215 protein-coding genes, 5 tRNA genes, 3 rRNA genes and 1 riboswitch (1 of these 224 running past the window's edge) are annotated in these 228511 nt (G+C 58.0%); of the genes, 122 read left to right on the forward strand and 101 right to left on the reverse strand.

The genetic code is table 11. From position 1 onward, the window contains the following. On the forward strand, nt 1-316 hold the final stretch of the coding sequence (purU, locus tag BLU25_RS16340) for a formyltetrahydrofolate deformylase (RefSeq protein WP_016782559.1). The gene continues 542 nt to the left of window position 1, outside the view; 316 of the gene's 858 nt are visible here — the last part of the coding sequence; the start codon falls outside the window, past its left edge; the stop codon is at nt 314-316. Between the two features lie 66 nt (nt 317-382). Continuing rightward, nucleotides 383-1582, forward strand: coding sequence for a formaldehyde dehydrogenase, glutathione-independent (gene fdhA / locus BLU25_RS16345; protein WP_016782558.1), 1200 nt, complete (start codon nt 383-385; stop codon nt 1580-1582). 119 nt (nt 1583-1701) lie between these two features. Here the strand turns inward: fdhA and BLU25_RS16350 are convergent, their stop codons facing one another. Both BLU25_RS16350 and BLU25_RS16355 read right to left on the reverse strand, forming a co-directional pair. Beyond that, entirely contained in the window at nt 1702-2376 is a 675-nt protein-coding gene (locus BLU25_RS16350) for an anti-sigma factor (protein ID WP_016782557.1), read from the reverse strand. Beyond that, entirely contained in the window at nt 2373-3005 is a 633-nt protein-coding gene (locus BLU25_RS16355) for a sigma-70 family RNA polymerase sigma factor (RefSeq protein WP_029611619.1), read from the reverse strand. The genes BLU25_RS16350 and BLU25_RS16355 overlap by 4 nt, the downstream gene beginning before the upstream one ends. A gap of 182 nt (nt 3006-3187) precedes the next feature. On the opposite strand from BLU25_RS16355, the gene BLU25_RS16360 reads away from it, so the two are divergent. Continuing rightward, a complete protein-coding gene (locus BLU25_RS16360) occupies nt 3188-3745 on the forward strand; it encodes a DUF2780 domain-containing protein (RefSeq protein ID WP_016782555.1) in 558 nt (185 codons plus the stop codon). Between the two features lie 3 nt (nt 3746-3748). Here the strand turns inward: BLU25_RS16360 and BLU25_RS16365 are convergent, their stop codons facing one another. Then, nucleotides 3749-4636: an acyltransferase gene (locus BLU25_RS16365; protein ID WP_016782554.1), complete on the reverse strand. Its 888-nt coding sequence runs from the start codon at nt 4634-4636 to the stop codon at nt 3749-3751. A gap of 231 nt (nt 4637-4867) precedes the next feature. Here BLU25_RS16365 and rloA2 point away from each other — a divergent pair, with 231 nt between their 5' ends. Then, nucleotides 4868-5368: a retropepsin-like aspartic peptidase RloA2 gene (gene rloA2 / locus BLU25_RS16370; protein ID WP_016782553.1), complete on the forward strand. Its 501-nt coding sequence runs from the start codon at nt 4868-4870 to the stop codon at nt 5366-5368. Nucleotides 5369-5502: 134 nt separating this feature from the next. Here the strand turns inward: rloA2 and mtgA are convergent, their stop codons facing one another. After that, the gene (gene mtgA / locus BLU25_RS16375; RefSeq protein ID WP_016782552.1) at nt 5503-6258 is read right to left on the reverse strand and encodes a monofunctional biosynthetic peptidoglycan transglycosylase; all 756 of its coding nucleotides are present in this window, start codon (nt 6256-6258) and stop codon (nt 5503-5505) included. Nucleotides 6259-6302: 44 nt separating this feature from the next. Here mtgA and BLU25_RS16380 point away from each other — a divergent pair, with 44 nt between their 5' ends. The 4 genes from BLU25_RS16380 (at nt 6303) to trmB (ending at nt 8539) form a co-directional block, all read left to right on the forward strand. Continuing rightward, nucleotides 6303-6674: a DUF423 domain-containing protein gene (locus BLU25_RS16380; RefSeq protein ID WP_016782551.1), complete on the forward strand. Its 372-nt coding sequence runs from the start codon at nt 6303-6305 to the stop codon at nt 6672-6674. Between the two features lie 80 nt (nt 6675-6754). Then, nucleotides 6755-6955 (forward strand): sulfur carrier protein ThiS, encoded by a 201-nt coding sequence (gene thiS / locus BLU25_RS16385; protein ID WP_016782550.1) that lies wholly within the window; start codon nt 6755-6757, stop codon nt 6953-6955. 57 nt (nt 6956-7012) lie between these two features. Next, the gene (locus BLU25_RS16390) at nt 7013-7807 is read left to right on the forward strand and encodes a thiazole synthase (protein WP_083369735.1); all 795 of its coding nucleotides are present in this window, start codon (nt 7013-7015) and stop codon (nt 7805-7807) included. Nucleotides 7808-7816: 9 nt separating this feature from the next. Further along, nucleotides 7817-8539: a tRNA (guanosine(46)-N7)-methyltransferase TrmB gene (trmB, locus tag BLU25_RS16395; RefSeq protein WP_016782548.1), complete on the forward strand. Its 723-nt coding sequence runs from the start codon at nt 7817-7819 to the stop codon at nt 8537-8539. Nucleotides 8540-8703: 164 nt separating this feature from the next. On the opposite strand, the gene BLU25_RS16400 is transcribed toward trmB, so the two are convergent. The 11 genes from BLU25_RS16400 to BLU25_RS16450 form a co-directional block, all read right to left on the reverse strand. After that, nucleotides 8704-9027 carry a DUF3392 domain-containing protein gene (locus BLU25_RS16400; protein WP_016782547.1) on the reverse strand — a complete coding sequence of 108 codons (324 nt, stop codon included), beginning with the start codon at nt 9025-9027 and terminating at the stop codon, nt 8704-8706. A 9-nt stretch (nt 9028-9036) separates the two neighbouring features. Continuing rightward, the gene (gene hemW, locus BLU25_RS16405) at nt 9037-10251 is read right to left on the reverse strand and encodes a radical SAM family heme chaperone HemW (RefSeq protein ID WP_016782546.1); all 1215 of its coding nucleotides are present in this window, start codon (nt 10249-10251) and stop codon (nt 9037-9039) included. Further along, nucleotides 10248-10844 carry an RdgB/HAM1 family non-canonical purine NTP pyrophosphatase gene (rdgB, locus tag BLU25_RS16410; protein WP_029611616.1) on the reverse strand — a complete coding sequence of 199 codons (597 nt, stop codon included), beginning with the start codon at nt 10842-10844 and terminating at the stop codon, nt 10248-10250. The genes hemW and rdgB overlap by 4 nt, the downstream gene beginning before the upstream one ends. Beyond that, nucleotides 10841-11278 carry a DUF4426 domain-containing protein gene (locus BLU25_RS16415; protein WP_016782544.1) on the reverse strand — a complete coding sequence of 146 codons (438 nt, stop codon included), beginning with the start codon at nt 11276-11278 and terminating at the stop codon, nt 10841-10843. Before BLU25_RS16415 ends, rdgB begins: the two co-directional genes overlap by 4 nt. A gap of 25 nt (nt 11279-11303) precedes the next feature. After that, the gene (metW, locus tag BLU25_RS16420; RefSeq protein WP_016782543.1) at nt 11304-11924 is read right to left on the reverse strand and encodes a methionine biosynthesis protein MetW; all 621 of its coding nucleotides are present in this window, start codon (nt 11922-11924) and stop codon (nt 11304-11306) included. Between the two features lie 7 nt (nt 11925-11931). Further along, the gene (gene metX / locus BLU25_RS16425; RefSeq protein ID WP_016782542.1) at nt 11932-13071 is read right to left on the reverse strand and encodes a homoserine O-succinyltransferase MetX; all 1140 of its coding nucleotides are present in this window, start codon (nt 13069-13071) and stop codon (nt 11932-11934) included. 187 nt (nt 13072-13258) lie between these two features. Beyond that, complete coding sequence (locus tag BLU25_RS16430; protein ID WP_016782541.1) at nt 13259-13549, reverse strand: DUF167 domain-containing protein; 291 nt, start codon at nt 13547-13549, stop codon at nt 13259-13261. After that, on the reverse strand, nt 13549-14136 hold the full coding sequence (locus BLU25_RS16435; protein WP_016782540.1) for a YggT family protein: 588 nt from the start codon (nt 14134-14136) through the stop codon (nt 13549-13551). The genes BLU25_RS16430 and BLU25_RS16435 overlap by 1 nt, the downstream gene beginning before the upstream one ends. A gap of 11 nt (nt 14137-14147) precedes the next feature. Further along, a complete protein-coding gene (gene proC / locus BLU25_RS16440; protein ID WP_016782539.1) occupies nt 14148-14966 on the reverse strand; it encodes a pyrroline-5-carboxylate reductase in 819 nt (272 codons plus the stop codon). A 33-nt stretch (nt 14967-14999) separates the two neighbouring features. Then, complete coding sequence (locus BLU25_RS16445; RefSeq protein ID WP_016782538.1) at nt 15000-15686, reverse strand: YggS family pyridoxal phosphate-dependent enzyme; 687 nt, start codon at nt 15684-15686, stop codon at nt 15000-15002. A 179-nt stretch (nt 15687-15865) separates the two neighbouring features. Continuing rightward, complete coding sequence (locus tag BLU25_RS16450) at nt 15866-16513, reverse strand: C40 family peptidase (RefSeq protein WP_029611615.1); 648 nt, start codon at nt 16511-16513, stop codon at nt 15866-15868. A gap of 252 nt (nt 16514-16765) precedes the next feature. On the opposite strand from BLU25_RS16450, the gene BLU25_RS16460 reads away from it, so the two are divergent. Beyond that, a complete protein-coding gene (locus BLU25_RS16460; RefSeq protein ID WP_016782534.1) occupies nt 16766-17182 on the forward strand; it encodes an NINE protein in 417 nt (138 codons plus the stop codon). A gap of 126 nt (nt 17183-17308) precedes the next feature. Here the strand turns inward: BLU25_RS16460 and BLU25_RS16465 are convergent, their stop codons facing one another. The 7 genes from BLU25_RS16465 to gshB form a co-directional block, all read right to left on the reverse strand. Next, nucleotides 17309-18580 carry a dihydroorotase gene (locus BLU25_RS16465; protein WP_083369736.1) on the reverse strand — a complete coding sequence of 424 codons (1272 nt, stop codon included), beginning with the start codon at nt 18578-18580 and terminating at the stop codon, nt 17309-17311. After that, nucleotides 18577-19581, reverse strand: a complete 1005-nt coding sequence (locus tag BLU25_RS16470) for an aspartate carbamoyltransferase catalytic subunit (protein WP_016782532.1) — start codon at nt 19579-19581, stop codon at nt 18577-18579. Before BLU25_RS16470 ends, BLU25_RS16465 begins: the two co-directional genes overlap by 4 nt. Nucleotides 19582-19593: 12 nt before the next feature. Further along, a complete protein-coding gene (pyrR, locus tag BLU25_RS16475; protein WP_016782531.1) occupies nt 19594-20100 on the reverse strand; it encodes a bifunctional pyr operon transcriptional regulator/uracil phosphoribosyltransferase PyrR in 507 nt (168 codons plus the stop codon). 83 nt (nt 20101-20183) lie between these two features. Then, nucleotides 20184-20624, reverse strand: coding sequence for a Holliday junction resolvase RuvX (gene ruvX / locus BLU25_RS16480; protein ID WP_016782530.1), 441 nt, complete (start codon nt 20622-20624; stop codon nt 20184-20186). After that, the gene (locus tag BLU25_RS16485; protein WP_016782529.1) at nt 20624-21196 is read right to left on the reverse strand and encodes a YqgE/AlgH family protein; all 573 of its coding nucleotides are present in this window, start codon (nt 21194-21196) and stop codon (nt 20624-20626) included. Before BLU25_RS16485 ends, ruvX begins: the two co-directional genes overlap by 1 nt. Nucleotides 21197-21358: 162 nt before the next feature. After that, nucleotides 21359-22258: an energy transducer TonB gene (locus BLU25_RS16490; protein WP_083369737.1), complete on the reverse strand. Its 900-nt coding sequence runs from the start codon at nt 22256-22258 to the stop codon at nt 21359-21361. Nucleotides 22259-22335: 77 nt separating this feature from the next. After that, the gene (gene gshB, locus BLU25_RS16495) at nt 22336-23289 is read right to left on the reverse strand and encodes a glutathione synthase (RefSeq protein ID WP_029611613.1); all 954 of its coding nucleotides are present in this window, start codon (nt 23287-23289) and stop codon (nt 22336-22338) included. 340 nt (nt 23290-23629) lie between these two features. Between gshB and pilG the strand changes: the two genes are divergently transcribed. The 7 genes from pilG (at nt 23630) to trhA (ending at nt 34287) form a co-directional block, all read left to right on the forward strand. Then, entirely contained in the window at nt 23630-24037 is a 408-nt protein-coding gene (pilG, locus tag BLU25_RS16500) for a twitching motility response regulator PilG (RefSeq protein WP_016782526.1), read from the forward strand. A gap of 42 nt (nt 24038-24079) precedes the next feature. After that, complete coding sequence (pilH, locus tag BLU25_RS16505) at nt 24080-24457, forward strand: twitching motility response regulator PilH (RefSeq protein ID WP_016782525.1); 378 nt, start codon at nt 24080-24082, stop codon at nt 24455-24457. A 10-nt stretch (nt 24458-24467) separates the two neighbouring features. Beyond that, nucleotides 24468-25007, forward strand: a complete 540-nt coding sequence (locus BLU25_RS16510; protein WP_016782524.1) for a chemotaxis protein CheW — start codon at nt 24468-24470, stop codon at nt 25005-25007. Between the two features lie 41 nt (nt 25008-25048). Further along, on the forward strand, nt 25049-27106 hold the full coding sequence (locus tag BLU25_RS16515; protein WP_016782523.1) for a methyl-accepting chemotaxis protein: 2058 nt from the start codon (nt 25049-25051) through the stop codon (nt 27104-27106). A 27-nt stretch (nt 27107-27133) separates the two neighbouring features. Then, a complete protein-coding gene (locus BLU25_RS16520) occupies nt 27134-33010 on the forward strand; it encodes an Hpt domain-containing protein (RefSeq protein ID WP_083369738.1) in 5877 nt (1958 codons plus the stop codon). Next, nucleotides 33003-33455, forward strand: a complete 453-nt coding sequence (locus tag BLU25_RS16525) for a chemotaxis protein CheW (protein ID WP_016782521.1) — start codon at nt 33003-33005, stop codon at nt 33453-33455. Before BLU25_RS16520 ends, BLU25_RS16525 begins: the two co-directional genes overlap by 8 nt. 214 nt (nt 33456-33669) lie before the next feature. Then, nucleotides 33670-34287 carry a PAQR family membrane homeostasis protein TrhA gene (gene trhA, locus BLU25_RS16530; protein ID WP_016782520.1) on the forward strand — a complete coding sequence of 206 codons (618 nt, stop codon included), beginning with the start codon at nt 33670-33672 and terminating at the stop codon, nt 34285-34287. Between the two features lies 1 nt (nt 34288). Here trhA and BLU25_RS16535 read toward each other — a convergent pair whose 3' ends face one another. Further along, entirely contained in the window at nt 34289-35146 is an 858-nt protein-coding gene (locus tag BLU25_RS16535) for a formate/nitrite transporter family protein (RefSeq protein ID WP_016782519.1), read from the reverse strand. 231 nt (nt 35147-35377) lie between these two features. Continuing rightward, nucleotides 35378-35779: an acyl-CoA thioesterase gene (locus tag BLU25_RS16540; protein ID WP_016782518.1), complete on the reverse strand. Its 402-nt coding sequence runs from the start codon at nt 35777-35779 to the stop codon at nt 35378-35380. A gap of 195 nt (nt 35780-35974) precedes the next feature. Continuing rightward, a riboswitch (S-adenosyl-L-homocysteine riboswitch) is annotated at nt 35975-36081 on the forward strand. 22 nt (nt 36082-36103) lie between these two features. On the opposite strand from BLU25_RS16540, the gene ahcY reads away from it, so the two are divergent. From ahcY to BLU25_RS16560, 3 genes are all read left to right on the forward strand, one after another. After that, nucleotides 36104-37513: an adenosylhomocysteinase gene (gene ahcY / locus BLU25_RS16545; protein WP_016782517.1), complete on the forward strand. Its 1410-nt coding sequence runs from the start codon at nt 36104-36106 to the stop codon at nt 37511-37513. A gap of 102 nt (nt 37514-37615) precedes the next feature. Beyond that, nucleotides 37616-38461 carry a methylenetetrahydrofolate reductase [NAD(P)H] gene (metF, locus tag BLU25_RS16550; RefSeq protein ID WP_016782516.1) on the forward strand — a complete coding sequence of 282 codons (846 nt, stop codon included), beginning with the start codon at nt 37616-37618 and terminating at the stop codon, nt 38459-38461. Nucleotides 38462-38848: 387 nt separating this feature from the next. Further along, the gene (locus BLU25_RS16560; RefSeq protein ID WP_016782514.1) at nt 38849-40699 is read left to right on the forward strand and encodes a DEAD/DEAH box helicase; all 1851 of its coding nucleotides are present in this window, start codon (nt 38849-38851) and stop codon (nt 40697-40699) included. Nucleotides 40700-40858: 159 nt separating this feature from the next. Here the strand turns inward: BLU25_RS16560 and BLU25_RS16565 are convergent, their stop codons facing one another. Further along, nucleotides 40859-41434, reverse strand: coding sequence for a YceI family protein (locus BLU25_RS16565; protein ID WP_016782513.1), 576 nt, complete (start codon nt 41432-41434; stop codon nt 40859-40861). Nucleotides 41435-41466: 32 nt separating this feature from the next. After that, on the reverse strand, nt 41467-42018 hold the full coding sequence (locus BLU25_RS16570; protein ID WP_016782512.1) for a cytochrome b: 552 nt from the start codon (nt 42016-42018) through the stop codon (nt 41467-41469). Between the two features lie 272 nt (nt 42019-42290). On the opposite strand from BLU25_RS16570, the gene BLU25_RS16575 reads away from it, so the two are divergent. Next, on the forward strand, nt 42291-43697 hold the full coding sequence (locus BLU25_RS16575; RefSeq protein WP_016782511.1) for an adenosylmethionine--8-amino-7-oxononanoate transaminase: 1407 nt from the start codon (nt 42291-42293) through the stop codon (nt 43695-43697). Between the two features lie 136 nt (nt 43698-43833). Beyond that, on the forward strand, nt 43834-44553 hold the full coding sequence (locus tag BLU25_RS16580) for a 16S rRNA (uracil(1498)-N(3))-methyltransferase (protein WP_016782510.1): 720 nt from the start codon (nt 43834-43836) through the stop codon (nt 44551-44553). 182 nt (nt 44554-44735) lie between these two features. On the opposite strand, the gene BLU25_RS16590 is transcribed toward BLU25_RS16580, so the two are convergent. The 3 genes from BLU25_RS16590 to BLU25_RS16600 are packed head-to-tail and all read right to left on the reverse strand — an operon-like array spanning nt 44736 to nt 47274. Beyond that, nucleotides 44736-45638 (reverse strand): transporter substrate-binding domain-containing protein, encoded by a 903-nt coding sequence (locus BLU25_RS16590; protein WP_016782509.1) that lies wholly within the window; start codon nt 45636-45638, stop codon nt 44736-44738. Nucleotides 45639-45660: 22 nt separating this feature from the next. Then, nucleotides 45661-46011: a RidA family protein gene (locus BLU25_RS16595; protein ID WP_016782508.1), complete on the reverse strand. Its 351-nt coding sequence runs from the start codon at nt 46009-46011 to the stop codon at nt 45661-45663. 30 nt (nt 46012-46041) lie between these two features. Further along, a complete protein-coding gene (locus BLU25_RS16600) occupies nt 46042-47274 on the reverse strand; it encodes a D-amino acid dehydrogenase (protein WP_016782507.1) in 1233 nt (410 codons plus the stop codon). A 108-nt stretch (nt 47275-47382) separates the two neighbouring features. Here BLU25_RS16600 and BLU25_RS16605 point away from each other — a divergent pair, with 108 nt between their 5' ends. Beyond that, complete coding sequence (locus tag BLU25_RS16605; protein ID WP_016782506.1) at nt 47383-48291, forward strand: LysR family transcriptional regulator; 909 nt, start codon at nt 47383-47385, stop codon at nt 48289-48291. A gap of 116 nt (nt 48292-48407) precedes the next feature. On the opposite strand, the gene BLU25_RS16610 is transcribed toward BLU25_RS16605, so the two are convergent. From BLU25_RS16610 to BLU25_RS16620, 3 genes are all read right to left on the reverse strand, one after another. After that, on the reverse strand, nt 48408-50399 hold the full coding sequence (locus BLU25_RS16610; protein WP_016782505.1) for a pyrroloquinoline quinone-dependent dehydrogenase: 1992 nt from the start codon (nt 50397-50399) through the stop codon (nt 48408-48410). Further along, entirely contained in the window at nt 50396-50770 is a 375-nt protein-coding gene (locus BLU25_RS16615; protein ID WP_016782504.1) for a hypothetical protein, read from the reverse strand. The genes BLU25_RS16610 and BLU25_RS16615 overlap by 4 nt, the downstream gene beginning before the upstream one ends. A 198-nt stretch (nt 50771-50968) precedes the next feature. Next, nucleotides 50969-52228 (reverse strand): cation:proton antiporter, encoded by a 1260-nt coding sequence (locus BLU25_RS16620; protein ID WP_083369739.1) that lies wholly within the window; start codon nt 52226-52228, stop codon nt 50969-50971. Between the two features lie 199 nt (nt 52229-52427). Here BLU25_RS16620 and BLU25_RS16625 point away from each other — a divergent pair, with 199 nt between their 5' ends. Together BLU25_RS16625 and BLU25_RS16630 are read left to right on the forward strand one after the other, a co-directional pair. After that, entirely contained in the window at nt 52428-53261 is an 834-nt protein-coding gene (locus BLU25_RS16625) for a DMT family transporter (protein ID WP_016782502.1), read from the forward strand. A 13-nt stretch (nt 53262-53274) separates the two neighbouring features. Beyond that, nucleotides 53275-53661: an MAPEG family protein gene (locus tag BLU25_RS16630; RefSeq protein WP_016782501.1), complete on the forward strand. Its 387-nt coding sequence runs from the start codon at nt 53275-53277 to the stop codon at nt 53659-53661. Nucleotides 53662-53797: 136 nt separating this feature from the next. Here BLU25_RS16630 and mltA read toward each other — a convergent pair whose 3' ends face one another. Beyond that, complete coding sequence (gene mltA / locus BLU25_RS16635; protein ID WP_016782500.1) at nt 53798-54952, reverse strand: murein transglycosylase A; 1155 nt, start codon at nt 54950-54952, stop codon at nt 53798-53800. A gap of 128 nt (nt 54953-55080) precedes the next feature. On the opposite strand from mltA, the gene BLU25_RS16640 reads away from it, so the two are divergent. Next, on the forward strand, nt 55081-55530 hold the full coding sequence (locus tag BLU25_RS16640) for a c-type cytochrome (RefSeq protein WP_029611611.1): 450 nt from the start codon (nt 55081-55083) through the stop codon (nt 55528-55530). A gap of 137 nt (nt 55531-55667) precedes the next feature. Here the strand turns inward: BLU25_RS16640 and BLU25_RS16645 are convergent, their stop codons facing one another. From BLU25_RS16645 to BLU25_RS16655, 3 genes are all read right to left on the reverse strand, one after another. Then, nucleotides 55668-56063, reverse strand: a complete 396-nt coding sequence (locus tag BLU25_RS16645) for a DUF1090 domain-containing protein (protein ID WP_016782498.1) — start codon at nt 56061-56063, stop codon at nt 55668-55670. Nucleotides 56064-56252: 189 nt separating this feature from the next. Beyond that, on the reverse strand, nt 56253-57443 hold the full coding sequence (gene metK / locus BLU25_RS16650) for a methionine adenosyltransferase (RefSeq protein ID WP_016782497.1): 1191 nt from the start codon (nt 57441-57443) through the stop codon (nt 56253-56255). Nucleotides 57444-57462: 19 nt separating this feature from the next. Next, nucleotides 57463-58458: an ArsR/SmtB family transcription factor gene (locus BLU25_RS16655; protein ID WP_029611610.1), complete on the reverse strand. Its 996-nt coding sequence runs from the start codon at nt 58456-58458 to the stop codon at nt 57463-57465. A 260-nt stretch (nt 58459-58718) separates the two neighbouring features. Between BLU25_RS16655 and tkt the strand changes: the two genes are divergently transcribed. The 5 genes from tkt to fba all read left to right on the forward strand — a co-directional run bounded on the left by tkt (nt 58719) and on the right by fba (nt 64597). Then, the gene (gene tkt / locus BLU25_RS16660; RefSeq protein WP_016782495.1) at nt 58719-60716 is read left to right on the forward strand and encodes a transketolase; all 1998 of its coding nucleotides are present in this window, start codon (nt 58719-58721) and stop codon (nt 60714-60716) included. 145 nt (nt 60717-60861) lie between these two features. Then, nucleotides 60862-61917, forward strand: coding sequence for an erythrose-4-phosphate dehydrogenase (gene epd, locus BLU25_RS16665; RefSeq protein WP_083369740.1), 1056 nt, complete (start codon nt 60862-60864; stop codon nt 61915-61917). A gap of 26 nt (nt 61918-61943) precedes the next feature. Next, complete coding sequence (locus BLU25_RS16670; RefSeq protein WP_016782493.1) at nt 61944-63107, forward strand: phosphoglycerate kinase; 1164 nt, start codon at nt 61944-61946, stop codon at nt 63105-63107. A 32-nt stretch (nt 63108-63139) separates the two neighbouring features. Beyond that, the gene (locus BLU25_RS16675) at nt 63140-63358 is read left to right on the forward strand and encodes a hypothetical protein (protein ID WP_016782492.1); all 219 of its coding nucleotides are present in this window, start codon (nt 63140-63142) and stop codon (nt 63356-63358) included. Between the two features lie 174 nt (nt 63359-63532). Next, nucleotides 63533-64597 (forward strand): class II fructose-bisphosphate aldolase, encoded by a 1065-nt coding sequence (gene fba, locus BLU25_RS16680; RefSeq protein WP_016782491.1) that lies wholly within the window; start codon nt 63533-63535, stop codon nt 64595-64597. Between the two features lie 201 nt (nt 64598-64798). Here fba and BLU25_RS23605 read toward each other — a convergent pair whose 3' ends face one another. From BLU25_RS23605 to BLU25_RS16710, 7 genes are all read right to left on the reverse strand, one after another. Then, nucleotides 64799-64975, reverse strand: coding sequence for a hypothetical protein (locus tag BLU25_RS23605; RefSeq protein ID WP_016782490.1), 177 nt, complete (start codon nt 64973-64975; stop codon nt 64799-64801). Further along, nucleotides 64972-66084 carry a PepSY-associated TM helix domain-containing protein gene (locus tag BLU25_RS16685; RefSeq protein ID WP_016782489.1) on the reverse strand — a complete coding sequence of 371 codons (1113 nt, stop codon included), beginning with the start codon at nt 66082-66084 and terminating at the stop codon, nt 64972-64974. The genes BLU25_RS23605 and BLU25_RS16685 overlap by 4 nt, the downstream gene beginning before the upstream one ends. 141 nt (nt 66085-66225) lie before the next feature. Then, on the reverse strand, nt 66226-68661 hold the full coding sequence (locus BLU25_RS16690; RefSeq protein ID WP_016782488.1) for a TonB-dependent siderophore receptor: 2436 nt from the start codon (nt 68659-68661) through the stop codon (nt 66226-66228). A 90-nt stretch (nt 68662-68751) separates the two neighbouring features. Further along, a complete protein-coding gene (locus tag BLU25_RS16695; RefSeq protein ID WP_016782487.1) occupies nt 68752-69729 on the reverse strand; it encodes a FecR family protein in 978 nt (325 codons plus the stop codon). Next, entirely contained in the window at nt 69726-70250 is a 525-nt protein-coding gene (locus tag BLU25_RS16700; protein WP_016782486.1) for an RNA polymerase sigma factor, read from the reverse strand. The genes BLU25_RS16695 and BLU25_RS16700 overlap by 4 nt, the downstream gene beginning before the upstream one ends. Nucleotides 70251-70478: 228 nt before the next feature. Further along, the gene (locus tag BLU25_RS16705) at nt 70479-71189 is read right to left on the reverse strand and encodes a 3'-5' exonuclease (RefSeq protein ID WP_016782485.1); all 711 of its coding nucleotides are present in this window, start codon (nt 71187-71189) and stop codon (nt 70479-70481) included. Next, on the reverse strand, nt 71186-73120 hold the full coding sequence (locus BLU25_RS16710; protein WP_029611607.1) for a putative nucleotidyltransferase substrate binding domain-containing protein: 1935 nt from the start codon (nt 73118-73120) through the stop codon (nt 71186-71188). The genes BLU25_RS16705 and BLU25_RS16710 overlap by 4 nt, the downstream gene beginning before the upstream one ends. A 294-nt stretch (nt 73121-73414) precedes the next feature. Between BLU25_RS16710 and BLU25_RS16715 the strand changes: the two genes are divergently transcribed. After that, entirely contained in the window at nt 73415-73855 is a 441-nt protein-coding gene (locus BLU25_RS16715; RefSeq protein WP_016782483.1) for a response regulator, read from the forward strand. Between the two features lie 61 nt (nt 73856-73916). Here BLU25_RS16715 and BLU25_RS16720 read toward each other — a convergent pair whose 3' ends face one another. Further along, a complete protein-coding gene (locus BLU25_RS16720; protein ID WP_016782482.1) occupies nt 73917-76094 on the reverse strand; it encodes a malate synthase G in 2178 nt (725 codons plus the stop codon). 431 nt (nt 76095-76525) lie between these two features. Here BLU25_RS16720 and BLU25_RS16725 point away from each other — a divergent pair, with 431 nt between their 5' ends. Then, entirely contained in the window at nt 76526-77044 is a 519-nt protein-coding gene (locus BLU25_RS16725; protein WP_016782481.1) for a glycine cleavage system transcriptional repressor, read from the forward strand. A gap of 3 nt (nt 77045-77047) precedes the next feature. On the opposite strand, the gene rarD is transcribed toward BLU25_RS16725, so the two are convergent. From rarD to BLU25_RS16750, 5 genes are all read right to left on the reverse strand, one after another. After that, nucleotides 77048-77935 carry an EamA family transporter RarD gene (gene rarD / locus BLU25_RS16730; protein WP_016782480.1) on the reverse strand — a complete coding sequence of 296 codons (888 nt, stop codon included), beginning with the start codon at nt 77933-77935 and terminating at the stop codon, nt 77048-77050. A 237-nt stretch (nt 77936-78172) separates the two neighbouring features. Then, nucleotides 78173-79147 carry a serine/threonine protein kinase gene (locus BLU25_RS16735; RefSeq protein ID WP_016782479.1) on the reverse strand — a complete coding sequence of 325 codons (975 nt, stop codon included), beginning with the start codon at nt 79145-79147 and terminating at the stop codon, nt 78173-78175. 177 nt (nt 79148-79324) lie between these two features. Then, nucleotides 79325-81226, reverse strand: a complete 1902-nt coding sequence (locus BLU25_RS16740) for a PhoX family protein (protein ID WP_029611606.1) — start codon at nt 81224-81226, stop codon at nt 79325-79327. Nucleotides 81227-81419: 193 nt separating this feature from the next. Then, complete coding sequence (locus tag BLU25_RS16745; protein ID WP_016782477.1) at nt 81420-82184, reverse strand: TOBE domain-containing protein; 765 nt, start codon at nt 82182-82184, stop codon at nt 81420-81422. Between the two features lie 57 nt (nt 82185-82241). Beyond that, nucleotides 82242-82982, reverse strand: coding sequence for a ComF family protein (locus tag BLU25_RS16750; RefSeq protein WP_029611605.1), 741 nt, complete (start codon nt 82980-82982; stop codon nt 82242-82244). 87 nt (nt 82983-83069) lie between these two features. Here BLU25_RS16750 and bioB point away from each other — a divergent pair, with 87 nt between their 5' ends. The 7 genes from bioB (at nt 83070) to BLU25_RS16785 (ending at nt 91753) form a co-directional block, all read left to right on the forward strand. Further along, complete coding sequence (gene bioB, locus BLU25_RS16755; RefSeq protein WP_016782475.1) at nt 83070-84125, forward strand: biotin synthase BioB; 1056 nt, start codon at nt 83070-83072, stop codon at nt 84123-84125. Between the two features lie 134 nt (nt 84126-84259). Further along, nucleotides 84260-85432: an 8-amino-7-oxononanoate synthase gene (bioF, locus tag BLU25_RS16760; RefSeq protein WP_083369741.1), complete on the forward strand. Its 1173-nt coding sequence runs from the start codon at nt 84260-84262 to the stop codon at nt 85430-85432. Continuing rightward, complete coding sequence (locus tag BLU25_RS16765; protein WP_016782473.1) at nt 85425-86156, forward strand: alpha/beta fold hydrolase; 732 nt, start codon at nt 85425-85427, stop codon at nt 86154-86156. The genes bioF and BLU25_RS16765 overlap by 8 nt, the downstream gene beginning before the upstream one ends. Further along, entirely contained in the window at nt 86149-86961 is an 813-nt protein-coding gene (gene bioC / locus BLU25_RS16770) for a malonyl-ACP O-methyltransferase BioC (protein WP_016782472.1), read from the forward strand. Before BLU25_RS16765 ends, bioC begins: the two co-directional genes overlap by 8 nt. Beyond that, entirely contained in the window at nt 86958-87638 is a 681-nt protein-coding gene (bioD, locus tag BLU25_RS16775; RefSeq protein ID WP_016782471.1) for a dethiobiotin synthase, read from the forward strand. Before bioC ends, bioD begins: the two co-directional genes overlap by 4 nt. Nucleotides 87639-87894: 256 nt before the next feature. Next, nucleotides 87895-89700, forward strand: a complete 1806-nt coding sequence (locus BLU25_RS16780) for a phenylacyl-CoA dehydrogenase (RefSeq protein WP_016782470.1) — start codon at nt 87895-87897, stop codon at nt 89698-89700. A 274-nt stretch (nt 89701-89974) separates the two neighbouring features. Then, nucleotides 89975-91753, forward strand: coding sequence for an acyl-CoA dehydrogenase C-terminal domain-containing protein (locus BLU25_RS16785; RefSeq protein ID WP_016782469.1), 1779 nt, complete (start codon nt 89975-89977; stop codon nt 91751-91753). 343 nt (nt 91754-92096) lie between these two features. On the opposite strand, the gene BLU25_RS16790 is transcribed toward BLU25_RS16785, so the two are convergent. Then, nucleotides 92097-92996: a LysR family transcriptional regulator gene (locus BLU25_RS16790; protein ID WP_016782468.1), complete on the reverse strand. Its 900-nt coding sequence runs from the start codon at nt 92994-92996 to the stop codon at nt 92097-92099. 217 nt (nt 92997-93213) lie between these two features. On the opposite strand from BLU25_RS16790, the gene BLU25_RS16795 reads away from it, so the two are divergent. Together BLU25_RS16795 and BLU25_RS16800 are read left to right on the forward strand one after the other, a co-directional pair. Beyond that, on the forward strand, nt 93214-94497 hold the full coding sequence (locus BLU25_RS16795; RefSeq protein ID WP_029611603.1) for an aspartate aminotransferase family protein: 1284 nt from the start codon (nt 93214-93216) through the stop codon (nt 94495-94497). A 186-nt stretch (nt 94498-94683) separates the two neighbouring features. Further along, nucleotides 94684-94845: a YqaE/Pmp3 family membrane protein gene (locus BLU25_RS16800; RefSeq protein WP_016782466.1), complete on the forward strand. Its 162-nt coding sequence runs from the start codon at nt 94684-94686 to the stop codon at nt 94843-94845. Nucleotides 94846-94976: 131 nt separating this feature from the next. On the opposite strand, the gene BLU25_RS16805 is transcribed toward BLU25_RS16800, so the two are convergent. The 11 genes from BLU25_RS16805 to BLU25_RS16855 all read right to left on the reverse strand — a co-directional run bounded on the left by BLU25_RS16805 (nt 94977) and on the right by BLU25_RS16855 (nt 107259). Then, entirely contained in the window at nt 94977-96809 is a 1833-nt protein-coding gene (locus BLU25_RS16805; protein ID WP_083369742.1) for a S9 family peptidase, read from the reverse strand. Then, entirely contained in the window at nt 96775-97920 is a 1146-nt protein-coding gene (pqqE, locus tag BLU25_RS16810) for a pyrroloquinoline quinone biosynthesis protein PqqE (protein ID WP_186349587.1), read from the reverse strand. The genes BLU25_RS16805 and pqqE overlap by 35 nt, the downstream gene beginning before the upstream one ends. Then, the gene (gene pqqD, locus BLU25_RS16815; RefSeq protein WP_016782464.1) at nt 97913-98188 is read right to left on the reverse strand and encodes a pyrroloquinoline quinone biosynthesis peptide chaperone PqqD; all 276 of its coding nucleotides are present in this window, start codon (nt 98186-98188) and stop codon (nt 97913-97915) included. Before pqqD ends, pqqE begins: the two co-directional genes overlap by 8 nt. Continuing rightward, the gene (gene pqqC / locus BLU25_RS16820; RefSeq protein WP_016782463.1) at nt 98185-98937 is read right to left on the reverse strand and encodes a pyrroloquinoline-quinone synthase PqqC; all 753 of its coding nucleotides are present in this window, start codon (nt 98935-98937) and stop codon (nt 98185-98187) included. The genes pqqD and pqqC overlap by 4 nt, the downstream gene beginning before the upstream one ends. A gap of 180 nt (nt 98938-99117) precedes the next feature. Further along, on the reverse strand, nt 99118-100029 hold the full coding sequence (gene pqqB, locus BLU25_RS16825) for a pyrroloquinoline quinone biosynthesis protein PqqB (protein WP_016782462.1): 912 nt from the start codon (nt 100027-100029) through the stop codon (nt 99118-99120). Between the two features lie 82 nt (nt 100030-100111). Beyond that, nucleotides 100112-100186 (reverse strand): pyrroloquinoline quinone precursor peptide PqqA, encoded by a 75-nt coding sequence (pqqA, locus tag BLU25_RS16830; protein ID WP_003444522.1) that lies wholly within the window; start codon nt 100184-100186, stop codon nt 100112-100114. Between the two features lie 152 nt (nt 100187-100338). Further along, a complete protein-coding gene (gene pqqF, locus BLU25_RS16835) occupies nt 100339-102768 on the reverse strand; it encodes a pyrroloquinoline quinone biosynthesis protein PqqF (RefSeq protein ID WP_016782461.1) in 2430 nt (809 codons plus the stop codon). A 39-nt stretch (nt 102769-102807) separates the two neighbouring features. Further along, on the reverse strand, nt 102808-103602 hold the full coding sequence (locus tag BLU25_RS16840) for a carbon-nitrogen hydrolase family protein (RefSeq protein ID WP_016782460.1): 795 nt from the start codon (nt 103600-103602) through the stop codon (nt 102808-102810). Between the two features lie 172 nt (nt 103603-103774). Then, nucleotides 103775-105457: a flavin monoamine oxidase family protein gene (locus tag BLU25_RS16845; RefSeq protein ID WP_016782459.1), complete on the reverse strand. Its 1683-nt coding sequence runs from the start codon at nt 105455-105457 to the stop codon at nt 103775-103777. Nucleotides 105458-105607: 150 nt separating this feature from the next. After that, entirely contained in the window at nt 105608-106060 is a 453-nt protein-coding gene (locus BLU25_RS16850) for an Lrp/AsnC family transcriptional regulator (protein ID WP_016782458.1), read from the reverse strand. 32 nt (nt 106061-106092) lie between these two features. Then, nucleotides 106093-107259 carry a Fic family protein gene (locus tag BLU25_RS16855; protein ID WP_016782457.1) on the reverse strand — a complete coding sequence of 389 codons (1167 nt, stop codon included), beginning with the start codon at nt 107257-107259 and terminating at the stop codon, nt 106093-106095. 652 nt (nt 107260-107911) lie between these two features. On the opposite strand from BLU25_RS16855, the gene BLU25_RS16860 reads away from it, so the two are divergent. From BLU25_RS16860 to BLU25_RS16870, 3 genes are read left to right on the forward strand one after another with little or no spacing between them, the layout of a single operon-like run. Next, complete coding sequence (locus BLU25_RS16860; protein ID WP_016782456.1) at nt 107912-108499, forward strand: hypothetical protein; 588 nt, start codon at nt 107912-107914, stop codon at nt 108497-108499. Between the two features lie 7 nt (nt 108500-108506). Continuing rightward, on the forward strand, nt 108507-109073 hold the full coding sequence (locus tag BLU25_RS16865; protein ID WP_016782455.1) for an ImmA/IrrE family metallo-endopeptidase: 567 nt from the start codon (nt 108507-108509) through the stop codon (nt 109071-109073). Next, nucleotides 109060-110133 carry a beta family protein gene (locus tag BLU25_RS16870; protein WP_016782454.1) on the forward strand — a complete coding sequence of 358 codons (1074 nt, stop codon included), beginning with the start codon at nt 109060-109062 and terminating at the stop codon, nt 110131-110133. Before BLU25_RS16865 ends, BLU25_RS16870 begins: the two co-directional genes overlap by 14 nt. Here BLU25_RS16870 and BLU25_RS16875 read toward each other — a convergent pair. The 14 genes from BLU25_RS16875 to rpsU form a co-directional block, all read right to left on the reverse strand. Next, nucleotides 110122-110730, reverse strand: coding sequence for a sce7726 family protein (locus BLU25_RS16875; RefSeq protein ID WP_016782453.1), 609 nt, complete (start codon nt 110728-110730; stop codon nt 110122-110124). The two genes, BLU25_RS16870 and BLU25_RS16875, sit on opposite strands and share 12 nt — an antisense overlap. 354 nt (nt 110731-111084) lie before the next feature. Then, on the reverse strand, nt 111085-111705 hold the full coding sequence (locus BLU25_RS23465) for a hypothetical protein (RefSeq protein WP_139803897.1): 621 nt from the start codon (nt 111703-111705) through the stop codon (nt 111085-111087). A 96-nt stretch (nt 111706-111801) separates the two neighbouring features. Next, nucleotides 111802-112374: a plasmid mobilization relaxosome protein MobC gene (gene mobC, locus BLU25_RS16880; protein WP_016782452.1), complete on the reverse strand. Its 573-nt coding sequence runs from the start codon at nt 112372-112374 to the stop codon at nt 111802-111804. Nucleotides 112375-112601: 227 nt separating this feature from the next. Continuing rightward, complete coding sequence (locus BLU25_RS16885) at nt 112602-112892, reverse strand: antitoxin VbhA family protein (protein ID WP_016782451.1); 291 nt, start codon at nt 112890-112892, stop codon at nt 112602-112604. Nucleotides 112893-113615: 723 nt separating this feature from the next. Beyond that, on the reverse strand, nt 113616-114692 hold the full coding sequence (locus BLU25_RS16890; RefSeq protein WP_016782450.1) for a TrbL/VirB6 family protein: 1077 nt from the start codon (nt 114690-114692) through the stop codon (nt 113616-113618). A 2-nt stretch (nt 114693-114694) separates the two neighbouring features. Continuing rightward, nucleotides 114695-114967, reverse strand: a complete 273-nt coding sequence (locus tag BLU25_RS16895) for an EexN family lipoprotein (protein WP_016782449.1) — start codon at nt 114965-114967, stop codon at nt 114695-114697. 1035 nt (nt 114968-116002) lie between these two features. After that, entirely contained in the window at nt 116003-116638 is a 636-nt protein-coding gene (locus BLU25_RS16910) for a hypothetical protein (RefSeq protein WP_139803896.1), read from the reverse strand. 1178 nt (nt 116639-117816) lie between these two features. Beyond that, nucleotides 117817-119724, reverse strand: coding sequence for an endonuclease NucS domain-containing protein (locus BLU25_RS16920; RefSeq protein WP_016782446.1), 1908 nt, complete (start codon nt 119722-119724; stop codon nt 117817-117819). A gap of 413 nt (nt 119725-120137) precedes the next feature. Continuing rightward, nucleotides 120138-121211 carry a site-specific integrase gene (locus BLU25_RS16925; RefSeq protein ID WP_016782445.1) on the reverse strand — a complete coding sequence of 358 codons (1074 nt, stop codon included), beginning with the start codon at nt 121209-121211 and terminating at the stop codon, nt 120138-120140. A 125-nt stretch (nt 121212-121336) separates the two neighbouring features. Beyond that, nucleotides 121337-121413, reverse strand: a tRNA-Ile gene (locus BLU25_RS16930). Between the two features lie 30 nt (nt 121414-121443). After that, nucleotides 121444-124800 (reverse strand): bifunctional diguanylate cyclase/phosphodiesterase, encoded by a 3357-nt coding sequence (locus BLU25_RS16935; RefSeq protein ID WP_016782444.1) that lies wholly within the window; start codon nt 124798-124800, stop codon nt 121444-121446. Nucleotides 124801-124916: 116 nt separating this feature from the next. Further along, nucleotides 124917-126764 (reverse strand): RNA polymerase sigma factor RpoD, encoded by a 1848-nt coding sequence (rpoD, locus tag BLU25_RS16940; protein WP_016782443.1) that lies wholly within the window; start codon nt 126762-126764, stop codon nt 124917-124919. Nucleotides 126765-126831: 67 nt separating this feature from the next. Continuing rightward, nucleotides 126832-128787 carry a DNA primase gene (gene dnaG / locus BLU25_RS16945; RefSeq protein WP_083369744.1) on the reverse strand — a complete coding sequence of 652 codons (1956 nt, stop codon included), beginning with the start codon at nt 128785-128787 and terminating at the stop codon, nt 126832-126834. Nucleotides 128788-129258: 471 nt separating this feature from the next. Further along, nucleotides 129259-129474 (reverse strand): 30S ribosomal protein S21, encoded by a 216-nt coding sequence (gene rpsU, locus BLU25_RS16950; RefSeq protein WP_002551877.1) that lies wholly within the window; start codon nt 129472-129474, stop codon nt 129259-129261. A gap of 198 nt (nt 129475-129672) precedes the next feature. On the opposite strand from rpsU, the gene tsaD reads away from it, so the two are divergent. Beyond that, entirely contained in the window at nt 129673-130698 is a 1026-nt protein-coding gene (gene tsaD, locus BLU25_RS16955) for a tRNA (adenosine(37)-N6)-threonylcarbamoyltransferase complex transferase subunit TsaD (protein WP_016782441.1), read from the forward strand. 44 nt (nt 130699-130742) lie between these two features. Here the strand turns inward: tsaD and plsY are convergent, their stop codons facing one another. After that, nucleotides 130743-131312, reverse strand: coding sequence for a glycerol-3-phosphate 1-O-acyltransferase PlsY (gene plsY / locus BLU25_RS16960; protein WP_083369745.1), 570 nt, complete (start codon nt 131310-131312; stop codon nt 130743-130745). Between the two features lie 74 nt (nt 131313-131386). Here plsY and folB point away from each other — a divergent pair, with 74 nt between their 5' ends. Together folB and folK are read left to right on the forward strand one after the other, a co-directional pair. After that, nucleotides 131387-131740, forward strand: coding sequence for a dihydroneopterin aldolase (gene folB, locus BLU25_RS16965; protein ID WP_029611601.1), 354 nt, complete (start codon nt 131387-131389; stop codon nt 131738-131740). Further along, nucleotides 131731-132255 (forward strand): 2-amino-4-hydroxy-6-hydroxymethyldihydropteridine diphosphokinase, encoded by a 525-nt coding sequence (gene folK / locus BLU25_RS16970; protein WP_016782437.1) that lies wholly within the window; start codon nt 131731-131733, stop codon nt 132253-132255. Before folB ends, folK begins: the two co-directional genes overlap by 10 nt. A 132-nt stretch (nt 132256-132387) precedes the next feature. Here the strand turns inward: folK and BLU25_RS16975 are convergent, their stop codons facing one another. The 11 genes from BLU25_RS16975 to BLU25_RS17025 form a co-directional block, all read right to left on the reverse strand. Further along, nucleotides 132388-133611 carry a multifunctional CCA addition/repair protein gene (locus BLU25_RS16975; RefSeq protein ID WP_016782436.1) on the reverse strand — a complete coding sequence of 408 codons (1224 nt, stop codon included), beginning with the start codon at nt 133609-133611 and terminating at the stop codon, nt 132388-132390. A 58-nt stretch (nt 133612-133669) separates the two neighbouring features. After that, a complete protein-coding gene (locus BLU25_RS16980; RefSeq protein WP_016782435.1) occupies nt 133670-135232 on the reverse strand; it encodes a SpoVR family protein in 1563 nt (520 codons plus the stop codon). Continuing rightward, the gene (locus BLU25_RS16985; RefSeq protein ID WP_016782434.1) at nt 135229-136503 is read right to left on the reverse strand and encodes a YeaH/YhbH family protein; all 1275 of its coding nucleotides are present in this window, start codon (nt 136501-136503) and stop codon (nt 135229-135231) included. The genes BLU25_RS16980 and BLU25_RS16985 overlap by 4 nt, the downstream gene beginning before the upstream one ends. 100 nt (nt 136504-136603) lie before the next feature. Then, nucleotides 136604-138526 carry a PrkA family serine protein kinase gene (locus BLU25_RS16990; RefSeq protein WP_016782433.1) on the reverse strand — a complete coding sequence of 641 codons (1923 nt, stop codon included), beginning with the start codon at nt 138524-138526 and terminating at the stop codon, nt 136604-136606. Between the two features lie 299 nt (nt 138527-138825). After that, the gene (glpE, locus tag BLU25_RS16995; protein WP_016782432.1) at nt 138826-139155 is read right to left on the reverse strand and encodes a thiosulfate sulfurtransferase GlpE; all 330 of its coding nucleotides are present in this window, start codon (nt 139153-139155) and stop codon (nt 138826-138828) included. A gap of 32 nt (nt 139156-139187) precedes the next feature. Further along, nucleotides 139188-140069, reverse strand: a complete 882-nt coding sequence (locus tag BLU25_RS17000; protein ID WP_016782431.1) for a symmetrical bis(5'-nucleosyl)-tetraphosphatase — start codon at nt 140067-140069, stop codon at nt 139188-139190. Continuing rightward, nucleotides 140069-140449 carry a Co2+/Mg2+ efflux protein ApaG gene (gene apaG / locus BLU25_RS17005; protein ID WP_016782430.1) on the reverse strand — a complete coding sequence of 127 codons (381 nt, stop codon included), beginning with the start codon at nt 140447-140449 and terminating at the stop codon, nt 140069-140071. Before apaG ends, BLU25_RS17000 begins: the two co-directional genes overlap by 1 nt. 123 nt (nt 140450-140572) lie before the next feature. Further along, nucleotides 140573-141391: a 16S rRNA (adenine(1518)-N(6)/adenine(1519)-N(6))-dimethyltransferase RsmA gene (gene rsmA, locus BLU25_RS17010; protein WP_016782429.1), complete on the reverse strand. Its 819-nt coding sequence runs from the start codon at nt 141389-141391 to the stop codon at nt 140573-140575. Beyond that, nucleotides 141388-142377 (reverse strand): 4-hydroxythreonine-4-phosphate dehydrogenase PdxA, encoded by a 990-nt coding sequence (gene pdxA / locus BLU25_RS17015; RefSeq protein ID WP_016782428.1) that lies wholly within the window; start codon nt 142375-142377, stop codon nt 141388-141390. The genes rsmA and pdxA overlap by 4 nt, the downstream gene beginning before the upstream one ends. After that, the gene (gene surA, locus BLU25_RS17020) at nt 142374-143714 is read right to left on the reverse strand and encodes a peptidylprolyl isomerase SurA (RefSeq protein ID WP_029611600.1); all 1341 of its coding nucleotides are present in this window, start codon (nt 143712-143714) and stop codon (nt 142374-142376) included. The genes pdxA and surA overlap by 4 nt, the downstream gene beginning before the upstream one ends. After that, nucleotides 143689-146442, reverse strand: a complete 2754-nt coding sequence (locus tag BLU25_RS17025; RefSeq protein ID WP_016782426.1) for an LPS-assembly protein LptD — start codon at nt 146440-146442, stop codon at nt 143689-143691. The genes surA and BLU25_RS17025 overlap by 26 nt, the downstream gene beginning before the upstream one ends. Nucleotides 146443-146573: 131 nt before the next feature. Here BLU25_RS17025 and BLU25_RS17030 point away from each other — a divergent pair, with 131 nt between their 5' ends. From BLU25_RS17030 to BLU25_RS17040, 3 genes are read left to right on the forward strand one after another with little or no spacing between them, the layout of a single operon-like run. Further along, nucleotides 146574-147599 carry an aminoglycoside phosphotransferase family protein gene (locus tag BLU25_RS17030; RefSeq protein WP_016782425.1) on the forward strand — a complete coding sequence of 342 codons (1026 nt, stop codon included), beginning with the start codon at nt 146574-146576 and terminating at the stop codon, nt 147597-147599. After that, nucleotides 147596-148267: an N-acetylmuramate alpha-1-phosphate uridylyltransferase MurU gene (gene murU / locus BLU25_RS17035; protein WP_016782424.1), complete on the forward strand. Its 672-nt coding sequence runs from the start codon at nt 147596-147598 to the stop codon at nt 148265-148267. Before BLU25_RS17030 ends, murU begins: the two co-directional genes overlap by 4 nt. 1 nt (nt 148268) lies before the next feature. Continuing rightward, entirely contained in the window at nt 148269-149033 is a 765-nt protein-coding gene (locus BLU25_RS17040; protein WP_029611599.1) for a TerB family tellurite resistance protein, read from the forward strand. Between the two features lie 7 nt (nt 149034-149040). Here the strand turns inward: BLU25_RS17040 and BLU25_RS17045 are convergent, their stop codons facing one another. After that, on the reverse strand, nt 149041-150030 hold the full coding sequence (locus tag BLU25_RS17045) for an alpha/beta hydrolase family protein (protein WP_016782422.1): 990 nt from the start codon (nt 150028-150030) through the stop codon (nt 149041-149043). 74 nt (nt 150031-150104) lie between these two features. Here BLU25_RS17045 and BLU25_RS17050 point away from each other — a divergent pair, with 74 nt between their 5' ends. From BLU25_RS17050 to BLU25_RS17075, 6 genes are all read left to right on the forward strand, one after another. Beyond that, entirely contained in the window at nt 150105-152498 is a 2394-nt protein-coding gene (locus BLU25_RS17050) for a PAS domain-containing sensor histidine kinase (RefSeq protein WP_016782421.1), read from the forward strand. A 10-nt stretch (nt 152499-152508) separates the two neighbouring features. Continuing rightward, a complete protein-coding gene (locus BLU25_RS17055; RefSeq protein WP_029611598.1) occupies nt 152509-153138 on the forward strand; it encodes a response regulator in 630 nt (209 codons plus the stop codon). A gap of 314 nt (nt 153139-153452) precedes the next feature. After that, a complete protein-coding gene (locus BLU25_RS17060) occupies nt 153453-154577 on the forward strand; it encodes an ABC transporter ATP-binding protein (protein ID WP_016782419.1) in 1125 nt (374 codons plus the stop codon). A gap of 40 nt (nt 154578-154617) precedes the next feature. After that, the gene (locus BLU25_RS17065) at nt 154618-155658 is read left to right on the forward strand and encodes an ABC transporter substrate-binding protein (RefSeq protein WP_016782418.1); all 1041 of its coding nucleotides are present in this window, start codon (nt 154618-154620) and stop codon (nt 155656-155658) included. Between the two features lie 67 nt (nt 155659-155725). Next, complete coding sequence (locus BLU25_RS17070) at nt 155726-156973, forward strand: ABC transporter permease (RefSeq protein ID WP_016782417.1); 1248 nt, start codon at nt 155726-155728, stop codon at nt 156971-156973. Nucleotides 156974-156983: 10 nt separating this feature from the next. Further along, a complete protein-coding gene (locus tag BLU25_RS17075) occupies nt 156984-157808 on the forward strand; it encodes an ABC transporter permease (RefSeq protein ID WP_016782416.1) in 825 nt (274 codons plus the stop codon). On the opposite strand, the gene BLU25_RS17080 is transcribed toward BLU25_RS17075, so the two are convergent. Then, nucleotides 157805-158263, reverse strand: coding sequence for an REP-associated tyrosine transposase (locus BLU25_RS17080; protein WP_029611597.1), 459 nt, complete (start codon nt 158261-158263; stop codon nt 157805-157807). The genes BLU25_RS17075 and BLU25_RS17080 overlap by 4 nt on opposite strands. A gap of 320 nt (nt 158264-158583) precedes the next feature. On the opposite strand from BLU25_RS17080, the gene rpe reads away from it, so the two are divergent. The 3 genes from rpe to trpE all read left to right on the forward strand — a co-directional run bounded on the left by rpe (nt 158584) and on the right by trpE (nt 161625). Next, entirely contained in the window at nt 158584-159258 is a 675-nt protein-coding gene (gene rpe, locus BLU25_RS17085) for a ribulose-phosphate 3-epimerase (protein WP_016782414.1), read from the forward strand. Further along, on the forward strand, nt 159255-160073 hold the full coding sequence (locus BLU25_RS17090) for a phosphoglycolate phosphatase (RefSeq protein WP_016782413.1): 819 nt from the start codon (nt 159255-159257) through the stop codon (nt 160071-160073). The genes rpe and BLU25_RS17090 overlap by 4 nt, the downstream gene beginning before the upstream one ends. Nucleotides 160074-160143: 70 nt before the next feature. Beyond that, complete coding sequence (gene trpE, locus BLU25_RS17095) at nt 160144-161625, forward strand: anthranilate synthase component I (protein ID WP_016782412.1); 1482 nt, start codon at nt 160144-160146, stop codon at nt 161623-161625. A gap of 163 nt (nt 161626-161788) precedes the next feature. Here trpE and estP read toward each other — a convergent pair whose 3' ends face one another. Continuing rightward, complete coding sequence (gene estP / locus BLU25_RS17100; RefSeq protein ID WP_029611596.1) at nt 161789-163720, reverse strand: esterase EstP; 1932 nt, start codon at nt 163718-163720, stop codon at nt 161789-161791. 400 nt (nt 163721-164120) lie between these two features. Here estP and BLU25_RS17105 point away from each other — a divergent pair, with 400 nt between their 5' ends. From BLU25_RS17105 to BLU25_RS17120, 4 genes are read left to right on the forward strand one after another with little or no spacing between them, the layout of a single operon-like run. Beyond that, nucleotides 164121-164714 (forward strand): aminodeoxychorismate/anthranilate synthase component II, encoded by a 594-nt coding sequence (locus BLU25_RS17105; RefSeq protein ID WP_016782410.1) that lies wholly within the window; start codon nt 164121-164123, stop codon nt 164712-164714. Between the two features lie 9 nt (nt 164715-164723). Beyond that, the gene (gene trpD, locus BLU25_RS17110) at nt 164724-165773 is read left to right on the forward strand and encodes an anthranilate phosphoribosyltransferase (RefSeq protein ID WP_016782409.1); all 1050 of its coding nucleotides are present in this window, start codon (nt 164724-164726) and stop codon (nt 165771-165773) included. Then, entirely contained in the window at nt 165770-166606 is an 837-nt protein-coding gene (gene trpC, locus BLU25_RS17115; RefSeq protein ID WP_016782408.1) for an indole-3-glycerol phosphate synthase TrpC, read from the forward strand. The genes trpD and trpC overlap by 4 nt, the downstream gene beginning before the upstream one ends. Nucleotides 166607-166652: 46 nt before the next feature. Next, the gene (locus BLU25_RS17120) at nt 166653-167354 is read left to right on the forward strand and encodes a lipoate--protein ligase family protein (RefSeq protein ID WP_016782407.1); all 702 of its coding nucleotides are present in this window, start codon (nt 166653-166655) and stop codon (nt 167352-167354) included. On the opposite strand, the gene crp is transcribed toward BLU25_RS17120, so the two are convergent. Continuing rightward, complete coding sequence (crp, locus tag BLU25_RS17125) at nt 167351-167995, reverse strand: cAMP-activated global transcriptional regulator CRP (RefSeq protein WP_016782406.1); 645 nt, start codon at nt 167993-167995, stop codon at nt 167351-167353. The genes BLU25_RS17120 and crp overlap by 4 nt on opposite strands. Before the next feature lie 223 nt (nt 167996-168218). Between crp and BLU25_RS17130 the strand changes: the two genes are divergently transcribed. Beyond that, complete coding sequence (locus BLU25_RS17130; protein ID WP_016782405.1) at nt 168219-168641, forward strand: OsmC family protein; 423 nt, start codon at nt 168219-168221, stop codon at nt 168639-168641. A gap of 240 nt (nt 168642-168881) precedes the next feature. Next, nucleotides 168882-169673 (forward strand): adenosylmethionine decarboxylase, encoded by a 792-nt coding sequence (gene speD / locus BLU25_RS17135; RefSeq protein WP_016782404.1) that lies wholly within the window; start codon nt 168882-168884, stop codon nt 169671-169673. Nucleotides 169674-169837: 164 nt separating this feature from the next. On the opposite strand, the gene coq7 is transcribed toward speD, so the two are convergent. The 6 genes from coq7 to hemJ all read right to left on the reverse strand — a co-directional run bounded on the left by coq7 (nt 169838) and on the right by hemJ (nt 173867). Further along, nucleotides 169838-170485 carry a 2-polyprenyl-3-methyl-6-methoxy-1,4-benzoquinone monooxygenase gene (gene coq7 / locus BLU25_RS17140; protein WP_016782403.1) on the reverse strand — a complete coding sequence of 216 codons (648 nt, stop codon included), beginning with the start codon at nt 170483-170485 and terminating at the stop codon, nt 169838-169840. 118 nt (nt 170486-170603) lie between these two features. After that, entirely contained in the window at nt 170604-170942 is a 339-nt protein-coding gene (locus BLU25_RS17145) for a histidine triad nucleotide-binding protein (protein ID WP_083369746.1), read from the reverse strand. A gap of 66 nt (nt 170943-171008) precedes the next feature. Further along, nucleotides 171009-171797: an SDR family NAD(P)-dependent oxidoreductase gene (locus BLU25_RS17150; protein WP_016782401.1), complete on the reverse strand. Its 789-nt coding sequence runs from the start codon at nt 171795-171797 to the stop codon at nt 171009-171011. A gap of 76 nt (nt 171798-171873) precedes the next feature. Next, a complete protein-coding gene (locus tag BLU25_RS17155) occupies nt 171874-172389 on the reverse strand; it encodes a DUF805 domain-containing protein (RefSeq protein ID WP_016782400.1) in 516 nt (171 codons plus the stop codon). Nucleotides 172390-172451: 62 nt separating this feature from the next. Continuing rightward, on the reverse strand, nt 172452-173411 hold the full coding sequence (locus tag BLU25_RS17160; protein ID WP_016782399.1) for an NAD(P)H-dependent flavin oxidoreductase: 960 nt from the start codon (nt 173409-173411) through the stop codon (nt 172452-172454). Between the two features lie 30 nt (nt 173412-173441). Next, complete coding sequence (gene hemJ / locus BLU25_RS17165; protein ID WP_016782398.1) at nt 173442-173867, reverse strand: protoporphyrinogen oxidase HemJ; 426 nt, start codon at nt 173865-173867, stop codon at nt 173442-173444. 133 nt (nt 173868-174000) lie between these two features. Between hemJ and argC the strand changes: the two genes are divergently transcribed. Beyond that, nucleotides 174001-175035 carry an N-acetyl-gamma-glutamyl-phosphate reductase gene (gene argC / locus BLU25_RS17170; RefSeq protein ID WP_016782397.1) on the forward strand — a complete coding sequence of 345 codons (1035 nt, stop codon included), beginning with the start codon at nt 174001-174003 and terminating at the stop codon, nt 175033-175035. A 147-nt stretch (nt 175036-175182) separates the two neighbouring features. Continuing rightward, nucleotides 175183-175533: an iron-sulfur cluster insertion protein ErpA gene (gene erpA, locus BLU25_RS17175; RefSeq protein ID WP_016782396.1), complete on the forward strand. Its 351-nt coding sequence runs from the start codon at nt 175183-175185 to the stop codon at nt 175531-175533. A gap of 75 nt (nt 175534-175608) precedes the next feature. Here erpA and BLU25_RS17180 read toward each other — a convergent pair whose 3' ends face one another. Then, nucleotides 175609-176700, reverse strand: a complete 1092-nt coding sequence (locus tag BLU25_RS17180) for an anhydro-N-acetylmuramic acid kinase (protein WP_016782395.1) — start codon at nt 176698-176700, stop codon at nt 175609-175611. A gap of 3 nt (nt 176701-176703) precedes the next feature. After that, the gene (locus tag BLU25_RS17185; protein WP_016782394.1) at nt 176704-178113 is read right to left on the reverse strand and encodes a peptidoglycan DD-metalloendopeptidase family protein; all 1410 of its coding nucleotides are present in this window, start codon (nt 178111-178113) and stop codon (nt 176704-176706) included. 213 nt (nt 178114-178326) lie between these two features. Between BLU25_RS17185 and tyrS the strand changes: the two genes are divergently transcribed. The 53 genes from tyrS (at nt 178327) to bfr (ending at nt 220671) form a co-directional block, all read left to right on the forward strand. Then, complete coding sequence (gene tyrS, locus BLU25_RS17190; protein ID WP_016782393.1) at nt 178327-179526, forward strand: tyrosine--tRNA ligase; 1200 nt, start codon at nt 178327-178329, stop codon at nt 179524-179526. A gap of 510 nt (nt 179527-180036) precedes the next feature. Further along, a 16S ribosomal RNA gene (locus tag BLU25_RS17200) occupies nt 180037-181573 on the forward strand. A 323-nt stretch (nt 181574-181896) separates the two neighbouring features. Further along, nucleotides 181897-184790 (forward strand): 23S ribosomal RNA (locus BLU25_RS17205). Between the two features lie 148 nt (nt 184791-184938). After that, nucleotides 184939-185054, forward strand: a 5S ribosomal RNA gene (rrf, locus tag BLU25_RS17210). The 16S, 23S and 5S rRNA genes sit together here, the layout of an rRNA operon. Before the next feature lie 188 nt (nt 185055-185242). Beyond that, nucleotides 185243-186190, forward strand: a complete 948-nt coding sequence (gene birA / locus BLU25_RS17215; RefSeq protein WP_029611190.1) for a bifunctional biotin--[acetyl-CoA-carboxylase] ligase/biotin operon repressor BirA — start codon at nt 185243-185245, stop codon at nt 186188-186190. Then, nucleotides 186180-186923, forward strand: coding sequence for a pantothenate kinase (locus tag BLU25_RS17220; RefSeq protein WP_029611191.1), 744 nt, complete (start codon nt 186180-186182; stop codon nt 186921-186923). Before birA ends, BLU25_RS17220 begins: the two co-directional genes overlap by 11 nt. 7 nt (nt 186924-186930) lie before the next feature. Beyond that, nucleotides 186931-187407: a hypothetical protein gene (locus BLU25_RS17225; RefSeq protein WP_016779164.1), complete on the forward strand. Its 477-nt coding sequence runs from the start codon at nt 186931-186933 to the stop codon at nt 187405-187407. A gap of 110 nt (nt 187408-187517) precedes the next feature. Continuing rightward, a tRNA-Tyr gene (locus tag BLU25_RS17230) sits at nt 187518-187602 on the forward strand. Nucleotides 187603-187627: 25 nt separating this feature from the next. Beyond that, nucleotides 187628-187701, forward strand: a tRNA-Gly gene (locus BLU25_RS17235). Between the two features lie 26 nt (nt 187702-187727). After that, nucleotides 187728-187803: transfer RNA gene (locus BLU25_RS17240), tRNA-Thr, on the forward strand. 245 nt (nt 187804-188048) lie between these two features. Beyond that, nucleotides 188049-188124, forward strand: a tRNA-Trp gene (locus tag BLU25_RS17245). 46 nt (nt 188125-188170) lie between these two features. Next, nucleotides 188171-188539 carry a preprotein translocase subunit SecE gene (secE, locus tag BLU25_RS17250; RefSeq protein WP_016779165.1) on the forward strand — a complete coding sequence of 123 codons (369 nt, stop codon included), beginning with the start codon at nt 188171-188173 and terminating at the stop codon, nt 188537-188539. 9 nt (nt 188540-188548) lie between these two features. Beyond that, entirely contained in the window at nt 188549-189082 is a 534-nt protein-coding gene (gene nusG, locus BLU25_RS17255) for a transcription termination/antitermination protein NusG (protein ID WP_003444397.1), read from the forward strand. Between the two features lie 116 nt (nt 189083-189198). Beyond that, nucleotides 189199-189630 carry a 50S ribosomal protein L11 gene (gene rplK / locus BLU25_RS17260; RefSeq protein WP_008008888.1) on the forward strand — a complete coding sequence of 144 codons (432 nt, stop codon included), beginning with the start codon at nt 189199-189201 and terminating at the stop codon, nt 189628-189630. Continuing rightward, on the forward strand, nt 189630-190325 hold the full coding sequence (rplA, locus tag BLU25_RS17265) for a 50S ribosomal protein L1 (protein WP_016779167.1): 696 nt from the start codon (nt 189630-189632) through the stop codon (nt 190323-190325). Before rplK ends, rplA begins: the two co-directional genes overlap by 1 nt. 197 nt (nt 190326-190522) lie before the next feature. Then, nucleotides 190523-191023 carry a 50S ribosomal protein L10 gene (gene rplJ / locus BLU25_RS17270; RefSeq protein WP_016779168.1) on the forward strand — a complete coding sequence of 167 codons (501 nt, stop codon included), beginning with the start codon at nt 190523-190525 and terminating at the stop codon, nt 191021-191023. 80 nt (nt 191024-191103) lie between these two features. Beyond that, nucleotides 191104-191469, forward strand: coding sequence for a 50S ribosomal protein L7/L12 (rplL, locus tag BLU25_RS17275; protein WP_016779169.1), 366 nt, complete (start codon nt 191104-191106; stop codon nt 191467-191469). 219 nt (nt 191470-191688) lie between these two features. Next, nucleotides 191689-195762: a DNA-directed RNA polymerase subunit beta gene (gene rpoB / locus BLU25_RS17280; RefSeq protein ID WP_016779170.1), complete on the forward strand. Its 4074-nt coding sequence runs from the start codon at nt 191689-191691 to the stop codon at nt 195760-195762. A 64-nt stretch (nt 195763-195826) separates the two neighbouring features. Continuing rightward, nucleotides 195827-200026 (forward strand): DNA-directed RNA polymerase subunit beta', encoded by a 4200-nt coding sequence (gene rpoC / locus BLU25_RS17285; RefSeq protein ID WP_016779171.1) that lies wholly within the window; start codon nt 195827-195829, stop codon nt 200024-200026. A 216-nt stretch (nt 200027-200242) separates the two neighbouring features. Next, entirely contained in the window at nt 200243-200614 is a 372-nt protein-coding gene (gene rpsL, locus BLU25_RS17290) for a 30S ribosomal protein S12 (protein WP_002555494.1), read from the forward strand. A gap of 123 nt (nt 200615-200737) precedes the next feature. Further along, complete coding sequence (gene rpsG / locus BLU25_RS17295; RefSeq protein WP_016779172.1) at nt 200738-201208, forward strand: 30S ribosomal protein S7; 471 nt, start codon at nt 200738-200740, stop codon at nt 201206-201208. 30 nt (nt 201209-201238) lie between these two features. After that, nucleotides 201239-203344: an elongation factor G gene (fusA, locus tag BLU25_RS17300; RefSeq protein WP_029611192.1), complete on the forward strand. Its 2106-nt coding sequence runs from the start codon at nt 201239-201241 to the stop codon at nt 203342-203344. A 35-nt stretch (nt 203345-203379) separates the two neighbouring features. Then, entirely contained in the window at nt 203380-204573 is a 1194-nt protein-coding gene (gene tuf, locus BLU25_RS17305) for an elongation factor Tu (RefSeq protein WP_016779174.1), read from the forward strand. A 144-nt stretch (nt 204574-204717) separates the two neighbouring features. After that, nucleotides 204718-205029, forward strand: a complete 312-nt coding sequence (gene rpsJ, locus BLU25_RS17310; RefSeq protein WP_003186070.1) for a 30S ribosomal protein S10 — start codon at nt 204718-204720, stop codon at nt 205027-205029. A gap of 81 nt (nt 205030-205110) precedes the next feature. After that, a complete protein-coding gene (gene rplC / locus BLU25_RS17315) occupies nt 205111-205746 on the forward strand; it encodes a 50S ribosomal protein L3 (protein WP_016779175.1) in 636 nt (211 codons plus the stop codon). A gap of 12 nt (nt 205747-205758) precedes the next feature. Further along, nucleotides 205759-206361, forward strand: coding sequence for a 50S ribosomal protein L4 (rplD, locus tag BLU25_RS17320; protein WP_016779176.1), 603 nt, complete (start codon nt 205759-205761; stop codon nt 206359-206361). Further along, entirely contained in the window at nt 206358-206657 is a 300-nt protein-coding gene (gene rplW, locus BLU25_RS17325; protein WP_003444375.1) for a 50S ribosomal protein L23, read from the forward strand. Before rplD ends, rplW begins: the two co-directional genes overlap by 4 nt. A 14-nt stretch (nt 206658-206671) precedes the next feature. Then, the gene (gene rplB / locus BLU25_RS17330; protein WP_016779177.1) at nt 206672-207496 is read left to right on the forward strand and encodes a 50S ribosomal protein L2; all 825 of its coding nucleotides are present in this window, start codon (nt 206672-206674) and stop codon (nt 207494-207496) included. A gap of 16 nt (nt 207497-207512) precedes the next feature. Then, complete coding sequence (gene rpsS, locus BLU25_RS17335; RefSeq protein ID WP_003232420.1) at nt 207513-207788, forward strand: 30S ribosomal protein S19; 276 nt, start codon at nt 207513-207515, stop codon at nt 207786-207788. Nucleotides 207789-207801: 13 nt separating this feature from the next. Continuing rightward, nucleotides 207802-208134, forward strand: a complete 333-nt coding sequence (gene rplV / locus BLU25_RS17340; RefSeq protein ID WP_003444373.1) for a 50S ribosomal protein L22 — start codon at nt 207802-207804, stop codon at nt 208132-208134. Between the two features lie 13 nt (nt 208135-208147). Beyond that, nucleotides 208148-208834, forward strand: coding sequence for a 30S ribosomal protein S3 (gene rpsC / locus BLU25_RS17345; protein ID WP_003176422.1), 687 nt, complete (start codon nt 208148-208150; stop codon nt 208832-208834). A gap of 12 nt (nt 208835-208846) precedes the next feature. Further along, nucleotides 208847-209260 (forward strand): 50S ribosomal protein L16, encoded by a 414-nt coding sequence (gene rplP, locus BLU25_RS17350; RefSeq protein WP_016779178.1) that lies wholly within the window; start codon nt 208847-208849, stop codon nt 209258-209260. Further along, nucleotides 209260-209451 carry a 50S ribosomal protein L29 gene (gene rpmC / locus BLU25_RS17355; protein WP_003444371.1) on the forward strand — a complete coding sequence of 64 codons (192 nt, stop codon included), beginning with the start codon at nt 209260-209262 and terminating at the stop codon, nt 209449-209451. The genes rplP and rpmC overlap by 1 nt, the downstream gene beginning before the upstream one ends. 2 nt (nt 209452-209453) lie before the next feature. Continuing rightward, nucleotides 209454-209720, forward strand: a complete 267-nt coding sequence (rpsQ, locus tag BLU25_RS17360) for a 30S ribosomal protein S17 (protein ID WP_003194644.1) — start codon at nt 209454-209456, stop codon at nt 209718-209720. Nucleotides 209721-209743: 23 nt separating this feature from the next. After that, nucleotides 209744-210112: a 50S ribosomal protein L14 gene (rplN, locus tag BLU25_RS17365; protein ID WP_002555479.1), complete on the forward strand. Its 369-nt coding sequence runs from the start codon at nt 209744-209746 to the stop codon at nt 210110-210112. Nucleotides 210113-210123: 11 nt separating this feature from the next. Beyond that, nucleotides 210124-210438 (forward strand): 50S ribosomal protein L24, encoded by a 315-nt coding sequence (gene rplX / locus BLU25_RS17370; RefSeq protein ID WP_016779179.1) that lies wholly within the window; start codon nt 210124-210126, stop codon nt 210436-210438. 22 nt (nt 210439-210460) lie between these two features. Then, nucleotides 210461-211000 (forward strand): 50S ribosomal protein L5, encoded by a 540-nt coding sequence (gene rplE / locus BLU25_RS17375; RefSeq protein WP_003444368.1) that lies wholly within the window; start codon nt 210461-210463, stop codon nt 210998-211000. Nucleotides 211001-211013: 13 nt separating this feature from the next. Then, a complete protein-coding gene (rpsN, locus tag BLU25_RS17380) occupies nt 211014-211319 on the forward strand; it encodes a 30S ribosomal protein S14 (protein ID WP_003444367.1) in 306 nt (101 codons plus the stop codon). Between the two features lie 211 nt (nt 211320-211530). Then, nucleotides 211531-211923, forward strand: coding sequence for a 30S ribosomal protein S8 (rpsH, locus tag BLU25_RS17385; protein ID WP_003444366.1), 393 nt, complete (start codon nt 211531-211533; stop codon nt 211921-211923). A 12-nt stretch (nt 211924-211935) separates the two neighbouring features. Next, a complete protein-coding gene (gene rplF, locus BLU25_RS17390) occupies nt 211936-212469 on the forward strand; it encodes a 50S ribosomal protein L6 (protein WP_016779180.1) in 534 nt (177 codons plus the stop codon). A 10-nt stretch (nt 212470-212479) separates the two neighbouring features. Next, entirely contained in the window at nt 212480-212830 is a 351-nt protein-coding gene (gene rplR, locus BLU25_RS17395; protein WP_016779181.1) for a 50S ribosomal protein L18, read from the forward strand. A gap of 3 nt (nt 212831-212833) precedes the next feature. Beyond that, complete coding sequence (gene rpsE, locus BLU25_RS17400) at nt 212834-213334, forward strand: 30S ribosomal protein S5 (RefSeq protein ID WP_003186035.1); 501 nt, start codon at nt 212834-212836, stop codon at nt 213332-213334. Nucleotides 213335-213336: 2 nt separating this feature from the next. Then, nucleotides 213337-213513, forward strand: a complete 177-nt coding sequence (gene rpmD / locus BLU25_RS17405) for a 50S ribosomal protein L30 (RefSeq protein WP_003186033.1) — start codon at nt 213337-213339, stop codon at nt 213511-213513. A gap of 3 nt (nt 213514-213516) precedes the next feature. Then, a complete protein-coding gene (gene rplO / locus BLU25_RS17410; protein ID WP_016779182.1) occupies nt 213517-213954 on the forward strand; it encodes a 50S ribosomal protein L15 in 438 nt (145 codons plus the stop codon). Further along, on the forward strand, nt 213955-215283 hold the full coding sequence (gene secY / locus BLU25_RS17415) for a preprotein translocase subunit SecY (protein ID WP_029611193.1): 1329 nt from the start codon (nt 213955-213957) through the stop codon (nt 215281-215283). Between the two features lie 32 nt (nt 215284-215315). Next, nucleotides 215316-215432: a 50S ribosomal protein L36 gene (gene rpmJ, locus BLU25_RS17420; RefSeq protein WP_002555468.1), complete on the forward strand. Its 117-nt coding sequence runs from the start codon at nt 215316-215318 to the stop codon at nt 215430-215432. Nucleotides 215433-215561: 129 nt separating this feature from the next. Then, nucleotides 215562-215918, forward strand: coding sequence for a 30S ribosomal protein S13 (rpsM, locus tag BLU25_RS17425; protein WP_016779184.1), 357 nt, complete (start codon nt 215562-215564; stop codon nt 215916-215918). A 30-nt stretch (nt 215919-215948) separates the two neighbouring features. Beyond that, nucleotides 215949-216338, forward strand: a complete 390-nt coding sequence (rpsK, locus tag BLU25_RS17430) for a 30S ribosomal protein S11 (protein WP_007924177.1) — start codon at nt 215949-215951, stop codon at nt 216336-216338. Between the two features lie 17 nt (nt 216339-216355). Next, complete coding sequence (gene rpsD / locus BLU25_RS17435; protein WP_003444359.1) at nt 216356-216976, forward strand: 30S ribosomal protein S4; 621 nt, start codon at nt 216356-216358, stop codon at nt 216974-216976. Between the two features lie 22 nt (nt 216977-216998). Beyond that, on the forward strand, nt 216999-218000 hold the full coding sequence (locus tag BLU25_RS17440) for a DNA-directed RNA polymerase subunit alpha (RefSeq protein ID WP_003176403.1): 1002 nt from the start codon (nt 216999-217001) through the stop codon (nt 217998-218000). Nucleotides 218001-218042: 42 nt separating this feature from the next. Beyond that, a complete protein-coding gene (gene rplQ, locus BLU25_RS17445) occupies nt 218043-218429 on the forward strand; it encodes a 50S ribosomal protein L17 (RefSeq protein ID WP_016779185.1) in 387 nt (128 codons plus the stop codon). Nucleotides 218430-218602: 173 nt separating this feature from the next. After that, nucleotides 218603-220051, forward strand: a complete 1449-nt coding sequence (locus BLU25_RS17450) for a catalase (protein WP_016779186.1) — start codon at nt 218603-218605, stop codon at nt 220049-220051. A 155-nt stretch (nt 220052-220206) separates the two neighbouring features. Next, nucleotides 220207-220671, forward strand: a complete 465-nt coding sequence (gene bfr, locus BLU25_RS17455) for a bacterioferritin (RefSeq protein WP_016779187.1) — start codon at nt 220207-220209, stop codon at nt 220669-220671. A gap of 181 nt (nt 220672-220852) precedes the next feature. On the opposite strand, the gene uvrA is transcribed toward bfr, so the two are convergent. After that, a complete protein-coding gene (gene uvrA, locus BLU25_RS17460; protein ID WP_016779188.1) occupies nt 220853-223687 on the reverse strand; it encodes an excinuclease ABC subunit UvrA in 2835 nt (944 codons plus the stop codon). A 197-nt stretch (nt 223688-223884) separates the two neighbouring features. Here uvrA and BLU25_RS17465 point away from each other — a divergent pair, with 197 nt between their 5' ends. Further along, nucleotides 223885-225276, forward strand: coding sequence for an MFS transporter (locus tag BLU25_RS17465; protein WP_016779189.1), 1392 nt, complete (start codon nt 223885-223887; stop codon nt 225274-225276). Nucleotides 225277-225285: 9 nt separating this feature from the next. Beyond that, the gene (locus tag BLU25_RS17470; protein WP_016779190.1) at nt 225286-225810 is read left to right on the forward strand and encodes a single-stranded DNA-binding protein; all 525 of its coding nucleotides are present in this window, start codon (nt 225286-225288) and stop codon (nt 225808-225810) included. Between the two features lie 130 nt (nt 225811-225940). On the opposite strand, the gene BLU25_RS17475 is transcribed toward BLU25_RS17470, so the two are convergent. Continuing rightward, the gene (locus BLU25_RS17475; RefSeq protein WP_050901267.1) at nt 225941-228379 is read right to left on the reverse strand and encodes a membrane-bound PQQ-dependent dehydrogenase, glucose/quinate/shikimate family; all 2439 of its coding nucleotides are present in this window, start codon (nt 228377-228379) and stop codon (nt 225941-225943) included. Nucleotides 228380-228511: the final 132 nt, after the last annotated feature.

Here is a 228511-nt window from a genome sequence, read left to right on the forward strand (position 1 = left end):
GCTGTGCCGCAAGCTCGACGGCAAGGCGATCAATATCCACCACTCCCTGCTGCCCGGTTTCAAGGGCGCCAAGCCCTATCACCAGGCCTACGAAAAAGGCGTCAAGCTGGTGGGCGCCACCGCCCATTACATCAACAACGACCTCGACGAAGGCCCGATCATTGCCCAGGGCGTCGAGGTGGTAGACCACAGCCACTACCCCGAAGACCTGATCGCCAAGGGCCGCGATATCGAAGCGCAAACCCTGGCCCGAGGCGTGGGCTATCACATTGAACGGCGCGTTTTCCTAAATGGAGGTCGTACGGTGGTGCTGTGAGCCCGCGCCACCTTCTAAGCTGCAAGCAGCAAGTTAATCCCTCCAATAACAACAAGGGTGAATACGATGGCTGACAATCGCGGTGTGGTGTACCTGGGCAACGGTCAGGTAGAAGTACAAAGCATTCCTTTCCCCAAGATGCAGAACCCCCAGGGCAAACCCATCCACCACGGCGTGATCCTGCGGGTGGTGTCGACCAATATCTGCGGCTCCGACCAGCATATGGTGCGTGGCCGCACCACGGCGCAAACCGGGCTGGTGCTGGGCCATGAGATCACCGGTGAGGTGATCGAGGCCGGGCGCGATGTGGAACACCTGAAAGTCGGCGACCTGGTGTCGGTGCCGTTTAACGTGGCGTGCGGCCGCTGCCGCAGTTGCAAGGAGCAGAACACTGGTGTGTGTCTGACCGTCAACCCGGCCCGTCCCGGCGGCGCATATGGTTACGTGGACATGGGCGACTGGGTTGGCGGTCAGGCTGAATATGTATTGGTGCCGTATGCCGATTTCAACCTGCTCAAGCTGCCCAATCGTGATGCGGCGATGGAAAAAATCCGCGACCTGACCTGCCTCTCCGACATCCTGCCCACCGGTTATCACGGCGCAGTCACTGCTGGCGTTGGCCCGGGCAGCACGGTGTATATCGCCGGCGCTGGCCCGGTGGGCCTGGCGGCTGCGGCCTCGGCGCGCTTGCTGGGGGCGGCGGTGGTGATTGTCGGCGACGTTAACCCGATTCGCCTGGCCCACGCCAAGGCCCAGGGTTTTGAGATTGCCGATTTGTCCAAGGACACGCCGTTGCACGAACAGATCGCCGAGTTGTTGGGCGAGCCTGAAGTGGACTGTGCAGTGGATGCCGTGGGCTTTGAAGCGCGCGGTCACGGCCATGACGGGGTCAAGCACGAAGCACCGGCCACAGTGCTCAACTCGTTGATGGGCGTAGTGCGGGTAGCGGGCAAGATCGGCATTCCGGGCTTGTATGTGACCGAAGACCCGGGCGCGGTGGACGCGGCGGCGAAGAAGGGCAGCCTGAGCATCCGCTTCGGGTTGGGCTGGGCCAAGTCCCACAGCTTCCACACCGGCCAGACCCCGGTGATGAAATACAACCGCCAACTGATGCAGGCGATCATGTGGGACCGGATCAAGATTGCTGACATTGTGGGTGTAGAAGTCATCAGCCTGGACGAAGCCCCACGGGGCTATGGCGAGTTCGATGCCGGTGTGCCGAAGAAATTCGTGATCGACCCGCACCGGATGTTCAGCAAGGGCTAAACACCACCACCAACCCTGTGGGAGCGGGCTTGCCCGCGATTGCAGCACCTCGGTTATTAAGGTGTACCGAGTTGTCTGCATCGCGAGCAAGCCCGCTCCCACAAGTGCGTGGATTGTTTTTACAGGCTGGCCAGCGGCCCCTGATACAGCACCGGGCCCGTCGGTTGCCCGGTCGGCGAGCCGCCTTGCGGTTCAAGGCTGACCGCCAGCACCACCGGAATCCTGATCAATTGCTGCTGGGTTTGGCTAAGGGTGATCCGGCCATCGCCATCGCGGGGGATCAGGCCCAGGGACACCGGTTTTCCTTCGACCGGTATCGCCCACAACTCCAGGCTGCGGCCGCCATCCACCGCCGCCAGTTCCAGTGGCCGCACCTTCAGGTAGTCGCTGTGGGCCTCGATGCTCAGGCCCGGCTGCGCCGTACCACTGAGCAGGGTGGCCTTGTACTGCACGCTGTCGCGGTTGTAGAGCAGGCCCACGGTCAGGGCAATCAGCAAGGAACAGGCCAGCGCACTCAGGCGTACCCAGCTCCAGAACGGCCGCCTGGCCGGCACATGCAGGGTTTGCGGTTCGATGCGCGCCACGATGGCCTGCCACACATGGTCGGGCACGGGTTGCTCGACCAAAGGCTCGGTCAACTGGCTGAGGTGGGTGTTCCAGCGCGCCAGTTCGGCGCGCAGCGGCGCATCGTCTTGCAGCAGATGCTCGAAGCGTTTGCGGGCGGTGGGCGGCATCAGGCCGATGGCGTAGTCGGCGGCCAGCGCACGGCGCCGTTCGGGGGTTTGATAGTTCATGATTCCAGGCACCTGCGCAGTCGCTCCATGCCCCGGCGAATCCAGGATTTGACCGAACCCAGAGGCGCGGCCAATTGCTGCGCCAGTTCACTGGCGCTCAGCCCATGAAAATAGGCGATGGTGATGCTCTGGCGCTGCATGCTTTCGAGGCCTTCCAGGCACTGGTTGAGAGCACGGGCCTCGCGGGCGCTGCCCAGTTGGTCGAGGGCGCTGGGGCTGTCATCGGCCACGGCGTCCTGCTGCAGGTCGCTCAATGGCAATTCGCGGTGTTTGCGCAACTGGTCGATGGCCTGGTTGCGGGTGATGGTGATCATCCAGGTCAGCGGTGACGACAAATGGGCCTGGTAACGCGAGGCGTTGTGCCAGATACGCACAAAACTTTCCTGCACCACTTCTTCGGCCAGATCACTGCGCCCCATGCAGCGCAAAGCCACGCTGTACAAGCGCGGGGCCACGCTGCGATAGAGGGTTTCGAAGGCACGCCGATTACCCAATGAGCATTGGGCCAGGAGCTTTTCAAGGTAATCGGTATTGGCAGTTAAAATAGCTGTTCTCCCCTCAAAAAAAGCCAGGACTTCAGACCAGTTGTCGGTTGAGGGTAGTTCAGGGGGTGGGGTTGTTCCAATCATGTGAGGCACCTCGCTACCCGGTATACGCAGGCAAGGGCTCAGCGGATGCACCTGTTTTCAATTAAGATTGCGGGCCGTTTGATCCGATAGTGGCACTTGGGAACATCTGCCCGGGTTTCGGGTCAAACCCATAGTTTTACCGCCCCATTGCGGGCGGCATTTTGGTTCTAGAGGTTGAAGCGATGAAAAAGTTGAGCGGCGTGGCACTGGCAACATTGATGACCGTGGCAGCGAGCCCGGTGTTTGCAGGTTTCAGCCTGAGCGACGTGGCCAACGTGGCTGCGCAAGTGCAGGGCGGCAACGGCAATGGCGCAACCACGGACAAGTCGGCACAAGCCGTGCAAATGCTGACCAAGGTCAACGAGCTGGGCGTCAAGCCTGAGCAGGCCGCGGGCGGTATTGGCGCAATGTTGAGCCTGGCGAAAAACCAGCTGACCTCCAGCGACTACTCCGAACTGACCAAGCAAGTGCCAGGCGTGAACAAGCTGGCAGGCGCCGGAGCCCTGGGCCAACTGAGCCAGTTGGGCGGCCTGCTGGGCAAGTCCAATGGCGTTTCCGAGACCGCAACCAGCGCTGTCAGCAACGTGGCCAACACCGACCAGCTCAACAGCGCCTTTACTGCGCTGGGCATGCAGGACGGCATGGTTGCCAAGTTCGCACCGGTATTGCTGGACTACTTCAAAGGTCAGAACGTCAGCACTTCGCTGCTGAGCAAACTGAGCAGCGCCTGGGGCGTTTAAAGGCTAGCCGCGCTCGGCACGCAAAGTGCTGATGCGCTGGTCTTTCAGGGTCCAGAGCTGGTTGACCCAGCCCTGGACCTGTTCACGGAACACCGGGTCGTTTTCGTAATCGCCTTGCCACAATGCCGGATCCAGTTCGCGGGTCTGTATGTCGACAATCACCTTGGGCACCTGCCCGCTGATCAACTGCCAGAAGCCCGGAATCTTTGCCTGTGGATACACCACGGTCACGTCGAGCACGGCATCCAGTTGTTCGCCCATCGCCGCCAGCACAAACGCCACGCCGCCTGCCTTGGGCTTGAGCAGCCAGGTATAGGGTGACTGTTGCTGCGCGTGTTTGACCGGGGTAAAGCGCGTGCCTTCGAGGTAATTGACGATAGTGACCGGCTGGCGCTTGAACAGCTCGCAGGCGGCCCGGGTGATCTTCAGGTCTTCGCCTTTGAGCTGCGGGTGTTTGGCCAGAAAGGCCTTGGAATAGCGTTTCATGAACGGGTAGTCGAGGGCCCACCAGGCCAGGCCGAGGAAGGGCACCCAGATCAGTTCTTTTTTCAGGAAGAATTTGAAGAACGGCGTACGTCGGTTAAGGCCCTGCATCAGGGCGGGGATATCAACCCAGGACTGGTGATTGCTGATCACCAGATACGAGGTATCACGGCTCAGGCCTTCGGCGCCGCGAATGTCCCATTGGGTGGGCAGGCACAGGGCAAAAATGCGTTTGTCGATTTCGGACCAGGTTTCGGCGATCCACATCACCGCCCGCGAATTGTAATCGCGCAGGCGCCCCGACGATGCCAGTTTGAGCAGGGCAAACAGCATCAACGGCCCGAACAGAATCAGGGTGTTGCACAGCAATAACAGGGTGACCAGACAGCCGGTGAGCAGGCGGCGCATAAGCAACTCTTGAACGTTTAAGGACTGGTCATGATAAGCAGACTGGCGTAGAACGCCAAATCAATGACCCGTCTTTGTGGGAGCGGGCTTGCTCGCGATGCAGACAGCTCGGTGTATCAGACATGGCCGCAGTGATGCTATCGCGAGCAAGCCCGCTCCCACAGAAAAAAGCGTTGTGAACCTACTGCGGGGCCGTGGTCTAACCTGCACTCTTTGAAAGGAAATGCCTGCATGAAGTCTGTTCTTGCGTTGCTGTCTTTATTGGCGCTGCCGGTGATGGCCGCCGAGCCGACCCTTTATGGGCGTTACGAGTACATCAAATTGCCGGAAATCGGCGAGACCCTTAAAGCCAAGATGGACACGGGTGCCTTGACCGCGTCGTTGTCGGCCAAAAATATCCAGACCTTTACCCGTGACGGTGAAGAGTGGGTGCGCTTCCAGCTGGCCACCGAAGGCGCAAGCAGCAAAGTGTATGAACACAAGGTGGCGCGCATCAGCAAAATCAAAAGCCGCGCCGATGAGGATGAAGACCGGGACACCCCCGAAAGCGCCAAGCGCCCGGTGGTGGATCTGGAAATGTGCCTGGGTAACGTCAAGCGTACCGTGGAGGTCAATTTGACCGACCGCAGCAGCTTTAACTACCCGCTGTTGATTGGCGCCAAGGCACTGCGTGAGTTTGGCGCGGCGGTAAACCCGGCGCGGCGGTATACGGCGGACAAGCCGGATTGCTGAGTCAACCCCTGGCCCTCACCCCAGCCCTCTCCCGGAGGGAGAGGGGGCCGATCTTCAGCGTACTCAAGATCCGCGTCACCGCCGACCAAGCCCCCTCTCCCTTTGGGAGAGGGCTGGGGTGAGGGGCTTTCAGGTTAACTGGACCAGGGCGCCTTGCGTGAGTTGTTCAGTGTGGTGAGATAACTGTCGCCACCCAGCTGGTTCATCTGCTGGCGAATCCAGCCGGCGCGGCGGCTGACATAGGTGCTGGGGTGGCTGGCACTCCAGTTCAGCGGGCTGGGCAACACGGCCGCCAGATAACTGGCCTGCTGGCGCGAAAGGTTTTTCGCGCTCACGCCAAAGTGATGCTGCGCTGCAGCCTCGGCGCCGAACACGCCTTCATCCCACTCCGCACTATTGAGGTACACCTCAAGAATTCGCTGCTTGGGCCACAACACCTCAATCAACCCGGTAAACCAGGCTTCCAGGCCTTTGCGCAGCCAACTGCGGCCAGACCACAAAAACAGGTTCTTCGACACCTGTTGGCTCAGCGTACTGGCGCCGCGCAACGTACCTCCCTGTTCGTTGTGGATCAGTGCAGCCTTGATTGCGCCGAAGTCAAAGCCCCAGTGCTCGGGGAATTTCTGATCTTCACCCGCCATGACCGCAACTTTCAGTTCGTCGGATATTTCATCCCACGGCCGCCAACTGCGTTGCAGGTCAATCGGCTGGCCATCAAGCCAAGACTCGACCTTGCGCTCGACCATCAGCGCCGTACCTGGCGGTGGCACCCAGCGAAAAACCAGCACCAGCAATGCGCTGCCCACTGCGAACCAGAGCAGGACCTTGAGAAAGCGATGAACCAGAATACGCAGCATGGATGACTTGGCCGAACCCGTTGAGCGGGCCATTATACAGACCCTGCGCCATTCCATGATCCTGACGGGAGTTACCCATGCTGCGCGTTTACCTGTTGCTGGCCGCCTTTTTCGGCTTTACCGGTGTTGCTCTGGGTGCATTCGCTGCCCACGGCCTGAAAGGCCGCCTGACTGAGCAGTATCTGGCTATTTTTCATACAGGCGTGACCTACCAACTGGTCCACACCCTGGCCCTGTTTGGCGTGGCTCTGCTGGCCACCCACCTTCCCGGGCGCCTGGTGACCTGGGCAGGTATCTGCTTCACCCTCGGGATCGTGCTGTTTTCCGGCAGCCTGTACCTGCTGACCATGACCGGCATCAGCAAGCTGGGGATCATCACCCCCTTCGGCGGCCTGGCCTTTTTGGCCGGCTGGTTGTGCCTGGGGCTCGCCGCCTGGCGCCTGAGCTGAGCCGACAAGATGAATGGCTTGGGTCGACCTGACTGATCGGGCTAGAATGCTGGCCCCTTAAAATGAAGGCAGCGTCGCGCATGCTCATTCAGTTGAACGGTGAATCCTTTGAACTACCGGACGGCGAGACCGTCGCCGACCTTTTGGCCCGTCAGGAGCTGACCGGCCGTCGGGTTGCGGTGGAGCTGAACCTGGACATTGTCCCGCGCAGCCAGCATGCCGAAACGGTACTCAAAGCAGGTGATCAGGTCGAAGTGGTGCACGCCATCGGTGGCGGCTAAGTATTGCCACACGCGTCACGCTCACCCCGCAGTGCACATAATCAAAGAGGATTCCCGATGAGCAACGTTCGCAACGACAAGCCTTTTACCCTGGCTGGCCGTACTTACCAGTCGCGCCTGCTGGTGGGCACCGGCAAGTACCGTGACCTTGAAGAAACCCGCCTGGCCATCGAAGCCTCGGGTGCCGAGATCGTCACCGTTGCCGTGCGTCGCACCAACATCGGTCAGAATCCTGGCGAGCCTAACCTGCTCGACGTGCTGCCGCCGGATCGCTACACCATCCTGCCGAACACCGCCGGTTGCTACGATGCAGTCGAAGCCGTGCGCACCTGCCGCCTGGCCCGTGAGCTGCTCGATGGCCACAAGCTGGTCAAGCTGGAAGTGCTGGCCGATCAGAAAACCCTGTTCCCCAACGTGATCGAAACCCTCAAGGCCGCCGAGATTCTGGTCAAGGACGGTTTCGACGTGATGGTATACACCAGTGATGACCCGATCATTGCGCGTGAACTCGAGGCGATGGGCTGTATTGCCGTGATGCCGCTGGCCGGCCTGATCGGCACTGGCCTGGGGATCTGCAACCCCTACAACCTGCGCATCATCCTTGAAGAAGCCAAAATTCCGGTGCTGGTCGATGCGGGCGTGGGCACTCCCTCCGACGCGACCATCGCCATGGAAATGGGCTGTGAAGCGGTGCTGATGAACTCGGCCATCGCCAACGCCCAGCATCCGATCATCATGGCCGAAGCCATGAAACACGCCATTGTGGCGGGCCGCCTGGCGTATCTGGCCGGGCGCATGCCGAAAAAACTCTATGCCAGCGCCTCTTCGCCGCTGGATGGTCTGATCAAGTAAGAGCCACTGATGACTGAATCACTAGACACCCCAATCCCGGAAGAAGGCGAAGATCGCCAACACCGTCGCATCAAGAGTTTTGTGATGCGCGCCGGGCGCATGACCGAAGGCCAGCAACGCGGCCTCGATCAAGGCACGCCGCTGTATGTGCTGCCGCTGGCTGACGCGCCGGTCGATTTCGACCAGGTGTTCGGTCGCTCTGCGCCGCGCACCCTGGAAATCGGTTTTGGCATGGGCCATTCCCTGCTGGAAATGGCCGCGGCTTCGCCTGAACAGGACTTTATCGGGGTTGAGGTTCACCGCCCGGGTGTGGGTGCGCTGCTCAATGGCGTGCTGACTCAAGGCCTGACCAACCTGCGGGTTTACGATTGCGATGCGATCGAAGTCCTGACCCGTTGCGTGGCGGATAACAGCCTTGATCGCCTGCTGCTGTTCTTCCCGGACCCTTGGCACAAGAGCCGTCACCACAAGCGCCGGATCGTGCAAGCGTCCTTCGCGGAACTGGTGCGCTCCAAGCTCAAGGTTGGCGGTGTGCTGCACATGGCGACCGACTGGGAACCCTATGCCGAATACATGCTGGAAGTGATGAACGTCGCGCCGGGTTATCGTAACCTGGCTGAAGACGGCAAGTGCGTGCCACGTCCGCCTGAGCGCCCGGTGACCAAGTTCGAACGCCGCGGCGAACGTCTTGGGCACGGCGTGTGGGATTTGAAGTTCGAAAAACTGGCTTAAGCGGTTTTTCAATCACCGATCTCACCCTGCTTTGGGGTCGGTGAAGTTCGTACGGTATCTGTGGGAGCGGGCTTGCTCGCGATGGCATCACAGCGGTGAATCAGCTGCACCGCGTTGCCTGTATCGCGAGCAAGCCCGCTCCCACAAGATATCCTGGGTGTTCCTCAGCGCCGATCCGCCACCACCCCGATCAACACCAGCACCACCAACAACACTGGCGCCAGGCTGTAGTTGTTGAACTGGCTCAGCCCGCGTTCCACCCACGGCGTGGCGTAGATCAGGGCCGCACCGCTGCCGATCAGGCACAGCAATGCCATCAATGGCACGCGCAAAGCCCCGGCAATACTGCCCAGACGCTGCTCGACCCAGCCCTTGAAGTCGGCACCAAACAGCACCAGCACACAGCCAATCAACGCCAGGGCAATCTCCGAGAGATGGCTGCGGCTCCAGCGCGATACGTTGGCAAGCAGGTCAAGTACCAAGTCCATTCGAGTTCCTTAGATCAAAAAGTGCTGCAACAAGTCGTTGAGAAACAGCTGGCCCCGGGCGGTTGCCGCCAGGCGTGACGGTTCGACCTGCAATAAGCCACTTTGTTCGGCTGCTTTGCGTCCAATGCTCAAGCTGTCCAGTGTCAGCCCGGTGCGCTGAGGGTACAGCGCCGAATCAACGCCGTCGGTCAGGCGCAAGGCGTTCATTAGAAACTCAAAAGGCAGTTCTTCAGCTGTAAGAGTTTTCTCGCCTGCTTGAAAGTTTTTCGCCGGATTCAGGTAGTCCTTAGGCAGGCGGGTTTTCCAGGTGCGCACGATGCGACCATCAGGATGGCTCAGTTTGCCGTGGGCGCCAGCGCCAATGCCGATAAAGTCGCCAAAGCTCCAGTAGTTGAGGTTATGCCGCGCCGGGCGGCCAGGCTGGGCATAGGCCGACACTTCATACTGGGCGTAGCCATGTTCGGCGAGCAGCGCCTGGCCGACTTCCTGAATGTCCCACAGGGTGTCGTCTTCGGGGAGCACCGGCGGCTGGTTCCAGAACACCGTATTAGGCTCCAGTGTCAGCTGATACCACGACAGGTGGGTCGGCTTGAGCGCGATGGCCTGGCGCAGGTCGCTCAGGGCGTCGTCCAGGGACTGATCGGGCAGGCCGTGCATCAGGTCCAGGTTGAAGTTGTCAAAGCCCGCCAGGCGCGCCATACCGGCGGCACGCACGGCTTCGTCACCATTGTGGATGCGGCCCAGGGCCTGCAACTTCTCTTGCTGGAAGCTCTGGATACCGATCGACAGGCGGTTGATCCCCAGCTTGCGGTAAGCCACGAATTTTTCCTGCTCGAAAGTGCCCGGGTTGGCTTCCAGGGTGATTTCGATATCACTGGCAAACGGGATGCGTGCCTCAACGCCCTTGAGCAGGCGCCCCAGCGCTTGCGCGCTGAACAGGCTTGGCGTGCCGCCACCAAAGAAGATCGAGCTCAGCTCGCGGCCATAAACCGCGTGCAGGTCCTGATCAAGATCGGCCAACAGTGCGTCGACGTATTCTTCTTCGGGCAGCACCGGGCTGGCGGTGTGGGAGTTGAAGTCGCAATACGGGCATTTGCGCACGCACCACGGAATATGGATATACAGCGACAGGGGTGGCAATTGGCTCAGCGGCGCACGCGGCGCCTGCTGGGTAAAGCCAGCCGCGCCCAGATAGAGCGGCTGTGGAGGTGTGTCGTGGGTCATTTCAGGCCCAAACGCTGACGCAGCAGAACCATGGCGCGAGCACGATGGCTTAGCTGGTTTTTCTCAGTGGGGCTCAGTTCGGCGCTGGAGCAGTTGCGCTCAGGTACCCAGAACAGCGGGTCATAGCCAAAACCGTGTTCACCACTGGCGGCAGGCAGGATGCGCCCGTGCCACAGGCCCTCGCAGATGATCGGCAGCGGGTCGTCGGCGTGGCGCACCAGTGCCAGCACGCAGACAAACTGCGCGCCGCGCTCGGCTTCAGGCACGTCCTTGAGGGCGTCGAGCAGTTTGGCGTTGTTCGCCGCATCACCTTTGCCGTCCGCGTAACGGGCCGAGTAGATGCCCGGCGCGCCGCCAAGAAAGTCCACCGCCAGCCCCGAATCGTCGGCCAGTGCCGGCAAACCCGAGAGACGTGCCGCATTGCGGGCTTTAAGAATCGCGTTCTCAACAAACGACAAGCCGGTTTCTTCCGGCTCGACGCTGCTGAATTCTCCAATCGAGCGCAACTGCACCGACTCGCCGAGCATGGCCTGAAGTTCTTTGAGTTTGCCGGCGTTGTGGCTAGCCAGTACCAGTTGCGTAAAGTTCATCATTCGATTGGAGCGACCATTTGAGAAAATTGGATGGTTTCAGACGTTGCGCCGCCAGCCTTCACATCCACCTTGAAGGTGAAGGTCTGCGGCCCGGCTACCGGGAACTGGGCCAGGTAATTGATTTCGCCGTTCTTGCCCACCTGACGGAACGTCAGCGGCGTTGGCTTGGCATCGCCGGTCTGCACCGTGCCTTGAACGTTGGCGGCAATGTTCTTGCCGCCCTTGTTCAGGGTGATGTTGAGCACCCCGTTGGTTTTACTGCGGGTGACTTCAAATTCACGCGCGATGTCCGGTGTCAGGAAAGTCGACGGGAACGCGTTGTAATACACCGTTGTATCGCCAAACGTCTGCTGACGCTGGGCAGAGGTGCCGTCAGCGGCAAACGCCTGCATGCCAAAACACATCGAAAGCAGTAGTAATCCAATACGACCCATTGTCACTCTCCTTGAACTTGCCGGTTTAGACCGCGACTTGATGATCCTGAAGGCCAGGACTGCTGACACGATAAATGCCAATCTCGCCCAACAGGTTAGGCCATATCTTGCTCGCCCACCCGTGTCGGTGTTGTTGATCTACGGCAAGGCGGTTGATCACTTGTGCTTCGCGCTCGCGGCACAGCGCTTCGAAGTCTTCGAACGTGCAGAAGTGAATGTTCGGCGTGTTGTACCAGGTGTACGGCAGAAATTCGGAAACCGGCATCCGCCCCTTGCTGGCCAGGTACCAGCGGCAGCGCCAGTGCCCGAAGTTGGGGAAGGTGATGATGCACTGGCGGCCGACGCGCAACATTTCGTCGAGGATCCGGTCGGGGTAATGCACGGCCTGCAGCGCCTGGGTCATGACCACGATGTCGAAACTGTTGCTGGCGAAGTTGCCCAGGCCCTTGTCCAGGTCCTGCTCGATAACATTGATGCCTTTGGCGACGCATTCGGCGATGTTATCCGGGTCGTTTTCCAGGCCATAGCCGGTGACTTGCTTGTTGTCGCGCAGCCAGCTCAGCAGTTCGCCATCACCACAACCGAGGTCGAGCACGCGGCTGCCGGCGGGGATCCAGTCTTGGATGATTTCCAGGTCGGCTCTCATGGCGTTCTCACAGTTCTATGCGGTTCATGTAGTTGCTGAAGGCTTGCAGGTAACGCGGGATCGGGATCAGGAAGGCGTCATGGCCCTGCGGAGCGTCGATTTCCAGGTAGCAGACGTCTTTTTTCGCCGCCATCAATGCATCCACCAGCTCCCGCGAACGGGCCGGCGAGAAGCGCCAGTCGGTGGTGAACGACATCACGCAGAAGCGCGCCTTGGCCCCGGCAAAGGTTTTGGCCAGATCGTCATCGAAGTTGGCGGCCGGGTCGAAGTAGTCCAGCGCCTTGGTCATCAGCAGGTAAGTATTGGCATCGAAACGCCCGGAGAACTCTTCACCCTGATAACGCAGGTAGCTCTCGACCTGGAACTCGACGCTGTGGAAGTCGTAGTTGAGGTTTTCGTTCTTCAGGCCACGGCCGAATTTTTCACCCATCGAGTCATCGGACAGGTAGGTGATGTGCCCGACCATGCGCGCCAGCATCAGGCCTCGCTTGGGAATCACGCCTTTTTCCTGGAACGAACCGCCGTGGAACTCGGGGTCGGTGAGGATGGCCTGGCGGGCGACTTCGTTGAACGCGATGTTTTGCGCGGACAATTTGGGCGCCGAGGCAATCGCCAGGCAATGGCGCAGGCGATCCGGGTAGCTGATGCTCCACTGCAACGCCTGCATGCCGCCCAGGCTGCCACCGATCACGGCGGCCCACTGGTTGATCCCCAGGCGGTCAGCCAGGCGCGCCTGGCTGTGCACCCAGTCTTCAACGGTCAGTACCGGGAAGTCGGCGCCAAACGGGCGACCGGTTTGCGGGTTGAGGCTGCTTGGGCCGGTAGAACCGTTGCAGCCGCCCAGGTTGTTGAGGCTGACGACGAAAAACTTGTTGGTGTCGATGGGCTTGCCGGGGCCGATGCAGCTGTCCCACCAACCGGGCTTGCGATCGTCGGCGCTGTGGTAGCCCGCCGCGTGATGATGCCCTGACAGCGCGTGACAGATGAGCACGGCATTGCTGGCCGTGGCATTGAGCTGGCCGTAGGTTTCGTAAATCAGTTCATAGGCAGGCAGTGAGCGGCCGCAGGCTAGCGCCAGGGGCTCGTTGAAGTGCGCTGTTTGCGGCACGACCAGACCAACGGAATCGGGGGGAAAGGCAGCTGGCATCGACCCTGCTCTCATTTAAATGAGGCGTAAGTCTAATGAGCGGGGGGCGCAGCAGCAAGCAATGGTCTGGGCTGATTTTATGACCTGTAGCCAAACTCGGTGGGAGCGGGCTTGCTCGCGATTGCATCACCGCTGTTTGTCGACAGACCGCGGTGCCAGGATCGCGGGCAAGCCCGCTCCCACAGGTTCAGGGTCGGACCAAACCCGGCAAGTCCGGCAGCTTTTTCGGCGCATGCAAACGCACGCGCTTCTGCCGGTTGAGTTCGCCGCTGATCAGGCTCACCTGGCTTTTGGCAATGCCGAACGCCTTGGCCAGGAAGGCCATCAGGTGGGCGTTGGCCTTGCCTTCTACCGGCGGGGCGGTGAGGCGGATTTTCAGACGGTCACCGTGCAGGCCGGCAAACTCGTCGCTGCTGGCCTTGGGTTGCAGGTGACAGTCGAGAATCAGATCCTCGCCGTCCCACCGGAAGTAGCTCATCAGATCAGGCCGAACAAGATGACCGGCATGCCGACATACATGGCCAATGGCGGGATCACGAAACTCTGGATCAGCTGGATCACCATGAACGCCAGGATCGGCGAGATATCCAGGCCGCCCATGCTTGGCAGGAAGCGGCGGAACGGTGCCAGGGCCGGTTCGGTGATCTGGTTGACCAGTTCAGCGCCAGGGCTGACGCTGCCCGGTGCTACCCACGACAGGATCACGCTGATGATCATGGCGAAGAAGAACACTTTCAAAAACAGCGCAGTCACGCCAATGATCGCCCACAGCAGCAGGCCCAGAATGTTGAAGGACATGTAGCTGAGTGTCAGGACCACGGCGAAAATCACCATCTGCACCAGAATCGCCAGCACCAGCGACGACATGTCCAGGCCGAACACGCTCGGGATGACCCGGCGCAGCGGCTTGAGCAGCGGCTGGGTGGCCTTGACGATGAACTGGCACAGCGGGTTGTAGAAGTTGGCCCGCACCAGCTGCAGGATAAACCGCAGCAGTACGATCAGCAGGTAGAGGCTACCCAGGGTTTGAATCACGAAAATGGCTGCGCCATTAAGTCCGGACATCATGTGCTCCTTTATTGACCCAGTTGTTCGGCCATTTCGGCCGAGCGGTGCGCGGCGGCACTCAATGCTTTTTCGACCGAGGCGGCAAAGCCGTCGGCCTGGAATGATTTGATCGCAGCTTCAGTGGTGCCCGCTGGCGAGGTCACGCGGCGGCGCAGTTCGGCGGCGTCGACATCGCTGGCCACGGCCATGTGTGCGGCGCCCAGCGCGGTCTGCTCGGCCAGTTGCTTGGCCACGTCACGCGGCAGGCCGAGTTTGACGCCGGCGTCGGTCATGGCTTCGATCAGCAGGAAAAAGTACGCGGGGCCGCTGCCGGACACGGCCGTCACGGCATCGATCTGCGCTTCACTGTCCACCCACACCACAATGCCCACGGCACTGAGCAGTTGCTCCGCCTGCTGGCGTTGCTCGGCGGTGACGTCGGCAGTGGCGAACAGGCCGCTCACACCCTTGCCCAGCAGGGCCGGGGTGTTGGGCATGCAGCGCACCAGCGGCTGGCTGCCCAGCCAGTTGAGCAGGCTGGCGCAGGTAATGCCGGCAGCAATCGAGACCAGCAATTGATGGGGCTGCAGATGCGGGCGCAGGTCCTGGCACACGGCTTTCATGGCCTGTGGCTTGACCGCAATGACAATCACGTCGGCGTCCTGGATGGCTTGCGCGTTATCGGCAAACAGTTCGATGCCATGCTCGGCGGCCACTTTGGCCCGCGTCTCGGCACCCGGATCGCTGGCGCGGATCTGTGCTGCATCCAGACCTTTGGCCAACAGGCCGCCGATCAGGCTGGAAGCCATGTTGCCGGCGCCGATAAAGGCAATACGCGTTTTGCTCATAACCGATCCTTATAAAAAATGAGATAGGCCCTTTCAGGCCTGGCCGTAGTCGCGGGCGCCAAATAATGCAGTGCCGATGCGCACCCAGGTGGCGCCTTGGGCAATCGCCGACTCAAGGTCGTGGCTCATGCCCATTGAAAGCGTGTCGAGGCCCATGTTCAGGCGCTCTTGAAGCGTGCGCACCTGCGCAAAAGCAGCATCCTGCTCGGCGCGGTCCTCAGTGGGCTCCGGAATTGCCATCAAACCGCGCAGCTTCAAGCGTGGCAGGGCGCTGATGGCGGCCGCCAGCGCAGGCAAGTCTGCCGGGGTACAGCCCGATTTGCTGGCTTCACCGCTGACATTGACCTGGATGCAGATATTGAGCGGTGGCAAGTCGGCCGGGCGTTGTTCAGACAAACGCTGGGCAATCTTGAGCCGGTCGACGGAATGCACCCACGCAAAATGCTCGGCGATATCACGCGTCTTGTTCGATTGAATGGGGCCGATGAAGTGCCAACACAAGGGCAGGTCGGCCAATTCGATCTGTTTGGCGCGGGCTTCCTGCAGGTAGTTCTCGCCAAAGTCGCGAACCCCGGCGGCATGGGCCTCACGCAGCGCGGCGGCAGGCTTGGTCTTGCTGACCGCGAGTAGATGAATGCTGGTTACATCACGGTGAACAGCCAGTGCAGCGGCACGGATGCGCGCCTCAACCTGGGCAATGTTGCCTGCTATCGTGGACATTCGTTTAAGCCCGCCGTTGTGAAAGTCAGCGGCATTCTACTGGAATTGGCAGGGGGGATGGATATCGCCGGCCTGTCGCCGGGGGAGGGAGCGAAGATTGAAGCGCAGAGGCCGGGAGTTGGCAGCGATAACGCTGTGGGAGCGGCGGTGCTCCCACAGAATCAAAAGCAAAAGCGTTTTTAGCGTTGCACAACCTGCAGCGTGGACTTCTCTTTAGGCAGCACACGTTTGGCGACCACATAGTGGCTCTGCCAGTACGGCTTTTGCAGCGTGTCGATAGTCACCGACTTGCCGCGACGCGGGGCGTGGATAAAGCGGTCGTTGCCCAGGTAAATGGCAACGTGGTTGACCTTGCGGCTCTTGATGTTGAAAAACAGCAGGTCGCCGGGTTTCAAATCCTTGCGCTCGACTTTTTGCCCATGACCACTGGCCATTTCGCTGGAAGTGCGTGGCAAATCAACGGCGGCTACGTCATTAAAGGCGTATTTGACCAGCCCGCTGCAGTCGAACCCTTTACTTGGGCTGCTGCCGCCCCAACGATAAGGGGTGCCTAACACGTTTACAGCGCGGCTCAGGACCGTGCTGCTCTGCTTGTTGGCGGCGGCCAGGGACGCCGCTGCCATTTTGCCCGGGGCCTTGCGGTGGGCTTTACTGGTGGCAGGACGTGCTACGGTCTTGCTGGTAGAGGCAACATAGGGTGCAGCCGCAGATGACTTTGCGGTGTAGCCGGTGAAGCCCGAAGGAAGATGTTGCTCACGATTGGTGGCGTGGGCGGCCAGTGGCAATAATAGGCAAATGGTTAGCCATGTCTTGAATATAGGACGCATTCGGCAGGGCTCAATGGTTATAAACGCGAAACTTTATAACAGCTTTTTTGTCCTTTCTCAGGCCATTTGTCAGGTGGACTGTGGGGTCAATTTCCGCAAAGGTGATGGCAAATTGTCGCATGGCGAGGGTGCAGGTCAGGTAGTACAAGGCTTTGCGCCAATTCTTGTAAGACACTTTTACCTTTTGCACGACAGTAAAAAAGTCACAAAAAACTTCACAATATTTTTCTATCAGCAGCAAAGAGGGCATTTATGAGCGGCTATCGAGACGATGTTCAGCGCGATACTCACAGCAAAGTGCTGGGCTATTTGCTGTGGATTTTTGGTTTTCTGGGTGCGCACCGCTTCTATTACGGCAAGCCGGTGACCGGGACGATCTGGTTTTTCACCTTGGGCTTGCTGGGTATTGGCTGGCTGATCGACTTGTTCCTGATCCCGAGCATGGACCGTGAAGCCGACTTGCGGTTTACCGCAGGTGACACTGACTACAGCGTGTCATGGATTCTGCTGACGTTTCTGGGGGTGTTTGGCGTACATCGCATGTACATGGGCAAATGGATCACGGGGATCATCTACCTGTTTACCGGTGGTTTGTTCCTGATCGGTATCCTGTATGACTTCTGGACCTTGAACGAGCAGATCTCGATCAAGAACGCAGAGCGCCGGTAAAGATCAAAAGCCCCTCACCCTAACCCTCTCCCGGAGGGAGAGGGGACTAAAGGCAAAAGCAGATTTGCGCAACGCATCCAATCAGCTCCCTCTCCCGGAGGGAGAGGGTTGGGGTGAGGGCCGCGCTTAGCCTTCGTAACTGATCCGGCCATCCACCAGCGTGTAACGCACGGCACCCGGCAGGCAATGGCCGAGGAACGGGCAGTTGTCGCCTTTGGAATGCCATTTCTCACCAACCAGGGTCGAGGCCGCCGGGTCAAACAGCACCAGGTCTGCTGCCGAACCCACCGCCAGCTTGCCGGCTGGCAGGCGCAGGGCGTTAGCCGGGCCAGCGCTCAGGCGGCTGAGCAGCGTCGGCAAGTCGAGCAAGCCGTCTTCGACCAGGGTCATTGCCAGCGGCAGCAGCACTTCAACGCTGCTCATGCCCGGCTCGGTCGCGCCGAACGGGGCCAGCTTGGCGTCACGCTCGTGGGGCTGGTGATGGCTGGAGATGGCTTGCACCACACCCGACTTCACGGCCTCGCGCAGGCCGTCACGGTCGGCTCGGGTGCGCAGCGGCGGTTGCACATGGTAAACGCTGGAGAAATCCACCAGCGCTTCGTCAGTCAGGATCAACTGATACAACGCTACATCGGCAGTGACTTTCAGGCCGCGAGCCTGGGCCTGGGCGATCAGGGCCACACCGCGGGCGCTGGTCAGCTGGCTGAAGTGCGCGCGCACGCCGCTTTGCTCAACCAGCAGCAGGTCACGGGCCAAAGCTACGGTTTCGGCGGTTTCCGGAATGCCCGGCAAACCACGGAACGCTGCCATCGCGCCGTCGTGAGCGATACCGCCCTCGGCCAGATCACGGTCCTGGGAGTGGAAGATCACGGTCAGGTCGAACGTGGCCGCATACTCCAGTGCCCGGCACAGGGTGCGGGTGTTGGTGAAGCTGTTGAGGCCGTTGCCAAATGCCACGCAGCCCGCGTCGCGCAGGGCGATCAGCTCGGCCAGTTGCTCGCCGTCCAGGCCTTTGCTCAACGCACCGATCGGGAACACCTTGCAGTTGCCGGCTTCACGGGCGCGGTCAAGGATCAGTTCGGCGACGGCCGAGGTGTCCAGCACCGGTTTGGTGTGCGGCGGGCAGCACAGGCTGGTGACGCCACCTGCCGCAGCGGCGCGGGTCTCGCTGGCGATGGTGCCTTTGCGGCTGTAGCCCGGCTCGCGCAGGGCAACGTTAAGGTCAACCAGCCCGGGGGCGGCCACCAGGCCCTTGGCCTCGATGGTTTGCGTCGGGGTGAAACCGGCTGGCGCTGCACCGATGGCAACGATCTTGCCGGCTTCCAGGTGCAGGTCAGTCACTTGATCCAGCTGGCTGGTCGGATCTATTACGCGGGCGCCGAGAATGCTGAGCTTCACTGGGCGTTCTCCTGTTCGAATTGGCGCTGGGCGGTTTGCCCGCTCATGGTCATGGACAACACCGCCATGCGCACGGCAATGCCGTAGGTCACCTGGTTGAGGATCACCGAGTGCGGGCCATCGGCCACCGCGGACTCAATCTCGACGCCACGGTTGATCGGCCCCGGGTGCATGACGATGCAATCAGGCTTGGCCCCGGCCAGGCGTGCAGTGGTCAGGCCGAACAGGCGGTAGAACTCGCCTTCGCTCGGCAGCAGGCCACCGGACATGCGCTCACGCTGCAGGCGCAGCATGATCACTACGTCGACGTCTTTGAGGCCTTCGGTCATGTCGGTGTAGACCTTCACGCCGTATTGCTCGATGCCGATCGGCAGCAGGGTTTTCGGCGCGATAACGCGAATGTCCTTACAGCCCAGGGTCTTGAGGGCGATCATGTTCGAGCGCGCTACCCGCGAGTGCAGAATGTCGCCGACGATGGCCACCGACAGGTTTTCGAAGCCGCCCTTGTGCCGACGAATGGTCAGCATGTCGAGCATGCCCTGGGTCGGGTGGGCATGGCGGCCGTCGCCGCCGTTGATGATCGCCACCTGCGGGCATACATGCTCGGCAATAAAGTGCGCGGCGCCGGAATCGCCGTGGCGTACCACGAACATGTCGGCGGCCATCGCTTCAAGGTTGCGCAGGGTGTCGAGCAGGGTTTCGCCCTTGCTCGCCGACGAGGTCGACACGTTGAGCGTGATCACGTCGGCCGACAGGCGCTGGGCGGCCATTTCAAAGGTGGTGCGGGTGCGGGTGGAGTTTTCGAAGAACACGTTGCATACGGTCTTGCCGCGCAGCAACGGGACTTTTTTCACCGCCCGGGCGCCGACTTCGAGGAACGAGTCGGCGGTGTCGAGGATTTCCGTCAGCAGCTCGCGGCGCAAACCGTCGAGCGACAGAAAGTGGCGCAGCTGGCCCTGGTCATTGAGCTGCAGCGGGCGCTTGGTGTCAGTCGGCGTCATCGCAATGGTCTCTTAAGGGGCTAGGTCTTGAAGTTCGAGTGTCAGTGGCGCAGGGCCGGACAATTTTACCCGCTCGCTCGGCTTGAGCGACAAGGTCGCGCCCACTACGTCCGGGCGGATCGGCAGTTCGGCGGCGTCAAGGTCCAGCAAGCTGACTAGGGTCACGCTGGCCGGACGACCATAGTCGAACAACTCGTTCAGCGCTGCGCGAATGGTCCGACCGCTCATCAGCACGTCGTCGATCAGCACCAGGTGCTGGCCTTCGATTTCGAACGGCAGCTCGGAAGGGCGCACTTGCGGGTGCAGGCCGTTCTGGCTGAAGTCATCGCGGTAGAACGATACATCCAGCGTGCCCAGCGGTGCATCGCTGCCGAGCGCCTTGAGCAGCGCCTGGGCAACCCAGATGCCGCCGGTGCGGATACCGATATAACGCGGCTCGGTGATGCCGCGACGGGCCAGATGGGCCTTCAGATCAAGGGCCATCTGGGAGATCAGTTCAGCGGGAACAGGCAGGATCATGGTGGCTCCTTAAAAGGCCCGCGCAGCACAACGTGCGGCGGCGGGCGCAAACAATGAGGCGGGTCAATGGTACAAACGCCGGGTCAGTCTTGAGAGTGCGCCGGGTTTTCGTCGAGCCAGCCTTGCAGCACCAGTTTGGCGGCGATGGCATCAACGGGGTTGTCGCGGTAACTGCCGCGCTGGCCGCCCTGGGCCCGGCGTTCGCCCTTGGCCTCGAAGGTGGTCAGGCGTTCATCATGGGTAAAAACCGGCAGATTGAAACGGCCATTCAGGCGATTGGCAAATTTTTGTGCCCGGGCGCAGAAGTCGCTCGGGGTGCCGTCCATGTTCAAGGGCATGCCGACCACCATCGCGTCGGGCTGCCATTCCTTGATCAGTTTTTCGATTTCTTCCCACCTGGGGATGCCATTCTCGGCTTTCAGGTTGCACAGCTCGCGGGCCTGGCCAGTAATCATCTGGCCTACAGCCACGCCGATGGAGCGGGTGCCGTAGTCGAAGCCCAGCAATAAACGAAGGCTGGCCATCAGGAATGGCCTGCTTGGGTGCTTAACAAATTGAGGTTCACTCCGAGGTGCTTGGCGGCCGCGTCGAGGCGCAGCTCGCTTGGGGTATCAAACAGGATATGCGCCGAATACGGGCAGGTCAGCCAGGCGTTGTCGGCCAGTTCGGCTTCAAGCTGGCCAGCATCCCAGCCGGCATAGCCCAGGCAGATCAGGCTGCGGTTCGGGCCGCGGCCATCGGCAATGCTGAACAACACATCGGCAGAGGTGCTCAGGGCCAGCCCGTCGTCGAGTTCGACGGTGGCGTCAAAGTTCATGCTGGCCGGGTGCAGGACAAAGCCACGGTCGATCATGACCGGCCCGCCACCGAAGATCGGTACATGCTGGCACAGCGGTGAAGAAAGTTGTTCCGGGCGCAACTGCTCAAGAACATCCGCCAGGCTCAGCTCCAGCGGGCGGTTGATCATCAGCCCCATGGCACCATTGGCCGTGTGCTCGACGATGTAGGTCAAGGAATGGGCAAAGTTCGGGTCGGCCATATGGGGCATGGCGATCAGGAATTGATGCTTGAGGTAAGTCGGCGCGTGTTTTTTCATGAGTCTTAGTGTGGCGCTGGCAACGTGAACTGACAAGTTGGGCGATCAAGATTCCTGGGTCTTTGTGGGAGCGGGCTTGCTCGCGATACAGGCGGCGCGGTTTAACGTTAAAACGCAGCGATCCAATCGCGAGCAAGCCCGCTCCCACCGTTGCCCTGTGGATCAGTTGCTGGACAGGCGGTCGCCTTCGGCGAATTTCCAGGTGCGGATAATCTCCAGCCGGTCGATATCCGCCAGGTCACCGGTAAACGGCGCAAAAGGTGCCGCCAGGCGCACGATGCGTTGTGCGGCCTGGTCCAGCAGCGGCTGGCCCGAAGACTCAAGCACCAGTACTTCATGCAGCGAACCGTCGCGGTTGATCGACACCAGCAGGCGCAGCTTGCCGTAGATCTTTTCCCGCCGTGCCTGCTCAGGGTAGTTGAGGTTGCCGATGCGCTCGATCTTCTTGCGCCAGTCCTCTTTGTACCAGGCGCCCTTGTCGCGCATGGTCGAGGCCGCGCTCATGCGGTAGATCTTCGGCCGCTTGGCGTACAGCTGTTGCTCGTTGGCCAGTTCGGCCTCGAGGCTGGAAATCTCGCTGGACAGCTGCGAGCTGTCGAACGTTGGAATGCTGGCCTTGGGCGCCGCCTCGGTCTTGACCTTCTGCGGCTGGCTCGGGGCTTTTTTCACTGCGGGTGCCACGGTGGTCACGGCGGCCTTGGGCGCGGTCTGGGTCTGCTCGGGTTTGGCGGCAGGCGGTGGGGTGACTTTTTTGACGCTGTTGTCCTGGAAAGGGGCGACCTCGCTGGTCTTGGGCACGGCTTTCTTGTCCAGCGTGCCGCTGCCCTGCTGGTTGTCCTGGGCCAGAAAGTCGGCTTTTTCCGGGGCTTTCTCGCTTTTGAAGGTGGACAGGGTGATTTCCAGGGTTTTGCTGACCGGTTTGGGCGCTTCCATGCTGAACCCCACGCCGACGATCACGGCGATATGCAGCAGCGCCGCCACAAACAGGGCAAATCCAAGGCGATCGGCCGCGCGCACGCCTTTATGGCTGAGTTCGGGGGGCAGGTCGCTGGGGAGTGTCATGGCAAAAAGACCAACATCGCGGGTTTCACAGGGTGCGCATGATAGCGCAATGTTGGTCTATTACAGGCTGTTGCAGATCAGCGAGCCGCCAGCTTGCGCTCGATTGCATCCATCAGCAGGGCGCCGATATTGGTGCCGAAGGCATTGTCGATCTCGCGGATGCAGGTCGGGCTGGTGACGTTGATTTCGGTCAGGTGCTCACCGATTACGTCCAGACCTACGAACAACAGGCCTTTTTCACGCAGGGTCGGGCCAACCTGGGCTGCAATCCAGCGGTCCTTTTCGCTCAGCGGGCGGGCTTCGCCACGACCGCCTGCGGCGAGGTTGCCACGGGTTTCACCCTGGGCCGGGATCCGTGCCAGGCAGTAATCGACCGGCTCGCCGTCGATCATCAGGATGCGTTTGTCGCCATCCTTGATCGCCGGTAAGTAGCCTTGCGCCATGATCTGCTGGGTGCCGTTGAGGGTCAGGGTTTCGAGGATCACCGACAGGTTGGGGTCGCCCACCCGGTGACGGAAAATCGAGGTGCCGCCCATGCCGTCCAGCGGCTTGAGGATCACGTCACCGTGCAAGGCAGCAAATTCACGCAGCACGTCGGCGCGGCGGCTGACCACGGTCGGCGGCGTGCATTGGGTAAATTGGGTGGCGAACAGTTTTTCGTTGCAGTCGCGCAGGCTCTGCGGCTTGTTGACGATCAGTACGCCATCACGCTCGGCCTGTTCCAGCAGGTAGGTGGAGTAGACGAACTCCATGTCGAAGGGCGGGTCCTTGCGCATCAGGATCACGTCCAGATCGCTCAGGGCCGTGTCGGTCTCGGCGTCCAGCTCAAACCATTTTTCCGGGTTGGCAAACACCTTGAGCGGCTTCATGCGTGCCCGCGCCTTGCCTTCATTCAGGTAAAGGTCTTGCTGTTCCATGTAGAACAGGGTCCAGCCGCGATCCTGGGCGGCCAGCAGCATGGCCAGCGAGCTGTCCTTTTTATAGGAGATGCCCGCAATGGGGTCCATGACAATCCCGACTCGAACGCTCATGGCAAATTCCTCAAATAAAGTGAGTGACGATCTGATCGTGTGGGAGCGGGCTTGCTCGCGATGGCATCACTGCGATTTGCCTGACAGACCGCAGCGCCTGTATCGCGAGCAAGCCCGCTCCCACACAGGGATCGGTATGACCTGAAAAGTGGCGCCAGAGTGGCGCTGAGTGTGGCCTCGGTCAAGGAAAAACCACCGCTTGGACCCTTCGATAGATTGAAGGTCGTGACTGTGCTAAAAAGGCTCGCACAGTGCTTGCAACCCTTGTCCATCAAGGAGTTGGGGTTATAAGCCGCACAGTTGTAACAAAATTGGTCGCCGTGGCGATGGTAAAGCACATATGCAAAAGCATTCCAGCGCCTTGAAGGTGATGGTGATCGATGATTCGAAAACCATTCGCCGCACCGCCGAAACGCTGCTGAAAAACGTGGGCTGCGAGGTCATTACCGCCATCGATGGTTTCGATGCGCTGGCCAAGATTGTCGACCACCCTCCGCACATTATCTTTGTCGACATCATGATGCCGCGTCTGGATGGTTATCAGACCTGCGCACTGATCAAGAGCAACCGGGCGTTCAAGTCGATCCCCGTGATCATGCTGTCGTCCAAGGACGGCCTGTTCGACAAGGCCAAGGGGCGGATCGTGGGTTCTGATCAATTTTTGACCAAACCGTTCAGTCGCGACGAATTGCTGAGCGCGATCAAGGCTCATGTGCCAGCCTTCAATATTCTACCCAGTGCCCAATAACACCCGGCCAGCCGGCCAACCACCTGATAAATGGGGAACACCATGGCTCGCATTCTGATCGTCGATGACTCGCCGACTGAAATGTACAAATTGACCGGCATGCTCGAAAAGCACGGCCATGAAGTGCTCAAGGCAGAAAACGGCGCAGACGGCGTCGCCCTGGCACGACTGGAAAAACCCGACCTGGTGTTGATGGATATCGTGATGCCGGGCCTCAACGGCTTTCAGGCTACGCGTCAGCTTACAAAAGACCCGGAAACAAGCTACATCCCGGTTATCGTAGTGACTACCAAGGATCAGGAAACCGATATGGTCTGGGCCCAGCGTCAGGGTGCCAAGGGCTACCTGACCAAGCCGGTGGATGAAGAGCAGTTGATCCTCAAGGTGAAAAAAGTCCTGGAAGAAAACCCTCCAAAATGACGGTCACCCTATGCCCGGCGCATTGACAGCCTTTGAACTGCTACTTGAGATCGACCAGCGTTGTCGCTCGCTGGCGGCAGGCCTGGTGCCTGCCCAGGCACAGCTCGATACCTGGAGCGGTATTGGTTTTCGCATCGGCGAGCAGTGTTTTGTGGCGCCGATGGGCGAAATTGCCGAAATCCTGCATGAGCCGCGGTTTACCCTGTTGCCCGGGGTAAAGCCCTGGGTCAAGGGCGTGGCCAATTTGCGCGGGCAACTGTTGCCGATCATGGACCTGTGCGGGTTTTTCGGCATTGAGCTGTCACCCTTGCGCAAACAGCGCCGCGTATTGGTGCTGGAATACAAAGACGTGTTTGTCGGCCTGCAGGTCGATGAAGTGCAAGGCATGCAGCACTTTGCCCACGCCGACCTCAATACTGATACACAAACCCTGCCCCATCCGGTGTTTGCGCCTTATGTGCAAGGGCACTTTGCCGCTGAGCAGCTGTGGTGGGTTTTTAGCCCGTTTGCCCTGGCCCGGGCTCCACAATTCTGGGCGGTAGCCGTGTGAACAGGCTTTCAGCTTTAATACGGGATCTCAGGACCTGATCGATGACCACAGCCAATACCGCTAAGCCAATGGAAGGGTCGCGCAGTCGTTCGCAGATCATCGTGCTGTTTATCGCCCTGATCGTGTTCATCATGCTGTTGTTCGCCAACTTTGCGTACCTCAATACCCAGTCCAACTACGACAAGCAGTACATCAGCCATGCGGGCGAGTTGCGGGTGTTGTCCCAGCGCATTGCCAAGAACGCCACCGAAGCCGCTGCCGGCAAAGCCGCCGCATTCAAGTTGCTGATCGATGCGCGCAATGATTTCAGCCAGCGCTGGGGCTATCTGAAAAAAGGTGACCCGGCCACCGGCCTGCCTCCTGCGCCTGCGGCCGTACACAAGGAAATGCAGGCGGTGCAGCGTGACTGGGAGCTGCTGCTCAATAACGCCAACGCCATCCTGGCCAGTGAACAAACCGTGCTGTCGCTGCATCAGGTGGCCGCCACGCTGGCCGAGACCGTGCCGCAGTTGCAGGTTGAATACGAGAAAGTCGTCGAAATCCTGTTGCAGCGCGGCGCGCCAGCCAGCCAGGTGGCCCTGGCCCAGCGGCAGTCGTTGCTGGCCGAGCGTATTCTGGGGGCGGTCAATACGGTGCTGGCCGGCGACGAAAATGCCGCCCAGGCTGCAGGTGCCTTTGGGCGTGATGCCAACCGTTTCGGGCAAGTGCTCAACGGCATGCTTGAAGGCAATGAAGGGTTGCGTATTACCCAGGTTGAAGACAAGGATGCCCGCGCCCGCCTGCAGGAAATTTCCGAACTGTTTCAGTTTGTCTCCGGTTCCGTGGACGAAATCCTCGAAACCTCGCCGCAGCTGTTCCATGTGCGCGAAGCGGCGAACACCATTTTCAGCCTGTCGCAAACCTTGCTCGACGAAGCCTCGACCCTGGCCAATGGCTTTGAAAACCTCGCCAGCGGTCGCTCGCTGGACATTATCGGTGGCTACGTTCTGGGCTTGCTGGCCCTGGCATCGATTATCCTGATCGGCTTGGTGATGGTGCGCGAAACCAACCGCCAGTTGCGTGAAACGGCTGAAAAGAACGAAAGAAACCAGAATGCGATCATGCGCCTCCTCGACGAAATTGCCGACCTGGCCGACGGTGACCTGACCGTGACCGCCTCGGTGACCGAAGACTTTACCGGTGCCATTGCCGATTCGATCAATTATTCCATCGACCAACTGCGCGAACTGGTGGCCACCATCAACCTGACGGCAGGCCAGGTGGCCGCAGCGGTGCAGGAAACCCAGGCCACCGCCATGCAACTGGCCGAAGCGTCCGAGCATCAGGCCCAGCAAATCGCCGAGGCCTCGGGGGCGATCCAGGAAATGGCCCATTCAATCGATCAGGTGTCTGCCAACGCTTCCGAATCTTCGGCGGTGGCCGAGCGCTCCGTGGCGATTGCCAACAAAGGCAATGAAGTGGTGCACAACACCATCCACGGCATGGACAACATTCGCGACCAGATCCAGGACACCGCCAAGCGGATCAAACGTTTGGGCGAGTCTTCCCAGGAAATCGGCGATATTGTCAGCCTGATTGATGATATTGCCGACCAGACCAATATTCTGGCACTCAACGCCGCCATCCAGGCATCGATGGCCGGTGATGCCGGACGCGGCTTTGCCGTGGTAGCCGACGAAGTACAGCGCCTGGCTGAGCGCTCGTCTGCGGCGACCCGGCAAATCGAGACGCTGGTGCGGGCCATTCAGGCGGATACCAACGAAGCGGTGATTTCCATGGAACAAACCACCACTGAAGTGGTGCGCGGTGCCCGCTTGGCCCATGACGCCGGGGTCGCGCTGGAAGAGATCGAAGGCGTGTCGCAAAACCTGGCGGATCTGATTCAAAGCATCTCCAACGCGGCACAAAAGCAGACCACTTCGGCGGCGCAGATTTCCCTGACCATGAATGTCATTCAGCAAATCACCAATCAGACCTCGTCCGGTTCCACGGCGACGGCCGAAAGCATTGGCAACCTGGCCAAAATGGCCAGCCAATTGAGGCGCTCGGTGTCCGGCTTCACGCTGCCTGCTCCGTCCAAAGACCATGAGCCACAGTAATGCGCTGCAATTCTGACTGGAGTCGTTATGGTTGACCGGCACGACTATGTGGCCCTTGAGTGGGTTAAAGGCGAAATTGCCCACACCCTGAAGCAGGCCCGCGCGGCGCTGGAGACCTATGCGCTGCAACCGGCGGCGGCGCCACTGGAACAATGCCTGGCCTGCATTCATCAGGTGCATGGCAGCTTGCTGATGGTCGAGTTCTACGGCGCGGCCTTGCTGGCCGAAGAGATGGAGCAACTGGTGATTGCCCTGCAGCAAGGCCGCGTCAGCCAGGTTGATGAAGCCCTGCGCCTGTTGCAACAAGCCTTCAGCCAATTGCCGCTGTATCTGGACCGCGTCCACAGTGCCCGGCGCGACTGGCCTCTGGTGGTGTTGCCGCTGCTCAACGATTTGCGCAGCGCCCGTGGCCAGGCCTTGTTGTCGGAAACCAGCCTGTTCAGCCCGCCCTTGCAGGAGGTGCCCGCCCTGGATGCAGAGGCCCTGGCCCGTTTGCAGCCTGAAGATTTGCCGCGCGAATTGCGTGCGCTGCGCCATAGCCTGCAGGCCGCATTCCTGGGCTTGCGCCGTGGCGAAGCGGTGCAGGCCAACCTGGAAATCATGGCGGGGGTGTTCGCCAATCTTCAAGGCCTGTGCCAGGGCTCGCCGCTCAATGCCCTGTGGAAAATTGCCGCTGCGCTGGTCGACGGCATGCTCAAAGGCCGGGTGCCCAATAGCCCGGCCCTGCGCAGCCTGCTGAAAAAGTCTGACAGGGAGCTCAAGCGCCTGCTGGCACAGGGCATCGAGGCCATCAATCAGCCAGCCCCCGAAGAACTGCTGACCAGCCTGCTGTTTTATATTGCCAAGGCCGAGCACCCGACCACGAAAATGCTCGCGTTGAAAAATCACTACGAGCTGGACCAGGCCATGCCCGATGCGGCGATGGTCGATGAGGAGCGGGCGCGCCTGGCCGGCCCTGACCGCGACGCCATGCGCTCGGTGGTGGCCGCGTTGTGCGAAGAGCTGGTACGGGTCAAGGAGCGCCTCGACCTGTTTGTGCGCAGTGACCGTCTGCATGTCTCGGAGCTGAGCAGCCTGATGGCGCCGCTGCGCCAGATTGCCGACACCCTGGCTGTGCTGGGGTTCGGGCAACCGCGTAAAGTCATCATCGATCAACTGGCGGTGCTGCAAAGCCTGGCCCAGGGCCAGCGCGAACCCACCGATGCGGTGTTGATGGATGTGGCTTCGGCCTTGCTGTATGTCGAAGCCACCCTGGCGGGCATGGTCGGCAGTGTCGAGCCTTCGCAGCGCGAAGAAAGCCGTTTGCCCACCACCGACCTGATGCAGATTCACCAATTGGTGATCAAGGAAGCGCGCATCAGTCTTGAAGAAGTCAAAGACCTGATCGGCGATTACCTGGCGGCTGACCACGACCGCCAGCACCTGCAGCCCGTGCCCGCGCTGTTGACGCAAATCCGCGGTGCGTTGGCGATGATCCCCCTCAATCGCGCGGCCAGCTTGCTGCAAGCCTGCAATCAATATGTGAACGAGTGTTTGTTGCAAGGCCCCGGCCAGCCCGCGGATGAACAGCTTGATCACCTGGCCGATGCACTGGTCAGCATCGAATATTACCTGGAACGTCTGGCCCAGGACCCTGGCGCTTCGAGCGAACAGGTGCTGGATCGGGCCGAAAACAGCCTGGCCGAGTTGGGCTATGCGCCAGCGGTAAACCCCGTGGCGTTGCCCGATGACAGCCCCGGGCACCCAACGCAACGGCTGATGCCGGACCGGCAGGCACAAAGCCTGGCCGATGCCCTGGCCAGCCCGCTGTCGGCGCTCAACCCGCCGGCGCAACACATGCCTGCCAGTTTGCTGCCACCGCCGGTAGATGAGGCGCCGTTGGACGAAGAACTGCTGGAAGTGTTTCTCGAAGAAACGGATGAAGTCCTGATCACCCTGCACGACTGCCTGCCGCAATGGGCTGCCAACCCGGCGGACAGTGCTGCGCTGGCCGAGTTGCGGCGTGGCTTTCATACCCTCAAGGGCAGCGGGCGCATGGTGCGTGCGCTGGTGCTGGCGGAGCTGGCGTGGGCGGTCGAAAACCTGCTTAACCGGGTGATCGAGCGCAGCGTGGCAGCGTCTGCGCAGATCTTCCAGCTGCTTGAAGACGTGCTGGTCATGCTGCCTGAGTTGATTCAGGCGTTTGCCGAGCAAAGCCAACGCCAGCGCGAAGACGTCGACCAACTGGCCGCACGCGCCCAGCGCCTGGCCAAAGGCGAGCCGCAACCGCTGCTGATCGCCCAGGACTCCAGCAGTTTCGACCCCCAGTTGCTGGATATCTTTCGCCAGGAAGCACAAAGCCACCTGGAGCGCCTCGACCGCTTTCTGGCCCAGGCCCGGGTACATAGGCCATTGCACGCCAGTGACGATTTGCAGCTGGCCATGCATACCCTCAAAGGCAGCGCACATATGGCGGGCGTGGTGCCGATGGCCGAGCTGGCCGCGCCGCTGGACCACCTGGTGCGTGAATACAAGGCGCACACCCTGGCCCTGGGCGCGGAAGAAATTGACCTGCTGCAGGAGGCTGGCACTTTGCTGCATGCGGGGCTCAATCAACTGGACAGCGATCCGCTGGCCGAGATACAGGGCGCGCGGTCACTGATCGAACGCACCGAGCAGTTGATCGCCAGCCGCCTGGATACCTTGCTCAACAGCCCTGCGAGCAGTTGGGTGGCCAAGCGCGACCCGCAGCGCACGGCCGAGTTTCTGGGCGAAAGCATGGACATCCTGTTCGATGCCCAGGAGCTGCTGAAAACCTGGCACCAGAACCCCCATGAGCGCGATGGCCTGGACACCCTGCTGGACCAGCTGACCACGCTGGGCGAGTCTGCCCACCTGCTCGACTTGCAGCCGATGGATGCGCTGTGCGAAGCCTTGCTGGACCTTTATGGCGCGGTTGAAGAAAGCAGCCTGGCGCCCAGCGAGCGGTTTTTCGAGGCGGCCGATGACGCCCATGAAGCGCTGATCAACATGCTCGACCAGTTGGCCGCGGGGCAGGAGATCACCCCACAGCCGCAATTGGTCCAGACCCTGCACGCACTCCTGCACGAGGGGCTGGCGCCCGATGCCACGGGGCTGATTCGCCGTGATGGCGGGCAGGCGACCGAGCTGGGCGCGGCCACCGAGCAATTGGGGGGCGGCCAGGATGAGGACTTCGACGAGGAAATCGTCGAGATTTTCCTCGAAGAGGCGGTGGATATTCTCGAGAGTGCCGCGCAGGCCCTGCAGCGCTGGCTCAGTGCGCCCGACAGCCTGGCATCACTGTCGTCCCTGCAGCGTGACTTGCACACCCTCAAGGGTGGTGCGCGCATGGCCGGCATCGAGCCGATAGCCGAATTGGCCCATGAGCTTGAACACTTGTACGAAGGCCTGCTGGACCGGCGCCTGAGTGACAGCCCGGCACTGGCTCGCCTGCTGGAGCGCAGCCACGAACAGCTGGCGCTGATGCTTGAAAAACTGCTGCACAAGCAAGCGTTGAGCGAGCCCTATGAACTGATCGAAGCCATTCGCGGCTTTCGTTTGTACAGTGCAGCACTGCCAGCGCCCGGCAGTGTTGCCCCGCAAGCGCCACCGAGCAATGAAGATCCGCAGTTGCAGGACATCTTCCTCGATGAGGCCTTCGATATTCTCGAAAGTTCGGGTGCGGCCCTGGCACGCTGGCAAGCCGAGCCGCAGAACCATCTTGAAGTGGAAAACCTGCTGCGCGACCTGCACACCCTCAAAGGCGGAGCGCGGATGGTGGAAGTCGCCGCGATTGGCGATTTTGCCCACGAACTTGAAACCCTTTTTGAAGATATTTCGATAGGCACCATCACCCCCAGCGATGAGCTGTTTGTGTTGTTGCAGCGCTGCCACGACCAGCTGGCGCAGATGTTTGACGCACTGCGTAGTGGCCAGTCGCTGCCTTCGCCTTCGGTGCTGATCGAGAAGATCCGCCAGATTGAGCGCAACGCCCGGCAGGCACCCGCCGCCCCGGTCAAGCCAGAGCCCGCACCGGCGCCGCTGCCCGAAGGTGAGCGCACCGGGCTGGACACCCTCAAGGTGCCGGCCGAGCTGCTGGAAGACCTGGTCAACCTGGCGGGCGAAGCCTCGATCATTCGTGGGCGCGTGGAGCAGCAGGTCAACGACGGTCAGGTCGCCCTCAACGAAATGCAGACCACCCTTGAGCGCATGCAGGACCAACTGCGGCGCCTCGACAGCGAAACCCAGGGCCGCCTGTACAACCGTGCACACACCGAAGCCGATGGCGTGGCTTACGACGAATTTGACCCGCTGGAAATGGACCGCCATTCCCTGCTGCAGCAACTGTCCCGCGCCCTGTTTGAGTCGGCCTCCGACTTGCTCGACCTCAAGGCCACCCTGACGGCACGCTACCAGGACGCCCACGGCCTGCTGCAAAAGCAGGCGCGGGTGAACACGCAACTGCAAGAGGGCCTGATGGGCACGCGCATGGTGCCATTCGAGCGGGTATTGCCGCGCCTCAAGCGCGTGGTGCGCCAGGTGGCGAGCGAGCTGGGCAAACAGGTTGAATTCAGCGTGATCAATGCCGAGGCCGAAATCGATCGCAACGTGCTGGAGCGCATGGTCGCACCCCTGGAACATATGCTGCGCAACGCCGTCGACCACGGCCTGGAACCCGCCGACGTGCGCCATGCCAGCGGCAAGCCGGAGCAGGGGCTAATCAGCCTGGAGCTGTCTTACGAGGGTGGCGACGTGGTCTTTGACATGCACGACGATGGTGCTGGCGTGCCGCTGGAAGCCGTGCGCCGCAAAGCCATCCTGCGGGGCTTGCTGGACCCCGAAGTGAGCATCAGCGACCGTGAGGTGTTGCAGTTCATCCTGCAGCCGGGGTTCTCCACCGCCGAAAAAATCACCCAGATCTCCGGGCGTGGCGTCGGCATGGACGTGGTACACGAAGAAGTGCGGCAGTTGGGCGGCAGCATGACCATCGACTCGGTGGCCGGGCAGGGCGTGCATTTTCAGATTCGCCTGCCGTTCAGCGTATCGCTCAACCGGGCCTTGATGGTGCAGTGCGCAGACGAGCAATACGCCATTGCCCTGGACACCGTTGAAGGCATCGTGCGTGTCATGCCCAACGAACTGGAGGGCTACTACCAGCTCAACCCGCCGCTGTATCACTACGGCGGGCAAACCTACGAACTGCGCTACCTGGGCGAGCTGCTGCAAACCGTGGGCAAACCCAAGCTGGTGGGCGAAAGCCATTCGCTGCCGGTGCTGCTGGTGCATTGCCAGGACCAGCGCGTAGCGTTGCAGGTGGATGCGCTGGCGGGTTCGCGGGAGATTGTGGTCAAGAGCCTCGGCCCGCAGTTTACCGGGGTGCAGGGCCTGTCGGGCGCGACCATTTTGGGCGACGGGCGAGTGGTGCTGATTCTTGATCTGCTGGCCTATATCCGCGCCCATCAGGCGCGCCAGCCGTTGCAGCGGGCGCATCATGAAGCCGTCGGCGCACTGGAATTCACCCCGGCCGTGCGTCCGCCGCTGGTGCTGGTGGTGGACGACTCGGTCACCGTGCGCAAAGTCACCAGCCGCCTGCTCGAACGCAACGGCATGAACGTCATCACGGTCAAGGACGGGGTCGACGCCATGAGCGTACTGGAAGAACACATCCCGGACCTGATGCTGCTGGACATCGAAATGCCGCGCATGGACGGCTTTGAAGTGGCCACCCGCGTGCGCAACGACCCGCGCCTCAAGGACCTGCCGATCATCATGATTACCTCGCGCACCGGGCAAAAACACCAGAACCGGGCGATGGCCATTGGCGTCAACGATTACCTGGGCAAGCCGTATCAAGAGTCGGTGCTGCTGGAGCGCATCGCCTACTGGAGCAACTTCCATGCTTGACCATCGCGTGGGCAGCCTGACCGCCCTGTTGCTGCCCCTGGCCGACCGTTACCTGCTGCTGCCCAACGTCGCCATCGCCGAACTGATCGGCTGGCAGCGCGGCGAACCCAGCAGCGACTCCCCGCCCTGGCACCTGCGCCAGATCACCTGGCGCGACCACCAACTGCCGCTGATCAGCTTTGAAGCCGCATGCGGCGGGCCGCTGGTGATCGGTGAACGGGCGCGGATCGTGATCCTAAACACCCTGGGCGGTGACCCGGATTTCAAATTCATGGCGATGGTGGTTCAGGGCATCCCGCGTTCCTACAAAGTCGACAGCCAACTGAGCTTCGTCGACGTACCGCTGAACCCGCTGGAGCGAGCGGCGGTGCAAGTGGGCGATCATGTGGCGAAAATCCCGGACTTACTGGCGCTGGAAAGGCTGGTGCGGGGCAGCGCGGATTAAGCAGCACTTGTGGGAGCGGGCTTGCTCGCGATGCAGGCGATGCGGTCAGTCAGTTAAACCGCGGTGCTGCTACCGCGAGCAAGCCCGCTCCCACAGCGGTGGTGCAGGTTGCCCTGCTCGACCAACGCCGCATTGCCCTTTAACTTCGCAACCCTGACCCTTATCTCGTAACCATGTGACACAGTCGCACTCTCGGCTTTTGAGGATTTTGCACATGTATCACGGGGAGAAACTCAACGCCTGGACCCACCTGGTGGGTGCCGTGGCGGCAGCAGTGGGCAGTATCTGGTTGTTGGTAATGGCCTGCCTCGATGGCAGCCCGCAGAAGATTGTCAGTGTGGCCATCTATGGGGTCACGCTGGTGTTGCTGTACAGCGTGTCGACCGTGTACCACAGCGTGCGCGGGCGCTCGAAGGTGATCATGCAGAAGTTCGATCACCTCTCCATTTACCTGTTGATCGCCGGCAGTTACACGCCGTTTTGCCTGGTCACGCTGCACGGGCCCTGGGGCTGGTCGTTGTTCGGGATCGTCTGGGGCATGGCGGTGATCGGCATGCTGCAGGAGATCAAGCCACGTTCCGAAACCCGCATCCTGTCCATCGTGATTTATGCCGTGATGGGCTGGATTGTGCTGGTGGCGGTCAAGCCGTTGCTGGCGGCGCTGGGCACCGCCGGCTTTATCTGGCTGGCCACCGGCGGGGTGATGTACACCGTGGGGATCATCTTTTTTGCCCTCGATCACCGTCTGCGCCATGCCCACGGCATCTGGCACCTGTTCGTGATAGCCGGCAGCCTGCTGCATTTTGTGGCCATCGCGCATTATGTGATCTGACTCAGGGCAACTGCGCCTCGGGCTTGGGCTTTTGGGTGTCGCTGCGGATCTGCGCGTGGCTGATCAGGGCAAAGATAAAACTGCCACCGATGATATTGCCGGCCAGGGTAGGGCCGGCAAAGATCAGCCAGAAGTCCTTCCAGGGCAACTCGCCAGCAAACACCAGATACGACACCTCGGCCGTACCGACCACGATATGGGTGAAGTCACCCAGGGCCATCAGGTAGGTGATAAGGATGATGATCCACATCTTGGCGCTTTCCATGGACGGGATCATCCACACCATCGTGGCAATCATCCAGCCCGAGATGATGCCCTTGGCGAACATCTGGCTGGCGTCGTTTTCCATGACCTTGCGGCCGATCTCCAGGAAGGCCTTGTCGGTCTGCGTGTCGAAAATCGGCAAATGCAGCATCACATAAGCCACCAGCAGGGTGCCCATCAGGTTGCCCACCAGCACCACCGTCCAGAGCCGCAGCAGGCGCCCGACGTTCTTGAGCGTGGGTTTGCTCATGATTGGCAGCACGGCGGTCAGGGTATTTTCGGTAAACAGCTGCTGACGGGACAGGATGACCGCCAGAAAACCCGCGCAGTAGCCGAAGCTGGCGATAACCTTGAAGCCTTCAGCGCTGGGCAGGCGCGAATTGAGCAAGCCCATAGCCATCAGCGACAGGCCCATCGTCAGCCCGGCGGCCAGTGCCGACCAGAACAGCGCGGCGATGCTGCGTTCCAGTTCCTGATCGCCCTGCTGGCGGATGATTTCGTGCAGCACCGCGGCGCGCGGTGGCTGGTTCTTGATGACATCGTGCTCTTCTTCAGCCGACAGGTTGGGGGTCTTGCCTGATTTTTGAGTGTCCATAAGGCTCCAGAACCGTTGGCGTGTGCATGTACGACACGCATGGACTGTAGCTGTTCACTATGGAACTCGTAGCAGCTGCCGGAGGCTGCGTTCGATTGCGAAGCGATCGCAGAACCTGAACGCACGGATTTTCAGTAAAACCGCGCCATATGATTTGCGACGGCTTCGTCGGAGTGCCGCATCACGCGAACGCAGCCTCGTTCCTTCGGCAGCTGCTACGGGAGCCCGGCATCAAGCCTGGCTGTCATCCTGGAACTGGTCCTTGACGTATTTGATCTCGGTACGCCCGTGCGGCGCCGGCAGGCCGTCTTCGCCCAGGTTGACGAAGACCATCTTGTCCACGGTCAGGATGCTTTTGCGGGTGATCTTGTTGCGCACTTCGCAGGTCAGGGTGATCGAGGTGCGGCCGAACTCGGTGGCGGTGATGCCCAGTTCGATGATGTCGCCCTGGCGCGAAGCACTGACAAAGTTGATTTCGGAGATGTACTTGGTCACCACACGCTGGTTGCCCAATTGAACGATGGCGTAAATCGCCGCTTCTTCGTCGATCCAGCGCAACAGGCTGCCACCAAAGAGGGTGCCGTTGGGGTTGAGGTCTTCGGGTTTAACCCATTTGCGGGTGTGAAAATTCATATTCGCTCCTGACCGTCGTGACTTGGATGCCGACCATGATGTCAGACACCGGCACTCAGCTCTATTGAGCTTCGACTATGGTCTCGATTAAGCAAATCAAAATGCCGCGGATAAACCCTTGGGAACATCGGCGCGGATGGCTATAATCACCCCCGCTTCAAAACGGTCATATTTACCCAGTACCGTTCCCGCCACCTGTCCGAGGGGCGCTGCAGCAGGTTCAACCTGTCAGGCTCGGATGGGGCGTTGTTTGTTCAGGGCTCCCTGTTCAGGCACTAAACGCACAACGGCGCCCATTCGCGATTAAACGAATGGAGGCTCTTGATGAGCGCTGTAAACACGCCTGCAGGTTTTAACGACTTTAAAGTCGCCGATATGTCCCTCGCCCAATGGGGCCGTCGCGAAACCTTTATCGCCGAGTCCGAAATGCCGGCCCTGATGGGTCTGCGCCGCCGTTATGCCGCAGAACAACCGCTCAAGGGCGCGAAGATTCTGGGCTGCATCCACATGACCATCCAGACTGCCGTACTGATCGAAACCCTGGTTGCCCTGGGTGCCGAAGTGCGTTGGTCGTCGTGCAACATCTTCTCGACCCAGGACCAGGCCGCTGCCGCTATCGCTGCTGCCGGTATCCCGGTGTTCGCCTGGAAAGGCGAAACTGAAGAAGAGTACGAGTGGTGCCTGGAGCAAACCATCCTTAAAGATGGCGAGCCATGGGATGCCAACATGATCCTCGACGACGGCGGCGACCTGACCGAGCTGCTGCACAAGAAATACCCGGCCATGCTGAAAAAGATCCACGGCGTGACTGAAGAAACCACCACCGGTGTTCACCGTCTGCTGGACATGCTGGCCAAAGGCGAGCTGATGATCCCTGCGATCAACGTGAACGACTCGGTAACCAAAAGCAAAAACGACAACAAGTACGGCTGCCGTCATAGCCTGAACGATGCCATCAAGCGTGGTACTGACCACCTGCTGTCCGGCAAGCAAGCACTGGTTATCGGCTACGGTGACGTGGGCAAGGGTTCGGCCCAGTCCCTGCGTCAGGAAGGCATGATCGTTAAAGTGTCCGAAGTTGACCCGATCTGCGCCATGCAAGCGTGCATGGACGGTTTTGAAGTGGTTTCGCCGTTTATCAACGGCCAGAACGACGGCACCGCTGCCAGCATCGACGCTGCCTTGCTGGGCAAGATCGACCTGATCGTGACCACCACCGGTAACGTCAACGTGTGCGACAAGAACATGCTGGCTGCGCTGAAAAAACGCGCGGTAGTGTGCAACATCGGTCACTTCGACAACGAAATCGACACTGCTTTCATGCGCAAGAACTGGGCATGGGAAGAAGTGAAGCCACAGGTTCACAAGGTTCACCGTACTGGCCTGGGCGAATTCGACCCACAGAACGACGACTACCTGATCCTGCTGGCCGAAGGCCGTCTGGTTAACCTGGGCAACGCCACAGGTCACCCAAGCCGCATCATGGACGGTTCGTTCGCCAACCAGGTACTGGCGCAGATCTTCCTGTTCGCGCAGAAATACGCTGACCTGCCGGCCGAGCTGCAAGCCGAGCGTCTGACCGTAGAAGTCCTGCCGAAGAAACTCGACGAAGAAGTAGCCCTGGAAATGGTTCGCGGCTTCGGCGGCGTGGTCACCCAACTGACCAAGCAACAGGCTGACTACATCGGCGTTACCGTCGAAGGCCCGTTCAAGCCAGAAACCTACCGTTACTGATTAAGAAAGGCGGTCAGGCTTGCACTGACCGCCTTTTTTTTGTGTGTGAGTTCAGCGTCAGGGGTTAGTACTGACCCCCTTCGCGTACGCAAGGGTATTCCCATGTCTCAAGACCGTCGTTTCAGCTTCGAGTTCTTCCCGACCAAGACCGATGCTGGACATGAAAAGCTGATGAACACGGCTCGCCAACTGGCGACCTACAACCCCGATTTTTTCTCCTGCACCTACGGTGCCGGTGGCTCGACCCGCGACCGCACGATCAATACCGTGCTGCAGCTGGAGAGCGAAGTAAAAGTACCTGCGGCTCCGCACCTGTCGTGCGTGGGTGACAGCAAGGCTGATTTGCGCGGCCTGCTGGCCCAGTACAAGGCCGCGGGCATCAAGCGCATCGTTGCGCTGCGTGGCGACCTGCCTTCGGGCATGGGCATGGCCAGCGGCGAACTGCGCTATGCCAATGACCTGGTGAGCTTCATTCGTGAAGAAACCGCCGACCACTTCCATATCGAAGTGGCTGCGTACCCGGAAATGCACCCGCAAGCGCGCAACTTCGAAGACGATATCAACAACTTCGTGCGCAAGGCCCATGCTGGCGCTGACAGTGCGATCACCCAGTACTTCTTCAACGCCGACAGCTACTTCCGTTTTGTCGAGCGCGTAGAAGCAGCCGGTGTGATGATCCCTATCGTGCCCGGCATCATGCCGATCACCAACTACAGCAAGCTGGCGCGTTTTTCTGATGCGTGTGGCGCTGAAATTCCGCGCTGGATCCGCAAGCAACTTGAAGCCTACGGCGACGATACGCAGAGCATCCAGGCGTTTGGTGAGCAGGTCATCAGCGAAATGTGCGAGCGCCTGCTCGACGGCGGCGCCCCGGGGTTGCACTTCTACACCCTGAACCAGGCTGATCCGAGCCTGGCGATCTGGAACAACCTCAAGCTGCCACGCTGATCTGCCTTTGTGGGAGCGGGCTTGCCCGCGATGGCATCGCTGCGGTCTGTCAAGGAATCGCGTCGCCTGCATCGCGAGCAAGCCCGCTCCCACAAGGCTTACCGCTCCTGGAGTTGTACATCACCTCCATTAGCCGTTGGGCAGCATGAAATCGGCGCGCCGTGATTGCTCTGTTATACTCCGGGTTTTCCGCCAGGCTTACGCCCGGCCGCTCGTCCTTGTACAAGCCACTCAACCCCGCTACTGCGCAGCTCTTGCCCGCGCGAGCGGTGCGAATGAGCCTTGTGGACTGGAGCAGGACCGGACGGGATTGCGTCATCTTAAACGCCATTCACGCCAGGCAAGACTATCCCTTTGGGCCAAGCCCTAACTAGAACAGGATTTCTCATGTCCTTTGCTTCCCTCGGTCTCTCCGAGGCTTTAGTCCGCGCCATTGAAGCTGCGGGCTATACCGAGCCTACTCCGGTGCAACAGCGGGCCATTCCCGCCGTGTTGCAAGGTCGCGACCTGATGGTTGCGGCTCAGACAGGTACTGGTAAAACCGGCGGCTTCGCTCTTCCGATCCTGGAAAAGCTGTTTCCCAATGGCCACCCGGACAAATCCCAGCGCCACGGCCCACGCCAACCACGCGTGCTGGTCCTGACGCCTACCCGCGAACTCGCCGCCCAGGTGCACGAGAGCTTCAAGCTCTATGCCCGCGACTTGAAGTTCGTCAGTGCCTGCGTTTTCGGCGGTGTGGGTACCAACCCGCAGGTTCAGGCCCTGGCCCGCGGTGTTGACGTACTGGTTGCCTGCCCGGGTCGTTTGCTCGACCTGGCCGGCCAAGGCAGCGTTGACCTGTCCCACGTTGAAATTCTGGTGCTCGACGAAGCCGACCGGATGCTCGACATGGGCTTCGTCCATGACGTGAAAAAAGTCCTCGCCCGTCTGCCGTCCAAGCGTCAGAACCTGCTGTTTTCGGCGACGTTCTCCAAGGACATCACCGATCTGGCCGGCAAGCTGCTGCGCAACCCGGAGCGCATCGAAGTCACGCCGCCGAACACCACGGTCGAGCGTATCGAGCAACGGGTATTCCGCCTGCCTGCCACGCACAAGCGTGCCTTGTTGGCGCACTTGATCACCGCTGGCGCCTGGGAACAGGTTCTGGTGTTCACGCGTACCAAGCACGGCGCAAACCGCCTGGCCGAGTACCTGGACAAGCACGGCCTCAGCGCTGTGGCCATCCACGGTAACAAGAGCCAGAACGCACGGACCAAGGCCCTGGCTGACTTTAAAGCCGGTTCCGTACGCATCCTGGTAGCCACCGATATCGCCGCTCGCGGCCTGGATATCGACCAGTTGCCACACGTGGTCAACTTCGAGCTGCCAAACGTCGACGAAGACTACGTTCACCGTATCGGCCGTACTGGCCGTGCCGGTCGTTCGGGCGAAGCGATCTCGCTGGTGGCTCCGGACGAAGAGAAACTGCTGAAAAGCATCGAGCGCATGACCAAGCAGAAAATCGCCGATGGCGACCTGATGGGTTTTGACGCCAGCAGCGTTGAGGCCGAGAAGCCTGAAGTGCGCGAGCGTCCGGATGTGCGTAACCCGCGCAACCCGCCGCGCGGCCCGCGTGGTGATGGCCCGGGTAATGGCGGCGGCGGTGGCCGCAAGGACAAGGGCAAGGAAAAGAGCAAAGAGAAGCCGGCAGCTGCTCGCAGCGAGCGTCCAGCTCGTGAGCAAAAGCCACGCGAAGCTCAGCCTGCCCGTGAACAGCGTCAGCCAACCCCTCGTGCCGACGCCAACCGCGCGCCGGACGAGTTCCGGGATGACGATGTGGATAACTTTGGTAACCGCGCTGATTACGTCAGCCCGTACCAGAACAAGAACAACCAGAGCCGTGGCCGTCGCCCGGGCGCGCCGGCACAGGGTACAGGCACTGGCGCTGCGCCAGCTGGTCGTACCGGTGGTCGTCAGAACGGTCCGCGTACCGGCAGCGGCGCCAGCACTGGCACTCCGCCTGCCAAGCGCAGCGGTCCACGCAGTGGCGCTCCGCGTGACGGCCAGGCCCGTCGCGAAAACCGCCCGGCCCGTGACGATGCCCGTCAAGAGCCCGCGGTAAAAGGCCCACGCGAGAACCAGCCAAAGATCATGCACAAAGAGTCGAAAAGCGATCGCTTCCCGACGCCTGAGCAGCTCGATCAACTGCCGAACCGTCCTCGTGGCGAGAAGCCAGCGCTGCTGACCCGCAACCGCTAAAAATTGTGGGAGCGGGCTTGCTCGCGATTCAGGCACCTCGGGTTAACGGCTACACCGAGGCGATCCAATCGCGAGCAAGCCCGCTCCTACGACAGCACACAAAAAAACGCCCCGGCTTTCACAAGCCGGGGCGTTTTTTTTAGCCGTATAAAAGCGCTATTACTTGGCTTTCACGCCTTCCAGCGAGATATCCAGGCTCAGAGTCTGGTCCTTGCTTGGGGACTTGATGCCGAAATCCTGCAGGTTGATGGTGGTGGTCGCGTTGAAACCAGCACGCTCGCCGCCCCACGGATCCTTGCCTTCACCGTTGAACGTTGCCTTGAAGGTTACAGGCTTGGTCACACCGTGCAGGGTCAGGTCGCCTGTCACGTCAGCTGTATTTTCGCCAGTCGGCACAACCTTGGTCGACTTGAAGGTTGCTTCCGGGTACTTGCTCACGTCCAGGAAATCTTTGCTGGCGATGTGCTTGTCACGTTCGGCGTGGTTGGAAAACAGGCTGGCGGTTTTCAGGGTCACGTCAATCTTGCTGTCGGCAGGTTTGGCTGCATCCCACGAGAAAGTGCCGCTCCAGTCCTTGAAAGTACCGTGAATGAAGCTGAAGCCCAGGTGGCTGACTTTCCAGTCGATAAAGGCGTGCTGGCCTTCCTTGTCGATGGTGTAGTCAGCAGCCATGGCCTGACCTGCGGTCAGCATTGCAGTACCGAGAGCCAGCGCAGCGAGGGTCTTTTTCAACATGCGTTCTATTCCTTTTGAGTTGAGGTTGAGCATCAGGCTTTGCGCCCCAGCATACGAGTCAGGGTCGCATCACGATCAATAAAGTGGTGTTTCAAAGCAACCAGACCATGAAGCCCTGCAAAAATTACCACGGCCCATGCCAGGTACAGATGCACGACACCCGCCACATCGGCCTGGTCAGGCAGGTTGGAAATCAGTGCAGGCACTTCAAACAGACCGAAAACCGGGATGCCCACGCCTTCAGAGGTGGAAATCAGGTAACCGGCGATCATCACGGCAAACAAACCCAGATACAAAAAACCATGCCCGAGTTTGGCACCGATTCGTGTTGCCCGGCTGTAACTGGCCAGTGCCGGTGGTGCCGGGCTGAACCAGATCCATACAACGCGTAGCAGCATTACAGCGAATAGCGTCAGACCAATGCTTTTATGCAGGTCAGGCGCTTCTTTGCGCCAAGGGCTGTAGTAGTCCAGACCGACCATCCACAAACCCAGTGCGAACAACCCGAACACCGCCAACGCAACAGACCAGTGCATGAAGATGCTGACGGCACCATAGCGAGAAGAAGAGTTACGTAGCTGCATGACCAACATCCTGTAGGAACTTGGGCCTAAGACTAATGGTTTACCTATCGATTGAAAGCTCATTTTTTTGCTGCAAGCTATCGATAAATACGATCTGAAGCCTGAGAGTCAAACGTTAAGCAAACGTTAACAATATTTGTGTTGCCTGTGGGTGCCCAAGGCCGTCTTTGAATACGGAGTAAACGTAATAGGTTGTTACACGCCTGCGCATTGCATAGGCTTGCATTCTTGTTTGCCCGCACACGCCGGGAGCCAGCGCCAGGAGAGTGGAAATGGGCCTGAATAACCAGTGGATGCAACGCGACCTTGCCGTGTTGTGGCATCCCTGCACCCAAATGAAAGATCACGAACAACTGCCCTTGATCCCGATCAAGCGCGGCGAAGGCGTGTGGCTGGAAGACTTTGAAGGCAAGCGCTACCTCGATGCCGTGAGTTCCTGGTGGGTCAACGTGTTTGGCCACTGCAACTCGCGGATCAACCAGCGCATCAAGGATCAGGTCGATCAGTTGGAACATGTGATCCTTGCAGGTTTCAGCCACCAGCCGGTGATCGAGCTGTCCGAGCGCCTGGTCAAGATGACACCTGAAGGCCTGACCCGTTGCTTCTATGCCGATAACGGTTCGTCGTGCATCGAAGTCGCGCTGAAGATGAGCTTTCACTACTGGCTCAACCGCGAGCAGCCGAACAAAAAACGCTTCGTGACCCTGACCAACAGCTACCACGGCGAAACCATGGCCGCGATGGCGGTGGGCGATGTGCCGCTGTTCACCGAGACTTACAAGGCGTTGCTGCTCGACACCATCAAGGTGCCGAGCCCCGACTGCTACCTGCGCCCTGAGGGCGTGAGCTGGGAAGCGCATTCGCGCACGATGTTTTTGGCGATGGAACAGACGCTCGCCGAAAATCACGACACGGTGGCTGCGGTGATCGTCGAGCCGCTGATCCAGGGCGCGGGCGGCATGCGCATGTACCACCCGGTGTACCTCACGCTGCTGCGTGAGGCCTGTGACCGTTACGGCGTGCACTTGATCCTCGATGAAATCGCCGTGGGCTTTGGCCGCACCGGCACTATGTTCGCCTGCGAGCAGGCGGGCATCACGCCGGACTTCCTGTGCCTGTCCAAGGCCCTGACCGGTGGCTATTTGCCGTTGGCGGCCTGCATGACCACGGACGAGGTGTACAGCGCGTTCTACGACGACTACCCGACCTTGCGCGCCTTCCTGCATTCCCACAGCTACACGGGCAATCCGCTGGCTTGTGCAGCTGCATTGGCCACGCTGGATATTTTCGAAGAAGACAACGTCATCGAAAACAACAAGGCCTTGGCTCAACGCATGGCGAGTGCGACGGCGCACCTGGCAGACCATGCCCATGTCTCGGAAGTGCGTCAGACCGGTATGGTGCTGGCCATTGAAATGGTTCAGGACAAGGCCAGCAAAACCGCCTACCCGTGGCAGGAACGCCGCGGGCTGAAAGTCTTCCAGCACGCCCTGGAACGCGGTGCGCTGTTGCGTCCGCTGGGCAGCGTGGTGTATTTCTTGCCGCCATACGTGATCACCCCCGAGCAGATCGACTTTTTGGCCGAAGTGGCCAGTGAAGGGATCGACATCGCGACCCGCAGCGACATCAGCGTGGCCGTGCCGTCGAACTTTCACCCGGACTTCCGCGATCCGGGTTAAACCGGGCCGTACTGTATCTCCTGTGGGAGCGGGCTTGCTCGCGATGCAGGCTGCGCGGTGTGTTTGAATCACCGCGTAGATACAATCGCGAGCAAGCCCGCTCCCACATTAGCACCCGAATTTTCAGAGAATTTAAATGAGATTGTCCCGCTTCTTTATCGACGCCCCCTTGAGTCTCGGTGAGCACGAACTGCCTGAAGCCCAGGCCCACTACATTGGCCGCGTGCTGCGCATGGCCGAGGGCGATGCCCTGCAAGTGTTCGACGGCTCGGGTCAGGAATTTCTGGGGCGTTTGCTGGAAGTCGGCAAAAAACGCGTGCGTGTGCTGCTCGACGAAACCTTTGCCGGGCAAGTCGAGTCGCCCCTGGCCATCCACCTCGGTCAGGGCCTGTCCCGTGGCGAGCGCATGGACTGGGCGATTCAGAAGGCCACCGAGCTGGGTGTGACTGAAATCACCCCGATCATGAGCGAGCGCTGCGAAGTGCGGCTCAAGGACGAACGCGCCGACAAGCGCCTGGCCCACTGGCGGCAAGTGGCGATCAGCGCCTGTGAGCAATGCGGTCGCTCGCGGGTGCCGGTGATCCATCCGCCGGTGCTACTCGGCGACTGGATCAAAACCACCGAAGCCGACCTCAAGCTGGTACTGCACCCGGTATCAGAACCCTTGGCCAGCCACGCCAAGCCTGCGCGCCTGGCGTTCCTGATCGGCCCCGAAGGCGGTCTGACCGACAACGAAATCGATCAGGCCCAGGCCGCCGGCTACCAGCCTGCACGCCTTGGCCCACGGGTGCTGCGCACTGAAACCGCACCGGTGGTAGCCCTGGCCGTGGCGCAGCAGTTGTGGGGTGACTTTTAAGTCAGCCTTAGCCCTTTTTTTATTTTTGTGGGAGCGGGCTTGCTCGCGATTGGATCGACGCGGTTATCCAGACAAACCGCGGCGGCTGCATCGCGAGCAAGCCCGCTCCCACAAAGGCGTGGCCTTCACTCTCGTAAAGCATCCGAGAAGATTTCGCGCCCTTGCACCTTTCAGCTTCACACCTACTCCACCGGGTCACTGACCGGTGTGGCGATGATCTGCTTCAGCTCGGCGGTCATCGGGAACTCCAGGTTCAGGCCATTGGGCGGGATAGGTTGTTCGAACCAGCGCTGGTAAATGCCGGTGATTTCCCCGGACTGATACAGGTCGGCCAGGGTCTTGTTGACCACGGCCAGGAACTGCGGGTCGTCCTTGCGCACCATGCAGCTGTAGATTTCCCGGGATTGCTCATCCCCTACGACTACCCATTTGTGCGGATCACGGGCTTTGGCCCGCTCGCCGTAGAGCAGCGCATCGTCCATATAGAACGCCACGGCGCGGCCGGTTTCGAGCATCTTGAAGGCTTCACCATGATCTTTGGCGCTGATCACGTTCATGCCCATTTTGTGGTCGGCGCTGTAGCTTTTGATAAAGCGCTCGTTGGTGGTGCCCGCTGTTGTCACCACGTTTTTGTCGCGCAAATCATCGAAGCCCTTGATGCCGCTGTCCTTGGCGGTCAGCAGTTGGCCTTTGACGTAAATAAAGCCATAGGAAAATGCCACCTGCTTTTGCCGTTCGGCGGTCACGCCGGTTGAGCCGCATTCCAGGTCGACCGTGCCGTTCTGCACCAGCGGGATGCGGGTTTGCGAGGTTACCAGATTGTATTTGATCTTCAGCGGCTTGCCGCCGACTTGCTGCTGGATGCGCTCGACAATCTTGTTGGCCAGTTCCACCGAATAGCCCATGGGCTTGCCGCTGTTATCGCCGACATAGGAGAACGGCACTGACGCATCGCGATAACCCAGGGTAATACTTCCCGAGTCGGCAATTTTTTTCAGCGTGCCCTGCAGCGGGGCTTCGTTGGCGTGCACGGTATGGCTGATCAACAGGCCCAGAGTACAACCGATCAAGGTCAGTTTTTTCATTGTTGTTTTCCCCTCACTCAGGTTAATGACGAACTGCAATCACGCTGATTTCCACCAATACCTCGGCCCGCGCCAGCTCCGCCTGCAGGGTGGTGCGGGTGGGTGCCTTGCCTGCCGACAGCCAGGCTGACCACACGGCATTCATCGCCGCAAAGTCGCGCTGGATGTTTTGCAGGTAAATGGTGGCGTTAACGATGTGGTCTTTGTCGCTGCCAGTTTCGGCCAGCAGGGCGTCGATCTTGCTCAGCACTTCTTGTGTCTGTGCGGTAATGTCCTCGCTTTGCGTGGGCACCTGTCCGGACAGGAATACCAGGGCTTCAAACGTTGCGGCGGCGCTCAAACGGTCATTGCTGTTGATGCGTTGAATGGTCATCGGGCTTTCCTTCTGGACGGGCTGGCGCACTCAGGCGGCCAGGCCTTGCATGTCAATGGAGGTTTTGCGTTGTGCAATCAGCTCGCTGAGCAAGCGCCCGCTGCCACAGGCCAGGGTAAAGCCCAGGGCGCCGTGGCCCAGGTTGAGCCACAGGTTGCGATAACCGCTGGCACCCAGGATGGGCACGCCGCTGGGGGTTGCAGGGCGCATGCCAGCCCATTCGATCGCGGTTTGATAGTTGCCCGCTTCCGGGAAAGTACTGCTGGCCAGTTGGCGCATTTGCGCCAGGCGCCTGGGGTCCGGCGCGGGGTCGAAGCCGACGATGTCGACCATAGCGGCGATGCGCAGTTGTTCGCCGATACGCGCATAGACAATTTTGCGGTCGTAGTCGGTGATGCTCACATGTGGTGCTTTTTGCGGGTCGGTCAGGGCCAACGTGAGGCTGTAACCCTTGAGCGGGTACAACGGCAAGTGCAGCCCCGGCAGGCGCAGGGCCGGGCTGTTGTGCCCGGCGGCGAGCACCAGTTGGTCCACGGGCAGAACCTCGTTGCCCATTTCTACTGCCTCTACGGCACCGTTGGCGTGACGAAGGCGGGTAACGGTTTTACCCAGCATAAAGGTGCAACGGCCACTGGCCTGCAAGCGGGCGGCCAGTTGCTGACAGAACGCATGGCAATCCCCGACTTCTTCGCTGGGGGTGTAGATACCGCCGACAAATGCCGAGCCTTGCAGGCCGGGTTCCAGGCTGGCGCACTCGCCGGCAGTCAGCGCCTGTTGAAATGAGCTGTGGATAACTTTTTTGCGGGCCTTTTCAAAGTTGCCGCGTTCACGGAACGCCACCAGTTTGCCGTTGCGCTGCCAGGCGAAATCGCCCAGCTGATCTTCTTCGCGCCATTGTTGCAGCGTGGCCTGGCTGAGTAACGCCAGGCGCAGCAAATGTGCTCCATTACGCTGGTTCACCGAGCCACGGCAGGCAGCAACAAACGAGGCGAGCCAGCGCCATTGCGCCGGGTCCATGCGTGGGCGCAGCTTGAGGGGCGAGTCACCGCGCAACATCCAGCCCATCGCTTGCCACGGCACGCCGGCATCGGCCAGCGGTGCTACATAGCGGTAGGAAAGTTGGCCGCCATTGGCGAAGCTGGTCTGGCTGCCCAGGGTCGGCCGGGCCTCGATAAGCGTCACTTCAAAGCCGTCGCGCACCAGGGCATACGCTGTGGCCAGCCCGATGACGCCCCCGCCGATGATGCAAACTCGCTGTGCCATGTCAGTCCTTAACCCTTGTTGTTCGGGCTTCAGAGTAGGGGCAGGTGACAGGCGGCGAACAATGAATAAAGATGGTCATCCCATAAACAAAGGTTATGGACTGCTGCCATGCGCTTGCGTCATATCGAAGTGTTCCAGGCGATTCGCCAAACCGGTTCTGTCAGTGCGGCTGCGCAGTTGCTGCATGTATCACAGCCTGCGGTGAGCAAGGTGCTGCAACACGCCGAGCAGCGCTTGGGTTTCCCTCTGTTTTTACGCGTGCGCGGTAAGTTGCAGCCCACTCCCGAGGCGCTGTTGCTGGAGCGCGAAGTCGACAAGGTGACTGAGAGCCTGCAAGGCGTGCAGCGCCTGGCGCAAAGCCTGCGCCGTGAGCCGGGCCAGCGTTTGCGGATCGGCAGTACGCCGGCGCTGGCGTTGGCGCTGTTGCCGCCGGTGATCAGTGAGTGGACGCGGCGTTACCCCGATATCAACTGTGAGCTGGCCAGTGCCCATAGTCGGGAACTGGTGCAAAACCTGTTGATGCGCGAGCTGGATGTGGCCCTGACCTTCAAGTTGCCTGATCACCCCGGGCTCAAGGCTCGGGCGTTGGCCCACGGTGTGCTGGTGGCGCTGGCCCCGCGGGGCTACTGGGCGGATGAAAGCGAAGGCCTGCCCCTCGCCCTGAATGAGTTGGCGGATGCACCGTTGATCGGGTTGAGCAGTGCCGATCCGCTGTTTGCCCGCCTGGACAATTACCTGCAGGCGGTAGAGCCGCCGCCACGCATCAGCATTGCGGTGCAGACCTATTCACTGGCGCGGGCGATGGTGGAGTCGGGTGCGGGGCTGGCGGTGATCGATCCGTTTACCGCGTTGGGTGCATCGCGGGCGAGTACCGTGATCCGGCCCTTGAGCCCGGCGCTGCCGATTACGCTGTATGCGCTGACCCGGGCCGATGAGGCCCCGGCGCATACGCTGGAAGGGTTGCTGCAACTGTTCGCAGAGCATGCCAGTGAACAGTTGCAGCGGTTGGCGGGTTGATAACGCGAATTAACCTCGTGGGAGCGGGCTTGCTCGCGATACAGACGGCGCGGTTTTATTGTTGAACCGCATCGATACCATCGCGAGCAAGCCCGCTCCCACAGGTGGGGCGGGAGTTACTTCGGCAAGGCGTACACCACCACCTGATCGCCCACCTGATCTTTCAGGATCGAGTTGCCACCCGCCACAAACGCCACGTACTGCCGGCCCTTGTATTCATACACGGCGGGGTTGGCGACTGCAGGGGCCATGACGATATCCGACCACAGCTCCTTGCCGTCATCCAGGGAGTAAGCGCGCACCTTGGCATCCATCGACGCACCGATAAACACCAGGCCGCCTGCGGTCACCGCAGGACCACCAATAGTCGGTGAGCCCATGCTTTCAGGCATGTACCAGCCCCACTGCTGCACGGCACCCATCGGCCGACGCCATTTCACGTCACCAGTGTTCATGTTGATGGCCACGATTTCACCGAAAGGCGGTGCCCAGCACGGCATGCCTGCCCAGTTCTGCGCATTGAGCAAACTCATGCCATACGGCGCGCCGATCTGTGGGTAGAAGCCGTTTTCGTTGCCAGAATCTTTAGGCTGTTTATCGTAGGAAGCACGATCCCACAGCTTGATCATCTGCACGATATGCGAGGTGTTGACGATCGCCACCTGGCTCACCGGGTCAAACGCTACCCCACCCCATTGCACGCCACCGGCACTGTCCGGGTAGGCCAGTACGCCGTTGCCCTTGGTGGATGGCGGCGAGTACATGCCGTTGTATTCCAGGCCGTCCCACATTTTGCTGCACTGGCCGAAACCGACGATATCGGCGATTTTCCAGATGGCCGGTTTTTTCGACTGGTCCAGCAGCGGCGCAGGCTTGGTCGGGAACGGTTGGGTTGGCGAATACACCTCGCCGTCGGCGTCGCCTTTTGGCACCGGGCGCTCTTCGATCGGCCATACGTCTTCGCCGGTGCGGCGGTCAACGGTGAACAGGAAGCCCATTTTGGTCGCTTGCACCAACGCCGCTACAGGCTTGCCATTGACGTTAATGTCCATCAGCGTCGGCGCGGAGTTGATATCGTAGTCCCACAGGTCATGGTGAACCCACTGACGAGACCAGACGACCTTGCCGGTATTGATATCCAGCGCGGTGGTCGAGGTGCCCAGCGGAATCGGTTTGGCCCGGTTGCCGCCCCAGTAGTTGGGCGAAGGCGAGGACACAGGAATGTAGAGCAGGCCAAGGGCCGGGTCATAGGACATCGCGGTCCAGATATTGGCGGTACCGGTTTTGCCGGCCTCTTCATCCGGGATCGGCTTGAACTCCCACTCCAGCTCGCCGGTACGGGCATTGAGGGCAAACAGCGAGCCCGGTGATTCAACTTCGTATTCCCAGTCTTTACCGGCCCAGCCGACGATCAGCTTGTCACCGATAACAGTGGGTGGCTGCAGCTGCGACAACGGCCATTTGGCGTTGACCTTGTTCCACTGGTTGACGTCGACCACGCCGTTTTTGCCGAAGCCTTCGCAGGGTTTGCCGGTATCGGCATCCACCGCGTACAGCTGCGCGGTCATATTGCCCAGGTACACGACCTTCTGACAGGCCACCCCCGCTTGCGGGTTTTTTTCCTGCCAGTAGGCCACGCCGCGTGACTTCAGCGCGGGCTGGGTTTCGGCCACCAGGGGCGACTTGGTGTCGTAGGTCCACTTCTCTTTGCCGGTCTCGGGCTCAAGGGCGATGATCCGGTAGAACGGCGTGCCGACGTACAGCGTGTCATTGGCAAAAATGGGCGTGGCAGACCACACCGATGGCGGGATTTTGCCGGTGCCGGTGGACATGTCGCCGGTAAAATACTGCCAGACCTTGGTCAGCTTACCGACGTTGTCCTTGTTGATTTGAGTCAGGGGCGAGTACTTCTGCGAGCTGAGCTGGCCGTGGAAGCTGTCCCATTCTTTACCGCTGGGGATCGGAATTTTGGCAGCTTCGGCAGATATGCTCGACGGAGCCAGCAACGGCGGCGGTACGGTGTAGGTGTCCTGGGCGTAGGCATTGGATACCCCGGCCAGCAAGCACAGCGTCGGTGCTGTCAAAAAGTGCTTCTTGATCCCGTTCATAGCGCGCTCCTTGATGGCTTGGGGCCAAAGGTTTCGATGACAACACCCACGGCGTAGACCAGCAGGGCGATCACCGTCCACCAACCATGCAGCAGGCTGGCGGCAAAAAGGGTGCCGATGACCCCGGCCCAACCCAGGAACAGGATGAAGTTACGCAAGCCGCCTGCACCGGTCTTGACCAGCAGCACGCCCAGAACGAACAACACTAATTCGGCAAACATCGTAGTCATCGCTCCGCCGGAGCCCGTCACGCCGGACAGGGGCATAAAGAATCGCCCTGCCGTAATGGCCAGGGCGGCCAGAGCCGCGATGATCATGATATGGGCGCCCAGTTGGCGCCTGGGCGGTGCGTAGGCAGCAGAAGTACTCATCCCTTTCTCCTTAGCGATACATGCCCGAGGGCATTACGGAGAGTGAGTGTAGCCAAGGCGGGGGAAATCGCCGGGATGATGCAAACCGCAGGAATCTTTGTGGGAGCGGGCTTGCTCGCGATACAGGCGGCTCGGTCTCTTTGACAGACCGAGTAGATGCCCTCGCGGGCAAGCCCGCTCCCACAGGAAATGTGAGTGTCAGTGCGCCTGCTCAGCCTCCACCGGCGCATCCTTGGTCACATGCTTGACCAGTTTGCCGATGGTCAAACCCTGGAACAGGATCGAGGACAGCACCACGATATAGGTAATACTCAGGATCAGGTCGCGTTCCGGGCCCAGTGGCAAGGCCAGGGCCAGCGCCACCGAAACACCGCCACGCAGGCCGCCCCAGGTGAGGATGCGGATGGTGCCGCGGGGCACGGTGCGCCAGCGACGCAGCAAGACAATGGCCGGTGCAACGGTCAGCAGGCGCGACAGCAAAATGGCCACGGCCAGGCCGCTGGCAGCCAGCAAATGCAGCCACGAGAACGGCAGCAGCAACAGCTCCATGCCAATCAGCGCAAACAACAGGGCATTGAGCATGTCATCGAGCAATTCCCAAAAGCCGTCCATATAGCGACGGGTCATCTCGTTCATGGCCTTGTTGCGGCCCAGGTTACCGATGATCAAACCAGCCACCACCATCGCAATCGGCGCCGAGACATGCAGCTCACTGGCCATGGCCGAGCCACCAATCACCAGGGCCAACGTCAGCATCACTTCGATCTGGTATTGCTCGATGCTCTTGATCATGCGGTACACCAGATAACCGATCAGGCCACCGAACACCACGCCGCCAATGGCTTCATGGGCAAACAGCATGGCCGTGGCGCTCAGGCTCGGGGTTTCACCCAGCTGCACGATACCCAGCAACACGGTGAACACCACAACGGCGGTGCCGTCATTGAACAGCGACTCACCGACGATGGTGGTTTTCAGCGGCTTGGAAGCGTTGGCGGTGCGCAGCACACCGAGCACGGCAATCGGGTCGGTGGGGGAGATCAGAGCACCGAACAGCAGGCAGTACAGGAAGCTGATATGCCAGCCGAACAGGCCGAAAATCCAGTACGCCAGGCTGCCGATCACCGTGGTGGCGATCAATACGCCGACCGTCGCCAGCAGGCCAATAGGCCAGCGATAGCTGCGCACGTCGTTGAAATTCACATGCAGCGCGCCGGCAAACAGCAGGAACGACAGCATCCAGTTCATCAGCAGGTCGCCGAAGTCGATCTGGCCGATAAGCTCCTGCACGCGCTCTTCCAGCCCCGGGTAACCGAGGAAGCTCAAGCCTTGCAACAGCAGGGAAAACATCAGGGCGGTGACCATCACGCCAATCGTCGGCGGCAGGCCGATAAAGCGGAAGTTCACATAAGTCAGTAGTGAAGTCAGGCAGATAAACGCAGCAACAAGCTCAAGCATCCGGGATCCTGTGGTGGCGAGAGTGAATGGAAACCCGACGGGTTCGGGTCATGTTTGGATGCAAAAACGGGCACCAGGGGCACATCCCGGGGGTGTGGCAAAGGGACGCGAAGTGCGAGGTCATTGACCACAATGTAGCTCTGAGGTTGCATGGTGGCGCTTGCGGCTGTCGCAGGTTGATAACAATAAGGAGTCTGCGGTGCTGGCAACGGTATTGGTGTTGGTCGCGGCGGTGTTGCATGCGATCTGGAACACGCTGATCAAGTTCAGCGGTGAGCGTTTGCTGGTGATCGCCTGCATGGACACGGTGGCGTTGGTGGTCGTGGCGGTGCTGGTGGGTTTTGCGCAATGGCCGCCAGCGGATATCTGGCCGTGGATTCTGGCTTCGGTGTTTTTCGAGCTGGTGTACCGGGTGCTGCTGATCCGCGCTTATCGGGTGGGCGACCTGGGGCTGGTGTACCCGTTGATGCGCGGGCTTTCGCCGCTGGTGGTGCTGGCGCTGACCCTGACCTTTGCCGGTGAAGTGCTGAGCGGGCAGCAGATCATTGGCATTCTGCTGATTCCGTGCGGCATGGCCTGCTTGTTGTGGCAGGGCGGTGGCGGTGATCGCCTGCCCTGGTCGATGTTGCCGGTGGTGGCGCTGATCGGCCTGTGCATCGGTTGCTATACCTTCCTGGACGGGCAGGCGATCCGGCGCTGGCCCCATCCGCTGGATTATCTGGTATGGGTCACATTGCTCAGTGCCTGGCCGTTTCCGCTGTTGGCCGTTACCCGCAAGCGTGCTGCGTTCCAGCTGTTCTGGCGCACGCAATGGCGCTTGGGTGTGGCGGTGGGGGTTTGCGTGCTGGCCAGCTATGCGCTGGTGCTGTGGGCCATGCAACTGGGCTCGATTGCCGAGGCGGCGGCGCTGCGTGAAGTCAGCGTGATTCTGGTGGTGCTGTTCGGTATGCGTTACCTCAAAGAACCTTTCGGCGGACCGAGGCTCTTAGCCTGTGGGCTGGTGCTGATCGGCATGCTCGTGATGAAACTCTAAAAAGGAAATTCCAATGACGGTTGCCTTCTGGTGTGTACTGATTGCCTTCTGCCTGACCTATGTGTGCACTGCGTTTGCCAAGTTCAGTGATGGCAAGTTCGGGCCTAAACAGAACCATGATCCGCGTACGTTTCTCGACGGCCTGCAGGGTTTTGCCAAGCGCGCCCACAGCGCCCAGCTCAACAGCTTTGAAGTAACCCCGGCGTTTGCCGCGGCAGTGATCATTGCCGATATCGTGGGCAACGCCCAGCCGGTGACCATCGATGTGCTGGCGGTGTTGTTTGTCACCAGCCGCATGCTCTACATCATCTGTTACCTGGCCGACTGGGCGCTGCTGCGTTCGATCGTGTGGTTTATCGGCATGGGGCTGGTAGTCAGCTTCTTTTTTGTGTCGATGTAAACGCAATCTCCACACTGCCTGTGGGAGCGGGCTTGCTCGCGATGGCCTCGACGCGGTGCATCAGGCGAACCGCATCGTCAGCATCGCGGGCAAGCCCGCTCCCACAAAAGTCGGATTCTATGGCCAGCAGGTGCTCTTACAACGGCAACGCCGCCCCTTTAGGCCACAGCAGCCAGATATTGCCTTTCTGTTTCATGTCGCCTGCAATTTGCCCTGCCTCGGGGCCCGTGCCTACAAAGAAGTCGGCACGCACTTCGCCGGCAATCGCGCCGCCGGTGTCCTGGGCGGCAACCGGGCGCACGATGGGCTGGCCGTTGGCCTGGGTGGTCGACAACCACAACAGGCTGCCCAGCGGGATCACCTTGCGGTCAACTGCCACGCTGTAACCGGCGGTCAGCGGCACGTTCAGCGAGCCGCGCGGGCCTTCGTTGCTGTCGGGGTTCTGAGTGAAGAACACGTAGCTCGGGTTGCTGGCCAGCATCTCGTGGACACGCTGCGGGTTGGCCATTGCCCAGGCGTGAATGGTGCCCATCGTGACGTCTTCTTTCTTCAGTTCGCCTTGCTCGACCAGCCAGCGGCCAATCGGTTTGTACGGGTGGCCGTTCTGGTCGGCGTAGCCGATGCGCAGTTGACGGCCATTGTCGAGCTGGACCCGGCCAGAACCCTGGATCTGCAGGAACTGCAGGTCCATCGGGTCGGTCAGCCACGCCAGTACCGGGGCGTCCAGGCCTTTGCTGTTGATGGTCTCGGCGGTGTCGTAAGGCTTGAGCACGCGACCTTCGAGGCGACCGCGCAGGCGCTTGCCCTTGAGTTCGGGGTAAATGCTGTCCAGGTTGACCACGATCAGGTCAGTGGGCACGCCATAGATTGGCACATTGGCCGCTTGGGTGGGTTTGAGGCTGCCCGGGTAAACGGGTTCGTAATAACCGGTGATCAGGCCCTCACTGCTGCCTTCGGCCGAGCGCAGGCTGTACACGTCGAGGTGGGTTTGCAAGAAATTGCTGATTTCAGCCACGCTCGGGCTGGCAGGCAATGCCGCAGCGTCGGTGCAGACCGGTCCCCAGTTGGCATCCGCCTTGAGGCGGGTACAGGCACTGCGCCATGAGGCGAAGCCGCTTTGCAGGTCACTGCCCGTCACTTCCGGCAGGGCACTCCAGTCGGCTTTGCTGTAGGTGGTGTGCGGCTCAGGCTTGACGGCATTCTTGTCTGCGTCCTTGTCGGTGCCGTTGCATCCGGCCAGCAACATGACAACGGGCAGCGCCCAGGCCAGTGGTTTGAAAAATCTGTTCATTGACGCTGTTCCTTCAAGGCTGCCGAGGTCTGATGGCCGTCAAGGCAAACCGTATATTTAATAAGGGTATTGGTCTTTGCAGGTGACACGAGGATACTGGCGGCCGATTTCCGTGACCTGAAGCCACCATGACTCTTAAACGATTGACTGTTGTAGTGCTGGCCTGCCTGACGCTGACGGCGTGTGGCGGGGTTGATCCCGATTCGCCGCTGGGCCAGCGTAAAGCGATTTTCAAGCAAATGCTAAAGACCAGTGAAGACCTGGGCGGCATGTTGCGGGGTCGAATTCCGTTCGATGGCCCGCGCTTTACCGAGGGCGCGATCAAGCTGGATGCCTTGGCTTACGAACCGTGGAAGCATTTCCCTCAAGTCAAAGAGAGCGATCAAACCAGCGCTACTGATGATGTCTGGCAAAAGCAGGCACGTTTTCAGGAGCTGGCGCGCCAGTTGGAGGCTGCTACGGGTGAGCTGGTGATCGCCAGCCAGGTGCAGCCCTACAAAGCCAGCAACCTGATGCCGGCAGTGCAGAAGGTCGAAGACACCTGCAGTGCGTGCCACAAGGCATTCAGGAATCACTGAGTAAAGTTGAGCCGGTACCCACCTGCTGTGGGAGCGGGCTTGCTCGCGATGCAGGCGACGCGATCTGTCAGGCAGACCGCAGCGATCCCATCGCGAGCAAGCCCGCTCCCACAACGAGCCCGCTCCTACAGGGCGTATTACTTGTCCAGCTGATCCAGCGCTTCCTGCAACTCTTTGCGCGATTCGGCCAGCTTGTTTTTGCGCTTGTCGATTTTTTCCGGGTCGCCTTTCTTCATGGCCTTGTCCAGGTCTGCCTGGCGCTTGCTGACTTCATGCTTGGCTTCCAGCACCTTGTTTTCGCGTTCCTTGCGCAGGCCCGCGTCGGTGCAATGGGCTTGAACTTCGCTCAGGGCTTTTTCAAGACCGGCCACCTGGTTGCTATTGCCGTGGGCACGCGCCTGCTCCAGTTGCAGGGTAATGGCCTGCTTCTTGGCCGCACAGCCGGTCAGTTCCGGGGCTGCATCAGCGGCCATCAGCGGGGCAGCCAACAGGCCGCAAACAGTAAACAGGGCGAGCGGTGAAAGTAATTTCATAAAAAGCTCCATGACCAAAGATGACAATTAAATAAGGCTGAAAAAAACGCTACACAAGAGCGTTTTGGCGGATCCAAACCGTGGATGTTAGCAGCATCCGCACGCAAGCAATCCGTCGGGCGCTGCCCGCCAGCAGCAAAAAGCCCCGAACAGTTGCCTGTGCGGGGCTTTTGGTGCAGCAGGTTTTACTTACAAACCAGCAGCGGCGCGCAGTTCTTCAGCGCGGTCGGTACGCTCCCACGTAAACGTGGTGAAGGTATCGTTGCCCACTGTCTTGGTCTGCGGCGTGCGGCCGAAGTGACCGTAAGCGGCAGTTTCCTGGTACATCGGGTGCAGCAGGTCGAGCATGGTGGTGATGGCGTATGGACGCAGGTCGAACACGTCACGCACCAGCTTGATGATCTTGTCGTCGCTGATTTTGCCAGTGCCGAAGGTGTTCAACGAAATCGAAGTCGGTTGTGCGACGCCGATAGCGTAGGAAACCTGGATCTCGCAACGATCAGCCAGGCCTGCAGCCACGATGTTTTTGGCTACATAACGACCGGCGTAGGCTGCGGAACGGTCAACCTTGGACGGATCCTTGCCCGAGAACGCGCCGCCACCGTGACGGGCCATGCCGCCGTAGGTGTCAACGATGATCTTGCGACCGGTCAGGCCGCAGTCGCCAACCGGGCCACCGATGATGAACTGGCCAGTCGGGTTGATGTGGAACTGGGTGTCCTTGTGCAGCAGCTCGGCTGGCAGCACATGCTTGACGATCAGTTCCATCACGCCTTCGCGCAGGTCTTTGTACGACACTTCCGGGTTGTGCTGGGTCGACAGCACGATGGCGTCGATGGCCACAACCTTGCCGCCTTCGTAGCGGCAAGTGACCTGGGACTTGGCATCCGGGCGCAACCACGGCAGCAGGCCGGACTTGCGGGCTTCGGCCTGGCGCTGCACCAACTGGTGGGAGAAGGTGATCGGTGCCGGCATCAGCACGTCGGTTTCGTTGCTGGCGTAGCCGAACATCAGGCCCTGGTCGCCGGCGCCCTGATCTTCAGGCTTGGCACGGTCAACACCCTGGTTGATGTCAGGGGACTGCTTGCCGATGATGTTCATCACGCCGCAGGTCGCGCCGTCGAAGCCGACGTCGGAGCTGGTGTAGCCGATGTCGGTGATCACGTCACGAACGATCTGCTCCAGGTCAACCCAGGCCGAAGTGGTCACTTCGCCGGCGATGATTGCTACGCCGGTTTTCACCAGAGTCTCGCACGCCACACGGGCGAACTTGTCTTCAGCAATGATGGCGTCCAGCACCGCGTCAGAAATCTGGTCGGCGATTTTGTCCGGATGCCCTTCAGACACGGACTCGGAGGTGAAAAGGGAGTATTCGCTCATCTCGACGGTTTCCTAATATTTACCGATGGTGAGTGTCGCCAGCTGGCCGCTGAAAGTGGCGGACCTGAAGCTGGAAACCATTACGTAAGCCTACATAGAGGCTTTCCCCGGGAACGAGTCCCGCAGCGGTGGCCCAATGGGCCAGATCATCTTGTTCAAAACCCAGCCACAAATCCCCGCAGGCCTCGCGGGCCCACGCCTGATTATGGCTGCACAACTCTGTTACCAGCAGGCTACCGCCCGGTTGCAGCAAGGTTGCCAGTTGCTTGAGTGCCTCGGCCGGCGCGGCGAAATGGTGCAAGACCATGTTCACCACGACGCAATCGACCTGCAGCGGTGCTTCGTGCAACGCGTCGGCCAGGATCAGGCTGACGTTGTTCAGTGACTCGCGCTCACACACCTGACGGGCCAGCTCCAGCATCACCGGGCTGTTGTCCAGCGCCGTGACCTGCTGAAAGCGGCGGGCCAGGTCGGGCAAAAAGCTGCCATCGCCGGGGCCGACTTCCAGGGCCGTGGCCGCCGGACTGAAACTCAGCTTGTCGAGCAGGGTTAAAACACTGTCCCGGTATTGCGGCAAGCCGGCGATCAAATCCTGTTGAGCGCGAAATTTCTCGGCTATGCGTGAGAAAAAGTCCTGGCTGGCGGCTGCACGTTGGCCGTGTACGGCGCTGATGCGCGCCTGTACTTCAGCGGGCAAGGTCAGGTTATCGACCTCTTCCAGCAGTGCTGCATGCAATTTGCCGCCCAGTTGTTCGGTATGGGGCAGGGCGCGGCGATAAAAAATCGCGTTGCCTTCGCGCCGGGTTGCAACCAGCCGCGCCTGGGACAGCACCTTGAGGTGGTGGCTCATGCCGGACTGGCCGGTGGCGAAAATCTGCGCCAGCTCCAGCACACCAAACGAATCGTTGGCCAACGCGCGCAGCACATTGAGTCGCAGCGGATCGCCTCCAGCCTTGCACAGGGCGGAGAGCTCGTCGCAATCGTCATGGCGGATTGAAGGCACGCGTAAGTTCATGGGGCCGCAGTCTAGTTACCCGCTCAAGCCCCCGCAAGTTCAATATCAAAACTTTTTGATATTGGTCGATAAATGGCGCGTTTGTCGGGTCAGATGTGCGTATTAACGAAATGAAATGTCCGATCCTTAACAGATTGGCCGCCTGAACAAAGGAAAAACGTTTCAGCTGACTATCTGTCATTGCCCCGAGGGGGTGGGTGAGGGAAAATGCTCGCCTTTTTTCCGTTTCGATTTAACTTTCAATACCCAGGAGAACAGCGATGCCCAGCCGTCGTGAGCGTGCCAACGCCATTCGTGCACTCAGCATGGATGCCGTGCAAAAAGCCAACAGCGGCCATCCAGGTGCCCCTATGGGTATGGCTGATATCGCCGAAGTACTGTGGCGGGATTATCTGAAGCACAACCCGAGCAATCCTTCGTTCGCTGACCGTGACCGCTTCGTGCTGTCCAACGGCCATGGTTCGATGCTGATCTACTCGTTGTTGCACCTGACCGGCTATGACCTGTCGATCGACGACCTGAAAAACTTCCGCCAGCTGCACAGCCGCACCCCGGGCCACCCGGAGCTGGGCTACACGCCGGGCGTTGAAACCACCACTGGCCCGTTGGGTCAGGGCCTGGCCAACGCCGTGGGCTTTGCCCTGGCCGAAAAAGTCATGGGCGCGCAGTTCAACCGTCCTGGCCATAATGTTGTCGATCACCACACCTATGTGTTCCTGGGTGATGGCTGCATGATGGAAGGCATTTCCCACGAAGTTGGCTCGCTGGCCGGCACCCTGGGCCTGAGCAAACTGATCGCGTTCTACGACGACAACGGCATCTCCATCGATGGCGAAGTGGAAGGCTGGTTCACCGACGACACGCCAAAGCGTTTCGAAGCCTACAACTGGCAAGTGATCCGCAACGTTGACGGTCACGACCCGGAAGAAATCAAGACTGCCATCGAAACCGCACGCAAAAGCGACAAACCAACGCTGATCTGCTGCAAGACCACCATCGGTTTCGGTTCGCCGAACAAGCAGGGCAAGGAAGACTGCCACGGTGCTCCGCTGGGCAACGACGAAATCGCCCTGACCCGCAAGGCCCTGAACTGGAACCACGGCCCGTTTGAAATCCCGGCTGATATCTACGCCGAATGGGATGCCAAGGAAGTCGGTGCTGCGGTTGAGTCCGAGTGGGACAAGCGCTTCGCTGCCTACGCTGCCGAGTTCCCGGAACTGGCCGCCGAGCTGTCCCGTCGCCTGAGCGGCAAGCTGCCAGCTGACTTCGATGCCAAGGCCAACGCCTACATCGCTGAAGTCGCTGCCAAAGGCGAAACCATCGCCAGCCGCAAAGCCAGCCAGAACGCCCTGAACGCCTTTGGCCCGTTGCTGCCAGAACTGCTGGGCGGCTCTGCTGACCTGGCCGGTTCCAACCTGACCCTCTGGAAAGGCTGCAAAGGCGTATCGGCTGAAGACGCCAGCGGCAACTACGTGTACTACGGTGTACGCGAGTTCGGCATGAGCGCCATCATGAACGGCGTTGCCCTGCACGGCGGCCTGGTGCCTTACGGCGCGACCTTCCTGATGTTCATGGAATACGCCCGCAACGCCATCCGCATGTCGGCCCTGATGAAGCAGCGCGTGATCTATGTGTTCACCCACGACTCCATCGGCCTGGGCGAAGACGGCCCGACTCACCAGCCAATCGAGCAACTGACCAGCCTGCGTACTACGCCGAACCTGGACACCTGGCGCCCGGCCGATGCGGTGGAATCCGCAGCTGCCTGGAAATACGCCCTGGAGCGCAACGACGGCCCGTCCGCGTTGATCTTCTCGCGCCAGAACCTCAACCACCAGACCCGTGATGCCGGCCAGATTGCCGATATCAACCGTGGTGGCTACGTGCTCAAGGACTGCGCAGGCGAGCCTGAGCTGATCCTGATCTCGGCCGGTTCCGAAGTGGGCCTGGCTGTTCAGGCCTGGGAAAAACTGACCGAGCAGGGCCGCAAGGTTCGTGTGGTGTCGATGCCATGCACCAGCGTGTACGAAGCTCAGGATGCAGGCTACAAGCAGTCGGTTCTGCCGCTGCAGGTAAGCGCCCGTATCGCCATCGAAGCGTCCCACGCTGACTACTGGTACAAGTACGTGGGCCTGGAAGGCCGCGTGATCGGCATGACCACCTACGGCGAGTCGGCGCCTGCGCCTGCCTTGTTCGAAGAGTTCGGTTTCACCCTGGAAAACATCCTGGGTCAGGCTGACGAACTGCTGGAAGACTGATTCGGCATTAGCGCTTGGCTCCATCGCGGGCAAGCCCGCTCCCACAGGATATGCACTGTCCATGTGGGAGCGGGCTTGCCCGCGATGGCATAAGTGGCATTGATGCTGTGGTGACTGATTCACCCGTAAAAACAAGAGAACCCCCATGCCTCAACCGCGTCCCTACAAAGTTGCACTCAACGGCTACGGCCGAATTGGTCGTTGCGTCTTGCGTGCGTTGTTTGAGCGAGGGGCAGAAGCCGGGTTTGAAATTGTTGCACTCAATGACCTGGCCGATATGGCCAGTCTCGAATATTTGACGCGCTTCGACTCCACTCATGGCCGGTTCCCCGGCGAGATACGGATCGAAGGCGACTGCCTGCATATCAATGGCGACTGCGTGAAAGTGTTCCGCAGTGCCACCCCCGAAGGGATCGACTGGGCCGCGTTGGGTGTTGACCTGGTGCTGGAATGCTCCGGCGTCTACAACACCCGCGCCGACGGCCAGCGTTTCCTGGATGCCGGGGCGCCCGCCGTGCTCTTTTCGCAACCGATGGCCAGCGACGCCGATGTCGACGCCACCATCGTTTATGGCGTCAACCAGCACAGCCTGACCGGCGAAGAACGCCTGGTCTCCAACGCCTCCTGCACCACCAACTGCGGTGTGCCGCTGTTGCGTTTGCTGGATCAGGCCCTTGGCCTTGAGTATGTGTCGATCACCACGATTCACTCGGCGATGAACGATCAGCCGGTAATCGATGCCTACCATCACGAAGATCTGCGTCGTACGCGCTCGGCCTTTCAGTCAGTGATTCCGGTGTCTACCGGCCTGGCCAAGGGCATCGAGCGCCTGTTGCCGGAACTTGCTGGCCGGATTCAGGCCAAAGCGGTACGGGTGCCGACCTTGAACGTGTCGTGCCTGGACATCACCCTGACCACGGCGCGGGACACCGATGCCGCAGAAGTGAACCGCATACTGCGCGAGGCTGCCACCAGCGGCCCGCTCAAAGGCTTGCTGGCCTATACCGAGTTGCCGCACGCCAGCTGTGATTTCAACCATGACCCGCATTCGGCCATAGTCGATGCCAGCCAGACCCGCGTTTCCGGCCCCCGCCTGGTGAACCTGCTGGCCTGGTTCGACAACGAATGGGGTTTTGCCAATCGAATGATCGATGTGGCAGAGCACTACTTGCACGTTACCCACCCAAAATCCGTTCTCTAACATTAGAAACTCAGGAATTGCGACCCATGACCGTGTTGAAGATGACCGACCTCGATCTGCAAGGTAAACGCGTACTGATCCGCGAAGACCTCAACGTCCCAGTCAAGGACGGTGTAGTCACCAGCGATGCGCGTATCCTCGCTTCGCTGCCGACCATCAAGCTGGCGTTGGAAAAAGGCGCGGCGGTCATGGTCTGCTCGCACCTGGGGCGCCCGACTGAAGGCGAGTTTTCGGCTGAAAACAGCCTCAAGCCTGTAGCCGATTACCTGAGCAAGGCCCTGGGCCGTGAAGTGCCGCTGGTCAGCGATTACCTCAATGGCGTCGACGTTAAAGCCGGCGACATCGTGCTGTTTGAAAACGTGCGCTTCAACAAGGGCGAAAAGAAAAACGCCGACGAGCTGGCCAAGCAATACGCCGCCCTGTGCGACGTGTTTGTGATGGACGCTTTCGGCACCGCTCACCGCGCCGAAGGTTCGACCCACGGCGTGGCCAAGTTTGCCAAGGTGGCAGCCGCAGGCCCTTTGCTGGCTGCTGAGCTGGAAGCACTGGGCAAGGCCCTGGGCGCCCCGGCCAAGCCAATGGCGGCGATTGTTGCCGGCTCCAAGGTATCGACCAAACTGGAAGTGCTGAACAGCTTGAGCCAGATCTGCGACCTGCTGATCGTGGGTGGCGGCATCGCCAACACCTTCCTGGCTGCTGCCGGTCACCCGGTGGGCAAGTCGCTGTACGAACCTGATCTGCTGGAAACTGCCCGCGCCATCGCTGCCAAGGTCAACGTGCCTTTGCCGACTGATGTGGTAGTGGCCAAGGAATTCGCTGAAAGTGCCGCTGCAACCGTCAAGCTGATTGCCGACGTGGCTGCTGACGACATGATCCTGGATATCGGCCCGCAAACCGCTGCGCATTTCGCAGAGCTGCTCAAGTCTTCGAAGACTATCCTGTGGAACGGCCCGGTCGGTGTGTTCGAGTTCGACCAGTTCGGCAACGGCACCAAGGTTCTGGCCCAGGCTATTGCTGACAGTGCAGCGTTCTCGATTGCGGGCGGTGGCGACACCCTGGCAGCGATCGACAAGTACGGCATTGCTGATCAAATCTCCTACATCTCCACCGGCGGTGGTGCATTCCTGGAGTTCGTCGAAGGCAAGGTACTGCCTGCCGTCGAGATCCTGGAAAGCCGCGCCAAAGCCTGAAGGTGTTTCAGGCCCTGAAAGGAAGCATGGACATGGTCAAGTTGTTACCGCTGTTGATGATCGCGGGCTTTTTGGCCGGTTGCGCCGGCTCGAGCAAGCCGGCGCCCGAGGCTGCAACCCCTGAAGAGAGTGGTTGCTACCAGGCTGACTGGCAGGCGCAAAGCGTGCCGCTGGTCAATAAACGCTCAGGGCCTGAGGCGCTGGAAAAATACGAGTCGCCCAAGGCTTCACAAGAGCGCGGGTGCCCTTGATTTGAAATGCGGCCCACTTGATGGGCCGCATAGCTATAGCTGAAGCTGTAACGTTTCAGCTAAATCGAACTGGGCAAATCGGGGCAAACCCCCGATCTGCAATAACTTGAATAGCAGCCGCCGCTACGGCAGGCTTGCACGATTAACGACCCTTGTCCGGGAGAGACACACACAATGGCACTTATCAGCATGCGCCAGATGTTGGACCACGCCGCCGAATTCGGCTACGGCGTTCCAGCCTTCAACGTAAACAACCTTGAGCAGATGCGCGCCATTATGGAAGCCGCTGACAAGACCGACTCCCCGGTGATCGTTCAGGCTTCGGCCGGTGCGCGCAAGTACGCAGGTGCTCCCTTCCTGCGTCACCTGATCCTGGCTGCAATCGAAGAATTCCCGCATATCCCGGTGTGCATGCACCAGGACCACGGCACCAGCCCTGACGTGTGCCAGCGCTCGATCCAGCTGGGCTTCAGCTCGGTGATGATGGACGGCTCGCTGGGCGAAGACGGCAAAACCCCGACTGACTACGACTACAACGTTCGCGTTACCCAGCAAACTGTTGCCCTGGCGCACGCTTGCGGTGTATCGGTTGAAGGCGAGCTGGGCTGCCTGGGTTCCCTGGAAACCGGCATGGCTGGCGAAGAAGACGGCATCGGTGCAGAAGGCGTTCTGGATCACAGCCAGATGCTGACTGACCCGGAAGAAGCGGCTGACTTCGTCAAGCGCACCCAGGTAGATGCCCTGGCCATCGCCATCGGTACTTCCCACGGCGCTTACAAGTTCACCAAGCCACCTACTGGCGACGTGCTGGCGATTGACCGGATCAAAGAGATCCACAAGCGCATTCCGAACACTCACCTGGTGATGCACGGTTCGTCTTCGGTGCCACAAGAGTGGCTGGCGATCATCAACGAATACGGCGGCGACATCAAAGAAACCTACGGTGTGCCGGTTGAAGAAATCGTTGAAGGCATCAAGCACGGCGTGCGCAAGGTCAACATCGACACCGACCTGCGTCTGGCATCGACTGGCGCCATGCGTCGCCTGATGGCAACCAACCCGAGCGAGTTCGACCCGCGCAAGTTCTTCGGCGCCACCGTAACTGCCATGCGTGACGTGTGTATTGCTCGTTACGAAGCCTTCGGTACTGCCGGTAATGCTTCGAAGATCAAACCGATCTCCCTGGAAGCCATGTACCAGCGTTACCTCAAGGGTGAGCTGAACGCCAAGGTCAACTAAGACCGGCGCGTACTAAAAAGCCCGCAGCGATGCGGGCTTTTTTGTGGGTGTCAGTTGTGGCCCTCTCCCGGGGGGAGAGGGGAGTGACCGAGTTGATGCAAGGTTGCACTCAATACCGCCAAATTGCGGAGATTCTGAAAAATCCCCGATCGAGCTCCCTCTCCCTCCGGGAGAGGGTTGGGGTGAGGGCAGCGGTCTGGCTCAGTGTTTGAGCAACCCGCGCACACTGATCCACACAGGAATCCCCAAGCCAATCCAGCTCAGCACATCCCAGGCGCCTTCACCCAATAGCGCACTGAACAGCCCCGTCACACTGACCAGCCCGATCGCTAACGGGATGGCAAACACCTTCCAGAAGTTCGACTGACGCGGCCTCATCGTGCGCTCTCCTTGGCTGCGCGTCTGCGCACCCACCACAAGTACAACCCGCTGCCGAGCACCACAATGGTCAGCACGTCGAGAGCCGCCCAGAGGATTTTCATCGGCATGCCGCCGTAGTCGCCAAAATGCAGCGGCTGCGACATGCCCATGGCGTCCATGTACCACGGTCGCCCGGCCACGGCGGTGACCTCCAGGGTGCTGGCGTCAATCAAGACTGGGGTCAGCAGGTGCGAGGTCAGGTGCGTGCTGCCTTTCATAAAGACCGCGTAATGATGTTCGCTGGAGAACCGCGTACCGGGGAAAGCGATAAAGTCCGGGCGCATGCCGGGTGCGGCCCTGGCGGCAATCTCCAGCAACTGGCTGGCCGGGGCCAGGTGGGTCAGCGGCGGGGCATCGCGGTAGGGTTCGATCATGGCGCTGAGGCTGTCATTGCGCCAGGCGGCGATGATCAGGTCGGCACAGGCGCTGATCACCCCGGTCACACCCACTACCAAGGCCCAGGTCAGGGTCACGGCGCCAATCAGGTTATGCAGGTCGAGCCAGCGCAAGCGGGTGGATTTGTCGGTGCGCACGGTGGCGAATTCATGGCGGCGCATAAACGGCAGGTACAGCACTGTGCCGGAGATGATCGCCAGCACAAACAGCAGCCCCATAAAGGCCAATAGCAGCTTGCCGGGCAGCCCGGCGAACATGTCCACATGCAGGCGCAGCATGACCATCATCAACCCGCCATTGGCTGACGGCACCTCAATGGCTTCGCCCGTGCGGGCATCGAGCATAAAGGTGTGGGAAGAGTTGGGTTCGGTGCCGGCGGTGGGCGCCATGATGGTCAGGACGGCATTGGGTTCGTCTTCTTCCCAGCCGAAATACTGCATGACCTCGCCCGGGCGATGGGCTTCGGCGGCGCGTACCAGTTGTTGCAGGTCGAGGGTCGGGGTATCGGCAGGCAGCGCCTTGACCTGCGGCGCATCGCCCAGCAGATGGTCGATTTCATGATGAAAAATCAACGGCAGGCCAGTGAGTGCCAGCATCAGCAAGAACGCGGTGCAAATCAGGCTGGTCCAGGTGTGGATAAAGGACCAGCGGCGGATGGTTTTGCTTTTCATGAAGATCCTGAATGCGTAAACCCCCTGTGGGAGCGGGCTGGCTCGCGATGCAGGCAACTCGGGGTGTCTGAAAAAACCGAGGTGATGCCATCGCGGGCAAGCCCGCTCCCACAGGGGGAAGGTGGTGCAGCCCTTAGCGGGTTACCACTTGTAGTTGACGCTGGCCATGACGTTACGGCGGTCGCCGTAGTAGCAATAGAAACCGTCGCAGGTCGACAGGTATTCCTTGTCGAATACGTTGTTGGCGTTCACAGAAACCGTGGCGCCCTTGAGCGTTGTACTGACCTTGCCCAAGTCGTAATGCACCGCGGCGTCGTAGACGGTGTAAGCGTCGGTGTGGCCATAAGAAGCGTCGGGCACATAAGCCATGCTGCCGATTGCGATGTTGTCGGTCTCGCCAATATAGCGGGCACCAAAGCCGACGCCGAAGCCATCCAGTACGCCTTTGTGCCAGGTGTAGTCCGCCCAGATCGAGGCTTGATGTTCAGGTGTCAGGGGGAGTGGACGGTTCTTGTCCAGCGGGTCGGAGACCTTGGTCATCTTGGTGTTGGCATAGGTGTAGGCAGCGGTCAGTTTAAGGTTCTCGTTGACGTTGCCCACGGCCTCCAGCTCCACGCCGCGCACGTTGGCTTCACCCAGTGGCCGGCTTACACCCAGGGTGTCGCTGAGCACGATGTTTTTGCGGGTCAGGTCATACACGGCAGCGGTGAACAGCATCTCGGTGCCGGGTGGCTGGTACTTGAGGCCCACTTCGTATTGCTTGCCGGTGCCGGGCTTGAACGCTTTGCCGCCAAAGCCACCCGGCTCGGCCTGGAACGATTCGGCATAGGACACATAAGGCGTGAAGCCGGAATCGAACACATAGCTCAGCGCGGCATTGCCAGTGAAGGCACTGTCATCACGTTTGTCGCGTGCGTTGTTCTCGTTGTAGAACGTGGTGTCGGTGTGCAGCCAGTCCTGGCGTCCGCCCAGGGTCAGGCGCCAGTTGTCCAGCGCCATCTGGTCTTGCAGGTAGAGGCCGGTGTCACGGGTTTTCTGGTTGTAGTCGTTATAAGCGGTGTACTTGACGTTGCTGAAATCCTGCCCGTAGATCGGGTTGATGATGTTGCTGGCTGGAGCGGCGCCGTATTGCCATTTGTAGTTAGTGTTGACGCGCTGGTGGTCGAGGCCGATCAGTACCGTGTGCTTGAGGGCTCCCGTGTTGAAGTCCGCCTGGAAGTTGTTATCCACGGCGAACTGGCTGATGTCTTCGTTCACGATATTGGCGCCGCGCTGCACGGTACCGTCGTCGGCAACGGAGCCGTAGTAACCGCCTGCAGTGATGCCCTGAAACGACAGGTCGCTTTTGGTGTAGCGCAAGTTCTGACGGAACTGCCATACATCGTCAAAGCGGTGTTCGAAGGCGTAGCCGAGTGCGTAGTAGGTCTTGTCGTAGAACTCCCACTTCGGGTCACCCAGGTTCTCGTGATACTTCACCTTGCCCGCCGGTGAGTCGACCTTGGTGCCCTGGATCGGCAAGAACTGGCTGGTGATACCCGTGTCGTCACGGTTGAACTGGCTGAGGAAGGTCAGCTTGGTGTCCGGGTCGATGTTCCAGGTCAGGCTAGGCGCGAGGTTGTAGCGCTTGTCTTCGTTGTGATCGATCGCGGTGTTGCTGTCGCGTACCAGGCCGCTGATGCGGTACAGAAAGCGGCCTTCATCATCGATCGGGCCGGTGCTGTCGAAGCTGATTTGTTTGCGCTGGTAGCTGCCGACTTGTACCTGCACTTCATGGCTCGGGGTGTCTTGCGGGCGACGGCTGACCATATCCAGCAAGCCCCCGGCAGGGGTCTGGCCGTAGACCGATGACGCTGGGCCACGGAGCAGGGCTACGCGCTCCAGGTCCCAGGTTTCCAGCTTGGGCATGGTGTAGGAACCCTTGGGCAGCGGCAGGCCGTCGAGAAACTGGGTAGGTTCGAAGCCGCGTACCTTCAGCCACTCTGAGCGGCTGTCGCTGCCATAGCTGCTGGCCGTAACGCCGGGCATGTAACGAACCGCATCATCCAGGTTCTGCACCGCCCGATCCTGCATCTGGCTGCGGGTGGCCACGGAGATGGAGCGGGGGGCTTCAGCCAGCGAGGTATCGGTTTTGGTACCCGACGCCGTACGTTGGGCGAGGTAACCATCCACCGGGCCCCAGGCACTTTCGTAAGTGCCCTGGCCGGAAATGGTCGTTGCGCCCAGGGCCAATGCGCCCTGGGGGATTTCGATCAGCGTGAAGCTGCCCGCACTGCCCGGCACCAATTGCAACCCGCTCCCCTGCAACGCTTCGCGCATCGCTGTCGTGGCTTCGAACGTGCCCTTGACCGGTGCCGAGGTTTTGCCTGCCAGCAAGGACGAGTCGATGGCCAGGGTGATGCCGGCCTGGCTGGCGATCTGGTTCAGGGTGGCCGCCAACGGACCGGCGGGCAGGTTGTAGCTGCGCGCAGAGGATGCCTGCTCGGCGGCCATCAGCGGGGTGCTGGCCAGCGGGGCGCTAAGGGCAATGGCGACAGCCAACAGGCTGGGACGCAAAAACGTGTCGAGGGTGCGGGACATTCGGCGGGTTCCTGAATGGAAATGTTTCTTAATGCCTATCTGCCGCACGAGATTGGAAAAGTGATAGGGCTGATTGAAAATAATTTAGATTCAGTTCGCCGCAGGCTTGGCGCTGACAGTGACCCACCATGGGGTACGTTGCCGGATCTCGACCGGCAAGGTCGGCAGCAGGGCGTTGAGTGCCAGCTCCACATTGTTCAGCGGGAAGCTGCCAGTGATGCGCAGGTCGGCTACTTCAGGCGCTACGCCCAGGTGGCCGCGCTGGTAGCGGTTGAGTTCACCCACCATGTCGGCCAGGCGCACGTTGTCCAGCACCAGCATGCCCCGTGTCCAGGCATCGGCTCCGGGGCTGACGGCATACATCTGGCCCAGACGGTCGCGGTGCATCAGCACTTGCTGACCTTCGCTGTAGATGGTCTGTTCGACGCTATCTTGGGGTTGGGTCTGCACCCGTGATTGCAGCACGCTCAGGCGCGTGCCGTCGTCTTCACGCTTGACCATGAAGCGCGTGCCCAGGGCCAGCAAGCTGCCATCGCGGGTTTGTACGATAAAGGGCCGAGGGTCGCCGTGGCCGGTCTCGACCATGATCTCGCCTTCTTGCAGGACGATGCGCCGGGTGCTGTCGTCAAACTGCACATCGACTGCGCTATGGGTATTGAGGTTGAGCAGCGTGCCATCGGCCAGGCGCAGTTGGCGTTGTTCGCCGGTGGCAGTGCGCTGGTCGGCCATCCAGTAATCGATGGGCAGGTAGCTTTTACCGGCGAACAGGGCCAGCCCGCACACCAGTGCGACACTCGCCAGGCCACTACCGAGCTTGCGTACCCGTTGCTGCACGCCATTGCGGGCATTGAGCAGGGCGTTGCGCGCCGGGATGCCGGTGTTGCTGAAGCGCTGGTCGAGCATGCCCAGTTGTAACCAGGCACGGGCGTGTTCTTCGCTGGCGCTGTACCACTTGGCGAATTCGGCCTGTTCCACGGCGCTGCCGTTGCCGCAATCCAGGCACAGTTGCCAGGCAATGGCGGCGTCCAGCACCTGGGCCGAGACCGGTTTGGTATTGGCCTGGCTCATGTCGGTTCGCCATACAGGGCGATATAGCACTGGCGGATGCCCTGGGCCAGGTATTGGCGCACACGGGGCACCGACACGCCCAGGCGTTCGGCGATTTCGGCGTGGGTCATGCCGTCGAGCCGGCTGTGCAGGAAGGCGGCGCGGGCTTTGCTCGACAGCTTGGCCAGCATGCGGTCGATGGCCTTGAGGTCTTCGAGGATCAGTTGCTGGGCCTCGGGCGAAGGCTGCTCGGCCTCGGGGATCAGCATCAATTCGTTGAGCCAGGCCTGCTCCAGTGCGGCGCGCCGAAAATAGTCAAACAGCAGGCCCTTGGCGATGGCCGCCAAAAAGGCCCGGGGCTCGCGTGGAGCTTGCAGTCCGGTGCGGCCCAGCAGGCGCACGAAGGTGTCCTGGCTGAGGTCTTCGGCCCGTTGCGGGCAGGCCACGTTGCGTCGCAACCACGCCAGCAGCCAGCCGCGATGGTCGCGATAAAGCGCTCCAACCAGCTCACTGTGGGGGTTTTGGACTGACGACAAGGGCATCACCGACTGCAAGTTTTAACTAACGATAATTATTCGCGATTGTGGCAGAGGGAATGGTCCTACGCAATTGACGCTCATCGGATGACTTTTGGACGTTGTTGTCTGTTGCCCTCACCCCAACCCCAACCCTCTCCCGGAGGGAGAGGGGGCTAAAGGCAAAAGCAATTTTGCGCAACAACACAAGTCAGTCCCCTCTCCCTCCGGGAGAGGGTTAGGGTGAGGGGGCTCTTAAAAACCGTGCATCTGCTTGCGCCGCTGCCACTGGTTGAGCCGCTGTTGCAAGGCCAGGGGACTGTCGATGCCCTGTGCCCGGGCGCGGCTGAACAGGATCAGCGCCAGCTCGGCAGTGGCCAAGGCGTCGGCGCTGGCGTTGTGGCGGTCTTCGACCTGCAGGTTGAAGTGATTGATCCACTGGTCGAGCCCGGCTTCGCGCTGATGCACCTGCGGGCACAGCATCGGAGCCAGTGCCGCCACATCCATAAACGGGTGCTGCAAGCGGTAGCCCAGGCTGTCCTTGAGCGCACGGGTGAGCATGTGCTGGTCAAACGGCGCATGGAACGCCAGCACCGGGCTATCACCCACAAAGTCCATGAATTCGAGCAGGGCATCCACCGGGTCACTGCCTGCAGCAATGGCCGCAGGCCCCAGGCCATGCAGCAATATGCTGGGGCTCAGAGCGCTGTCGGGACGCTGCAGGGTACGTTCAAACGCCTGGCCCAGGTCGATCGCACCGTCTTCAATGACCACTGCACCCATCGACAGCACCTGATCGCGGTTAAGGTTCAGGCCGCTGGTCTCCAGGTCCACCACGACCCAGCGTTGCGTGCGCAATGGCGCCTCGCTCAACGCCGGGGCGGGCGCCAGTTGCTGCAGGCGTTGCTGCTGTTCAAGGCTCAGCAGCGGCTTTTTGCGCGGCAACAACCAGGACAACAGGCTCATAGCTGATACCGCAGGGCCAGGCTGCTTTGCAGACGCTGGGCCTGACGCAGCGCTTCACGCAGGATACGGCGGTCCAGCTGGTTGAGGCTGTCGGGGTCGACACGGTTGGAGTACGGGCGGTTTTCCCGGGTTTGCAACTGGTGCTGTTGCATGCGGGTTTGCTGGATAAAGTGATACGCCTCCTCGTAGGCCGCGCCGTCCAGCGCTTCAATCACGTCCAGAGCGACCAGTTGGCGCAAGCGTTCCAGGGTGTTGTTGGCTTCGACACCGTTGGCCAGCGCCAGCAGGCGCGCACCGTCGACAAAAGGCGTGAGGCCCTGGACCTTGAGGTCGAGGGTGGCCTTGTCGCTGCCTTTGCGCTCCAGCACAAATTCGCGAAAACGCCCCACCGGCGGGCGGTGACGCAACGCGTTGTCGGCCATCATGCGCTGGAACAGGCGGTTGTCGGCCACTTGCTCAAGGATGCCGCGGCGCAGCTGCGCGCAGCCCTGTTCATCGCCCCAGACCACGCGCAGGTCGAAATAGATGGTGCTGGCCAGCAGGTTTTCCGGAGTGGCCTCGCGGATAAAGGCGCCAAAGCGGCGCGCCCATTCAGCACGGGACAGGCACAGCTCGGGGTTGCCGGCCATGATATTGCCCTTGCACAGGGTAAAACCGCAGGCCGCCAGGTGCTGGTTGATCTGCTGGGCGATGGGCAGCAGGCGTTGGCGAATATTGGCGGCCTCTGCAGCGTCCCTGGCCTCGAACAGGATGCCGTTGTCCTGGTCAGTGTGCAGGGTTTGCTCGCGTCGTCCTTCGCTGCCAAAGCACAGCCAGGTAAACGGCACGCCGGGGTCACCCTTGTCGGCCAGCACCAGCTCGATCACCCGGCAGACGGTGTGATCGTTGAGCTGGGTGATGATATGGGTGATCTGCGTGGAAGACGCGCCATGGGCCAGCATGCGCTCAACCAACTGGCCGATTTCGCCGCGCAGGTTGATCAGGGTGTCCAGCCGGGGAGCATGGCGGATGGTACGCGCCAGGTGCACCAGGTCGACCCTTTGCAGGGAGAACAGATCGCGCTCGGAAACAACGCCACACAAGCGTTGATCTTTAACCAGGCACACGTGGGCAATATGCCGCTCGGTCATGGCGATGGCGGCGTCGAAAGCGCTGTGGTCGGGGCTCAGGTAGAACGGCTCGGGGGTCATGTGCTGATCGATGGCCTGCGCGAAGTCCTCAATGCCATTGGCCACCACCTGCCGCAGGTCGCGCAGGGTGAAAATCCCCAGCGGGGCCTTGTGCTCGTCGACCACAACAATGCTGCCCACTTGCTGTTCGTGCATCAGCCGAACGGCTTCGCGCAGGGCAACGTCCGGGGCGCAGGTCACGGGATGGCGCATGGCCAGTTCGCCCAGGCGGGTATTGAGCGAGTATTGCGTGCCGAGGGTTTGCGCGGCTTTTTGCTGCACTTGCTGATTGACCTTGTCGAGCAGGCTGCTGACGCCGCGCAGGGCAAAGTCGCGGAACTCGTCAGACAGGGCAAACAGCTTGATAAATGCGGGCTTGTTCAGTTGCAGGCAGAACGTATCTTCGGCGGCGCGGTGTTCGGTGCGGGTGGCGCGCTCGCCCAGCAGCGCGGCCAGGGGGAAGCACTCGCCAGCGGTGATCTCGAAGGTGGTCTGGGCCTCTTCACGGCCTTCGTGGGTACGCTCGCCGACCACGCGGCCCTGCTTGACGATATAGAAATGTTCCACCGGCCCGTCAGTCGGTCGGATGATGCTTTCGCCCGGGGCATAGAAGCGCAGTTGGCACTGCTCGACCAGGTACGCCAGGTGAGTGTTTTCCATTTGGTTGAACGGCGGGAATCGCTGCAAAAACTGCATGGTGCCGTGAATGTTCTGCAACACCGCGGTTTTCCCTGCCTGGAGAAACGCATCCGATTTACTCATTACTGATACCGCGTGGTGGGTTGTGAACCGTTGTTGTTATGACCGGCCAGGGCTGCGCCCTGTGGTGTTTTTCTATCCCTCATGCTCGGCGGTCTGCGTCCGGGTGCCCATTGGACGTAAGTCTAGGGGGCATCAGGCCATGACTGTTTTAGAAAATTCGTACAGGTTTTTTGTGTGTTTCTTGTTCTTATAGGCTTGGAAATACCTACGGCTGAGCGCACATTGGCATTCTGTAATGGATAACCGACTACGCTGTTAGGATATTTCGCCTGCAAGTCCGCTTCCGGGAAGCCTATGACTGAACACGACATTTTGACTGACGCCGAAAAAGAGGCCTTGCAAGAGGTCATGCAGACACCTGCTTCGGCCTCGTCATGTGTGTTGATTGTTGAAGACGACCCCGTGGCGCGGGAGTTGTTGGCCGAGTTTCTGGAGCTCAACGCGATTGAGTGCCTCAAGGCCAGTAATGAAGAGGAAGCGCTGGCGCTGCTGGCAGCGGGCCAGCCGATCAACCTGATGCTCACCGATTTGCGCATGCTGCCCCACGACGGTTTGCATCTGATCCGCAAGGTGCGTGAGTCCGAGCGGGCGGCCTTGCCGATCATCATCATGTCGGGTGACGCCAATGTGCGTGACGCCATCGATGCCATGCACCTGAGCGTGGTGGACTTTCTGCTCAAGCCCATTGATACCGACAAGTTGCTCAAGCTGATCCGCCAGGAGCTGGGCATCTAGGGCTTGTTCCTGCAGGCATAAAAAAGCCCCGAATATTCGGGGCTTTTTTTATTGCTGCGGGTTACAGGCCGTTTTTGGCCTTGAACTCGCGACGACGACGGTGCAGTACCGGCTCGGTATAGCCGTTAGGCTGCTTGGTGCCTTCGATCACCAGTTCGACTGCCGCCTGGAAGGCGATGTTGCTGTCGAAGTTCGGTGCCAGCGGGCGGTACTGCGCATCGTTGGCGTTCTGGCGGTCAACCACCGGTGCCATGCGCTTGAGGCTTGCCATGACCTGGTCTTCATTGACGATGCCATGACGCAGCCAGTTGGCGATGTGCTGGCTGGAAATACGCAGCGTGGCACGGTCTTCCATCAGGCCGATGTCATTGATGTCCGGCACCTTCGAACAACCCACGCCCTGGTCGATCCAGCGCACAACGTAGCCCAGGATGCCCTGGGAGTTGTTGTCCAGTTCGTTCTGGATCTGTTCCGGAGTCCACTGCGGGTTCACCGCCAGGGGGATGGTCAGGATATCGTCCACCGAGGCCGGTGCGCGCTTGGCCAGTTCGGCCTGACGGGCGAACACGTCAACCTTGTGGTAATGCAGTGCGTGCAGGGCGGCGGCGGTCGGCGACGGCACCCAGGCAGTGTTGGCGCCGGCCAGCGGGTGGGCGATTTTCTGCTCCAGCATGGCGGCCATCAGATCGGGCATGGCCCACATGCCTTTACCGATTTGCGCACGACCTTGCAGGCCAGTGCTCAAGCCGACATCGACGTTGTTGTTTTCGTAGGCCGAAATCCACTTCTGGGCTTTCATGTCGGCCTTGCGTACTACCGGGCCGGCTTCCATCGAGGTGTGAATTTCGTCGCCAGTGCGGTCCAGGAAGCCGGTGTTGATAAACACCACGCGCTCGCTGGCGGCTTTGATACAGGCCTTGAGGTTGACCGTGGTGCGGCGCTCTTCGTCCATGATCCCGACTTTGAGCGTATTGCGTGGCAGCTTGAGCACGTCTTCGATGCGGCCGAACAGCTCGTTGGTGAACGCGGCCTCTTCAGCACCGTGCATCTTCGGCTTGACGATGTACACCGAGCCGGTGCGGCTGTTGCTGCGCGTGGCCTTGCCGTTGAGGCTGTGGATCGCCGCCAGGCTGGTGAGCAGGCCGTCGAGGATGCCTTCAGGCACTTCGTTGCCGTCTTTGTCGAGGATCGCGTCGATGGTCATCAGGTGACCGACGTTGCGCACGAACAGCAGCGAACGGCCATGCAGGCTGACGGTGCCGCCGTTGGGTGCGGTGTACTCGCGGTCCGGGTTCATGGTGCGGGTGAAGGTCGTGCCGCCCTTGGACACTTGCTCGCTGAGGTCGCCTTTCATCAGGCCTAGCCAGTTGCGGTAGATCACCACCTTGTCATCGGCATCGACGGCGGCAACCGAGTCTTCGCAGTCCATGATGGTGGTCAGGGCGGCTTCCATCAGCACGTCCTTGACCCCGGCGGCATCGGTCTGGCCGACAGGGCTGGAGGCGTCGATCTGGATTTCGAAGTGCAGGCCGTTGTGCTTGAGCAGCACAGCCGTCGGCGCTGCGGCCGAACCGTGGTAACCGATCAGCTGTGCGGTGTCACGCAGGCCGCTGCTGGCGCCGCCCTTGAGGGTCACCTGCAGGGCACCGCCGACGATGGCGTAGCCGGTGGCATCAGTATGCGAGGCACCGGTCAGGGGCGCGGCCTCGTCGAGGAAGGCGCGGGCGAAGGCAATGACCTTGTCGCCGCGAACCTTGTTGTAGCCTTTGCCCTTTTCGGCGCCGTCGGCTTCGCTGATGGCATCGGTGCCATACAGTGCGTCGTAGAGCGAGCCCCAGCGGGCGTTCGAAGCATTGAGGGCAAAGCGCGCATTCATCACCGGCACCACCAGCTGCGGGCCGGCCATGCGGGCGATTTCGTCATCGACGTTTTGCGTCGTTGCCTGGAAATCTGCCGCTTCTGGCTGCAGATACCCGATGTCCTGGAGGAAGGCCTTATAAGCCACGGCGTCATGGGCCTTGCCGGCCTGGGCCTGGTGCCAGGCGTCGATGCGCGCCTGCAAATCATCGCGTTTGGCGAGCAGTGCTTTGTTCTTGGGTGCCAGGTCATTGATGACCTTGTCGGCACCGGCCCAGAACTGATCGGCGGTGAGGCCGGTACCGGGGATAGCTTCGTTGTTGACGAAGTCGAACAGGACTTTGGCGACCTGCAGGCCACCGACGTGAACGTGTTCAGTCATTGCTTGCCTCACTCATTTTTATTTAAAGCCTGGAGCGCTTCTCAAAACACCGCCAGAGCGGGTTTGTACGGGGATTGCAGACGCCTTGGCAGACCATGTTGCAAATTATGTAGTGGTTGCCGAGGCATACTACATGATCAATTGCAGATGTGAAAATCAGACTGATCACGTCGTTCTGCGACCGTTTTTACGCTAACGGTCACACGCAAGAACAGGATGTTCTCAAGAAACAGGCAGGTTGTTCCAGATAATTCTAAAAACAGTACACAATTTGTGATTTGCAATGGCTTCTGTGGGAGCGGGCTTGCTCGCGATTCGGGCGACGTGGTCTGTCAGGCTAACCGTGGCGAGACTATCGCGAGCAAGCCCGCTCCCACAAAGGAGGGTGTTGCCTATACTCATTCGACCCCCCTAATAAGAGAGCCCCCACCATGAACCATCTTGTGATTACGGTGTTTGCCCAGGACAAGGCCGGGCAGGTCGAGCGTATTGCCCAGTGCATCGCCGAGCATGGTGGTAACTGGCTGGAGAGCCGCATGTCGCGCATGGCCGGGCAATTTGCCGGGATCCTGCGTGTGGGTGTGCCCGCCGAAGCCCACGATGAGTTGGTGGACGCGTTGCAGCGCCTGGGCAAGGAAGGGATTCGGGTATTGATTGCCGAGAGCGGCATCGAGCAGTCCTGCACCTGGAAGCCCATTGCAATGGAACTGGTGGGCAATGACCGCCCGGGTATTGTGCGCGACATTACCCGGGTGCTGACGGAGCAGGGGGTGAGCCTGGAGCGGCTGGTGACCGATGTGCGGCCCGCGCCCATGAGCAACGAGCCGCTGTTTCATGCCGAGGCGATTCTGGCCGTGCCCCTGACCCTGTCCCTGGATGTGTTGCAAAAGCGCCTGGAAACCCTGGCCGACGAACTGCTGGTGGACCTCAAGTTCAGTACCGAGGAGTAAGCCTCAACCGCGCTGGCGCATGCTGAACCAGGCATCGAGGCTGTACACCACCAGCCCGGCCCAGATAAATGCAAAGGCGATCAAGGTACTTTCGGACAAGTGCTCGCCGTATACCCACACCGCCAGCATCAATACCAGCGTCGGCGCGATGTACTGCATAAAGCCCAGGGTGGTGTAGGGCAGATGCCGTGCGGCGGCGTTGAAACTGACCAAGGGAATCAGCGTGGCCGGCCCGGCCAGTACCAGCAACCAGGCTTCTGAGGTGCTCCAGAAATCAACATGAGCACTGTTGGCCTCGGGGTGCAGCAGCAACCAGCCAATAGCCACGGGTACCAGAATCCAGGTTTCGACCACCAGCCCCGGCAGCGCCTTGACCGGCGCCTGTTTGCGGATCAGCCCGTAAAAGCCGAAGGTCAGTGCCAGCACCAACGACACCCACGGCAGGCTGCCCACTTGCCACACTTGCTGGGCCACACCGGCAGCGGCCAGGCCTACGGCAATCCACTGCAGGCGACGCAGGCGCTCGCCCAGCAGCAACATGCCGAGCAGCACGTTGACCAGCGGGTTGATGTAGTAGCCCAGGCTGGCTTCGACCATGCGGTCGTTGTTGACCGCCCACACGTAGGTCAGCCAGTTGGCGGCAATCAGCAGGCCGCTGATGGTCAGCACGCCAAGGCGCTTGGGGTTGTCGCGCAGCTCCTGCCACCAGCCGGGGTGCTTCCACACCAGCAGCAACAGTGAGCCGAACAAGGCCGACCAGAGCACCCGGTTAACGATGATTTCGGCAGCCGGAACACTGGCCAGCAGTTTGAAGTAGAGCGGGAAAATACCCCAGATGACATAGGCCGTGAGGCCTAAAATATACCCGCGACGCGGGTTGGCGGCTTGCATGCAGAATCCTTGCTCAGGCAACTAACAGACACGGAAGAAGCCAAGAGTGTAAGCAGGTTTTGCAGGCGTGTCGTGCAGGAGATCTGCAAGGCGGACATGTTTTTTTGCACCAGCAGCGGCCCCGGTTTTTCTGTGGGAGCGGGCTTGCTCGCGATGCAGGCGCTGCGGTCTGTCAGTTAAACCGCATTCGACCCGATCGCGAGCAAGCCCGCTCCCACAAGAGCCACATAGATGGGGTCAGAACAGCTTCAGCGGCTCTTCATTGAGTGCCGACAGCTGTTCGCGCAACGCCAGGATCTGGTCGCCCCAATAACGCTCGCTGCCAAACCACGGGAAGCTGTGGGGGAACGCCGGGTCGTCCCAGCGCCGGGCCAGCCAGGCGCTGTAATGCATCAGGCGCAAAGCGCGCAGCGGTTCGATCAGCGCCAGTTCGCGGGGGTTGAAGTCATGGAACTCGCTGTAACCGTCCATCAGTTCCGACAACTGCCCCAGACATTCCTGACGGTCACCGGCCAGCATCATCCACAAGTCCTGCACCGCAGGGCCCATGCGGCAATCATCGAGGTCGACGATATGGAACACTTCGTCGCGGCACATCATGTTGCCGGGGTGGCAATCGCCATGCATGCGGATATTGGTGTGCGGGGTGGCGGCGTAGACGTCTTCAACCCGCTTGAGCAGGTCGCGGGCGACGGACTCGTAGGCCGGGAGCAGGCTGCGCGGTATGAAGTTGCCTTCAAGCAGGGTGGTCAGCGAGTCGTGACCGAAATTTTTCACCCCCAGCGCTTCACGGTGTTCGAACGGTTTGGTCGCACCTACGGCATGCAGGCGGCCCAGCAGTTGCCCGAGACGATACAACTGGTCGAGGTTGCCCGGTTCTGGCGCCCGGCCACCCCGGCGCGGGAACAGGGTAAAGCGGAAACCCTGGTGTTCGAACAGGCTTTGGCCGTTGTGAATCATCGGCGCCACAACCGGGACGTCGCATTCGGCCAGTTCGAAGGTGAAGCGGTGCTCTTCGAGGATCGCTTCGTTGGTCCAGCGCTGAGGGCGATAGAACTTGGCGATCAGCGGCTGCGAGTCTTCTATGCCGACCTGGTACACACGGTTTTCGTAGCTGTTGAGCGCCAGCACGCGGGCATCGCTCAGGAAACCGATGCTTTCGACGGCGTCGAGCACCAGATCAGGGGTAAGTGTTGCAAACGGATGAGACATGCTGACTCCTGCGCGCAGCAGGCTGCCGCGTCCGGCCATGCATGTTAACGCAGACCGGGACCTGGAAGGCGACTTAATCCTGTGTGGGAGCGGGCTTGCTCGCGATGCAGGCGCTGCGGTCTGTCAGTTAAACCCCATCGACCCGATCGCGAGCAAGCCCGCTCCCACAAGGAAAGGTCAGGCGCCGACGATGCCACCGTCTTCACGGCTGATGGCCATGACCGAGGAGCGCGGTTTGCCGTTGGGCAGGTGCTCGGGGAAGGTGGAACCGCCATTTTCGCCGGGGTGTTGAATGCCCACGAACAGGGTCTTGTGGTCGGGCGAGAAGCTGATGCCGGTGACTTCACAGCCAATCGGCCCGACCATGAAGCGGCGGATCTCACCGCTGGCCGGGTCGGCGCAGAGCATCTGGTTATTGCCCATGCCAGCGAAGTCGCCCGCGTTGCTGACATCACCGTCGGTCAGGATCCACAGGCGCCCGGCGGCGTCAAAACCCAGGCCGTCTGGGCTGTTGAACATGTTCTGCGCGGTGATGTTGGCCGAACCGCCCTTGGCCTGCTGGCCGTGAACGGCCGGGTTGCCGGCGACGACGAAAAGGTCCCAGTCGAAGGTGTCCGCGCCGTGATCACCCTTGTGGGCGTTCCAGCGCAGGATTTGCCCGTAGACGTTTTTCTCCCGGGGGTTGGGCCCGCCCACCGGCTGACCGTCTTCGCCGCGTTTGACGTTGTTGGTCAGGGTGCAATAGACCTGGCCGTCCTTGGGGCTGACCACAATCCACTCCGGGCGGTCCATGCGTGTGGCCCCGACGGCGCTGGCTGCCATGCGAGCATGAATCAACACTTCGGCCTGATTGGCAAAACCCTTGGTCGCATCGACGCCGTTTTTGCCGTGGCTCAGTTCAACCCACTGGCCGTGGCCCTTGGGGCGATCGGGGTTGCTGTCACCACCGTCAAAGCGCGCCACATAAAGCGTGCCGTGGTCGAGCAGGTCGCGGTTGGCCTTGGGGTTCTGGTGGTCGATCCTGTCGCGGCTGATGAATTTATAGATGAACTCGCCACGCTCATCGTCGCCCATGTAGACCACGGCACGGCCGTCGCCGGTTTCGGCAAGCGCGGCATTTTCGTGTTTGAAGCGGCCCAGGGCGGTGCGTTTGACGGGCGTGGAAAGCGGGTCGAACGGGTCGATTTCCACCACCCAGCCGTGGCGGTTGAGCTCGTTGGGGTTGAGTGCCAGGTCGAAACGCGGGTCGTGCTGGTGCCAGTTGATGTCTTTGCTGGCAGCTACGGCACCGTAGCGTTTTTGCGCAGCGTCGAAGGCCTGCTTGGGATCAGAGCTGCCAAAGCAGTCCGTGAAGTTTTCCTCGCACGTCAGGTAGGTGCCCCATGGCGTTTTGCCGTTGGCGCAGTTCTGGAATGTGCCCAGGGCGTGGGTGCCCGTGGCGTCGGCCTGGGTGCGCAGCAGTTCGTGGCCAGCAGCAGGGCCACTGAGTCGGATAGGGGTGTTGCCGTGAATGCGGCGGTTGAAAGGCGAGCCCTGGACAAACTGCCAGCCATTGCCCTTGCGCTGAATCTCAATCACCGACACGCCTTCCGAGGCCTGGGCCTTGCGCACTTCTTCGGCGCTGGCAGGCGTGCCCCCGTGGGGGTAGAGGTAGCGATAGTTGGTGTATTCGTTGTTGATTGCCATCAGGGCCCGGTTGGGGTCATCGGGGAAGGCGAACAGGCTCATGCCGTCGTTGTTGTCGCCAAATTGCACTTCCTGCTCGCTGGCCGTGCCGTTGCCGGCCGGGTCGAACGCCGGGCCTGCGGCTTGCAGCGGCTGGCCCCAGCTGATGAGAACCGAAGCGCGGTAGCCAGGTGGCAGGCTGATGGTGTCGGTGGTGGCTGCGTTGATGCTGTCAAAGCCCAGCAAGTTACTGTTGGCAGCGCTGACACCCGCCGCCAGTGCGCTGCGCCCGAGCAGGCCGCCGCCGAGGAACATCGCCGCGCCGCACAAGGCGCCAGCGCTGATAAAGCCACGTCGACTAAGGCCAACCATCTGCTCAAGGTCGGTGGGTTGGTGTTCTTCTAATAGGCTCATGGCTGGCTCGGCTCTGACGGTTTTGGCAGACACCATAAGCAGCGGGTATGACAGGGATGTTTCAGTGTTTGTTTGAAAAGCCCCTCACCCTAGCCCTCTCCCAAAGGGAGAGGGGACTGACCGCACGCGGATTCAAGAACTGCGCAAATCAGCCCCCTCTCCCGATGGGAGAGGGTTGGGGTGAGGGGCCGGACTAGAGCGCTGTCCCCAGCAACACCAGCGACGGCGCGAACTGCACCTGCGCCGCGCTGCCCACGACCAACTTGAGTGTTTCAAGGTGTTGCGGTTCGCTCAGCGCACACAGGGTCTGGCCACCGGGCAGGTTGATGCGCACTTCGCTGGGGCCGTCTTCGGTGTGCAGGATCTGTTCGATGTGCCCTTGCAGGTGGTTGTATTCCGGGCCGGGCGGCTGGGTGGCGTCGATCAGTTGCAGCCAGCCCGCTTTGATCAACGCCACCGCCGGGCTGCCGATGGCCAGTTCCAGGCGCTGGGTGCTGTCGCGGGTAATTTGCGCGCGCAGGCTCAGGCCGCCGGGCAACTCAAGTTCGATCAGGTCGTTGTGGCCATGAGGGTGAATGGCGATAACGCTGCCGTGCAACTGGTTGCGGGCGCTGGTGCGCAACATCAGGCGGCCCAGCAGGTCGAGATCCCGGGCGTCTTCGGCAGCGTCCAGGACCTGGGCCTGTATTGCCTGCAAGCGCTGATAAAGGCGCAGCACCCGCAAGCCTGCCACGGACAACCGGGCGCCACCTCCGCCCTTGCCGCCGATGCTGCGCTCCACCAAGGGGGTTTGCGCCAGGTTATTCAGCTCGTCGATGGCATCCCACGCTGCCTTGTAGCTGATGCCTGCACTTTTGGCGGCGGCGGTGATCGAGCCTTGTTCGGCGATGTGTTGCAACAGGGCGATACGTTGCGGGCGGCGGACGATATGTTGGGCAAGCAGGGCAGGCAGGTGCATGAAGGCAGGTTCGCAAAGCGGGGCGTGCCCGAAAAGTGCCTGCTGCGCGGGTTGGCGTCAAGCAAGCCCGTCGGGTTTTGGTGTGCGTGCCAGGCAATACACATCAACCCGTCGTGCCCCGGCCTTGAGTAGCAGGAGTGCCAGGCTTTGTGCCGTGGCGCCGGTGGTCAGCACGTCATCGATCAGGGCCAGGTGCAAGCCATGCACCTGCACCCCGGATGCGAGGCGAAAGGCGTGGCGCAGGTTGCGTTTGCGGGTTTTGGCGTCCAGACCCTGTTGCGCGGCGGTGTCCAGGGTACGCAGCAGCCAGTGCGGTTGGCAGGGGATACTCAGTTGCTTGCCGAGCCAGTCCCCCAGCATGCCTGCCTGGTTGTACCCACGCTCACGCAAGCGCTTGCGGGACAGGGGGACTGGCAACAGGAAGGCCGGTCGAGGCTCTCCCGAATTGAAGCCATCAAGCAACGATTGGCCAAGAATTTCGGCTAAAAGCCGGCCATAAGGCCATTTACTGTGGTGCTTGAAGTGCACGATCAGGCTGTCTATAGGGAAACCATATACCCAGGGTGCATGCACCCGCGCAAAGGCGGGCGGCTGCCTGATGCAATGGCCGCAAATCAACCCCGCCATCGGCAACGGCAAAGCGCAGCGCTGGCAGCAGTCACCCAGCCAGGGCAGTTCCAGCTCGCAGGCCACGCACAGGGCCAGCCCGGTGTCGGCGCGCAGGTCGCACAACAAACACGATTGATCAGATAATAACCAGTTGTAAACCCGCTTTATCCATTGTGGTTGACAGTTCATGTCACATCCTTAAACATGCCGACATCCGTGCCGTGCCTGAGGATCCGCCCTCAGGTTCTAGTCAAAGCATAAACAAGAGAAACGCCGATGAGCGCCAGCAGCCTTGCCAACTTGCGACATGATTGGTCATTAGCCGAAGTCCGGGCGATGTTCACCCAGCCGTTCAACGACCTGCTTTTCGAGGCGCAGACCGTTCACCGCAGGCATTTCAACGCCAACCGGGTCCAGGTTTCGACGCTGCTGTCGATCAAGACCGGTGCTTGTCCGGAAGATTGCAAATATTGTCCGCAGTCGGGTCACTACAACACCGGCCTGGCCAAAGAGAAGCTGATGCAGGTGCAGAAGGTGCTTGAAGAGGCCCAGCGGGCCAAGGCCATCGGTGCCACCCGGTTTTGCATGGGTGCGGCCTGGAAGCATCCGTCGGCCAAAGACATGCCCTATGTGCTGGAAATGGTCAAAGGCGTGAAGGCCATGGGCCTGGAAACCTGCATGACCCTGGGCAAGCTCGATCAGGAGCAAACCGCCGCGCTGGCCCACGCCGGCCTCGATTACTACAACCACAACCTCGACACCTCCCCTGAGTTTTACACCAGCATCATCACCACCCGTACTTACAGCGAGCGCCTGCAAACCCTGAGCTATGTGCGCGATAGCGGGATGAAAATCTGCTCCGGTGGCATCCTGGGCATGGGCGAGTCGCTGGACGATCGCGCCAATCTGCTGATCCAGCTGGCCAACCTGCCCGAGCACCCGGAATCGGTGCCGATCAACATGTTGGTGAAAGTGGCCGGTACGCCGATGGAAAACGCCGAAGACATCGACCCGTTTGATTTCATCCGCATGCTGGCGGTAGCGCGAATCATGATGCCTTTGAGCCATGTGCGCCTGTCGGCAGGTCGTGAGGCAATGAACGAGCAAATGCAGGCGCTGGCGTTTTTTGCCGGGGCCAACTCGATTTTCTACGGTGACAAACTGCTCACTACCGCCAACCCGCAGGCGGACAAGGACATGCAGCTGTTCAGTCGTCTGGGCATCCTGCCGGAAGAACGTGAAGACCACGCCGACGAGGTGCATCAGGCGGTGATCGAGCATGCACTGCGGGATCAGAAGTCCAGCGAGCAGTTCTATAACGCGGTGGTTTAACCACCGCGTAGACCTGTAGTCGCTGCCGCAGGCTGCGATAAGGTCCGCAGGACCTTCGCTTTCAATACCGAAGCCGGGGCCGCTTCGCTGCCCATCGCAGCCTGCGGCAGCGGCTACAAGGGATTATAGCCAGCATGTCATTTGATCTAAACGCCCGCCTGGCCGTTCGCCGTGCCGAAAATCTTTACCGCCAGCGGCCCTTGCTGCAAAGCCCGCAAGGCCCGCAGGTGCTGGTCGATGGCCAGCCTCTGCTCGCTTTCTGCAATAACGACTATCTCGGCCTGGCCAACCACCCGCAGGTGATCGAAGCCTGGCAGGCCGGTGCGTCGCGCTGGGGGGTGGGCGGCGGTGCATCACACCTGGTCATTGGCCACAGCACCCCCCATCACGCACTGGAAGAAGCCCTGGCCGAGTTCACCGGTCGCCCGCGGGCGCTGCTGTTCAGCAACGGTTACATGGCCAATATGGGCGCCGTCACCGCGCTGGTGGGGCAGGGTGATACGGTGCTCGAAGACCGTCTCAACCATGCCTCCCTGCTGGATGCCGGCTTGCTCAGCGGGGCGCGCTTCAACCGCTATTTGCACAACGATGCAACCAGCCTGGCCAAGCGCCTAGAGAAGGCCAGCGGCAGTACGCTGGTGGTCACCGATGGCGTATTCAGCATGGACGGTGATCTTGCCGATCTGCCCGCGCTGGCCCGTGAAACCAAGGCCAAAGGGGCCTGGCTGATGGTCGACGATGCCCACGGTTTTGGCCCATTGGGTGCCACTGGCGGCGGAATTGCCGAGCACTTTGGCCTGGGCATGGACGATGTGCCGGTGCTGGTGGGCACGCTGGGCAAGGCCTTTGGTACCAGCGGCGCTTTTGTGGCGGGCAGCGAAGAGCTGATTGAAAGCCTGATCCAGTTCGCCCGGCCTTATATCTACACCACCAGCCAGCCGCCGGCACTGGCCTGTGCGACGCTCAAAAGCCTTGAGCTGCTGCGCACCGAGCATTGGCGCCGTGAGCACCTCAACAGCCTGATCGGTCAATTTCGCCGGGGTGCCGAACAGATCGGCCTGCAGTTGATGGACAGCTTCACGCCGATCCAGCCGATCATGATCGGTGACAGTGGCCAGGCCATTCGTCTGTCGCAGATGTTGCGCGAGCGCGGCCTGTTGGTGACCGCAATCCGCCCGCCCACGGTGCCCGCGGGCAGCGCCCGGCTGCGCGTGACCCTGTCGGCGGCCCACACAGAAGCACAGGTGCAGCTATTGTTAACAGCACTTGATGACTGTTGGCGCACGTTGGAGGCCGATCATGCGTGATCGCTTGGTTTTGCTGCCGGGCTGGGGCCTGGGGGTGTCACCTCTGGAACCGCTGGCCGTGGCATTGCGTGGGCTGGACGAGCACCTGCGGGTTGAAATCGAACCGTTGCCGGTGTTGTTGTCCGCCGACCTTGACGACTGGCTCGACGAACTCGACGCCACCTTGCCTGACAACATCTGGCTGGGCGGCTGGTCGCTGGGCGGGATGCTCGCCAGCGAGCTGGCTGCGCGCCGCGGCGATCGCTGCTGCGGGCTGGTGACCCTGGCCAGCAACCCGAGCTTTGTCAGCCGCGAGGACTGGCCAAGCGCCATGCCGGTATCCACATTCGAACCGTTCCTCAGCGGTTTTCGCGATGCTCCCAACACCACCCTGAAACGCTTTTGCCTGCTGTGCAGCCAGGGCTCAGCCGAAGCCCGGGCAATGGCCGGGTTGCTGCTGGGCGGCGCGCCAAAAGCCCAACCCGATACCCTGCTGGCCGGCCTTGAACTGCTGGGCAAGCTGGATACGCGGGCAGCCTTGCAGCGTTTCAACGGGCCGCAATTGCACCTGTTCGCGGGGCTGGATGCCCTGGTGCCGGTGCAGGCGGCGAGCGATGTGCTGGCGCTGTTACCCGATGTCGAAGTGGGCCTGATTGAACAGGCCTGTCATGCTTTTTTACTGGAAGCCCCCCACGAGCTGGCGGCGGCAATCCAGGCTTTTTTACACGAGTCGGGCGATGAATGATTTGAGTATTGCGCTGCTGGCAGCCGGTTTGCCGGACAAGCGTCAGGTGGCGGTCTCGTTTTCCCGGGCGGCCGCCAGTTATGACAGCGTCGCCGAGCTGCAACGGGCGGTCGGCCATGAGTTGCTGGCCCGCCTGCCCCAGGATCTGAACCCGCAGCGCTGGCTGGACCTGGGCAGCGGCACCGGGTATTTCAGCCGTGAGCTGGGCCAGCGCTATGCCCACAGCCAGGGGCTGGCGCTGGATATTGCCCAGGGCATGCTGGCGTATGCCCGGCCCTTGGGCGGAGCGCAGCATTTTATTGCCGGGGATGCCGAAAGCCTGCCGCTGCAATCGAACAGCTGCGATGTGATTTTCTCCAGCCTGGCGCTGCAATGGTGTGCAGATTTTCGTGGGGTGCTCAGCGAGGCCCGGCGGGTGCTCAAGCCTGGCGGCGTGCTGGCATTTGCCAGCCTGTGCGTGGGCACCTTGCATGAGCTGCGAGACAGCTGGCAGGCCGTGGACGGTCAGGTGCATGTCAATCGCTTCCGTGAGTTCCACGCCTATCAGCAACTGTGTGCCGACAGCGGCTTGCAGGTGCTCAGCTTGCACAATCAGCCCCATGTGCTGCACTACCCGCAGGTTCGCCAACTGACCCATGAGCTTAAGGCGCTGGGTGCGCACAACCTTAACCCCGGGCGGCCTGAAGGGCTGACGGGCAGGGCACGGATTCAGGGGCTGGTGGCTGCCTATGAAGCGTATCGTCAGCCGCTCGGGCTACCGGCGACCTATCAGGTGGTCTACGGCATTCTGGAGAAAACGCGATGAACCCTGCGTACTTCATCACCGGTACGGATACCGATGTAGGCAAAACCACTGTAGCGGCGGGCTTTTTATATGCTGCCCGCGCGGCCGGCTTGAGCACGGCGGCAGGCAAGCCGGTGGCCTCGGGCTGTGAGGTCACCCCGCAGGGGCTGCGCAATGCCGATGCACTGGCGTTGATGGCCGAAAGCTCGATCAGGTTGAGTTATGACGAGGTCAATCCGGTGGCATTTGAACCGGCCATTGCCCCGCATATTGCCGCGCGCGAAGCCGGGGTGGTGCTGACGGTGCGCTCGCTGTTGGGGCCGATGCAGCACATCCTGAGTAAACAAGCCGACTTCACCCTGATTGAAGGCGCTGGCGGCTGGCGCGTGCCGTTATCGGGGCAAGACAGCTTGTCGGATCTGGCCCAGGCGCTGGATTTGCCGGTGATTCTGGTGGTGGGCGTGCGCCTGGGCTGTATCAGCCATGCCCTGCTCACAGCCGAGGCGATTGCCCGTGATGGCCTGCAACTGGCGGGTTGGGTGGCCAATATCATCGGCCCGAAAACCTCGCGCCTGGAAGAAAACCTCGCCACCCTGGCCGAGCGCTTGCCTGCACCCTGCCTGGGGCGGGTGCCAAAACTTAAATCGGCGTCGGCACAGTCCGTGGCGCAATACCTGCAACTGGATTTGCTGGACTGAGACACGGCTAAAACCTGTGGGAGCGGGCTTGCTCGCGATGGTCTACCTGACTGTCCGCGCCGCCTTTATCGCGAGCAAGCCCGCTCCCACCCATCACCCCTTCCCCTATCAGAAAAAATCCGACCCAAGACGAACGGACGCTTCGCGCTGCTTGACAATAAATAGGCGTAAACGTATGTTTCAAACACCTGTTTGACCGCCATAACAAATCCACGCGGTTGTTCATCCCCGGTTTCATCAGCAGAGGTTTATCGCTATGCCTGACTACAAGGCCCCCTTGCGTGATATTCGCTTCGTTCGTGACGAACTGCTCGGTTACGAAGCGCACTATCAGAGCCTGCCGGCTTGCCAGGACGCCACTCCAGATATGGTTGACGCCATTCTTGAAGAAGGCGCCAAGTTTTGTGAGCAGGTGCTGGCACCTCTGAACCGTGTGGGTGACATTGAAGGCTGCACCTGGAGCGAGTCCGGGGTTAAAACTCCGACTGGTTTTAAAGAAGCCTACAAACAATTCGTTGAAGGCGGCTGGCCAAGCCTGGCTCACGACGTGGAGCACGGTGGCCAGGGCCTGCCGGAATCTCTGGGGCTGGCGGTAAGCGAAATGGTCGGTGCGGCCAACTGGTCGTGGGGCATGTACCCGGGCCTGTCCCACGGTGCGATGAACACCATCTCCGAGCACGGCACCCCCGAGCAGCAAGAGACCTACCTGACCAAGCTGGTGACCGGCGAATGGACCGGCACCATGTGCCTGACCGAATCGCACTGCGGTACCGACCTGGGCCTGCTGCGCACCAAGGCTGAACCCCAGGCTGACGGTTCGTACAAGATTTCCGGCACCAAGATCTTTATCTCGGCCGGTGAACACGACATGGCCGACAACATCGTGCATATCGTGCTGGCTCGCCTGCCGGATGCACCGGCTGGCACCAAAGGCATTTCGCTGTTTATCGTGCCCAAGTTCAAGGCCAACGCCGATGGCAGCATCGGTGAGCGCAACGCCGTGTCCTGTGGTTCGCTAGAGCACAAAATGGGCATCCACGGTAACGCCACCTGCGTGATGAACTTCGACGGCGCCACCGGTTTCCTGATCGGCCCGCCGAACAAAGGCCTGAACTGCATGTTCACCTTTATGAACACCGCACGCCTGGGTACCGCGCTGCAGGGCTTGTCCCACGCTGAAATCGCCTTCCAGGGCGGCCTGAAATACGCCCGTGACCGTCTGCAAATGCGTTCGCTGACCGGCCCGAAAGCCCCTGAAAAGGCGGCTGACCCGATCATCGTTCACCCGGACGTACGTCGCATGCTGTTGACCACCAAGGCATTCGCCGAAGGCAACCGTGCGATGGTGTACTTCACCGCCAAGCAAGTCGACATCGTCAAATACGGCGTTGATGAAGAAGAGAAGAAGAAAGCCGACGCACTGCTGGCCTTCATGACTCCGATCGCCAAGGCCTTTATGACCGAAGTCGGTTTTGAGTCGGCCAACCACGGCGTGCAAATCTACGGCGGCCACGGCTTTATCGCCGAGTGGGGCATGGAGCAGAACGTTCGCGACAGCCGCATTTCGATGCTGTACGAAGGCACCACCGGTATCCAGGCACTCGACCTGCTGGGCCGTAAAGTGCTGATGACTCAAGGCGAAGCGCTCAAGGGCTTTACCAAGATCGTGCACAAGTTCTGCCAGAGCAACGAAGGCAACGAAACCCTTAACGAGTTCGTCACGCCACTGGCAGCACTGAACAAGGAATGGGGCGAGTTGACCATGAAGGTCGGTATGGCCGCCATGAAAGACCGTGAAGAAGTGGGTGCGGCTTCGGTCGATTACCTGATGTATTCCGGTTATGCCTGCCTGGCTTACTTCTGGGCTGACATGGCGCGCCTGGCCGCTGAAAAGCTGGCAGAAGGCACGTCTGAAGAAGCGTTCTACAAAGCCAAGCTGCAAACGGCACGCTTCTACTTCCAGCGCATCCTGCCGCGCACCCGCGCGCACGTTGCCACCATGCTGTCGGGCGCTGCCAACCTGATGGACATGAAAGAAGAAGACTTCGACCTGGGCTACTAAGCCTCGGCGGGTCATCTTGCAAAGCCGCTTCTCCTTTGGGGAAGCGGCTTTTTTTTGGATTGGCCACATGTGGGAGCGGGCTTGCTCGCGATGGCATCACCACGGTCTTCCTGGAACACCGCATCGCCTGAATCGCGGGCAAGCCCGCTCCCACAAAAAAATCACAGTGACCTAATTTGTATCTTTGGTCACGCAATGACCCTATGTATCGCTATCGTCGTTAAGCTAGACTGGGTTCTACATAAATCGCCGTTTACAGATTACGAGGTTTGCCATGGCTGACTACAAAGCGCCCCTGCGCGATATGCGCTTCGTCCTCAATGAAGTCTTCGAGGTCGCTACACTTTGGGCGCAATTGCCTGCGTTGGCAGAGACCGTCGATGCTGAAACGGTTGAAGCCATTCTTGAAGAAGCGGGCAAGGTCACGGCCAAAAGCATCGCGCCGCTGAGCCGCAGTGGTGATGAGGAAGGCTGCCACTGGGACAATGGCGCAGTGACCACCCCGGCCGGTTTTGTCGATGCCTATCGCACCTACGCCGAAGGCGGCTGGGTCGGTGTAGGCGGCGACCCGCAGTTCGGCGGTATGGGCATGCCCAAGGCCGTATCGGCGCAGGTCGAAGAGATGATCAACTCCTCCAGCCTGTCGTTTGGCCTGTACCCGATGCTGACTGCCGGGGCCTGTGTATCGATCAACGCCCACGCCAGCGACGAACTGAAAGCCACCTATTTGCCGAACATGTACTCGGGTGTGTGGGCTGGCTCCATGTGTTTGACCGAGCCCCATGCCGGTACTGATCTGGGGATTATTCGGACAAAAGCCGAGCCTCAGGTAGATGGTTCCTACAAAGTCAGTGGCACCAAAATCTTCATCACCGGTGGTGAACACGACCTGACCGAGAACATCATCCATCTGGTACTGGCCAAACTGCCGGATGCACCTGCGGGGCCGAAAGGTATTTCGCTGTTTCTGGTGCCCAAGTTCATGGTCAATGCCGATGGCAGCCTGGGCGAGCGCAACCCGGTGACTTGCGGCTCCATTGAACACAAGATGGGTATCCAGGCCTCGGCCACCTGCGTGATGAATTTCGACGAGGCAGTTGGCTACCTGGTAGGCGAGCCCAACCGTGGCCTGGCCGCGATGTTCACCATGATGAACTACGAGCGTCTTGGGGTTGGCATTCAGGGCCTGGCTTCGGGCGAGCGTTCGTACCAGAACGCCGTCGAATATGCCCGCGACCGCCTGCAGGGGCGCGCAGCAACCGGCGCGGTGGCCAAGGATAAAGTGGCTGATCCGATCATCGTCCACGCCGACGTGCGGCGCATGTTGCTGACCATGAAAGCCTCGAACGAAGGCGGTCGGGCGTTTTCGACTTACGTTGCCAACCAGCTGGACATTGCCAAGTTCAGTGAAGACCCCGCCGCCCGCGAGCGCGCTGATGGCCTGGTGGCCTTGCTGACCCCGGTGGCCAAAGCCTTCCTCACCGACCTGGGCCTGGAAACCACCGTGCATGGCCAGCAAGTGTTTGGTGGACATGGCTACATTCGTGAATGGGGCCAGGAACAACTGGTGCGCGATGTGCGCATCACCCAGATCTACGAAGGCACCAACGGTATCCAGGCGCTGGATCTGGTGGGGCGCAAGATCGTGGGCAACCAGGGTGCTTACTACCGTCAGTTTGCCGACGAGATTCGTCAGTTTATTGCCGGGGCCGGCAGTGACCTGAACGAGTTTACCCAGCCACTGGCTGCAGCTTTGGACACACTTGATCAGTTGACAGCCTGGGTACTGGACCGCTCGCAAAACAACCCGAACGAGATCGGTGCTGCCTCTGTCGAGTACCTGCAGGTTTTTGGTTACACAACGTATGCGTACATGTGGGCGTTGATGGCCAGGGCCGCGTTGGGCAAAGAGGCCGATGAAGCCTTCTATGCCAGCAAACTGGGCACGGCACGCTTCTATTTCGCCCGTTTGCTGCCGCGTATCCACTCGCTGAGCGCTTCGGTCAAGGCGGGTAGCGAGTCGCTTTACCTGCTGGACGAAGCACACTTTTAAGCTGTTTAGTGTTTTGTAAGCATTTGCTTACATTACATGCTGACAATCTCCCATATCGGCAGATTGGATCCAGGGGTAATCTACTTTCCATGGACGTAGAGCAGGAAGCTCAAAGCAACAACACGGACACGTAGGATTCTGCCAGGATGGCGGAGTGAAAAGGATGTCAGGGAAACAGTCTGCAAAACCCCGCCTCGGCGGGGTTTTCTTTTTTGTGCGTCAGAATTTTCTCGATTTCCCAGCTCCTGTGGGAGCGGGCTTGCCCGCGATCGCATCACCACGGTGTGCCTGAAGCTCCGCGTCGCCTGAATCGCGAGCAAGCCCGCTCCCACAAGGTGGTCAGCTACAACGCCCCTTCATCGCTCTGCATCACATCCTCAAGCAAGGTGCGCAACAGCCCCAAAGTGGCTTGCTGACGCTGCACATCGCGGCACACCAACCCCACCTTCAGCGGCACACGGGGCTCGCTCAGCGGCTTCCACAGCAGCGCCTTGTCGTCGTGCTGATGGCGCGAGCGCCCAGGCAATACGGTGGCCAGCTTGCTGTGGGGCAGGCTGTCGAGAATCCCCGCCATGGTGTTTAGTTCGGCTTGTACCTGCGGGCGCCGCCCCAGGTTGGCGAGCTGGGTTTGCCAGATCTGGCGTACCTGAAACTCTTCTCCCAGTAGCAGCATCGGCAGCTCTGCCGCCTGGCTTACAGACACCTTCTTGAATTCGCGCAGTGGATGATCTGCCGGGATTACCAGTTGCAGTTCGTCTTCATACAGCAGCATGCCGTGCAGCCCGGGCTGGCGTGGCGGCAGGTAGCTGATGCCAATGTCGAGCGAACCATTAAGCAGGCGCCGTTCGATCTCGATGCCGGTGAGCTCGTAGATCTGCACCACCAAATGGGGTTGGGCCTGGCGCACCCGCTCCAGCATCTGCGGCACCAGGCTGGTATGTACGGTTTGCAACACGCCGATGGCGATGGTGCGCAGGGCCTGGCCCTGAAAATTGTGCAAAGCCTCTTTGGCCCGTTGCAGCCCGTCGAGCAGCGGCAGCGCGTGGTTGTAGAGCGTATGCGCTGCCAGGGTTGGCAGCAGGCGCTTGCTGCTGCGCTCGAACAGGCTCACATCGAGGTTGTGTTCGAGCTGGCGGATCTGCTGCGACAGGGCTGGCTGCGAGATGCAAAGACGCTCGGCGGCACGGCCCACATGGCCTTCTTCATACACCGCGACGAAATAACGCAGTTGCTTGAAATCCATAAGTAATACTTATCGAAATTGCTTAAAAAACGAAATGGCTCAACGGCCTGCTGGCGCCTAGTCTACGCGCATTCCACAAGGCTCATCGAGCCAGAGATGCTGATAGGCAGTGGCGTTTTACATAGGCAGGGCAATAAACCCAATCAGAGGTTTACCTTCTGTAAGAACCGCCGGCAGTTGCAAATCAAATCTGTTTATGGTCACAAGGTCCGCGTGCATGAACCTGTTTAACCTGCGTCGCCATTCCCCCAGTCTTGAAGAGATGGCTGCGCATTCTGCGCCATCCAAGGCTGGCAACCCTCCTTCCCGGGACTGCCTGATGCCCTGCGTTGAGCGTGAGAGCCAAGTGTTTGTGCGAGGTCAGGGATCGTGGATGTGGGACAGCGACAGCCGGGCGTATCTGGACTTTACCCAGGGCAGTGCGGCCAACAGCCTGGGCCACAGCCCGGCAGTGCTGGTCAAGGCGATGACCGAGCAGGCGCAATCTTTGCTGAACCCGGGCGCAGGCTTTTTAAACCGCGGAATGTTGAACCTGGCGCAGCGCTTGTGTGAAAGCACCGGTAGCGATCAGGTGCACTTGCTCAACACCGGGGCCGAGGCCAATGAGGGGGCGATCAAGCTGGCGCGCAAGTGGGGCCAGCTGCATCGCGGTGGCGCGCACCGGATTATCACCGCGAGCCGCAGCTGTCACGGTCGCAGCTTTGGCGCGATGTCAGCCTCGGGCAGCGCCACCCCGGATAACCGCTTCGAGCCGCAGTTACCGGGCTTTATCAATGTGCCGTTCAACGATCTGCCGGCGCTGCATGCAGCAGTCGATGCGCAGACCGTGGCCATCATGCTGGAGCCGGTACAAAGTGAAGCCGGGGTGATTCCGGCGACCGAACATTACCTCAAGGGTGTTGAGCGTTTGTGCCGTGAGCTGGGCATTTTGCTGATCCTGGATGAAGTCCAGACCGGCATGGGGCGTTGCGGCACATTGCTGGCAGAGCAGAATTACGGCATCCGCGCCGACATCATCACCTTGGGCAAAGGCCTGGGCGGCGGTGTGCCACTGGCGGCGCTGCTGGCTCGGGGCAAAGCCTGCTGCCTGGAGCCCGGTGAGCTGGGCGGCACCCATCATGGCAACGCCCTGATGAGCACCGCGGGGTTGGCGGTGCTGGACACCGTGCTGGAAAAAGGCTTTTTGCAGCAGGTTCGCGACGCGGGGCAACACCTGCGCGAGGGCTTGGGCCGGCTGGCCAATAGTTATGCACAGGGTGAATTGCGCGGCCAGGGTCTGCTTTGGGGCCTGACATTGTCGGATAACTCGGCAGATGCTGTGGTCAAGGCGGCCTTGTATGAGGGTTTGCTGATCAGTGCGCCACAGCCTGACTGCCTGCGTTTCACCCCGGCCCTGTGCGTGAGCAAAGGCAATATCGATGAAATGCTGCTGCGTCTGGCCCGGGCGTTTGCCCGTGTGCGCACGGCCCAGTTGCAGTGCCGTCGCGGGGTTGCGGTCTGACTGCAGCGCTCACACCGAATTTTAAGAACCGTCTCGCGGTATAACGCATCGCCCTGTGCCTGTTTTCTTCGGCACGGGGCGTTTTTTTTTGCCTGTGGATAAGTTTGCGCTGAACCTTTGGCTTGCGCCTGGAGTCGATTAGAAGCAGGGCCGGTTCTGGCCCGCCACTTTCAGGGAGCTGCGCATATGGATCTTATTAAAATCATCTTTGCCATTCTGCTTCCGCCGCTGGGCGTGTTTATGCAAGTGGGTTTTGCCGGGGCTTTCTGGCTGAATATTCTGCTGACCCTGTGCGGTTATATTCCAGGGATCGTGCATGCGGTGTGGATTATCGCCAAGCGTTCGTAATGTCGGGAAGATGCCTGTGTGGGACAGGCATCAGCTGCGATGTGGGAGCGGGCTTGCTCGCGATTGCATCACCGCGTTAATCCAGACGGACCGCGTGGCATGCATCGCGAGCAAGCCCGCTCACACAGTTTTTAAGGCGTCTTTGTCAGCAAGTCGCTGTAAAACAACCATTCCTGTTCCAGCGCGTGGGCCTGGTTACTGGCCTTGCGAAAGCCGTGGCGTTCGTCCGGGTAGTAATGGGCCTGGGCCGGGATGCCGTTGTATTGCAGGGCCTGGAGCATGTCGCGGGTTTGTTGCGGCACCACTACGGCGTCCAGCTCGCCCTGGAAGAAGATCACCGGCACGCTGATCTGGTTGGCATACAGCAACGGAGTGCGCGCCGCATAACGGTCAGCGTCCCGTTGCGGGTCACCAATCAACCAGTCCAGATAGTCACCTTCAAACTTGTGGGTGGCTCGCGCCAGCGCAATCGGATCGCTGACTCCGTACAGGCTGGCACCCGCCCGGAATACGTTATGGAATGCCAGCGCGCACAAGGTGGTGTAGCCCCCTGCGCTGCCGCCACGAATAAACGCAGTGCGGGGAGCAATCAGTTCTTGCTCGGTGAGATAACTGACAACCGCGCAAGCATCTTCGACATCCGCAACGCCCCAATTCAGATGCAAGGCCTGACGATAGTCACGGCCATAGCCGGTGCTGCCGCGATAGTTGAGGTCGGCCACGGCAAAGCCGCGCTGGGTCCAGTATTGAATGCGCGGGTCGAGCATCGGGTAACAGGCTGAAGTCGGACCACCGTGGATAAAGACCAGCAGTGGCGGTTTTTTCTCGCCATTCATCGCCGGGTAGAAAAAGCCGTGAGCATGGCCCTCGCCAGAAGGATAGCGCAGGGTTCTCGGGCGGCTGATACGTTCAGGGGGCAGCGGCGCAACGCCTCCAGCCAGTACCTCGACCTTATGGTTGGCGCGACAGATGCGGATCACGGCTGAAGGGCGTATCGGTGATGCGGCGATGCAATAGATAAAGGCCTCATCCAGTGCCAGGCTGCGAAAGTGGCTGTAGTCACCGGTGAAGTCTTCGAGGTTGCCGTCAGCTGTGCGGATGCCCAGGCGACCGAAGCCGTCTTCGGTCCAACTGGCCAGCCAGGCTTGTTCGCCAAGCGGCACAAAGGTGGTGGTGCCCAGTTGCCAGGGGGCCGGGGCGTGATCGGCGCGCGGGCTGGGTGCGGGTACCAGGCCTTCGCCGGACTCGGCCCAGGGCTGCCAGAAACCTGCGCGGTCGGTCAGGCAATGCAGGCGGTTATCTGCGTCGAAGCGAGGCTGTTGCAGCGACTCCTCTTCAAGATCACCGGCCAGGCACTGCGCGGTATTCCAGCGTCCGGCCGTTTGGCCTTCGGCCAGCATCAGGCGGGTAGATGTCCACGGCTGGTGCGGACGGCTCCATTCAATCCAGGCCAGGCGCTGGCCGTCGGGGCTCAGTGCCGGTGCGCCATAGAAGTCGGCACCTTCGGCCAGGATCTGACGTGCAAGCGTGTCGAGGTCGATGCTGACCAGTCGATGTTGATCGCCGGTTTCCTCGACCGCCAGCACCTGCCCGCTGGCAAACTGCACGCCACCGTAACGGCAAGTGCCCTGGGTCAGCACTTGTGGTGCCGAGCCGTCCAGGGGTTGCAGGTACAACTGTTGATCGGCTTCGTTGACGAATACCACCGCGTCATCGCTCAGGCAAAAACTGCCACCGCCATACTCGTAGACCCGGCTGCGCACGCTGAAACCAGCGGGTGTCAGGCATTGAGCCTGGCCTTCGCGCCAGTGCCAGATACGCGAGGCGGCGTCCTGGGGGCGATATTCGTTCCAGAACAGGCCCCGTGGACCGACCCGCAATTCTGCGAAATCGACTCCGGCGGCAACGGCGAGTGCAGCGCTGAAGGGTTCAGCTTTTGGCGATAAGGCGTGAGTTTCGTTCATTTCGGAAGGCCAATTGTTCGATGGTCTGAGTGGCGTGCTCGGCTTCTTCGCGCGCCTTGAGAATCAGGTCGTGCTGGGGCGATTTACTGCACACCGGGTCCGCATTGCTGGCGTCCCCGGTGAGCATAAAGGCCTGGCAACGGCAGCCGCCGAAGTCCTTTTCTTTCTCGTCGCACGAACGGCAGGGCTCGGGCATCCAGTCATAACCGCGAAAACGATTGAAGCCAAACGAGTCATACCAGATGTGCTGCATGCTGTGGTCGCGCACATTGGGGAACTCGACCGGCATTTGCCGGGCACCATGACACGGCAGGGCCGTACCGTCAGGTGTTACGGTCAAAAAGATGCTGCCCCAGCCGTTCATGCAGGCTTTTGGGCGTTCTTCGTAGTAATCCGGGGTCACGAAAATCAGCTTGCAGGGGTGGCCTTCAGCCTCAAGTTTGGCCCGGTACTCATTGGTGATGCGCTCAGCCCGCACCAGCTGCTCCTTGGTTGGCAGCAGGCCGACACGGTTGAGCTGGGCCCAGCCGTAGAACTGGCAGGTGGCCAGCTCGACAAAGTCGGCTTCAAGGGCGATGCACAGCTCGATAATGCGGTCGATCTTGTCGATATTGTGCCGGTGGGTGACGAAGTTCAGCACCATCGGATAGCCGTGGGCCTTGACGGCCCGGGCCATTTCGAGCTTTTGCGCGAAGGCTTTTTTCGAGCCGGCCAGCAGGTTGTTCACTTGCTCGTCGCTGGCCTGGAAGCTGATCTGGATATGGTCCAGCCCGGCTTTCTTGAAGTCGCTGATCTTTTGCTCGGTCAGGCCTATCCCTGAGGTGATCAGGTTGGTATAGAAGCCCAGCTTGCGTGCTTCGCCAATCAACTCGGCCAGATCCTGGCGCACCAGCGGCTCGCCACCGGAGAAACCCAGTTGCGCTGCACCCATCTCCCGCGCCTCGCGAAATACCTTGATCCACTGTTCGGTGCTCAGTTCTTTGCCCTGCTGGGCGAAGTCCAGCGGGTTTGAGCAGTAGGGGCATTGCAGCGGGCAGCGGTAGGTCAATTCGGCGAGCAGCCACAGCGGCAGGCCAACTTCAGGTTTGGGCGGGATACGGCTGTCAGGCAAGTTCGATCCAGTGCTCTGCACGAGCGACCTCCATAAATTGCTCGATATCTGCGCCGAGCTCGGGTACGCCGGGGAACTGTTGGTCCAGTTCGCCAATAATGGCCGCGACGTCGCGCTGGCCGTCGATCAGGCCGCCGATCAGGGCTGCGCTGTCATTGAGCTTGATCATGCCTTCGGGGTACAGCAGCACATGGCCTTTTTGCGCGGGCTCGTACTGGTAACGATAGCCGGTGCGCCAGGTCGGGATTTTGCTGCGATCGAAGCTCATAGGGTGATTCCTTTATGCCAGACACGTTGGCTGGTCACGCTGTGATAGGGCGGGCGGTCCAGTTCGTAGGCCATGGTCATGGCATCGAGCATGCTCCACAGGATATCGAGCTTGAACTGGAGGATTTCCAGCATGCGCTGCTGGCCTTCATAAGTAGTGTAGTGCTGCAGGGTAATTGCCAGCCCGTGTTCCACGTCGCGTCGGGCCTGGCCCAGGCGGGTGCGGAAGTATTCATAGCCGGCCGGGTCGATCCACGGGTAATGCTGGGGCCAGCTGTCCAGGCGTGACTGGTGGATTTGCGGTGCAAACATCTCGGTCAGCGAGCTGCTGGCGGCCTCTTCCCATGTGGCGCGGCGGGCGAAGTTGACGTAAGCGTCCACGGCAAAACGAACGCCGGGCAGGACCAGCTCCTGGGAGCGCAACTGGTCCGGGTCCAGGCCCACGGCCTGGCCAAGGCGCAGCCAGGCCTCGATACCGCCGTCTTCACCGGGCGCGCCGTCGTGGTCGATCATGCGTTGAATCCACTCGCGGCGCACTTCACGGTCAGGGCAGTTGGCCAGGATCGCGGCATCTTTAAGCGGAATATTGACCTGATAGTAGTAACGGTTGGCGACCCAGCCCTGAATCTGCTCGCGGGTGGCGCGGCCTTCGTACATTGCCACCTGGTAGGGGTGGTAGATGTGGTAATAAGCGCCTTTGGCCCGCAGGGCGGCCTCGAATTCGGCGGTGGAGAGTGGGGCTTGGGTCATCAGATGCCTCCGAAAATAATGTGATGCCTTTGTAGCAGCTGCCGAAGGCTGCGTTCGATGGCGAAGCCGTCGTAAAACCTATATCCCGGTTTTACCTGACACAACAAGGTGCCTGGCTTTACGACGGCTGCGCCGCCGAACGCAGCCTCGTTCCTTCGGCAGCTGCTACAGATTCAGCGTTTACAACTCGATACTCATGCCATCAAAGGCCACTTCAACACCCCGGCGTGCCAGTTCGGCGCGCTCGGCAGAGTCTTCGTCGAGGATCGGGTTGGTGTTGTTGATGTGGATAAGTACTTTGCGCTGCTGGGGCAATTGCTCAAGCACTTCGAGCATGCCGCCGGGGCCGTTTTGCGCCAGGTGGCCCATCTCGCGGCCAGTACGGGTGCCCACGCCCCGACGCTGCATTTCGTCGTCGTCCCACATCGTGCCGTCCACCAGCAGGCAGTCGCTGCCCGCCATGATTTCCAGCAAGGGCGCGTCAACCTTGCCCAAACCCGGGGCATAGAACAGTTTGCCGCCCGTGCGCAGGTCTTCGACGATCAGGCCGATGTTGTCGCCCGGGTGCGGGTCGAAACGGTGCGGCGAATACGGCGGTGCCGCACTGCGCAGGGGCAGCGGGCTGAAGCGCAGGTTGGGGCAGGCGGGGATGGTGAATGATCCCTCCAGCTCGATGCGGTGCCAGTTCAGGCCGCCATTCCAGTGCTTGAGCATGGTGAACAGCGGGAAACCGGTGCTCAGGTCTTCGTGGACCATGTCGGTGCACCACACATCATGGGGGCAGCCTTCGCGCAGGCTCAGCAGGCCGGTGGTGTGGTCGATCTGGCTGTCCATCAGGATAATGGCACTGATCCCGGTATCACGCAGGGCACGACCCGGTTGCATCGGGGCGAAGTCCTGGAGTTGCGCACGGATATCGGGCGAGGTGTTGCACAGCACCCAGTTCACACCGTCGTCGGAGATCGCAATCGACGATTGGGTACGCGCCTTGGCGTTTAACGAACCATCACGAAAACCCGCGCAGTTGACGCAGTTGCAGTTCCACTGCGGGAAACCGCCGCCAGCGGAGGAACCTAGAATCTGGACAAACATGGCGTGTTCTCTTGCAAATCTGAAAATAAAAACGCCCCGGCGAACCGAGGCGTTGGGTTGCTCTGCTCAGTGAAGACGCAGATCAACGGCTAGCGAAGTACATGGTGACTTCAAAGCCAATACGCAGGTCGGTGTAAGCAGGTTTAGTCCAAGCCATAACGTGACTCCTTCAGCGGGTGGGTGAGTGGTGTCTCTTAATTAGTCCAGCTCCCGGAGGAGATGTTCAAACGCTTAGGTGGCTATGTTACTAAATTTGACGCTTTTTGAACGCCCGAAGTCGAAGAAAGCTCATTGCACGGTTGGTAACGATCAGCTTCTCCCGGGATAAAACGTTTCAGTTGGCGGGCTTGTGGCCACACACAACCAGCGGCTGTCGGCCTGGCTGATTTGCCGTGCAGCCTTGAGTGTAGTGCCTTGGTCCAGCGCCATAAGGGCGGGATAGAGGGCTGTGAGGTAATCCGACGGGTGGCCGGCCAACGTGGCTTGCCACAGCAATTCACTGGCTTGAGACACGCCCAGGGCCTCGATCGAGAATTGTTGTGCCAGGGCAGCGCGGGCCTGGGTGAAAGATATTTCATCCAGCTCCGACACCAGGTCTGGCAAATGCGCGAGGAAATCCTGAATGTGTTCGAAGATTTGCGTCGTTGAAGTGTGGGGTGATTGCACACCCAATAGCAGGCCGGTTTGACCGTTGATTTGGCGCAGACCGCTGAACACCGCGTAGCCCAGTTGCAGTTCAACCCGCAGGCGTTGATAGAACGGGGTTTGCGCAATGTGGGCGAGCAGGCGCCAGGCCGCTTCGTCGGCCAGTGTTGCCTCGGGAGCCGGGCAAAACAGGAGCAATGCGTGTTCGCTGGAGTCGCAAGGCTCGGTGTACCACTGGCTTTGGGCCGGGAGCCGGGTTTGCTGGGCCAGTTGTGCGTCCGCGGTGCCGGGTACCTTGTTCAGAACGGGGGTGATCAGGGCCTGGGTGGCGCCGGGCAAACCCACTGCCAAACCGTCCCAGCGAGCATTGGCCCAGTCGTGTGGCAGGGTTGCTTCCTCCACCGGCTGGACCAGTTCAGGCAGGCGCTTGAGCAGTTGGCGAATCGGCATCAATGTAGCGTCAGCTGGCGGGGTGGACGGCTCGACGGGAGCGCTGAGTGTGCGCAAGGCCTGCTCTAGAATCGCGGGCATCGGCGCGTGGTAGCCGTGCATTTTCAGCAGCCAGTCATTGCCCAGTGCGTTGAGTGACAGCTCGACGCCGGCATGGCGAGCATCCAGGATCAGTGCACGCAGGCTGTTTTCCAGTGCAGGCAGCGGATTGTTTGCAGGCTTTGCGGGGAAACGCCAACGCAGGTAAACCGCGGCTTCGCCGCCCAGGCTTGGCAGCGCGGTGCTAAAACGCATCGCTGAAAGGTCGCGACGGCTGCGCAAGCGGTCCTGGGCAAAGGTGCGCAAACCTCGGTGAGCGCTGGTTTGCCCACGAATCAGGCCGGCACTGGCGGGCTCCTTCGGCGGTTGCAGAAACGGGTTGGGCGCAGGCAGTTGCCAGACATGTTGCGATGGCTGCAACGCCTCTGGCTGCAGCTGTGCAAGCACGGTCTTGAGGGTTGTTACACCTTGATCCGACAAGCCGGGTACATATTGCTTACAGTCACTTCGAGCCAGCTCCAGAGCGCTGCAGGTATCTTGCTGACGTTGCTGCAGCAGGCGCAATTCCTCGCGTAGCGCCGGCCAATCCTGCTGTGCCCGAAAAAACCCCAGCCAGTCATGGAAGGTGTCGCTGATGAGTGTGGCGTGCGGGGCAATATCAGTGGCTGCGGTGAACTCAACGTGCAGCAGTGCCTGGCCGTTGAAGTGGTAGAGCGGCGTGGCCTTGAGAGTGTCAATCAGCTGCTGCTGGCTTAACTGTGCGTACAGGCCACCGGCTTTGTCGGCATTGATCCAGTGGCACAGGAATTCCAGCGCCTTTTCAGACTCTGCTGGCAAATGTTCCAGGGCAAACACCAGGCTCAGGCGCGGGCCGTCGATATGTTGATAGTGCTGCTGGCCGGTCATCAAGGCAGGCGCATCGGCTTGGGGCACGGCTTTGCCGGGGCGTAACACCGCGCTGCAGTGCTCGGCCAGGGTGATCAGCTCAGAGGGGGCTGACGGGCCGCTCAGGCTTAAGGTCATTTGCCCGGCCTGATAGAACCTTTGGTAGAAATCTTTCAGGGCTTGCTGAAAATTCGCCCGCGGTACGGGCAGGCTGTAACGGTTGCCGGCATGGAATGCCCGAATCGGATGGGTCGGGTTCAATGCCTGGAACAGTTTGATCTCGCGCTGCGCCAAAGGCTCACGGGCCCAGGCGATAAATTCGGCGTGCAGCACTTCACGTTCACGCAGTTGGTCAGCCAGGTTCATGCGCGGGTGGGCGAGCATGTCGCACAAGCGCTCAAGGCCGCCTGCAAAGACGCCCGGTGGCAGTTCGAAAAAGAAGTCGGTATGGCGCTCGCAGGTTTTCGCATTTACCTGCCCGCCGTGGCGCTGCACCCAGGCCATCAGGTTGTCTGCCGCCGCAAAGCGTTCAGTGCCCAGAAACAGCAAGTGTTCCAGGAAGTGCGCGAGGCCGGGCCAGGCAGCGGGCACGTCGTGGCTGCCTGCGGCGACCCGTAGAACGGCCGCGCAGCGCTTGAGGCGCGGCTCATGGCGCACGCAGAGGGTCAGACCGTTTTCAAGCGTCAGACGTTGGGTGTGAGGGTGATTCAGCGCAGGCATGGGCACTTCCGGAAGAGAGAAGCGCTCATGCTAGCGGATTTAACGCTTGCTCAGCTCGCCATATAGCTCGGGGCGACGGTCTGCGAGGTAGAAATTGCCGGTTTTGGCATCAGCCAGCTGTTGGCGTTGCAGCGTTGCAACCAGCAGGGTCTCGTCCTGGCCGGCCAACGCAATCTGCTTGCCGTTGGGTGCAGCGATGCTGCTTTGGCCGCAGTAATGGATCTCGTCTTCATGGCCACAGTAGTTGGCATAGGCCACATAGCACTGATTTTCGAAGGCGCGGCAACGCACGGTGACATCAGCGATAAAGTCGTAGGGCGCCATGTTGGCGGTGGGCACCACAATCACTTCAGCTCCGGCGAGGGCCAGCCGGCGGGTGTTTTCCGGGAATTCGAGGTCGTAGCAGATCAGCAGCCCGAGCTTCCAGCCATTGAGTTCAATGACCGGGAATGAGTCGGGGCCTTTGCTGAACATCGAATGATCAAGTTCGCCGAACAGGTGGGTTTTGCGGTAGTTGCACAGGCTTTGGCCGTGGCCGTCGATCAACTGTGCACTGTTGTAGATATGCCCGTCTGCACCGCGCTCGGGGTAGCCGTAGACGATGGCCATGCCAGTGGCTTTGGCCAGTTGGGCAATCTGCTGTGCGGCGTCGCCGTCGTGGGCTTGTGCGAGTTCGGCTACGGCCTGGGCGCCGATGTTGTAGCCGGTCAGGAACATTTCGGGTAGCACCAGCAGGTCGATGCCTTCGGCTTGTCGGGCGATGTCACGCAAGCGTTGCAGATTGCCCGCAACATCCAATGGCAGAGGCCGGCATTGGTAAAGGGCGACGCGCATGGGGTTCTCCTGGTGTTGACTGTTTGTGTGGCAGGCTGTGAACTCTGCTGGCAACGCATTGCCTGTGGGAGCTGGCTTGCCTGCGATGCAGGCGACGCGGTCTGTCAGATAAACCTCAGCGCTACCATCGCGAGCAAGCCCGCTCCCACTGGAATTAATTCACCCTCCGGCGTCAATCCGGCAGGGCAATCGGACCGATTTCGTGAAACACATCGCCTGGCCCCGGGTTGTCGGCATGGGTGCTGCCGCCAAAGTGCGTCATGATCCCCCACACTGCGTTCAATGAAGTCTGCACTGCGCCTTCGACCCAGGCCGGGGTCCACGACACATCATCACCGGCAATAAAAATACCGCGCTGTTCGCCGGGCATGTCCTGCTGCATGAAATGCGCGTACATCCGCTGGTTGTAGCGGTAATGCCCCGGCAGGGCGCCCTTGAAGGCCCCCAGGAAATGCGGGTCGGCTTCCCACGAAATGGTGATCGGGTCGCCGATGATTCGGCTGGCGATATCCACCTTCGGATAAATCTTTTTCAGCGAGTCGAGGGCCAGCTTCACGCGCTTTTCCACAGGGTGCGGGAGCATTTTCAGCGCATCGCTCATCCACGAGTACGACAGGCAAATAACCCCCGGCTTGTCGTCACCGTTGTCGAACAGGTAAGTGCCGCGGGTCAGGCGATCGGTGAGGGTCATGCTCATCAGGTCGCGGCCGGTTTCCGGGTCTTTGTCTTTCCAGAACGGGCGGTCGACCATAACGAAGGTTTTCGACGATTGCATGTAGCGCGTCCGGTCCAGGGCCATCCACAGTTTTTGCGAGAACAGCGACTCTTCGCATTCGATCTGGGTGGTCAGCAACCAGCTTTGGCAGGTAACCAGCACGGCCTCGTAGGGGCGTGTGACACCAAGAATGTCAGTGACGGAAAACATCCCGTCCGCTGCACGAGAGATGGCCTTGACCCCGGTACGCGGCGCGCCGTTGTGCAGCGAACTCAGGCTGGTGCCTGCAGGCCAGTGGGCACAGCGCTCGGGGGCATGACGCCAGATCCCCAGTGGCACCTGCTCGACACCGCCCACCACCAGATGCTGATGGTCGTCGCAGTTGGTCATCACCACGCGGAAGATTTCCAGCATCGAGTTGGGGAAGTCCGAGTCCCATCCGCCGGTGCCAAAACCGACCTGGCCAAACACTTCGCGATGCTGGAACGACAGCTTGGCGAAGGCCTTGGAGGTGGCGACGAAGTCGTAGAACGTGCGGTCGTCCCACAGTGGAACCAGGGTGTTCCACAGCTCTTTGAGGCGAGGGACGTCACGGTCACGGATGGCTTGCTGAATATCGCCAAAGCGCGAACCTTCCTCCAGAGCGTCAGCCCAGGCGTCAGCCACTTCTTGAAATAGCGCAGGCAAGTCCGCCAGCTTTTGTGCGTAGAACGTCTGGCCTTCGAGGTCGATGACCGTACTGCCCGACGCAGGGGTCAGCGGGTTGGGGAAGGGTTGGGTCTCCAGCCCCAGCTTGTCGACGTAGTGGTAGAACGCCGTGGACGACACCGGAAAGCGCATGCCGCCCAGTTCGGCAATCACCCCCTCACTGCCCTCAAAGGCTTGCGAGCGCAGGCGCCCGCCCATTTTCGAGGCTTCATACACCACGGGTTTGAGGCCCAGCTTCATCAGTTCGTAGGCCGCCACCATCCCAGCCATGCCTGCGCCGACAATCGCCACTTCAGCGCCAAGTTTGTGTGTGGGAATACTGCCCAGGCCAGCGGGATGTTCGATCCAGTCATCGAAGGCAAACGGGAAGTCCGGGCCGAAGATGGTGACGGGTTTTTTACCGTCGACAGGGTGGCGATTATTCTTGTTCATGGCTGACCTTACTGGCGACCCAAGCGTAACCTTGAGTATAGAAAAAGACAGGCACCATGATAGGCAGCGCAGCACACGTAAATAAGACGCAAAGTGTCGTCGTTATGGCTTTTGTTTGGTCAATATGACGAGAGTGGCAGTCGAAATGACTTATCCGCGATCAACTTTGCTGCTGAGGATGATGGAGGTGGTAGTTTTTTCGACGCCTTCGACACTGCCGATTTGATCGAGCAACTGGTCAAGTTGCTCGGGCGAGTCGCTGCGCAACCAGGCCACATAATCGAATTCGCCACTGACTGCGCACAGCTGCTGCACCTGGGCCATTGCGCTCAAGCGGCGCACGACGTCTTTGCCGGAGCGTGGCTGTACGGTAATCCCGACATAAGCCTGCAAACCGCCATCAATCAGGCGCTGGCCCAGGCGAACCCCGTAGCCGGTAATCACCCCGGTTTTCTCCAGCCGCGCCAGCCGTGATGTCACGGTGGTGCGGGCAATCCCCAATTGGCGTGCCAGCATTGCCACGCTTTCCCGGGCATTGAGCTGCAAGGCCGCGATCAATTGACGGTCGATTTCATCCAGTGCAGGGGGGCGGGTGTCAGGCAAGGGTGGCTCCAGGGGCTGCGTGATTGTTGGTTTTAGTCGAGTTTGCTACTCAGTGTCTGATCACCTTGGAGGCTGGCGCCGTACTGAATTTTGTAGCGTGTGCTGCGCCCACTGCCAGGCAGACGAGTGATGCAGCCTTTCGCAAGCAGGTCACCCAGGTGGCGGGTCGCGGTAGCCTTGGAGACTTTGGCCACGGCTTGGTATTGAGCGGCGTTTATACCGTTCTCGAAGCCGCGTTCGCCACCGTCGAGCAGGCGGTTGAGCACCTTGAGCTGTTCGGCTGACAGGGCCTGGTCGCGGTGTAGTTGCCAGAAACGGGCCTTGCTCAATACTCGTTCAATCCGGGCAAGGGCTTGCTCCAGGCTTTCAAGCAGCGTGGCTAGAAACCACTGCAACCATGGGGTGATATCCAGTGTGCCTTTCTGGCTGGATTCCAGAATTCGGTAATAACCGGTGCGGTCATCAAGAATGCTGGCTGACATGGCATAGAAGCGGATGGATTGCTGCTCACTCTGGGCCAATGCCAAATCGGTGATCGTGCGAGTGAGGCGGCCGTTGCCGTCATCGAACGGATGCAAGGTAACGAACCAAAAGTGGGCAATGCCAGCACGTAGTAAAGGATCAAGGCTGACATCGATTCTGCTGTTCTCGAACCAAGTGAGGAAATCGCCCAGTTGCTCTTCCAGCCCGGCACGTGGTGGTGCTTCAAAGTGCACGGTGGGCTGGTGGAGGGGCCCGGATACTACCTGCATGGGTTCATCGCCGCGTAGCATGCCAATGCGTAGTGGGCGGGCCAATAGCTTGTCCTCGCCGGGGAACAGCCAGCAGTGCCACTTATAGAGGCGTTCAAGATCCAGCAAGCGTTGGTGCGCACTTGTGGCATCGAACAACAATTGTGCCAGGCCTTCCGAGCGTGCAGTTGTGCGACCTGTTCCGGTCAGCCCCATGCGGCGAGCCAGGGATGAACGTACAGAGCCTGCATTCAGCTGTTCGCCCTCAATGGCTGATGAGGTGACGATGTTTTGCAGCATGGTGTCCAGGCTGTTGAGCACTTCACTATCACTTCCGACAGCGCCAATCATGCCCAGCAAACGGCCCTGAGCCTGGGTACAGGCACGCAATAGCGGGTTAAGCATCTCAGCTTGCCAGCTAAAGTTTGGCCAGCCGGGCTGTTGCCAGATCCAGGGGGAATCGTTCATGGGCTTTACTCGTGTGTGAGCCGATTAACGAATCTATTCGGCTCATATAATGAGCCGATAATGCCGGCTAATCGGCTCACTGTCTAACGTGGGATGCAGGGTAAGCCGACGAAAGGACTATAAAGCTGGCCTGTGGACGTTTTGTGGACGGAAACCGGTTTTCTGGGCGCTTAGAAAAGCAAAACCCCAAACCCCGGAAACACAAAAGCCGCGCAGTGCGCGGCTTTGAGTATGGTGGGCCCAGTAGGACTCGAACCTACGACCAAGGGATTATGAGTTGCTGGGCGAGCAGGTATGCCTAGAGAAATCGTTCGAAGGTGAACGTAGGTTGGCATAGCTGGAGGCCCCGTAGTACGTGGTATTGAGCGTAGTTTTGAGTAGGTTGCTTAAGCTGGGCATTGTACCGTGGTTGTACTGATTTCGTAGCTCGGCTGCATAAGGAAGTTAAAATTGCCAATAAGTCTGATTGATCGACTTGGAGCTGCCTCTTGCGGAAATCACCTCGATTTGATGGCCACATGTCATTACGTCATCGATAGACATAGATGTAGCTGCCTAGTAGGATCAAATTGCCATCCTCTGCATCCCGTAGTGGAAGCCTCCTGGAGGTCTGCAGGAGCTAACGCCCTAGCCTCCGCTCTGCTCATCAAGGATGAAAAATTTGCAAGCCAAGGATCTCCTTGCTCCCACCTTGCTAGCCACCTGCATCGGTCTATTGGTCGTGCTCGCCATCATGCATTTCGCGCCTATTGGCGAGATACTTATTAGCCACTCGCAGTATGTGCCAACCAAGGACATCAAAGAACTAGATCAATACGAGCAACTTGTGATTGCACGGATGATTAAAGAAAAAACTTTGATTACGGTGGATGCGCTTTGGTCAATGCAAGTATCATTTTATCAGACAATGATCAGCGTTTTGATTGCCTTAAATGCGGCTATCGTAGGTGGCGCTTTCGTTATAATACGAAGTTCATCAAAGGCAGAAGTTGTAAAGGAGTCAAAGGCGCACTTTGATGAGTACTGTAAAGCGGGTGAGTTTACAAAAGTAATTGAAAAAAAGGCAAAAAAGGAGATAGTGAAAATCAATGCTACATATGGAGATATACTTGACGCCTTATCAGATCACGAAGCTAGAATAAACTCTCATAAAGATGCTATACTCGAGGTGAGTGTTCGGCTGGCAGAAATGGATGAGTCCGAAAATTGCTCTGACGGTAATGGCAAGATTAGTGAGTAGGTGAAAAATGGCCTTTATTAGGAAAAACGTTAAGCCTAAGTTACTTGTATCCTCGGATGTAAGTGGTGAAAGCAGCTCCGCTGAAACGTTTACCGTAGCTCAGTTGCTTGAATTGGCTAAGCGTAAGGGTGTCGAAATCTCTCCTTTGGATGTAAAAAAGTTACTGGCGGTTCTTGGCGTCGAGCTGCTTAGTGTTCCTATGAAAGATGAGGTTTCTGGGGTGCTAAGTCGTTTAGATAATGGAGAAGGTTGGGTCGTCAAGGTAAACGCACTTCATCACCCTAACAGGCAGCGCTTCACTATCGCCCATGAGATTGGTCATTATTGCCGTCATAGATGGCAGCAGAGTGAGTTTCAGGATCAGAACTTTTTCCGGAATGGTGATAGCAATCCTATGGAAGCTGAGGCTAACCGTTTCGCAAGTGAGCTCTTGATGCCTGAGCAGATGTTCAAAGAAAAAGTTCGATTATTTACGGGTAGTATCGAGGCTATTGCTCAGTACTTTAAAGTTTCGACTCTTGCTGTGCGAGTTAGAGCAAAGAATTTAGGGATGAAAGGGCATGGATTGGAATAGCTTAATTTATTTTCCCGTACTAAAGACAAAGGATGCAGAGCTTAGGGCTATCTCTGCGGTTGATACGTCTTATAGGCGCAGGATGCTTCCCGTTTATGAAATAACTAAGTCAAGAATAACTAAGAAAAATTCGCTTGGTGATATTGTAAAGCGGTTAGAGCAAATAAAGAATATTCAAGGTGATCTGCCCTATATTTTGGATGTGACAACTGACGCAAAGCAAAAGAATGCACAGATTGAAAGTATACTTTCTCCAATTAATGGCTATGAAAGTTGGAAGGATTGGTTGGATTTAAATTGCAGCTCACATATAGTTCCAATGATCCATATTAACTTTGAATTAGATGAGGATTTGAGTGAGGCTAAATCATTCGTTTCGTCTGTAACCAATAAATATCAAAAAATGGCGCTGCGTCTTCCTGCAGATTTGGAAGACGAAGAATATGAAGATATTATAAATACCGTTACCGCTGAGCTCAAAGGCTCTCGACTATATGTTCTCTTGGATGAGGGGTGTGTTCGAGATAAAGTGAAGAGTGAGGGCTTGGCTGTTGTTGTTGATAGTTATCAAAAGGCCTTTGATAAAATTTCAAGTATGCCTAATTCTGGTAAATGGTTAGAGCGAATAGTCTGCGTTGCAGGTTCCTTCCCGTATCTCGTGTCTCAGGAAGGCAAAGGTGATGAGCATGGAAAGTTTGAGATTTACGAGCACTCTCTTTTTGTTTCATTAAAGCATAACCGGCCTGGGCTTCAGTTCGGAGATTTTGCATCTATCAATGTTAAGCAAATTGAAATGCGCGGTGGAACCTTCGTTCCTCGGATAGATTTTGGTACGGACACCACTTTTTATTATTATCGAAAACGCAGGAATGCTGGATCTTACATATGGTGTGCGAAAAAGGTTGTGGCTGATTCTATTTACTCAACAAACCACAGTTGGGGTGATGTTGAAATAAAAAGTGCTTCAGAAGATACCCCTTCTGGCATTAGCCCATCTTTTTGGATTTCAGTTAGGGCGTGCAACTACATGATTCGGCGAGTGAAACTACTAAGTGCCTAATTTATTAGGTGCTAAGCTTAATGAGTAGACATCGTCCAGCATTATGCTGCCGCTTAGCTCGCCTTGTAGATGAGCGGTTTGAGCTCCATACTTTTGGATGATGTATTGTCTGAAGAATAGCTTTATTTCTTCTCTTTTATAAATTTTGGAAATTCGTTCGCAGACTTCTAATTTGGATCTTGCAACTATTTTAAACTCTCTGCGCAGGCAATCCATTGGTACGGCGTCTAAAGTTGTTATGCTATCAAAGTTTTTAATTTGTTTTGCTTTTCTGACCTTCTTCAATCCAGCTGGTGTGCACAGATAAATTCCAACTCGCTCAGGGCTAAGTTTGCGGATCGCGTTAATGTTTTTGCTGTCGCATACGACATAAACATAATCGAAAAGCTGCGTATAGGAGTTTAACTGTTCTACAAGTCTGTCAATTCGATCGAATGCCGATTTGATCTCATATCCAACAATCATTCCATTTTCCGCGCTAATTAGGTCTGCTCGACGGCGTCCAAAATGAAACGAATACTCAAAAAAAATAGCCTGTGTCGTATTTTCTTTAAGTAAGTGATACGCAAGCATGCGTTTTATATCAATTTCTTTCATGCTTGCGCCATCTCTAAGAGGATCATAGGCTCTAATATATTGGTTTTGCGGGCGGTTGAGAGCCTGAGCAAAGTATAGCATATCGTTTGTTGATGTTGCGTGATCTGCAATGTACCTGTGTGTTTAGCCGTTTTCTGGCGTGAGCGGCATTGTGCCATCATTTTTGTGTTGTTAAGTATCTTTCTGTTGGTGGTACCTGTAATGTCAACGTCATTTGACAGGTATTAGGCGTAGATTCAGGGTTCTTTGCAGTAGGAGTTTTCTTAATGATATTTATCAGGTTTTTGTGAGTGGAAATGGAGAGACTGGGTATGGGGAGGTGCTGCAATAGTTTTTGTCGTAATTATGTCATGATTATTTTCTTCGAATTACAAAGTAGAGTGGTCTAAAACGCCATGTTTGAGAAAGAAACATAAAGTGACTCGGCGGTGAGTCATCGGCGAGTTTTGGAAGTTCGCGCATGATGGACGTTACTTCTGCCCAGTCGAGGACGCGACTGTTGGCAATGCTAGAAATAATCGTTGAATGGTTTGTCGGCTGTATTTGACCATGAAATTTATTAAGCTTTAGCTCCTTATTAATCTCGCAAATAAACCGTAGATCGTCTTCAAGTTTCACCTGGCTGATGTCAAACCAAAGCGATTCGGCTAGAGATTGTTTAAATATATTGTTAGTCAGGGAGATCCCGCATAAGGTTTGAATACCTAATTCAGACGCGCATTTTGCTACTCGAAAAAGTCTTTGGTTGATTTTTCCCTCAATTATTAAGCTTTCTGCTGCATTGATTTTTGGACGTCTTGCAAAAAATGCAACTAGATGAAAGCTCTCTCCATGTAAGGACTCAAACGCTACGTGTGTGTCTTCTCGTCGTGCTGAAAAATATATTGGAACAGCGTCGCCAAGAGGTTCTATGAGAGTCAAGAATTTTGGGGTCAGGGTATATTCGGCAGTTCTTTCAGAATAGAAGCTTGGCAATTTGCTCTCCTCGATGGGGATTAAGTTAATACTTTTGAGTATTGCGCGTGATGCGTCCTATTAACCTGCCGCAGCTCTACCTCTACAACCGGACTCTTAGGTGATCTTCCATCGGCTCAGACTGGCATCCTGGAGTTCAGAAACCAATTCGGTATGACTATAGATATAATTAGAAAGATTCTTTATTTCAGCCGCAGAGATTTTCTGTGTACCGCCTTCATTTAGTTTTTTTGCAATTTGATTCAGATTTCTACCAATGGCCCGAAGCTGTCCCGACGAGTCCCAGAGGGCCTTCGTCGTCTCCATCGTGAATTGGGGCTGGTTAGTCAAACTGGCTCGAACGCAATTGATTACCCAGCGCTGAGGAGAGCATCCCTCGACCTCTGAGCGTGCCACGATCTCGCGGTGCTCACTCGGTGTGAATCGAGCTTCAAGCCTTTGTTTTGGACCTTCGTCGGGTTCGCCTGCGATTTGCCCTGATATCCAACTATGAACGTCTGGGGGCATTTCATCTTTGATGACGTAGCGCATCAGCGCTCGGATCAAGCCGTGCTGGGAGCTACCCTTTTTCTCGCAGTGCGCTTCCCACTCTGATTTCAACTCAGCCGGTATGCGTACCCTGTAAACGGCGCTATCCCTTGTGGCGCCGATGCTAGCTTTGCGCGGCATGTGCATTCCTCATTCGGTATCAACAACTGACCATATCCGTAGTGAACCACAATTTACCGGTGAACGCCTATCCTGCACTAGATCTCCATAGGCCTCAGTACTTGTTCATGAACAAGAGATCTGCTGCTACGGGAGTGCTTTGTCATACGCTTACCCGGCGATTTGCCTATCCTGCATTAGATCTCCATTCATTTTCCCCTTGTTCATGAACAAGCTTTCCGCACAACTCATTGCGTTCCGGATAGCTGAAAGTCGTCGCTGTCAGGACGCATCTTCTGCGAGAGCATCACAAATTCATTCAGGTCGATTTCGCCAGAGATGTAACGCTGACCAAGGTGTTTTATTTCTTCTGAGGTTTCGAATCCAGAAAGGCCGATGGATGCGGTGGCAAATGCGACAGCTTTCTTACGCTCGCTCTGCTCTGCCTCAGAAATCTGATGCTCCGGTCCCTTAGTATCAACGGCTTCAATTTCGTTGCTTCCTTGGTGCTGCGTTTGCTCTTGGTTGTTTGAGGTCATGCGGATTTCTCGCTGCTTGGCTGAACGCGGGATCGCGTTAGCGCCATGTCTGTGGTGCGTAGCAAAGTAGCAAGGTTTTTGCTGGATGTGGTGTCAAGGGCGGCACCGCAAGCCGCATGCGGAGCGAAGCCGAAGGCGAGCACCGAACGGGTGAGGATGCCGGGCGTAGCCGGACCCTTGATGCCACAGTAAGCACTGAGCCTATGGCAAGAGGGAGGTCAAGGGCTCTGCCCGCCGTACCTGCCCCCGCAGCCAGTCCGGCAAGTTCGGACACGGGATGCAACCGAAGGGGTTGCCCAAGCAACGCGCGGAGTTTTCGTAGTCGTTTTGCATTCGTTTTCAGTGGGTTGTGTGTCCGGGGCGGGTTCAATGCGCCTTATGACTGAACATGAATCAGAGGCGCGCTGAAACTGTCTTGTTTTTGTTATTAATCGTTTATTTACAATCGGTTAACGTGTTTGAGAATTGCCCATCCCCCCGCCCTTCCCGCGAGCGGGAAGGGAGCGAGTCGCCCTCTGTCGTCAAGGGTGCAGGGGAGGCCTACGGCCTTGATCCCCTGCGCCCATGACTTGAGCGTTGGTCGCTTCTGCCGCGTCAAGGGGCCGGGTCCTCGTCGCTTCGCTCCTGCGGGCCGCACCAACCCCTTGACCCGTCATACGCTTTTTGAAAGTGCTCAGAAAAAGACCTCGCCGAAGCGAGGTCTGATCAGCCGTGGGTCAGTGGCTACTGATTTACTTTGCCCCCAGTTGCACTTCCCCAATTTTTGCCCATGTTCTGCATGACGTGCTGTCGGTACGCTGGATTCCAGGCTGTGTTCCCAGCCGCGAGGTGGTTCAGTCTTCCAGCTGTGACCATCTGGCCCGACTGCATGTCACGGCGCGTTGACTGTCTGTTGAGGCCCTTTGTGATTGGTGCCATGGCGCCGTTTGCGATTCCGCGCAAGGTCAGTGCCGCACTCGATATACCTCCTGCAAGGCCTCCTGCAACGCCATGAGCTTGATACATCATGTAAAGCACGACGATGGTAGTAACTAATAGCTCCAGGAACGTAGCGATTGGGTAGTCGCCTGGGGTCGCCAATATGCTGGCAGTTATCGAGGAAAAGTATTTGATCCCAAAGCTAAGAACCGTACTAACCAGTGCCGTCTGCATGATGTACGTGATGACCTGGGCAAACCAGCTATCGAACCATTTGGACGTGAACTGTCCGAACAGCAGCATCATGATGAAGACTGGCCCGATTCCGAGCATCACCGAAAGCATTCCTTTTGCTACAACAATCATGGCACCTGCTGGAACTGCGATGAGCAGCGTAGCGGTGTAGACGACGAGGGCGTTCAGGGCATCCCAAATTATCATCCCAATTTCGTAGGAGTGGCGTTGTCCCATTTTCGACAACATATCTGCACCGATCTGCCAGCCGTCCGACATTGCCTTGTCGATGACCTGGAAAACCGAGTCTGAGATTGATGGATCACTCGTCGCTGTGAAAGCGGCCGTTACTCCTGTTTCAAGCCCCCTCAACGCCTCTACTACCCATGACATGTACGTGTCGGCGTTCATGGCCAGGCCGCTGATAAGCAGGAACTTTCCGCAGGTTTTGAGAAAGTGAGAGGCCGACTGCTCAATTGTTCCGGTGATCATCATGTAGCCGACCATCGTCAAATATAGCGTCCCGCCTATCGTGACGGTGAGCGTGAAATCCTCAATCACTCGGCTCGAAGTAATGCTGATAAACGTATGGAGGGTTTGATCCATTGACCCTCCGATCCATTCAAATATTCCTGTTTTGGTCGCCATGTCTATTTTCCCTGAGAAGAGAAATTCGTGGGTTCACGCTGCTTGTACTCCCGGTTCTCAAGCACCAATGCGTTTGCGGCGGTTTTCGCGTTGACGCAGTTCGGTGTCAGAGCAAGCTCGCCGGGATTGGCGTTACACCTTTCCAAAACCTTCAGTCGTTCAGGCGAGTTTGCTTTGTACCAATCAACCGTCTGCACGGGCTCTTGTTTGCCACAGCCTGAGAGGATGGCGGTGACGATCATTAGGGTCACGGGCGTAGTCAGGAGAGATTTCATTTTCCGTCCTTGGATTGAATGACGTTGAGGGTCCGTTCAGCGTGAATTGACTTTGTGTGTTGGTTTACGTGGGCATGGGCGCTATAGCCTAGCTCAGTGGAATCGATAATTTGCAGCGCTGCTATGGTTCGTAGAACGCTTTCCCTTGTACCTGCCCAGCTTCCTGCAAGTCGATCAAGGGTGTTATGCAGGACGGCAACTGAGGCACCTAGGCTACCAACTGCCAAGACGACGCCCAGTAGGGGGGGCATAGGTTCTGATTGCCTGGGAAGGGTTATGCCAAACAAGTCAATGAGCGCCATAGAGACAGGCACCAGTGCAAGGACCGCCGCCATGATGTCGCGTTGTAGCAGCGTGGGTGCGCGTTGGGAGAGTTCGCGCATAAACCCCATGCTATTAGCGCAGATCCAAAATCTACGGATGGATATGATCAAGAATGCGCTCAGGACGAGCATGGGTAAGTAAGCATATGAAATCATGGTATTGCTCCTCAGATTATAGGCAAACGCAGAGCTGTCCGGCGACTCTTCTCATTGAGCTGCTGGTTCCGCCAGATAGGGGTTAATTAAGTCACGTATCTAGTGCACTTTGAGAGCATCTAAAGGATGTGGTCTATACGGCGCATCTTTCCGCAGATTGTCGTTGGTCCCTACTATTGAGCTTCTATTCCCACCGGTCAGAGACTTTACTTTCAGTCCCAGCATCCCGGATGCGTTAGCCAATTTGAAGTATAAATAAAACGGTGATCGTTATTTTTAAGTGGAATGCCAGTGCCTCAGCGGTACCAATGTTTTGTATGTAAAATAATTTTTTCCGAGATGTAAGGAATGTTTGCAAGTTCGTCTAGCACCATTTTAATAGTCCTAAAATAGTGAGGGCGATTATGCTCGCCTGTTATCAAGTGCTCAGAAACCCCATCAGTAACAGTCATTGAAAACCCTCTTGATGCGTGAATGTGTAGAACGACCTGGACGTTTCCGGGTCTATCAAGGCTGTCACAAAAGTCGTCGAGTTCTTTGAGTTGTAGTGCCATGCTTAGCTACTTTTACTGTAGCCAAGATTGGCTAGCACGGATGATACATTTCTAAGGCCATTTGAGTCGTTGTCTGTTGGCAGTCTATTGATATATGTTTCTTCTGTAAATTGGAGCTGTGTTCTTTCCTGTTTGATCCCTTTTCCCGCCGAGGTGAGCTTGAAAATACCTAGCTCGTGATTTTTCATAACTCCAGATAGCCACTGGATAGCACCTTTTTCAATCTTGTTATGGTTCATTGCAGCGGCCATTTCATCCAGAATGTCCTGTGCCTCAGTTGTAGTGATTTTTTCAAGCTGTTTTTTTACTATCAAAAGCTCTTGTTCTTTCAGCTTTGGCGGAAAATAAAGCGTCTCATTTTTTGAGGTGGTGCTGTTAGTTGTTGTATTTATACTTTTACAAGTATTGTTATCGTTACTGTTACCGTCCGAGGTATCGATAGGGCTTTGATAGGGTGTCGATACCCTATCGCTAGGCTCTGGATCAGGGGGGAGGTCGCTGCCCAGTGAAAACTCATCAATCAAAATTTTTCCTGGGTCTTTACTGTCCTTGGGGTCCCGGTATTCATGAAGTTGTGTCAAAAGATCGTCTAGATAATCCATCGTCCAGCTGATTGGCATCGCGCGGATCTGCTTCATCGTTTTTTTACAAAGCGTGGGTCCCATTGCGACCTTGGGGTGATGGTGCTCCCACCATATGCGCACCTACACAAAACATGTATCCGCGTCGTATTTTATAAACCCACCTTCTGCAAGCCGTCTCAGGACTGGCAAAAATTGGGACTCCGTATCCCAGCCTACTTCCGCAGCAGCGATCCTCGGGGTTATTGCGTAGCATCCAATTATGTTGCTTGCCGGGCATGTTAGTAGATAAAAAAGTGCGAAGCGGTCTTCGATTGTGCATCTGGACATTTTCGGGGAGCTCCAGAAGCGCTGATCATTGATGGTGCGTTGTCTGCCCATTTTAGTTATTCCTATCTAGATCTGTCAGGCTTTGTCGCTGTTAGGTGGTACTTCTAGATCTAGTGCTTGGATTACTTGCTGGGTGCGAAAGTAAATACGGCGACCTATACGAATCATCGTAGGTTTAAGTTTTCTTGAAAGTTCTGTGTCTGAGTATAGAGATACCCTCAGTCCATCCACGGATCTACCTAGAAGTTCTGCAAGATCTACAAGGCGCATCAGAGTGCCAAACTTAACGACAAGATATGTTTCAGTGTCGGTCATGATATTTACCTTTGCGTATATTCTTCTCTGGTGGTTGATCGTGCGGTAGGGGTGAGAAGTTAGGTAATTATGAGCGTAAGTTAGTTGCTGTCAAACGTGCACTGGTGCTGTCATTGCCAATATATACTGTTTTGGTATTCAAGTGTAAGTGCTGGGGAGTGCCAGCGTGTAGTGTTTTGGTATGCTTAGAATTTCGCCTCCCCCTAATGAAATAAGGGGGGATGGTAGCTTTCGTATTTTTTTGCGGAAACTTTTGTATTTTTTATTTATATTTTTACTTTTTTTAATTAGCGACTGATTTTGTCTAGGAGATGCTCCAAAAAAAGGGCTCACTCCAGCCCTTTTTTCATCACGCGCTTGCCAACATCACCATATGGCGAGGCACAGATAGGTGATGTCCGTTTCGAGTCGATCTACGACCCCCGTGAAGAGGTAGCTATTGGTCGATTTCTGCCTGTCACCATTGGCTAAAACCGGCCCAAATTAGCCATTCGAATTATCTAAAGAGTTGAGAGAAATTCAACCTATGTGAATTGGGAAGCGCTTAGACTTTGGATTAGCGCACTACTTGTCATAACAGTGGCGCTCCATCACCGCCACCCCCCGACCAATAACCACATGTTTTTATCTTTTTGATATATTTGTCCTAGTCCCCAACCAATCCCTTCTCCTTCAAAATTATAACAATCTCCGCACATGCAGGCCCAGCTAGTTCTATCCTTGATTTTGCAATCAATCATATATCGCTCGTGTTCAAAGGGACATCCGCAGGAATCGCATGCTTTAGGAGTGCCATGAAAAAATTGTTGACGACGCTGCCCCTCTTCGACATTAATATACTCATCAAATGAGCCCTTATTTTGATGCGTTATTTGCCCTTGCTCATCGAATTTTGAGCCTACCTTTATCAGAAAAACTCGGATCAGTTCCGCGTTACTGTCCAGATATTTAATGAAAGCTTCTTCAAACGTGATGGAGTCAGCCGTTCGCCACCTATCATCTTGCCAAGTAAGTGTAGGCTGAATATCTGAAGTCAAATCTTTTCGGAAACTCCGGTATCTGAGTCCTAGATCTTCCAAAATGTCAATATCTCTAGGCTCTCTCCCTCCCCATGTCATTGTTAAAAGCAGCGCTACAGTAGAACTGTAGTAATATTTTTCTAAAAATTCCCAATATGATAGGCAGGAAGCTCCTCCTTGGAGGAAGCCGTAGTAAACTCGCTTTCTGTCAGGGCTGCGTATAGTTATGTGATACTGCGGTATGTATCGCACCCCCTGCTCAGAAACGAGCAGTGGCAGGATCACCGTAAAGGCCCCAGTTGCTGGATTGAATATATTTACATCTAAAGTAGCATCAGGAAAGTCGCATGCCACTTCCTCAAGTATCACTTCAATCTGTCGCCGCCAAGCAGGATTTTGGTTGAGGCACTCGTTAATATCTTTACGCAATGACGCGAAATGAGCGCTATTGCTAATTGAAACTGATCGTGTCAGACGTTGCCCTGTCGTACCGTCGTTGGCGCTTATTTCAGCGAGGATATCTTCATCTGTAAGTATACTGTTACGTGAAAAAATCCCTTTACGGATTATTTTTTCTATTTTAAAACCTCGATCCTCAGTGATGTCAGTGAATTTTGCGGGATATCCAATTTCGAATTGTTGTTGTTTTGTAGCTGGCTCTAAGGCCGATATAGAGCCATGTAGTGAGCAGAGTAAATCATGCTCATCTTCAATTCCTGCGATATCTTCATGCGCTTGCTGCATTTTATCTGGCGATTTTTCCAATATCGCAAAGCACTGATCCTTGGTGAGAATTTGCATTGCAAAGTAGGCGATATAGCTGTAGGTCGGCAGCTCATTAAGCGAAGCTTCCATGCCTGCCACCCGAAGATCTGAGAGCATATTTCTTATCTGGGACTCACGAGCCGAAAAGGTTGGCTTTGCAGTATGCAGAATAACTATTACGAAATCATCGATTCCTTTTTCGCAACATGCATGCTCAATTGAATCAATGCCTTCTTGAAGCTGAAGCTCATCATGATACCAGTAGACTTCATGCCAGGGTGCAATGTAACGCCCTTGCTCAACGTTAATCATATTCTGTTCTGATACATAGATACGCTTATCATTTCCAACGTCTAGTTTGAGAGACGTTATAGCGAGCGTAGTTTCTTTTATGTACCGAGAGAGTGGTACTAGCAGTTCTTTCCAGGTCGTAGAGGCAATGATTACTCGTAATTCACGCTCCTTAACGCCCAGATGACGTTTGACCCCCTCAACATACTTATTTATTTCATGAATGGCATCCCTAACTGCGCTGTCGGATCGCTTTAGCTCAATGAGCACGTGATGCCCATCTTTATCACGAGCATATAGATCAATGAAGCTCTTGGTTCCGATTCTGTTGGGGATGTACTGTTCTTTATTTAAAAGTACTAGGCCGTCCTCTAATACACTAATATCAGCAGCAAGTATGTCGCGAATCTCACTCTCATACATTTATCACCCCCACCTTCCGTTCACCCAATTTATATCAGTTCGTCACGGCCAGAGCTATCACAAGATAGAGGCGGATCAAGGTCGCGCTAAAATACCTAATTCCTTTCTACTTACGATCTATCAGGAGATATCTTTGCGATTTCGATCTCCACCTTTAATTCGTCAATAGGCGTAGCTGTTCCTAAGGTAAATTTGCCCGTTTTTCTCAGGGTCATTCAACTTCAAAGCATAGCCTGAAATGTCTGATTTTTTCCGATTTCTGTCTGTCATGACCGACAGCAATACGCTGTTATCTGCCAGTCACCGCCACGAAGCGTACCGGTCAAAATGCAGTCAGATGGTCACGTGGAGTGCAATTTCGCATACTGAAAAGCTCCGAACGTGAGGGTGAAGCCAAAATCCCCCGTCTTAAATTAGTAAGCTTCACTGCCAGGTCTTGTTATTTTGTCCAGTCTACTGACGAGGTCTTCAGCTCGAAGATGCGTGTAACGCTTGAGCATCTGCATCGACTTATGACCACTGATGGCCGAAACCTCTTGATCGGATAACCCGCCTTCGACAAGCCTACTCACTGCCTCATGACGCAGGTCGTGAAACCTGAAGTCAGGTAGATCGAGCTTCTTCTTTAGCTGTCCCCAAATCTTGGTGAAGGTATACGGCCGACGCTTCCCGTCCTTTCCAGGCTCACCGAAAAACACCAGGTTGCAGTCGATTGGTCGCACCGGGTTATCCATCGCAGCTTTGAATACTTCGGTGGCACGCTTGCTGAGAGGCACGGTGCGCGAGCCGTCGTTCTTTGTGTCTGAGAGACGTATGACACGCTTTGCCAAATCCACTTGAGGGCGACGTAGGGATGAGATCTCAGACGAGCGCATACCCGTTTCCAGAGCGATGCAAACAATCCAGCCCAGCATAGGGTTGCTATGTCGATTCACGGCCGCGAGCAGAAGGCGTTCTTCATCTGGCGATAACCTTCGGTCACGACCATCCCCAGGGCTAGGCTTACGGATGTTCAGCACTGGGTTGAACGTCAGACCCAAACCCCATTCCTGAATCGCTACCGTGTACAGGTGACTCAACAGGGCCAGTTCAAGGCGCACGGTGTTGTTGCTGATGGTCCCGCCACGGCTGGGCTCGTTCAGGCGCTTGTCGCGATAGCCCGCGATGATTTCAGCGGAGAGGGCAGCCATTGAATATTTGCCCAGGTGCTCGATCAGCTTTTTGGCTTTCGAGTTTTCGCCACGTTGAGTGGTTGGCTTCTTGGTTGGGGTTATGTCGCTCAGGTAGCGTTTGAGTGCTACCTCTAGCGTCATTTTTTCCGAGCCGCTGCGCCGGATGTACACGCCACGCACCATTTCTTCTTCGGTACGTCGGGACCAGTCCTCCGCATCACGCTTGGTGCGGAAGGTTTTGGCGACAGTGGGCCAGCCGTTTTTACGAATGAGAGCCTTCCAGGTGCCGGAAGGGGTTTTGACGAGAGTAGCCATGAGAGGGTGCTCCTAGGCGGCTGGCGAACCAGCACTGTACCTAAATTGTACCCTTGGACCATAGGACTGTATCTGAGGTGGCTCCGCCAGAAACGCGAAAGCCGCGCAATGCGCGGCTTTGAGTATGGTGGGCCCACACGGACTCGAACCGTGGACCAAGGGATTATGAGTCCCCTGCTCTAACCAACTGAGCTATAGGCCCTCAGTAGGTCGCGGATTATAACGACGGATTCTAAGTAGTGCTATCCGAAAGATCTGAAATTGCGAGGTGAAGAAAGCTCGCTGCGAAATTTTCGGGCAGCAACGGCGGGCTGACGATCTCGCCCTGGATCAGTTCGCAACCTGCCTGCGCCAGAAAGACCTGTTGCTCCCGGGTTTGAACGCCGTCGGCAATGATGGAGAAGTGCATGCTGTGCCCCAGCGCGATGATGGCATGCACAATGGCAGCATCATGGCTGTCGTCGGGCAAGCCATGCACAAATGACGGGTCGATTTTCAGCGTATCCAGCGGCAAGCGCTTGAGGTAGCTGAGGGACGAGTTGCCGGTGCCGAAGTTGTCGATGGACAGTTTTACCCCCAGTTGCTTGAGCCGGTGCAAGGCGTCAAACGCTTCTTCGGTCTGGCCAGTAAGAAAGGTTTCGGTGATTTTCAGTTTCAGGCTCTCGGGTTTGAGCCTGCAGGTTTCGAGCAGGTGCTGAATGTGCGCCATCAGTCCCGGCTGGTGCAATTGAGCGCTGGCAAGGTTGACCGAAATCGGTCCAAAGGGCTTGTACAGCTGATTCCATGAGCATAATTGCTGACATGCACGTTCCAGCATCCAGTCGCCGATTTGTATGATCATGCCGTTTTCTTCGGCCAGATGAATCAAGCGCTCATGTGAGATTCCTCCGAGTAGAGGGTGGTTCCAGTGCAGCAGTGCTTCGGCGCCCGCCAGCGTGTGGTCGCGCAAGCGGACTTTGGGTTGGTACAGCAGTGATACCTGGCCACGCTCCAGGGCGCGGCGCAGCTCTTGCCCCAGAAGAATTCGGGCGCTGGTCTGGGAGTTGAGGTCGTGGCTGTAGCGTTCGACGCGATTGCGCCCTTTGAGTTTGGAGTGGTACATCGCGATATCGGCATTCTTGATCAGTGTGGCCACGTCATCGCCATCATCCGGGTAAACGCTGATGCCGATGCTGGCGCTGATAAACAGTTCGCTTTCGTCGGTCAGGAAAGGCTCGTTGAAACTGCCCAGCAGTTTTTCGGCAATCATCTGCGCATCGTCCGGGTGTTTAAGCCCAGGCAACAGCACGATAAATTCGTCACCGCCAAGGCGGGCAACCGTATCGATGTCGCGCAGCTGCTCCGTCAGGCGGGTCGCGATGCCCTTGAGCAACTGGTCACCCACTGGATGGCCGAGGCTGTCATTGATGTTCTTGAAGCGATCAAGGTCCAGGAACAGCACGGCGCTGTATTGATCGTTGCGTCGTTGGTCGCTGAGAATCTGGCGCACCCGGCTTTCAAACAGTAAACGGTTGGGAAGGTTGGTCAGCGGGTCGTGGTGGGCCTGGTGATCAAGGCGTTCCTGGGCCTGTTTGAGGGTGGAAATATCAGAAAACACGGCCACAAAATGTGTCACCACATCAGTGTTATTGCGCACGGCGCTGATGGTCATCCAGCTGGGGTAAGTTTCTCCGTTTTTGCGTCTGTTGCAGATTTCGCCCTGCCAGTTGTCAGCGCTCGACAGCTGGTACCACATGGACGCAAAGAACAGTTTGTCGTGCCGGCCAGAGGCCAGGATGCGCGGCGTCTGGCCCAGTACTTCACTTTCGGAGTAACCGGTAATTTCGCTGAAGGCCCGGTTTACAGCCGTAATTTTTTGCTCGGGATCGGTAAAGATGATGCCTTCGGCCGTACTGTCGAATACGGTGGCTGTTTGCAGAAGTTTTTCCTGCATCTGGTGGCGCTCGGTAATGTCGTGGACGATGGTCAAGATGCAGTCGTCGGCGCCGATCAGCAGCGGGTAACTGGAGATTTCACAAAGACGCACTTGCCCTTCCTTGTGCCGGATATGGCAGGTGAAGTCGCGCACAAAGCCGTTTTTTTCCAGGATCGCGAGCAGGTTACGACGCTCCTGGGGGTCGACCCACAATTGCAGTTCCAGCGTTGAGTGGTACAGGGCGCTGGCACTGTCATAGCCGATGAGGCGGCTGAAGCCTTCGTTTATCTCGATAATCAGGCCATCGCTCTGACGACTGAGCAACAAGCCATCAAGGGATGCGTGAAACGCTTTGGCAAACTTTTCTTCGGAAAGGAGCAAGGCTTCTTCGGTCTGCTTGGTTTCGCTGATATTGATCATCAGGCCGCGCACCACGGCCTGTTGGTGGTGCGTCGTGATGCTGGCAATGTCGCGTAACCAAAGGGTGTGGCCCTCTGCGGTGATGACGCGATAGTCGAGGCTGTGATCGTGGCCTGCGCTGATCTCCTTTTTACGCCAGGCCTGGATCCGGGGCAGGTCATCGGGATGAACGACCCGCTTCCAGAATCCGGGGGCTAGCCAGTCGGCGACGGGATAACCGAGCAAGGCTTCGGCCTGCGGGGACACATAGGTGTAGGTGTCGTTGTCCAGGCGCGCTTCCCAGGCGATGGCTGAAAGGCTTTCAATCAAGCCCTTGTAATGATCTTCGCTGCTGCGCAGTTCTTGTTCGAGGGCTGTGCGCTGGGCAATCTCGGAACTCAGGCGTCGGTTAATGCGGATGACCACGATCAGCACGACCACCAGTAGCAGTATGCCGGGCAGGATATACAGCAGCAGGGTGCGCCACAGGGTTCGATAGTCGCTCATATTGCCGACCCAGTGCTGCTGAATGCGCTCGGTTTCACTGGGGCTGATATTGGCCAGTACTTTGTCCAGCAGCCCCAGCAGGACGGTCTGGTCTTTAGGTACGGCCATGGCCAGTTGAAAGCGATAAGGGGTTTCGCCGCTGACGTACAGGCCATCAAGTTTGAGCTGGCGCAGGCTCCATACACTGGAAGCCAGATCACCCACCATCGCATCTACCTGGTCTGTGGCCAAGGCCTGCAACGCCGAGCTGACGTTGGGCAGGGCGACGATGTTGAGGTCGGGGTGCTGGGTGCGCAGCAGCTCGTGCGGGGCGTAGTTCTCGATCACGCCAACCCGCAGGCCGTAGAGTTCCTGGATGTTTTTAGGCGCCGCGCCGCCCTTGTGGGCGAGGATGACAATGGGGAAGTCCAGGTAGGGCCGGGTAAACGCCAGGCGCTTTTGGCGCTCGGGCGTCGACATGATGCCGGGTAGCCAGTCGAGTTTGCCATCCTTGGTTTGCTCCAGCACTTCGCTCCAGTTCGATGCCGCGACCTGCTTGACGCTTACACCCAATTGGTTGGTGATCAGTTTCACATAGTCGGCCGCCAGGCCTGTGTAGATGCCCTGTGCGTTACGGAATTCAAAGGGTGGCCAGGTGGTATCGATGCCCAGGAGCAGTTCAGGATGCTCCTTGAGCCACTGCTGTTCTTCATCGGTGAACGTCAGGGCTTGGGCGCCAGAGGTCCATACGACAAGCGACAGTAGCAGGATGGCCAGTAAGCGTGACATGCGCGTCCCTTCAATACACCTGGATGCATCCAGTGTAGTCGGGCTGTGGCAGAGGGGAGGGGCAGGAAATAATTCGCGCTAAAGCAAAACCCCCGGCAGGGCCGGGGGTTTTGTTGTCACTCGTCGAGGAAGGAGCGTAGATGCTCGCTTCGCGTCGGGTGGCGCAGCTTGCGCAGCGCCTTGGCTTCGATCTGGCGAATCCGCTCACGGGTAACGTCGAACTGCTTACCAACCTCCTCAAGGGTGTGGTCGGTATTCATGTCGATACCGAAACGCATGCGCAGTACCTTGGCTTCACGCGCTGTGAGGCCGCCGAGTACGTCGCGTGTCGCTTCTTTAAGGCTCTCAACGGTAGCTACATCGATTGGCGACTGCATGGTCGAGTCTTCGATGAAGTCACCCAGATGGGAGTCTTCGTCATCACCGATCGGGGTTTCCATGGAGATCGGCTCTTTAGCGATCTTCAATACCTTGCGGATTTTGTCCTCAGGCATTTCCATGCGTTCGCCCAGCTCTTCCGGGGTCGGTTCGCGGCCCATTTCCTGCAACATCTGGCGGGAAATACGGTTGAGCTTGTTGATCGTCTCGATCATGTGCACCGGAATACGGATGGTGCGGGCCTGGTCGGCGATCGAGCGAGTGATCGCCTGACGGATCCACCAGGTGGCATAAGTCGAGAATTTGTAGCCGCGGCGGTATTCAAACTTGTCTACCGCTTTCATCAAGCCGATGTTGCCTTCCTGGATCAGATCGAGGAACTGCAAGCCACGGTTGGTGTACTTCTTGGCGATGGAGATCACCAGACGCAAGTTGGCTTCAACCATCTCTTTCTTCGCGCGGCGGGCCTTGGCCTCACCGATCGACATGCGACGGTTGATGTCCTTGATCTCGGCAATCTTCAGGCCCGTTTCGGCCTCAAGAGCAGACAGCTTTTGCTGGCAACGGATGATATCCGGTTGCAGGCGACCAATGGCTTCAGCGTATTTGCTTTTGCCTTTGGCCAGCGCGTCGCTCCAGCTTTCGTCGACTTCGTTGCCCGGGAACAGGCGCAGGAAATCGGTACGCGGCATGCGTGCATCACGCACACACAGCTGCATGATGGCGCGCTCTTGGGCACGCAGACGCTCCAGGGCGCTGCGAACACGTTCAACCAGGCCTTCGAATTGCTTCGGGACCAGCTTGATCGGCATGAACAGCTCAGCCAGTGCAACCAGCTCGGCAATTGCCTGCTTGCTGCCACGACCGTGCTTTTTCAGGGCCTTGCGAGCGATTTCCATCTGATCGGAAACAGCGCCAAAACGCTGGGCCGCGATGATCGGGTCCGGGCCGCTTTCGACCTCTTCCTCGTCTTCGCTGGACTCTTCCTTGTCGTCCTCTTCGTCATCACCTTCGGCTTTCACCTTGGGGTCGACAGGAGGCGGCACTTCGGCTGCGGGCGGCGCAATACCGTCGTCCGGGTCGATATAACCGCTCAGAACGTCGGACAGGCGGCCACCTTCGGTGGTGACGCGAGTGTACTCGGAGAGAATATGGTCAACCGTGCCTGGGAAGTGCGCGATTGCGCCCATCACTTCACGGATGCCTTCTTCGATACGCTTGGCGATTTCGATTTCGCCTTCACGTGTCAGCAGTTCTACCGTGCCCATTTCACGCATATACATGCGCACAGGGTCGGTAGTACGACCAATGTCGGTCTCTACTGCCGCCAACGCTGCAGCCGCTTCTTCAGCCGCTGCTTCGTCGGTGTCGGCATCGGCCAACATAAGGGCGTCCGCATCCGGAGCACTCTCGTGTACGGGGATCCCCATGTCATTAATCATGCGGATGATGTCTTCCACTTGCTCCGGATCTGAAATATCTTCGGGCAGGTGGTCGTTGACCTCTGCGTAAGTCAGATACTTCTGCTCACGGCCGAGGGTGATCAACTCTTTGATACGAGACTGCTGTTGCGCTTTTCCGGACATAACACCCTATCCACTGAAGGTCTTGGCGGGCAAAAAACAAGCCGAGGATTATACCTTAGCTATGACCTCACGCGCCAGTTGAGGTCGGGTTTGATGCGGGATTATTGCGACTTAGAAGGTCGCGTAACTGATTTTTTTCCTCGCTACTTAGCTCGCCTTGACGTGCTTTTCGAAGAAGTTGTTCAAGATTTCGCTCGCGTTGGCGAGCTGACAAGCTAGTTATGGTGTCGAAAAACTGTTGTTCAAGGTTGTCGGCATCAATTAGCCATTCCTTTTCCAGCAGTCTTTGCAGCAAGCGGCCCTGTTCAGTGCCGTGCCAACGGGACAGTAGCTGAATAGAGCTTAGCTTAGGATTTTTCTGTACGGCCTCGACCAGAGCAATCAGCAGTTGATTGTTAGTCTGGTCTTCTGCAGCAAAGTGCCCGGCATCCTCAACTTTTTTCGCCAGTTGCGGATGGTGCAGCAGGGTGCGCAGGGCCGTCAGGGTAGGGGGTTCAACACCTACCGGGATCCAGGCCTGCTCGCGTTCGCCGCCGCGCTTGCCTTTTTTGTCCCAGGGCTTGTTTTCCCATTTTTTGCCGCCAGCACCCGGCTTTTTCGGAGTCCATTCCTGTTGGGGGATGTACATGTCCGGTTGCTGGAAGTCGCTGTAGTCGGGCATTGCATCGTAATCGATACCCGGATCGTAGGCCGGCTGTGCCTGGGTTTTTGCAGGAGCGCTTTGCGCCAGCTGGCTGACGGTTTCACTGGTAAGGCCGGTGATTTCACTCAGGCGCTGGCGCATCAGGGCCCGCAGGTTGGCGCCCGGTACTTTGTCGATAAGCGGTGCTGCCAGCGTGGCCATGTGGGCCTTGCCTTCGAGCGAGCGAGGGTCGGCTTCTTCGGTCAGTTGCTGGAAAAAGTAATCTGCCAGCGGCTGGGCATGCTGGTTGATGCGGGCCTTGAAGGCGTCGGTGCCTTCGGAGCGCACCAGGGTGTCCGGGTCTTCGCCTTCGGGCAAGAACAGGAAGCGGGCGCGACGCCCGTCCTGCAGGCAGGGCAGCGTCGCCTCAAGTGCGCGCCAGGCTGCATTGCGGCCCGCCTGGTCGCCGTCAAAGCAGAACAACACGCTGGGCACCACGCGAAACAGGCGCTTCATGTGTTCTTCGCTGGTGGCGGTACCCAGGGTCGCGACAGCATTGCGCAGGCCTTGCTGGGCCAGGGCGATGACGTCCATATAGCCTTCCACCACGATGATTTCGTCGAGGCTGCGGTTGAACTTGCGCGCCTCGAACAGCCCGTACAGTTCCTGGCCTTTGTGAAAGACCGGGGTTTCCGGGGAGTTCAGGTACTTGGGCTTGTCGTCGCCCAGCACCCGGCCGCCAAAGGCAATGATACGGCCGCGGCTGTCGCGGATCGGAAACATGACCCGGTCACGAAAACGGTCGTAACGCTTGCCGGTCTCGGCGTTCTCCACCAGCAGGCCGGCGTCGATCATGGCTTTTTGTTGCAGCGTGTCACTGCTCAGGTGTTTGTAGAGGTTGTCCCAGCCTGGTGGCGCAAAGCCCAAACCGAAGTCGCGGGCTATTTCACCGGTCAGGCCTCGGCCCTTCAGGTAGTCCACTGCTGCTTTGCGTGCCGGATGGCTTTTTAGAGCCTGGCGATAAAAGTCAGCGGCGGCAGTCAGAAGTGGGTAGAGCGGTGAGTCAGTCGGTTGCCGTGGTTTATGTGGGCGACCGCTTTCTTCTCGCGGGATTTCCATGCCGGCGGCTTTGGCCAGTTCTTCGACAGCCTGGGGGAAGTCCAGGTTGTCGTGGTCCATGATAAAGCCGAGGGCGTTGCCGCCAGCGCCGCAGCCAAAGCAGTAATAGAACTGTTTGTCGGGGCTTACGCTGAAGGACGGGGTTTTTTCTTTGTGGAAGGGGCAGCAGGCGGTGTAGTTCTTGCCGGCTTTCTTCATTTGCACGCGCGAGCTAACGACATCGACGATATCGGTACGGTTCAGAAGGTCGTCAATAAAGCTCTGGGGGATTAACCCGGCCATGGCGTTCTCGTCATCACTGCGCAGAAGTGGGTCCGTATAAAGAGCTGGGTCGTCGTGCGTGCAGGCGAAAGCTCTGCTCGATCACTCGGTATCTGCTCAATTATTTCGGGGAAGTGTATCTGTCGAAATCCGCTCTACTCATATTAACCAGAGTCGATGGGATCGATAAATGTCACGCTCTGAGTCCGGCACTGACCAATGGCTGGTCTCGGATAGCTCATAAGCAGGCACTGGAGAGGTGCCTTGGGCTGATCGTCTTTAAGGAAAATCAGAGAGGTGTGCGCGTCGGTAGCCTTGGAAGGCTCGTCAGTAAAGACGTGCACCGCTGGCTATTAGGCCAGGTCTGACGTGATGTAACGCTTGTCGCGGTCGCATCTGCGGCCTTGACGATAAAGCATGTAACTTGCAACAACTGCCTACGGCCCGGCTTTAGGCCGGGCTTGGCAGAAGCGTGCAACGAACGTCTGTGTATTAGTACAGACGAACGGCGCGGCGCTGCTCGCGCTGAACTTTCTTCGCGTGACGCTTAACAGCAGCTGCTGCTTTACGCTTACGCTCAGAAGTCGGCTTCTCGTAAAATTCGCGGCTGCGAACTTCAGCCAGAACACCGGCTTTTTCGCAGGAGCGCTTGAAACGACGCAGAGCTACGTCGAAGGGTTCGTTCTCTTTTACTTTGACGGCTGGCATCCAGAGCTACCTTCATTCATTACCGGGGTCAACGTCTCAAGGCAAAATCGCGTTGGAAGACGTCGGTTTTTAAGGGTTGCGGATGTTAACCCCTCATCGCCCGGAATGCAAAGCCTCTGATCGAAAACCGCTGGCCGGGGGCGGGAGTGGCGACTATTATGCGCGCCTTCGAATTTAGCCTCTACAAGGCGTAAACCCATGCTAGTACTGGGATTAGAAACCTCCTGCGACGAAACCGGCGTCGCGCTATACGACAGTGAACGCGGGCTTTTGGCCGATGCACTGTTCAGTCAGATCGACCTGCACCGCGCTTATGGTGGTGTGGTGCCGGAGCTGGCTTCACGGGATCACGTCAAGCGAATGCTGCCCTTGATTCGTCAGGTGCTGGCCGAGGCCGACTGTGTGCCTACGGAGATTGACGCGATTGCCTATACGGCTGGCCCGGGATTGGTCGGAGCCCTGCTGGTTGGGGCTTCTTGCGCCCAGGCGCTGGCATTTGCCTGGGGTATTCCGGCCCTCGGCGTGCACCACATGGAAGGTCACTTGCTGGCTCCGATGCTGGAAGAACAGCCGCCAAAGTTTCCGTTCGTCGCTTTGTTGGTATCGGGTGGTCATACGCAGCTGGTTCGCGTGGATGGCATCGGCCAATACGAGTTGTTGGGCGAGACCCTGGACGATGCTGCGGGTGAAGCGTTCGACAAGACCGCGAAGATGATGGGGCTCAACTACCCCGGCGGCCCTGAGATCGCCCGTCTGGCCGCTCAGGGCGTTGCCGGGCGCTTTGTGTTCCCGCGACCCATGACCGATCGTCCCGGCCTGCAGTTCAGCTTCAGCGGCCTCAAGACGTTTGCCCTGAACACCTGGCAGCGTTGCGTGGCAGAGGGCGACGATACTGAGCAGACCCGTTGCGATATCTCCCTGGCCTTCCAGCAGGCGGTGGTCGAGACGCTGACCATCAAGTGCAAGCGGGCCTTGAAGCATGCGGGCATGAAGCGTCTGGTGATTGCCGGCGGGGTGAGTGCGAACAAGGCACTGCGTGTTTCGCTGGAGAAAATGCTCGGTGAGATGAAGGGCAATGTGTATTACGCCCGACCGGAATTTTGCACGGATAACGGCGCGATGATCGCATTCGCCGGCTGCCAGCGTTTGCAGGCAGGCCAGCACGAAACATTGGCCATCAGCGTGCAAGCACGCTGGCCGATGGAGCAGTTGCAGCCCCTGTGATGACAGGGGTGGGCGCAATGGTGAAGATTTTTCACGGGCAATATTCAGAAATGCCGTTCGCGCCCGGCCATCAGGTCGCGTAAATTGCCGCGGTGGCGCCAGACAATCAGTGCCGTCAAGGCGCTCATGGGCAGCAGCGCGGCAGGCTCTTGCCAGGCCAGCAGTGGCAGGGTCAGGGGGGTGGCGATCAGGGCCGCCAGCGAGCTGGTACGGGTCAACTGGAAGGTCAGCAGCCATGCGGCGACAGCCAGCAGTGCGGCAGGCGGATACAGCCCCAGCAGCATGCCGGCCGCCGTGGCGACACCCTTGCCGCCTCGAAAGCGGAAGTAGGCAGGGTACATATGGCCTACAACGGCGCAGCCGCCGATCCAGGCCTGGTCCTGGAGAGAGAAATCCAGTTGGTTGGCCAGCAGGACGGGCAAAAGCCCCTTGCACAGGTCGCCGAGCAAGGTCAGGACGGCAAGTTTTTTGCCGGCCAGACGCAACATGTTGGTTGCGCCGGCATTGCCGGAACCACTCATTCGCGGGTCGGGAGTTCCCGTCAGGCGGCTGAGCAAAATGGCAAAGGACAGAGAGCCGAGCAGGTAGGCGAGGATCGCCAGTAACCAAAACATGCTAACTATTCCGGGCGAGGACGCCCTGATTCTAACGGCGCTTTGCGCCCTTGTCGTGCTGCGGAGAAGAGTGCTTGGACAGAGTGTTTATCGAAGGCCTGGAAGTTGACACCGTTATCGGTGCTTATGACTGGGAACGTGGCATCCGTCAGTGCCTGCGCCTTGATCTGAGTTTTGCGTGGGATAACCGCCCGGCCGCGGCTGGGGATGATCTGACGCTGGCCTTGGATTACGCGAGTGTATCCGCGCGCATTCAGGCGTTTGCCGAGCAGGCTCAATTTCAGCTGGTGGAAACTTTCGCCGAGCGTCTGGCCGAAGTGTTGATGAGCGAGTTCAATATTCCCTGGCTGCACCTCAAGCTGACCAAGCCCGGCGCCGTTGCGGCGGCCACTGGGGTGGGCGTGGAGATTGAGCGCGGATGTCGCTAACTCGGATTTATCTTGGGCTGGGCAGTAATGTCGAGCGCGAAACACATCTGCAGGCGGGTCTGGATGCGCTGGCCGGGTTTTTGCTGGGCATGCAGTGTTCGCCCGTGTTCGAAAGCCAGCCGGTAGGGATCAAGAGCGGGCCGTTTTTCAATCTGGTGGTGTCGGCGAAAACCGATTTGCCGCTGGTTGAGCTAAGCCGACGTTTGAAGCTGATCGAGGCGGATAACGGGCGTTACGCCCAAGATCGCAAGGGTTTGCCCCTGGATATCGACGTGTTGTTTTACGGCGATCTGGAGGGTAATTTCGATGGCTTGACCCTGCCGCGTGCCGAAATTCTCAAGAATGCTTTTGTGTTGTGGCCGCTGTCTTTGATAGCTCCGGACAAAATCCACCCGGGTGTGGGCAAGCCCCTTGCGCAGTTGTGGGCTGAGGCGCAGATCGATCAGGTGCTTGCGCCTGCAGCCTTCGAGTGGCGTGGGGAGTCCTTGACGCCGCTGGAGATGCTGGCGGGCTGATAGCCGTTTGAATGGGCGGCAGGTTGCCGCCTTTTTTGTGGGAGCGGGCTTGCTCGCGATGGCGTCGATGCGGTCTGGCTGAAAGACCGTGGTGCCCTGATCGCGAGCAAGCCCGCTCCCACAAGGTTTGCGCTACGCCGCATCCTTGTAGGCCTGCAGTGCCTTGAGTCGTTCGCGCTTGAGCGCTTCGCCCAGTTCAGGGCCTTTGTAGCCCTGCTCCAGCAGCGGCTGCACCGCTACCGCCAGGGCTGCCCGCGCCGCGCCGCGCAGGTAGTCAGCTTGCGGGTACGGGCGATCTTCCAGCCCCAGGCGCCCTTTGGCGTCCATCTCGCACGCCACGACAAACTCCTCGAACCGCTGCGGCCGCCGGTACACGTCAAAACGTTGCAGCAACTCCAGAAGCGTCGAAGCCTTGAGTTCAAGGGCCCGATGGCCGTGCGTGTGGTATTCGCCCACCAGCAGGGCCAGTTCCTGGCAGTCACGCGGCACCTTGTAGCGGTCATTGACCGCCTTGATCAGGCGCAGCCCCTTGTGCTCGTGGGCAATGTGCCTTGGCCAGTCCTTTTCAGGGGTCAGTCCCTTGCCCAGGTCGTGCAGCAGGCAAGCCCAGCGCACCGTTAGGGGCTGTTTGTGCAAGGCCGATTGCTCCAGCACGCTGAGGGTATGCACGCCGCTGTCGATTTCCGGGTGATGGGCCGGGGGCTGCGGCACGCCAAACAGGGCGTTGACCTCGGGCAGCAGCACTTCAAGTGCGTCACAGTTGCGCAGTACTTGAATAAAGACCTGCGGCTGATCTTCCATCAAGGCGCGGGAGATTTCCTTCCAGCAGCGCTCCGGGGTCAAGGCTTGCAGTTCGCCGGAGCGGGACAATTGACGCATCAGCTCCAGGGTCTCGGGGGCGATGCTGAAACCCAGGCTGGCGTAGCGCGCAGAAAATCGGGCCACGCGCAGCACTCTGAGTGGATCTTCGGCGAATGCGGGGGAAACGTGGCGCAAGATGCGGGCCTGAAGGTCGCGCTGGCCATGATAAGGGTCGGTCACGTTGCCGGCCTCGTCCTCGGCCATCGCATTGATGGTCAGGTCGCGACGGATCAGGTCTTCTTCGAGGGTGACGTCGGGGCTAGCGTGAAAAACAAAGCCGCCATAGCCATGACCACTTTTACGTTCGGTGCGCGCCAACGCATATTCATCACCGGTTTTGGGGTGAAGGAATACCGGGAAGTCCGAGCCGACAGGGCGATAGCCAAGGGCCTGCATTTGTTCGGCCGTAGCGCCCACCACCACCCAGTCGATATCGGTGACAGGCTTGCCCAGCAGGCGATCGCGTACGGCACCGCCAACTTTATAGATCTGCATAAAAAACCTCCGTCAGCGCGACAGGATAGCGCGTGTGCCGTGTTAACGGAGGCTTGGGTTACAGGTGAATGGCTCCCATGTCCAGGCGGCCACGGTCAAGATCACCGTGGTCGCCTTTTGGCGGGACATGGTGGACCTTCATGACCTGGTCGCCTTGCAGTGTTTCCAGGTGAATGTCGAAGCCCCACAAGCGGTGCAGGTGCTTGAGAACTTCTTCGGTGGAGTCGCCCAAGGGTTTGCGGTCGTGTTGCTGGTGACGCAGGGTCAGTGAGCGGTCACCACGCCGGTCGATGCTCCAGATCTGGATATTGGGTTCGCGATTGCCCAGGTTGTATTGCGCGGCCAGGGTTTCGCGAATGATGCGGTAGCCGTTTTCGTCATGGATGGCGGGTACCAGCAAGTCGTCTTTTTGATCGTCGTCCATGATGCTGAACAGCTTCAGGTCGCGGATTACCTTGGGTGACAGGTACTGCAGGATAAAACTCTCGTCCTTGAAGCTGGCCATGGCGAATTTGATGCTCGACAGCCAGTCGCTGCCCGCAAGGTCAGGGAACCAGTAGCGATCCTCATCGGTAGGGTGTTCGCAGATGCGCCGGATATCGCAATACATCGCAAAGCCCAGGGCGTAGGGGTTGATACCGCTGTAGTAGGGGCTGTCAAAACCGGGCTGGAACACCACGCTGGTGTGGGAAATGAGGAACTCCATCATAAAGCCTTCGGTGACCAGGCCTTCGTCATAGAGGTCGTTCATCAGGGTGTAGTGCCAAAAAGTTGCCCACCCCTCGTTCATCACCTGGGTTTGCCGCTGTGGGTAAAAGTACTGGGCGATCTTGCGCACGATGCGCACCACTTCACGCTGCCAGGGCTCCAGCAAGGGCGCGTGTTTTTCCAGGAAGTACAGAATGTTTTCCTGAGGTTCTTCGGGGAAGCGGGCGTTGTCCTTCTCGCTGAGTTTGTCTGCGCTTTTGGGGATGGTGCGCCACAAATCGTTGATCTGTTTTTGCAGGTGCTCCTCGCGTTCCTTTTGTCGACGGCGCTCCTCTTCGGCTGAAATCGGATCAGGCCGTTTGTAGCGGTCCACCCCGTAGTTCATCAGGGCATGGCAGGAGTCGAGAAGGTCTTCCACTGCGTCGATGCCGTGGCGCTCCTCGCACTGCATGATGTACTGCTTGGCGAACACCAGGTAATCGATGATCGAGCTGGCATCGGTCCAGGTGCGAAACAGGTAGTTGCCCTTGAAGAAGCTGTTGTGGCCATAGCAGGCATGGGCAACCACCAATGCCTGCATGCAGATGGTGTTTTCTTCCATCAGATAGGCAATGCAGGGGTCTGAGTTGATAACGATTTCGTAGGCCAGCCCCATCTGGCCCCTGGTATAGGATTTTTCAGTGCTAAGGAAGTGTTTGCCGTAGGACCAGTGGTGATAACCCAACGGCATGCCCACCGATGCGTAGGCATCCATCATTTGCTCGGCGGTGATGACTTCGATCTGGTTGGGGTAGGTGTCCAGCGCATAGCGGCCAGCCAGGCGGCCGATTTCGCGGTCATAGGCCTGGATCAGGTCAAAGGTCCACTCTGAGCCGGTGGAGATGGGTTGGCGCTTATTCTCTTTGGCGGTCATGTCACTAACCTGCGCTGGAAGAGTTCACGGAAGACCGGATAAATATCGCCGGCCGAGACCAGTTGCTGTTGGGCGAAGGTGTCGGAAAACGCCTCGCTGATGCGTTCGTACTCGTACCAGAGCGCCTGGTGTTCGCGCGGGGTGATCTCTACATAAGTGTAGTACTGCACGAACGGCATGATCTGGTTGATCAGAATGTCGCGGCAAATGGGGGAGTCGTCGTTCCAGTTGTCTCCGTCAGAGGCTTGGGCTGCGTAGATGTTCCACTCGTTGGTGGGATAACGCTCGGCCATGATCTCCTGCATCAGTTTGAGTGCGCTGGAAACGATGGTGCCGCCGGTTTCCCGGGAATAGAAAAACTCCTCTTCATCGACCTCCCGTGCGCTGGTGTGATGGCGAATAAACACCACGTCAATCTTGTCGTAGTTGCGCTTGAGAAACAGGTAAAGAAGGATAAAAAAGCGTTTGGCGATATCTTTGGTGGCTTGGGTCATGGAGCCTGAAACGTCCATCAGGCAGAACATGACGGCTTTGGAGCTGGGGTTGGGCTGTTTGATCAGCAGGTTGTACTTGAGGTCGAAGGTGTCGAGAAACGGCACGCGATGAATACGCGCGCTGAGTTTCTCGATTTCAGCTTCGATGGTCTTGATATCGCCGAAGTTGTCCGGTTCTTCACGTTTTAACCGCTCCAGCTCAGCCTTGGCTTCGCGCAGTTTTGCCCGGCTGCTGCCGGACAGGGCAATGCGCCGTGCATGGGCGGAGCGCAGGGTGCGGATGATATTGATGCGGGACGGGTTGCCCTCGTTGCTGATACCGGCGCGGACGGTTTTGAACGTGTCGGTGCCGGTCAGGTTGCGTTTGACCAGGTTGGGTAGCTCAAGGTCTTCGAACATGAATTCGAGGAACTCTTCCTGGGTGATCTGGAACACGAACTCATCCATGCCTTCGCCGGAGTTGCCCGCTTTGCCTGGCCCGCCGCCACCTCCCGAGCCGCCTTGAGGGCGTGGAATATGTTCACCGCTGGTGAACTCCTTGTTGCCGGGGTGAACCACGGTTTGCTTGCCACCACGGCCGTGATGCAGCACCGGCTCATCGATATCGCGGCCAGGGATGCTGATTTGCTCGCCATGTTCCATATCGGTAATGGAACGGCGGCCCACGGCCTCTTCTACGGCCTTTTTGATATGGTCACGGTAGCGCCGCAGAAAACGCTGACGGTTAACCGTGCTCTTGTTCTTGCCATTGAGGCGTCGGTCGATCACATAGCTCATTAGGCCCTCCGGGCAGCTTCAAGTTGTGAGCTGCAAGCTGCAAGTCCAAGCAATTGCCCTGCTTGTTCTTGCAGCTTGAGGCTTGAGGCTTACAACTGCCTCACTGCGACTTGCGGACCCGCAGGTACCACTCGGAGAGCAGCCGTACTTGTTTGTCGGTGTAGCCACGTTCGACCATTCGAGTGACGAAGTCGTTGTGTTTTTGCTGGTCCTCTTTGCTTGCCTTGGCGTTGAAGCTGATAACCGGCAGCAGGTCTTCGGTGTTGGAGAACATTTTCTTCTCGATCACCACCCGCAGCTTCTCGTAGCTGAGCCAGGTCGGGTTTTTACCGTTGTTGTTGGCGCGGGCGCGCAGTACGAAGTTGACGATCTCGTTGCGGAAATCCTTCGGATTGCTGATGCCTGCCGGTTTTTCGATTTTCTCCAGCTCTTCGTTGAGAGCCACGCGATTGAGGATCTCGCCGGTTTCCGGGTCGCGGTATTCCTGGTCCTGAATCCAGAAGTCGGCGTAAAGCACATAGCGATCGAAGATGTTTTGCCCGTATTCGCTGTAGGACTCCAGATAAGCGGTCTGGATTTCCTTGCCGATAAACTCGATGTAGCGCGGCGCCAGGTATTCCTTGAGGAAACGCAGGTAGCGCTCACGGGTTTCAGCCTGGAATTGTTCCTGTTCGATCTGCTGTTCGAGCACATAAAGCAGGTGGACCGGGTTGGCGGCAATTTCGTGGGGGTCGAAGTTGAACACCTTGGACAGGATCTTGAACGCGAAACGGGTCGACAGGCCATTCATGCCTTCGTCGACACCCGCGTTGTCACGGTACTCCTGGATGGACTTGGCTTTCGGGTCGGTATCCTTCAGATTTTCGCCGTCATACACCCGCATCTTGGAGTAGATGTTGGAGTTTTCCGGCTCTTTGAGCCGTGACAGTACGGTGAACTGGGCCAGCATTTTCAGGGTGTCGGGCGCGCAATGGGCTTTGGCCAGCGAGCTGTTGAACAGCAGTTTGTCGTAGATCTTCACTTCGTCACTGACGCGCAGGCAATACGGCACTTTGACGATGTAGATCCGGTCGATAAACGCTTCGTTGTTCTTGTTGTTGCGGAAGGTGTGCCACTCCGATTCGTTGGAGTGAGCCAGCAGGATGCCAGTAAACGGGATCGCGCCCAGGCCTTCGGTGCTGTTGTAGTTGCCTTCCTGGGTGGCCGTCAGCAGTGGGTGCAGCACCTTGATCGGTGCCTTGAACATCTCCACGAACTCCATCAAGCCCTGGTTGGACCGGCACAGGGCGCCCGAGTAGCTGTAGGCGTCGGCGTCGTTTTGCGGGAATTCTTCCAGTTTGCGGATATCGACCTTGCCGACCAGGGCCGAAATGTCCTGGTTGTTTTCGTCTCCGGGTTCGGTTTTGGCGACACCGATCTGATTGAGGATCGAGGGGTAGAGTTTAACCACGCGGAACTGGCTGATATCACCGCCAAACTCGGCCAGGCGCTTGGTGGCCCACGGCGACATGATGGTGCTCAGGTAGCGTTTGGGGATGCCGAAGTCTTCTTCGAGGATCGCGCCATCTTCGGTGGCGTTGAACAGGCCCAGGGGCGATTCGAAAACCGGTGAACCCTTGATGGCATAGAAGGGCACTTTTTCAATTAGCTGTTTGAGTTTTTCGGCAAGGGATGATTTGCCGCCCCCGACCGGGCCCAACAGATAGAGGATTTGCTTTTTCTCTTCCAGGCCCTGTGCAGCATGGCGGAAGTAGGAAACGATCTGGTCGATGCATTCTTCCATTCCGTGGAAGTCTTCAAAGGCCGGATAGCGGCGAATCACCTTGTTGGAAAAAATCCGCGATAGCCGTGAATCGGTTGAGGTGTCCAGCAGTTCCGGCTCACCAATGGCCAGCAGGAGCCGTTCAGCGGCAGAGGCATAAGTGCTTTTGTCCTGTTTGCACAGCTCAAGATATTCCTGGAGCGTGAGCTCTTCCTGGCGTGTGGATTCAAAGCGTTGTTGGAAGTGGCTAAAAATACTCATGACGTCACCTCGCTCGATACGTGGAGTCGGCGATAGATCGGTCAGTTCGAGTGCTGGCATGCAGCAGCATGTGTGCTGCTGTGTACCCCCCAGGACACCATCAAGGTGGCTAAACCCTTGAAGTTACTACCGATGATCCATTCGCCGGTGTACCGGCTCTCCCCAGATTTGGATGGCCTGAGGTAAAGGATAGTTGGTAATCCGGGAGGTCAAGGGCGGATGCGTGAAATGTTGCGCCTGACCGTTGGTCAGGCGGGCCGCCAGCCCTCTGATCACGGGGGCTGGGGCAGATAAAAATATTATTCGCCCGGGCTTTGGGCGGTTTCGTCCGGGTAAGTGGCGCGCCACAGCTCGAAGCCGCCATCCAGGCTGTAGACCTCGCTGAAGCCCTGGCCGACCAGATACGCGGCAGCACTCTGGCTGGAGTTGCCGTGGTAGCAGGCCACGATCAGCGGGGCGTCGAGGTCGGCGTTGGCGATGAAGTCATGCAGCGAGTGGTTGTCCAGGTGCTTGGCGCCGCTGATATGGCTGGCGGCAAAGGCCTGCGGGTCGCGCACATCAACGACGACGGCGCCTTGTTCGCGCAGGGCCTGGGCTTGCTCGGGCGGGATACGTTTGAATTCGGTCATGGGGGATTCCTGTGGCCTGACAGCGGGCGCGGTTAGCCGGCGCCCAAGGGTTGGGAAGATGGCTCGGTAGGTGGAGCAATGGAGGGCGCGGCAAGGCCCGGGTCGTCGCAGTCGCAGAGCAGGCGCTGGCCAGTGTCGACATTGAGCAGGGTCATGGCCCCGCCCCAGACGCAACCGGTATCAAGGGCATAGATGCCCGGCTCCTTGCAGTTGCCTTCCAGTGCGGCCCAGTGCCCGAAGATGATCTTGAGGCCCTGGGTCTTGCGTTCTTTATAGCTGAACCACGGCGCGAATCCGGGCGGTGCAGTACCGACGCCTTCTTTGCTTTTGAGGTCGAGTTTGCCCTCTCGGGTACAAAAACGCATGCGGGTGAAATAGTTGGTAATAACCCGCAAGCGGGTCACACCGGTCAGCTCGTTGTCCCACTTGGCGGGATCGTTGCCGTACATGCCGTCAAGGTAAGGCCCTATGAGATTGTCATCACGCAGGGCCTGTTCGACTTCGCTGGCGCATTTGAGGGCTTTTTTCAGCGTCCACTGCGGCGGTATTCCGGCATGCACCAGTGCGGTATCACGCTCTGCATCGTAGTGCAGCAGCGGTTGCTGGCGAAGCCAGTTCAGCAGTTCATCGCAGTCGGGGGCTTGGAGGATTTCACGCAGGGTGTCGCCTTTTTTCAGGCGTTCGATATTGCGCCCCACGGCTAGCAGGTGCAGGTCATGGTTGCCCAGCACGCAGACCAGAGACTCGCGCATACGGTACAGAAAACGCAGGGTTTCCAGCGATTCAGGGCCGCGGTTGACCAGGTCACCGACCAGCCAGAGCTTGTCTTTGGCAGGGTCGAAGGCTACACGTTCGAGCAGGCGTTTGAGCGGCTTGAGGCAACCTTGCAAATCACCCACGGCATACACTGCCATCAGTGCAGGGCTCCGGGTACCGCGAGGCGGAAGGGCGCAATAATGGCTTTGAACTCGTGGCCGTCGTCGGCGTGCATCAGGTAGCTACCCTGCATGGTGCCGACTTTGGTGGTGATCACTGAGCCACTGCTGTAGGTGTGTTCGCTGCCAGGATCGATCTTGGGTTGCAGCCCTACAACGCCTGCGCCGCGAACTTCCTCGACATGACCGTCGCCGTCGGTGATGACCCAGTGCCGGGACAGCAGTTTGGCGGCGACTGAGCCGTTGTTGCGCACCGTAATGGTGTAGGCAAAGGCAAAGCGCTGATGTTCGGGCTGCGATTGTTCTGGCAGGTAACGTGTGACGACGCTGACGTCGACCAGATAGCGGGGATCGTGCATGCGAGAGGCCTTACTTGAAAGCGAAGACACAGTTCGGGATAAAACTGATCCCTGAGTCTAGGCCAAACAACGGGTACCCGGCTAGACATGGCGTCTGGCCGGGTAGCCGTTTTTTCTCGGCAATCAGTCGGCGGCGGGCGCCACGACCGGTTGCTCGCTCAGCTTGTCGGCCAGGCGCACGAAGGCGGCCAGGTCGAGTTGCTCCGGGCGTTTGCTGCCATCGACGCCAGCGGCTTCGATTTCAGCGTTGCTGAGCAAGGCCTTGAGGGTGTTGCGCAGGGTTTTGCGACGCTGGTTGAACGCTTCGCGAACCACGCGCTCAAGCAGGCGATGATCCTTTGCCGGGTGCGGCAGGACTTCGTGCGGCACCAGGCGGACAATCGCCGAATCAACTTTCGGCGGCGGGTTGAATGCCCCCGGGCCTACGTTGAACAGGTGTTCGACGCGGCAGTGGTACTGAACCATGATCGACAGGCGACCCCAGTCACCACCGCCAGGGCCGGCGGCCATGCGCTCGACCACTTCCTTTTGCAGCATGAAGTGCATGTCACGGATCAGGTCGGCGTTTTTCAGCAGGTGAAAAATCAGCGGCGTAGAGATGTTGTACGGCAGGTTACCGACCACGCGCAGTGTGCGGGGTGCAGCATTGAGGCTTTTGAAGTCGAACTTCAGCGCATCACCCTGGTGCAGGGTGAAGTTGCTCATGCCGGCAAACTGGCGGTTGAGGATCGGCACCAGGTCCTTGTCGAGTTCAACGACGTCGAGCTGCCCACCGCTGTTGAGGATGCCTTCGGTCAGGGCGCCCTGGCCCGGGCCGATTTCCAGCAGGCGTTCGCCCGCCTTGGCGTTGATGGCGCGCAAGATGCGGTCAATCACGCCTGCATCGTGCAGGAAGTTCTGGCCAAAGCGCTTGCGCGCCTTGTGTTGGTATTGCTCGTTCATATACGGGTCTCGGCCATCTGGTAGGCGGTTTCCAGCGCGACTTGCAGGCTGCCGGTATCGATCTTGCCGCTGCCCGCCAGATCCAGGGCGGTGCCGTGGTCGACAGAGGTGCGGATAATCGGCAAGCCCAGAGTGATGTTGACGGCGGCGCCAAACCCTTTGTACTTGAGTACGGGCAGGCCCTGGTCGTGGTACATCGCCAGCACTGCGTCGCAGTGTTCCAGATATTTGGGGGTAAACAGAGTGTCGGCAGGCAGCGGGCCACGCAGGTCCATGCCCTCACTGCGCAGGCGCTCCAGGGTTGGTTCGATGATATCTATTTCTTCATGGCCCAAATGGCCGCCTTCACCGGCATGGGGGTTGAGCCCGCACACCAGGATTCGCGGCCGGGCAATGCCGAATTTTTGTTGTAGGTCGGCGTGCAGAATGCGGGTGACCCGCATCAGTCGCTCGGGGGTTATTGCATCGCTGACCTGACGTAGCGGCAGGTGCGTGGTGACAAGTGCCACGCGCAATCCGCGGGTGGCCAGCATCATCACGACCTGTGGGGTATGGGTCAGGTCGGCAAGGAATTCGGTGTGCCCGGAGAACGGGATGCCTGCTTCGTTGATCACGCCTTTATGCACCGGGGCGGTGATCATGCCGGCGAAGTCGCCATCCATGCAGCCTTGTGCGGCGCGGGTCAGGGTCTGCAGCACAAAGGCTGCATTGGCCTTGTCCAGCTTGCCGGCGGTAACCGTGGCATTCAGCGGGGTGTCCCACACATACAGGCTGCCTGCTGGAGCTGGCTGTTCGGGCCAGTTGCCCGGCCCAACCGGGAGCAGGCTGACAGCCACACCGAGCTGCGCGGCCCGCTCAAGGAGCAGGTCGCGGCTGGTAATGGCAATCAGGGGGTGTGGCTGGTGTTGCGAGGCGAGCAGCAGGCACAGGTCGGGACCTATGCCTGCCGGTTCGCCGGGTGTCAGGGCAAAACGCTGTGTTTTCACTGCGCGGCCTGGCCTGCGCTGTCAGTTTCAGTTGCGCCTGGCAGCTTGATTTCAACATAGGCTTCGTCGCGGATCTGACGCAGCCAGGATTGCAGCTCTTCGTCGTACTTGCGGTTACGCAGAGCGTTCATGGCCTGTTGCTCGCGTGCCTGGGTGGTGCTGTCAGTGGCACGACGGCCAAGGACTTCCAGAACATGCCAGCCGTATTGGGTCTTGAACGGCTTGGACAGTACACCTTGCGGGGTGTCGGCCATTGCCTCGCGGAACTCGGGTACCAGCGAATTCGGGTCAACCCAGTTCAGGTCGCCACCGTTGAGGGCGGAACCCGGGTCTTCGGAGTAAGTCTTGGCCAAAGTGGCAAAGTCTTCGCCCGACGAGATGCGGTCGTAGATTTTGGCTGCCAGTTCTTTGGTTTGCGCTTCAGTACGAATTTCGCTTGGTTTGATCAGGATATGACGGACATGGACTTCGTCCACCACCACTGATCCACCGCCACGTTTTGCGTTCAGCTTGAGGATGATGAAGCCGCCTGGCGTGCGTACTGGAGGCGTCACGTCACCCACCGGCATCTCACTGAGCATGCGGTCGAAAGGGGGTGGCAGTTGAGCCGCTTTACGCCAGCCCATGTCGCCGCCTTCCAGTGCCGTGTCGCTGCCGGAGCGGGCGATGGCCATTTGGGCAAAGTCAGCGCCTTGCTTGAGCTTGTTGTAGACATCTTCAGCCTGGCGTGCTGCGTTCTGGACGGCTTCCGAACTCGCGCTTTCAGGCGTCGGGATCAGGATATTGGCCAGGTGATACTCTTCGGACATCTGCATTTTGCCCAGGTCCGAGGCCAGGAAGTTTTTCACTTCCTGGTCCGTGACCTGAATGCGCTCGGCCACGCGACGCTGGCGTACGCGGCTGATGATCATCTCGCGACGTACCTGCTCGCGGGCATCCTCATAGGACAGGCCGTCGTGGGCCAGGGCCTGACGGAACTGCTCGATGGTCATGTTGTTGCGCTGGGCAATGGTGCCAATGGCCTGGTTCAGCTCTTCGTCCGTGATACGGATACCAGAGCGTTCGCCGATCTGCAGTTGCAGGTTTTCGACGATCAGGCGCTCAAGCACCTGCTGATCCAGAACGCTGGCAGGCGGTACGCCCTGGCCGCGCTTGGCGATGGTTTGCTGCACTTCGTGGACACGCTGGTCCAGTTGGCTCTGCATGATCACGTCGTTGTCGACGATGGCCACCACTTTATCCAGGGGCTGTACTGCAGCGCTGGCTGCAGTACCCAGGAACAACGCGCCCAGCATTAGCGGGCGCAGACACTCAGAAAGCTTGATCTTCACGTTCACGATAACCTTGGATGCCTTTGTCGAGGAAGCTCTCTACTTTGGTGCCAACAACGCCACCGAGACCTTTCAGCACAACTTGGAGGAAGAGACCATGGTCGCCCTTCTCGTTTTGAGGGGCTTCCTGGGTGTACTCGTCGTTGGATACCCAGTAACGGCTGATCAGACGAAGCTTCCAGCAGCAGTTGTCGTACTCGAAGCCACCGAAGGCTTCCAGGGTACGGTTGCGGTTGTAGTCGTACTGCCAGCGGCTGATGGCGTTCCATTGCGGCACGATCGGCCAGATAACCGAGAAGTCGTGCTGCTTGATCTTGTAGTAATCCTTGATGTAGCCAGGATCACCCGGGGACAGGTAGTCGCCACCACCCACAGTCCACTTGCCGGTGTACTGGTCGTAACGCACCTGGTCGTTGCGGTAGCGGAAGCCTGCGTTGACCACCTTGTTCGGGTTGTCTTCAGGCTGGTAGTGCATCATCGCACTGCCTGAACGAGGGCTACGGGTTTCCGGGTCCCAGTTGTAGTCGGCAGTCGCACGCCAGTCGCGGTTGAAACGATAGGCGTATTCCAGTGCATACGGCGACATGCTGGAAGTCGCGTCTTTACGGTCGTCGGAAATACCCGGCAACTGAACCTTGCGATCCTTGAAGTAATAGGCCTGGCCCACGCTGATGCGTTGACGCTCAAAGCCGTTGTCTTCGATCAGGCGGCTGGTCAGGCCCAGCGACAGCTTGTTCTCGTCGCCAACACGGTCCGTGCCGCTAAAGCGGTTGTCGCGCCACAGCGAGGAATAGCTGAAGGTGCTTTCGCTGGTGTCGAAAATCGGGATGTCATCCTGATTTTTCTCCGGGACATACAGATAGAACGCACGCGGCTCCAGGGTCTGGCGGTAGTTGGTACCGAACCAGTTGGTGTTGCGGTCGAAATACAGGCCGCTGTCGACGCTGGCGATTGGCACGCTGCGGTTGACCGTACTGTCGAACTTGCCGCCAGCAGCCGCCAACTGAGTCTTGCCAGTGCCATCCAGGTCCAGATCGTACTGGGTGTACATGTACTTGAGGGACGGCGTCAGGAAGCCATAGCTCCAGTTCAGCGGCAGGCTGACACTTGGTGCAAGGTTCATGCGCGTACCGTTGGCACGGGCCAGGCCGGTCACGTTGGTATCCAGGCGTGGTGCGGTAGTGCCATCTTCGTTGGTGTAGTTGCCGTTTTCCAGGCTGCGGTCGAATCGCACCAGCTCGGTGTTATAGGCGAAGTTCAGGCCACCCGGGTGAGTGGGCAGCATGCCATCGAGGGTGAGTTGCGGCAGTTTGTCGTAGGGCGTGATCTGGGTAACGGTGGCCAGTTGATAGGCCTGTACGTTCAGCTTGGCGGTGTAGTCATCGCCACGGTAGCTGACGGCGGCCTGCTGGTTCAGGTAATCACGGCTTTCAACGCCGATCTGGTCGCTTTCCAGATCCTGGAAGTAATACGGATCGCTGATCTTGGTGTAGTCGACTTCGGTCAGTACGCGCGAATCCAGGCCGCCCTTGTGCTGCCAGTTGAGCATGTAGCGCTTGTCGTTGTAGTCGGTCTGGCGCTTGCGGTCGTCGTTGTCGTCGTTGAGGTACGCGGCGCCGAACTGGCCTTCGCTGGATTCGGTCAGGTAGCGGAACTCGCCTTCCATCAACAGGCCGCGCTTGGTCATGTAGCGCGGGTACAACGTGGCATCGTAGTTGGGTGCCAGGTTGAAGTAGTACGGGGTCACGAGCATAAAGCCGGTGTCGGTGCTGCTGCTGAAGGACGGCGGCAGGAAACCGGACTGACGGCGATCGTCGATCGGGAAGTAGATGTACGGGGTGTAGAACACTGGAATGTCCTTGACCCGCAGCGTCACGTTGGTGGCCGTACCGAAACCGGTGGCCGGGTTCAACGTGATGTTGTTGCCCTTGAGCTGCCAGGCGTTGCTGCTTGGTTCGCACGTGGTGTAGGTACCATCCTTGAGGCGGATGATCGAGTCTTCAGCACGCTTGGCATACAGCGCACTGCCGCGGATACGCGACTTGTGCAGCACGTATTCGGCGTTGTCGACCTTGGCCGCACCGGTGTCCAGCTGCACATCGGCGTGGTCGCCGACGATCAGGGCGCCGTTGTCGCGCAGGCGCACCTTGCCATTGAGTTCGCCACGGCTTTCAGCCTGGTACAGGCTGGCTTCGTCGGCTTCGATCTGCATGCTGCCCTGACGCATCACGACGTCACCTGCCAGGGTCGCCACCTGCTCTTCCTGCTCATAGCGGGAGGCTTTGGCGCCGATAAAGGTCGGTGCATCGCTTTTGCTGGTGGGGTCGTTCATGCCCGGACGGATGGGCTCCACGTACGAACCGGAGCAGTACGGGCCGGTTTCGGCCAGTTGGGCTGCGGTCAGCTTGTCCCGGGGGACCCAGTCGAGGTGGCTGTAGTCGTCGCTGCGCGCCTTGAGCCCGCGGCCTTTGGCCTCGGTGACCAGAGGGGCCTGCTTGGCCTGCTCGCTGGTTTCACCGCTGGCACCCACCGACCCGTCGCCATGCGCAGGACGCGGTGGCAGTTGCGCCACGTTGGTTTTTGGTGCGCAATCCCAGCCACCCGTAGCCGACACGGAACAGTCATACTGCTCCTCGGCAAACGCGAACGGCGTGGCGAGAGGTTGCATGGCCAGCAAACTGCCGGTTACCAGCAACGGAAATTTTTTACGAAACGCGGGGGATTTCAATGCCATCTTATTAGTCCGGGCTTCCTGCGTGCCATCAGCCCGCGGTGGGGGACCGCACGCCTATCGATGGTCTGGAAAAGATTCTGGATAATAAAGCATGACCCGCTTGACGGCTAGCGCCGTCGGAGACCCTTGTAATGCCTGACCAAGATGTACGCCTGCAACACCTGAAAGTTTGGCTGGATGAACAGTTGGCAACCGTGTTCGCGAATGAGGGTTGGGGTGCTGTGCCCCCGGCCACGCTGACTGCTGCCAGTAGCGATGCGAGCTTCCGGCGCTATTTTCGCTGGGAGGGTGAAGGGCGCAGTTTCGTCGTCATGGACGCGCCGCCCCCCCAGGAAAACTGCAGACCTTTCGTCGAAATTGCTGATTTTCTGCGGACTTGCCTGATCAATGTGCCGAAAATTTATGCTCAGGACCTCGATCGCGGCTTCCTTTTACTCAACGATCTGGGCAACAAGACCTTCCTGGACGTGATCAACAGCACCAACGCCGACGAATTGTTCAAGGATGCCATCGAAGCCTTGCTGGCCTTCCAGCAACTGCCGATGACCGAGCCTTTGCCCTGCTATGACGTGGCCTTGCTGCGCCGCGAGCTGGAGCTGTTCCCCGAGTGGTATGTGCGTGCTCACCTGGGGGTGGATTTCAATGAGCAGCAGCAGGCCGCCTGGCAACGGGTCAGTGCGCTGCTGATCGACAGCGCCCTGGCGCAGCCAAAAGTGCTGGTGCACCGCGACTTTATGCCGCGCAACCTGATGCTCAGTATTCCCAACCCCGGTGTGCTGGATTTCCAGGACGCGGTGTATGGCCCGGTGACCTACGACATTACCTGCCTGTTCAAGGATGCGTTCTTGAGCTGGCCTGAAGAGCGCGTGCGCAACTGGCTGCAGGATTACTGGCAACTGGCACTGCCGTTGGGCATCCCGGTGCAACGCGACTTTGAAGAGTTCCTGCGTGCCAGCGACCTGATGGGTGTGCAGCGGCATTTGAAAGTGATCGGTATTTTTGCCCGCATCTGCCATCGCGACGGCAAACCGCGTTATCTGGCCGATGTGCCGCGTTTCTTCTCTTATATAGAAGCCGTGCTGGCGCGACGCCCCGAGCTGGCAGAACTGGGTGAACTGTTCGCCAGCCTGGGGCTGACCCGCGAGGTCGATGCATGAAGGCGATGATTCTGGCGGCCGGCAAAGGCGAGCGCCTGCGCCCGCTGACCCTGCACACGCCCAAGCCATTGGTTCGTGCAGGGGGCGTGCCGCTGATCGAGTACCACCTGCGTGCGCTGGCAGTGGCGGGCTTTACCGACATCGTGATCAACCACGCCTGGCTGGGCCAGCAGATTGAAGATCATCTGGGCGACGGCTCGCAGTTTGGTGTCCGCATCCAGTACTCACCGGAAGGTGAACCGCTGGAAACCGGTGGCGGCATTTTCCAGGCGCTGGCATTGCTCGGTGATACGCCATTTGCTGTGGTTAACGGTGATATCTGGACCGATTACGACTTTGCCGCCTTGCGCCAGCCATTGACCGGCCTGGCGCACCTGGTTCTTGTGGATAACCCGGCGCACCATTTGGGCGGGGACTTCAGCCTCAGCGCAGGTCAGGTTCAAGAGGGTGTAGTGGGTGCCGATACGCTGACCTATAGCGGTATCGCCGTGCTCCACCCCGAGCTGTTCAGGGGCTGCACGGCGGGTGCTTTCAAACTGGCGCCGCTATTGCGCAAGGCAATGGCGGCCGGGCAAGTGACAGGTGAACGATTGCAAGGGCATTGGGTGGATGTGGGTACGCACGAGCGGCTGGCCGAGGTCGAGTCGTTGATCAAGGGCGCTCGCTAGCATGTTGTGGCCAGGGACTCTGATCGGAGCCGGAGCCGGCTTTTTCATTGCCAGTATTCCGGGGGCCATGCTTGGCGCTTTATTGGGGCGGGCACTGGACCGGCGCCTGCAACTGCACAGTTGGGCCGATCTGCTGGAGCGCCTGGGCGCCCGGCAGGTGCTGCGCAACGATGAGTTGTTGTTTGTGCTGCTCGGCCGGCTGGCCAAAAGCGGTGGGCAGGTGCTGGACCCGCATATCGCGCAGGCGCGCCAGGAAATGCGTCAGCTCGACATGGCGCCCGCCGCGCAAAAGCGTGCGATTGCCGCCTTCAACCGCGGCAAGTCGGGTAGTGATTCGCTACGCGGTTATCTTAAACGGCTCAAGGCTCAGCCCCATGCGGCGGAAGGGGTATTGCGCGCTTGTTGGCGGATGATCCTGGCCGATGGCCGGGTGGCGCCCCAGGAGCGCGAGCTGATTGTGCTTTGGGGTGGCTGGTTGGGCTGGACCCGGCAACAGGTACTGGCGTTGGGTGGCGAACGTGACGCTCAGCAAAGACCCGTGGCAACCCGCGGCGGTACCTACCTGCAGGCGCTGACTCTGCTGGGGGTGACTGAAGCCAGTGATCCTGAGCAGATCAAGCGCGCCTACCGCCGCCTGCTCAGTCGTCACCACCCGGACAAGGTCGCCGGCAGCGGTGCCGGCCCGGTGCAGGTGCGCGAAGCCACCGAAAAAACCCGCGAACTGCACCAGGCCTACACCTTGGTTCGTCAGCGCCGCGGATTCTAGCGCGGGTTTACTTATCCACAGGCTGAGGGCTGAGCCAGCCGCGCACCCGGCGAAACAACTGCTCCTGTTCGCCTTCCCGGTTACCCGGGGTGGCGAACAGTCCTACCTGTTTGAAATTCGATCCGTTGGCGCGCTTGCTGGCCTGCAGTCTTTGCAGGGCTGCATCGCGGGCCTGGGGTTGGTCTTTGTAGAAGATATCCAGCAGCGCGACGTTGAGGGCCGGGGTCAACTGGCTCAAGTCCGGCTCTGCCAGCACCGGTTTGCGGGCAGACACCATGATCAGCTTCTGAACCTGGGCAGGATGCTTGGTACTGATGTAGCGCGATGCCCAATAGGCCCCGGAGCCGTGGCCGAGCAGAACGACAGTGCGCATGTTCTGGTGCTGGGCAAAGGCAATGGCCGCATCAATACGGGCGAAGATGCGCTCGGCATCGGCCTTGTCCAGATCTTGTGCGCTTTGCGCCGCTTCCGGTTCCGGGCTTTCGGTACCCGCACTGGCCGCTTGCTCGATGGGTTTGGCTGTGGTGCTGGCTGCTTTGCTGCTACTGTCTGTCGCAATTGCTGTAGGAGGTTTCTCTGGTTCGGCTTCCCGCGCCTGGCTGGCTTCGCTTTGCATGTCCGGCAAGCTCAGGCTCAGACTGGCCCAGTTGGCGTCTGGCAGCTTGTTGCGCAGTGGGCCGACGGTCAGGGGCCAGTCAGCGGTTTCACCGGCGCCGGGCACGATAATCACTGCACCTTCGGGGGCGCTGCTGTTGGCGGGTTTCCACAGGGCGAGAAAGTTGTCATTGGGCGCTTGCAGCTGTTGCTGCTCGTGTACGGGGAGTTGTCGCTCAAGGGCTGCGGCGTCTTCCTGGCTGCGCTCGGGCAGTGGGTCGCGCACGGCGGGCTTGGCCGCAGGTTCGGTTTCGGGCTGGGTGTCGCCTGCGAGCACTGGCAGGGCGAACGGCAATACCAGCGACAGGCACAAGGCTGGCAGTGCCAGACGATAAGGAAACATCGGTTATTCCAGGCCAGAAGTAGTCCCGGCAGCGTAATGGGTTGATCAGTATTTGTCAGGGGGTGAGCGTTTAGATGAGACGTTTTTGCTATCTGTGGGTTATCGGCTGGCTCTGGCTGCCCTTGATGGGCCATGCCGCGCCTGTGCCCGCCGCCCAGCTGTCGGCCGAGCAACAGCAATGGCTGGCCCGGCACACAGAGTTGCGGGTGGGCCTGGTATTGCAGGCGCCCTATGCCCGATTTGATCGCCGCCTGCAGCAGTTGTCCGGGGCCAATGTCGAGCTGATGAAGTGGCTGGCGCAAGCACTCAATGTTGAACTGATCTGGCGTAACTACCCTGATCTGGCGCAACTTGAACAGGCCGCCCGTAACGGTGAAATCGACCTGGCCCCCGGGCTGACGCAAACCCCGGCGGGTTTGCGCCTGTGGCAGTTTTCCGATCCTTATATGCGTGTGCCGCAATTGTTGGTGGGCACGCGCAATGGCACCGGCTCGGTTGACCTTGAGCGTGTCGACAGCCAGACCCGCGTCGCGGTGCGCATGCCGAGTGCCACCGCCGATTTTTTGCGCAGCAGCTACCCTGGCCTCAATTTGCAGGGCGTGCCGCTGGAGCGCCAGGCCTTGCAGTTGTTGCTTAGCCAGCAAGCCACCTATGCCGTGATCGACGAAGCCCAGCTCAGTCGCTTGTCGGCCGAGCCCGAGTTTGCCGAGCTGGCGGTGGTGGGTGATGTCGGCTTGCCGCAGTTGTTGCGCGTTGCAACGCGGCGTGACTGGCCTGAGTTGGCCGGTATCGTCGAGCGTGGCCTGCATGCGATCCCGGCGCGGGACATGGAACAACTGCACAGTCGCTGGCTGCAACCCAAATACCCGCACCTTGGCCCGTCGCCCGGCTTTTGGCAGAACCTGAGCTTGCTGATTCTCGCGTTGCTGCTGGCCAGCATGGCGATTGTGGTGTGGCAGCGCCGTCAGCAAACCAGCCTGGAACGGGCCTTGCTCAGTGCCCGCGAAGACCTCGTATTGCATACCGCCAGCGCCGAGGCCCTGCGTCTGAGCCAGTTCTCCATTGACCAGAGCCCCGTGGGTATTCTGTGGGTCAATTGGGACAGCCATGTGCGCTACGCCAACCGGGCGGCCGAAGAGATGCTCGGCTATTCGCCAGGGGCAGTGCTGGAGCGCCCGCTCAGGGATTTTGACCCCGGCCTGACGATGGATCGCTGGTTGAACATGTGGCGCCGCGCGCGCAATCACAAGGAGGGTGTTCACCGCAGTGAAACACTGTGCGTGCGTGCTGATGGCTCGCAGTTTCCCGCCGATGTGACCTTGAGCTTCTTGCGCTTTCAAACCGCGGAATACCTGGTGGTGTACCTCAATGACATCACCGAGCGCCACCAGGTGCAGGCCGCCTTGCAGGAAAGCGATGCGCGTTTGCAGGGGATTGCGGCCAACGTGCCGGGGCTGGTCTTTCGCCTGGAGCGTTCGCTTCTGACTGGCGAACTGGACTTCCCCTATATCAGCGAAGGCAGCGAGAGCCTGGCGGGGTTTTCCCCGGCCACATTGCGCCTGCGCGAAGTGGGCCTGCGCAGCCTGGTGCATCCGGATGACCGGGCGGATTACCATCGGGTGCAGGACCTGGCGCTGGACAGCGACAGTGATTGGTCCTGGCAAGGTCGGATCCTGACCCGCCAGGGCCAGCAGCGCTGGGCCGAGATCAAGGCCATCACCCGTCGCCTGGATGATGGCACGGTGGTGTGGGACGGGATTGTCTGGGATATCAGCGAAAGCAAGCGCATCGAGCTTGAACTGGACAGCTCCCGCGGGCAGCTGCGCGAACTGTCGGCGCACCTTGAAAGCGTGCGCGAAGAAGAAAAGGCACGCATCGCGCGTGAAGTGCATGATGAACTGGGGCAGATCCTGACAGTGCTCAAGCTGGAAACCTCAATGTGCGAGCTGGCCTACGCCCAGCTGGATCCGGGGTTGCATGAGCGACTCAACAGCATGAAAAAACTGATCGCCCAGCTATTCCAGCTGGTGCGCGATGTGGCGACCTCCTTGCGCCCGCCGATCCTGGACGCGGGCATCAGCTCGGCCATTGAGTGGCAGGCCAGGCGCTTTGAGGCGCGTACGCACATTCCGTGTCTGGTGCAGGTCCCTGAGCATTTGCCGCCGCTGGGTGCGTCCAAGGAGGTGGGGTTGTTCCGCATCCTGCAGGAGGCGCTGACCAATGTGATGCGCCATGCCCAGGCGCACACGGTTGAGCTGACCTTGAGCGTGCAGGGGCGGGAGCTGTGCCTGAGCATCAGTGATGACGGCCAGGGTTTTGTGCCCGCAGGCGGGCGGCCGACCTCCTTTGGGCTGGTGGGCATGCGCGAGCGGGTGTTGATGCTGGGCGGAACACTGGCGTTGCACAGTGTTCCGGGGGAGGGAACGACCCTGACGGTACGCGTGCCTTTGGTGGAGAAAAGTGGATGAGGAAGTGCTTGTGATTCGTGTACTGGTAGCGGAAGACCACACCATCGTGCGTGAAGGGATCAAGCAATTGATCGGCCTGGCCAAGGACTTGCTGGTGGTGGGCGAGGCCGGCAATGGTGAGCAATTGCTGGAAACATTGCGCCATGTACCCTGCGAGGTGGTGTTGCTGGATATCTCCATGCCCGGGGTCAATGGCCTGGAAGCGATACCGCGCATCCGTGCCCTGAACAACCCGCCGGCCATTCTGGTGCTGTCGATGCATGACGAAGCGCAGATGGCGGCGCGGGCGCTGAAGTTTGGCGCGGCGGGTTATGCCACCAAGGACAGTGACCCGGCGCTGTTGCTGATGGCCATCCGCAAGGTGGCGGCGGGCGGTCGTTATATTGACCCGGACCTGGCGGACCGCATGGTGTTCGAGGTCGGCCTGACCGATTCGCGGCCATTGCATGCATTGCTGTCCGAGCGCGAGTTTTCGGTGTTCAAGCGCCTGGCCCAGGGCGATAACGTCAACGATATAGCCCAGCAACTGGCGTTGAGCAGCAAGACCATCAGCACCCACAAGGCGCGGCTGATGCAAAAGCTCAACATCACGTCCCTGGCCGAGCTGGTCAAATACGCAATGGAGCACAAGTTGTTGTAGCGACTTGCACCTTTCCCTGTGGGAGTGGGCTTGCCCGCGATGGCATCGCTGCGGTTTGCTTGACAGACCACGGTGCCTGAATCGCGAGCAAGCCCGCTCCCACAACTTATCTGTTTACGACCCTTTTGGCCTGTCCCCGGGCCATGTTGCCGGAGTTGCCCGGCGCGACCATCCCAATCACGACATCCCTGTAGGGCAATCCCTACCCAAGGCCTTCCAACCGCCTGATGTCAATCTCTCTCGCCCCCCGATTTCTGTGGGGTGGCCGCTTCTTTAGTCTTGGGCTACGGCAGTCCAAAACAAAAGGTGCGGTTATGAGTCAGGTCGGTGCAAGCGCTGGGGCGGATGAGATTCTGGTCAGCTTTCGTGGTGTGCAAAAAAGCTACGACGGCGAAAATCTGATCGTCAAGGATCTCAACCTGGACATTCGCAAAGGCGAGTTCCTGACTTTGCTCGGGCCTTCCGGCTCGGGCAAAACCACCAGCCTGATGATGCTGGCCGGCTTCGAGACACCCACCGCCGGCGAGATCCTGCTGGCCGGGCGCTCGATCAACAACGTGCCGCCGCACAAGCGCGATATCGGCATGGTGTTTCAAAACTATGCCCTGTTCCCGCACATGACCGTGGCCGAAAACCTCGGCTTCCCCCTGTCGGTACGCGGCCTCAACCGCACCGATATCAGCGAGCGGGTCAAGCGCGTGCTGAGCATGGTGCAGCTCGATGCTTTCGCCCAGCGTTACCCGGCCCAGTTGTCCGGCGGCCAGCAACAGCGTGTGGCCCTGGCCCGGGCACTGGTGTTCGAGCCGCAGTTGGTACTGATGGACGAACCCCTGGGTGCACTGGACAAACAACTGCGTGAACACATGCAGATGGAAATCAAACATCTGCATCAGCGCCTGGGCGTGACCGTGGTCTATGTGACCCATGACCAGGGCGAAGCGCTGACCATGTCCGACCGCGTGGCTGTGTTCCACCAGGGTGAAATCCAGCAAATCGCCCCGCCGCGCATGCTCTACGAAGAGCCGAAAAACACCTTTGTGGCCAATTTTATCGGTGAGAACAACCGCCTCAACGGCCGCCTGCATAGCCGGGACGGCGATCGCTGCGTGGTCGAGCTGGGCCGTGGCGAAAAAGTCCAGGCCCTGGCGGTGAATGTCGGGCGTACCGGCGACCCGGTAACCCTGTCGATTCGCCCGGAGCGCATCAGCCTCAATGGCTCCAGTGAGTCGTGCGCCAACCGGTTCTCGGGCCGGGTCGAAGAATTTATCTACCTGGGCGACCACGTTCGGGTACGCCTGGAAGTCTGTGGCATGAACGATTTCTTTGTGAAACAGCCGATTGCCGAGCTGGACCCCGCCCTGGCCGTCGGCGACGTCGTGCCACTGGGCTGGCAGGTCGAACATGTACGTGCGCTGGACCCTCTCTTAGAGGCGAATTGATCGCCCCGGCTTCACCAACCCTGCACAGTGGAGAACAACAATGCATACATCCTTCAAGTTCACGGCCCTGAGTCTGGGCCTGCTGTTCGCGGCCAATGCACTGGCCGCAACCGATCTGACCGTGGTGTCGTTTGGCGGCGCGAACAAGGCAGCCCAGGTCAAGGCGTTCTACGCCCCCTGGGAAGCCAAGGGCGACGGCAAGATCATCGCCGGGGAATACAACGGTGAAATGGCCAAGATCAAGGCCATGGTCGACACCAAAAGCATCTCCTGGGATCTGGTCGAGGTGGAGTCCCCGGAACTGTCCCGCGGTTGCGACGAGGACATGTTCGAACCGCTGGACCCTGCGTTGTTCGGTAACCCTGAGCAATACGTCAAAGGCGCGATTCAGTCCTGCGGGGCGGGCTTCTTCGTGTGGTCTACGGTACTGGCCTACAACGCCGACAAACTGAAAACCGCTCCCACCAGTTGGGCGGATTTCTGGGACACCAAAACCTTCCCGGGCAAGCGCGGGCTGCGCAAAGGCGCCAAGTACACCCTGGAATTTGCCTTGATGGCCGATGGTGTCGCGCCCAAAGATGTTTACACCGTGCTGGCGAGCAAGGACGGTCAGAACCGCGCCTTCAAGAAACTCGACGAACTCAAGCCGAGCATTCAGTGGTGGGAAGCAGGCGCCCAGCCACCGCAGTACCTGGCCTCGGGTGACGTGGTGATGAGTTCGGCCTACAACGGCCGCATCGCGGCGGTACAAAAAGAAAGCAACCTGAAAATCGTCTGGAACGGCGGCATCTACGACTTTGATGCCTGGGCCATCCCCAAAGGCCTGGGCAAAGCCAAGGCCGACGCCGCGAAGAAGTTCATGGCGTTCACCTTGCAGCCACAGCAGCAGAGCGTTTATTCGCAAAACATCGCCTACGGCCCGGCCAACAAGGAGGCCATGCCTTTGCTGCCTAAAGAGGTGCAGGCCGACATGCCAACGGCTCCAGAAAACATCGCCAACCAGGTGCAGATCGATGTCAGCTTCTGGGCGGACAACGGTGAGCAACTGGAGCAACGCTTCAACGCCTGGGCTGCCAAGTAAGCAGCGCTGACATGCGGTGTGCCCGAGAGGGTGCGCCGCCATCGTTTAAAGATTTTCGGAGTTCGCCATGGCCGTCGCCGTTCCCCTGAACGAGGTCTCCAGCCCCACCTTGAAGAAGCGCCTGGCGCATACCGAGCGGGTCAACCGCTGGAAGGCGCAGGCGCTGATTGCACCCCTGGTGATTTTTTTGCTGCTGGTGTTTCTGGTCCCGATTGCGGCCCTGCTTTATAAAAGCGTCGGCAACCCGGAAGTCGTCGACGGCTTGCCGCGCACCGTGGTGGCCGTGCAAGACTGGGACGCCAAGGGCTTGCCCGCGGAGCCGGTGTACCGGGCCTTGAGTGAAGACCTGGCCGAGGCGCGCAAGAATCAAGTCCTGGGCGATTTGTCCAAGCGTCTGAACATGGAACTGGCCGGCTACCGCAGCCTGCTGATGAAAACCGCCAAGGCGTTGCCGTTCAAGGCCGCGCCCGAATCGTATAAAGATGCGCTGGAAGGGATCGATGAGCGTTGGGGCGACCCCGCATACTGGCAGGCGATCAAGCGCAACAGTTCCAGCGTGACCCCGTTTTACCTGCTGGCAGCGGTGGATCACCGCATCGACGATCTGGGTGAGATCGCCCAGGCCACGCCGGACCAGTCCATCTATCTGGACATTTTCGCCCGTACGTTCTGGATGGGGTTTGTGATTACCTGCATCTGCCTGGTGCTGGCTTACCCGTTGGCGTACCTGCTGGCCAACCTGCCGACACGCCAGAGCAACCTGTTGATGATCCTGGTGCTGCTGCCGTTCTGGACCTCGGTGCTGGTGCGGGTGGCATCGTGGATCGTGCTGCTGCAATCGGGTGGCCTGATCAACAGCGCGCTGCTGAGCATGGGCCTGATCGACAAGCCGCTGGAGCTGGTGTTCAACCGCACCGGGGTGTACATCGCGATGGTGCATATCCTGTTGCCCTTCATGATTCTGCCGATCTACAGCGTGATGAAAGGTATATCGCCGACCTATATGCGGGCTGCGATCTCGCTGGGATGTCATCCGTTTGCCAGCTTTTGGCGGGTGTATTTCCCGCAGACCTATGCTGGTGTCGGCGCGGGCTGCCTGCTGGTGTTCATCATTGCCATTGGCTACTACATCACCCCGGCCCTGCTGGGCAGCCCGAACGACCAGATGGTCAGTTACTTCGTGGCGTTCTACACCAACACCAGCATCAACTGGGGCATGGCGACGGCATTGGGCGGCTTGCTGCTGCTGGCCACCGTGGTGCTGTACCTGATGTACAACTGGCTGGTAGGCGCCAGCCGCCTGCGCCTGAGCTGAGGAGAACGCCATGCTGAGCCCCTACATGTCACCCGTTGAACGGGTCTGGTTCTACAGCTTGCGCATTCTTTGCGGGCTGATCCTGTTGTTCCTGATTTTGCCGGTGCTGGTGATTATTCCACTGTCGTTCAATTCGGGGAGTTTTCTGGTGTATCCACTGCAGGGTTTTTCGCTGCATTGGTACCAGGACTTCTTTGCCTCGGCCGAATGGATGCGGGCCCTGAAAAACAGCGTGATCGTGGCCCCGGCTGCGACCGTGCTGGCGATGGTCTTTGGCACGCTGGCGGCGATCGGCCTGACCCGGGGGGATTTCCCGGGCAAGGCCCTGGTGATGGCGCTGGTGATTTCACCGATGGTGGTGCCGGTGGTGATCATTGGTGTGGCCAGTTACCTGTTCTTTGCCCCGTTGGGCCTGGGCAACAGCTATATCTCTCTGATCGTGGTGCATGCGGTGTTGGGCGTGCCCTTTGTGATCATTACCGTGTCGGCCACCTTGCAGGGCTTCAACCATAACCTGGTGCGGGCGGCTGCCAGCCTTGGGGCATCGCCGTTGACGGCGTTTCGCCGGGTGACCTTGCCGTTGATTGCGCCGGGGGTGATTTCGGGGGCGTTGTTTGCGTTCGCCACCTCGTTCGATGAGGTGGTGGTCACCCTGTTTTTGGCGGGGCCGGAGCAGGCGACCCTGCCACGGCAGATGTTCAGTGGTATTCGCGAAAACCTCAGCCCGACCATCGCTGCGGCGGCGACTTTGTTGATCGCGTTTTCGGTGGTGTTGTTGCTGACGCTGGAGTGGCTGCGCGGGCGTAGCGAGAAACTGCGCACGGCGCAGGCCTAGAACCAGCAGGCATCCCACAGGGGGTAATCACCGATCCGCGTGGTCAGTTGGGCGCGGATCGGGTTTTTGATGATGTAGCGGGCTATGTCTTTTATGTCTTCTTCCTTGCGCAAGGCACGGTCGTGGTAGCCCTTTTGCCAAATTCGCTCGCGGGTGTTGGCCCGTTTGTTGACGCTGACGCTGCTGCGTGATTTCACACGGCACATCAACTCCCCCAGTGTTTTATCTTTTAATTCAACCAGCCAATGGAAGTGGTCCGGCATCACGACCCATGCCTTCGATATTACGACTCCGTCGTCATGCGCCTGCCTGAACTGTTCCACCACAAGGCGACCCAAATGGAAGTCTTTGAAAATTGGCTGACGTTGCTGGGTGATAGTCGTTAGCAGATAAAGACGACCGCATTCGGAGTGACGGCCGATACGCAGGCGGTAAGCGTTCTTTGAGATTGGCAATCCATTGCCCTCCGTTACTGTGTTTTCTAAACCTAGATCACTTCCGAACATGCCATTGAAGTAACTATTAACCAGATATTGCGTCTTTCGTAGCAGCTGCCGAAGGCTGCGTCCGAGTGCGAAGCGCTCGTAAATCGGTAACGCATGTTTCTGGAAGATAGGGAGGACGGTTTTACGGCCTTCGGCCGGACGTCGCCTTCGGCAACTGCTACGGGAGGTCGGGTGGTATGGGTGGGCCAATCATCGCTGCTACGGTGTGCGGCACATAGCCAGCGGTATACAATGCGCGCCACCGTGTTTAGCCCACTAAAAGGTGCGTCATGCAGCCCTTCGCTATTGCCCCATCGATTCTTTCTGCCGATTTCGCCCGTCTCGGCGAAGAAGTGGACAACGTACTCGCCGCGGGTGCTGATATCGTTCACTTCGATGTCATGGACAACCATTACGTACCCAACCTGACCATCGGCCCGATGGTCTGCGCCGCCCTGCGCAAGTACGGCGTCACCGCACCCATCGATGCGCATCTGATGGTCAGCCCGGTCGACCGCATCATCGGCGACTTTATCGAAGCCGGCGCCACTTACATCACGTTCCACCCCGAAGCCACCCAGCACATCGACCGCTCCCTGCAACTGATCCGCGAAGGCGGCTGCAAGGCAGGTCTGGTGTTCAACCCGGCAACCCCGCTGGATGTGCTCAAGTACGTGATGGACAAGGTCGACATGATCTTGCTGATGAGCGTCAACCCGGGCTTTGGCGGGCAAAAATTCATTCCCGGCACGCTCAACAAGTTGCGCGAAGCCCGTGCGCTGATCGATGCCAGCGGTCGCGAGATTCGCCTGGAAATCGACGGCGGCGTAAACGTCGGCAATATCCGTGAAATCGCTGAAGCCGGGGCTGACACCTTTGTCGCCGGTTCCGCGATTTTCAACACGCCGAACTACGAAGAAGTCATTCAAAAAATGCGCGCCGAGCTTGCGTTGGCCCGCCCATGAGCCGCTTTGAGCAGCTACTCCAGGGGCAGCTGCCAAAACTGGTGATGTTCGATCTGGATGGCACCCTGATTGATTCAGTGCCGGATCTGGCGGATGCCGTGGAGACCATGCTGCTCAAGCTGGGCCGCCCACCCGCCGGGATCGAAAACGTGCGGTTGTGGATCGGCAACGGCGCGCCCATGCTGGTGCGCCGTGCCCTGGCCGACAATATGGACGGCAGCGGCGTCGATGACGTCGAGGCCGAGCATGCACTGGAGATTTTCATGGACGCCTACGACGGCGGCCATGCACACACCACGGTTTACCCCGGCGTGCGTGAAAGCCTCAAGTGGCTGCAAAAGCAGGGCGTTGAAATGGCCCTGATCACCAACAAGCCTGAGCGCTTTGTCGCTCCCCTGCTCGATGAATTGAAGCTGGGGCGGTTTTTTCGCTGGATCATCGGTGGTGACACCCTGCCACAGAAAAAACCCGACCCGGCTGCGCTGCTGTTCGTGATGAAAATGGCGGGCGCCACCCCGGCCCAGTCGATGTTTATCGGTGATTCACGCAATGACGTACTGGCGGCCAAGGCTGCCGGTGTGCGTTGCGTCGCGCTGAGCTACGGCTACAACCACGGTCGCCCGATTGAAGAAGAGTCACCGGATATGGTGATCGACAATCTGCAAGAGCTGATAGCCGGTTGCTTAGAATCTGCGCCTGAGATAACGTTGGGCAATTCTGTTCCCTCCTCTCGAAGAGATTCCATCGTGGTGGTCACTCGCAAACTCTGGATGAAAGTCATCAAGGCCCTGGCCCGCTGGCGTTGGCGCGCCTGACTTGAATCTGGCCGCTGAGTCGGCACGTTTGCACACCTGACCGTTTTACCCTCAGACCACGAGGCACCTCATGATCCGCGAAGAATTCCTGCGTTTGGCCGCTGCCGGCTATAACCGTATCCCCCTTGCCCGCGAAACCCTGGCTGACTTCGACACGCCGCTGTCGATCTATCTGAAACTGGCCGATCAGCCCAACTCCTATTTGCTGGAGTCGGTGCAGGGCGGTGAGAAGTGGGGGCGTTATTCGATCATTGGCCTGCCATGCCGCACCGTGCTGCGTGTGCATGATCACCAGGTCAGCGTGACCCATGACGGTGTCGAGATCGAAGCCTGCGAAGTGCAAGACCCGCTGACCTTCGTTGAAGAATTCAAGGCCCGCTACAACGTGCCGACCATCGCCGGTTTGCCGCGTTTCAACGGTGGCCTGGTGGGCTATTTTGGTTATGACTGCGTGCGTTATGTGGAGAAGCGTCTGGGCAAGTGCCCGAACCCTGATCCACTGGGCGTGCCGGATATTCTGCTGATGGTGTCGGACGCCGTGGTGGTGTTCGATAACCTGGCCGGCAAGATGCACGCCATTGTGCTGGTCGACCCGGCCCAGCCTGATGCTTATGAAGAAGGCCAGGCCCGCCTTGAAGCGCTGCTTGAACAACTGCGCCAGCCAATTGCACCGCGCCGTGGCCTGGACTTCACTGCACAGCAGGCAGCGGACCCGGTGTTTCGTTCCAGCTTCACCCAGGCTGACTACGAAAAAGCGGTCGATACCATCAAGGACTACATCCTGGCCGGCGACTGCATGCAGGTGGTGCCGTCGCAGCGCATGTCCATCGATTTCAAGGCCGCACCGATCGACCTGTACCGTGCGCTGCGCTGCTTCAACCCGACGCCGTACATGTACTTCTTCAATTTCGGTGATTTCCACGTCGTGGGCAGCTCGCCGGAAGTGCTGGTACGGGTTGAAGACAACCTGATCACCGTACGCCCGATTGCCGGCACACGCCCACGCGGCGCGACTGAAGAGGCCGATCTGGCGCTCGAAGAGGACCTGCTCAGTGATGACAAGGAAATCGCCGAGCACTTGATGCTGATCGACCTGGGCCGTAACGATACGGGTCGCGTTTCAGAAATCGGTTCGGTCAAGCTCACCGAGAAGATGGTGATCGAGCGTTATTCCAACGTGATGCACATTGTGTCCAACGTCACTGGCCAACTGAAAAGCGGGCTGACGGCGATGGACGCCCTGCGGGCGATTTTGCCGGCGGGCACGTTGTCCGGTGCGCCAAAAATCCGTGCGATGGAAATCATCGACGAGCTGGAGCCGGTCAAGCGCGGTGTGTATGGCGGTGCGGTGGGTTACTTCGCCTGGAACGGCAATATGGACACGGCGATTGCCATCCGTACTGCGGTGATCAAGAACGGTGAACTGCATGTGCAGGCCGGTGGCGGCATTGTCGCGGACTCGGTCCCGGCCCTGGAATGGGAAGAGACGCTGAACAAGCGCCGTGCGATGTTCCGCGCCGTGGCCCTGGCCGAGCAAACCCCGCGGGATTGATTGCGCGCCCTGTGCCGTAGCCGCTGGCGAAGGGTGCGTGCGATTGCGAAGCGATCGTAAATTCTGACAGCCCGGTTCATCTGAAAGACCGAGTTGGCAGACTTTACGACGGCTTCGCCGCCGGACGCAGCCAGCGGCAGCTGCTACGAAGAGCTTCTGTTTATCAGAAGTTCAGGCTCACCCCGATAGTGGCGCCCTGTTGCGTTACCCCATCACTCTTTCTCGCGTTATAAGCCGCCCGCAGCACAAGGTCGGCAGTCAATCTGTGGCTGACCCCCAGGCTTACACGGGCAAGGTTGCTGGGTGGTGTATAGCCCTCGAGCTTGAAGCGATTGTCGGGTAGGCTGTTGAGTGCGATGTTCAGGCGCTGGGTATCGCTCTGGAACTCATGTTCATGGGCGGCCTCGCCAAATAACAGCGTTTGTGGGGTGGCCTGGTAACTGGCGAGCAAACCCGCGCCCAAGCGATTTGAAACAAGTGTCTGCTCTTCGTAGTTCAATGCAGTGGAGCGCCGGCCCTTTTCTTCATAGCGGTTAACTTCCACCCGCGAGTAATCGGCGCTGATAAAGGGGGAGAGCTGCCACAGGTCAGATGCCTGTGCGATTTCATAACCCAGGCGTGTACTCAATGCTCGCAAATGGCCTTCAGCCTGGCCTTGCTCCATATCACTACCCACCCCAAGCGCGAATTTTCGTTTCAGGCTGTCGTAATCCAGCCTGCCCAACGTCAGTGCCGCATCCCCCCACCAGTGATTGTGCTGGTATTGGGCAAACACGCTACCCAGATAGCTGCTGAGCTTGTAGTCCGATTTATTAGCCCCGGTTTCCAGGCGTTGCCGGTAAAACCCGCCGGCAATGCCAAATCGCCAGTTGTCATCCAGCCTGTAGCTGGTGCCGATATTGAGGTTATAGCCTTTGCCATCTGCCTTCACGGCCGTGGTCTGCTTGTCGATTTCCAGGCGTTGCCCGCCACCGGCGAGCAGCGTTCGCCACTGGCCAATGGCTTGCCATTGACCGTCGTCGCCAGCCCATTGGTTGCGCAACTGGTCTTGATGGGCGTTGAGCGAGCCTTGGGCCATAACGGGTAACAAGGTCAGCTCCCACGGCACGGCCAGCAATGAGTAGGCATAGTCGGCAATCAGCTGTTGCCCTGTCTCGGTGGGGTGTACCGAGTCGTTGAATAGCAGTTTGGCCGGGTTGGGGGTTGCGCTGTTGAGGCCGTACTGCGGGTTTTCCGTACACTCTTCGCCGTTGAAACAGGTCGCGACAAGGTCCTGCCCCAGTGCCAGGCCATAACGGGCGGGGTCGGCGATGGCTTCACGCAGCAGCAGCGGGATATTGAGGGGAATCACTTCGGCGTCTATCTGCGCCAGTTGCTGGGTTAGCTCATGATTGAACAGGGCGCTCAGGGCGCTGGTGCCAGCCTGGGTGGGTGTACCGTAAACGGCTGGCGTCAGGCCCAGATCGGGCAGCAGCCAGACCATGATGTAGCGTGCCCCTGCCTGTTGCAGGGTGTGGGCGCTTGCCGCCAGGCTTTGTGCGGCTTGGCCTGCCTCGGCGGGGTTGGTGACCTTGCCTTGGAGAAAGTCATTACCGCCGCCTGAAATGAAATACAACGCCTTGGGGTCAGCCGTGAAGCTGTTCTGCACAAGGTAACCAGGCTTGCTGCGCAGGACGTAGCCGCCGACGAAGGACCAGTCATCCGGGATGGCGACCTTTGACTCGGTCTTGATGGAATTGAGAATCTGGTCTGTGCGATAGCCGCCAACCGCCCAGTTGTTGCCGTCGGGCTCCCCTGCAAGAGAGTTGCCCGGCGAAGTGGACGGGCGCAGGTCTGCGGGGGCGATCCCCAGTTGGGTGCCCAGCCGCGTGGGCGTTACTGCAGCATATTCCTCCCCCCGGTAATCCCTGTACGTCGGCCCGGTGCGGTTGGTGAAGCGCATACCTGTGCCGACCCCTGGAAAATGCCCCGAGTCGCTCAGGCTGTCGCCGAACACGATCATGGTGGAATACGGCGAGGGTGCTGCTATGGCACGTTCACTGACGACGGACAGGATGCATCCCGCCAAGGGGATGAGTAGGGAGAGCCTGCGCATGTGATGACCTGTTTTTATTGTTTGGGGCGCAGACATTAGCAAAACAAACTGTATTAAATGTTTCATGTAAAACAATGTCACAAAGTACTTAAAGGGTGTTTTTCCCCGTATTTGCTGCCCCGTGTTGCACCTGTCGCACGGCTACGTTACTGTGCCATGACGTAGAAATGAGACCCTTCCTGTGTTGATCATCAGCAAACTCTTTATGCGAGTTCTCAAGGCCCAAGGCCGTTGGCGTTGGCGCGCCTAATATTTCTCTGCCGGCCCCGCCGGACCTGCCCCCTGCGTTTTCCTGAATGGCTGCCCCCCTCGGTTGGTGTGTTCAATCCAGCAATCGAAACTGCGGGTCATGCATTCTGAAAACAGTTTTGAATGTCAGTGAATTCAGAGGTTTAGCAGCATGTTGCTGATGATCGACAATTACGACTCTTTTACTTACAACGTTGTGCAGTACCTCGGCGAGTTGGGTGCCGAGGTCAAGGTGGTGCGTAACGATGAACTGACCGTGGCCCAGATCGAAGCGCTCAAGCCCGAGCGCATTGTGGTCTCGCCCGGCCCTTGCACGCCGAACGAGGCGGGCATCTCCCTCGAAGCCATCCAGTACTTTGCCGGCAAGTTGCCGATCCTGGGCGTGTGCCTGGGCCATCAGTCCATCGGCCAGGCCTTTGGCGGTGATGTGGTTCGCGCCCGGCAAGTGATGCACGGCAAGACCAGCCCGGTCTATCACCTCGATACCGGGGTGTTTCAGAGCCTGAACAATCCGTTGACCGTCACCCGTTACCACTCGCTGGTGGTCAAGCGCGAAACCCTGCCGGACTGCCTGGAGCTGACCGCCTGGACGCAGCTTGAGGATGGCTCGGTCGACGAGATCATGGGCCTGCGCCACAAGACGCTGAACATCGAAGGGGTGCAGTTTCACCCCGAGTCGATCCTGACCGAACAGGGTCATGAACTGTTTGCCAACTTTCTTAAACAAACCGGCGGCACGCGCTAAGGACTTCACATGGATATCAAGACAGCCCTGAACCGTATCGTCGGGCACCTCGACCTGACCACCGATGAAATGCGCGATGTGATGCGCGACATCATGACCGGTCAATGCACCGAGGCGCAGATCGGCGCCTTTATGATGGGCATGCGCATGAAGAGCGAAAGCATCGACGAAATCGTCGGTGCCGTCACCGTGATGCGCGAGCTGGCAGACAAGGTTGAACTCAATACCCTGGACGGTGTGGTCGATATCGTCGGCACTGGCGGCGACGGCGCGAATATTTTCAACGTGTCCACCGCCTCGGCGTTGGTGATTTCGGCGGCCGGTTGCACGGTGGCCAAACATGGCAACCGCGCTGTATCCGGTAAAAGCGGCAGTGCCGACCTGCTGGAAGCGGCCGGTGTGTACCTGAACCTGACCCCGATTCAAGTCGCCCGCTGCATTGACAGTGTGGGCATCGGTTTTATGTTCGCGCAATGCCATCATGGCGCCATGAAGCATGCGGCCATCCCCCGTCGTGATCTTGGCCTGCGCACCCTGTTCAATATGCTTGGCCCGCTTACGAATCCGGCTGGTGTATTGCATCAGGTGGTCGGCGTGTTCAACCAGGCGTTGTGCCGGCCTCTGGCTGAAGTGTTGCAGCGTCTGGGCAGCAAGCATGTGCTGGTGGTGCATTCGCAGGATGGCCTGGATGAGTTCAGCCTGGCAGCCCCGACCTTTGTGGCGGAATTGCATAAAGGTGAAATCAAGGAATATTGGGTCCAGCCTGAAGACCTTGGCATCAAGAGCCAAAGCCTGTTTGGCCTGGTGGTCGACAGCCCGGAGCAATCGCTGGAACTGATCCGTGATGCCCTGGGGCGACGCAAAACCGAAGCTGGCCAGAAAGCGGCTGAAATGATTGTACTCAATGCAGGTGCTGCTCTGTACGCTGCGGACCTTGCCTACACACTCAAAGAAGGTGTGGAATTGGCTCACGACGCGCTGCATACCGGCCTGGCCCGGGAAAAGCTCGAAGAGCTGGGCGCATTTACCGCTATTTTCAAGCAGGAGAATGAAGCATGAGTGTGCCAACCGTTCTGGAAAATATTCTGGCGCGTAAAGTTCAGGAAGTTGCCGAGCGCAGTGCGCGGGTAAGCCTGGCTGAACTTGAGCGATTGGCGGCTCAGGCTGATCCTGTTCGTGGATTTGCCAGTGCCTTGCTGGCGCAGGCCAAGACAAAACAGCCCGCAGTGATTGCCGAAATCAAAAAGGCTTCGCCGAGCAAAGGCGTGATTCGCGAGCACTTCGTGCCTGCCGAGATTGCCAAGAGCTACCAGGCGGGCGGTGCAACTTGCCTGTCCGTGCTGACCGATATCGACTACTTCCAGGGCGCCGATGCATACCTGCAGCAGGCGCGTGCGGCCTGCTCCTTGCCGGTGATTCGCAAGGACTTCATGATCGACCCGTACCAGATCGTCGAAGCCCGGGCATTGGGCGCCGACTGTGTGCTGCTGATCGTCTCCGCGCTGGACGACGTGAAAATGGCCGAACTGGCGGCTGTAGCCAAAAGTGTCGGGTTGGATGTGCTGGTTGAAGTCCATGATGGCGATGAGCTTGAGCGCGCGCTGAAAACCCTCGACACACCGTTGGTGGGTATCAACAACCGCAACCTGCATACGTTTGAAGTCAGCCTGGAAACCACCCTCGACCTGTTGCCGCGTGTGCCCCGTGATCGCCTGGTGATTACCGAAAGCGGGATTCTCAACCGCGCAGATGTGGAACTGATGGAAATCAGCGAAGTGTATTCGTTCCTGGTGGGCGAAGCCTTTATGCGTGCCGAGAACCCGGGTAATGAGCTGCAGCGTCTGTTCTTCCCGGAGCGTGCTGTAGCAGTGACGGGCTCGACCCTGGATTGACTCAATCCCCGCTCCCACAAGGGCTCAGTGTCTGATAAGGAATCCCATGACACCCATTCAGCAACTCACCGTCGAAGCCGGCCTCAAGGCCGAACAGGATTTACTGGCCTCGGTCTGTGCCGGGGAGTTGCAGGCCGCAGTATTGTTCTGGCAGCCCACTGACCGGGCGCTGGTCATGCCGCGGCGCCTGAGCCGCCTGCCGGGCTTTGCGCAGGCCAGTGTCGAACTGGCTGCCAGTGGCTGGCCGATCCTGCTGCGTGAAACCGGCGGCGAACCCGTCCCGCAATCGGCATCGACCGTCAATATCGCATTGGTGTATGCGCCCTTGCCCAGTGAAGGCGATCACGGTCGCATCGAAATGGCCTATCGTCGACTGTGCGAGCCAATTTGCGATCTGTTGACCGAACTGGGTGGTACGGCCTCATTGGGGGAAGTTGAGGGCGCTTTCTGCGATGGCCGCTTCAACGTCAATCTCAATGCCCGAAAACTGGTCGGCACCGCCCAGCGCTGGCGCCAGAGCAAAGGCGGGCAACGACCTGTCGGCCTGGTACACGGTGCATTGCTGGTGGATAACGAGCGTGAGTCGATGGTGGCTGCGGTCAATCGCTTCAATGTGTTGTGCGATCTGGAGCAACGCTGCCTTGCCGACAGCCATATCGCGCTGCACGAGGCCTTTGCAGCCCCGGACTTCTTTGAGCGCCTGAGTGCCCGTTATCAACAGATCCTGGCGCCCTTGCTCAAGGGTTAACGTGTGCCGAACACCACCATCGTCTTGCCTTTGACGTTCACCAGGTTCTGTTCTTCCAGGCTCTTGAGTACACGGCCGACCATCTCGCGCGAACAGCCAACAATCCTGCCAATTTCCTGACGGGTGATCTTGATTTGCATGCCATCGGGATGGGTCATGGCATCAGGTTGCTTGCACAGTTCCAGCAAACAGCGAGCCACTCTTCCAGTGACATCAAAGAACGCCAGATCCCCGACCTTGCGCGTGGTGTTGCGCAAGCGCTGTGCGATTTGGCCGCTTAAAGCGTAAAGAATTTCCGGTTCTTGCTGTGTGTATTCTCTGAATTTCGGGTAGCTGATTTCAGCAACTTCGCATTCAGTCTTGGCTCGAACCCATGCGCTGCGCGTCTGCTCTTGCCCTGCCTGTTCGAACAAACCCAGCTCGCCGATAAAGTCGCCGCTATTGAGGTAGGCAATGATCATTTCACGGCCTTCCTCGTCTTCAATCAAGACCGTTACCGAGCCTTTGATAATGAAAAACAGGGTGTGCGAAGACTCGCCAGCGCAGATGATATTGCTCTTGGCTGGGTAGCGTTTGCGCTGGCAAAAAGTCAAAAACTTGTCGAGGTTTTTGATCTTGGGTATGGGAGTAAGAGCAACCATGGTTGTTTCCCGGAAAGCTGGCACAGTAAGGGTTAGATCTATTTTTTATATAGAGCGCTCGCTGGCTGGCGCCAGCGATTTGGCGCCAGCTTACCAGACAGGTTCTGTGGGGTTTGCAGAATTTTCGGTATGGCTTGTCGGAGAAACGCTTCAGTGTAGCGACTTATCCGTTTCCGGCCCTGTGCTAAGCTGGCGCCCCTTTTAAAACAGTGGAGTCTGGGCGATGAAGGCACGCATTCAATGGGCGGGAGAAGCCATGTTTCTGGGCGAATCCGGCAGTGGCCACGTTGTTGTCATGGATGGCCCGCCTGAGAGCGGCGGTCGCAACCTGGGTGTACGCCCGATGGAAATGCTGCTGTTGGGCCTAGGCGGCTGCAGCAACTTTGACGTGGTGAGCATTCTCAAGAAGTCGCGTCAGGCGGTGGAGAGCTGTGAAGCGTTTCTGGAGGCCGAGCGCGCCACTGAAGATCCCAAGGTGTTCACCAAGATCCACCTGCATTTTGTGGTCAAGGGCCGTGGCTTGAAAGAAGCCCAGGTCAAGCGTGCCATCGAACTGTCGGCCGAAAAGTATTGCTCGGCATCGATCATGCTCGGCGCGGCGGGGGTTGCCATCAGCCATGATTATGAAATTATTGAACTGGCCTGAGCGGACATTCAATTTTCATAAATGCGCTGCAGACTCTGGCGATCAGTCGCTGACGTCTGCATAATGCGCCACTTTTTTCAGGGTAGTGGCGGGGAATAATCCCGGCCACATGTCCGAACAGATAACCAAAATCGCCATCGCGAAGAGGTGTTAACCGTCCTACGCAGGTGCGTCCCACGCACTTGACGGGCATGCTGGATCACGCGGCCGAGCCGCATCGACATAGAGAGTTTTATAACGGTGAAAAGCAAACTCAAGCTCCACGGGTTCAATAACCTGACAAAGACCTTGAGCTTCAACATCTATGACATCTGTTATGCGGAAACCCCGCAAGACCAGCAGGCATATGTTGAGTACATCAATCAAGAGTACGACGCAGAGCGCCTGACGCAGATCCTTACAGATGTGGTTGATATCATTGGTGCCAACATCCTGAACATTGCCCGTCAGGATTACGACCCACAAGGCGCCAGCGTGACGATTCTGATCTCCGAGCAGCCGGTAATTCCTACCGAAAGCCAGATCGAAGAGTCCCCAGGCCCGCTGCCCGAGACCATCCTGGCTCATCTCGACAAAAGTCATATCACGGTACATACCTACCCGGAGATCCACCCGGTAGACGGTATTGCAACCTTCCGTGTGGATATTGACGTGTCGACGTGCGGCGTTATTTCACCGCTTAAAGCTCTCAACTATCTGATCCATCAGTTTGATTCGGATATCGTGACTGTCGATTACCGCGTGCGTGGTTTTACCCGTGACGTGGAAGGCAAAAAGCACTTTATCGATCACGAGATCAACTCGATCCAGAACTACCTCTCCGAAGACACCCGCGACGGTTACCAGATGACCGACGTGAATGTGTATCAGGAAAATCTGTTCCACACCAAGATGCTGCTCAAGGAGTTCGAACTGGATAACTACCTGTTCGGCGATGCCACCAGCAATCTGTCGGTTGAACAGCGCGCCCAGGTGACTGAGCGGGTGAAGCACGAAATGCTCGAGATTTTCTACGCGCGCAACATGGCGTAAATTCTCGGCACAAAAAAAGGCGGCTACCGTGTGGTAGCCGCCTTTTTTTTGCTTCGCAGCCCCCCTGTGGGAGCGGGCTTGCTCGCGATGGCCTCACCACGGTTCGACACGAAGGCCGCGACGCTTGAATTGCAAGCCAGCCTGCTTGCACAAAGGTTGTGCTGTCAGATCCGGTAGGTGCTTTTGGTCATGACCTTGGCCATCAGGCTCATGCCGAACTTCACCGGGGCAGGGAAGCGAAAGCCTCCGGCATTGAGCGCAGACTCGGCGTGCTGTTCTTCGTCGATGCGCATTTGCTCAAGGATCGCCCGGGACTTTTCGTCCTCCGGCGGCAGTTGCTCAAGATGCTCGTTCAGATGCTTGCACACCTGGTCTTCAGTCGCAGCAACGAAGCCCAGGCTCACCTTGTCACTAATCAGCCCTGCGGCGGCGCCGATCCCGAAAGACATGCCGTAGAACAACGGGTTCAGCACGCTGGGATGGCTGCCCAGCTGGCGGATGCGCTGTTCGCACCAGGCCAGGTGATCGATTTCTTCTTCAGCAGCATGCTCCATCGCTTCACGCACATGGGGCAGCTTGGCTGTCAGCGCCTGGCCTTGGTACAAGGCCTGGGCACACACTTCGCCGGTATGGTTGATGCGCATCAGGCCGGCAACATGACGCTTGGCCTGTGGGGCCAGCGGGTTTTCAGGCTTGACGATGGCCGGTGACGGCCGATGCGGCTGGCCGCTGAAGGGCAGCAACGTGCGCAAGGCGGTGTCGGCTTGTAACAGAAGACGGTCAATCGGCGAGTAGTGACGTTGGGTAGTCATGCTTACCTCCGGAAAAAATCACGGCGGTCAGTTTACCCCAATCGGGCGGTCGGGGTTTGCGTTGGATCAGGGGGTAACGCGAGAGCCGCGGGGCTCGCGCGTCGGGATCCGCGGTCAATCAGCCCGGCGGCCAGTTCATCTGGCGTTGACCCAGCACATGCATATGAATGTGGTAGACGGTTTGGCCGCCCTTTTCATTGCAGTTCATTACCACGCGGAAACCGTCTTCGCAGCCCAGTTCCTTGGCCAGGCGCTGTGCCGTGAACAAAATATGACCTGCCAGCGGCTTGTCTTCTTCGGTCAGGTCGTTAAGCGTGCGGATCGGCTTTTTCGGGATAACCAGAAAGTGGATCGGTGCTTGCGGGGCAATGTCGTGAAAAGCCAGCACTTGATCGTCTTCGTAGATGATCTTGGCGGGTATTTCACGGTTGATGATCTTGGTGAACAGAGTATCCAAAGCTGTGTCTCCGTGAGTGAAGTCCGGTCTGAGTGTACTCAGGGCAGCCAGTTACGCCCAGCCTCGTTAACGAGGGCAGTAGGATTTGTTAACGGAGGCGGCAATTTTTCGCGTCATCCAGCGTGAGAGCAAGCGCGGCAAGCGCGTGATCCAGCGGTTGCGCCGCCCGGGAATAATGATCGCCTTGTTCTTGTCGAGTGCTCGCACCGTGTAGAGCGCCACTTCTTCAGGGGTCATGGCGCTGGTGCTTTGCTTGATGGCATCGGTATTCATCTTGGCCGCATCAAAAAAGCGGGTGCGGGTGATGCCGGGGCAAAGTACTGACACCTTGATGCCGGTTTTTTTCACTTCCTCGCGCAAGCCTTCGGAAAAGTGCAGCACATAGGCCTTGCTGGCAAAGTAGGTGCTCAGCCACGGCCCGGGCTGGAAGGCGGCGATCGAGGACACATTGAGAATCTGCCCGCCGCCCTGAACGGCCATCATGTTGCCGATGGCGTGGCACAAGCGGGTGAGTGCCAGTACGTTGAGTTCGATCAGGTCTTGCTCTGCGCTCCAGTCATGGGCCAGGAACGGGCCGCAAGTGCCGATGCCGGCACAATTGACCAGCAGGTCGATCTGGCGGTCGCCTTCTTCGAGTTCCAGTAAAAAGCCGGACAGGCGCAGGGGCTCGCCAAGGTCACAGGCACGGAACAACACTTCGACACCGAAACGCTGGGTCAGCTCAAGGGCAATGGTTTCCAGCGCATCCCGTTGGCGGGCCACCAAAATCAGGCTGCGCCCACGCCGGGCCAGGGCCTCGGCCAAGGCCAGGCCAATGCCGCTGGTGGCGCCAGTGATTAAAGCGTAACGGGTCATGCTGTTCTCCATTGCAACGGTACAGTCCGGTGACAATGATGTCCCTGGCGTTAACTCGTTCATTAAGGCTGGCAGTCTACAGGCTGTTGCCGTTGACTGCGTTGATCACTGCAGTCATCAGGCCCAAAGCAAGGAGCGCGGCCATTGCGCAAATGCCCAATCCAATCAAGAAGATGGTGATCGCGGCCAGTACGTTGACAGCCCGGCTGTTGGGCGGTGGCGGCGGGCCGTACTTGTTGGGGCCGGGCGTGCCGGGCATCAACAGCATCAAGAGGGTCAGCACCAGGTTGGCCACCGGTACCAGATGCAACAACAGCATCCAGGCGGACCAGTTGAGGTCATGCAAGCGCTGGGCGCCGATTCTCAGGCTGACAATGAAGTAGGCCAGAGTGAGGGTTGCACCGCAGGTCATGCCAAGCGTGGGGGAGACCTTGACCGCGAGCAGCACCAGAAGTGATGTCACCGCGGCGATAATACTGATGACCATGCTCCAGGCCAGCAGCCGCAAACGCCCGATCCGGCCACTGAAGCCCACAGGGTCCAGTGGTGCGTACTGCTCTTGAGGTGTCTTGTCCAGGCTCAGCTCGGGCATGGTGGCTTCCTTGTCCGGGTGTGTTCAACAAAAGCCCGCCGGGATTGGCGGGCTGGTTACTGTCAGTGATGGGGCCACTGTTGGCCCAGCCTCGACGTGAGGTTGAGCGCTTTGCGGTATTCCTCATCAAGGCGTGCGATCAATTGATCGGTGGTTGGCAGGTCGTGGATTTCTCCTACGCCTTGCCCCGCAGACCAGACGGTTTTCCATGCTTTGGCTTCGTCGGTCAGCGGTTTGAGCTTGGTCTCGCTTTTGCCCTGCAGCGCCGCGAGGTCGAAACCTGCGTTTTCCAGGCTTTGGCGCATAAAGCTGGCGGGCACCCCTGACACGGCAGGGGTGTGGATAATATCGGCCGCGCGTGAAGCCAGCAGCATCTCTTTGTAGGCGTCAGGCGCATGGCTCTCTTGGGTCGCGATAAAGCGCGTGCCGAGGTAGGCAAGGTCGGCGCCGATCATCTGTGCTGCCAGGATTTCGTGGCCGTGGTTCAGGCAACCGGAGAGCAGCACGGTTTTGTCGAAGAACTGACGGATTTCGGCCACCAGTGCAAACGGGCTCCAGGTGCCAGCATGGCCACCGGCACCGGCGGCAACGGCAATCAGCCCGTCGACCCCGGCGTCTGCAGCTTTTTCGGCATGCCGGCGGGTGGTGACATCGTGGAACACCAGGCCGCCATAGCTGTGGACGGCATCCACTACCTCTTTGACGGCGCCCAGGCTGGTGATGACGATGGGCACCTTGTGCTCGATGCAGATCGCCAGGTCCGCCTGCAGCCGAGGGTTGCTGTTGTGCACAATCAGGTTCACGGCGTAGGGCGCAGGGTTATCCAATGTGGCGAGGCCGGCTTCGATTTCTTCCAGCCAGGCCTTGAACCCGCTGCTCTCGCGCTGGTTGAGTGCCGGGAAACTGCCCACCACGCCGTTGCGACAGCAGGCCAGCACCAGTTGCGGGTTGGAAATCAGGAACATGGGCGCGGCAACTACCGGCAGGCGCAAGCGTTGTTCAAGCAGGGCGGGCAGCGACATTGGATAACCTCGGATCGTCAGGACGTGAGTTTAAAACGGTTTGACCACCACCAGAATTACGATAGCGAGCAAGAACACCACCGGCACTTCGTTGAACCAGCGATAGAACACATGAGTGCGCGTGTTTTCGCCGCGGGCAAAGCGCTTGACCTGCGCGCCGCACATATGGTGATAGCCGATCAGCAGAAACACCAGTGTCAGCTTGGCATGCATCCAGCCCTGGCTGAGAAAGCCGGGGCTGAGCCACAACAGCCAGCCGCCGAAAATCAGTGTGGCAATCATTGCCGGGCCCATGATGCCGCGATACAGCTTGCGTTCCATGACGCTGAATCGCTCTTTGCTGACAGAATCTTCGCTTTGTGCGTGGTAAACAAACAGGCGTGGCAGGTAAAACAGGCCAGCAAACCAACAGACGATGCTGATGATGTGGAAGGCTTTTAGCCATAGATAAAGCATTTTTAGTTATTCCCAGGTTCACGGTAGATCAAATAGTAGTAGTAGAGCGCCTGTGAGTCACCTTGGCGGTTGTCGCAGGGGCGCGCTGACCCTATTATCGAAGGCTTTCCAGTGGTTTCGTTGAGGGCAGGTTATGGTCAAGGTCGGTATTGTCGGCGGCACGGGTTACACCGGGGTCGAATTGCTGCGTTTGCTGGCACAGCATCCGCAGGCTGAAGTGGTTGTCATCACTTCTCGATCCGAGGCTGGCCTGCCAGTTGCCGACATGTATCCCAACCTGCGCGGCCACTACGACGGCCTCGCCTTCAGTGTGCCGGACACGCAAACCCTGGGTGCGTGCGATGTGGTGTTCTTTGCCACTCCCCACGGCGTAGCCCATGCTCTGGCTGGCGAACTGCTGGCTGCAGGCACCAAGGTCATCGACCTCTCGGCCGACTTCCGTCTGCAGGACGCTGAAGAATGGGCCAAGTGGTACGGCCAGCCGCACGGCGCACCAGAACTGCTGGATGAGGCTGTCTACGGACTGCCGGAAGTCAACCGCGAGCAAATCAAGAAGGCCCGTTTGATCGCCGTACCTGGCTGCTACCCGACTTCAGCCCAACTGGGCTTCTTGCCTTTGCTGGAAGCCGGTCTGGCCGAGACTTCGCAGTTGATTGCTGACTGCAAGTCGGGTGTGAGCGGTGCTGGCCGGGGTGCCAGTGTCGGTGCCTTGTATGCTGAAACGTCAGAAAGCATGAAGGCGTACGCTGTTAAAGGTCATCGTCATTTGCCAGAAATTCGTCAGGGTCTGCGTCGCGCAGCTGGTAAGGATGTGGGGCTGACCTTTGTTCCTCATTTGACCCCGATGATCCGTGGTATCCACTCCACGCTGTATGCCACCGTGACCGATCGCTCGGTTGATCTGCAGGCCTTGTACGAGAAGCGCTACGCCAATGAGCCTTTCGTCGATGTGATGCCGGCCGGCAGCCATCCGGAAACCCGTAGCGTTCGCGGTGCCAACGTGTGCCGGATTGCGGTGCATCGTCCACAGGACGGCGACCTGGTGGTGGTGTTGTCGGTCATCGACAACCTGGTCAAGGGCGCGTCTGGCCAGGCCGTGCAGAACATGAACATCATGTTCGGTCTGGATGAGCGTCTGGGCTTGTCCCATGCCGGGATGCTGCCTTAACGGCGACGGGGTTTCACCCTTCAAGCGGCAAGTGGGCAGAGGCTCACTTGCCGTTGCTACTTATGAATAGTTGACCGCTTTTCTAGGAGAAGCGGATAATGCGCTTCATCACGCATTATGGCGGCATAACGCCGGGAGATAGTCAGCATGAGCGTCGAATCCTTCACCCCCATGGCTTTGCAATTCACCGAAGGTGCTGCGCACAAGGTGAAGAGCCTGGTCGATGAAGAGGGTAATGATCGTTTGAAATTGCGCGTATTCGTTACGGGCGGCGGTTGTTCCGGTTTTCAATATGGCTTCACCTTCGATGAAGAAGTGGCCGACGACGACACCCTGGTTGAGCGCGAAGGCGTAAGCCTGGTGGTTGACCCGATGAGCTTCCAGTACCTGGCGGGTGCCGAGGTGGATTACCAGGAAGGTCTGGAAGGCTCGCGCTTCGTGATCAAGAACCCTAATGCCACCACCACCTGTGGTTGCGGCTCGTCGTTCTCGATCTGATCCCATCGAACAGGCTTCAAGCTCAACGCCGCGTAACTACGCGGCGTTTTGCTGTCTGGGGTTTGGTGGGGAGCGTCAGGCGGGGTAAATGGCGCCCAGCACGCGAAGGCCGCGTGCGCCGGTAACGCTGGGGCGGTTGGTGGGGATGCCTTGCAGGCAACAGTGAGCAAGCCAGGCAAAGGCCATTGCTTCAACCCAGTCAGGGTCCACGCCTTTGGCCTGGGTGCTGCTTACTCGAGCGGGTGCCAATAATTCGCCAAGGCGGGCCATCAAGGCCGCATTATGGGCGCCGCCACCGCATACCAGCAGTTCGTCCGTGTGGGGCTGGGCAGTGCGCAGCGATTGCACGATGGTCTGTGCGGTAAGTTCCAGCAGGGTTGCCTGAACGTCTTCGGCAGGGAAGGTGGGCAGGTTGAACAAATGCTGTTTCAACCATGCGAGGTTGAACACCTCACGACCCGTGCTTTTGGGGCCCTTGGTCTGGAAGAACGGGTCGCTGAGCAGGGCGTTGAGCAACAGTGGCTCAACCTTGCCACTTGCAGCCCAGTCACCATTGCGGTCATAAAGCTCGCCGCGTTGTTCCTGTATCCAGGCATCCAGCAGGACATTGCCCGGGCCGCAGTCGAAGCCGGCAACGGGAGTAGTAGCTGTTATCAGGCTTAAGTTGCTGAAACCGCCTACGTTGAGTACTGCTCTGTTGCCGCTCTCATCGGTAAACAAGGCTTCATGGAAAGCTGGAACCAGAGGCGCGCCCTGGCCACCGGCAGCCACATCACGACGTCGAAAGTCACCGACGACGCAGATGTTGGTCAATTCGGCCAGCAGCGCCGGATTACCGATCTGCACGGTAAAGCCCCGGGCGGGCTCATGGCGAATGGTCTGGCCATGGCTGCCTATCGCGCGGATGTCTGCCGGGGACAGATGCTGTTGTGCCAGGAGCGTGTTGACGCCCTGCGCGGCCAGTTCGACCCAGTGGTTTTCCGCGATTGCACAGCGAGCCACTTCATCCTGGCCGCTGGCGCACAAGCCAAGCAGCTCGCTACGCAGAGCTTGCGGCATGGGGATGTAATGAGTAGCGCGTAGTTCGATGCTATGGCCCAGCTCGATAAGGGCGATGTCCATACCGTCCAGGCTGGTTCCGGACATCACACCTATATAGAGGGCCATGGCTTAGCGCTTGCTCGAGGCCAGAAGGGTGGCCTTTTCCTGGTTCATGCGCGCCATCAATGGCTGGCTCTGCTGCAGGAAGCGAGTGCGCTCTGCTTTGGCGATAGGGTCGGCCATCGGCAGCTTCTGGCCCAGAGGGTCAACGTGTACGCCATTTACCTGGAACTCGTAGTGCAAGTGCGGGCCAGTCGAAAGGCCGGTGGTACCGATATAGCCGATTACCTGACCCTGCTTGACCGAACCGCCGGTCTTCACGCCCTTGGCAAAGCCTTGCATGTGCCCGTAAAGCGTACGGTAAGTGTTGCCGTGCTGAATGATGATGGTGTTGCCGTAACCGCCGCGACGGCCGGCCAAAAGCACTTTGCCATCTCCGGTCGCCTTGATCGGGGTACCGCGCGGCGCAGCGTAATCCACACCTTTGTGGGCGCGGATCTTGTTCAGGATCGGGTGCTTGCGGCCCGAGGAGAAGCGCGAGCTGATGCGGGCAAAATCTACGGGTGTGCGGATAAATGCCTTGCGCATGCTGTTGCCATCAGCGGTGTAGTAATTGCTGATGCCCTGCTTGTTGGTGTAACGCACGGCAGTGAAGGTTTTGCCGCGGTTGGTGAAGCGGGCAGAGAGGATATTGCCGGTACCAACGGTTTTGCCGTTGATCACTTTCTGCTCGTAGATCACTTCAAACTGGTCGCCTGGGCGAATGTCCTGGGCGAAGTCGATGTCGTAGCCGAACACCTTGGCCATATCCATCGTGGTGCTGTGCGGCAAGCCCGCGCGCTGGCCCGAAACAGACAGGGAGCTGCTGATCACGCCGTGTGCATACGCCGAGCGCATGGTTGGCTGGGCCGTTACGCGGCGAAAGGTATAGCCTTTGGCGGTTTTGTTGAGGGTGATGGTCTCAAGGTCGCTGACCTGGCTGTGCAGCTTGTTCAGCTGCTGGCCGTCGGGGCTCATTTCAAATTCGAGTTTCTGGCCGTGCTTGAGCTGGCTGAACTGCTTGGCTTGTTTGTCGCTAGCCAGTACTTCGTGGACGGAGGTCGCGGGCAGGCCGACCTTCTGGAACAGGGTTGAGAGCGTATCACCCTTGCTGACAATCACTTCGCGGTGGCTGGGGGCGGGGGCCGCTTCAGGCTCGACCGTAGCGGTCGCTACCGGTGCGCTGTCCTGCTGTTCGATCTGGGCAAATGGCGATGGATTCGCTTCATTTGTGGCTTGAACGAGCTCGGAAGCGTCTTGTTCTTGTGTCAGTTGTTCTGCCGGGGTTTCCAGCTCCAGATTCAGGGTCGTTCGTTTGGCTTCTACTTCGCTGGAGGGAAATACCAGCAAGGCCAGGCTTAAGAGGGCGGCGATACCACTTGCGGCAAGCAGGTGGGTCTTCGGATAAAGCGGTGGCGCTTTAGGCGGTTGACTGGTCATAGATGATTTTGACTTTGAGATAAGGATGAATTGGAAAAGATGACTGACACATTGAATATGAAATAACTGTATAAAATATAACCAAATCGCCCTTGAAGCAAGTCTGCGAGCTATTCGCGCGCGGATAGTCAGCCGTATGCCCGCCGGAACTTGTAATTAGTCCCTGATCTTGTATCGTTGGTTCCCTTTGAATTTGAGCCTTACGGGTCTGATATGAAGTCGGTTGAAGAGCAGCTAGCGCTAATAAAGCGGGGTGCCGAAGAGGTACTGGTCGAGTCTGAATTGGTCGAGAAACTCAAGCGCGGCCAGCCGTTGCGTATCAAGGCCGGATTCGACCCTACGGCGCCCGATCTGCACTTGGGTCATACCGTACTTATTAACAAGCTGCGCCAGTTTCAGGAGCTGGGCCATCAGGTGATCTTCCTGATTGGTGATTTCACCGGAATGATCGGTGATCCAAGTGGCAAAAGTGCAACGCGTCCACCGCTGACGCGTGAGCAGGTGCTCGAGAACGCCGAGACTTACAAGACTCAGGTGTTCAAGATTCTTGATCCGGCAAAAACCGAGGTGGCATTCAACTCCACCTGGATGGATCAAATGGGGCCTGCCGACTTCATTCGCCTGACTTCCCAATACACAGTTGCTCGCATGCTTGAGCGCGACGACTTCGACAAGCGCTATACCACCAATCAGCCTATCGCCATTCACGAGTTCCTTTATCCGCTGGTACAGGGCTATGACTCGGTTGCGCTCAAGGCGGACGTCGAGTTGGGCGGTACTGACCAGAAGTTCAACTTGCTGATGGGGCGCGAGTTGCAGCGCGGTTACGGTCAGGAAGCGCAGTGCATTGTGACCATGCCTTTGCTTGAAGGCCTGGATGGCGTGAAGAAGATGTCCAAGTCCCTGGGCAACTATGTCGGAATTCAGGAAGCGCCAGGCGTGATGTACAGCAAGCTGGTTTCCATTCCTGATGCCTTGATGTGGCGCTACTTTGAATTGTTGAGCTTCCGTTCCATGGACGAGATCAACGAATTCAAGGCGCAAGTCGAGGCCGGTGCCAACCCTCGCGATATCAAGATCAAGCTGGCCGAAGAGATTGTCGCCCGTTTCCACGGTGAAGAGGCTGCTGCCAATGCCCACCGTGGTGCCGGTAACCGCATGAAGGATGGCGAGCTGCCTGATGATCTGCCGGAGATCGAGCTGACGGCTACTGAGGATATGCCGATTGCAGCTGTCCTTAATAAGGCAGGCCTGGTGAAGAACTCGGCAGTGGCCCGCGACCTGCTGGGTTCGGGTGGTGTGCGTATCGATGGTGAGGTGGTTGATCGCACCTATATATATGCACTGGGTTCGACCCATGTGTGTCAGGCCGGCAAGAAGGCTTTCGCACGAATCACGCTGAAAGCCGAGTAAGGTCGGGGTTTGGGGGTTAATTGATAGGCTTGCTCAATTAACCCTTGACTCGCATTTGTAACTGTCTATAATTCGCCCCACTTCCGGCGCAGTCGAAACGGAAAACTCCTTGAGTTTCAATGAGTTGGATGAGTTTTCGGCGGTGCCAGCTTCAAGTCATCGAAGCAGGAAATGAGGTGTTGACAGCAGCGTGTAACGCTGTAGAATTCGCCTCCCGCTAACGAGAGATCGAAAGCGCAAGTGGTTGATGTTACAGAGGAAACTTTGAAAACATCTTAAAATAACCGCTTGACAGCAACAGAGGCTGCTGTAGAATGCGCGCCTCTGTACAGCGAAAGCTAAACCAACCGCTCTTTAACAACTGAATCAAGCAATTCGTGTGGGTGCTTGTGGAGTCAGACTGATAGTCAACAAGATTATCAGCATCACAAGTTACTCCGCGAGAAATCAAAGATGTAACCAACGATTGCTGAGCCAAGTTTAGGGTTTCTTAAAAACCCAAAGATGTTTGAACTGAAGAGTTTGATCATGGCTCAGATTGAACGCTGGCGGCAGGCCTAACACATGCAAGTCGAGCGGTAGAGAGAAGCTTGCTTCTCTTGAGAGCGGCGGACGGGTGAGTAATACCTAGGAATCTGCCTGATAGTGGGGGATAACGTTCGGAAACGGACGCTAATACCGCATACGTCCTACGGGAGAAAGCAGGGGACCTTCGGGCCTTGCGCTATCAGATGAGCCTAGGTCGGATTAGCTAGTTGGTGAGGTAATGGCTCACCAAGGCTACGATCCGTAACTGGTCTGAGAGGATGATCAGTCACACTGGAACTGAGACACGGTCCAGACTCCTACGGGAGGCAGCAGTGGGGAATATTGGACAATGGGCGAAAGCCTGATCCAGCCATGCCGCGTGTGTGAAGAAGGTCTTCGGATTGTAAAGCACTTTAAGTTGGGAGGAAGGGCATTAACCTAATACGTTGGTGTCTTGACGTTACCGACAGAATAAGCACCGGCTAACTCTGTGCCAGCAGCCGCGGTAATACAGAGGGTGCAAGCGTTAATCGGAATTACTGGGCGTAAAGCGCGCGTAGGTGGTTTGTTAAGTTGGATGTGAAATCCCCGGGCTCAACCTGGGAACTGCATCCAAAACTGGCAAGCTAGAGTATGGTAGAGGGTAGTGGAATTTCCTGTGTAGCGGTGAAATGCGTAGATATAGGAAGGAACACCAGTGGCGAAGGCGACTACCTGGACTGATACTGACACTGAGGTGCGAAAGCGTGGGGAGCAAACAGGATTAGATACCCTGGTAGTCCACGCCGTAAACGATGTCAACTAGCCGTTGGGAGTCTTGAACTCTTAGTGGCGCAGCTAACGCATTAAGTTGACCGCCTGGGGAGTACGGCCGCAAGGTTAAAACTCAAATGAATTGACGGGGGCCCGCACAAGCGGTGGAGCATGTGGTTTAATTCGAAGCAACGCGAAGAACCTTACCAGGCCTTGACATCCAATGAACTTTCTAGAGATAGATTGGTGCCTTCGGGAACATTGAGACAGGTGCTGCATGGCTGTCGTCAGCTCGTGTCGTGAGATGTTGGGTTAAGTCCCGTAACGAGCGCAACCCTTGTCCTTAGTTACCAGCACGTAATGGTGGGCACTCTAAGGAGACTGCCGGTGACAAACCGGAGGAAGGTGGGGATGACGTCAAGTCATCATGGCCCTTACGGCCTGGGCTACACACGTGCTACAATGGTCGGTACAAAGGGTTGCCAAGCCGCGAGGTGGAGCTAATCCCATAAAACCGATCGTAGTCCGGATCGCAGTCTGCAACTCGACTGCGTGAAGTCGGAATCGCTAGTAATCGTGAATCAGAATGTCACGGTGAATACGTTCCCGGGCCTTGTACACACCGCCCGTCACACCATGGGAGTGGGTTGCACCAGAAGTAGCTAGTCTAACCTTCGGGAGGACGGTTACCACGGTGTGATTCATGACTGGGGTGAAGTCGTAACAAGGTAGCCGTAGGGGAACCTGCGGCTGGATCACCTCCTTAATCGACGACATCAGCTGCTCCATAAGTTCCCACACGAATTGCTTGATTCATTGTAGAAGACGAGAACTGCAGAGTTGATCTGCGGTTTGTCTGTCGTAAAGCTTAGAAATGAGCATTCCATCAGATGATGGTGAATGTTGATTTCTGATCTTTTGATTAGATCGTTCTTTAAAAATTTGGGTATGTAATAGAAAGTTAGACTGGATAGCACTTTCACTGGTGTTTATTCAGGCTAAGGTAAAATTTGTGATTGCTCTTAATTGAGCGGCGAATTTTCGGCGAATGTCGTCTTCATAGTATAACCAGATTGCTTGGGGTTATATGGTCAAGTGAAGAAGCGCATACGGTGGATGCCTTGGCAGTCAGAGGCGATGAAAGACGTGGTAGCCTGCGAAAAGCTTCGGGGAGTCGGCAAACAGACTTTGATCCGGAGATGTCTGAATGGGGGAACCCACCTAACATAAGTTAGGTATCTTAAGCTGAATACATAGGCTTAAGAAGCGAACCAGGGGAACTGAAACATCTAAGTACCCTGAGGAAAAGAAATCAACCGAGATTCCCTTAGTAGTGGCGAGCGAACGGGGACCAGCCCTTAAGCTGTATTGATGTTAGCGGAACGCTCTGGAAAGTGCGGCCATAGTGGGTGATAGCCCTGTACGCGAAAACATCTTTGCAGTGAAATCGAGTAGGACGGAGCACGAGAAACTTTGTCTGAATATGGGGGGACCATCCTCCAAGGCTAAATACTACTGACTGACCGATAGTGAACTAGTACCGTGAGGGAAAGGCGAAAAGAACCCCGGAGAGGGGAGTGAAATAGATCCTGAAACCGTATGCGTACAAGCAGTGGGAGCCCACTTTGTTGGGTGACTGCGTACCTTTTGTATAATGGGTCAGCGACTTATTTTCAGTGGCAAGCTTAACCGAATAGGGGAGGCGTAGCGAAAGCGAGTCTTAATAGGGCGTCTAGTCGCTGGGAATAGACCCGAAACCGGGCGATCTATCCATGGGCAGGTTGAAGGTTGGGTAACACTAACTGGAGGACCGAACCGACTACCGTTGAAAAGTTAGCGGATGACCTGTGGATCGGAGTGAAAGGCTAATCAAGCTCGGAGATAGCTGGTTCTCCTCGAAAGCTATTTAGGTAGCGCCTCATGTATCACTGTAGGGGGTAGAGCACTGTTTCGGCTAGGGGGCCATCCCGGCTTACCAAACCGATGCAAACTCCGAATACCTACAAGTGCCGAGCATGGGAGACACACGGCGGGTGCTAACGTCCGTCGTGAAAAGGGAAACAACCCAGACCGTCAGCTAAGGTCCCAAAGTTATGGTTAAGTGGGAAACGATGTGGGAAGGCTTAGACAGCTAGGAGGTTGGCTTAGAAGCAGCCACCCTTTAAAGAAAGCGTAATAGCTCACTAGTCGAGTCGGCCTGCGCGGAAGATTTAACGGGGCTCAAACCATACACCGAAGCTACGGGTATCATCTTAGGATGATGCGGTAGAGGAGCGTTCTGTAAGCCTGTGAAGGTGAGTTGAGAAGCTTGCTGGAGGTATCAGAAGTGCGAATGCTGACATGAGTAACGATAATGGGTGTGAAAAACACCCACGCCGAAAGACCAAGGTTTCCTGCGCAACGTTAATCGACGCAGGGTTAGTCGGTCCCTAAGGCGAGGCTGAAAAGCGTAGTCGATGGAAAACAGGTTAATATTCCTGTACTTCTGGTTATTGCGATGGAGGGACGGAGAAGGCTAGGCCAGCTTGGCGTTGGTTGTCCAAGTTTAAGGTGGTAGGCTGGAATCTTAGGTAAATCCGGGATTCTAAGGCCGAGAGCTGATGACGAGTGTTCTTTTAGAACACGAAGTGGTTGATGCCATGCTTCCAAGAAAAGCTTCTAAGCTTCAGGTAACCAGGAACCGTACCCCAAACCGACACAGGTGGTTGGGTAGAGAATACCAAGGCGCTTGAGAGAACTCGGGTGAAGGAACTAGGCAAAATGGCACCGTAACTTCGGGAGAAGGTGCGCCGATGGAGGTGAAGCATTTACTGCGTAAGCCCCTGTCGGTCGAAGATACCAGGCCGCTGCGACTGTTTATTAAAAACACAGCACTCTGCAAACACGAAAGTGGACGTATAGGGTGTGACGCCTGCCCGGTGCCGGAAGGTTAATTGATGGGGTTAGCTAACGCGAAGCTCTTGATCGAAGCCCCGGTAAACGGCGGCCGTAACTATAACGGTCCTAAGGTAGCGAAATTCCTTGTCGGGTAAGTTCCGACCTGCACGAATGGCGTAACGATGGCGGCGCTGTCTCCACCCGAGACTCAGTGAAATTGAAATCGCTGTGAAGATGCAGTGTATCCGCGGCTAGACGGAAAGACCCCGTGAACCTTTACTATAGCTTTGCACTGGACTTTGAATTTGCTTGTGTAGGATAGGTGGGAGGCTTTGAAGCGTGAACGCCAGTTTGCGTGGAGCCAACCTTGAAATACCACCCTGGCAACTTTGAGGTTCTAACTCAGGTCCGTTATCCGGATCGAGGACAGTGTATGGTGGGTAGTTTGACTGGGGCGGTCTCCTCCTAAAGAGTAACGGAGGAGTACGAAGGTGCGCTCAGACCGGTCGGAAATCGGTCGTAGAGTATAAAGGCAAAAGCGCGCTTGACTGCGAGACAGACACGTCGAGCAGGTACGAAAGTAGGTCTTAGTGATCCGGTGGTTCTGTATGGAAGGGCCATCGCTCAACGGATAAAAGGTACTCCGGGGATAACAGGCTGATACCGCCCAAGAGTTCATATCGACGGCGGTGTTTGGCACCTCGATGTCGGCTCATCACATCCTGGGGCTGAAGCCGGTCCCAAGGGTATGGCTGTTCGCCATTTAAAGTGGTACGCGAGCTGGGTTTAGAACGTCGTGAGACAGTTCGGTCCCTATCTGCCGTGGACGTTTGAGATTTGAGAGGGGCTGCTCCTAGTACGAGAGGACCGGAGTGGACGAACCTCTGGTGTTCCGGTTGTCACGCCAGTGGCATTGCCGGGTAGCTATGTTCGGGAAAGATAACCGCTGAAAGCATCTAAGCGGGAAACTTGCCTCAAGATGAGATCTCACTGGAACCTTGAGTTCCCTAAAGGGCCGTCGAAGACTACGACGTTGATAGGTTGGGTGTGTAAGCGCTGTGAGGCGTTGAGCTAACCAATACTAATTGCCCGTGAGGCTTGACCATATAACACCCAAGCAATTTGCTTAGAAGCAAGTTGCGGTGTGTGAAGACGATACAAACCGAAAGTTTGCGGTTCACAAAACACCAAATCTATTACATACCCATTCGCTGGAGCGTGCGCCGTAAGGCAAACGACCTGGCTACCGAATTTCTTGACGACCATAGAGCATTGGAACCACCTGATCCCATCCCGAACTCAGTAGTGAAACGATGCATCGCCGATGGTAGTGTGGGGTTTCCCCATGTGAGAGTAGGTCATCGTCAAGATTAAATTCCAAACCCCCTGTCTGCTAACGCAGACAGGGGGTTTGTTTTTGTGCGCAGAAAATTTTGGGCAGCGGCCCTTTCTTGTTAACGTCATTGAGTGCGCGTTCTGGCTTGTGGTGACTCGGGGTTTCTATGCAATGGCTCCGCTCATGGCTATTATGCGTGCCTCATTGTGAGGCGATACTTGCATGCTGACGTTGTTGAAACTCCTCAAAGATGGTCGATTCCATTCAGGGCAAGCGCTTGGCGCAGCACTTGGCGTTAGTCGCAGTGCTGTGTGGAAGCAGCTGCAGCACCTGGAAGCGGATCTGAACCTGTCGATTCATAAAGTTCGTGGTCGTGGCTATCAGTTGGCTACACCGCTTGAGCTTCTTGAGCAGGAGCAGTTGGACTCCAGTCCCTGGCCTGTCTTGATTCATCATTCACTCGATTCCACCAATGCCGAGGCATTGCGCGCGATTGACCGTGGGGCTGCGGCGCCGTTTGTGGTCACGGCGGAGCGGCAAACGGCCGGTCGTGGACGCAGAGGCCGCAAATGGGTCAGCCCATTCGCAGAAAATATCTACTACAGCCTGGTCCTGCGCATGGACGGGGGGATGCGTCAGCTTGAGGGGCTTAGCCTTGTGGTTGGCCTGGCAGTGTTGAGCGCGCTTCGGGGTGTCGGTATCACCGATGCAGGCCTCAAATGGCCGAATGACGTGCTGGTGGGCAACAAGAAAATTGCCGGCATCTTGCTTGAGCTGGTCGGGGACCCGGCGGATGTATGCCATGTGGTGCTGGGTATCGGCATTAACGTCAATATGCGCCTGGCCAGCGAGGTCGATCAGGCCTGGACCTCGGTATATCTTGAGTCAGGTCATCTGGTAAACCGCAATGCACTGATTACCAGGCTCAACGATAGCCTGCTTGAGTATCTCAAGCGCCATGCTACCGAGGGTTTCTCGGCGATACAGGCGCAGTGGGAGCAAAATCATTTGTGGCAGGGGCGTGAAGTATCCCTGATAGCTGGCGTGCATCAGGTAGATGGCACTGTCCTGGGGATTGATCAGCAGGGCGCACTGCGCATGAGAGTCAATGGTGAAGAAAAAGTGTATAGCGGTGGTGAGCTGAGCTTGAGGTTGCGCCATGATTCTTGAGATGGACTGTGGCAACAGTTTTATAAAGTGGCGCGCCCTTGACGCTGGAGTGGCTGTAGGCGGTGGTGTGGTCGACTCTGATGCTGCGCTGCTGGCCGCGGTATTGGCCATTCCAGGGTTGGACATAACCCACTGCCGCTTGGTGAGTGTGCGCAGTGATGATGAGACATCGAGCCTGGTCGCCTCCATCATCACGACCTTCGGGGTTGTTGCGCAGTGCGCACAACCTGCAAGAAGTGTGGCTGGTGTCAGCAACGGTTATGAAGAATTTGCCCGTTTGGGGCTCGATCGCTGGCTTGCAGTCGTAGGCGCTTTTGAACTGGCCAAGAGTGCGTGCCTGGTACTGGATTTCGGCACGGCGGTAACGGCGGACTTCGTTGCGGCTGATGGTCAGCACCTGGGCGGGTTTATTTGCCCGGGCATGCCCTTGATGCGCGATCAACTGCGTACCCATACCCGACGTATCAGGTATGACGACCTGTCTGCCGAGCAGGCGTTGCTCCAGCGTAAACCTGGGCGAACGACAGTCGAGGCGGTGGAGCGCGGCTGCTTGCTGATGATGCGGGGCTTTGTGCTGACCCAGCTGGAATTGGCGCGCGAGTACTGGGGGGAGGATTTTGAGGTTTTCCTGACCGGAGGTGACGCAAGCCTGGTGAGGGATATGGTTCCAGACGCTCGCGTGGTGCAAGACCTGGTATTTGTCGGTTTGGCGGTAGTGTGTCCCCTTCCTTGAGGTTTCTATGCGTTGGCTGTTTCTGCTGCTGGTTGTTCTGAATGTCTTTTATTACATATGGCATCAGCAAGAGGCGCCGCTGAGGGCCAAAGAAGTGGTTTCCTTGTCTTTGTACAAGGGCAGTCACCAGGGTATACGCCTGCTTAGCGAGGCGCGACCTGCAGTTGGTGAGACTACATCCCCTGTTGTTCAGGAGCAGGGTGCGCAATGCCTGTTGCTCGCCAATTTACCAACTGAAGAACAGCTGCACAGCCTGCAGCGCAGGTTATCTGATATGGGGGTGCAGTCTGTGCAAGTTGAAGCGCAGCAGCCTGAAATGCCGGGCTACGCCCTCAGGATTGGCCCGCAAGCCACTCCTGCGGCGAGTGAAATGCTTTTGCAGAACCTTGTTAATGAATTCAATGGCTTAAAATACAAAAAAATGCGCTGTGAGGGCTTGCAGGTACCCGATAGTTTGCATAGAATGGCGCCCGCTCCACAGTGAACGCCAAACAGGCTACTAGGTGTGAAGCGAGTCAAGTTGCTAACTTCCTGATTTAATTGAAGAAAGTGGTTGACACCAGGTTAGAATGATGTAGAATTCTAGCCAGCTCAGGAGGGGTTCCCGAGCGGCCAAAGGGATCAGACTGTAAATCTGACGTCTACGACTTCGAAGGTTCGAATCCTTCCCCCTCCACCATATTCAAGCTAGAGCAGCAAGATTTGCGGGTGTAGTTTAGTGGTAGAACCTTAGCCTTCCAAGCTAATGATGCGGGTTCGATTCCCGCCACCCGCTCCAGTCTAGCTGTTTTCGCAACGTGTTTTGCTCTTGTAGCTCAGTTGGTAGAGCACACCCTTGGTAAGGGTGAGGTCAGCGGTTCAAATCCGCTCAAGAGCTCCATATAACAAGGCAGATATGAAAATATCTGCCTTTGTTTTAACAGGCTTAATAGCTTGTCTGGGGTGTTTGCTGGTGGTGCCGATTCTGGTGCTGCTGCTCCGGTTCGTAATTGCTGTCGTGGGTCGCTTGCATACAGCTTCCTGCAGTGTTGATTGATCTGTTTTTGGGTTGTCGGCAAAAGTAATTGCATTGATGGTTGAAAAGTCTCTCTCGGGTCGGCATAATCGGCGGCTCGATAATGTTTTAGGTCAGTAGCTCAATTGGCAGAGCGACGGTCTCCAAAACCGTAGGTTGGGGGTTCGATTCCCTCCTGACCTGCCAGATTCGCCTCACTGCGTCTGGCTTTCTTTTCACAGGATCCTCTTAGATGACTCCCAAGGCTGAAGTTCAAGGCTCTCGCTTCGATCTCCTCAAGTGGCTTGTAGTGGTTGCTCTTGTGGTGGTTGGCGTTGTTGGGAATCAGTATTATTCTGGTTCGCCGATCCTGTATCGCGTCATTGCACTTCTTGTGATTGCTGCTGTTGCTGCCTATGTGGGCTTGCAGACGGCAAAAGGCAAGTCGTTCGCTGTCCTGGTAAAGGAAGCTCGTACTGAGATTCGTAAAGTCGTATGGCCAACTCGCCAAGAAACTACGCAGACCACGTTGATCGTGGTGGCTGTTGTTCTTGTTATGGCGTTGCTGTTGTGGGGTTTAGATTCCCTGCTCGGCTGGCTCGTTTCCTTGATTGTTGGCTAAGGGTGTCCCGTGGCTAAGCGTTGGTACGTAGTGCATGCTTATTCGGGTTACGAAAAGCATGTTATGCGCTCTCTGATAGAGCGTATTAAGCTGGCAGGCATGGAAGAAGGCTTCGGCGAAATTCTGGTTCCCACTGAAGAAGTGGTTGAAATGCGTAATGGCCAGAAACGCAAAAGCGAGCGCAAATTCTTCCCTGGTTATGTGCTGGTTCAAATGGACATGAGCGAAGGGACTTGGCACTTGGTCAAGGACACTCCGCGCGTCATGGGCTTCATTGGTGGTACTGCTGATAAACCGGCACCGATCACTGATAAAGAAGCAGAAGCAATTCTGCGTCGCGTAGCCGATGGCAGCGACAAGCCCAAGCCGAAAACACTGTTCGAGCCGGGCGAAGTTGTCCGTGTTACCGACGGTCCGTTTGCCGACTTTAACGGCACGGTTGAAGAAGTTAACTACGAAAAGAGCCGCATTCAAGTGGCGGTGCTCATTTTCGGTCGCTCTACTCCGGTAGAGCTAGAGTTTAGCCAGGTCGAAAAGGTCTAGTTAAACACGAATCCCAACCCCATGGCTTCGGCTGTGGGGTTTTGTCGTCACTGGGATAAACGCGCAAGTAACCGGGGAGCCTCTTTAGGCGATTGAACCCGTAATTGGAGTGCCTCATGGCTAAGAAGATTACCGCTTACATCAAGCTGCAAGTGAAGGCCGCTCAGGCCAACCCAAGCCCACCTGTTGGCCCGGCTCTGGGTCAGCACGGCGTGAACATCATGGAATTCTGCAAAGCTTTCAACGCCCGTACTCAGGGTATTGAGCCAGGCCTGCCGACTCCAGTGATCATCACTGTATACAGCGACCGTAGCTTCACGTTCGAAACCAAGTCGACCCCTGCTTCGGTTCTGCTGAAGAAGGCTGCTGGTCTGACTAGCGGTTCCGCTCGTCCAAACACCGTTAAGGTTGGCACTGTAACTCGTGCTCAGCTGGAAGAAATCGCGAAAACCAAAAACGCGGATCTGACTGCAGCTGATATGGAAGCAGCCGTGCGTACTATCGCCGGTTCTGCTCGTAGCATGGGCCTTAACGTGGAGGGTGTGTAATGGCTAAGCTGACCAAGCGTCAAAAGGCAATCGCCGGTAAAATCGAAGCTGGCAAGTCTTACAATTTTGTAGACGCTGCTGCTTTGCTGGCTGAGCTGTCGACTGTAAAATTCAGCGAGTCGTTTGACATCGCCGTTAACCTGGGCGTAGACCCACGTAAATCTGACCAGGTTGTTCGTAGCGCTACTGTGCTGCCACACGGCACTGGCAAGACTGTACGTGTAGCTGTGTTCACTCAGGGTCCAGCTGCTGAAGCTGCTCTGGCTGCTGGCGCTGATCGCGTTGGTATGGACGACCTGGCTGCCGAAATGAAAGGCGGCGACCTGAACTACGACGTAGTTATTGCATCCCCGGACGCAATGCGTGTTGTTGGTCAGTTGGGTCAGATCCTGGGCCCACGCGGCCTGATGCCTAACCCTAAGGTTGGTACTGTAACTCCAGACGTAGCCACCGCTGTTAAGAACGCGAAGGCTGGTCAGGTTCGTTATCGCACCGACAAAAACGGTATCATCCACACTTCCGTTGGCAAGATCGGCTTCGACGCCGTTCAGCTGAAGGAAAACGTTGAAGCCCTGATCGCTGATCTGAAGCGTATCAAGCCAGCTTCTTCGAAAGGTATTTATGTTAAGCGCGTAACCCTGAGCACCACTATGGGCCCGGGCCTGGTCATCGACCAGGGTTCCCTGGACGCGTAAGACAACATTGGCGCAGTCAAATGCGCCAATTGAAAGATTGGGGTCCCTGCCTGGCGGGGGCTATCCAAGACCGTAGGCGACGCAAGTCTTAAACCTCAAGCCTACGCAGATGGTGCTCCCGGTTCCTTACCGAATCAGACACCAAAACGACATCGGGCCTCGGCCAGATGAAACGGTAACAAGCAGGAGTTAAACCCGTGGCAATTAAACTCGAAGACAAGAAGGCCATCGTCGCTGAAGTCAACGAGGCTGCCAAAGTTGCCCTGTCCGCTGTTGTGGCTGATGCCCGCGGTGTGACAGTAGGCGCTATGACCGGACTCCGTAAAGAGGCTCGTGAAGCTGGCGTTTACGTACGTGTTGTACGTAACACCCTGCTCAAGCGCGCTGTTGCTGACACTGAATACAGTGTTCTCAACGACGTGTTCACTGGCCCGACCTTGATTGCTTTCTCGCAAGAACATCCGGGCGCTGCTGCTCGTATCTTCAAAGAGTTCGCAAAAGGTCAGGATAAGTTCGAGATCAAGGCAGCTGCGTTCGAGGGCAAGTTCCTCGCAGCTAATCAGATCGACGTACTGGCAAGTCTGCCGACCCGTGACGAAGCAATTTCTCAGCTGATGAGCGTGATTCAAGGCGCTACCAGCAAATTGGCTCGTACTCTGGCGGCACTTCGCGACCAGAAAGAAGCTGCTGCAGCCTAAGGCTCGGCTACTCCTTTCAGCGTTTATTGTTTATTTCGATGGCCGCGTAGGCTGTCACCCCAATACAGGAATTTATAGTCATGTCTCTGACTAACGACCAAATCATCGAAGCAATCGGCGAAAAATCCGTTCTGGAAATCGTTGAACTGATCAAAGCAATGGAAGAGAAGTTCGGCGTTTCTGCTGCTGCTGCTTCTGCTGGTCCTGCTGCTGCCGCTGCTGTTGTTGAAGAGCAAACTGAATTCAACGTTATGCTGCTGGAAGCTGGCGAGAAGAAAGTTAACGTGATCAAGGCTGTTCGTGAACTGACTGGTCTGGGCTTGAAAGAAGCCAAGGCAGTAGTTGACGGCGCTCCAGCTATGGTCCTGGAAGCTGTTGCTAAAGAAGCAGCTGACAAAGCCAAGGCTACCTTGGAAGAAGCAGGCGCTAAAGTCGAGCTGAAGTAAGCATCGACCTTGCGTCTCCAGCCCAAGCGTTAAGCTGAGGCTGATGGCTGGTGGCTCTTGCCACCGGCCTTTTTCCGTTATTGGCAGCCGACTAGGTTGGTGCCTTTAACGTGCTGTAACCACCCTGTGCGGTGGAGCAAACCAAGGGGTTTGCACGATTTTCTGGCTGCTCCCGTCGGGAGAGGCCAAACAAGCAGGTGACCAAGCTGGGGAACGCTGATGGCTTACTCATATACTGAGAAAAAACGTATCCGCAAGGACTTTAGCAAGTTGCCGGACGTCATGGATGTGCCGTACCTTCTGGCAATCCAGCTGGATTCGTATCGTGAATTCTTGCAGGCGGGAGCGACTAAAGATCAGTTCCGCGACGTGGGCCTGCATGCGGCCTTCAAATCCGTTTTCCCGATCATCAGCTACTCCGGCAATGCTGCGCTGGAGTACGTCGGTTATCGCTTGGGCGAGCCGGCATTTGATGTCAAAGAATGCGTGTTGCGTGGCGTAACGTACGCCGTACCTTTGCGGGTAAAAGTTCGTTTGATCATTTTCGACAAAGAATCGTCGAACAAAGCGATCAAGGACATCAAAGAGCAAGAAGTCTACATGGGTGAAATCCCCCTGATGACTGAAAACGGTACCTTCGTAATCAACGGTACCGAGCGTGTAATTGTTTCCCAGCTGCACCGTTCCCCGGGCGTGTTCTTTGACCACGACCGCGGCAAGACGCACAGCTCCGGTAAGCTGCTTTATTCCGCGCGTATCATTCCTTACCGTGGTTCGTGGTTGGACTTCGAGTTCGACCCGAAAGACTGCGTGTTCGTGCGTATTGACCGTCGTCGCAAGCTGCCTGCATCGGTATTGCTGCGCGCGCTGGGTTATACCACTGAGCAAGTGCTGGACGCGTTCTACACCACCAACGTGTTCCACGTTCAAGGTGAAAGCATCAGCCTGGAGCTGGTTCCACAGCGTCTGCGCGGTGAAATCGCGGCCATCGACATTACCGATGACAAAGGCAAGGTGATTGTTGAGCAGGGTCGTCGTATCACTGCTCGTCATATCAACCAGCTGGAAAAAGCCGGTGTCAAAGAGCTCGTTATGCCTCTGGACTATGTCCTGGGTCGCACAACGGCCAAGGCTATCGTGCATCCGGCTACCGGCGAAATCATTGCTGAGTGCAACACCGAGCTGACCACTGAAATCCTGGCAAAAGTTGCCAAGGGTCAGGTTGTCCGTATCGAGACGTTGTACACCAACGATATCGACTGCGGTCCGTTCGTCTCCGACACGCTGAAGATCGATTCCACCAGCAACCAACTGGAAGCGCTGGTCGAAATCTATCGCATGATGCGTCCAGGCGAGCCGCCAACCAAAGACGCTGCCGAGACTCTGTTCAACAACCTGTTCTTCAGCCCTGAGCGCTATGACCTGTCTGCGGTCGGCCGGATGAAGTTCAACCGTCGTATCGGTCGTACCGAGATCGAAGGTTCGGGCGTGTTGTGCAAAGAAGACATCGTTGCCGTGCTGAAGACCCTGGTCGACATCCGTAACGGTAAAGGCATCGTCGATGACATCGACCACCTGGGTAACCGTCGTGTTCGCTGCGTAGGCGAAATGGCTGAAAACCAGTTCCGCGTTGGCCTGGTACGTGTTGAGCGTGCGGTCAAAGAGCGTCTGTCGATGGCTGAAAGCGAAGGCCTGATGCCGCAAGACCTGATCAACGCCAAGCCAGTGGCTGCGGCGGTGAAAGAGTTCTTCGGTTCGAGCCAGCTGTCCCAGTTCATGGACCAGAACAACCCGCTGTCCGAGATCACCCACAAGCGCCGTGTTTCTGCACTGGGCCCGGGCGGTCTGACGCGTGAGCGTGCCGGCTTTGAAGTTCGTGACGTACACCCGACTCACTACGGCCGTGTATGCCCGATTGAGACACCGGAAGGTCCGAACATTGGTCTGATCAACTCCCTGGCTGCCTATGCGCGCACCAACCAGTACGGCTTCCTCGAGAGCCCGTACCGTGTGGTGAAAGACGCACTGGTGACCGACGAGATCGTTTTCCTGTCCGCCATCGAAGAAGCTGATCACGTGATCGCTCAGGCTTCGGCCACGATGAACGACAAGAAAGTGCTGATCGACGAGCTGGTAGCTGTTCGTCACTTGAACGAATTCACCGTTAAGGCGCCGGAAGACGTCACCTTGATGGACGTTTCGCCGAAGCAGGTTGTTTCGGTTGCAGCGTCGCTGATCCCGTTCCTGGAACACGATGACGCCAACCGTGCGTTGATGGGTTCCAACATGCAGCGTCAAGCTGTACCGACCCTGCGCGCTGACAAGCCGCTGGTAGGTACCGGCATGGAGCGTAACGTAGCTCGTGACTCCGGCGTTTGCGTCGTGGCTCGTCGTGGCGGCGTGATCGACTCTGTTGATGCCAGCCGTATCGTTGTTCGCGTTGCTGATGATGAAGTTGAAACTGGCGAAGCCGGTGTCGACATCTACAACCTGACCAAATACACCCGCTCCAACCAGAACACTTGCATCAACCAGCGTCCGCTGGTTCGCAAGGGTGACCGTGTACAGCGCAGCGACATCATGGCTGACGGCCCGTCCACCGATATGGGTGAGCTGGCGTTGGGTCAGAACATGCGCATCGCGTTCATGGCCTGGAACGGTTACAACTTCGAAGACTCCATCTGCCTGTCGGAACGAGTTGTTCAAGAAGATCGCTTTACCACGATCCACATCCAGGAACTGACCTGTGTGGCACGTGACACCAAGCTTGGGCCTGAAGAGATCACTGCAGACATCCCGAACGTGGGTGAAGCTGCACTGAACAAACTGGACGAAGCCGGTATCGTTTACGTAGGTGCTGAAGTTGGCGCTGGCGACATTCTGGTCGGTAAGGTCACTCCGAAAGGCGAGACCCAGCTGACTCCGGAAGAGAAGCTGTTGCGTGCAATCTTCGGTGAAAAAGCCAGCGACGTTAAAGACACTTCCCTGCGTGTACCTACCGGTACCAAAGGTACTGTTATCGACGTGCAGGTCTTCACCCGTGACGGCGTTGAGCGTGATGCTCGTGCACTGTCGATCGAGAAGACCCAGCTGGACGAGATCCGCAAGGATCTGAACGAAGAGTTCCGTATCGTTGAAGGCGCTACCTTCGAACGTCTGCGCTCTGCTCTGGTTGGCCGCATTGCCGAAGGCGGTGCCGGTCTGAAGAAAGGTCAGGAAATCACCAATGAAATCCTGGACGGTCTTGAGCATGGTCAGTGGTTCAAGCTGCGTATGGCTGAAGATGCTCTGAACGAGCAGCTTGAAAAAGCTCAGGCCTACATCATCGATCGCCGTCGTCTGCTGGACGACAAGTTCGAAGACAAGAAGCGCAAACTGCAGCAGGGCGATGACCTGGCTCCAGGCGTGCTGAAAATCGTCAAGGTTTACCTGGCAATCCGCCGTCGCATCCAGCCGGGTGACAAGATGGCTGGTCGTCACGGTAACAAAGGTGTGGTCTCCGTGATCATGCCGGTTGAAGACATGCCGTACGATGCCAATGGCACCCCGGTGGATGTGGTCCTCAACCCGTTGGGCGTACCTTCGCGTATGAACGTTGGTCAGATTCTCGAAACTCACCTGGGCCTCGCAGCCAAAGGTCTGGGCGAGAAGATCAACCTCATGATTGAAGAACAACGCAAGGTCGCTGACCTGCGCAAGTTCCTGCATGAGATCTACAACGAAATTGGCGGTCGTCAAGAAAGCCTGGATGACTTCTCCGATCAGGAAATCCTGGATCTGGCGAAGAACCTTCGCGGCGGTGTGCCAATGGCTACCCCGGTGTTCGACGGTGCCAAGGAAAGCGAAATCAAGGCAATGCTTCGTTTGGCAGACCTGCCAGACAGCGGCCAGATGGTGCTGACTGATGGCCGTACCGGCAACAAGTTCGAGCGTCCGGTTACCGTTGGCTACATGTACATGCTGAAGCTGAACCACTTGGTAGACGACAAGATGCACGCTCGTTCTACCGGTTCTTACAGCCTGGTTACCCAGCAGCCGCTGGGTGGTAAGGCACAGTTCGGTGGTCAGCGTTTCGGGGAGATGGAGGTCTGGGCGCTGGAAGCCTACGGCGCGGCATACACTCTGCAAGAAATGCTCACAGTGAAGTCGGACGATGTGAACGGTCGTACCAAGATGTACAAAAACATCGTGGACGGCGATCACCGTATGGAGCCGGGCATGCCCGAGTCCTTCAACGTGTTGATCAAAGAAATTCGTTCCCTCGGCATCGATATCGATCTGGAAACCGAATAACACGTGACGCGAATCGAGAGCGGGGCTGTATGGCCCGCTCTCTGCTCCGCCAGGAGGAAAGGCCTTGAAAGACCTACTGAATTTGCTGAAAAACCAGGGTCAAGTCGAAGAGTTCGACGCCATCCGTATTGGATTGGCATCGCCTGAGATGATCCGTTCGTGGTCGTTCGGTGAAGTTAAAAAACCGGAAACCATCAACTACCGTACGTTCAAGCCTGAGCGTGACGGCCTGTTCTGCGCCAAAATCTTTGGCCCGGTAAAGGATTACGAGTGCCTGTGCGGTAAGTACAAGCGCTTGAAGCACCGCGGTGTGATCTGTGAGAAGTGTGGCGTTGAAGTCGCACTGGCCAAGGTCCGTCGCGAGCGTATGGCTCACATTGAACTGGCATCGCCGGTTGCTCACATCTGGTTCCTGAAATCGCTGCCGTCCCGTATCGGCTTGCTGATGGACATGACCCTGCGTGATATCGAACGCGTTCTCTACTTCGAGAGCTATGTCGTTATCGATCCGGGCATGACCACTCTGGAAAAAGGTCAGCTGCTGAACGATGAGCAGTACTTCGAAGCGCTGGAAGAGTTCGGCGACGACTTTGATGCCCGCATGGGTGCTGAAGCTGTCCGTGAACTGCTGCACGCTATCGACCTGGAACACGAGATTGGTCGTCTGCGCGAAGAAATTCCGCAAACCAACTCCGAAACCAAGATCAAAAAACTGTCCAAGCGCCTGAAGTTGATGGAAGCCTTCCTGGGCTCCGGCAACCTTCCTGAGTGGATGGTACTGACCGTTCTGCCGGTTCTGCCGCCAGATCTGCGTCCTCTGGTACCGTTGGATGGCGGTCGTTTCGCGACTTCCGACCTCAACGACCTGTACCGTCGAGTGATCAACCGTAACAACCGCTTGAAGCGCCTGCTTGATCTGTCCGCTCCGGACATCATCGTGCGCAACGAAAAGCGTATGTTGCAAGAAGCGGTCGACGCCTTGCTCGACAACGGCCGTCGTGGTCGCGCTATCACCGGTTCCAACAAGCGTCCTCTGAAATCCCTGGCTGACATGATCAAGGGTAAGCAGGGTCGTTTCCGTCAGAACTTGCTCGGTAAGCGTGTTGACTACTCGGGTCGTTCGGTAATTACCGTAGGTCCGACCCTGCGTCTGCACCAGTGCGGTCTGCCGAAGAAAATGGCTCTCGAGCTGTTCAAGCCGTTCATTTTCGGCAAGCTGGAAATGCGTGGTCTCGCTACCACCATCAAAGCTGCCAAGAAGATGGTTGAGCGCGAGCTGCCGGAAGTGTGGGACGTTCTCGCTGAAGTTATCCGCGAACACCCAGTGCTTCTCAACCGTGCACCGACCCTTCACCGTCTGGGTATCCAGGCGTTTGAACCGGTACTGATCGAAGGTAAGGCTATCCAGCTGCACCCTCTGGTCTGTGCTGCGTACAACGCCGACTTCGACGGCGACCAAATGGCCGTGCACGTACCGCTGACGCTGGAAGCCCAGCTGGAAGCGCGTGCGTTGATGATGTCGACCAACAACATTCTGTCGCCAGCCAACGGTGAGCCAATCATCGTTCCGTCGCAGGACGTTGTATTGGGTCTGTACTACATGACGCGTGAAGCGATCAACGCCAAGGGCGAAGGTCGTGTATTCGCTGACTTGCAGGAAGTAGACCGCGTATTCCGTGCCGGCGAAGCCGCTCTGCACGCCAAGGTCAAGGTTCGTATCAACGAAACCGTTAACGACCGTGACGGCGGCAGCGTGACCAACACCCGTATCGTCGACACCACTGTCGGCCGTGCGCTGTTGTTCCAGGTTGTGCCAAAAGGCCTGTCGTACGACGTCGTCAACCTGCCAATGAAGAAAAAGGCGATCTCCAAGCTGATCAACCAGTGCTACCGCGTGGTTGGTTTGAAAGAGACCGTTATCTTCGCTGACCAGTTGATGTACACCGGTTTTGCTTACTCGACTATTTCCGGCGTTTCCATCGGTGTTAACGACTTCGTTATCCCGGATGAAAAAGCTCGCATCATCGCGGCTGCAACCGATGAAGTGAAAGAAATCGAAAGCCAGTACGCCTCCGGCCTGGTAACCCAGGGCGAGAAGTACAACAAAGTAATCGACCTTTGGTCGAAAGCTAACGATGAAGTGTCCAAGGCGATGATGTCCAACCTCTCGAAAGAGAAGGTTATCGACCGTCACGGCGTTGAGGTTGAGCAAGAGTCGTTCAACTCGATGTACATGATGGCCGACTCCGGCGCACGGGGTTCTGCTGCGCAGATCCGTCAGCTGGCCGGTATGCGTGGTCTAATGGCCAAGCCGGACGGTTCCATCATCGAAACGCCGATTACTGCGAACTTCCGTGAAGGTCTGAGCGTACTTCAGTACTTCATCTCGACTCACGGTGCTCGTAAGGGTCTGGCGGATACCGCCTTGAAGACAGCTAACTCCGGTTATCTGACTCGTCGTCTGGTAGACGTTGCGCAAGACCTGGTTGTGACTGAAGTCGACTGCGGCACCGAACACGGTCTGCTGATGACTCCGCACATCGAAGGCGGCGACGTTGTTGAGCCGTTGGGTGAGCGCGTACTGGGTCGAGTGATCGCCCGTGACGTATTCAAGCCGGGCACCGAGGAAGTTATCGTTCCTGCCGGCACTCTGGTTGACGAGAAGTGGGTTGAATTCATCGAGCTGAACAGCATCGACGAAGTGATCGTGCGCTCGCCAATCAGCTGCGAAACCCGTTTCGGTATCTGCGCCAAGTGCTACGGCCGTGATCTGGCTCGTGGTCACCAGGTGAACATCGGTGAAGCTGTCGGCGTTATCGCTGCCCAGTCGATCGGTGAGCCGGGTACACAGCTGACCATGCGTACGTTCCACATCGGTGGTGCGGCAAGCCGGACCTCCGCTGCTGACAGCGTTCAGGTGAAGAATGGCGGTACTGTCCGTCTGCACAACCTGAAGCACGTTGAGCGAGTGGATGGCTGCCTGGTAGCAGTATCGCGTTCCGGTGAGCTGGCCATCGCTGATGACTTCGGTCGTGAGCGTGAGCGTTACAAGCTGCCGTACGGCGCCGTGATTTCGGTTAAAGAAGGTGACAAGGTTGACGCTGGCTCGATCGTAGCCAAGTGGGATCCGCACACTCACCCAATCGTTACCGAAATGAAAGGTACCGTGACCTACGTGGGCATGGAAGAGGGCATCACGATCAAGCGTCAGACTGACGAATTGACCGGTATGACCAACATTGAAGTACTTGACGCCAAAGACCGTCCAGCTGCCGGCAAGGACATCCGTCCAGCCGTCAAGATGGTAGGTGTGGACGGCAAGGATCTGCTGTTGCCGGGTACCGACGTACCTGCTCAGTACTTCCTGCCAGCAAACGCCCTGGTCGGTGTAGCGGATGGTGCGGAAATCGCGATCGGTGACGTTATCGCTCGTATTCCGCAAGAAACTTCGAAAACTCGAGACATCACCGGTGGTCTGCCACGGGTTGCTGACTTGTTCGAAGCGCGTCGTCCGAAAGAAGCCTCGATTCTGGCTGAAGTCAGCGGCACCATCGCGTTCGGTAAAGAAACCAAAGGCAAGCGCCGTCTGGTTATTACCCCGAACGACGGTACTGATCCGTACGAAGAGCTGATTCCAAAGTGGCGTCACCTGAACGTCTTCGAAGGCGAGCAAGTGAACCGCGGCGAAGTTATCTCCGACGGTCCTAGCGATCCACACGACATCCTGCGTCTGCTGGGTGTGAGTGCGCTGGCCAAGTACATCGTTAACGAGATCCAGGACGTTTACCGTCTGCAAGGCGTAAAAATCAACGACAAGCACATCGAGACCATCTTGCGTCAGATGTTGCGTAAAGTTGAAATTGCCGAGTCTGGCGATTCCACCTTCATCAAGGGCGACCAGATGGAGTTGACGCAGGTACTGACCGAGAACGAGCGTCTGGGCAACGAAGACAAGTTCGTGTCCAAGTTCACTCGCGTCCTGCTGGGTATCACCAAGGCGTCGTTGTCGACTGAATCGTTCATCTCCGCGGCCTCTTTCCAAGAGACCACCCGCGTACTGACCGAAGCAGCGGTAACCGGCAAGCGCGATTACCTGCGCGGCCTGAAAGAAAACGTTGTCGTGGGTCGTCTGATCCCGGCAGGTACCGGTTTGGCATACCACAGCGAGCGCAAGCGCCGCCGTGAGGCTGACAAGCCGTTGCGCGTAAGCGCCAGTGAAGTAGAAGCTGCACTGACCGAAGCGCTGAACTCGAGCGGTAACTGAGTTCTGCGGTAGATGAAGGGTAGGCCCCGGCAGTTCCGTTCATCGAATCGAGACATTTTGTCTGGGTTTGATGGGCAGGAAGGTCGGGGCCTTGCCTTGACTGGGGACAAGATCCTCTTTAGACTCTTGTACCCCTAAATTTGGCGGGAATTCGTTCCTGCCATTTTGCTTTTCTTGCAAGACAATAGCGTCGCAAGACAACAGTGGAGCTAGTAGATGGCAACTATCAACCAGCTGGTACGTCAGCCGCGTAAGCGTATCGTCGAGAAATCCGACGTACCTGCGCTGCAAAACTGCCCGCAACGTCGTGGCGTATGCACCCGTGTGTATACAACTACGCCGAAAAAACCTAACTCGGCACTGCGTAAAGTATGCCGTGTGCGCCTGACCAACGGTTTCGAGGTTTCCTCGTACATCGGTGGTGAAGGTCACAACCTGCAAGAACACAGCGTGGTACTGATTCGTGGCGGTCGTGTAAAAGACTTGCCAGGTGTTCGTTATCACACCGTTCGCGGCTCTTTGGATACTTCCGGCGTTAAAGGTCGTAACCAAGGTCGTTCGAAGTACGGTACCAAGAAGCCGAAGTAGTCTTCGGTTTCCGGTAAATAATGCAGATTTCTTTTTTTCTGAGTCGATAAGAGTAAGGTCGGACCTGCATCTTTCAGATGTAATGGTTCCGAGCTAACCTGAAGACCGTTTGAGGGCTTATCCATGCCAAGAAGACGCGTAGCAGCCAAGCGCGAAGTGCTTGACGATCCAAAATACGGAAGCCAAATTCTGGCCAAGTTCATGAACCACGTGATGGAAAGCGGCAAGAAAGCCGTTGCCGAGCGTATCGTTTATGGCGCGCTGGAAAAGGTTAAAGAACGCAAGAACAGCGATCCCCTGGAACTCTTCGAGAAAGCTCTCGACGCCATCGCTCCGCTGGTCGAAGTGAAGTCGCGCCGTGTAGGCGGTGCTACTTACCAGGTTCCGGTCGAAGTTCGTCCGTCCCGTCGTAACGCCCTGGCAATGCGCTGGTTGGTAGACTTCGCCCGCAAGCGCGGCGAGAAGTCTATGGCTCTGCGTTTGGCTGGCGAACTGTTGGACGCTGCCGAAGGTAAAGGTGCTGCTGTTAAGAAGCGTGAAGACGTGCACCGTATGGCCGAAGCTAACAAAGCTTTCTCGCACTACCGCTTCTAATTTCAGCTTCACTAATTTTGCGAGGGCTTTATGGCTCGTACTACTCCGATTAGTCGCTACCGTAACATCGGTATCGTCGCTCACGTGGATGCTGGTAAAACCACCACCACCGAGCGCGTACTGTTTTACACTGGCAAAAGTCACAAAATGGGCGAGGTGCATGATGGCGCCGCGACCACAGACTGGATGGTTCAGGAGCAGGAGCGTGGTATTACCATTACTTCTGCTGCCATTACCGCCTTCTGGAAAGGTTCTGCCAAGCAGTACAAAGACGAGCACCGCTTCAACGTAATCGATACCCCGGGCCACGTTGACTTCACCATTGAAGTTGAACGTTCCCTGCGTGTACTCGACGGCGCGGTCGTTGTGTTCTGCGGTACCTCGGGCGTTGAGCCTCAGTCGGAAACCGTATGGCGTCAAGCCAACAAATACGGCGTTCCACGTCTTGTTTACGTAAACAAGATGGACCGTGCTGGCGCCAACTTCCTGCGCGTTATCGAGCAGATCAAGAAGCGTCTGGGCCACACTCCAGTTCCAATCCAGTTGGCTATCGGTTCCGAAGACAACTTCCAGGGTCAGATCGATCTGATCAACATGGAAGCTGTGTACTGGAACGATGCTGACAAAGGTATGGTTCCTGTTCGCAAAGAGATTCCAGCTGAGCTGAAAGATCTTGCTGACGAGTGGCGCGACAACATGGTTCAGGCTGCTGCCGAAGCCAACGAAGAGCTGATGAACAAGTACCTCGAAGGTGAAGAATTCACCATCGCGGAAATCAAGGCGGCTCTGCGTCAGCGTACTATCGCTGGTGAGATCGTCCTGGCTGTTTGCGGTTCTTCCTTCAAGAACAAGGGTGTTCCCCTGGTTCTCGACGCCGTTATCGACTTCCTGCCTGCACCTACCGATATTCCTGCCATCAAGGGTACTGACCCGGATGACGAGAGCATCGAGCTGGAGCGTCATGCAGACGACAACGAGCCGTTCTCGGCTCTGGCGTTCAAGATCGCTACCGACCCATTCGTGGGTACCTTGACCTTCGTTCGAGTTTACTCGGGCGTGTTGAACTCCGGCGACGGCGTGATCAACTCGGTTAAAGGCAAGAAAGAGCGCGTGGGTCGTATGGTGCAAATGCACGCAAACGCCCGTGAAGAGATCAAGGAAGTACGCGCTGGTGACATCGCGGCCTTGATCGGCATGAAGGACGTCACCACTGGTGAGACTCTGTGCAACGCTGACAAGCCAATCATCCTGGTTCGCATGGACTTCCCGGAGCCGGTTATTTCGGTTGCCGTAGAGCCTAAGACCAAGGATGACCAGGAAAAAATGGGTGTTGCACTGGGCAAGCTTGCTCAGGAAGATCCATCTTTCCGCGTTAAAACTGATGAAGAGACTGGTCAAACGATCATCTCTGGCATGGGCGAGCTGCACCTGGACATCCTGGTTGACCGGATGCGCCGTGAGTTCAACGTCGAAGCCAACATCGGTAAGCCTCAGGTTTCGTATCGTGAGCGCATCACGAAGAACTGTGAGATCGAAGGCAAGTTCGTTCGTCAGTCCGGCGGTCGTGGTCAGTTCGGCCACTGCTGGATTCGTTTTGCACCTGCTGACGAAGGTCAGGAAGGTCTGCAGTTCGTGAACGAAGTGGTAGGTGGTGTGGTTCCTAAGGAATACATCCCGGCTATCCAGAAGGGTATCGAAGAGCAGATGAAGAACGGTGTTGTTGCCGGCTATCCGCTGATCGGCCTGAAGGCTACCGTGTTTGATGGTTCTTACCACGACGTCGACTCCAACGAGATGGCGTTTAAGGTGGCTGCTTCCATGGCGACCAAGCAACTGGCTACCAAAGGTGGCGGTGAGCTGCTTGAGCCGATCATGGCGGTAGAGGTTGTTACACCTGAAGACTATATGGGTGACGTGATGGGCGACTTGAACCGTCGTCGCGGCATGATCCAGGGTATGGAAGATACGGTCTCCGGCAAAGTAATTCGTGCTGAAGTACCGTTGGGTGAAATGTTCGGTTATGCGACCGACGTTCGTTCCATGTCCCAGGGTCGCGCAAGCTACTCTATGGAATTCAAAAAATACGATACAGCTCCGGCGCACATCGTCGAAACTGTTACTAAAAAACAAGGCTGATTTAGTTCAGTCCTTTAGGCAAGGAGTTAATTGTCGTGGCTAAAGAAAAATTTGATCGTTCCCTACCGCACGTCAACGTTGGCACTATCGGTCACGTTGACCATGGTAAAACCACGCTGACTGCAGCTCTGACCCGTGTTTGCTCCGAAGTTTTCGGTTCGGCAATCGTTGACTTCGATAAAATCGACAGCGCGCCAGAAGAAAAAGCTCGTGGTATCACGATCAACACTGCGCACGTTGAATACAACTCGCACATTCGTCACTACGCTCACGTTGACTGCCCAGGTCACGCTGACTACGTGAAGAACATGATCACTGGTGCTGCCCAGATGGACGGCGCGATCCTGGTTTGTTCGGCCGCTGATGGTCCGATGCCGCAAACCCGTGAGCACATCCTGCTGTCCCGTCAGGTTGGCGTTCCGTACATCGTGGTTTTCCTGAACAAGGCTGACCTGGTAGACGACGCTGAGTTGCTGGAACTGGTTGAGATGGAAGTTCGTGACCTGCTGTCGACTTACGACTTCCCAGGCGACGACACTCCGATCATCATCGGTTCGGCTCGTATGGCGCTGGAAGGCAAAGACGACAACGAAATGGGCACCACTGCCGTTCGTAAACTGGTTGAAACTCTGGATACCTACATTCCAGATCCAGTTCGCGTAATCGACAAGCCATTCCTGATGCCAATCGAAGACGTATTCTCGATTTCGGGTCGTGGTACTGTTGTTACCGGTCGTATCGAGCGCGGTATCGTTCGCGTTCAAGATCCGCTGGAAATCGTTGGTCTGCGTGACACTACTGTTACCACCTGCACCGGCGTTGAAATGTTCCGTAAGCTGCTCGACGAAGGTCGTGCGGGCGAGAACTGCGGCGTGCTGCTGCGCGGCACCAAGCGTGACGACGTAGAGCGTGGCCAGGTTCTGGTTAAGCCAGGCTCGGTTAAGCCACACACTACCTTCGAAGCTGAAGTGTACGTGTTGAGCAAAGAAGAAGGCGGTCGTCACACTCCGTTCTTCAAAGGCTACCGTCCTCAGTTCTACTTCCGTACTACTGACGTAACTGGTAACTGCGAACTGCCGGAAGGCGTTGAGATGGTAATGCCGGGCGACAACATCAAAATGGTTGTTACCCTGATCAAAACCATCGCAATGGAAGACGGTCTGCGTTTCGCAATCCGTGAAGGCGGTCGTACCGTTGGCGCTGGCGTTGTAGCCAAAATCATCGCGTAAGTGATGTTTGCCTGAAAAAAGCCCCCGCTCAGCGGGGGCTTTTTTTATTGAGTTGACACCTACTGGGGTCGTCTATAGAATTGCGCCTCCTTTTAACGGGCGTATTGCGCTCGGTGGGAACAGCAATCTGGAGTCTGAAATCCAATGCAAAATCAGCAAATCCGTATCAGGTTGAAGGCTTTTGACCATCGCCTGATCGACCAATCAACCCAGGAAATCGTGGAAACCGCGAAACGTACTGGTGCTCAAGTGCGTGGTCCAATTCCACTGCCTACCCGTAAAGAGCGGTTCACCGTTCTGGTCTCCCCGCACGTCAACAAAGACGCGCGTGACCAGTACGAGATCCGTACTCATAAGCGCGTACTGGACATCGTCCAGCCAACGGATAAAACCGTTGATGCACTTATGAAGCTTGATCTTGCGGCCGGTGTGGAAGTGCAGATCAGCCTCGGCTAAGACTTGGGTCTTAGTCGTGTAACGCTCTGAAATGGGCGGCCATAGCGGGTGAAAGCCCCGTACACTCATGAGGTTTACAACATGACTATTGGTGTAGTCGGTCGTAAATGCGGTATGACCCGTATTTTCACCGAAGAAGGTGTCTCCATTCCGGTCACGGTCATTGAGATCGAGCCGAATCGCGTCACCCAGTTCAAAACTGAAGAAACCGATGGCTATCGTGCAGTGCAAGTCACTGTCGGCGAGCGTCGCGCTTCGCGTGTAACAGCTGCTCAAGCGGGTCACTTCGCTAAAGCAAACGTTGCCGCCGGTCGTACCGTAATGGAATTCCGCCTTGAAGAAGGCGAGTACCAGGCTGGCGATCTGATCAACACTGAAATCTTCACCGCTGGCCAACTGGTTGATGTAACCGGTCAGTCCAAAGGTAAAGGCTTCCAGGGTACGATCAAGCGTTGGAATTTCCGTGGCCAAGACAACACTCACGGTAACTCCGTTTCCCACCGCGTCCCGGGCTCTATTGGCCAGTGCCAGACTCCTGGTCGTGTATTCAAGGGCAAAAAAATGTCCGGTCATATGGGCGCTGAGCGCGTGACCGTGCAGTCCCTGGAAGTAGTGCGCGTCGACGCTGAACGCAATCTGTTGTTGGTCAAGGGTGCTGTTCCTGGCGCTACTGGCGGCAACCTGGTTGTACGTCCAGCGGCCAAGGCTCGCGGTTAAGGGGAAGCTGACATGCAATTAAATGTAAATGACGCTCAAGCGATCGAAGTTTCCGAACTGACTTTCGGCGGCGAATTCAACGAGACGCTGGTTCACCAAGCAGTCGTGGCCTACATGGCCGGCGGCCGTCAAGGTAGCAAGCAGCAAAAGACCCGTTCCGACGTTCGTGGTGGCGGTAAGCGCCCTTGGCGTCAGAAAGGTACTGGCCGTGCTCGTGCCGGTACTATCCGTAGCCCAATCTGGCGTGGCGGCGGTACCACTTTCGCAGCTCGTCCACAGGATCACTCTCAGAAGCTGAACAAGAAGATGTATCGCGCAGCAATGCGTTCCATCCTTGCTGAGCTGGTGCGTACTGATCGTCTGGTCGTGGTTCAGGACTTCGCTGTTGAAGCACCGAAAACCAAAGATCTGCTCAACAAGCTGAATGGCATGGGTCTGACTGATGTCCTGATCGTGTCTGAAGGTGTTGATCAGAACCTGTACCTGGCTGCTCGTAACCTGCCACACGTTGATGTACGTGACGTGCAAGGTTCCGATCCAGTTAGTCTGATCGCATACGACAAGGTGTTGATCACCGTGTCGGCCGTGAAGAAATTCGAGGAGCTGCTGGGATGAACCAGGAACGCGTATTTAAAGTTCTGCTTGGCCCGCACGTTTCCGAGAAGGCTACGGTTCTGGCAGACAAGAAAGGCCAGTTCGTTTTCAAGGTTGCTACTGATGCAACCAAGCTGGAAATCAAGAAGGCCGTCGAAAGCCTGTTCAGCGTGAAAGTTGAGCGTGTTACTACCCTGAACGTTCTGGGTAAGAGCAAGCGCACCGCTCGCGGCGTGGGCAAGCGTAATGACTGGAAGAAGGCAGTAATCTCCCTTCAGCCAGGCCAAGATCTCGATTTCAGCAGCAGTGCTGAGTAAGGAAGGGGTGCATCATGGCAATCGTTAAATGCAAACCGACTTCCCCTGGCCGCCGTCATGTGGTCAAGGTGGTCAACCAGGAGCTGCATAAAGGCGCTCCTCACGCACCGCTGCTCGAGAAGAAATCGAAGTCTGGTGGTCGTAACAACAATGGCCGTATTACCACTCGTCACATCGGTGGTGGTCATAAGCAGCATTACCGTATGGTCGACTTCCGTCGCAACGACAAAGATGGCATTCCAGCCACTGTTGAGCGTATCGAATACGATCCAAACCGTACTGCTCACATCGCTCTGATGCTGTACGCAGACGGCGAGCGCCGCTACATCATCGCCCCTAAAGGCGTGAGTGCTGGCGACCAGCTGATTTCGGGTGCTTTGGCCCCAATCAAGCCGGGTAACTCGTTGCAACTGCGCAGCATTCCAGTTGGTAGCACCGTACACGGCATCGAATTGAAGCCGGGTAAAGGCGCGCAAATCGCACGTTCCGCTGGTGCTTCGGCTCAGCTGGTCGCTCGTGATGGTGTCTATGTGACCCTGCGTCTGCGCTCTGGTGAAATGCGTAAAGTACTGGCTGAATGCCGTGCGACCCTGGGTGAAGTCTCGAACTCCGAGCACAGCCTGCGTTCGCTGGGTAAAGCTGGTGCCAAACGCTGGCGTGGCGTTCGCCCAACCGTTCGTGGTGTTGCCATGAACCCGGTTGACCACCCACATGGTGGTGGTGAAGGTCGTACCTCTGGTGGTCGTCATCCGGTATCGCCATGGGGCTTCCCGACTAAGGGCGCGAAGACTCGTGGTAATAAGCGTACCGACAAAATGATCGTCCGTCGTCGCAAGTAAATAGAGGGATACGACAGTGCCACGTTCTCTGAAAAAAGGTCCTTTTATTGATCTTCACCTACTGAAGAAGATCGAAGTGGCGGCGGAAAAGAACGATCGCAAACCGGTGAAAACCTGGTCGCGTCGTTCGATGATCCTGCCACAAATGGTCGGTCTGACCATCGCTGTGCATAACGGTCGTCTTCATGTCCCAGTTCTCGTGAACGAAGACATGGTTGGCCATAAACTAGGCGAGTTTGCCGGTACCCGCACTTATCGTGGGCACGTGGCAGACAAGAAAGCCAAGCGTTAAGGGGTAAGGAACGATGGAAGTAGCCGCTAAGTTGTCGGGCGCTCGAATCTCCGCCCAGAAAGCCCGCTTGGTCGCCGACCAGATCCGCGGGAAGAAGGTGGGCGAAGCGCTCAACCTGTTGGCTTTCAGCAACAAGAAAGCCGCCGAGATCATCAAGAAAGTGCTGGAGTCGGCCGTAGCCAACGCCGAGCATAACGAAGGCGCAGACGTTGACGACTTGAAAGTCGCCACCGTTTTCGTCAACGAAGGGCGTTCGCTGAAGCGCATCATGCCGCGTGCCAAAGGCCGCGCTGATCGCATCGTCAAGCGGTCTTGCCATATCACTGTCAAGGTTGCTGACAAGTAACGGAGTCGAAGAGATGGGTCAGAAAGTACATCCCATTGGCATTCGCCTGGGAATCGTCAAGGAGCACACCTCCGTCTGGTACGCAGACGGCCGGACTTATGCGGACTACTTGTTCGCTGATCTGAAGGTGCGTGAATACCTCCAAGACAAACTAAAAAGCGCGTCCGTAAGCCGTATCGATATCCATCGTCCGGCCCAAACTGCACGTATCACCATCCACACCGCTCGTCCAGGTATCGTTATCGGGAAGAAAGGTGAAGATGTTGAGAAACTGCGTCAGGACCTGACCAAGCAAATGGGTGTGCCTGTGCACATCAATATCGAAGAGATCCGCAAGCCGGAACTCGACGGTATGCTGGTTGCGCAGAGCGTAGCTCAGCAGCTGGAGCGTCGTGTAATGTTCCGTCGCGCGATGAAACGCGCTGTACAGAACGCTATGCGCATTGGTGCCAAAGGCATCAAAATCCAAGTGAGCGGTCGTCTCGGCGGTGCTGAAATCGCACGTACTGAATGGTATCGCGAAGGTCGTGTGCCATTGCACACCCTGCGTGCCGACATCGACTATGCCAACTACGAAGCTCACACCACTTACGGTGTGATCGGTGTAAAGGTTTGGATCTTCAAAGGCGAAGTAATTGGTGGTCGCCAAGAAGAACTGAAGCCACAAGCACCAGCGCCTCGTAAAAAAGCTGCTAAGTAAGGGGTACGCCAAATGTTACAACCTAAGCGTACGAAGTTCCGCAAGCAAATGACTGGCCACAACCGTGGCTTGGCATTGCGCGGTAGCAAAGTCAGCTTCGGCGAATACGCGCTGAAGTCTGTTGCTCGTGGTCGTCTCACCGCTCGTCAGATCGAATCAGCGCGTCGTGCACTGACCCGTCACGTTAAGCGTGGCGGCAAGATCTGGATCCGTGTATTCCCGGACAAGCCTATTTCCAAGAAGCCCCTAGAAGTTCGTATGGGTAAAGGTAAGGGTAACGTGGAATATTGGGTTGCCCAGATTCAGCCAGGCAAAGTCCTGTATGAAATCGAGGGTGTTACTGAAGAGCTGGCGCGTGAGGCTTTCGCCCTGGCTGCTGCAAAGCTGCCGCTCGCCACCTCCTTTGTTAAACGGACGGTGATGTGATGAAAGCGAATGAACTTCGTGAAAAATCCGCACAGCAGCTGAACGAGCAACTGCTCGGCTTGCTGCGCGACCAGTTCAATCTGCGTATGCAGAAAGCAACTGGCCAGTTGGGGCAGTCGCATCTGCTCTCGCAAGTTAAGCGTGACATCGCTCGCGTGAAGACTGTGCTCAAACAGCAGGCAGGTAAGTAATCATGGCTGAAGCCGAAAAGACTGTCCGTACGCTGACTGGCCGTGTTGTCAGCGACAAGATGGACAAAACCATCACCGTACTGATCGAGCGTCGCGTTAAGCACCCGATCTACGGTAAATACGTTAAGCGTTCGACTAAGCTGCACGCGCACGACGAAACCAATCAGTGCCACATCGGCGACAAAGTCACTATTCGTGAAACTCGTCCGATGGCCAAGACCAAGTCTTGGGCCCTGGTTGATGTTCTCGAACGCGCTGTGGAAGTCTAAGGACTAGGGGTCGGAGAAATTATATGATTCAGACTCAATCCATGCTCGATGTGGCCGATAACAGCGGCGCACGCCGCGTTATGTGCATCAAGGTGCTGGGTGGCTCCCATCGTCGTTACGCTGGTATCGGTGACATCATCAAAGTTACCGTGAAGGAAGCAATTCCTCGCGGTAAAGTGAAAAAAGGCCAAGTGATGACTGCTGTTGTAGTCCGCACTCGTCACGGCGTACGTCGTGCTGATGGCTCCATTATCCGCTTTGATGGCAACGCTGCTGTTCTTCTGAACAACAAGCAAGAGCCGATCGGCACCCGTATCTTTGGGCCAGTGACCCGTGAACTTCGTACTGAGAAGTTCATGAAGATCGTCTCGCTCGCCCCAGAAGTGCTGTAAGGAGATCCGACATGCAAAAGATTCGTCGTGACGACGAGATCATCGTGATCGCCGGCAAAGACAAAGGTAAGCGCGGTAAGGTGCTTAAGGTTCTCGCTAACAACCGTCTGGTTATTGGCGGTCTGAACCTGGTTAAGCGTCATACCAAGCCTAACCCGATGTCGGGCGTACAAGGCGGTATCGTCGAGAAAGAAGCTCCACTGGACGCTTCTAACGTGGCCATCTTCAACAGCGAAACCAGCAAAGCAGATCGCGTTGGTTTTAAAGTAGAAGAAGGCAAAAAAATTCGTGTCTTCAAGTCGACCCAAAAAGCGGTTGATGCTTGAACACTGCTAGGTAGATGAGACCATGGCACGACTAAAAGAGATTTACCGGAAGGAAATCGCTCCGAAACTTAAGGAAGAACTTAAGCTTTCGAACGTGATGGAAGTTCCGCGCGTTACCAAAATCACCCTGAACATGGGTTTGGGCGAAGCGATCGGTGATAAGAAAATCATCGAGCACGCTGTAGCTGATTTGGAAAAAATCACGGGTCAAAAATGTGTAGTGACCTACGCTCGCAAGTCCATCGCAGGCTTCAAAGTTCGCGAAGGCTGGCCGATCGGCGTTAAGGTTACTCTGCGCCGTGAGCGTATGTACGAATTCCTGGATCGTCTGCTGTCGATCTCCCTGCCTCGGGTACGCGACTTCCGCGGCCTGAATGCCAAGTCCTTCGATGGTCGTGGTAACTACAGCATGGGCGTTAAAGAGCAGATCATCTTCCCGGAAATCGACTACGACAAAATCGATGCTCTCCGCGGTCTGGACATTACCCTGACCACCACTGCTCGGACGGATGATGAAGGTCGCGCCTTGCTGCGTGCTTTCAAATTCCCGTTCCGCAACTGATTGGAGTAGGACCATGGCTAAGATGAGCATGAAAAACCGCGAGCTGAAACGTCAGCTCACGGTTGCCAAGTTCGCCAAGAAGCGTGCAGCACTGAAAGCTATCATCGTGGATCTGAACGCAAGTCCAGAAGCACGTTGGGAAGCTCAAGTTGCTCTGCAGAAGCAGCCGCGTGACGCAAGCGCTGCGCGCATGCGTAACCGCTGCCGCCTGACTGGCCGTCCGCATGGTGTTTACCGCAAGTTCGGCCTTGGCCGTAACAAATTGCGTGAAGCAGCAATGCGTGGCGACGTACCAGGTCTGGTTAAAGCCAGCTGGTAAGGCGTACAGGCAAAGTCACCCCTGTCAGGGTTGCAAGATCCTGACAGCCGGTGACCTTGAATATGAATCAAGCCCCTATTGGGGCTTGATTCATTTCTGGCGTGTGTCTAGAATGACCGGCTCGCCTGAGCCCGTGCTTTTTAAGCATTGAGTACTCGGCGACAGTTGTAGCCGCAAGGCTAATTCTTTTTGTATCAGGAGCGTCTAGCCCATGAGTATGCAGGACCCGTTAGCGGACATGCTAACTCGAATCCGTAATGCCCAGATGGCTGAAAAGTCCGTCGTAAGCATGCCATCTTCCACGTTGAAGGTAGCTGTAGCCAAAGTTCTCAAAGACGAAGGTTACATCGCGGATTATCAGATCAGCAGCGAAATCAAGCCACTGCTGTCTATCGAGCTGAAGTACTTCGAAGGCCGTTCGGTTATCGAAGAAGTTAAGCGCGTTAGCCGTCCAGGCCTGCGTCAGTACAAGTCCTCCGAAGATCTGCCGAAAGTTCGTGGCGGTCTGGGTGTGTCTATCGTCTCCACCAGCAAAGGTGTGATGACGGATCGTGCTGCGCGCGCTGCCGGTGTCGGCGGCGAAGTTCTTTGCACTGTGTTCTAAGGGGGGATAAGCATGTCACGCGTCGCTAAGAACCCCGTTAAGCTGCCAGCTGGTGTCGAAGTAAAATTCGCCGGCCAACAGCTTTCGGTGAAGGGTGCCAAGGGTACTCTAGAACTGAACATCCATTCGTCCGTTGAGATTGTTGAAGAAGCTGGTGAGCTGCGTTTCGCTGCTCGCAATGGCGATCAACAAACTCGCGCAATGGCTGGTACCACTCGTGCGTTGGTAAACAACATGGTCCAAGGCGTAAGCCAAGGCTTCGAGCGCAAGCTCCAGCTGGTCGGTGTTGGTTACAAAGCGCAAGCAAAAGGCACAGTGCTGAACCTGGCTCTTGGCTTCTCGCACCCAGTGGATTACGAGTTGCCGGAAGGCATCACCGCTGAGACTCCTAGCCAAACCGATATCCTGATCAAGGGTATTGATAAGCAGCTGGTAGGTCAGGTGGCCGCTGAGATCCGCGGTTTCCGTCCGCCAGAGCCTTATAAAGGCAAGGGTGTACGTTACGCGGACGAAGTCGTCCGTCGTAAAGAAGCCAAGAAGAAGTAGGGCATAGCAAATGACCGACAAAAAAGTTACTCGCCTGCGCCGCGCTCGCAAAGCACGTCTGAAAATGCACGAACTAGAAGTCGTGCGTCTCTGCGTGTTCCGCTCGGCACAGCACATATACGCCCAGGTCATCTCGGCCGACGGCAGCAAAGTCCTGGCAAGCGCCTCGACTTTGGACAAAGAACTGCGTGATGGTGCCACTGGCAACATCGACGCGGCCACAAAGGTTGGCCAGCTGGTCGCTACGCGTGCAAAAGCCGCTGGCGTCTCGCAGGTGGCTTTCGACCGCTCTGGCTTCAAGTACCACGGCCGCGTGAAAGCGCTGGCTGAGGCTGCTCGTGAAGCTGGGCTGGAGTTCTAAGTTATGTCAAATAACGACCAAAAGCGCGACGAAGGCTACATCGAGAAGCTGGTTCAAGTTAACCGCGTAGCCAAAACCGTTAAAGGCGGCCGTATCTTCACTTTCACCGCGTTGACCGTGGTTGGTGATGGTAAAGGGCGCGTTGGCTTCGGCCGTGGCAAGTCACGTGAAGTGCCTGCTGCGATCCAGAAGGCAATGGAAGCTGCTCGCCGCAACATGATCCAAGTGGACCTGAACGGCACCACTCTGCAGTACGCCATGAAATCCGCCCACGGCGCTTCCAAGGTTTACATGCAGCCTGCTTCTGAAGGTACCGGTATCATCGCTGGCGGCGCTATGCGTGCTGTCCTCGAAGTTGCTGGCGTTCAGAACGTACTGGCTAAGTGCTACGGCTCGACTAACCCGGTAAACGTGGTTCACGCCACTTTTAAAGGTTTGAAAGCTATGCAGTCTCCTGAATCTATTGCCGCCAAGCGTGGCAAAAGCGTCAAGGAGATCTTCTGATCATGGCTACCGTTAAAGTAACGCTGATCAAAAGCATGACCGGCCGCATCCCTAACCACAAACTGTGCGTTAAGGGTCTGGGTCTGCGTCGCATCGGTCACACTGTAGAAGTACTTGATACTCCCGAGAATCGCGGGATGATCAACAAGGCTTACTACATGCTGCGTGTAGAGGGTTAATCGATGAAACTCAATGATCTGAGTCCAGCGCCGGGTTCCCGTCGCGAAAAGCATCGTCCGGGCCGTGGTATCGGTAGTGGTTTGGGTAAGACTGGTGGCCGTGGTCACAAAGGTCAGACTTCCCGCTCCGGTGGCACCATCGCTCCAGGCTTTGAAGGCGGCCAACAGCCACTGCATCGCCGTCTGCCTAAGTTCGGTTTCGTATCCCTGAAAGCCATGGATCGCGCAGAAGTGCGTTTGTCCGAGCTGGCTAAAGTGGAAGGCGACATCGTAACTGTGCAGACCCTGAAAGATGCCAACGTGATCAACGTCAACGTACTGCGTGTGAAAATCATGCTGTCCGGTGAAGTGACTCGCGCTGTCACAATCGGCAAGGGAATCGGCGCCACCAAAGGTGCGCGTTCGGCTATCGAAGCAGCTGGCGGCAAGTTCGAGGAATAAATGGCTAAGCAAGGTGCTCTCTCAGCGCTCAGCAAAGGCGGGTTATCCGAGCTCTGGGCTCGACTGCGTTTTCTATTCCTGGCGATTATCGTCTACCGGATAGGCGCACACATCCCAGTTCCAGGTATTAACCCGGACCGGCTGGCGGACCTGTTTCGACAGAATGAGGGGACCATACTTAGCTTGTTCAACATGTTTTCCGGCGGCGCGCTGGAGCGGATGAGTATTTTTGCGCTGGGGATCATGCCGTACATTTCGGCATCGATCATCATGCAGCTTATGTCCGCTGTCAGCCCGCAACTGGAGCAGTTGAAGAAGGAAGGTGAAGCTGGCCGTCGCAAGATTAGCCAGTACACCCGCTACCTCACTGTCGTTCTTGCTCTTGTCCAGGCTATTGGCATGTCCATTGGTCTGGCAGGGCAGGGCGTAGCGTTCACTGGTGACCTGGGCTTCCATTTCGTTGCAGTAACCACGTTTGTGGCGGGTGCAATGTTCATGATGTGGCTGGGTGAGCAGATTACTGAGCGTGGTGTTGGCAACGGTATCTCGATGTTGATTTTTTCGGGTATCGTCGCCGGTCTTCCGAGAGCAATCGGGCAGTCTTTCGAGTCTGCACGTCAGGGCGATATCAATATCTTCGCCCTGGTTGCTATCGGTTTGCTGGCAGTAGCGATTATCGGTTTTGTGGTGTTCATTGAGCGTGGCCAGCGTCGTATTGCTGTTCACTACGCCAAGCGTCAGCAGGGCCGCAAGGTGTTTGCTGCGCAGACTAGCCACCTACCGCTGAAAGTGAATATGGCCGGCGTTATCCCGGCTATTTTTGCGAGCAGCATTTTGCTGTTCCCGGCTTCGCTGGGTGCCTGGTTCGGTCAGTCTGAAGGTATGGGCTGGTTGCAGGACATCTCGCAGTCGATCGCTCCTGGTCAGCCGTTGAATATTCTGCTGTTTAGTGCAGGGATTATTTTCTTCTGCTTCTTCTATACGGCGTTGATGTTCAATCCGAAAGACGTAGCGGAAAACCTGAAGAAGTCCGGTGCCTTTATTCCGGGTATCCGTCCAGGTGAGCAGTCGGCACGCTATATTGATGGCGTTTTGACTCGTTTGACTCTGTTCGGTGCTCTTTATATGACGGCCGTGTGCCTGTTGCCCCAGTTCCTGGTGGTTGCGGCAAACGTTCCGTTCTACCTTGGCGGGACCTCGTTGCTGATCGTTGTTGTGGTTGTTATGGACTTCATGTCCCAAGTACAATCGCACCTCGTTTCGCACCAGTACGAATCCCTGATGAAGAAAGCCAACCTGAAGGGCTACGGCAGCGGCATGCTCCGCTGAAGTACTACCCCGTAAGGTGAGAGGAGTTGGTGATGAAAGTTCGTGCATCGGTGAAAAAGCTGTGCCGTAACTGCAAGATTATTCGCCGCGAAGGTGTTGTTCGGGTAATTTGCAGCGCGGAACCACGTCACAAACAGCGCCAAGGCTGAGTGTGATCTGTTTGAAGCCCAGCAGCTAGTGCGCTGCTGGGTTGATTATTTGTTATTACAGCGATATTATCTCGCGCCCTATTTCTTGGCTTCCGGGGCGTAGGTAGCTGTCAATTGGAGTCCCACTGAATGGCCCGTATTGCAGGCGTTAACATTCCAGATAACAAGCACACTGTTATCTCGCTGACCTACATCTATGGTGTTGGTCGCACTACCTCACAGAAAATCTGTGCGGATGCTGGTGTAAACCCAGCCGCTAAGATCAAGGATCTGAGCGACGAGCAGATTGAGTTGCTGCGTGGCGAAGTGGCGAAGTTCACCACTGAAGGTGACCTGCGTCGTGAAGTCAACATGAAAATCAAACGCTTGATGGACCTGGGCTGCTACCGCGGTCTGCGCCATCGTCGTGGTCTTCCAGTGCGCGGTCAGCGTACCAAGACCAACGCGCGTACTCGCAAAGGTCCGCGTAAGCCGATCCGCAAGTAATCGCACCAGCGAATCGACAGGAATTTAGTCATGGCAAAACCTGCTGCTCGTCCTCGTAAAAAAATTAAAAAGACAGTGGTTGATGGCATCGCCCACATCCACGCGTCTTTCAACAACACCATCGTGACCATCACGGATCGTCAGGGTAACGCGCTTTCTTGGGCTACCTCTGGTGGTTCGGGTTTCCGCGGTTCACGCAAGTCCACCCCGTTCGCTGCTCAAGTAGCTGCTGAACGTGCTGGTCAAGCTGCGCTGGAATATGGCCTGAAAAACCTTGACGTTAACGTCAAGGGCCCAGGTCCAGGTCGTGAGTCCGCTGTCCGTGCTTTGAACGGCTGTGGCTATAAGATCGCCAGCATCACCGACGTGACGCCAATCCCGCACAACGGGTGCCGTCCGCCGAAGAAGCGCCGCGTGTAATCAGGAGACTGTAAAGAATGGCTCGTTACATTGGTCCAAAATGCAAACTGGCACGTCGTGAAGGCACTGATCTCTTCCTGAAGAGTGGTGTGCGCGCTATCGAATCGAAGTGCAATATTGAAGCTGCTCCAGGCATCCACGGCCAACGCCGCGGTCGCCAATCCGACTACGGTACCCAACTGCGTGAAAAGCAGAAGGTCCGTCGTATCTACGGCGTTCTCGAGCGTCAGTTCAGCGGCTACTACAAACAAGCTGCTGGCAAAAAAGGTGCAACCGGTGAAAACCTGCTGCAACTGCTCGAATGCCGCCTGGATAACGTCGTATACCGTATGGGTTTCGGTTCTACTCGTGCCGAATCTCGTCAGTTGGTATCGCACAAGTCGATCAGCGTTAACGGTCAGACCGTAAACGTTCCGTCCTACCAGGTTCGTGCTGGTGACGTGGTCGCTATCCGCGAGAAAGCAAAGAACCAGCTTCGCATTGTCCAAGCTCTCGATCTGTGTGCCCAACGTGGCCGCGTAGAATGGGTAGAAGTAGACACTGAGAAGAAGTCGGGCGTTTTCAAGAACGTTCCTGCTCGCAGTGATCTGTCCGCCGACATCAACGAAAGCCTGATTGTCGAGCTCTACTCCAAGTAAGGGCTAGAAAATAGGTGCATCCATGCAGATTTCGGTAAATGAGTTCCTGACACCTCGCCATATTGATGTGCAAGTTGTCAGTCCAACCCGCGCTAAAATCACTCTCGAGCCTCTCGAGCGTGGTTTTGGCCACACCCTGGGCAACGCGCTGCGCCGCATCCTGTTGTCCTCAATGCCAGGCTGTGCAGTAGTCGAGGCCGAGATTGACGGTGTGCTCCACGAGTACAGCGCCATCGAAGGTGTACAGGAAGACGTAATTGAAATCCTGTTGAACCTTAAAGGTCTGGCTATCAAGCTGCACGGCCGTGACGAAGTTACGCTGACCTTGTCGAAGAAGGGTTCGGGGGTGGTTACCGCTGCCGATATTCAGCTGGATCATGATGTCGAGATCGTTAATCCCGATCACGTAATCGCCAACCTGGCGTCTAACGGCGCCTTGAACATGAAGCTCACCGTAGCTCGTGGTCGTGGTTATGAACCAGCAGACTCGCGTCAGAGCGATGAAGACGAAAGCCGCAGCATTGGTCGCTTGCAGCTGGATTCTTCGTTCAGCCCGGTTCGCCGTATCGCATACGTGGTGGAAAACGCCCGTGTCGAGCAGCGCACTAACCTGGACAAGCTGGTTATTGATCTGGAAACCAACGGTACACTGGATCCTGAAGAGGCCATTCGTCGTGCTGCAACCATCCTGCAACAGCAGTTGGCTGCATTCGTCGACCTCAAAGGTGACAGCGAGCCAGTGGTAATCGAGCAGGAAGACGAGATCGATCCGATCCTGCTTCGTCCTGTTGACGATCTGGAACTGACCGTGCGTTCGGCCAACTGCCTTAAGGCGGAGAACATTTACTACATCGGTGACCTGATTCAGCGCACCGAAGTAGAACTGTTGAAGACTCCGAACCTGGGCAAGAAATCCTTGACTGAAATCAAGGACGTTCTGGCCTCCCGTGGTCTGTCCCTCGGCATGCGCCTCGACAACTGGCCGCCTGCAAGTCTTAAGAAGGACGACAAGGCGACTGCCTGATCGTCGTAATCACCGAACGTTGTGTTTGGTAAGGAATGAACCATGCGTCATCGTAAAAGTGGTCGTCACCTGAGCCGCACTAGCTCGCACCGCAAGGCTATGTTTCAAAACATGGCAGTGTCGTTGTTCGAGCACGAGCTGATCAAAACGACTCTGCCGAAAGCCAAAGAATTGCGTCGCGTTGCTGAGCCGCTGATTACTCTGGCCAAGATTGATTCTGTTGCTAACCGCCGTCTGGCCTTCGACCGTACTCGTTCGAAAGCCATGGTTGGTAAGCTGTTCAACGATCTGGGCAAGCGTTATGCAACTCGTGAGGGTGGCTACCTGCGCATCCTCAAGTGCGGTTTCCGCGCTGGCGACAACGCGCCTATGGCGTACGTCGAGTTGGTTGATCGTCCAGTTGGCGGTGAAGCTGTATCCGCTGAGTAAGACGTCAGTCTCTACAAAGAACCGGGCCTAGTGCCCGGTTTTTTGTGCGCGTTCGATTATCATTATCTATTGATTCTGATCATTTAATGCATTTGCCCATGTTTAGTTCATGGTCAATACTCCTCGTCAGCCGATTAGCCGGCAGTACAAAGACTGACTGAGGAAGCAAACACATGAGCCAGACCAAAACGCTTACAACCGCCAGCGGCGCTCCAGTTGCTGATAACCAGAATTCTCGTTCTGCCGGCCCTCGTGGCCCTCTGCTTCTCGATGACTTTCACCTGATTGAAAAGCTCGCGCACTTCAACCGTGAAAACATTCCTGAGCGTCGCGTACACGCCAAGGGATCGGGTGCCCACGGTACCTTCACCCTGACCCGTGACATGGCTCAGTACAGCAGCGCCAAGCTGTTTGACACCATCGGCAAGCAAACCCCGACCTTTCTGCGTTTCTCCACCGTAGGCGGTGAACGCGGCTCGGCAGATACAGAGCGTGACCCTCGTGGTTTCGCCCTTAAGTTTTACACCGAGGAAGGCAACTGGGACATTGTTGGTAACAACACCCCGGTGTTCTTTATCCGCGACCCTTTGAAGTTTCCCGATTTTATCCACACCCAAAAACGCCTGCCGCAAAGCAACCTGAAAAGTGCGCAGATGATGTGGGACTTCTGGTCGCACTCCCCTGAGTCGCTGCACCAGGTCACCATCCTGTTTTCCGATCGTGGGATTCCTGATGGTTACCGTCATATGCATGGCTTCGGCAGCCATACGTACAGCCTGATCAATGCTGCGGGTGAGCGTCACTGGGTCAAATGGCATTACAAAACCAAGCAGGGCATCAAGAACTTGCCACCTGCAGAGGCTGCACGCCTTGCCGGTACGGATCCGGACTACGCGCAGCGCGATCTGTTTGGTGCCATCGAACGTGGTGATTTCCCGAAATGGCGCGTGTGCATGCAGGTCATGACCGAAGCCCAGGCGGCGGCTCACTACGAGAACCCGTTTGACGTGACCAAGACCTGGTCGCAGAAAGAGTTCCCGCTGATCGAAATCGGTGAGCTGGAGTTGAACCGCAACCCGCTCAACTACTTTGCAGAAGTGGAGCAGGCTGCGTTTGGCCCAAGCAACATGATCCCGGGCGTGGGCCTGTCGCCTGACCGTATGCTGCAAGGCCGTGTGTTCGCGTATGCCGATGCCCATCGCTACCGTGTAGGCACCAACCACCAGCACCTGCCTATCAACTCGCCACGGGTACCTGTGCATAACTATCAGCGCGATGGCTCTATGGCCTTCGGCAACAATGGCGGCGCTGCACCGAACTATGAGCCAAACAGCTATGGCGACGCGCCGAAACAAGCGCCTCAATACGCTGAACCGCCGTTGGCCCTGAGTGGTGCCGCAGATCGCTACGATCATCGCGTGGACAGCGATTACTACAGCCACGCAGGTGCCCTGTTCCGTCTGATGAACGACGAGCAGAAAGCGCTGCTGATCGACAATATTGCAGGGGCTATGACCGGTGTGACGGCGGATGTCGTCGAGCGTCAGCTGCAGCATTTCTACAATGCTGATCAGGCTTATGGTGATGGTGTTGCCAAGGCGCTGGGTGTACAGCGTAACTAACTCTAAGTGAGAAGCAGAACCGCCCTCAATTGGGCGGTTTTTGCGTTTTTTAACCCTGTTTTCTCTTCAAAACAGGGGTTTTATTGCGATTTAGCCGTGACCTCTCAGTCGGCTTGGTTCAAACTACAGTCTTTCAAGCAGGGAGATGTAAGGCGATGCAAGGCCACCCGGATGTAATCGATTATCTCAACACGTTGCTGACCGGCGAATTGGCTGCGCGTGACCAATATTTCGTCCATTCCCGTATGTACGAGGATTGGGGCTTTACCAAGCTGTACGAGCGCATCAACCACGAAATGGAAGAAGAGGCACAACACGCTGATGCGTTGATGCGCCGGATTCTGATGCTCGAAGGCACGCCGCGCATGCGCCCGGATGACCTGGATGTGGGCACCACGGTGCCTGAGATGTTCGCTGCCGACCTGCGCCTTGAATACAAGGTCCGTGCCGCGCTGTGCAAGGGCATCGCCCTGTGCGAGCTGCACAAGGACTATGTGAGCCGCGACATGCTGCGTGTTCAGCTGGCAGACACAGAAGAAGATCACACCTACTGGCTGGAAAAACAGCTGGGCCTGATCAAGTCGATTGGTCTGCAGAACTACCTGCAATCGCAGTTCTGATCCAGGGAAGCTGAGATTCCTTTGGTGGGCGCGTGGCTTGCCCGGGATGCAGGCAACGCAGTCTTTCTGATGCGCCGCATCGCTGCCATCGCGAGTAAGCTCGCTCCCACAAGAGATTGATTTGCGCTCAGTAAAAAGCCCCTGCCATCTCACGATGGCAGGGGCTTTTTCGTATCGCGATTTAAGCCTTGTCGCGAATCAGCAGTGGCTTCAGGTAGAAGCCCGTGTGAGATTGCTTCATCTCGGCTACTTCTTCCGGTGTACCGGTAGCAATAATCTGCCCACCCTTGGACCCTCCCTCCGGCCCAAGATCCACCAGCCAGTCAGCTGTCTTGATGACGTCCAGGTTGTGCTCGATCACGACTACGGTATTGCCGTGGTCGCGAAGACGATGCAGCACATCCAGCAATTGCTGGATATCGGCAAAGTGCAAACCGGTTGTAGGTTCATCGAGGATATACAGGGTCTTGCCGGTATCACGCTTGGACAGCTCGCGGGATAACTTGACCCGCTGCGCCTCACCGCCTGACAGCGTGGTGGCGGATTGCCCGAGCTTGATATAGGACAAGCCTACATCCATCAGTGTTTGCAGCTTACGCGCCAGTGCAGGCACTGCGTCGAAGAACTCCCGCGCTTCCTCGATGGTCATCTCCAACACTTCGTGAATGTTCTTGCCCTTATATTTGATCTCAAGGGTTTCACGGTTGTAGCGCTTGCTCTTGCACACATCGCACGGCACATAGATGTCCGGCAGAAAGTGCATTTCTACCTTGATCAGGCCATCACCCTGACAGGCCTCGCAGCGTCCGCCCTTCACGTTGAAGGAGAAACGCCCGGGGCCGTAACCGCGGGAGCGCGATTCAGGCACGCCCGAGAACAGTTCACGGATTGGCGTGAACAACCCGGTGTAGGTCGCCGGGTTGGAGCGCGGGGTGCGGCCAATCGGGCTTTGGTCGATGTCGACGACCTTGTCCAGATGCTCCAGCCCCTTGATGCTGTCGTGCGCTGCCGCTTCCAGTGTGGTCGCGCCATTGAGGGCCGTGGCGCTGAGCGGGTAGAGCGTGTTGTTGATCAGGGTCGATTTGCCTGAGCCGGACACCCCGGTGACACAGGTCAACAGGCCGATGGGGATTTCCAGATCCACATTGCGCAGGTTATTACCACGAGCGCCCTTGAGCGATAGTGTCAGCTTCTTGTTGCGCGGCGTGCGCTTGGCAGGTACGGCAATCTTCACCCGGCCCGACAGGTATTTGCCCGTCAGGGAGTCAGGGTGGGCCATCACCTCGGCCGGCGTGCCTTGCGCGACGATATGGCCGCCATGCACACCTGCACCCGGGCCGATATCCACCACATAGTCCGCCAGGCGAATGGCGTCTTCGTCGTGCTCCACCACAATCACGGTGTTGCCGATATCACGCAGATGCTTGAGGGTGCCCAGCAAGCGATCGTTATCGCGCTGATGCAGGCCGATAGAGGGCTCGTCGAGGATATACAGCACCCCGACCAGGCCAGCGCCAATCTGGCTGGCCAGACGAATACGCTGGGCTTCACCGCCCGACAGCGTATCGGCACTACGGTCCAGGGACAGATAGTCGAGCCCCACATTCACCAAAAACTGCAGGCGTTCGCGAATTTCCTTAAGGATCTTGTCGGCGATTTCGCCACGACGCCCGGTCAGGCTCAATGTGCTGAAGTATTCGGTAGCATCACCGATAGGCAGGCTGGTGACCGCTGGCAGGGTTTTTTCGCCGACCCATACATGACGGGCTTCACGACGCAGTCGGGTACCGCGGCAATCCGGGCAGGACTGGGTGCTGAGGAACTTGGCCAGTTCTTCGCGCACGGTGGCCGACTCGGTTTCGCGGTAGCGGCGTTCGAGGTTCGGCACGATGCCTTCGAACGGGTGCGCGCGTTTGACGATATCGCCGCGATCATTCAGATAGCGGAAATCCACGTTCTGCGTGCCGCTGCCGTACAAAATGACTTTTTGCTTGTCAGCCGGCAGTTCGCTGAAAGGTACTTCAAGGCTGAAGTCGTAATGCTTGGCCAGCGCCCCGAGCATCTGGAAGTAATACACGTTACGCCTGTCCCAGCCGCGTATCGCGCCTTCGGCCAGGGTCAGCTCGCCATTGACCAGACGCTTGATATCGAAGAACTGCTTGACCCCCAAACCATCGCAGGTCGGGCAGGCACCTGCCGGGTTGTTGAAGGAGAACAGCTTGGGCTCCAGCTCGCTGATCGCGTGGCCGCAAATCGGGCAGGCAAAGCGTGCGGAGAAGATCATCTCTTCGCCGGGCTCATCGTCCATCGGCGCGACCAAGGCAATGCCATCGGCCAGCTTCAGCGCGGTCTCGAACGACTCGGCCAGGCGCTGTTGCAAGTCGGCGCGCACTTTAAAGCGGTCGACCACCACATCAATGGAGTGTTTTTTCTGTTTGTCGAGCTTGGGCAACTCGTCCAGCTCACAGAGCTTGCCGTTGACCCGGGCGCGAACAAAGCCCTGGGCGCGCAGCTCTTCAAACACCGACAGGTGTTCGCCCTTGCGCTCGCGAATCACCGGTGCGAGCAGCATCAATTTGCTGCCTTCAGGCTGCGCCAACACCAGATCGACCATCTGGCTGACGGTCTGCGCTTCCAGAGGAATATCGTGGTCCGGGCAACGCGGGATACCGACGCGGGCATACAGCAGGCGCAGGTAATCGTAGATCTCGGTGATGGTGCCGACGGTGGAGCGCGGGTTGTGCGAGGTCGATTTCTGTTCGATGGAAATCGCCGGCGACAGACCTTCGATGGTATCGACGTCAGGCTTTTCCATCATTGACAGGAACTGTCGCGCATAGGCTGACAGCGACTCGACATAACGTCGCTGGCCCTCGGCGTACAAGGTGTCAAACGCCAGGGATGATTTGCCGGAGCCAGACAGTCCGGTGATGACGATCAGTTTGTCCCTTGGCAGGGTCAGGTCGATGTTCTTCAGGTTGTGGGTTCGTGCCCCACGTATCAGGATCTTGTCCACTGCGGCCTCGCTTGGCGGGCATAACGTAAACGAATGAGTATACGGATCTGTGTGAAAGCTGTGCAGGCCTTGATGGCCCGATGTCATTCAAGCAGCCTTTATAACTTTTGCGTGACAAAGCGTCGCGGCGCTCTCGTGTATGTGCTGTTACTCGATGGGACTGATAGAATCGCCGCCGGTTCACATGAGGTTTTTCCATGCACGATCCCCACAGCGAACGCATGAGCAGCGGCGAGACCCGGGCAGCAAGCGGTCTGGCCCTTGTGTTCGCCTTCCGTATGCTGGGCATGTTTATGGTGTTGCCGGTACTGGCGACCTATGGGATGGACCTGGCTGGCGCGACGCCTGCCCTTATAGGCTTGGCAATTGGCGCTTATGGCCTGACCCAGGCGATTTTTCAAATCCCGTTCGGGATCATTTCCGACCGTATTGGACGGCGCCCGGTGATTTACCTGGGCTTGATTGTCTTTGCGCTGGGCAGTGTGCTGGCGGCCAATTCCGATTCGATCTGGGGCGTTATTGCGGGACGTATCCTGCAAGGCGCAGGGGCGATTTCAGCAGCTGTCATGGCGCTGTTGTCGGACCTGACCCGTGAGCAGCACCGCACCAAGGCGATGGCCATGATCGGCATGACCATCGGATTGTCATTTGCTGTCGCAATGGTCGTGGGGCCGTTGCTGACCCGTGCATTCGGGTTGTCTGGGCTGTTTCTGGCCACGGGGGCAATGGCACTGTGCGGGATCGTGATCGTGATGTTTATGGTGCCGCGTTCCACCGGGACCTTGCAGCATCGTGAGTCCGGTGTGGCGAAGCAGGCTTTGCTGCCGACCTTGCGTCACCCTGACCTGTTGCGCCTGGACCTTGGCATTTTTGTGTTGCACGCCATGTTGATGTCGAGCTTTATTGCCTTGCCGCTGGCGCTGGTCGAAAAGGCCGGCCTGCCCAAGGAGCAGCACTGGTGGGTGTACCTGACGGCCTTGCTGATTTCTTTTTTCGCCATGATTCCGTTCATCATCTACGGCGAAAAGAAACGCAAAATGAAACGAGTTTTGCTCGGCGCCGTCGTTACGTTGATGCTCACTGAGCTATTCTTCTGGAAGTTCGGCGACAGTTTGCGGGCGTTGGTGATCGGCACCGTGGTGTTTTTCACCGCGTTCAACCTGTTGGAGGCTTCACTGCCTTCGCTGATCAGCAAAGTTTCACCCGCAGGCGGCAAGGGCACGGCGATGGGGGTTTATTCCACCAGCCAATTCCTCGGTTCGGCACTGGGCGGCATCCTCGGCGGCTGGTTGTTCCAGCATGGCGGTTTGTCGGTTGTGTTCCTTGGATGCGCAGGTCTGGCTGCACTCTGGCTAGCCTTTGCTGTTACCATGCGCGAACCACCGTATGTAACAAGCCTGCGCCTGCCGTTATCACCTGAGGCGCTGCGCGAAGCAGGTCTGGCTGAGCGTTTGAAGGCTGTTACTGGCGTTACAGATGCAGTGATCGTGGCTGAAGAGTCCGCGATTTATATCAAATTGGACACCGAACTATTGGATCGCGCGACACTCGAGCAGTTGGTTAACCCAGCGCCGACGTGCGAAGCCTAGGAGAACGTTATGGCCCGTGGGGTTAACAAAGTTATATTGGTCGGCACATGCGGCCAGGATCCCGAAGTTCGCTACTTGCCTAACGGTAATGCCGTGACCAACCTGAGTCTGGCAACCAGCGAACAGTGGACTGACAAGCAAACCGGCCAGAAAGTCGAAAAGACTGAATGGCACCGTGTATCGATGTTCGGCAAAGTGGCCGAAATTGCCGGCGAATACCTGCGCAAGGGTTCGCAGGTGTACATCGAAGGCAAGCTGCAAACCCGCGAGTGGGAAAAAGACGGTATCAAGCGTTACACCACTGAAATCGTGGTCGACATGCAAGGCACCATGCAACTGCTGGGTGGCCGTCCACAGGGCGACCAGCAAAACCAGGGTGGTGGCAACAACTACCAGCAACAACAGTCGGCTCCGCGTCAGCAGGCTCAACGCCCTGCACCGCAACAACAGCAGCAGTCGCGTCCTGCACCGCAACAGCAGGCTCCGCAGCCAGCTCCGGATTTCGACAGCTTTGATGACGATATCCCGTTCTAGGTCTTGCCTTTGGCTTAACAGCTTCAGCGTTACCTAATAGCCCCAAGAGTTCTGCTCTTGGGGCTTTTGTTTGCCTAAAAAATAATCCCCGTAAACGGGGATTATTTTTTACATAAACGCAACCAGCCGTTTATTTTTCAGCGCTATTCGGTAATGCATAAGCAATGATGTAATCACCTACGTCAGGGGAGTGGCTCATGCCCCCTGCAGAGATCACCACGTATTGTTTTCCGGTGACCGGTGATTTGTAGATCAGCGGTGCGGCGACAGCGCCGACAGGCAAGCGAGCTTTCCACACTTCTTTACCGGTTGCCGAGTCGAGCGCACGCAGGTAGTAGTCTTGAGTCCCTGCAAAGAACACCAGGCCCGAGGCTGTTGAGGTTGGACCACCCAGTGTTGGCATGCCCAGCGGTATCGGCATGTGGGTTTTAATTCCCATAGGGCCGGTATCCTGGACGGTGCCCATAGGCACTTGCCACACCAGTTTCTGGGTATTGAGATCAATCGCACTCATGCTGCCGAACGGGGGTGTATTGCACGGCACGCCCAGTGGGGATTGCAGAATGTCGATTCTCACGCCGCCATAGATACCGGCGACTTGTGGGCGAATAGTTCCCATGAAACCGGGCACTTCGTCAGTCGATACTTTGAACTTGCTGGTGTCTTCCTTAGTCACCAGCGACATTCGCAGGGGCACACGCATGTCGTTAACAAACATCATGCCTGTATTTTCGTCGATGGAAATGCCCCCCCAGTTCATGCCGCCCAACAAGCCTGGCCATTCGATGTACGGTTTCTCGGACGGAGGTGTAAACGGGCCCACGTAAACGGAGTCCTTGAACATGATCCGGCAGTACAGTTGATCGAAAGTCGTCACGCCCCACATGGACTTCTCTGTCAGTGGCTCAACACCAATAGTTGGCATTCCGATCGAAAACGGTTGAGTCGGTGACAGGTGCTCGCCTTCAGCAGCGGGTGAGGTTGGCACCGGACGTTCTTCAACTTCGGTAACAGGTTTGCCTGTACGACGGTCCAGAACAAAAATATTGCCTGTTTTGCTGGTCTGGATCAAAACCGGCGTTTTCTCGCCATCAGCGTTCTTCCAGTCATACATGACTGGCTGCGAAGGCAGGTCGTAATCCCATACATCGTGGTGAACGATCTGGTAAACCCACTTGGCTTTACCGGTCGATGCATCCACAGCTACAACCGCCGAGCCATATTTTTCCTTGGCCGCGTTGCGATCACCCCCCCAGTAGTCCGGTGGGCCATTGCCTGTTGGCAGGTAGACCAGGTTCAACTCTTTATCGTAAGTAGGAATAGTCCATACGTTAGGCGTTTCCAGCGTGAACTGATGGTCGTCGGCAGTAGCGTCCTTACCCTCAGGTGCGCCTATGTCCCATGCCCAGACCAAATCACCGGTCAGCACGTCAAATGCACGCACGGCCCCTGAAGGCTCGCCCGCTACAATGTCACGCACCCAGCCGCCGACCACGGTCAGATGCCCCATCACAACCGGCAGAGAGGTTGGGTGATAGCGTTTGCTCTTCTCGGTTGGGCCCATGCCTTTCTTGAGATCGACGTAACCGTTCTCACCAAAGCTCGAACACAGGGCGCCGGTGTGCGCGTCAAGCGCAAACAGACGGGCATCTACCGACGACACCAGAATGCGCTGACGGCATTGTTGGTCGTTGTCGTGCGAAGCCTTGACCTCAGCACTCAGGCTGTCGTCTTTATCGATGTCGTAATAACCCACGCCGCGGCAGGTGACGTGTTCTTCGGTTTTGGCTTTAGGGTCGAACTTCCAGAGAGGTGCCCCAGTATCACCATCCAGTGCGGTGATCAGATTCTCCGGTGTGCATGAATACAGCACGTTGCCAATCTGCAACGGCGTGTTTTCGTCTACGCCTGCACCAGCCCCGGTCGTTCTGCGCCCTGTTCTGTATGTCCAGGCGACCTGAAGGTCCTTGACGTTTTCTGGGGTGATCTGTGTGTAAGGCGCAAACCGGGTACCCGATGCGCTGCGACCATAGTATTCCCAATTTTCAGGCGCATCGGCAGTAGGTTCCTTCGGCTCGGATGCCTTCGACGCGACCACAGGATTTGAAATCGCACCGTGAGGGTAAAACGCAGCAATAAAGGTGGCGATCAACGCGGCAAACACCGCAAAGCCAAACCGGTTAGCCACGCGCTGAGTCGTCACGGATGTACCCGGGAACGTCGCGCCCACCCACAAACTAAGTGTCAGGATAATGGCTGGAACGACAAGCCGTGGCAGCAGTTCCCAATAACTGAACTGGCCTACCTCATAAAATGCCCAGACGCATGTAGCAAGGAATATAAGTGCCGAAAATATAATGCTGAAACGTTTACGCCATAACAATAACGGGGTGAGTGCCAAATAAGCCAGCCCGGCTATTAGATAATAACTTGATCCGTCCAGAGCCAATAACATGACCCCGCCGTATATCAATGTCAGTGCAACAGCAAAAACGAAGAGAGAAAATACTATTCTCACGAGCGAGCTTATTGCCCGTCTTTTAGTGGGTGATTGATGGTCATCCGTCATTTTAATGAATGCTCTATGGGTGAATACAAAACTGTTCGTCGTCGGTGCGAACAGCCCGGCCGAATGATCCATTCGGACGTAATGGGTTGGGCGTAAATCCTCTGGCACCTCGTGATTCAGGCGTTAAAGCGC

The sequence above is a fragment of the Pseudomonas fragi genome (assembly GCF_900105835.1).
Classification (GTDB): domain Bacteria; phylum Pseudomonadota; class Gammaproteobacteria; order Pseudomonadales; family Pseudomonadaceae; genus Aquipseudomonas; species Aquipseudomonas fragi.

Coding starts and splice junctions, on each gene's coding strand:
- rarD (WP_016782480.1), bottom strand. CDS start 77,935: ATGCAAGCCGCCAACCCGCGTCGCGGGTATATTTTAGGCCTCACGGCC.
- BLU25_RS16735 (WP_016782479.1), bottom strand. CDS start 79,147: ATGTCTCATCCGTTTGCAACACTTACCCCTGATCTGGTGCTCGACGCC.
- tyrS (WP_016782393.1), top strand. CDS start 178,327: ATGAAGTCGGTTGAAGAGCAGCTAGCGCTAATAAAGCGGGGTGCCGAA.
- BLU25_RS17150 (WP_016782401.1), bottom strand. CDS start 171,797: ATGACCCGTTACGCTTTAATCACTGGCGCCACCAGCGGCATTGGCCTG.
- BLU25_RS17075 (WP_016782416.1), top strand. CDS start 156,984: ATGCTGAGCCCCTACATGTCACCCGTTGAACGGGTCTGGTTCTACAGC.
- BLU25_RS16605 (WP_016782506.1), top strand. CDS start 47,383: ATGCGCTTGCGTCATATCGAAGTGTTCCAGGCGATTCGCCAAACCGGT.
- BLU25_RS17155 (WP_016782400.1), bottom strand. CDS start 172,389: ATGCCCGAGCTGAGCCTGGACAAGACACCTCAAGAGCAGTACGCACCA.
- BLU25_RS16925 (WP_016782445.1), bottom strand. CDS start 121,211: ATGGCTACTCTCGTCAAAACCCCTTCCGGCACCTGGAAGGCTCTCATT.
- BLU25_RS16610 (WP_016782505.1), bottom strand. CDS start 50,399: ATGAACGGGATCAAGAAGCACTTTTTGACAGCACCGACGCTGTGCTTG.
- BLU25_RS16700 (WP_016782486.1), bottom strand. CDS start 70,250: ATGCCCTTGTCGTCAGTCCAAAACCCCCACAGTGAGCTGGTTGGAGCG.
- BLU25_RS16690 (WP_016782488.1), bottom strand. CDS start 68,661: ATGTCCCGCACCCTCGACACGTTTTTGCGTCCCAGCCTGTTGGCTGTC.
- murU (WP_016782424.1), top strand. CDS start 147,596: ATGAAGGCGATGATTCTGGCGGCCGGCAAAGGCGAGCGCCTGCGCCCG.
- BLU25_RS16715 (WP_016782483.1), top strand. CDS start 73,415: ATGACTGAACACGACATTTTGACTGACGCCGAAAAAGAGGCCTTGCAA.
- bioD (WP_016782471.1), top strand. CDS start 86,958: ATGAACCCTGCGTACTTCATCACCGGTACGGATACCGATGTAGGCAAA.
- rpsL (WP_002555494.1), top strand. CDS start 200,243: ATGGCAACTATCAACCAGCTGGTACGTCAGCCGCGTAAGCGTATCGTC.
- BLU25_RS16525 (WP_016782521.1), top strand. CDS start 33,003: ATGCTTGACCATCGCGTGGGCAGCCTGACCGCCCTGTTGCTGCCCCTG.
- BLU25_RS16975 (WP_016782436.1), bottom strand. CDS start 133,611: ATGCAGATCTATAAAGTTGGCGGTGCCGTACGCGATCGCCTGCTGGGC.
- trpE (WP_016782412.1), top strand. CDS start 160,144: ATGATCCGCGAAGAATTCCTGCGTTTGGCCGCTGCCGGCTATAACCGT.
- BLU25_RS16640 (WP_029611611.1), top strand. CDS start 55,081: ATGACTCTTAAACGATTGACTGTTGTAGTGCTGGCCTGCCTGACGCTG.
- BLU25_RS16470 (WP_016782532.1), bottom strand. CDS start 19,581: ATGACGCCGACTGACACCAAGCGCCCGCTGCAGCTCAATGACCAGGGC.
- mobC (WP_016782452.1), bottom strand. CDS start 112,374: ATGCCGCGCAAAGCTAGCATCGGCGCCACAAGGGATAGCGCCGTTTAC.
- BLU25_RS16435 (WP_016782540.1), bottom strand. CDS start 14,136: ATGTCCGGACTTAATGGCGCAGCCATTTTCGTGATTCAAACCCTGGGT.
- rpsD (WP_003444359.1), top strand. CDS start 216,356: ATGGCTCGTTACATTGGTCCAAAATGCAAACTGGCACGTCGTGAAGGC.
- dnaG (WP_083369744.1), bottom strand. CDS start 128,787: ATGGCCGGGTTAATCCCCCAGAGCTTTATTGACGACCTTCTGAACCGT.
- BLU25_RS17160 (WP_016782399.1), bottom strand. CDS start 173,411: ATGTCGCTGCCCGCCCTGCTTGAACAACGCTTGCGCCTGCCGGTAGTT.
- rplE (WP_003444368.1), top strand. CDS start 210,461: ATGGCACGACTAAAAGAGATTTACCGGAAGGAAATCGCTCCGAAACTT.
- BLU25_RS16390 (WP_083369735.1), top strand. CDS start 7,013: ATGAGCAACGTTCGCAACGACAAGCCTTTTACCCTGGCTGGCCGTACT.
- BLU25_RS16870 (WP_016782454.1), top strand. CDS start 109,060: ATGGATTGGAATAGCTTAATTTATTTTCCCGTACTAAAGACAAAGGAT.
- BLU25_RS17065 (WP_016782418.1), top strand. CDS start 154,618: ATGCATACATCCTTCAAGTTCACGGCCCTGAGTCTGGGCCTGCTGTTC.
- metK (WP_016782497.1), bottom strand. CDS start 57,443: ATGAGCGAATACTCCCTTTTCACCTCCGAGTCCGTGTCTGAAGGGCAT.
- BLU25_RS16415 (WP_016782544.1), bottom strand. CDS start 11,278: ATGGGTCGTATTGGATTACTACTGCTTTCGATGTGTTTTGGCATGCAG.
- rplK (WP_008008888.1), top strand. CDS start 189,199: ATGGCTAAGAAGATTACCGCTTACATCAAGCTGCAAGTGAAGGCCGCT.
- BLU25_RS16360 (WP_016782555.1), top strand. CDS start 3,188: ATGAAAAAGTTGAGCGGCGTGGCACTGGCAACATTGATGACCGTGGCA.
- BLU25_RS16450 (WP_029611615.1), bottom strand. CDS start 16,513: ATGCGTCCTATATTCAAGACATGGCTAACCATTTGCCTATTATTGCCA.
- BLU25_RS16670 (WP_016782493.1), top strand. CDS start 61,944: ATGACCGTGTTGAAGATGACCGACCTCGATCTGCAAGGTAAACGCGTA.
- BLU25_RS16935 (WP_016782444.1), bottom strand. CDS start 124,800: ATGTCACGCTTACTGGCCATCCTGCTACTGTCGCTTGTCGTATGGACC.
- argC (WP_016782397.1), top strand. CDS start 174,001: ATGGTCAAGGTCGGTATTGTCGGCGGCACGGGTTACACCGGGGTCGAA.
- BLU25_RS16750 (WP_029611605.1), bottom strand. CDS start 82,982: ATGAACTGTCAACCACAATGGATAAAGCGGGTTTACAACTGGTTATTA.
- BLU25_RS23605 (WP_016782490.1), bottom strand. CDS start 64,975: ATGAGGCCGCGTCAGTCGAACTTCTGGAAGGTGTTTGCCATCCCGTTA.
- rplP (WP_016779178.1), top strand. CDS start 208,847: ATGTTACAACCTAAGCGTACGAAGTTCCGCAAGCAAATGACTGGCCAC.
- plsY (WP_083369745.1), bottom strand. CDS start 131,312: ATGTTTTGGTTACTGGCGATCCTCGCCTACCTGCTCGGCTCTCTGTCC.
- BLU25_RS16620 (WP_083369739.1), bottom strand. CDS start 52,228: ATGCTTGAGCTTGTTGCTGCGTTTATCTGCCTGACTTCACTACTGACT.
- rplX (WP_016779179.1), top strand. CDS start 210,124: ATGCAAAAGATTCGTCGTGACGACGAGATCATCGTGATCGCCGGCAAA.
- rpmD (WP_003186033.1), top strand. CDS start 213,337: ATGGCTACCGTTAAAGTAACGCTGATCAAAAGCATGACCGGCCGCATC.
- rpmJ (WP_002555468.1), top strand. CDS start 215,316: ATGAAAGTTCGTGCATCGGTGAAAAAGCTGTGCCGTAACTGCAAGATT.
- rplF (WP_016779180.1), top strand. CDS start 211,936: ATGTCACGCGTCGCTAAGAACCCCGTTAAGCTGCCAGCTGGTGTCGAA.
- BLU25_RS16780 (WP_016782470.1), top strand. CDS start 87,895: ATGCCTGACTACAAGGCCCCCTTGCGTGATATTCGCTTCGTTCGTGAC.
- BLU25_RS17465 (WP_016779189.1), top strand. CDS start 223,885: ATGCACGATCCCCACAGCGAACGCATGAGCAGCGGCGAGACCCGGGCA.
- BLU25_RS16590 (WP_016782509.1), bottom strand. CDS start 45,638: ATGAAAAAACTGACCTTGATCGGTTGTACTCTGGGCCTGTTGATCAGC.
- BLU25_RS17440 (WP_003176403.1), top strand. CDS start 216,999: ATGCAGATTTCGGTAAATGAGTTCCTGACACCTCGCCATATTGATGTG.
- trmB (WP_016782548.1), top strand. CDS start 7,817: ATGACTGAATCACTAGACACCCCAATCCCGGAAGAAGGCGAAGATCGC.
- BLU25_RS17470 (WP_016779190.1), top strand. CDS start 225,286: ATGGCCCGTGGGGTTAACAAAGTTATATTGGTCGGCACATGCGGCCAG.
- BLU25_RS16580 (WP_016782510.1), top strand. CDS start 43,834: ATGAGATTGTCCCGCTTCTTTATCGACGCCCCCTTGAGTCTCGGTGAG.
- BLU25_RS17030 (WP_016782425.1), top strand. CDS start 146,574: ATGCCTGACCAAGATGTACGCCTGCAACACCTGAAAGTTTGGCTGGAT.
- BLU25_RS16510 (WP_016782524.1), top strand. CDS start 24,468: ATGCCCGGCGCATTGACAGCCTTTGAACTGCTACTTGAGATCGACCAG.
- BLU25_RS16840 (WP_016782460.1), bottom strand. CDS start 103,602: ATGCGCGTCGCCCTTTACCAATGCCGGCCTCTGCCATTGGATGTTGCG.
- BLU25_RS16920 (WP_016782446.1), bottom strand. CDS start 119,724: ATGTATGAGAGTGAGATTCGCGACATACTTGCTGCTGATATTAGTGTA.
- BLU25_RS16910 (WP_139803896.1), bottom strand. CDS start 116,638: ATGAAGCAGATCCGCGCGATGCCAATCAGCTGGACGATGGATTATCTA.
- BLU25_RS17040 (WP_029611599.1), top strand. CDS start 148,269: ATGTTGTGGCCAGGGACTCTGATCGGAGCCGGAGCCGGCTTTTTCATT.
- bfr (WP_016779187.1), top strand. CDS start 220,207: ATGCAAGGCCACCCGGATGTAATCGATTATCTCAACACGTTGCTGACC.
- metF (WP_016782516.1), top strand. CDS start 37,616: ATGTCTCAAGACCGTCGTTTCAGCTTCGAGTTCTTCCCGACCAAGACC.
- pqqB (WP_016782462.1), bottom strand. CDS start 100,029: ATGTTTGTCCAGATTCTAGGTTCCTCCGCTGGCGGCGGTTTCCCGCAG.
- erpA (WP_016782396.1), top strand. CDS start 175,183: ATGAGCGTCGAATCCTTCACCCCCATGGCTTTGCAATTCACCGAAGGT.
- BLU25_RS17225 (WP_016779164.1), top strand. CDS start 186,931: ATGCGTTGGCTGTTTCTGCTGCTGGTTGTTCTGAATGTCTTTTATTAC.
- BLU25_RS16685 (WP_016782489.1), bottom strand. CDS start 66,084: ATGAAAAGCAAAACCATCCGCCGCTGGTCCTTTATCCACACCTGGACC.
- BLU25_RS16720 (WP_016782482.1), bottom strand. CDS start 76,094: ATGACTGAACACGTTCACGTCGGTGGCCTGCAGGTCGCCAAAGTCCTG.
- BLU25_RS16785 (WP_016782469.1), top strand. CDS start 89,975: ATGGCTGACTACAAAGCGCCCCTGCGCGATATGCGCTTCGTCCTCAAT.
- estP (WP_029611596.1), bottom strand. CDS start 163,720: ATGCGCAGGCTCTCCCTACTCATCCCCTTGGCGGGATGCATCCTGTCC.
- rpsG (WP_016779172.1), top strand. CDS start 200,738: ATGCCAAGAAGACGCGTAGCAGCCAAGCGCGAAGTGCTTGACGATCCA.
- BLU25_RS16765 (WP_016782473.1), top strand. CDS start 85,425: ATGCGTGATCGCTTGGTTTTGCTGCCGGGCTGGGGCCTGGGGGTGTCA.
- BLU25_RS17090 (WP_016782413.1), top strand. CDS start 159,255: ATGAGCCGCTTTGAGCAGCTACTCCAGGGGCAGCTGCCAAAACTGGTG.
- ruvX (WP_016782530.1), bottom strand. CDS start 20,624: ATGGCCAGCCTTCGTTTATTGCTGGGCTTCGACTACGGCACCCGCTCC.
- rpsE (WP_003186035.1), top strand. CDS start 212,834: ATGTCAAATAACGACCAAAAGCGCGACGAAGGCTACATCGAGAAGCTG.
- BLU25_RS17450 (WP_016779186.1), top strand. CDS start 218,603: ATGAGCCAGACCAAAACGCTTACAACCGCCAGCGGCGCTCCAGTTGCT.
- rpsJ (WP_003186070.1), top strand. CDS start 204,718: ATGCAAAATCAGCAAATCCGTATCAGGTTGAAGGCTTTTGACCATCGC.
- BLU25_RS17070 (WP_016782417.1), top strand. CDS start 155,726: ATGGCCGTCGCCGTTCCCCTGAACGAGGTCTCCAGCCCCACCTTGAAG.
- glpE (WP_016782432.1), bottom strand. CDS start 139,155: ATGACCGAATTCAAACGTATCCCGCCCGAGCAAGCCCAGGCCCTGCGC.
- pqqD (WP_016782464.1), bottom strand. CDS start 98,188: ATGAGCTTCGATCGCAGCAAAATCCCGACCTGGCGCACCGGCTATCGT.
- BLU25_RS16460 (WP_016782534.1), top strand. CDS start 16,766: ATGAGCGGCTATCGAGACGATGTTCAGCGCGATACTCACAGCAAAGTG.
- rpoD (WP_016782443.1), bottom strand. CDS start 126,764: ATGTCCGGAAAAGCGCAACAGCAGTCTCGTATCAAAGAGTTGATCACC.
- BLU25_RS16875 (WP_016782453.1), bottom strand. CDS start 110,730: ATGAAAGAAATTGATATAAAACGCATGCTTGCGTATCACTTACTTAAA.
- BLU25_RS17025 (WP_016782426.1), bottom strand. CDS start 146,442: ATGGCATTGAAATCCCCCGCGTTTCGTAAAAAATTTCCGTTGCTGGTA.
- proC (WP_016782539.1), bottom strand. CDS start 14,966: ATGAGCAAAACGCGTATTGCCTTTATCGGCGCCGGCAACATGGCTTCC.
- BLU25_RS16860 (WP_016782456.1), top strand. CDS start 107,912: ATGAAAAATTTGCAAGCCAAGGATCTCCTTGCTCCCACCTTGCTAGCC.
- BLU25_RS16790 (WP_016782468.1), bottom strand. CDS start 92,996: ATGGATTTCAAGCAACTGCGTTATTTCGTCGCGGTGTATGAAGAAGGC.
- epd (WP_083369740.1), top strand. CDS start 60,862: ATGCCTCAACCGCGTCCCTACAAAGTTGCACTCAACGGCTACGGCCGA.
- rplL (WP_016779169.1), top strand. CDS start 191,104: ATGTCTCTGACTAACGACCAAATCATCGAAGCAATCGGCGAAAAATCC.
- BLU25_RS17000 (WP_016782431.1), bottom strand. CDS start 140,069: ATGGCAGTGTATGCCGTGGGTGATTTGCAAGGTTGCCTCAAGCCGCTC.
- metX (WP_016782542.1), bottom strand. CDS start 13,071: ATGCCAGCTGCCTTTCCCCCCGATTCCGTTGGTCTGGTCGTGCCGCAA.
- trpC (WP_016782408.1), top strand. CDS start 165,770: ATGAGTGTGCCAACCGTTCTGGAAAATATTCTGGCGCGTAAAGTTCAG.
- mtgA (WP_016782552.1), bottom strand. CDS start 6,258: ATGGCCCGCTCAACGGGTTCGGCCAAGTCATCCATGCTGCGTATTCTG.
- BLU25_RS16365 (WP_016782554.1), bottom strand. CDS start 4,636: ATGCGCCGCCTGCTCACCGGCTGTCTGGTCACCCTGTTATTGCTGTGC.
- gshB (WP_029611613.1), bottom strand. CDS start 23,289: ATGAGCGTTCGAGTCGGGATTGTCATGGACCCCATTGCGGGCATCTCC.
- rdgB (WP_029611616.1), bottom strand. CDS start 10,844: ATGATGAACTTTACGCAACTGGTACTGGCTAGCCACAACGCCGGCAAA.
- pyrR (WP_016782531.1), bottom strand. CDS start 20,100: ATGATCCTGCCTGTTCCCGCTGAACTGATCTCCCAGATGGCCCTTGAT.
- secE (WP_016779165.1), top strand. CDS start 188,171: ATGACTCCCAAGGCTGAAGTTCAAGGCTCTCGCTTCGATCTCCTCAAG.
- rplD (WP_016779176.1), top strand. CDS start 205,759: ATGCAATTAAATGTAAATGACGCTCAAGCGATCGAAGTTTCCGAACTG.
- pqqF (WP_016782461.1), bottom strand. CDS start 102,768: ATGCCTGCGCTGAATCACCCTCACACCCAACGTCTGACGCTTGAAAAC.
- pilG (WP_016782526.1), top strand. CDS start 23,630: ATGCAAAAGCATTCCAGCGCCTTGAAGGTGATGGTGATCGATGATTCG.
- BLU25_RS17180 (WP_016782395.1), bottom strand. CDS start 176,700: ATGGCCCTCTATATAGGTGTGATGTCCGGAACCAGCCTGGACGGTATG.
- BLU25_RS16985 (WP_016782434.1), bottom strand. CDS start 136,503: ATGAGCTATGTGATCGACCGACGCCTCAATGGCAAGAACAAGAGCACG.
- tkt (WP_016782495.1), top strand. CDS start 58,719: ATGCCCAGCCGTCGTGAGCGTGCCAACGCCATTCGTGCACTCAGCATG.
- BLU25_RS16855 (WP_016782457.1), bottom strand. CDS start 107,259: ATGAACGATTCCCCCTGGATCTGGCAACAGCCCGGCTGGCCAAACTTT.
- BLU25_RS17060 (WP_016782419.1), top strand. CDS start 153,453: ATGAGTCAGGTCGGTGCAAGCGCTGGGGCGGATGAGATTCTGGTCAGC.
- BLU25_RS16560 (WP_016782514.1), top strand. CDS start 38,849: ATGTCCTTTGCTTCCCTCGGTCTCTCCGAGGCTTTAGTCCGCGCCATT.
- BLU25_RS16865 (WP_016782455.1), top strand. CDS start 108,507: ATGGCCTTTATTAGGAAAAACGTTAAGCCTAAGTTACTTGTATCCTCG.
- BLU25_RS16490 (WP_083369737.1), bottom strand. CDS start 22,258: ATGACACTCCCCAGCGACCTGCCCCCCGAACTCAGCCATAAAGGCGTG.
- BLU25_RS16535 (WP_016782519.1), bottom strand. CDS start 35,146: ATGGACACTCAAAAATCAGGCAAGACCCCCAACCTGTCGGCTGAAGAA.
- trhA (WP_016782520.1), top strand. CDS start 33,670: ATGTATCACGGGGAGAAACTCAACGCCTGGACCCACCTGGTGGGTGCC.
- metW (WP_016782543.1), bottom strand. CDS start 11,924: ATGAGAGCCGACCTGGAAATCATCCAAGACTGGATCCCCGCCGGCAGC.
- rpmC (WP_003444371.1), top strand. CDS start 209,260: ATGAAAGCGAATGAACTTCGTGAAAAATCCGCACAGCAGCTGAACGAG.
- BLU25_RS16430 (WP_016782541.1), bottom strand. CDS start 13,549: ATGAGCTACTTCCGGTGGGACGGCGAGGATCTGATTCTCGACTGTCAC.
- bioF (WP_083369741.1), top strand. CDS start 84,260: ATGTCATTTGATCTAAACGCCCGCCTGGCCGTTCGCCGTGCCGAAAAT.
- BLU25_RS17105 (WP_016782410.1), top strand. CDS start 164,121: ATGTTGCTGATGATCGACAATTACGACTCTTTTACTTACAACGTTGTG.
- rpsU (WP_002551877.1), bottom strand. CDS start 129,474: ATGCCAGCCGTCAAAGTAAAAGAGAACGAACCCTTCGACGTAGCTCTG.
- pilH (WP_016782525.1), top strand. CDS start 24,080: ATGGCTCGCATTCTGATCGTCGATGACTCGCCGACTGAAATGTACAAA.
- BLU25_RS16885 (WP_016782451.1), bottom strand. CDS start 112,892: ATGACCTCAAACAACCAAGAGCAAACGCAGCACCAAGGAAGCAACGAA.
- BLU25_RS16890 (WP_016782450.1), bottom strand. CDS start 114,692: ATGGCGACCAAAACAGGAATATTTGAATGGATCGGAGGGTCAATGGAT.
- rplW (WP_003444375.1), top strand. CDS start 206,358: ATGAACCAGGAACGCGTATTTAAAGTTCTGCTTGGCCCGCACGTTTCC.
- BLU25_RS16445 (WP_016782538.1), bottom strand. CDS start 15,686: ATGTCCACGATAGCAGGCAACATTGCCCAGGTTGAGGCGCGCATCCGT.
- BLU25_RS16695 (WP_016782487.1), bottom strand. CDS start 69,729: ATGAGCCAGGCCAATACCAAACCGGTCTCGGCCCAGGTGCTGGACGCC.
- BLU25_RS16980 (WP_016782435.1), bottom strand. CDS start 135,232: ATGACCGCCAAAGAGAATAAGCGCCAACCCATCTCCACCGGCTCAGAG.
- BLU25_RS16515 (WP_016782523.1), top strand. CDS start 25,049: ATGACCACAGCCAATACCGCTAAGCCAATGGAAGGGTCGCGCAGTCGT.
- BLU25_RS16645 (WP_016782498.1), bottom strand. CDS start 56,063: ATGAAATTACTTTCACCGCTCGCCCTGTTTACTGTTTGCGGCCTGTTG.
- BLU25_RS17475 (WP_050901267.1), bottom strand. CDS start 228,379: ATGACGGATGACCATCAATCACCCACTAAAAGACGGGCAATAAGCTCG.
- BLU25_RS17220 (WP_029611191.1), top strand. CDS start 186,180: ATGATTCTTGAGATGGACTGTGGCAACAGTTTTATAAAGTGGCGCGCC.
- rplA (WP_016779167.1), top strand. CDS start 189,630: ATGGCTAAGCTGACCAAGCGTCAAAAGGCAATCGCCGGTAAAATCGAA.
- hemW (WP_016782546.1), bottom strand. CDS start 10,251: ATGACCCACGACACACCTCCACAGCCGCTCTATCTGGGCGCGGCTGGC.
- bioC (WP_016782472.1), top strand. CDS start 86,149: ATGAATGATTTGAGTATTGCGCTGCTGGCAGCCGGTTTGCCGGACAAG.
- BLU25_RS16845 (WP_016782459.1), bottom strand. CDS start 105,457: ATGAACAAGAATAATCGCCACCCTGTCGACGGTAAAAAACCCGTCACC.
- rpsN (WP_003444367.1), top strand. CDS start 211,014: ATGGCTAAGATGAGCATGAAAAACCGCGAGCTGAAACGTCAGCTCACG.
- secY (WP_029611193.1), top strand. CDS start 213,955: ATGGCTAAGCAAGGTGCTCTCTCAGCGCTCAGCAAAGGCGGGTTATCC.
- BLU25_RS16800 (WP_016782466.1), top strand. CDS start 94,684: ATGGATCTTATTAAAATCATCTTTGCCATTCTGCTTCCGCCGCTGGGC.
- fdhA (WP_016782558.1), top strand. CDS start 383: ATGGCTGACAATCGCGGTGTGGTGTACCTGGGCAACGGTCAGGTAGAA.
- BLU25_RS16355 (WP_029611619.1), bottom strand. CDS start 3,005: ATGATTGGAACAACCCCACCCCCTGAACTACCCTCAACCGACAACTGG.
- rpsH (WP_003444366.1), top strand. CDS start 211,531: ATGAGTATGCAGGACCCGTTAGCGGACATGCTAACTCGAATCCGTAAT.
- rplQ (WP_016779185.1), top strand. CDS start 218,043: ATGCGTCATCGTAAAAGTGGTCGTCACCTGAGCCGCACTAGCTCGCAC.
- birA (WP_029611190.1), top strand. CDS start 185,243: ATGCTGACGTTGTTGAAACTCCTCAAAGATGGTCGATTCCATTCAGGG.
- BLU25_RS16675 (WP_016782492.1), top strand. CDS start 63,140: ATGGTCAAGTTGTTACCGCTGTTGATGATCGCGGGCTTTTTGGCCGGT.
- BLU25_RS16595 (WP_016782508.1), bottom strand. CDS start 46,011: ATGACCATTCAACGCATCAACAGCAATGACCGTTTGAGCGCCGCCGCA.
- BLU25_RS16725 (WP_016782481.1), top strand. CDS start 76,526: ATGAACCATCTTGTGATTACGGTGTTTGCCCAGGACAAGGCCGGGCAG.
- rloA2 (WP_016782553.1), top strand. CDS start 4,868: ATGAAGTCTGTTCTTGCGTTGCTGTCTTTATTGGCGCTGCCGGTGATG.
- BLU25_RS16805 (WP_083369742.1), bottom strand. CDS start 96,809: ATGAACGAAACTCACGCCTTATCGCCAAAAGCTGAACCCTTCAGCGCT.
- BLU25_RS16600 (WP_016782507.1), bottom strand. CDS start 47,274: ATGGCACAGCGAGTTTGCATCATCGGCGGGGGCGTCATCGGGCTGGCC.
- rplN (WP_002555479.1), top strand. CDS start 209,744: ATGATTCAGACTCAATCCATGCTCGATGTGGCCGATAACAGCGGCGCA.
- ahcY (WP_016782517.1), top strand. CDS start 36,104: ATGAGCGCTGTAAACACGCCTGCAGGTTTTAACGACTTTAAAGTCGCC.
- BLU25_RS16540 (WP_016782518.1), bottom strand. CDS start 35,779: ATGAATTTTCACACCCGCAAATGGGTTAAACCCGAAGACCTCAACCCC.
- BLU25_RS16740 (WP_029611606.1), bottom strand. CDS start 81,226: ATGAGCCTATTAGAAGAACACCAACCCACCGACCTTGAGCAGATGGTT.
- BLU25_RS16485 (WP_016782529.1), bottom strand. CDS start 21,196: ATGAAAAAACACGCGCCGACTTACCTCAAGCATCAATTCCTGATCGCC.
- rsmA (WP_016782429.1), bottom strand. CDS start 141,391: ATGAACGAGCAATACCAACACAAGGCGCGCAAGCGCTTTGGCCAGAAC.
- BLU25_RS16350 (WP_016782557.1), bottom strand. CDS start 2,376: ATGAACTATCAAACCCCCGAACGGCGCCGTGCGCTGGCCGCCGACTAC.
- BLU25_RS16895 (WP_016782449.1), bottom strand. CDS start 114,967: ATGAAATCTCTCCTGACTACGCCCGTGACCCTAATGATCGTCACCGCC.
- folK (WP_016782437.1), top strand. CDS start 131,731: ATGTCGCTAACTCGGATTTATCTTGGGCTGGGCAGTAATGTCGAGCGC.
- BLU25_RS16400 (WP_016782547.1), bottom strand. CDS start 9,027: ATGGACTTGGTACTTGACCTGCTTGCCAACGTATCGCGCTGGAGCCGC.
- fba (WP_016782491.1), top strand. CDS start 63,533: ATGGCACTTATCAGCATGCGCCAGATGTTGGACCACGCCGCCGAATTC.
- fusA (WP_029611192.1), top strand. CDS start 201,239: ATGGCTCGTACTACTCCGATTAGTCGCTACCGTAACATCGGTATCGTC.
- BLU25_RS16380 (WP_016782551.1), top strand. CDS start 6,303: ATGCTGCGCGTTTACCTGTTGCTGGCCGCCTTTTTCGGCTTTACCGGT.
- BLU25_RS16565 (WP_016782513.1), bottom strand. CDS start 41,434: ATGTTGAAAAAGACCCTCGCTGCGCTGGCTCTCGGTACTGCAATGCTG.
- rplC (WP_016779175.1), top strand. CDS start 205,111: ATGACTATTGGTGTAGTCGGTCGTAAATGCGGTATGACCCGTATTTTC.
- apaG (WP_016782430.1), bottom strand. CDS start 140,449: ATGCACGATCCCCGCTATCTGGTCGACGTCAGCGTCGTCACACGTTAC.
- crp (WP_016782406.1), bottom strand. CDS start 167,995: ATGGTTGCTCTTACTCCCATACCCAAGATCAAAAACCTCGACAAGTTT.
- rpsC (WP_003176422.1), top strand. CDS start 208,148: ATGGGTCAGAAAGTACATCCCATTGGCATTCGCCTGGGAATCGTCAAG.
- bioB (WP_016782475.1), top strand. CDS start 83,070: ATGAGCGCCAGCAGCCTTGCCAACTTGCGACATGATTGGTCATTAGCC.
- mltA (WP_016782500.1), bottom strand. CDS start 54,952: ATGAACAGATTTTTCAAACCACTGGCCTGGGCGCTGCCCGTTGTCATG.
- BLU25_RS16990 (WP_016782433.1), bottom strand. CDS start 138,526: ATGAGTATTTTTAGCCACTTCCAACAACGCTTTGAATCCACACGCCAG.
- BLU25_RS17120 (WP_016782407.1), top strand. CDS start 166,653: ATGACACCCATTCAGCAACTCACCGTCGAAGCCGGCCTCAAGGCCGAA.
- BLU25_RS16575 (WP_016782511.1), top strand. CDS start 42,291: ATGGGCCTGAATAACCAGTGGATGCAACGCGACCTTGCCGTGTTGTGG.
- thiS (WP_016782550.1), top strand. CDS start 6,755: ATGCTCATTCAGTTGAACGGTGAATCCTTTGAACTACCGGACGGCGAG.
- rpe (WP_016782414.1), top strand. CDS start 158,584: ATGCAGCCCTTCGCTATTGCCCCATCGATTCTTTCTGCCGATTTCGCC.
- BLU25_RS16630 (WP_016782501.1), top strand. CDS start 53,275: ATGACGGTTGCCTTCTGGTGTGTACTGATTGCCTTCTGCCTGACCTAT.
- BLU25_RS16710 (WP_029611607.1), bottom strand. CDS start 73,120: ATGAGTAAATCGGATGCGTTTCTCCAGGCAGGGAAAACCGCGGTGTTG.
- rpsK (WP_007924177.1), top strand. CDS start 215,949: ATGGCAAAACCTGCTGCTCGTCCTCGTAAAAAAATTAAAAAGACAGTG.
- rplO (WP_016779182.1), top strand. CDS start 213,517: ATGAAACTCAATGATCTGAGTCCAGCGCCGGGTTCCCGTCGCGAAAAG.
- BLU25_RS16655 (WP_029611610.1), bottom strand. CDS start 58,458: ATGAACTTACGCGTGCCTTCAATCCGCCATGACGATTGCGACGAGCTC.
- rplB (WP_016779177.1), top strand. CDS start 206,672: ATGGCAATCGTTAAATGCAAACCGACTTCCCCTGGCCGCCGTCATGTG.
- BLU25_RS16615 (WP_016782504.1), bottom strand. CDS start 50,770: ATGAGTACTTCTGCTGCCTACGCACCGCCCAGGCGCCAACTGGGCGCC.
- trpD (WP_016782409.1), top strand. CDS start 164,724: ATGGATATCAAGACAGCCCTGAACCGTATCGTCGGGCACCTCGACCTG.
- coq7 (WP_016782403.1), bottom strand. CDS start 170,485: ATGACTACCCAACGTCACTACTCGCCGATTGACCGTCTTCTGTTACAA.
- rpoB (WP_016779170.1), top strand. CDS start 191,689: ATGGCTTACTCATATACTGAGAAAAAACGTATCCGCAAGGACTTTAGC.
- tsaD (WP_016782441.1), top strand. CDS start 129,673: ATGCTAGTACTGGGATTAGAAACCTCCTGCGACGAAACCGGCGTCGCG.
- BLU25_RS16570 (WP_016782512.1), bottom strand. CDS start 42,018: ATGCAGCTACGTAACTCTTCTTCTCGCTATGGTGCCGTCAGCATCTTC.
- hemJ (WP_016782398.1), bottom strand. CDS start 173,867: ATGCTTTATCTATGGCTAAAAGCCTTCCACATCATCAGCATCGTCTGT.
- BLU25_RS16795 (WP_029611603.1), top strand. CDS start 93,214: ATGAACCTGTTTAACCTGCGTCGCCATTCCCCCAGTCTTGAAGAGATG.
- rpsM (WP_016779184.1), top strand. CDS start 215,562: ATGGCCCGTATTGCAGGCGTTAACATTCCAGATAACAAGCACACTGTT.
- BLU25_RS16520 (WP_083369738.1), top strand. CDS start 27,134: ATGGTTGACCGGCACGACTATGTGGCCCTTGAGTGGGTTAAAGGCGAA.
- BLU25_RS17130 (WP_016782405.1), top strand. CDS start 168,219: ATGAAGGCACGCATTCAATGGGCGGGAGAAGCCATGTTTCTGGGCGAA.
- rpsQ (WP_003194644.1), top strand. CDS start 209,454: ATGGCTGAAGCCGAAAAGACTGTCCGTACGCTGACTGGCCGTGTTGTC.
- rplV (WP_003444373.1), top strand. CDS start 207,802: ATGGAAGTAGCCGCTAAGTTGTCGGGCGCTCGAATCTCCGCCCAGAAA.
- BLU25_RS17045 (WP_016782422.1), bottom strand. CDS start 150,030: ATGTTTCCTTATCGTCTGGCACTGCCAGCCTTGTGCCTGTCGCTGGTA.
- pqqC (WP_016782463.1), bottom strand. CDS start 98,937: ATGACCCAAGCCCCACTCTCCACCGCCGAATTCGAGGCCGCCCTGCGG.
- BLU25_RS16745 (WP_016782477.1), bottom strand. CDS start 82,184: ATGCACCTGCCTGCCCTGCTTGCCCAACATATCGTCCGCCGCCCGCAA.
- BLU25_RS17185 (WP_016782394.1), bottom strand. CDS start 178,113: ATGACCAGTCAACCGCCTAAAGCGCCACCGCTTTATCCGAAGACCCAC.
- rplR (WP_016779181.1), top strand. CDS start 212,480: ATGACCGACAAAAAAGTTACTCGCCTGCGCCGCGCTCGCAAAGCACGT.
- BLU25_RS17050 (WP_016782421.1), top strand. CDS start 150,105: ATGAGACGTTTTTGCTATCTGTGGGTTATCGGCTGGCTCTGGCTGCCC.
- BLU25_RS16705 (WP_016782485.1), bottom strand. CDS start 71,189: ATGAGCCTGTTGTCCTGGTTGTTGCCGCGCAAAAAGCCGCTGCTGAGC.